The sequence below is a fragment of the Nonlabens ponticola genome, assembly GCF_003966335.1.
Classification (GTDB): Bacteria; Bacteroidota; Bacteroidia; order Flavobacteriales; family Flavobacteriaceae; genus Nonlabens; species Nonlabens ponticola.
In genome coordinates, this window is record NZ_CP034549.1 from 323187 (window position 1) to 553872 (window position 230686).

The 230686-nt window shown below is 41.5% G+C and carries 205 protein-coding genes, 3 tRNA genes and 2 pseudogenes (2 of these 210 only partly in view); 104 read left to right on the forward strand and 106 right to left on the reverse strand.

The genetic code is table 11. The features are described 5' to 3' along the window. The 4 genes in view from EJ995_RS01325 to EJ995_RS01340 are tightly spaced (at most 24 nt apart) and all read left to right on the forward strand, a layout consistent with a single transcriptional unit that may run on beyond the window. Window positions 1-425, forward strand: the 3' portion of a protein-coding gene (locus tag EJ995_RS01325) for a TetR/AcrR family transcriptional regulator (protein WP_126444865.1). Its footprint begins 190 nt before the window's first position; 425 of the gene's 615 nt are visible here — the last part of the coding sequence; its start codon lies beyond the left edge, outside the window; the stop codon is at window positions 423-425. Beyond that, window positions 425-1810, forward strand: coding sequence for a TolC family protein (locus tag EJ995_RS01330; RefSeq protein WP_126444867.1), 1386 nt, complete (start codon window positions 425-427; stop codon window positions 1808-1810). The genes EJ995_RS01325 and EJ995_RS01330 overlap by 1 nt, the downstream gene beginning before the upstream one ends. A 24-nt stretch (window positions 1811-1834) precedes the next feature. Continuing rightward, window positions 1835-3007: an efflux RND transporter periplasmic adaptor subunit gene (locus EJ995_RS01335; protein ID WP_126444869.1), complete on the forward strand. Its 1173-nt coding sequence runs from the start codon at window positions 1835-1837 to the stop codon at window positions 3005-3007. Between the two features lie 3 nt (window positions 3008-3010). Continuing rightward, a complete protein-coding gene (locus EJ995_RS01340; protein WP_126444871.1) occupies window positions 3011-6520 on the forward strand; it encodes an efflux RND transporter permease subunit in 3510 nt (1169 codons plus the stop codon). Window positions 6521-6577: 57 nt separating this feature from the next. Here EJ995_RS01340 and EJ995_RS01345 read toward each other — a convergent pair whose 3' ends face one another. The 4 genes from EJ995_RS01345 to EJ995_RS01360 form a co-directional block, all read right to left on the reverse strand. After that, a complete protein-coding gene (locus EJ995_RS01345) occupies window positions 6578-6895 on the reverse strand; it encodes a hypothetical protein (RefSeq protein WP_241234669.1) in 318 nt (105 codons plus the stop codon). A 113-nt stretch (window positions 6896-7008) separates the two neighbouring features. Then, window positions 7009-9279: an inorganic phosphate transporter gene (locus EJ995_RS01350; RefSeq protein ID WP_126444873.1), complete on the reverse strand. Its 2271-nt coding sequence runs from the start codon at window positions 9277-9279 to the stop codon at window positions 7009-7011. A gap of 185 nt (window positions 9280-9464) precedes the next feature. Further along, window positions 9465-10679 (reverse strand): multidrug transporter, encoded by a 1215-nt coding sequence (locus tag EJ995_RS01355; RefSeq protein WP_126444875.1) that lies wholly within the window; start codon window positions 10677-10679, stop codon window positions 9465-9467. 31 nt (window positions 10680-10710) lie between these two features. Then, on the reverse strand, window positions 10711-13512 hold the full coding sequence (locus EJ995_RS01360) for a TonB-dependent receptor (RefSeq protein ID WP_126444876.1): 2802 nt from the start codon (window positions 13510-13512) through the stop codon (window positions 10711-10713). A 153-nt stretch (window positions 13513-13665) separates the two neighbouring features. Here EJ995_RS01360 and dgt point away from each other — a divergent pair, with 153 nt between their 5' ends. After that, the gene (gene dgt / locus EJ995_RS01365) at window positions 13666-14997 is read left to right on the forward strand and encodes a dGTP triphosphohydrolase (protein WP_126444878.1); all 1332 of its coding nucleotides are present in this window, start codon (window positions 13666-13668) and stop codon (window positions 14995-14997) included. A 59-nt stretch (window positions 14998-15056) separates the two neighbouring features. Continuing rightward, window positions 15057-17909 (forward strand): T9SS type A sorting domain-containing protein, encoded by a 2853-nt coding sequence (locus EJ995_RS01370; protein WP_206482255.1) that lies wholly within the window; start codon window positions 15057-15059, stop codon window positions 17907-17909. Between the two features lie 3 nt (window positions 17910-17912). Here EJ995_RS01370 and EJ995_RS01375 read toward each other — a convergent pair whose 3' ends face one another. Continuing rightward, entirely contained in the window at window positions 17913-19673 is a 1761-nt protein-coding gene (locus tag EJ995_RS01375) for a 1-deoxy-D-xylulose-5-phosphate synthase (protein WP_126444882.1), read from the reverse strand. 319 nt (window positions 19674-19992) lie between these two features. Between EJ995_RS01375 and EJ995_RS01380 the strand changes: the two genes are divergently transcribed. Further along, a complete protein-coding gene (locus EJ995_RS01380; protein ID WP_126444884.1) occupies window positions 19993-20442 on the forward strand; it encodes a nucleoside deaminase in 450 nt (149 codons plus the stop codon). Here the strand turns inward: EJ995_RS01380 and EJ995_RS01385 are convergent. After that, window positions 20435-20698: a hypothetical protein gene (locus tag EJ995_RS01385; RefSeq protein WP_126444886.1), complete on the reverse strand. Its 264-nt coding sequence runs from the start codon at window positions 20696-20698 to the stop codon at window positions 20435-20437. The genes EJ995_RS01380 and EJ995_RS01385 overlap by 8 nt on opposite strands. 17 nt (window positions 20699-20715) lie before the next feature. Beyond that, window positions 20716-22479 carry an aspartate--tRNA ligase gene (gene aspS / locus EJ995_RS01390; RefSeq protein WP_126444888.1) on the reverse strand — a complete coding sequence of 588 codons (1764 nt, stop codon included), beginning with the start codon at window positions 22477-22479 and terminating at the stop codon, window positions 20716-20718. Between the two features lie 232 nt (window positions 22480-22711). Here aspS and EJ995_RS01395 point away from each other — a divergent pair, with 232 nt between their 5' ends. From EJ995_RS01395 to EJ995_RS01405, 3 genes are all read left to right on the forward strand, one after another. Then, on the forward strand, window positions 22712-23068 hold the full coding sequence (locus EJ995_RS01395) for a toxin-antitoxin system YwqK family antitoxin (RefSeq protein ID WP_126444890.1): 357 nt from the start codon (window positions 22712-22714) through the stop codon (window positions 23066-23068). Between the two features lie 164 nt (window positions 23069-23232). Beyond that, window positions 23233-23919, forward strand: coding sequence for a TetR family transcriptional regulator C-terminal domain-containing protein (locus EJ995_RS01400; RefSeq protein WP_126444892.1), 687 nt, complete (start codon window positions 23233-23235; stop codon window positions 23917-23919). Between the two features lie 140 nt (window positions 23920-24059). Continuing rightward, window positions 24060-25400 (forward strand): ABC1 kinase family protein, encoded by a 1341-nt coding sequence (locus EJ995_RS01405; RefSeq protein ID WP_126444894.1) that lies wholly within the window; start codon window positions 24060-24062, stop codon window positions 25398-25400. 67 nt (window positions 25401-25467) lie between these two features. Here the strand turns inward: EJ995_RS01405 and EJ995_RS01410 are convergent, their stop codons facing one another. Genes EJ995_RS01410 through EJ995_RS01425 form a run of 4 tightly spaced genes read right to left on the reverse strand, consistent with a single transcriptional unit; the run spans window position 25468 to window position 28445 of the window. Continuing rightward, window positions 25468-25752, reverse strand: coding sequence for a type II toxin-antitoxin system RelE/ParE family toxin (locus EJ995_RS01410; protein WP_126444896.1), 285 nt, complete (start codon window positions 25750-25752; stop codon window positions 25468-25470). After that, on the reverse strand, window positions 25752-25973 hold the full coding sequence (locus EJ995_RS01415) for a hypothetical protein (RefSeq protein WP_126444898.1): 222 nt from the start codon (window positions 25971-25973) through the stop codon (window positions 25752-25754). The genes EJ995_RS01410 and EJ995_RS01415 overlap by 1 nt, the downstream gene beginning before the upstream one ends. A 20-nt stretch (window positions 25974-25993) precedes the next feature. Further along, complete coding sequence (locus EJ995_RS01420) at window positions 25994-27277, reverse strand: metal-dependent hydrolase family protein (protein WP_126444900.1); 1284 nt, start codon at window positions 27275-27277, stop codon at window positions 25994-25996. Between the two features lie 34 nt (window positions 27278-27311). Further along, window positions 27312-28445 (reverse strand): DegT/DnrJ/EryC1/StrS family aminotransferase, encoded by a 1134-nt coding sequence (locus EJ995_RS01425; protein WP_126444902.1) that lies wholly within the window; start codon window positions 28443-28445, stop codon window positions 27312-27314. Window positions 28446-28547: 102 nt separating this feature from the next. On the opposite strand from EJ995_RS01425, the gene EJ995_RS01430 reads away from it, so the two are divergent. Both EJ995_RS01430 and EJ995_RS01435 read left to right on the forward strand, forming a co-directional pair. Continuing rightward, window positions 28548-29822: a 3-deoxy-D-manno-octulosonic acid transferase gene (locus EJ995_RS01430; RefSeq protein WP_126444904.1), complete on the forward strand. Its 1275-nt coding sequence runs from the start codon at window positions 28548-28550 to the stop codon at window positions 29820-29822. Further along, window positions 29800-30771, forward strand: a complete 972-nt coding sequence (locus tag EJ995_RS01435; protein ID WP_126444906.1) for a carboxypeptidase-like regulatory domain-containing protein — start codon at window positions 29800-29802, stop codon at window positions 30769-30771. Before EJ995_RS01430 ends, EJ995_RS01435 begins: the two co-directional genes overlap by 23 nt. On the opposite strand, the gene EJ995_RS01440 is transcribed toward EJ995_RS01435, so the two are convergent. Further along, the gene (locus EJ995_RS01440; RefSeq protein WP_126444908.1) at window positions 30768-31430 is read right to left on the reverse strand and encodes a DUF2461 domain-containing protein; all 663 of its coding nucleotides are present in this window, start codon (window positions 31428-31430) and stop codon (window positions 30768-30770) included. The genes EJ995_RS01435 and EJ995_RS01440 overlap by 4 nt on opposite strands. 119 nt (window positions 31431-31549) lie before the next feature. Here EJ995_RS01440 and EJ995_RS01445 point away from each other — a divergent pair, with 119 nt between their 5' ends. The 3 genes from EJ995_RS01445 (at window position 31550) to EJ995_RS13120 (ending at window position 32334) form a co-directional block, all read left to right on the forward strand. After that, complete coding sequence (locus tag EJ995_RS01445) at window positions 31550-31780, forward strand: hypothetical protein (protein ID WP_126444910.1); 231 nt, start codon at window positions 31550-31552, stop codon at window positions 31778-31780. 116 nt (window positions 31781-31896) lie between these two features. Further along, window positions 31897-32154 carry a hypothetical protein gene (locus EJ995_RS01450; RefSeq protein ID WP_126444912.1) on the forward strand — a complete coding sequence of 86 codons (258 nt, stop codon included), beginning with the start codon at window positions 31897-31899 and terminating at the stop codon, window positions 32152-32154. A 12-nt stretch (window positions 32155-32166) separates the two neighbouring features. Then, window positions 32167-32334 carry a hypothetical protein gene (locus EJ995_RS13120; RefSeq protein WP_164549857.1) on the forward strand — a complete coding sequence of 56 codons (168 nt, stop codon included), beginning with the start codon at window positions 32167-32169 and terminating at the stop codon, window positions 32332-32334. A 39-nt stretch (window positions 32335-32373) separates the two neighbouring features. On the opposite strand, the gene EJ995_RS01455 is transcribed toward EJ995_RS13120, so the two are convergent. Beyond that, the gene (locus tag EJ995_RS01455) at window positions 32374-33144 is read right to left on the reverse strand and encodes a LexA family transcriptional regulator (protein WP_126444914.1); all 771 of its coding nucleotides are present in this window, start codon (window positions 33142-33144) and stop codon (window positions 32374-32376) included. A gap of 130 nt (window positions 33145-33274) precedes the next feature. Here EJ995_RS01455 and EJ995_RS01460 point away from each other — a divergent pair, with 130 nt between their 5' ends. Both EJ995_RS01460 and EJ995_RS01465 read left to right on the forward strand, forming a co-directional pair. After that, window positions 33275-34102 carry an SOS response-associated peptidase gene (locus tag EJ995_RS01460; RefSeq protein WP_126444916.1) on the forward strand — a complete coding sequence of 276 codons (828 nt, stop codon included), beginning with the start codon at window positions 33275-33277 and terminating at the stop codon, window positions 34100-34102. A 5-nt stretch (window positions 34103-34107) separates the two neighbouring features. Further along, window positions 34108-34380 carry a hypothetical protein gene (locus EJ995_RS01465; protein ID WP_126444918.1) on the forward strand — a complete coding sequence of 91 codons (273 nt, stop codon included), beginning with the start codon at window positions 34108-34110 and terminating at the stop codon, window positions 34378-34380. Window positions 34381-34444: 64 nt separating this feature from the next. Here the strand turns inward: EJ995_RS01465 and EJ995_RS01470 are convergent, their stop codons facing one another. From EJ995_RS01470 to EJ995_RS01485, 4 genes are all read right to left on the reverse strand, one after another. After that, a complete protein-coding gene (locus EJ995_RS01470; protein ID WP_126444920.1) occupies window positions 34445-35983 on the reverse strand; it encodes a hypothetical protein in 1539 nt (512 codons plus the stop codon). A 98-nt stretch (window positions 35984-36081) separates the two neighbouring features. Beyond that, a tRNA-Asn gene (locus EJ995_RS01475) sits at window positions 36082-36155 on the reverse strand. A 99-nt stretch (window positions 36156-36254) separates the two neighbouring features. Next, on the reverse strand, window positions 36255-37562 hold the full coding sequence (gene rseP / locus EJ995_RS01480) for an RIP metalloprotease RseP (protein WP_126448833.1): 1308 nt from the start codon (window positions 37560-37562) through the stop codon (window positions 36255-36257). A gap of 138 nt (window positions 37563-37700) precedes the next feature. Then, window positions 37701-39653, reverse strand: coding sequence for a M1 family aminopeptidase (locus EJ995_RS01485; protein WP_126444922.1), 1953 nt, complete (start codon window positions 39651-39653; stop codon window positions 37701-37703). A gap of 89 nt (window positions 39654-39742) precedes the next feature. Between EJ995_RS01485 and EJ995_RS01490 the strand changes: the two genes are divergently transcribed. The 7 genes from EJ995_RS01490 to EJ995_RS01520 all read left to right on the forward strand — a co-directional run bounded on the left by EJ995_RS01490 (window position 39743) and on the right by EJ995_RS01520 (window position 47825). Then, complete coding sequence (locus tag EJ995_RS01490) at window positions 39743-40426, forward strand: SCO family protein (protein WP_241234670.1); 684 nt, start codon at window positions 39743-39745, stop codon at window positions 40424-40426. Between the two features lie 43 nt (window positions 40427-40469). Next, window positions 40470-41174, forward strand: coding sequence for a tellurite resistance TerB family protein (locus EJ995_RS01495; RefSeq protein ID WP_126444924.1), 705 nt, complete (start codon window positions 40470-40472; stop codon window positions 41172-41174). A 118-nt stretch (window positions 41175-41292) separates the two neighbouring features. Continuing rightward, complete coding sequence (locus EJ995_RS01500) at window positions 41293-42615, forward strand: PSP1 domain-containing protein (protein ID WP_126444926.1); 1323 nt, start codon at window positions 41293-41295, stop codon at window positions 42613-42615. Further along, entirely contained in the window at window positions 42612-43115 is a 504-nt protein-coding gene (locus tag EJ995_RS01505; RefSeq protein ID WP_206482256.1) for a gliding motility lipoprotein GldH, read from the forward strand. Before EJ995_RS01500 ends, EJ995_RS01505 begins: the two co-directional genes overlap by 4 nt. Then, window positions 43102-45429, forward strand: a complete 2328-nt coding sequence (locus EJ995_RS01510; RefSeq protein ID WP_126444928.1) for a penicillin-binding protein 1A — start codon at window positions 43102-43104, stop codon at window positions 45427-45429. Before EJ995_RS01505 ends, EJ995_RS01510 begins: the two co-directional genes overlap by 14 nt. A gap of 4 nt (window positions 45430-45433) precedes the next feature. Continuing rightward, window positions 45434-46147 carry a 3'-5' exonuclease gene (locus EJ995_RS01515; RefSeq protein WP_126444930.1) on the forward strand — a complete coding sequence of 238 codons (714 nt, stop codon included), beginning with the start codon at window positions 45434-45436 and terminating at the stop codon, window positions 46145-46147. Next, on the forward strand, window positions 46134-47825 hold the full coding sequence (locus EJ995_RS01520) for an ABC transporter ATP-binding protein (protein WP_126444932.1): 1692 nt from the start codon (window positions 46134-46136) through the stop codon (window positions 47823-47825). Before EJ995_RS01515 ends, EJ995_RS01520 begins: the two co-directional genes overlap by 14 nt. A gap of 200 nt (window positions 47826-48025) precedes the next feature. Here the strand turns inward: EJ995_RS01520 and def are convergent, their stop codons facing one another. From def to EJ995_RS01540, 4 genes are all read right to left on the reverse strand, one after another. Beyond that, the gene (gene def, locus EJ995_RS01525; protein WP_126444934.1) at window positions 48026-48664 is read right to left on the reverse strand and encodes a peptide deformylase; all 639 of its coding nucleotides are present in this window, start codon (window positions 48662-48664) and stop codon (window positions 48026-48028) included. A gap of 4 nt (window positions 48665-48668) precedes the next feature. Further along, window positions 48669-50576, reverse strand: a complete 1908-nt coding sequence (locus EJ995_RS01530) for a CocE/NonD family hydrolase (RefSeq protein ID WP_126444936.1) — start codon at window positions 50574-50576, stop codon at window positions 48669-48671. 133 nt (window positions 50577-50709) lie between these two features. Beyond that, window positions 50710-54051 (reverse strand): T9SS type A sorting domain-containing protein, encoded by a 3342-nt coding sequence (locus tag EJ995_RS01535; RefSeq protein ID WP_126444938.1) that lies wholly within the window; start codon window positions 54049-54051, stop codon window positions 50710-50712. A gap of 253 nt (window positions 54052-54304) precedes the next feature. Beyond that, window positions 54305-54793 carry a nuclear transport factor 2 family protein gene (locus EJ995_RS01540; protein WP_126444940.1) on the reverse strand — a complete coding sequence of 163 codons (489 nt, stop codon included), beginning with the start codon at window positions 54791-54793 and terminating at the stop codon, window positions 54305-54307. Between the two features lie 47 nt (window positions 54794-54840). On the opposite strand from EJ995_RS01540, the gene EJ995_RS01545 reads away from it, so the two are divergent. Genes EJ995_RS01545 through EJ995_RS01555 form a run of 3 tightly spaced genes read left to right on the forward strand, consistent with a single transcriptional unit; the run spans window position 54841 to window position 56639 of the window. Beyond that, window positions 54841-55413 carry a DNA-3-methyladenine glycosylase I gene (locus tag EJ995_RS01545; RefSeq protein WP_126444942.1) on the forward strand — a complete coding sequence of 191 codons (573 nt, stop codon included), beginning with the start codon at window positions 54841-54843 and terminating at the stop codon, window positions 55411-55413. Continuing rightward, a complete protein-coding gene (locus tag EJ995_RS01550; protein ID WP_126444944.1) occupies window positions 55400-55990 on the forward strand; it encodes a hypothetical protein in 591 nt (196 codons plus the stop codon). Before EJ995_RS01545 ends, EJ995_RS01550 begins: the two co-directional genes overlap by 14 nt. Next, window positions 55971-56639, forward strand: a complete 669-nt coding sequence (locus EJ995_RS01555) for a DUF2490 domain-containing protein (RefSeq protein WP_126444946.1) — start codon at window positions 55971-55973, stop codon at window positions 56637-56639. The genes EJ995_RS01550 and EJ995_RS01555 overlap by 20 nt, the downstream gene beginning before the upstream one ends. Here the strand turns inward: EJ995_RS01555 and aat are convergent. The 3 genes from aat to EJ995_RS01570 form a co-directional block, all read right to left on the reverse strand. Beyond that, a complete protein-coding gene (gene aat, locus EJ995_RS01560) occupies window positions 56634-57278 on the reverse strand; it encodes a leucyl/phenylalanyl-tRNA--protein transferase (RefSeq protein ID WP_126444948.1) in 645 nt (214 codons plus the stop codon). The genes EJ995_RS01555 and aat overlap by 6 nt on opposite strands. A gap of 90 nt (window positions 57279-57368) precedes the next feature. Beyond that, window positions 57369-57737, reverse strand: a complete 369-nt coding sequence (locus EJ995_RS01565) for a DUF3127 domain-containing protein (RefSeq protein ID WP_126444950.1) — start codon at window positions 57735-57737, stop codon at window positions 57369-57371. A gap of 2 nt (window positions 57738-57739) precedes the next feature. Then, on the reverse strand, window positions 57740-58591 hold the full coding sequence (locus tag EJ995_RS01570; RefSeq protein WP_126444951.1) for a flavin reductase family protein: 852 nt from the start codon (window positions 58589-58591) through the stop codon (window positions 57740-57742). 134 nt (window positions 58592-58725) lie between these two features. Between EJ995_RS01570 and EJ995_RS01575 the strand changes: the two genes are divergently transcribed. Continuing rightward, a complete protein-coding gene (locus EJ995_RS01575; RefSeq protein WP_126444953.1) occupies window positions 58726-59874 on the forward strand; it encodes a sensor histidine kinase in 1149 nt (382 codons plus the stop codon). Window positions 59875-59926: 52 nt separating this feature from the next. Here EJ995_RS01575 and clpX read toward each other — a convergent pair whose 3' ends face one another. The 8 genes from clpX to EJ995_RS01615 form a co-directional block, all read right to left on the reverse strand. Next, a complete protein-coding gene (gene clpX, locus EJ995_RS01580; RefSeq protein ID WP_126444955.1) occupies window positions 59927-61162 on the reverse strand; it encodes an ATP-dependent Clp protease ATP-binding subunit ClpX in 1236 nt (411 codons plus the stop codon). 100 nt (window positions 61163-61262) lie between these two features. Then, complete coding sequence (clpP, locus tag EJ995_RS01585; RefSeq protein WP_126444956.1) at window positions 61263-61946, reverse strand: ATP-dependent Clp endopeptidase proteolytic subunit ClpP; 684 nt, start codon at window positions 61944-61946, stop codon at window positions 61263-61265. A gap of 88 nt (window positions 61947-62034) precedes the next feature. Continuing rightward, the gene (gene tig / locus EJ995_RS01590) at window positions 62035-63363 is read right to left on the reverse strand and encodes a trigger factor (protein ID WP_126444958.1); all 1329 of its coding nucleotides are present in this window, start codon (window positions 63361-63363) and stop codon (window positions 62035-62037) included. 77 nt (window positions 63364-63440) lie between these two features. Next, window positions 63441-63788, reverse strand: a complete 348-nt coding sequence (locus tag EJ995_RS01595; protein WP_126444960.1) for a phage holin family protein — start codon at window positions 63786-63788, stop codon at window positions 63441-63443. Between the two features lie 78 nt (window positions 63789-63866). Then, on the reverse strand, window positions 63867-65390 hold the full coding sequence (locus EJ995_RS01600) for an SGNH/GDSL hydrolase family protein (RefSeq protein WP_126444962.1): 1524 nt from the start codon (window positions 65388-65390) through the stop codon (window positions 63867-63869). A 12-nt stretch (window positions 65391-65402) separates the two neighbouring features. Beyond that, the gene (locus tag EJ995_RS01605; protein WP_126444964.1) at window positions 65403-66647 is read right to left on the reverse strand and encodes an OmpP1/FadL family transporter; all 1245 of its coding nucleotides are present in this window, start codon (window positions 66645-66647) and stop codon (window positions 65403-65405) included. A 104-nt stretch (window positions 66648-66751) separates the two neighbouring features. Continuing rightward, window positions 66752-67516: an alpha/beta fold hydrolase gene (locus EJ995_RS01610; protein WP_126444966.1), complete on the reverse strand. Its 765-nt coding sequence runs from the start codon at window positions 67514-67516 to the stop codon at window positions 66752-66754. After that, window positions 67513-68229, reverse strand: coding sequence for a pyridoxine 5'-phosphate synthase (locus EJ995_RS01615; RefSeq protein ID WP_126444968.1), 717 nt, complete (start codon window positions 68227-68229; stop codon window positions 67513-67515). Before EJ995_RS01615 ends, EJ995_RS01610 begins: the two co-directional genes overlap by 4 nt. Window positions 68230-68313: 84 nt before the next feature. Between EJ995_RS01615 and EJ995_RS01620 the strand changes: the two genes are divergently transcribed. From EJ995_RS01620 to EJ995_RS01670, 11 genes are all read left to right on the forward strand, one after another. Then, a complete protein-coding gene (locus EJ995_RS01620) occupies window positions 68314-68970 on the forward strand; it encodes a CBS domain-containing protein (RefSeq protein WP_126444970.1) in 657 nt (218 codons plus the stop codon). Further along, the gene (locus EJ995_RS01625) at window positions 68970-69845 is read left to right on the forward strand and encodes an NAD kinase (protein ID WP_126444971.1); all 876 of its coding nucleotides are present in this window, start codon (window positions 68970-68972) and stop codon (window positions 69843-69845) included. Before EJ995_RS01620 ends, EJ995_RS01625 begins: the two co-directional genes overlap by 1 nt. Window positions 69846-69947: 102 nt before the next feature. Next, window positions 69948-70637: a type IX secretion system protein PorG gene (gene porG, locus EJ995_RS01630; RefSeq protein WP_126444973.1), complete on the forward strand. Its 690-nt coding sequence runs from the start codon at window positions 69948-69950 to the stop codon at window positions 70635-70637. Window positions 70638-70641: 4 nt separating this feature from the next. After that, entirely contained in the window at window positions 70642-71376 is a 735-nt protein-coding gene (locus tag EJ995_RS01635; protein WP_126448836.1) for an isoprenyl transferase, read from the forward strand. A 3-nt stretch (window positions 71377-71379) separates the two neighbouring features. Continuing rightward, entirely contained in the window at window positions 71380-73956 is a 2577-nt protein-coding gene (gene bamA / locus EJ995_RS01640; protein ID WP_126444975.1) for an outer membrane protein assembly factor BamA, read from the forward strand. A gap of 34 nt (window positions 73957-73990) precedes the next feature. After that, complete coding sequence (locus EJ995_RS01645) at window positions 73991-75166, forward strand: OmpH family outer membrane protein (RefSeq protein ID WP_126444977.1); 1176 nt, start codon at window positions 73991-73993, stop codon at window positions 75164-75166. Window positions 75167-75228: 62 nt separating this feature from the next. Continuing rightward, on the forward strand, window positions 75229-75747 hold the full coding sequence (locus EJ995_RS01650) for an OmpH family outer membrane protein (protein ID WP_126444979.1): 519 nt from the start codon (window positions 75229-75231) through the stop codon (window positions 75745-75747). 92 nt (window positions 75748-75839) lie between these two features. Next, window positions 75840-76625 carry a glutamate racemase gene (gene murI, locus EJ995_RS01655; protein WP_126444981.1) on the forward strand — a complete coding sequence of 262 codons (786 nt, stop codon included), beginning with the start codon at window positions 75840-75842 and terminating at the stop codon, window positions 76623-76625. Window positions 76626-76701: 76 nt separating this feature from the next. Then, window positions 76702-79320 (forward strand): DNA mismatch repair protein MutS, encoded by a 2619-nt coding sequence (mutS, locus tag EJ995_RS01660; RefSeq protein ID WP_126444983.1) that lies wholly within the window; start codon window positions 76702-76704, stop codon window positions 79318-79320. 94 nt (window positions 79321-79414) lie between these two features. Then, window positions 79415-79486: transfer RNA gene (locus tag EJ995_RS01665), tRNA-Gly, on the forward strand. Between the two features lie 66 nt (window positions 79487-79552). After that, a tRNA-Leu gene (locus EJ995_RS01670) sits at window positions 79553-79638 on the forward strand. A gap of 69 nt (window positions 79639-79707) precedes the next feature. On the opposite strand, the gene EJ995_RS01675 is transcribed toward EJ995_RS01670, so the two are convergent. Then, window positions 79708-79923 (reverse strand): hypothetical protein, encoded by a 216-nt coding sequence (locus EJ995_RS01675; RefSeq protein WP_126444985.1) that lies wholly within the window; start codon window positions 79921-79923, stop codon window positions 79708-79710. A 371-nt stretch (window positions 79924-80294) separates the two neighbouring features. Between EJ995_RS01675 and EJ995_RS01680 the strand changes: the two genes are divergently transcribed. Then, the gene (locus EJ995_RS01680) at window positions 80295-82667 is read left to right on the forward strand and encodes a T9SS type B sorting domain-containing protein (protein WP_126444987.1); all 2373 of its coding nucleotides are present in this window, start codon (window positions 80295-80297) and stop codon (window positions 82665-82667) included. 15 nt (window positions 82668-82682) lie between these two features. On the opposite strand, the gene EJ995_RS01685 is transcribed toward EJ995_RS01680, so the two are convergent. The 4 genes from EJ995_RS01685 to dinB all read right to left on the reverse strand — a co-directional run bounded on the left by EJ995_RS01685 (window position 82683) and on the right by dinB (window position 89576). Further along, entirely contained in the window at window positions 82683-83468 is a 786-nt protein-coding gene (locus tag EJ995_RS01685) for a TIGR03915 family putative DNA repair protein (protein WP_126444989.1), read from the reverse strand. After that, window positions 83468-84727, reverse strand: coding sequence for a putative DNA modification/repair radical SAM protein (locus EJ995_RS01690; protein ID WP_126444991.1), 1260 nt, complete (start codon window positions 84725-84727; stop codon window positions 83468-83470). The genes EJ995_RS01685 and EJ995_RS01690 overlap by 1 nt, the downstream gene beginning before the upstream one ends. A gap of 163 nt (window positions 84728-84890) precedes the next feature. Continuing rightward, complete coding sequence (locus tag EJ995_RS01695; protein WP_317126811.1) at window positions 84891-88256, reverse strand: DNA polymerase III subunit alpha; 3366 nt, start codon at window positions 88254-88256, stop codon at window positions 84891-84893. A 102-nt stretch (window positions 88257-88358) separates the two neighbouring features. Beyond that, window positions 88359-89576 (reverse strand): DNA polymerase IV, encoded by a 1218-nt coding sequence (gene dinB, locus EJ995_RS01700; RefSeq protein ID WP_126444993.1) that lies wholly within the window; start codon window positions 89574-89576, stop codon window positions 88359-88361. A 284-nt stretch (window positions 89577-89860) separates the two neighbouring features. Between dinB and EJ995_RS01705 the strand changes: the two genes are divergently transcribed. From EJ995_RS01705 to EJ995_RS01730, 6 genes are all read left to right on the forward strand, one after another. Next, a complete protein-coding gene (locus tag EJ995_RS01705) occupies window positions 89861-90517 on the forward strand; it encodes a metal-dependent transcriptional regulator (RefSeq protein WP_126444995.1) in 657 nt (218 codons plus the stop codon). After that, the gene (locus EJ995_RS01710; RefSeq protein ID WP_126444997.1) at window positions 90514-91296 is read left to right on the forward strand and encodes a transporter; all 783 of its coding nucleotides are present in this window, start codon (window positions 90514-90516) and stop codon (window positions 91294-91296) included. The genes EJ995_RS01705 and EJ995_RS01710 overlap by 4 nt, the downstream gene beginning before the upstream one ends. A gap of 53 nt (window positions 91297-91349) precedes the next feature. Then, window positions 91350-92258: a metal ABC transporter solute-binding protein, Zn/Mn family gene (locus EJ995_RS01715; protein ID WP_126448838.1), complete on the forward strand. Its 909-nt coding sequence runs from the start codon at window positions 91350-91352 to the stop codon at window positions 92256-92258. After that, window positions 92258-92995 (forward strand): metal ABC transporter ATP-binding protein, encoded by a 738-nt coding sequence (locus EJ995_RS01720; protein ID WP_126444999.1) that lies wholly within the window; start codon window positions 92258-92260, stop codon window positions 92993-92995. The genes EJ995_RS01715 and EJ995_RS01720 overlap by 1 nt, the downstream gene beginning before the upstream one ends. A gap of 246 nt (window positions 92996-93241) precedes the next feature. Continuing rightward, a complete protein-coding gene (locus EJ995_RS01725; RefSeq protein ID WP_126445001.1) occupies window positions 93242-94354 on the forward strand; it encodes a metal ABC transporter permease in 1113 nt (370 codons plus the stop codon). Further along, window positions 94348-95508, forward strand: a complete 1161-nt coding sequence (locus EJ995_RS01730) for a metal ABC transporter permease (RefSeq protein ID WP_126445003.1) — start codon at window positions 94348-94350, stop codon at window positions 95506-95508. The genes EJ995_RS01725 and EJ995_RS01730 overlap by 7 nt, the downstream gene beginning before the upstream one ends. Before the next feature lie 33 nt (window positions 95509-95541). Here EJ995_RS01730 and EJ995_RS01735 read toward each other — a convergent pair whose 3' ends face one another. Together EJ995_RS01735 and EJ995_RS01740 are read right to left on the reverse strand one after the other, a co-directional pair. Further along, window positions 95542-96309 (reverse strand): enoyl-CoA hydratase/isomerase family protein, encoded by a 768-nt coding sequence (locus EJ995_RS01735; RefSeq protein ID WP_126445005.1) that lies wholly within the window; start codon window positions 96307-96309, stop codon window positions 95542-95544. 11 nt (window positions 96310-96320) lie between these two features. After that, window positions 96321-97778 carry a sensor histidine kinase gene (locus EJ995_RS01740; RefSeq protein WP_126445007.1) on the reverse strand — a complete coding sequence of 486 codons (1458 nt, stop codon included), beginning with the start codon at window positions 97776-97778 and terminating at the stop codon, window positions 96321-96323. Between the two features lie 61 nt (window positions 97779-97839). On the opposite strand from EJ995_RS01740, the gene EJ995_RS01745 reads away from it, so the two are divergent. Beyond that, window positions 97840-98994 (forward strand): aldo/keto reductase, encoded by a 1155-nt coding sequence (locus EJ995_RS01745; protein ID WP_206482257.1) that lies wholly within the window; start codon window positions 97840-97842, stop codon window positions 98992-98994. 156 nt (window positions 98995-99150) lie between these two features. Here EJ995_RS01745 and EJ995_RS01750 read toward each other — a convergent pair whose 3' ends face one another. The 6 genes from EJ995_RS01750 to greA all read right to left on the reverse strand — a co-directional run bounded on the left by EJ995_RS01750 (window position 99151) and on the right by greA (window position 103251). Continuing rightward, complete coding sequence (locus EJ995_RS01750) at window positions 99151-100155, reverse strand: acyl-ACP desaturase (protein ID WP_126445008.1); 1005 nt, start codon at window positions 100153-100155, stop codon at window positions 99151-99153. 86 nt (window positions 100156-100241) lie between these two features. Next, on the reverse strand, window positions 100242-100985 hold the full coding sequence (locus tag EJ995_RS01755) for a lysophospholipid acyltransferase family protein (RefSeq protein ID WP_126445010.1): 744 nt from the start codon (window positions 100983-100985) through the stop codon (window positions 100242-100244). Between the two features lie 379 nt (window positions 100986-101364). Next, the gene (locus EJ995_RS01760; RefSeq protein ID WP_126445012.1) at window positions 101365-101775 is read right to left on the reverse strand and encodes a BrxA/BrxB family bacilliredoxin; all 411 of its coding nucleotides are present in this window, start codon (window positions 101773-101775) and stop codon (window positions 101365-101367) included. An 89-nt stretch (window positions 101776-101864) separates the two neighbouring features. After that, a complete protein-coding gene (locus EJ995_RS01765; RefSeq protein ID WP_126445014.1) occupies window positions 101865-102368 on the reverse strand; it encodes an ankyrin repeat domain-containing protein in 504 nt (167 codons plus the stop codon). After that, window positions 102369-102773, reverse strand: coding sequence for an HIT family protein (locus EJ995_RS01770; RefSeq protein WP_126445016.1), 405 nt, complete (start codon window positions 102771-102773; stop codon window positions 102369-102371). 1 nt (window position 102774) lies between these two features. Then, entirely contained in the window at window positions 102775-103251 is a 477-nt protein-coding gene (greA, locus tag EJ995_RS01775; RefSeq protein ID WP_126445018.1) for a transcription elongation factor GreA, read from the reverse strand. A gap of 206 nt (window positions 103252-103457) precedes the next feature. Here greA and EJ995_RS01780 point away from each other — a divergent pair, with 206 nt between their 5' ends. Further along, window positions 103458-103883, forward strand: a complete 426-nt coding sequence (locus EJ995_RS01780) for a Rieske (2Fe-2S) protein (RefSeq protein WP_164549858.1) — start codon at window positions 103458-103460, stop codon at window positions 103881-103883. Between the two features lie 72 nt (window positions 103884-103955). Here EJ995_RS01780 and EJ995_RS01785 read toward each other — a convergent pair whose 3' ends face one another. Beyond that, window positions 103956-106169 carry a TonB-dependent receptor gene (locus EJ995_RS01785; protein WP_126445022.1) on the reverse strand — a complete coding sequence of 738 codons (2214 nt, stop codon included), beginning with the start codon at window positions 106167-106169 and terminating at the stop codon, window positions 103956-103958. Window positions 106170-106663: 494 nt separating this feature from the next. Here EJ995_RS01785 and EJ995_RS01790 point away from each other — a divergent pair, with 494 nt between their 5' ends. Further along, window positions 106664-107539, forward strand: coding sequence for a pirin family protein (locus EJ995_RS01790; RefSeq protein WP_126445024.1), 876 nt, complete (start codon window positions 106664-106666; stop codon window positions 107537-107539). Here the strand turns inward: EJ995_RS01790 and EJ995_RS01795 are convergent, their stop codons facing one another. Beyond that, window positions 107540-108166, reverse strand: coding sequence for an outer membrane beta-barrel protein (locus EJ995_RS01795; RefSeq protein WP_164549859.1), 627 nt, complete (start codon window positions 108164-108166; stop codon window positions 107540-107542). Between the two features lie 183 nt (window positions 108167-108349). On the opposite strand from EJ995_RS01795, the gene EJ995_RS13280 reads away from it, so the two are divergent. Continuing rightward, the gene (locus tag EJ995_RS13280) at window positions 108350-108481 is read left to right on the forward strand and encodes a hypothetical protein (RefSeq protein WP_262707151.1); all 132 of its coding nucleotides are present in this window, start codon (window positions 108350-108352) and stop codon (window positions 108479-108481) included. A gap of 152 nt (window positions 108482-108633) precedes the next feature. Here the strand turns inward: EJ995_RS13280 and EJ995_RS13195 are convergent, their stop codons facing one another. Genes EJ995_RS13195 through metG form a run of 4 tightly spaced genes read right to left on the reverse strand, consistent with a single transcriptional unit; the run spans window position 108634 to window position 111671 of the window. Continuing rightward, complete coding sequence (locus tag EJ995_RS13195; protein WP_206482258.1) at window positions 108634-109047, reverse strand: hypothetical protein; 414 nt, start codon at window positions 109045-109047, stop codon at window positions 108634-108636. Then, window positions 109037-109297: a Txe/YoeB family addiction module toxin gene (locus EJ995_RS01800; RefSeq protein ID WP_126445028.1), complete on the reverse strand. Its 261-nt coding sequence runs from the start codon at window positions 109295-109297 to the stop codon at window positions 109037-109039. The genes EJ995_RS13195 and EJ995_RS01800 overlap by 11 nt, the downstream gene beginning before the upstream one ends. Further along, window positions 109294-109545, reverse strand: a complete 252-nt coding sequence (locus tag EJ995_RS01805) for a type II toxin-antitoxin system Phd/YefM family antitoxin (protein ID WP_126445030.1) — start codon at window positions 109543-109545, stop codon at window positions 109294-109296. The genes EJ995_RS01800 and EJ995_RS01805 overlap by 4 nt, the downstream gene beginning before the upstream one ends. 38 nt (window positions 109546-109583) lie before the next feature. Next, complete coding sequence (gene metG / locus EJ995_RS01810) at window positions 109584-111671, reverse strand: methionine--tRNA ligase (protein WP_126445032.1); 2088 nt, start codon at window positions 111669-111671, stop codon at window positions 109584-109586. Between the two features lie 272 nt (window positions 111672-111943). On the opposite strand from metG, the gene EJ995_RS01815 reads away from it, so the two are divergent. Next, window positions 111944-112540 (forward strand): hypothetical protein, encoded by a 597-nt coding sequence (locus tag EJ995_RS01815; protein ID WP_126445034.1) that lies wholly within the window; start codon window positions 111944-111946, stop codon window positions 112538-112540. On the opposite strand, the gene EJ995_RS01820 is transcribed toward EJ995_RS01815, so the two are convergent. From EJ995_RS01820 to EJ995_RS01830, 3 genes are read right to left on the reverse strand one after another with little or no spacing between them, the layout of a single operon-like run. Continuing rightward, entirely contained in the window at window positions 112541-113071 is a 531-nt protein-coding gene (locus tag EJ995_RS01820; RefSeq protein ID WP_126445036.1) for a PaaI family thioesterase, read from the reverse strand. A 14-nt stretch (window positions 113072-113085) separates the two neighbouring features. Further along, entirely contained in the window at window positions 113086-114696 is a 1611-nt protein-coding gene (locus EJ995_RS01825) for a DUF1501 domain-containing protein (RefSeq protein WP_126445038.1), read from the reverse strand. A gap of 8 nt (window positions 114697-114704) precedes the next feature. After that, window positions 114705-116156 (reverse strand): DUF1800 domain-containing protein, encoded by a 1452-nt coding sequence (locus EJ995_RS01830; RefSeq protein ID WP_126445040.1) that lies wholly within the window; start codon window positions 116154-116156, stop codon window positions 114705-114707. Between the two features lie 99 nt (window positions 116157-116255). Here EJ995_RS01830 and EJ995_RS01835 point away from each other — a divergent pair, with 99 nt between their 5' ends. Together EJ995_RS01835 and EJ995_RS01840 are read left to right on the forward strand one after the other, a co-directional pair. Next, the gene (locus EJ995_RS01835) at window positions 116256-117155 is read left to right on the forward strand and encodes a S66 peptidase family protein (RefSeq protein WP_126445042.1); all 900 of its coding nucleotides are present in this window, start codon (window positions 116256-116258) and stop codon (window positions 117153-117155) included. Between the two features lie 2 nt (window positions 117156-117157). Beyond that, window positions 117158-117520: a YraN family protein gene (locus EJ995_RS01840; protein ID WP_126445044.1), complete on the forward strand. Its 363-nt coding sequence runs from the start codon at window positions 117158-117160 to the stop codon at window positions 117518-117520. Window positions 117521-117574: 54 nt separating this feature from the next. Here the strand turns inward: EJ995_RS01840 and EJ995_RS01845 are convergent, their stop codons facing one another. Beyond that, complete coding sequence (locus EJ995_RS01845; RefSeq protein WP_241234671.1) at window positions 117575-118729, reverse strand: endonuclease/exonuclease/phosphatase family protein; 1155 nt, start codon at window positions 118727-118729, stop codon at window positions 117575-117577. 127 nt (window positions 118730-118856) lie between these two features. Between EJ995_RS01845 and EJ995_RS01850 the strand changes: the two genes are divergently transcribed. Together EJ995_RS01850 and EJ995_RS01855 are read left to right on the forward strand one after the other, a co-directional pair. Continuing rightward, a complete protein-coding gene (locus tag EJ995_RS01850) occupies window positions 118857-121697 on the forward strand; it encodes a carboxypeptidase-like regulatory domain-containing protein (protein ID WP_126445046.1) in 2841 nt (946 codons plus the stop codon). 29 nt (window positions 121698-121726) lie between these two features. Next, a complete protein-coding gene (locus EJ995_RS01855; RefSeq protein ID WP_126445047.1) occupies window positions 121727-123214 on the forward strand; it encodes a DUF5689 domain-containing protein in 1488 nt (495 codons plus the stop codon). A 229-nt stretch (window positions 123215-123443) separates the two neighbouring features. Here EJ995_RS01855 and EJ995_RS01860 read toward each other — a convergent pair whose 3' ends face one another. From EJ995_RS01860 to EJ995_RS01870, 3 genes are read right to left on the reverse strand one after another with little or no spacing between them, the layout of a single operon-like run. Then, complete coding sequence (locus tag EJ995_RS01860) at window positions 123444-124421, reverse strand: endonuclease/exonuclease/phosphatase family protein (protein ID WP_126445049.1); 978 nt, start codon at window positions 124419-124421, stop codon at window positions 123444-123446. 40 nt (window positions 124422-124461) lie between these two features. Further along, window positions 124462-125286 (reverse strand): alpha/beta fold hydrolase, encoded by an 825-nt coding sequence (locus EJ995_RS01865; RefSeq protein WP_126445051.1) that lies wholly within the window; start codon window positions 125284-125286, stop codon window positions 124462-124464. Between the two features lie 39 nt (window positions 125287-125325). Beyond that, the gene (locus EJ995_RS01870; protein WP_126445053.1) at window positions 125326-125916 is read right to left on the reverse strand and encodes a TetR/AcrR family transcriptional regulator; all 591 of its coding nucleotides are present in this window, start codon (window positions 125914-125916) and stop codon (window positions 125326-125328) included. A gap of 62 nt (window positions 125917-125978) precedes the next feature. On the opposite strand from EJ995_RS01870, the gene EJ995_RS01875 reads away from it, so the two are divergent. Continuing rightward, a complete protein-coding gene (locus EJ995_RS01875) occupies window positions 125979-126731 on the forward strand; it encodes an alpha/beta fold hydrolase (protein ID WP_126445055.1) in 753 nt (250 codons plus the stop codon). A gap of 68 nt (window positions 126732-126799) precedes the next feature. Beyond that, a complete protein-coding gene (locus tag EJ995_RS01880) occupies window positions 126800-127033 on the forward strand; it encodes a hypothetical protein (RefSeq protein ID WP_126445057.1) in 234 nt (77 codons plus the stop codon). A 2-nt stretch (window positions 127034-127035) separates the two neighbouring features. Here the strand turns inward: EJ995_RS01880 and thiL are convergent, their stop codons facing one another. Further along, a complete protein-coding gene (thiL, locus tag EJ995_RS01885) occupies window positions 127036-128082 on the reverse strand; it encodes a thiamine-phosphate kinase (protein ID WP_126445059.1) in 1047 nt (348 codons plus the stop codon). Window positions 128083-128252: 170 nt separating this feature from the next. On the opposite strand from thiL, the gene EJ995_RS01890 reads away from it, so the two are divergent. The 12 genes from EJ995_RS01890 (at window position 128253) to EJ995_RS01945 (ending at window position 138065) form a co-directional block, all read left to right on the forward strand. Next, on the forward strand, window positions 128253-128582 hold the full coding sequence (locus EJ995_RS01890) for a HesB/IscA family protein (protein WP_126445061.1): 330 nt from the start codon (window positions 128253-128255) through the stop codon (window positions 128580-128582). A gap of 164 nt (window positions 128583-128746) precedes the next feature. Next, the gene (sufB, locus tag EJ995_RS01895) at window positions 128747-130195 is read left to right on the forward strand and encodes a Fe-S cluster assembly protein SufB (RefSeq protein ID WP_126445063.1); all 1449 of its coding nucleotides are present in this window, start codon (window positions 128747-128749) and stop codon (window positions 130193-130195) included. A gap of 58 nt (window positions 130196-130253) precedes the next feature. Beyond that, entirely contained in the window at window positions 130254-131150 is an 897-nt protein-coding gene (locus tag EJ995_RS01900) for an N-acyl homoserine lactonase family protein (protein ID WP_126445065.1), read from the forward strand. Beyond that, the gene (locus EJ995_RS01905; RefSeq protein ID WP_126445067.1) at window positions 131150-131554 is read left to right on the forward strand and encodes a component of SufBCD complex; all 405 of its coding nucleotides are present in this window, start codon (window positions 131150-131152) and stop codon (window positions 131552-131554) included. Before EJ995_RS01900 ends, EJ995_RS01905 begins: the two co-directional genes overlap by 1 nt. A gap of 2 nt (window positions 131555-131556) precedes the next feature. Beyond that, entirely contained in the window at window positions 131557-132309 is a 753-nt protein-coding gene (gene sufC / locus EJ995_RS01910; protein WP_126445069.1) for a Fe-S cluster assembly ATPase SufC, read from the forward strand. 78 nt (window positions 132310-132387) lie between these two features. Continuing rightward, entirely contained in the window at window positions 132388-133701 is a 1314-nt protein-coding gene (gene sufD / locus EJ995_RS01915; protein ID WP_126445070.1) for a Fe-S cluster assembly protein SufD, read from the forward strand. A gap of 108 nt (window positions 133702-133809) precedes the next feature. Further along, window positions 133810-135024, forward strand: coding sequence for an aminotransferase class V-fold PLP-dependent enzyme (locus tag EJ995_RS01920; RefSeq protein ID WP_126445072.1), 1215 nt, complete (start codon window positions 133810-133812; stop codon window positions 135022-135024). Between the two features lie 15 nt (window positions 135025-135039). Continuing rightward, a complete protein-coding gene (locus EJ995_RS01925; RefSeq protein WP_126445075.1) occupies window positions 135040-135810 on the forward strand; it encodes an META domain-containing protein in 771 nt (256 codons plus the stop codon). Then, window positions 135811-136236 (forward strand): SufE family protein, encoded by a 426-nt coding sequence (locus EJ995_RS01930; protein WP_126445077.1) that lies wholly within the window; start codon window positions 135811-135813, stop codon window positions 136234-136236. A gap of 2 nt (window positions 136237-136238) precedes the next feature. Continuing rightward, window positions 136239-136559, forward strand: coding sequence for an iron-sulfur cluster assembly protein (locus tag EJ995_RS01935; protein ID WP_126445079.1), 321 nt, complete (start codon window positions 136239-136241; stop codon window positions 136557-136559). Window position 136560: 1 nt separating this feature from the next. Continuing rightward, window positions 136561-137076, forward strand: coding sequence for a DUF2480 family protein (locus EJ995_RS01940; protein ID WP_126445081.1), 516 nt, complete (start codon window positions 136561-136563; stop codon window positions 137074-137076). Window positions 137077-137156: 80 nt separating this feature from the next. Next, the gene (locus EJ995_RS01945) at window positions 137157-138065 is read left to right on the forward strand and encodes a DUF3078 domain-containing protein (protein WP_126445083.1); all 909 of its coding nucleotides are present in this window, start codon (window positions 137157-137159) and stop codon (window positions 138063-138065) included. 64 nt (window positions 138066-138129) lie between these two features. Here EJ995_RS01945 and EJ995_RS01950 read toward each other — a convergent pair whose 3' ends face one another. From EJ995_RS01950 to EJ995_RS01960, 3 genes are all read right to left on the reverse strand, one after another. Further along, window positions 138130-139671, reverse strand: a complete 1542-nt coding sequence (locus EJ995_RS01950) for an AsmA family protein (RefSeq protein ID WP_126445085.1) — start codon at window positions 139669-139671, stop codon at window positions 138130-138132. 9 nt (window positions 139672-139680) lie between these two features. Beyond that, complete coding sequence (gene hflX, locus EJ995_RS01955) at window positions 139681-140892, reverse strand: GTPase HflX (protein ID WP_126445087.1); 1212 nt, start codon at window positions 140890-140892, stop codon at window positions 139681-139683. A 76-nt stretch (window positions 140893-140968) separates the two neighbouring features. Then, window positions 140969-141508 (reverse strand): hypothetical protein, encoded by a 540-nt coding sequence (locus tag EJ995_RS01960; protein ID WP_126445089.1) that lies wholly within the window; start codon window positions 141506-141508, stop codon window positions 140969-140971. A gap of 168 nt (window positions 141509-141676) precedes the next feature. On the opposite strand from EJ995_RS01960, the gene EJ995_RS01965 reads away from it, so the two are divergent. Then, complete coding sequence (locus EJ995_RS01965; RefSeq protein ID WP_126445091.1) at window positions 141677-142600, forward strand: histone deacetylase family protein; 924 nt, start codon at window positions 141677-141679, stop codon at window positions 142598-142600. Here the strand turns inward: EJ995_RS01965 and EJ995_RS01970 are convergent, their stop codons facing one another. Continuing rightward, complete coding sequence (locus EJ995_RS01970; RefSeq protein ID WP_126445093.1) at window positions 142601-143029, reverse strand: hypothetical protein; 429 nt, start codon at window positions 143027-143029, stop codon at window positions 142601-142603. Window positions 143030-143154: 125 nt separating this feature from the next. On the opposite strand from EJ995_RS01970, the gene EJ995_RS01975 reads away from it, so the two are divergent. The 3 genes from EJ995_RS01975 to EJ995_RS01985 all read left to right on the forward strand — a co-directional run bounded on the left by EJ995_RS01975 (window position 143155) and on the right by EJ995_RS01985 (window position 146175). Continuing rightward, window positions 143155-143694 (forward strand): hypothetical protein, encoded by a 540-nt coding sequence (locus EJ995_RS01975; RefSeq protein ID WP_126445095.1) that lies wholly within the window; start codon window positions 143155-143157, stop codon window positions 143692-143694. A gap of 33 nt (window positions 143695-143727) precedes the next feature. After that, complete coding sequence (locus EJ995_RS01980; RefSeq protein ID WP_126445097.1) at window positions 143728-145185, forward strand: TlpA family protein disulfide reductase; 1458 nt, start codon at window positions 143728-143730, stop codon at window positions 145183-145185. A gap of 333 nt (window positions 145186-145518) precedes the next feature. Then, window positions 145519-146175 (forward strand): ATP-binding cassette domain-containing protein, encoded by a 657-nt coding sequence (locus EJ995_RS01985; protein ID WP_126445099.1) that lies wholly within the window; start codon window positions 145519-145521, stop codon window positions 146173-146175. Window positions 146176-146245: 70 nt separating this feature from the next. On the opposite strand, the gene EJ995_RS01990 is transcribed toward EJ995_RS01985, so the two are convergent. Beyond that, window positions 146246-147121, reverse strand: coding sequence for a helix-turn-helix transcriptional regulator (locus EJ995_RS01990; protein ID WP_126445101.1), 876 nt, complete (start codon window positions 147119-147121; stop codon window positions 146246-146248). 191 nt (window positions 147122-147312) lie between these two features. Between EJ995_RS01990 and hemA the strand changes: the two genes are divergently transcribed. From hemA to EJ995_RS02010, 4 genes are all read left to right on the forward strand, one after another. Further along, window positions 147313-148569 carry a glutamyl-tRNA reductase gene (gene hemA / locus EJ995_RS01995; protein ID WP_126445103.1) on the forward strand — a complete coding sequence of 419 codons (1257 nt, stop codon included), beginning with the start codon at window positions 147313-147315 and terminating at the stop codon, window positions 148567-148569. Next, on the forward strand, window positions 148562-149509 hold the full coding sequence (gene hemC / locus EJ995_RS02000) for a hydroxymethylbilane synthase (protein WP_126445105.1): 948 nt from the start codon (window positions 148562-148564) through the stop codon (window positions 149507-149509). The genes hemA and hemC overlap by 8 nt, the downstream gene beginning before the upstream one ends. Window positions 149510-149592: 83 nt before the next feature. After that, the gene (locus EJ995_RS02005; protein WP_126445107.1) at window positions 149593-150759 is read left to right on the forward strand and encodes a sensor histidine kinase; all 1167 of its coding nucleotides are present in this window, start codon (window positions 149593-149595) and stop codon (window positions 150757-150759) included. Window positions 150760-151006: 247 nt separating this feature from the next. Beyond that, window positions 151007-151570, forward strand: coding sequence for a CvpA family protein (locus EJ995_RS02010; RefSeq protein ID WP_126445109.1), 564 nt, complete (start codon window positions 151007-151009; stop codon window positions 151568-151570). 71 nt (window positions 151571-151641) lie between these two features. Here the strand turns inward: EJ995_RS02010 and EJ995_RS02015 are convergent, their stop codons facing one another. The 11 genes from EJ995_RS02015 to EJ995_RS02065 form a co-directional block, all read right to left on the reverse strand. Then, window positions 151642-153498 (reverse strand): SulP family inorganic anion transporter, encoded by a 1857-nt coding sequence (locus EJ995_RS02015; RefSeq protein WP_126445111.1) that lies wholly within the window; start codon window positions 153496-153498, stop codon window positions 151642-151644. A gap of 110 nt (window positions 153499-153608) precedes the next feature. Next, entirely contained in the window at window positions 153609-155201 is a 1593-nt protein-coding gene (locus EJ995_RS02020) for a SulP family inorganic anion transporter (protein ID WP_126445113.1), read from the reverse strand. Between the two features lie 77 nt (window positions 155202-155278). Beyond that, window positions 155279-156034: a tetratricopeptide repeat protein gene (locus tag EJ995_RS02025; protein ID WP_126445115.1), complete on the reverse strand. Its 756-nt coding sequence runs from the start codon at window positions 156032-156034 to the stop codon at window positions 155279-155281. Continuing rightward, window positions 156034-157779, reverse strand: coding sequence for a BatD family protein (locus EJ995_RS02030; RefSeq protein WP_126445117.1), 1746 nt, complete (start codon window positions 157777-157779; stop codon window positions 156034-156036). Before EJ995_RS02030 ends, EJ995_RS02025 begins: the two co-directional genes overlap by 1 nt. Further along, on the reverse strand, window positions 157779-158609 hold the full coding sequence (locus EJ995_RS02035; protein ID WP_241234672.1) for a tetratricopeptide repeat protein: 831 nt from the start codon (window positions 158607-158609) through the stop codon (window positions 157779-157781). The genes EJ995_RS02030 and EJ995_RS02035 overlap by 1 nt, the downstream gene beginning before the upstream one ends. A gap of 4 nt (window positions 158610-158613) precedes the next feature. Beyond that, window positions 158614-159642: a VWA domain-containing protein gene (locus EJ995_RS02040; protein WP_126445121.1), complete on the reverse strand. Its 1029-nt coding sequence runs from the start codon at window positions 159640-159642 to the stop codon at window positions 158614-158616. A 1-nt stretch (window position 159643) separates the two neighbouring features. After that, the gene (locus EJ995_RS02045) at window positions 159644-160657 is read right to left on the reverse strand and encodes a vWA domain-containing protein (protein ID WP_126445123.1); all 1014 of its coding nucleotides are present in this window, start codon (window positions 160655-160657) and stop codon (window positions 159644-159646) included. Next, window positions 160654-162288: a hypothetical protein gene (locus EJ995_RS02050; protein ID WP_126445125.1), complete on the reverse strand. Its 1635-nt coding sequence runs from the start codon at window positions 162286-162288 to the stop codon at window positions 160654-160656. Before EJ995_RS02050 ends, EJ995_RS02045 begins: the two co-directional genes overlap by 4 nt. Beyond that, window positions 162285-163148: a DUF58 domain-containing protein gene (locus tag EJ995_RS02055; RefSeq protein WP_126445127.1), complete on the reverse strand. Its 864-nt coding sequence runs from the start codon at window positions 163146-163148 to the stop codon at window positions 162285-162287. Before EJ995_RS02055 ends, EJ995_RS02050 begins: the two co-directional genes overlap by 4 nt. 40 nt (window positions 163149-163188) lie before the next feature. Beyond that, complete coding sequence (locus EJ995_RS02060) at window positions 163189-163548, reverse strand: four helix bundle protein (RefSeq protein ID WP_126445129.1); 360 nt, start codon at window positions 163546-163548, stop codon at window positions 163189-163191. 71 nt (window positions 163549-163619) lie between these two features. After that, entirely contained in the window at window positions 163620-164624 is a 1005-nt protein-coding gene (locus tag EJ995_RS02065; protein WP_126445131.1) for an AAA family ATPase, read from the reverse strand. A gap of 374 nt (window positions 164625-164998) precedes the next feature. Here EJ995_RS02065 and EJ995_RS02070 point away from each other — a divergent pair, with 374 nt between their 5' ends. The 3 genes from EJ995_RS02070 to hemB all read left to right on the forward strand — a co-directional run bounded on the left by EJ995_RS02070 (window position 164999) and on the right by hemB (window position 167197). Then, entirely contained in the window at window positions 164999-165751 is a 753-nt protein-coding gene (locus EJ995_RS02070) for an SDR family NAD(P)-dependent oxidoreductase (RefSeq protein WP_126445133.1), read from the forward strand. A gap of 83 nt (window positions 165752-165834) precedes the next feature. Further along, a complete protein-coding gene (locus EJ995_RS02075) occupies window positions 165835-166245 on the forward strand; it encodes a hypothetical protein (RefSeq protein ID WP_126445135.1) in 411 nt (136 codons plus the stop codon). After that, window positions 166223-167197 carry a porphobilinogen synthase gene (gene hemB, locus EJ995_RS02080; RefSeq protein WP_126445137.1) on the forward strand — a complete coding sequence of 325 codons (975 nt, stop codon included), beginning with the start codon at window positions 166223-166225 and terminating at the stop codon, window positions 167195-167197. The genes EJ995_RS02075 and hemB overlap by 23 nt, the downstream gene beginning before the upstream one ends. Before the next feature lie 2 nt (window positions 167198-167199). Here the strand turns inward: hemB and EJ995_RS02085 are convergent, their stop codons facing one another. Both EJ995_RS02085 and EJ995_RS02090 read right to left on the reverse strand, forming a co-directional pair. Further along, a complete protein-coding gene (locus tag EJ995_RS02085; protein WP_126445139.1) occupies window positions 167200-167796 on the reverse strand; it encodes a DUF6705 family protein in 597 nt (198 codons plus the stop codon). 172 nt (window positions 167797-167968) lie between these two features. After that, window positions 167969-168433, reverse strand: coding sequence for a hypothetical protein (locus EJ995_RS02090; protein ID WP_206482259.1), 465 nt, complete (start codon window positions 168431-168433; stop codon window positions 167969-167971). Between the two features lie 197 nt (window positions 168434-168630). Between EJ995_RS02090 and EJ995_RS02095 the strand changes: the two are divergent. Together EJ995_RS02095 and EJ995_RS02100 are read left to right on the forward strand one after the other, a co-directional pair. Continuing rightward, a pseudogene (locus EJ995_RS02095) lies at window positions 168631-168759 on the forward strand (porphobilinogen synthase); the annotation flags it as partial. A gap of 115 nt (window positions 168760-168874) precedes the next feature. Continuing rightward, window positions 168875-169993 (forward strand): CNNM domain-containing protein, encoded by a 1119-nt coding sequence (locus tag EJ995_RS02100; protein WP_126445145.1) that lies wholly within the window; start codon window positions 168875-168877, stop codon window positions 169991-169993. Window positions 169994-170173: 180 nt separating this feature from the next. Here the strand turns inward: EJ995_RS02100 and EJ995_RS02105 are convergent, their stop codons facing one another. Further along, window positions 170174-170530 carry a hypothetical protein gene (locus EJ995_RS02105; RefSeq protein WP_126445147.1) on the reverse strand — a complete coding sequence of 119 codons (357 nt, stop codon included), beginning with the start codon at window positions 170528-170530 and terminating at the stop codon, window positions 170174-170176. 113 nt (window positions 170531-170643) lie between these two features. Between EJ995_RS02105 and EJ995_RS02110 the strand changes: the two genes are divergently transcribed. Further along, window positions 170644-171216 carry a TetR/AcrR family transcriptional regulator gene (locus tag EJ995_RS02110; protein ID WP_126445149.1) on the forward strand — a complete coding sequence of 191 codons (573 nt, stop codon included), beginning with the start codon at window positions 170644-170646 and terminating at the stop codon, window positions 171214-171216. Between the two features lie 54 nt (window positions 171217-171270). Further along, window positions 171271-172020, forward strand: a complete 750-nt coding sequence (locus EJ995_RS02115) for an SDR family oxidoreductase (protein WP_126445151.1) — start codon at window positions 171271-171273, stop codon at window positions 172018-172020. A 277-nt stretch (window positions 172021-172297) separates the two neighbouring features. Here EJ995_RS02115 and EJ995_RS02120 read toward each other — a convergent pair whose 3' ends face one another. Both EJ995_RS02120 and EJ995_RS02125 read right to left on the reverse strand, forming a co-directional pair. Beyond that, window positions 172298-173590 (reverse strand): aminopeptidase P family protein, encoded by a 1293-nt coding sequence (locus EJ995_RS02120; RefSeq protein ID WP_126445153.1) that lies wholly within the window; start codon window positions 173588-173590, stop codon window positions 172298-172300. A gap of 118 nt (window positions 173591-173708) precedes the next feature. After that, window positions 173709-174515, reverse strand: coding sequence for a DUF6503 family protein (locus EJ995_RS02125; protein ID WP_126445155.1), 807 nt, complete (start codon window positions 174513-174515; stop codon window positions 173709-173711). A 122-nt stretch (window positions 174516-174637) separates the two neighbouring features. Between EJ995_RS02125 and EJ995_RS02130 the strand changes: the two genes are divergently transcribed. The 9 genes and pseudogenes from EJ995_RS02130 (at window position 174638) to EJ995_RS02170 (ending at window position 188187) form a co-directional block, all read left to right on the forward strand. Beyond that, window positions 174638-175177, forward strand: a complete 540-nt coding sequence (locus EJ995_RS02130; RefSeq protein WP_126445157.1) for a TPM domain-containing protein — start codon at window positions 174638-174640, stop codon at window positions 175175-175177. Between the two features lie 103 nt (window positions 175178-175280). Continuing rightward, window positions 175281-178151 carry a WD40/YVTN/BNR-like repeat-containing protein gene (locus EJ995_RS02135; RefSeq protein WP_126445159.1) on the forward strand — a complete coding sequence of 957 codons (2871 nt, stop codon included), beginning with the start codon at window positions 175281-175283 and terminating at the stop codon, window positions 178149-178151. 53 nt (window positions 178152-178204) lie between these two features. After that, window positions 178205-179611: a DUF2971 domain-containing protein gene (locus EJ995_RS02140; protein ID WP_126445161.1), complete on the forward strand. Its 1407-nt coding sequence runs from the start codon at window positions 178205-178207 to the stop codon at window positions 179609-179611. A 131-nt stretch (window positions 179612-179742) separates the two neighbouring features. Next, window positions 179743-181701 carry an ATP-binding protein gene (locus EJ995_RS02145; RefSeq protein WP_126445163.1) on the forward strand — a complete coding sequence of 653 codons (1959 nt, stop codon included), beginning with the start codon at window positions 179743-179745 and terminating at the stop codon, window positions 181699-181701. Between the two features lie 166 nt (window positions 181702-181867). Beyond that, window positions 181868-182398, forward strand: coding sequence for a DUF421 domain-containing protein (locus tag EJ995_RS02150; protein ID WP_126445165.1), 531 nt, complete (start codon window positions 181868-181870; stop codon window positions 182396-182398). Between the two features lie 225 nt (window positions 182399-182623). Then, complete coding sequence (locus EJ995_RS02155) at window positions 182624-183295, forward strand: succinate dehydrogenase cytochrome b subunit (RefSeq protein ID WP_126445167.1); 672 nt, start codon at window positions 182624-182626, stop codon at window positions 183293-183295. Between the two features lie 2 nt (window positions 183296-183297). Further along, entirely contained in the window at window positions 183298-185301 is a 2004-nt protein-coding gene (locus EJ995_RS02160; protein WP_126445169.1) for a fumarate reductase/succinate dehydrogenase flavoprotein subunit, read from the forward strand. A gap of 53 nt (window positions 185302-185354) precedes the next feature. Next, a complete protein-coding gene (locus tag EJ995_RS02165; protein ID WP_126445171.1) occupies window positions 185355-186101 on the forward strand; it encodes a succinate dehydrogenase/fumarate reductase iron-sulfur subunit in 747 nt (248 codons plus the stop codon). A gap of 325 nt (window positions 186102-186426) precedes the next feature. After that, window positions 186427-188187 (forward strand): annotated as a pseudogene (locus EJ995_RS02170) (DUF2075 domain-containing protein). A gap of 95 nt (window positions 188188-188282) precedes the next feature. On the opposite strand, the gene EJ995_RS02175 reads toward EJ995_RS02170, so the two are convergent. Then, window positions 188283-189131, reverse strand: coding sequence for a DUF5694 domain-containing protein (locus tag EJ995_RS02175; RefSeq protein WP_126445173.1), 849 nt, complete (start codon window positions 189129-189131; stop codon window positions 188283-188285). Between the two features lie 171 nt (window positions 189132-189302). Here EJ995_RS02175 and EJ995_RS02180 point away from each other — a divergent pair, with 171 nt between their 5' ends. The 5 genes from EJ995_RS02180 to EJ995_RS02200 all read left to right on the forward strand — a co-directional run bounded on the left by EJ995_RS02180 (window position 189303) and on the right by EJ995_RS02200 (window position 193842). Continuing rightward, entirely contained in the window at window positions 189303-190337 is a 1035-nt protein-coding gene (locus EJ995_RS02180) for a sensor histidine kinase (protein WP_126445174.1), read from the forward strand. Next, the gene (locus EJ995_RS02185; protein WP_126445176.1) at window positions 190334-191020 is read left to right on the forward strand and encodes a LytR/AlgR family response regulator transcription factor; all 687 of its coding nucleotides are present in this window, start codon (window positions 190334-190336) and stop codon (window positions 191018-191020) included. Before EJ995_RS02180 ends, EJ995_RS02185 begins: the two co-directional genes overlap by 4 nt. A gap of 34 nt (window positions 191021-191054) precedes the next feature. Further along, entirely contained in the window at window positions 191055-191840 is a 786-nt protein-coding gene (locus EJ995_RS02190) for a TlpA family protein disulfide reductase (protein ID WP_126445178.1), read from the forward strand. 87 nt (window positions 191841-191927) lie between these two features. Then, a complete protein-coding gene (locus EJ995_RS02195; protein ID WP_126445180.1) occupies window positions 191928-193064 on the forward strand; it encodes a methionine aminotransferase in 1137 nt (378 codons plus the stop codon). Between the two features lies 1 nt (window position 193065). Beyond that, on the forward strand, window positions 193066-193842 hold the full coding sequence (locus EJ995_RS02200; protein WP_126445182.1) for a nitrilase family protein: 777 nt from the start codon (window positions 193066-193068) through the stop codon (window positions 193840-193842). On the opposite strand, the gene EJ995_RS02205 is transcribed toward EJ995_RS02200, so the two are convergent. After that, window positions 193826-195430: an Ig-like domain-containing protein gene (locus EJ995_RS02205; protein WP_126448840.1), complete on the reverse strand. Its 1605-nt coding sequence runs from the start codon at window positions 195428-195430 to the stop codon at window positions 193826-193828. The two genes, EJ995_RS02200 and EJ995_RS02205, sit on opposite strands and share 17 nt — an antisense overlap. 33 nt (window positions 195431-195463) lie before the next feature. Further along, window positions 195464-196150, reverse strand: coding sequence for a ComF family protein (locus tag EJ995_RS02210; protein WP_126445184.1), 687 nt, complete (start codon window positions 196148-196150; stop codon window positions 195464-195466). A 42-nt stretch (window positions 196151-196192) separates the two neighbouring features. Here EJ995_RS02210 and EJ995_RS02215 point away from each other — a divergent pair, with 42 nt between their 5' ends. From EJ995_RS02215 to EJ995_RS02225, 3 genes are all read left to right on the forward strand, one after another. Further along, the gene (locus EJ995_RS02215; protein WP_126445186.1) at window positions 196193-197074 is read left to right on the forward strand and encodes a coiled-coil domain-containing protein; all 882 of its coding nucleotides are present in this window, start codon (window positions 196193-196195) and stop codon (window positions 197072-197074) included. A gap of 123 nt (window positions 197075-197197) precedes the next feature. Beyond that, entirely contained in the window at window positions 197198-198742 is a 1545-nt protein-coding gene (locus EJ995_RS02220; RefSeq protein WP_126445188.1) for a glycine--tRNA ligase, read from the forward strand. 13 nt (window positions 198743-198755) lie between these two features. After that, complete coding sequence (locus EJ995_RS02225) at window positions 198756-199298, forward strand: hypothetical protein (RefSeq protein ID WP_126445189.1); 543 nt, start codon at window positions 198756-198758, stop codon at window positions 199296-199298. Between the two features lie 29 nt (window positions 199299-199327). On the opposite strand, the gene EJ995_RS02230 is transcribed toward EJ995_RS02225, so the two are convergent. From EJ995_RS02230 to EJ995_RS02245, 4 genes are all read right to left on the reverse strand, one after another. After that, a complete protein-coding gene (locus EJ995_RS02230) occupies window positions 199328-202735 on the reverse strand; it encodes a hypothetical protein (protein WP_126445191.1) in 3408 nt (1135 codons plus the stop codon). 168 nt (window positions 202736-202903) lie between these two features. Beyond that, window positions 202904-203935, reverse strand: coding sequence for a glycosyltransferase family 9 protein (locus EJ995_RS02235; RefSeq protein WP_126445193.1), 1032 nt, complete (start codon window positions 203933-203935; stop codon window positions 202904-202906). After that, window positions 203936-204544: a DUF4254 domain-containing protein gene (locus EJ995_RS02240; protein ID WP_126445195.1), complete on the reverse strand. Its 609-nt coding sequence runs from the start codon at window positions 204542-204544 to the stop codon at window positions 203936-203938. 49 nt (window positions 204545-204593) lie between these two features. Further along, window positions 204594-205496, reverse strand: coding sequence for a hypothetical protein (locus EJ995_RS02245; RefSeq protein WP_126445197.1), 903 nt, complete (start codon window positions 205494-205496; stop codon window positions 204594-204596). A 44-nt stretch (window positions 205497-205540) separates the two neighbouring features. Between EJ995_RS02245 and EJ995_RS02250 the strand changes: the two genes are divergently transcribed. Then, window positions 205541-205771, forward strand: a complete 231-nt coding sequence (locus EJ995_RS02250; protein WP_126445199.1) for a DUF6341 family protein — start codon at window positions 205541-205543, stop codon at window positions 205769-205771. Between the two features lies 1 nt (window position 205772). On the opposite strand, the gene purD is transcribed toward EJ995_RS02250, so the two are convergent. Next, on the reverse strand, window positions 205773-207044 hold the full coding sequence (gene purD / locus EJ995_RS02255) for a phosphoribosylamine--glycine ligase (RefSeq protein ID WP_126445201.1): 1272 nt from the start codon (window positions 207042-207044) through the stop codon (window positions 205773-205775). Between the two features lie 66 nt (window positions 207045-207110). On the opposite strand from purD, the gene EJ995_RS02260 reads away from it, so the two are divergent. Further along, window positions 207111-208406: a phenylacetate--CoA ligase family protein gene (locus tag EJ995_RS02260; protein ID WP_126445203.1), complete on the forward strand. Its 1296-nt coding sequence runs from the start codon at window positions 207111-207113 to the stop codon at window positions 208404-208406. A 20-nt stretch (window positions 208407-208426) separates the two neighbouring features. Here EJ995_RS02260 and EJ995_RS02265 read toward each other — a convergent pair whose 3' ends face one another. The 7 genes from EJ995_RS02265 to EJ995_RS02295 all read right to left on the reverse strand — a co-directional run bounded on the left by EJ995_RS02265 (window position 208427) and on the right by EJ995_RS02295 (window position 215922). Then, on the reverse strand, window positions 208427-209200 hold the full coding sequence (locus EJ995_RS02265) for a glycosyltransferase family 2 protein (protein ID WP_126445205.1): 774 nt from the start codon (window positions 209198-209200) through the stop codon (window positions 208427-208429). Beyond that, entirely contained in the window at window positions 209201-210592 is a 1392-nt protein-coding gene (locus EJ995_RS02270; protein WP_241234673.1) for an exopolysaccharide biosynthesis polyprenyl glycosylphosphotransferase, read from the reverse strand. Then, window positions 210555-211544 carry a UDP-glucuronic acid decarboxylase family protein gene (locus EJ995_RS02275; RefSeq protein WP_126445207.1) on the reverse strand — a complete coding sequence of 330 codons (990 nt, stop codon included), beginning with the start codon at window positions 211542-211544 and terminating at the stop codon, window positions 210555-210557. The genes EJ995_RS02270 and EJ995_RS02275 overlap by 38 nt, the downstream gene beginning before the upstream one ends. A gap of 40 nt (window positions 211545-211584) precedes the next feature. Then, a complete protein-coding gene (locus tag EJ995_RS02280) occupies window positions 211585-212799 on the reverse strand; it encodes a WcaI family glycosyltransferase (RefSeq protein WP_126445209.1) in 1215 nt (404 codons plus the stop codon). A 1-nt stretch (window position 212800) separates the two neighbouring features. Next, window positions 212801-213355 (reverse strand): putative colanic acid biosynthesis acetyltransferase, encoded by a 555-nt coding sequence (locus EJ995_RS02285; protein WP_126445211.1) that lies wholly within the window; start codon window positions 213353-213355, stop codon window positions 212801-212803. Continuing rightward, window positions 213355-214707, reverse strand: a complete 1353-nt coding sequence (locus tag EJ995_RS02290) for an SGNH/GDSL hydrolase family protein (RefSeq protein ID WP_164549860.1) — start codon at window positions 214705-214707, stop codon at window positions 213355-213357. The genes EJ995_RS02285 and EJ995_RS02290 overlap by 1 nt, the downstream gene beginning before the upstream one ends. A gap of 123 nt (window positions 214708-214830) precedes the next feature. After that, window positions 214831-215922, reverse strand: a complete 1092-nt coding sequence (locus EJ995_RS02295) for a glycosyltransferase family 4 protein (protein ID WP_126445215.1) — start codon at window positions 215920-215922, stop codon at window positions 214831-214833. 247 nt (window positions 215923-216169) lie between these two features. Between EJ995_RS02295 and EJ995_RS02300 the strand changes: the two genes are divergently transcribed. After that, complete coding sequence (locus EJ995_RS02300; RefSeq protein ID WP_126445217.1) at window positions 216170-217237, forward strand: hypothetical protein; 1068 nt, start codon at window positions 216170-216172, stop codon at window positions 217235-217237. On the opposite strand, the gene EJ995_RS02305 is transcribed toward EJ995_RS02300, so the two are convergent. The 11 genes from EJ995_RS02305 to EJ995_RS02360 form a co-directional block, all read right to left on the reverse strand. Beyond that, the gene (locus EJ995_RS02305) at window positions 217206-218498 is read right to left on the reverse strand and encodes an O-antigen ligase family protein (protein ID WP_126445220.1); all 1293 of its coding nucleotides are present in this window, start codon (window positions 218496-218498) and stop codon (window positions 217206-217208) included. The genes EJ995_RS02300 and EJ995_RS02305 overlap by 32 nt on opposite strands. Then, complete coding sequence (gene wzy, locus EJ995_RS02310; protein WP_126445222.1) at window positions 218485-219927, reverse strand: O-antigen polysaccharide polymerase Wzy; 1443 nt, start codon at window positions 219925-219927, stop codon at window positions 218485-218487. Before wzy ends, EJ995_RS02305 begins: the two co-directional genes overlap by 14 nt. Continuing rightward, window positions 219920-220999 (reverse strand): glycosyltransferase, encoded by a 1080-nt coding sequence (locus EJ995_RS02315; protein WP_126445224.1) that lies wholly within the window; start codon window positions 220997-220999, stop codon window positions 219920-219922. The genes wzy and EJ995_RS02315 overlap by 8 nt, the downstream gene beginning before the upstream one ends. Continuing rightward, window positions 220996-222255 (reverse strand): oligosaccharide flippase family protein, encoded by a 1260-nt coding sequence (locus EJ995_RS02320; RefSeq protein ID WP_126445226.1) that lies wholly within the window; start codon window positions 222253-222255, stop codon window positions 220996-220998. The genes EJ995_RS02315 and EJ995_RS02320 overlap by 4 nt, the downstream gene beginning before the upstream one ends. A 21-nt stretch (window positions 222256-222276) precedes the next feature. Further along, window positions 222277-223323: a GDP-L-fucose synthase family protein gene (locus EJ995_RS02325; protein WP_126445228.1), complete on the reverse strand. Its 1047-nt coding sequence runs from the start codon at window positions 223321-223323 to the stop codon at window positions 222277-222279. A 73-nt stretch (window positions 223324-223396) separates the two neighbouring features. Further along, on the reverse strand, window positions 223397-224512 hold the full coding sequence (gene gmd, locus EJ995_RS02330; RefSeq protein WP_126445230.1) for a GDP-mannose 4,6-dehydratase: 1116 nt from the start codon (window positions 224510-224512) through the stop codon (window positions 223397-223399). A gap of 37 nt (window positions 224513-224549) precedes the next feature. Next, window positions 224550-225392 carry a dTDP-4-dehydrorhamnose reductase gene (rfbD, locus tag EJ995_RS02335; protein WP_126445232.1) on the reverse strand — a complete coding sequence of 281 codons (843 nt, stop codon included), beginning with the start codon at window positions 225390-225392 and terminating at the stop codon, window positions 224550-224552. A 3-nt stretch (window positions 225393-225395) separates the two neighbouring features. Then, window positions 225396-226442 carry a hypothetical protein gene (locus EJ995_RS02340; RefSeq protein WP_126445234.1) on the reverse strand — a complete coding sequence of 349 codons (1047 nt, stop codon included), beginning with the start codon at window positions 226440-226442 and terminating at the stop codon, window positions 225396-225398. Window positions 226443-226499: 57 nt separating this feature from the next. Beyond that, window positions 226500-228227, reverse strand: a complete 1728-nt coding sequence (locus EJ995_RS02345) for a DUF6909 family protein (protein ID WP_164549861.1) — start codon at window positions 228225-228227, stop codon at window positions 226500-226502. A 134-nt stretch (window positions 228228-228361) separates the two neighbouring features. After that, a complete protein-coding gene (locus EJ995_RS02355) occupies window positions 228362-229858 on the reverse strand; it encodes a GH3 auxin-responsive promoter family protein (protein ID WP_126445240.1) in 1497 nt (498 codons plus the stop codon). Beyond that, a protein-coding gene (locus tag EJ995_RS02360) for a M23 family metallopeptidase (protein WP_126445242.1) crosses the window boundary here: on the reverse strand, window positions 229858-230686 show its 3' portion. The gene runs 29 nt beyond the window's last position; the window shows 829 of its 858 coding nt (coding positions 30-858); its start codon lies off the right edge, out of view — the gene reads right to left on this strand; the stop codon is at window positions 229858-229860. The genes EJ995_RS02355 and EJ995_RS02360 overlap by 1 nt, the downstream gene beginning before the upstream one ends.

Sequence of the window (230686 nt, forward strand, 5' to 3'; positions counted from 1 at the left end):
GCGTGGACGACATTAGCGCGTCAGAAAGTGCCAATCCCATCGAGGAACTTTATGATGTCAAAAAGTTTGTCATGCAGCAGTTGCGCGGTGACAATACCTCACCCGTTTACCAACTCAAAAAATATTATCCAGAGGTACACAGAAAAGTCGAACTCATGCAGTTTGACCACATGGACAAATGCATCAAACGCAATGTAGAGCGCGGCATTGAACAAGGATTTTATCGCGACAATATTGATGCGGCCTTTGTGGCGCGCATGTACTTTGTAGGCATTCAAGGCATCAAGAACATCAGCATTTTCCCTGCTGAGGATTTCCCAGTGAATGACCTCTACGATCAATATCTAGAGTACCACTTGCGCGGCATCGTGACACCAGCTGGCCGTAAAATATTAAATGAACTAACCGACACAAACCACGAGTAATGAGAAGTACAATTATAACGGTGATGATTTTGTTTGGTTACGCTTTCGCGAAAGCGCAATCCACCACAGACACTACTGCACCGCAATCCTACAGCTTTACCCTAGAAGAGGCGATCAATTATGCGCTGGAGAATAATTATCAGGCTATTAATGCCAAAAGGGATATCGCTAAAGCGCTGAAGCAAAAGTGGGAAACAACATCGACCGGATTACCGCAAATCAATGGCGAGGCTGGCTATAATTACAATATCAAGATTCCTCAAACAGCCTTACCTGCACAAATTATTGATCCAGATGCACAGCCAGGCACTTTTGTCGCGGTACCATTTGCTCCACGTCAAAGTGCTAATCTCACTGCAACACTTACGCAACTCATTTTTGACGGTTCTTATATCGTGGCACTTGAGGCATCACAGACTTTTCTGGATTTTAGCGAGAATGCCAACAATAAGACAAAACTAGAGGTGCGCAAAGGCGTCATCAATGCCTACGGCGGCGTATTGCTGGCTCAAGAAAATGTGGATATTCTATCTAAGAATCTAGAGAACCTACAGGAAAACCTCAACGAGACTGAAAAGATTTTTGAAAACGGTCTCGCCGAAGAAGAAGATGTAGAGCAATTACAAATTACAGCACTGCAATTACAAAACCAACTTAACAGCGCACAGCGACAGGTAGAGATTGCCATGGACATGTTTCAGCTAGCGCTAGGCATCGACCTTGCGGCAGATGTTGCGTTGAGCGAGGACCTTGAAAGTCTTGCTGTAAAAACCATCGATCTGGCCTTGACTGGTCAAAACCTGGACATGGAACAAGCAGTAGATTACCAGATCGCCTATAATTTTACTGAACAACGCAGGCTGGAATACAAGTTGGAACGTGCTAAGGCGCTGCCTAGAGTAAGCGGTTTTGTGAATTATGGTACACAGGCGTTTGACGAGGATTTTGTCTTTTTTGACAGCAGTACGCCATGGTTCCAGCAATCTACTGCTGGTTTAAGTATTCAAGTACCTATTTTTAGTTCGCTAGGTCGCACCGCTCGCACCCAACGTGCAAAGATTGCCTACGATCAGGCTCTTACCGACTTTGAGCGCACCCAACAAGAGATCAAACTCAATTATGAGAGTGCACAAAATCAATATCAACTGGCCATTGACACCTATTTGACTAACAAGAAAAACCTTGCCCTTGCAGAGCGCGTTGAGAACAAAAACCAAATAAAATTTCAAGAAGGTATTGCCAGCAGTTTTGAATTGCGACAGGCGCAAACACAACTGTATGCCGCACAAGGCGATTACTTGAACAGCATGTTTCAAGTAATCACCAATAAGGCAGCACTAGAAACCATATTGAATACACCAGAATATATTATCACAAGAGACTAACCATACCACCATAACAAGATTATCATGAAACATTTAAGCATCCTTATTATAAGTACTGTATTACTAGCGTCTTGTGGCGGTGGTGAACCCAGCGTTGACGAGTTGATTGCTGCTGGTGAGACAGATGCCATTGCACAACGCAAGACAGAGTTGCTCAACCAGAAGAAAGAGCTGGAGAATGAGATACGTTCCATTGAAAATTACATGGACAATAACGCTGTGAAACGTGCTGGATCACTGGTAAGCGTCAAGACAGTTAACGACACGCTCTTCAAGCACTATGTAGAACTACAAGGTAGCGTGGACACAAAACAAAATGTCACATTAATGCCAGAGATGGCTGGAGTACTGACTCAGGTTTATGTTAAGGAAGGACAACGCGTTTCTCGTGGGCAGCGATTGGCTCGCATTGATGACGGTGGCCTTGCACAGCAAATCGAGCAAATGAAAGTCCAGTCAGAGCTTGCCAGAACAACTTATGAGCGTCAAAAGAGACTTTGGGATCAAAACATAGGGTCAGAGATTCAATTCCTACAGGCAAAAACAGCCTATGAATCCCAGCAAAGTGCCATACGCAGCATGCAGCAGCAATTGGCCAAAACAGTTGTAACAGCACCATTTTCTGGCGTCATCGACGATGTAATTACAGAGCAAGGAAATACCGTGACACCAGGAATGACAAGACTCATGAGAATTGTCAACCTAGATGACATGTATATAGAGGTAGAAGTTCCAGAGACCTACATCGCAGATATCGAGGCAGGAACGGACGTTGAGGTCGAGTTCCCAGTGTTGGGTAAAACCATGAACAGCAAGGTGCGCCAGACCAGCTCCTTTATCAATCCAGCAAACCGCTCATTTAAAATCGAGATTCCTGTAGATAGTGAGAACGGCAATATCAAGCCTAATCTTACCGCGAGGCTCAAAATCAATGACTACACTAGAGAAGACGCTATTTTAATACCGCTTTCCGTGATAAGTGAAAACTCAAATGGTGAGCAATATGTTATGGTGGCAACAAATCGTGAGAGTGGTGAACCTTATGATACCGCTGTCGCGAAAAGGAGATTGATAAAAACAGGCAAAACAAGCGATAACATGATTGAGATACTAAATGGTATTCAAGAAGGTGATCAAATCCTTGTTGAAGGTGCGCGCAGCGTGAAAGAAGATCAGGAAATCAGAATTAAAGCATAAGCAATGGCTAAGAAGAGCGAGAAAGAATTCGGTTTATCATCATGGGCGATCAATAACTCAACGGTGATATGGATCATCATTGCGCTGGTTCTAGTTTTGGGACTGCAAGGCTATTTTGCCATGCCGCGCGAGGATTATCCAGAGGTAAAAGAGACTAAGATCTACATATCAAGCGTCTATCCAGGTAACACTGCCGAGGATATTGAACGATTGATTACAGAACCGCTTGAGGACAAACTCAAGAACTTGTCAAATGTGGTAGAGATTTTATCTACATCACAAGAAGATTATTCCATTATCACTGTAGAGTTTGATGAGAAACTCACCGTCGAGGATGCCAAGCAAAAAGTAAAAGACGAGGTTGATGTAGAAACTTCAAATGAGGACTGGCCTACCTTCAATGGTGCCAAAATTGAGCCCAACATCTTTGATCTCAAGATGAGTGAAGAGATACCAATCATGAACATCAATCTGCGAGGCGACTACACGGTACGCGAGCTCAAAACGTATGCAGAATATCTAGAGGATGAGATTGAAGGATTAGATCAAATCAAAGGAGCAGACATACGCGGTGCGCAAGAGCTTGAGGTAGAAATAGCGGTTGACATTTATAAAATGACCGCAGCACAGGTAAGCTTTGATAACATCATCAATGCCGTAAGCGGTGGTAATGCTACCATGAGTGCCGGTAATATAAAAACTGAAAGTCAGCGACGCACGATCAGGATTCTAGGTGAGATTACTAGACCAGATCAACTGGAGCGATTTGTCGTCAAAAATGAGAATGGTCCTATTTACCTTACTGATATAGCCGAGGTTTCTTTTAAAGAAGAAGACAAGACCACCTATGCTCGTGAGAGCGGTGATCCAGTAGTGATGATCGATGTCAAGAAACAATCTGGTAAAAACACTATTGTAGCGTCTGAGAGCATACGTGAGATTATCGCACAATCTCAAATTGAGGAAATTATACCGCAAGATGTGTCGATAACCGTGACAAACGACAATTCCAGTCGTACACTTAATCAAGTAGATGACCTGGTCAACAACATCATATTTGGGGTCATACTCGTTGTCGTTGTATTGATGTTTTTTTTAGGTTTTCGAAATGCCCTTTTTGTAGGTTTTGCGATACCTATGTCCATGTTGATGAGCTTTATCATCTTAAATGGATTAGGCTACACACTCAATACCATGATCTTATTTGCCATGATTATGGGACTAGGAATGCTAGTGGATAACGGTATCGTGGTGGTAGAGAATGTCTATAGATTGATGGATGAAGAAGGCATGCCGCGCATGCGAGCAGCCAAAATAGGTATAGGCGAGATCGCCGTGCCTATCATCATATCGACACTAACGACGGTAGCGGCATTTGTACCTATAGGATTATGGCCTGGTGTTATGGGAGAATTCATGAAATATTTCCCGATAACCTTGTCTGTCGTTCTAGGTAGTTCTCTAATCGTCGCGATCTTTTTCAACTCTATGCTTGTATCAAAATTCATGAGCATTGATGAAAAGGTTATCCCAACAAAAAACCTATGGTGGATCACTGCCATTATGGGTGGAATAGGTTTACTGATAATCATTTTTGGTGGTGCCGTTCGCGGTATAGGTTCTATCATGGTAGTAACCGTTATTTTATTGTGGTTATATAAATATGTGATTAAAGGATGGGCAACTGGTTTCCAGAACAACTTTCTCAAGTCACTTGACAATGCCTATGAGCGATTCTTGAAATTTGCCTTGCGCGGTAAGAAGCCTTATTTCTTTACAGCAGGTATGGTGGTCATGTTCTTTGGAGTGTTGGCATTGTACTTTGGTTGGTCGGTAGCTTCTGGGCGAACCAAGGTGGAATTTTTCCCAGAAAACAAGCCTAACCAGATCATTGTTTACATTGAGTATCCACAGGGAACAGCAATTGAAAAGACTAACCGTACTACAAAACAAATTGAGGAAGTCGTCTATGATGTCATCAATGATGAAGAGTACATAAAAAATGGTCGCAACTTTCTTGTAGAGAGCACCGTATCCCAAGTAGGTGAAGGTGCTGGTAACCCGCAAACTGATGGTGGATCTGCGGCAGAGATGCCGCATAAAGCAAAAATCACTGCTTCCATGCGTGAGTATAAATATCGAGATGGTAAGGACAGCGAAGTATTGCGCAAGAAAATTCAAGAAGCAGTTCAAGGGCGTTTCCCAGGTATCGCTATAAGTGTGGAGAAAGATCAAGCTGGACCACCAGCTGGTTATCCTGTAAACATCGAATTGCAAGGCGATGACTATTCAGAACTTATCGTGACTGCAGAGCGCATGGTGAAATTTCTCAACGAGAAAAACATCGCACCTGTTGACGAATTAAAAATTGATGTGAATAAAAGTAAGCCTGCTCTACAAGTAAAAGTAGATCGTGAAAAAGCTGGTGAGCTAGGTATAAGTGCTGGACAAGTAGGTATGCAATTGCGTAGATCTATTTTTGGAGAGAAAGCTGGTGTTTATAAAAAAGATGGTGAGGATTATGACATCTATGTACGCTTTAATGAAGACGATCGCTATGACCGCAGCGCCTTATTCAACCAACGTATAACTTTCAGGGATATGGCGACTGGCCAGGTCAAAGAAGTACCGGTAAGTGCAGTTACCACTACAGAAAATGTTTCAGGATTCAGCGCGATAAAGCATAAGGATAATCAGCGTGTCGTTACTGTTTACAGTGCACTCAAGCCAGGATATTCTGATGCTGGTGCGGCCGTTGCTCAAATCCAGAATGAGATGCTGGACTTTGAGGATCTACCATCAAACATCGATATAGATTATACAGGTCAACTAGAAGAGCAAAATAAACAGCAGGCCTTCCTTATGACAGCTTTAATGGGCGGTCTTGCCTTGATATTCTTTATTTTGATTTTCCAATTCAGTGGTATATCAAAACCTACAATTATAATGATATCCATCTTCTTGAGTTTTATAGGTGTATTCCTAGGGTTGATGGCAACAGGATGGCCGTTTGTCATCATGATGACCATGATGGGAATCATATCGCTAGCTGGTATTGTGGTTAATAATAGTGTAGTACTGATCGATTACGTGGACATTTTGAAACTCAAGCGCCGCGAGGAATTAGGTATTGATGATGACAAGTACTTGATAAGTAAAGAAGATGCGTTTAAAGCCATCGTTCAAGCCGGTAAAGCCAGGTTGCGTCCAGTAATCTTGACGGCGATTACCACGGTTTTAGGATTGATACCGCTGGCGATAGGATTAAATATTGACTTCTTCTCACTATTCAATCAGTTTGATCCTAAAATTTATATGGGTGGTGACAATGTGATTTTCTGGGGTCCGCTAGCATGGACGGTAATCTTTGGATTGTTGTTTGCGACGTTCCTTACCTTGATCATCGTGCCAGTGCTATTATATCTTGTACATAGAGCCAAGCTGAGATTCCGCAGGAAGTTTGGTGATCAACCAGAAGAAGGTGAAGAAATTGGCGAGCGCACTGCTGCTTAATACTGTATTGACTTTAAAAATAAAAATGCCTCGCAATCACGAGGCATTTTTTTATGATTAACTGCCAGCAACAGGAGATCCAAATATACCAACAGCAAGCTCCACCCAAACAAGAGCAAGAAGTATGACTACCACAAAAATGAACACAAATGAGCGGTAGCCTTTTCTTCCTAACTTATTACGTATGATTTGGATGGTGACGGAACCTGTAAAAAACAATAGAAAAGCCACCACAAAGTCCATGAGCGACCAATTTACCTCATCTGTAAATTGCATAGCGATGAATGGTACTAACAGTATGGCGAGACAGGATAATACTATGGTTATGAACTGTCGTCCTGTAATAAAACTTGGTGTTGTTTTTCGTGGGCTCACTTGCAGTAACAAATTAAAAAACTAGCGATCCAGGTAATTTGTTTTTAGGCCGTTTAGAATTTAGCTTTCGCGCCTGCCTATCGGCGAGGCAGGAAAGCGTAATCCTAAAACACCTATTCACTCTCGCTATCCCGATCAAATCGATTGACATCGTACTCAGTGTAGTACTGCTCTGCAATCTGGATAACGGTATTGAGTAGATCACGAGTTTCAAGCAGCAGTCCAAAGTAAAGCGTAGTGTTTTTAGGCGATTCGTCAGCGTCCTTGGTTCGTTTTACTTGCTTTTCGATTTTGTGATCCACCAGCACAAGAATCTCTCGCTTTTTATGAATAACGGCCTCTAGTTTCCCGAACTCCTTAGCAGAGAAGATTTGTTGAACCTCGCCAAAAATATCTTGAAGTTGCAAGATGATTTCCTTAAGGTCCTTAATCTGATTAAATTTTAGGCTCTTGTGATTGTTATTGATGTGATCTGCGCTTGCCTTAGAGATGTAATCCAGTGATTGCGATACATCTTGCAAGTGACCCAAGACATTTATGTAGAATTTACTGGCACCGATGCTTGTCTCGTCCAGATTCTTGATAAAAAAGTAGATATTGTTGCGCAGGTTATCGATCTCGCCAGCGAGTTTTTTACTCACCTTGCGGCTTTTTTTAAGACTACTTAAATCCTGCGTCATAAGACCTTCCAGTGTGTTTTGATACATGTGCTTACCGCGTTTGAAAACGGTAGATACGATATCGCTACTTTCCTCTATAATACCTTGAATGGTATTGCTCTCGGCGCGTTTGAGCTCGTCTGTCGCCTTTTGTACATTTTGAGATTTCTTGTGCATCAAGAAACTGCGTGTGATAAGAACGATAGCAAGCGCCACCAGACCAACAATAGCGTACATACCACCCATGTAAATGATGTAGGCAAATATGGCAGCGGCAGTAAAGGCGCTAAAAGCGGTAAAAAACCAACCACCTATTACGTTTAATACACCAGCGATGCGGTAAACGGCACTCTCGGTACCCCAAGCGCGGTCTGCGAGCGAGGTTCCCATGGCTACCATAAAAGTTACATAGGTTGTGGAAAGTGGCAATTTGTATGAGGTTGCAACAGATATAAGCACACTGGCCACCATCAGATTGACCGACGCGCGCACATAATCAAATGCTGGTCTATCTGCATTTCTAGGAACTAAAGTAGATTCTGGAGCCTTCTCAAATTTTGAAGCGATATACTTATTGGCATTTGCCGGCATGATGCGCTTGATACCTTCGGCAGCGACGAGTGAGTAGCGTACTAGATATCTAGAAAGGGCATTCGCCTGAAAACGCTCTGTACCGCTGTCTTGACGAGCTAGATCGACTGATGTTTTTACAACGGCTTGAGCCTTTGAAGAGAACCAAAGCGTCAACACCATGATGATACCAGCGACCATGAGCAGCCATTTCTGGCTAGGCAATTTGCCTGCGAGTGCGTCCATGGTAAAGTCTGCCGGTGATCCAGCGGCTTGCCACACATTATATGCGTCATAGGCACCTATGGGTACACCAATAAAGTTTACCAAGTCATTACCGGCAAAGGCCATCGCCAGGCCAAAGGTTCCCATGATAATGATCAACTTGTAGATATCCCATTTGATCACGTACACATAAATCAAACTGAAAATCGTCCAAAACACAAAGCCATAGGCCAACGTGGTGTAAACGTTTGAAGTGTATTCAAAAATAAAGTTGAGTGCTCCTAGATCTGCACCCTTTAATCCTTTTACAAGGATGAAATAATACAAACTGGTGAGTGACAAACCTCCAAAAATCCCAGCCAAAAAAGCTGGACGCTTGCGGTAGTTAAACGTGAGCATAAGCCTAGACAAAAACTGCACAACGGCACCTATGGTAAAGGCCACCACTACCGATAGTAGAATGCCTGAAACAATCTCAATCGCAGTATCACTAGCGATATACTTGCCTAGATTAAGAAAAGTCTCTGTCGGGCTATTACTTATTTTAATCAAAGAAATACATACTGCGGCACCCAACAATTCAAAAACGATAGATACGGTAGTTGATGTAGGCAATCCCATACTATTAAAGAAGTCCAGCAATAGTACATCTGTAATCATGACCGCCATGAAAATGATCATGACATCGTCAAAGAAAAACTCGCTGGGATTGAAGATTCCCTTGCGCGCAACCTCCATCATACCGCTGCTGGAAAGCGCACCTAGCGCAATACCTATACTCGCGATTATCATGATGGTCTTAAAGCTTATCGCCTTAGATCCTATCGCGCTATTCAAGAAATTCACTGCATCGTTACTCACACCAACTACAAGGTCTGTGATGGCTAGTCCTGCGAGTATCACTAGCATGTAAATGTAAACGTCTCCCATTGCTTAAAATAGTTAAGCTGCAAAAGTGCTATATTCTGTTGGGTTGTACGTTATTAAAAGGTTATAAATATTAGGCGTTAGGATAGTTACGCTTTCGCGAAAGCGTAATCCTACAAACATTACTGCATAAAAAAAGCTGCCTGGTAGCAGGCAGCTTTTGTAAAATATTTTGATATAAGATTAGACTAGTTTCTTGTCCAGCCGTCGCCCCAAGAATCATAATCTGTTCCTGCATCGTCATCATCGTCATCGTCATCATTCTCAATAACATCGTCTTGTGTAGGTGCTGGATTTGCAGATCCTACGCTTTCTTCAAAGCCATATGAATATTCAGTATCTACATCGTCAAAAAGAACATTGGTAAAAAATAAATCAGAAGGAATGTTTGAACTTGTTCTAAAGGCTGACTCATCATCCTCTATCACAACACCACGACCTGTGTTTGAAATCTCGATGTTGCTGAAGATACCACCTGATCCTGCACGTACTCTAAAGGCTCTACTATCATCATCATTACCAACTATAGTAACACGATTGACTGTAGGACGAGATAATAGATTGACATCCTCAAGTGAGAAGTCTGTATTGAAGCCATCCATTTCAAAAGCACTGTCACCATCTGCAACATCAAGTTGCTCAACATAAACGTCTGTAAGGGTACCTCTATAACCTTCAGTCCAGTCGATGGAGTCATCTTCTGCTCCTACTACAGATAGGAAAGACACGTTTACAGTACCGCCAAAAAATTCCACACCATCATCTGATCCTCTATAGACTTGCACGTGGTCAATGCTTGTTCCATTTCCTACAGCATATAGCGATAAGCCGTTAAGTTCTGCATTACCATCGATGGCACCACCAGCATACTCGATTCTCATGTAAGAGATATCTCCAGAGTCGTCTGACTCGTCATTGCCACCATAAGATAGTTGTCCTACTTCGCTCGTTGCAGTATCAGTCGATCCAGCTGCTGTAGAGTTGATAGGTGCTCTACCCAAAATAATAAGTCCACCCCAATCACCAGAATCTGGGTCATTTGCAGCAGATGTAAGTACGATAGGATCATCTGCGGTACCTTGAGCATCGATTCTAGCGCCTTGCTGGATCGCGATGTAGGCATTCACACCTACTGGTAATGCTCTCAAAGTAGTTCCTGCAGGAATGGTAAGTGTAGTACCATTACTCATGATTAATGGACCATTGATAATATAATCAACGTCCTCGTCCAACTCAAGGTCCTGTGTATATACACCACTCAAGTTGACTGCGTCTTCATTGCCGCCACCAGTTCCATTGCCGCCATTTGTGATGTTGATTGTAATATCAGACGTGTCGTCGCTTTCACAACTAGCAAAGATTGCTAATACAAAAAGCGCTATTAAAAATCTATTTGCTTTCATGTTTTTTATTTTACTTGTTTATTGATTAAGATTAGAATTGGTATTTAAGACTCATCCCTAGATTGACACCTAGTTTGAAACTACTTATTGTGATATCACCACTACTGGTCTCTTCTCTCACGTATTCAATATCTGGATTGATGAGATTTTTTGCACTCAATTTGAATGTTAGATTATCGCTCAACGGGCTTGAATAGACAAAGTCTAATGAAAAGACTGATTTTTCTATAATATCTCCTAGAGAACCTGCACCAATAGCAGATATTCGGTCTGAGAAGTAACTACCAACAAGTGACGCCGTAGGTTTATAATTGTTTAATGTAGGTGTATAAGTAAGATCTGCATTGATGATAAATGGTGACGCTCCTTCAAGGGCAATCTCATCGCGATCAAATGATGTTGTATAGGTTACATTATCGCCAGTGATATCCTTGAGATCTTGATTTGTATAGGTATACGCTGCGTTGACGCCAGCAACAAGTACATTATCTTCTTCTAGATCCTTGACAATACCTACTCTAGCCTCGAGCTCGACACCTAATACATCCGCACTATCACCAGTTCTAAAGTAGCGCTGTGTACCGGTAGCATCTGCCGCAACGACGCGGTTTACTGGGTCATCGATTTTCTTATAAAATGTACCAATGGATAGGATCTCGCCTTGATTAAAGAAGTATTCAAATTTCAAATCAAAGTTGTTCACCGTACTGTAAGTAGGGCCGCTACCATCTCTGCCGCCTATCAAATCAGGATTACCACCATATCTAACGGTTACATCCTCATAGACAAACGGTGCCACCTCTTTAAATTCCGGTAAAGAAGCTGTTTGGCTGTATGATGCTCTCAAGTTGATATCTTCTGTCAAAGAATACTTTGCATTGATACTAGGCAATATGATGTTTTCATAGACGCTGCGAGATCCTGGATCATTAGGTGGCAGGTTTACTACATCATAGGTAATACTTTGATCCCAAGTCTCAACTCTCAAGCCTGGAATGAGCAATAGTTTACCGGTAGTGATTTGTGCATTGGCACTAACACCATGGATATCCATTTGTCCATTATAGATATTCTCTGGCAATCCTGGCACATTTGTATTTCCTATTTCATTAGATATAGGATTCAAAACGATGGTATTGAATTGCGTACCTATGTTACGTACATTAAATATATCGTCCAGATTGTTCACGTCTAGAACTGGTACATCTCTACCATTAAGCTCTACCTCATATCCATATCGATAAGAAGTAAAATCACGTTCCTTGCGTCTACCGCTGTATCGCAGATTGAACTTTAAATTCTCATTTACTGTTTTCTCGATATTCAGAAAACCTGTGATCTCATCATCTACAACAGATTGAGTAAACCGTTGATTGTCAAAGGCGATGTTTGAGAACAAATTAGGATTGGTCTCTGGATCATTATCCAGCGCAAACTGATAATCTTCTAGGGTATTCCTGCGACGATCTGGCTCATCAGAAAATACTTTATTATATGCTGCACCCCAATTTATGGCAAGTGTCTCTTGGATATCGTGCTCACCTAATAATTGAGTCACGTGAACTCGATCCTGGTTGAACTGTGTGTTCCTTACAAAATAACCGTCCTCACTATCATTGGCATCGCGATTAAATCCTTGACCATTGATACCATAGTTGGACACACCATTAGCAGATTTATTCACAAAAAGATTTACAAACTTGAAACTGTTATTATCATCAAGTGTAAAATCTATATTGGCTTGTGCAGTAGTGCGTGCCGTATAATTGTATTCTTCCACCGTTGGGAAATTGACTTTCAAGACATTGGTAAAGTCTCTGGCAACACCTGTTTGATAAAAAGAACCATTTGTAAATGCTGCAGACCCATAAAGACTAAGCCTCATACCATTATCAAATCTAAAGGAGTGGCCACCATCGATACTAGCATCAATATTCACAGGTTCAAACCCATCAACTGGATCAACGCTGTGAGATAGCAATACTGCAAAAGGATCGTTGTCATATTTATTATAATAACCGGCATAACTCGCGCCATCCAATCTCACAAAATCCTCGCCAATGGCATTGGTATTTGCACCAGTACCCAGCGTGACATTAAGAAAGCTATTACCAGTATGCTTTTTGGATCTAACATTAACATTACCAGCTGAAAAATCACCAAAAAATCGAACATCATAAGCCTTACTCACATCGATACTCTCAATCACATCAGACGAGAAGATGTCCAGGTCAATGTTTTTCTTATTTACATCAGTGGATGGTAATGATAAACCGTTTAATGAAGAGTTTTGGTACCTATCACCTAGTCCACGTACATAGACATTACTGCTGCTTTCTTGTTTTGAGACACCAGATATTTTTGCAACCGCACCAGATGCATCACTTACACCTTTTTGGGATAATTCTTGCGCACCTATGGATTGTACGATGGTTACAGACTTCTTTTGTTCTTCTAACAGCGCCTCTGCACTCTCGCGAGACCTGCGCACCACGACTGATACTGCCTCAAGTGCCGCAGACTCTGCCGCCATGTCAATATCTACAGTGGTAGTAAAACCATCACGCACTACCACGTTAGGTACTTCAATCGTCTGCATTCCTACAAATGATGCCACTAGTGTGTAAGTACCAACTGGCGCCACAATATTAAATTTACCGTCAATATCTGTTTGAGCACCCAGCTGTGTATCCTTGAGTACTACAGAAGCAAAAGGAACGGTCAATCGCTCCTCACCGCTATCCTTATCATAGATAGTACCTACTACACGACCCGTTTGAGCAGCCGCTATCGCACCAACCATAAAAAGTAATACACATAAAAACTTATTCATCTTGTACTTGTTTTCTCGTGCAAAATAACGACGTGATGCAGGGACAACAGGTTAATTTACCATTAGCATATTTCTGACCATTGTTAAGAAATGGTTACCCTAGGTAAACAGGTTGTTAGGATACAGGATACTATCTTGCATCAAACTTTATTCATGAACTGGCCACAATTATTATCGCTTAAAAAATATGGTGACACCCAACGTCGTGATCGACTCGAGCAGGACGAGTTGCGGTTAGGGTTTGAGGTAGATTATGATAGGATCATATTCTCACAAGAATTTCGCAGTTTGCAGGATAAGACACAGGTAATCCCGTTGAGCCAAACTGGTTTTGTGCATACTCGACTTACACATAGTCTAGAGGTGAGCGTGGTAGGCAGGTCGATAGGAAGAATGGCTGGGAAGAAAATACTCGAGCGCCATCCAGAATTGCTCAAGATGGGATATAAATTGCAAGATTTTGGCAGTATAGTCTGCGCTGCGGCTCTTGCACACGATATCGGGAATCCACCCTTTGGCCATAGTGGTGAGAAGTCGATAGGTAACTACTTTGCCAGTGGTAAGATGCAGATGGTGATGAGTCAGCTTTCGCGAAAGCAACAACACGACCTACTGCATTTTGAGGGAAATGCTAATGGATACCGTTTATTAAATCTTGACAAGCCGGCTGCACCAGGTGGATTGAGATTGTCTTATGCAACGTTGGGTGCGTTCATAAAGTATCCAAAAGAGTCACTACCTGTAAAACCAACTGCTCATATCTCTCAGAAGAAATACGGTATTTTCCAATCAGACCTTGAACATTTTAAAGACGTGGCAAGCGAGTTGGGTCTGGACGACAACCTTGAGGAAACAGGTTTTTACAATAGGCATCCACTTGCCTATCTTGTTGAAGCCGCAGATGATATATGTTACAGCATCATCGATTTTGAAGATGGTATCAACCTAGGCTGGATATCAGAGGATTATGCCCTGGAGCACTTGATAAATCTAGTACGCAGTAATATTAGGACTGATGTTTATTCCAATCTGGAGACAACCGCACAGCGATTGGGCTATTTGAGATCGCTAGCCATCAATAATCTGATAACGGACTGCGTGAACATTTTTATGGATAATGAAGAGGCTATTCTTAAAGGGCAGTTTGCTCACGCACTTATGGATAGGTCGACCTATAAAGCTCAAGTAGATGATATTCTATCCATTACTGTCAAGAATGTTTACAAAAACACCGATGTTGTTCAAAAAGAGGTTTCTGGTTACAAGATATTAGGCGATATTCTTGACGCGATGGTGACTGCCATGCTCAATGATTTGTCGGGTACGCTCACCACGTACGACAAATTAATCCTAGATCTTACAGCCGTAGAACTTAACGAGAGTGATGAGGTTTATGATAGACTGCTTACTTGCTGTGCTTATGTCTCATCATTGACAGACTCAAAATCGATGGCTTTGTTCAAAGTTATTAATGGGAGTATCTAGCCACTTTAAAGCAACCAGTATGAGGTTCTTATCGTATATTTAACACAAAAATTTTCTTGATGAAAAAAGTTATCCTTGCTGCCCTAGCACTTTCACTTATAGCCGTTTGCGCTTACATGATCTACACTCCAGATGTAGAATTATCTGCCATGGAGTTAAAGCGTGAAAAACACAGAGAATTCATTGCAAATTCACCGTTCAGCGACTCAAAGGACCTTACAAAAGCTCAACGTAAAAGCATGAGCCTACCTCCTAATGCTTACAATGAGCGCATGTGGGAATTAACGATGAATCCAGAATTAGGATATCCAACACCGTATGTTGTGGATGCACAGCGTGCCGTAAATGCCTCGATTGCAAAGAGCACGCCTGGAAGTGAAGCCTCACCCTGGATAGAACGAGGACCGCTCAATGTAGGTGGTCGTACAAGAGTTGTTTTTTATGACCCAAATGATGTAGGAGCTAATAATGGTGACGGCACTGATTATAACCGTGTATTTGCTGGTGGTGTAGGCGGTGGACTATGGGTTAATGATAATATTGAAAGTGCCAATAGTCGATGGAATCAAGTTCCAGGTCTAGCGTCAAGTCTAAACATAAGCTGTTTTGCTATTGACCCAACAGATAGTAATACTATCTATCTGGGTACTGGTGAACAATATACGGACGGTGCATCGATAGGAAATGGAGTATATAAGTCAACTGATGGTGGAGACACTTGGGAACAAGTAAATATCCAACCTGCCTTTGATGAAGACCTGACTAACGGATCAGACATTTTCAAATCAGGAGTGTTTTTTGTCAATGATTTGATCGTTAGAGAAGTTGATGGTGGTACAGAGGTTTATGCTGGAATAGGCGCAGCATTCTATGGCGCACCTAACTTTAACTTTCAGAATCCTAGAAACTTTCTAGGAACTCAAAATGCTGGACTATACCGCAGTACAGATGATGGCGATAGTTGGTCTAGAATTGAGGATGAAGACTTAGAATATGATTTTAATGGTTTGACTTTTTATACAATACCCAACGACTTTGAGTTAAGTGCAGATAACACGCTTTACTTTGGAAGCATAGATGCAACTGGAGTCAATGTAGGTGGTGGTCGTATTTTTTCAAGCAGCGACGGTACTGATTGGACTGAATTATTTGAAATAGGCAGTGGTGATCGTGTTGAGATAAGCCCATCTGCAACTAATCCTAATAAATTCTACGTCCTTGCCCAAGTAGCTGGTCAGGCAAACATTTATTTGACCGAAAACGGATTTGCCACCTTAGATCAAATATCAGAGCCGGACGATGCAGACAACGGTATTCCTGCAAGCGATTTTACTCGTGGGCAGTCTTTCTATGATCTTGTGATAGAAACAGATCCAGAAGATGATGATCAGTTATATGTAGGTGGTATCAACATACACCGTTCACGCGATGCTGGTGACAGCTGGGATCAAATTTCTAGATGGTCAAACAATCCCAATATGGACAATTTGAGTGTCCCATTTGTTCATGCAGATATTCATAGTATTGCCTTTAAGCCTGGTGATTCTAATGAAGGTGTGATTGGAAGTGATGGTGGTGTTTCCATTGTAGAATCATTTGCTAGGGCAACAAGATCTTCCGGAGCCATTGAAAACCGCAATTTAGGCTACAACGTTACTCAATTTTATTACGGTGATATCGCTGCCACAGACTTTGAAGATGGTGATGAATTCGTTGGTGGAACTCAAGATAATGGATCTCAGGTTTTCAATAATTCTAATGTAGCAGGTGGATTAAGCAACAGCTTTGATCCTATAGGTGGTGATGGCTCATTCTCTGCTGTTGATTCTGAAAGTGGTTACGTAGTTTTAGGTTTTACTAGTCGTAATCATTACTATTTTGATTATCCACTTAATCCTGATAGGGCTGGATTATTTGATTATATCAATCGTGGCGAGGCATACACTATTTCAAGTGAGTCTGACGGTGATTTTATTAATGTAGGTGAGGTTGATCGTGCTTTTGATATTTTTTATTCTAATTCACGTGGCGGCAGCGGTGGCGGTGGCAGCACCACGATAACCGCATGTGAGCTGGGTGCCAACTCTGCTGACTGTAATGAAATCAATGTTCCCGCTGTAAGCGGCTCACGACCAACAGCTCTGACCGCATCTCCATTTGCGGCAGTTAATCCAGTTCTTTTTATTGGAACAGAAGATTCAAGAGTTTTAAGAGTTGACAATACACTGGATGCAAACCCTGTTACAACAGATATTTCTGGAGATGACTTTTTAGGAAGTGCCTCTGATATACGCATAGGTGAAACCGAACTAGAAATTTATGTCACCATGCATAATTACGGCATCAATAACATCTGGTATACTAACGACGGTGGACTTAATTGGTCTCAAAAAGATGGCGATTTACCAGACTTACCTGTAAAAGCTATTCTCCCAAACCCGCTTGTAGAAAACGAGGTGATTATAGGAACTGAAATGGGAATCTATGTAACTACAGACTTTGACAGCGATAGCCCTACATGGACATTGACTGTAAACGGCATGAGTACAGTAAAAGTTCTCGATCTAGATCTAAGAGAAGCTGACAATACGATTCTAGCTACCACTCACGGTCGCGGATTATTCACAGGGCAGTTTACCACAGCTGGAATAGGTAGCGCAAGCGCGCCAATCTCGCAGCTCAATGTTTATCCAACTCAAGTTACCAATGAGCTAAACATAGAAAGCTCTAAAAATTTCTCAAGTGCGACTATTAAAATATTTGACTTGAATGGTCACGAGGTAATGACACTTAACCGTGATTTAGGTAATGCTAATTCTAAAATCAACGTGGCTGGTTTAAGTTCTGGATTGTATCTCTTGCAGGCACAATCCCAAGGACTGAACGAAACCATCAAATTTGTAAAAGAATAGTTTTTACAAACTTTCTATAAGTTTTAGCAAGGTCTCACGATCGATCCCTGCAATTTTATGCAAATCACTCGTGGGACCTTGTTCTATAAATGAATCTGGCAATCCTAGTTTGTGGATTTTTCCCGTATACGCTTTCGCGAAAGCATAATCACAAACAGCACTACCCAAACCACCTGCTTTAGTACCATCTTCCATCGTTATAACATGATGGTGTTTATCAAATACCTCATCAAGCACAGTTGCATCCAGAGGTTTTAAAAATCGCATGTCTATATGGGTAACATTTAAATCTTCTGATTTGATCAATTTCTGAACCATAACACCCAATGGTCCAATAGACAAAACAGCAATGTTCCTACCGTTAGAAAGCTGACGAGATGAACCTATCTCGATTTCTTTAAAATCCTGCTTCCATTCTATTATATGGCATCGACCACGCGGATAACGTATAGCGATAGGCAGTTCTAGACCTTTCTGTGCAGTAAACATCAGATTGCGTAAATCCACAGCATCCATCGGTGCAGCGATAAGCAAATCTGGAATACAGTTTAAGTAGGCGAGATCAAAAGCACCATGATGCGTGGCACCATCTTGACCTACCAGTCCGGCGCGATCCAGGCAAAAAACTACGGGTAACTTTTGTAATGCTACATCGTGTATTACTTGGTCATAAGCTCGCTGTAAGAAAGTCGAATAAATGTTGCAAAAAGGAATTAATCCTTGTGTCGCCATACCAGCGGCAAGCGTCACCGCATGCTGCTCTGCAATGCCTACATCAAACGCTCGATCAGGATAGGTGTCCATCATAATTTTCATGGAACTACCCGTAGGCATCGCAGGCGTGATTCCAATGATCTTATCATTTTGGTGGGCGAGCTCTAACAAAGTATGCCCAAATACATCCTGAAACTTAGGCGGTAATTCACTATCATCTCGCTGTGGTATATCACCAGTAACTTTATCAAATTTTCCAGGTGCGTGATAGCGCACTTGGTCGAGCTCTGCTTGTTTGAGGCCTTTACCTTTTGTAGTACGCACATGAAGTAATCGTGGCCCTTTCGAACTCTTCTGTCGCTTGAGTTCATTAATCAGTAATGGCAAGTCATGTCCATCAATAGGACCAGAATAATCAAAATTGAGCGCTTCAAAAATATTATCGCGACCCGTTTCTTTACCAGATTTGGTTTTGGTGAGGTAATCCTTGAGCGCACCTACCGCAGGATCAATACCTATAGCATTATCGTTAAGTATAACTAGTAAATCAGCACCACTAACTCCAGCGTGATTCAAGGCTTCAAACGCCATACCGCTGGCGATACTGGCGTCGCCTATGACGGCGATATGTTTTCTAGCGTTGCTTTGTAAATTGCTGGCCATCGCCATACCCAAAGCTGCACTGATTGATGTAGAACTATGACCTACGCCAAAAGTGTCATATTCACTTTCTGAACGTTTGGGAAAACCAGAGATACCATTTAACTCTCTATTGGTATGAAAAACATCACGCCTACCCGTCAAAATCTTGTGACCATAAGCCTGGTGCCCTACGTCCCAAACCAGTAGATCATTTGGTGTGTCAAACACATAATGCAAGGCGATTGTCAATTCAACCACACCTAAACTAGCGCCTAAATGACCTTCTTTAGTGGCTACAATATCAATAATGAACTCTCTTAATTCCTGTGCGATTTTGGGTAGTTCGCTTTCGCGAAAGCGTCTTAAATCCACAGGATCGTGAATGGTAGAAAGTAGGTCTCGTGCCATGTGTCAAAGGTAGCTATTGAAGTGATGACTTAAGAGTTCAGAGTTATATGATAATATTATGAGGTATGTGAGTTTATTATAAGTTGAAATGAGTCCACGTGGACCTAAAGACACTTCAAAATTATCTCAAGACCGTCATCCATTTTTTATTCGTCAAGCTGAATTTAGTTCAGCTTCTCATGTTTGAATAATTTACTCAAGATTCTGAATATGCAACAGACATTCTTAAGATTCTGAAATAAATTCAGAATGACAAGTAAACTCGTGTGCGTTTGAGTTCAGTTTCAGTTTCCTTTTATTTTTCTTTTTACTTTTGAAAATGTTAGAACCATTTGACGATACCTATTTTATGCAGAAAGCTTTGCAAGAAGCTCAAAACGCCTTTGATCGTGGCGAGATTCCCGTAGGTGCCGTGATTGTGACTGACAACAGGATCATCGCTAAAGGCCACAATCTCACTGAAACACTGACTGACGTGACTGCACATGCAGAGATGCAAGCCATTACAGCTGGGTCAAGTTTTCTAGGCGGTAAATATCTAAAGGATTGTACGCTGTACGTGACACTTGAGCCGTGTCAAATGTGCGCTGGCGCATTATATTGGTCTCAAATCACTCGTGTTGTTTTTGGTGCGAGCGATGATCATCGTGGTTATCGCAAGATGGGAACTCAATTGCATCCCAAAACTCAAGTCACCAAGGGCATCCTAGCAACGGAATGCAGCGATTTATTGAATCAATTTTTTGCGGCTAGACGCAGGCTCAATTGAGCTTACTCACATCATCCCAGTCATCATCCTCATCTTCATCCTTTGATGGCGGATTCAGATTAAACTTTGATAAGTCCTTGTTCCTATATCGCACCACGATAAACGCAGGCATCAAAATCAAGAAGATAAAAGCTGTAGAAAAACCTATGAGTTTATTACCCAGCAACGCATCGCCCTGATTGATAAAATAAAAACCACCAGCAATTACTGCTAGTGCAGCAAATAGTAACAGTCCAATGATTTTGGTGGCGTTCAATGAAATATTATAAAGGATTATTCTGTGCTCCCGTCTACAGTAACTTTCAAGTTCAATTCTTCCAATTGTTCTTGATCTAGAGCCGATGGTGCATCGATCATCACATCACGACCATTGTTGTTTTTAGGGAAAGCGATAAAGTCTCTAATCGTTTCTTGGCCGCCTAGAATGGAAACCAATCTATCAAAACCAAAAGCTAAACCTGCGTGTGGTGGCGCGCCATATTCAAACGCGTCCATCAGGAAACCGAATTGCGCTCGAGCCTCTTCTGGCGTGAATCCTAAATGATCAAACATCAAAGCCTGCAACTTCTTGTCAAAAATTCGTACAGAACCGCCGCCTATCTCGTTACCATTCAATACAAGGTCATAGGCATTTGCGCGCACGTTACCTGGATCTGATTCTAATCTGTCAATATCTTCTGGTTTAGGCGATGTAAATGGATGGTGCATCGCGTGATAGCGCTGCGTATCCTCATCCCATTCCAACAGTGGGAAATCCACAACCCATAATGGTGCAAATTCATCGGCTTTGCGCAGTCCTAATCGTTCTGCCATTTCCATGCGCAAGGCGCTCAATTGTGCTCTGGTTTTATTGGCTGGTCCAGATAATACCGCGATTAAATCACCTGCTTTAGCGCTGGTGGCGTCTGCCCATTTAGCAAGATCTTCCTGATCATAGAATTTATCAACGCTAGATTTAAACGTACCGTCCTCGTTACATTTCACATACACCATTCCCATCGCACCTACTTGCGGTCTCTTGACCCAGTCGATGAGTTTATCGATTTCCTTGCGAGTCATGCTTGCACCACCTTGTATAGCGATTCCCACGACTAGTTCTGCTTCATTAAAGATTTTGAAGTCTTTAGCTTTCGCGAAAGCGGAAATATCACCGAACTCCATACCAAATCGAATGTCTGGTTTGTCATTACCATACTTTTCCATCGCTTGCGCGTATGTCATCCTTGGAAAGTCTGCAACATCAACATTTTTCACCTTCTTGAGCAGGTGGCGCGTCATTTCTTCAAAGATGTTGAGCACGTCTTCCTGCTCTACAAATGACATCTCGCAGTCTATTTGTGTGAACTCTGGCTGGCGATCTGCTCGAAGATCTTCATCACGGAAACACTTGACAATCTGGAAATACTTATCCAGACCACCTACCATCAACAATTGTTTAAAGGTTTGTGGCGATTGTGGCAAGGCATAAAACTGACCTTCATTCATTCTAGAAGGCACGACAAAATCCCGAGCACCTTCTGGTGTGGATTTGATCAAGACAGGTGTTTCTACCTCAACAAAGTCTTTACCCGCTAGAAAATTGCGTACTTCCATCGCCACTCGAGAACGGAAAATCAAGTTCTCACGCACTGGATTGCGACGTATATCTAGATAACGGTATTTCATGCGCAATTCCTCGCCGCCGTCTGTCTTGTCTTCAATGGTAAAAGGTGGTGTCTTGGACTCACTCAAGATCTTGAGTTCCTTGACTAATATCTCGATATCGCCTGTAGGCATTTTGGGATTCTTGGACTCACGCTCAATCACCTGACCAGTGACTTGGATCACAAACTCACGACCTAGTTGCTGTGCTTTTTCAAGCATGACTTTATCAGTACGCTCCTCATCAAAAATAAGCTGCGTCACACCATATCGATCGCGCAGATCGACCCATACCATAAAACCTTTATCTCTGGTTTTTTGAACCCATCCAGCAAGTGTTACTTTTTTATTGATATCGGCGGCGCGCAGGCTACCACAATCGTGCGATCTGTACATGATAATAGTGTAAAAATAAGTTGCAAAAATAAACCGATTATGCGCACGACAAACTGATTCTCACGCTAATAATCACCGTTATCGTCTTAAAATGAGCCTTTTAACTTATTGATAAGATTACACCATACTTCTGATTATTAGTTACTTAAGTCACTAATGTAAATTTAATGTTACCTAAATGTTTTATAATTAAATAATTTGAGTTAATTTTAAATCACTAAATGAAAGACCCATGAAAAATATAATCGTTATTGCCGCTTTGATGATAGGTACCCTAGCCTATGCACAAGAGATCAAACCAAAATTTGAAAAAATGGATGATGGATTGCTCAAAGCAACCTATTTTCATGACAATGGCGAGATTGCTCAAGAGGGAACATTTCTAGACAAGCAACGTCATGGCGAGTGGATCAGTTATGATCAAGATGGAAAGAAAACTGCACAAGCGCAATACACCTTAAATCAGAAGACAGGCAAATGGTTCTTCTGGCACAATGACCTTCTTACTGAGGTCGACTATAATGGCGATCAAATAGTATCAGTCAACAAATGGGTAGATCAAGATGCTGTTGCCAGTAATAGGCCATAATGCAAACCAATTAATATTGAAACCGCTGCCTATCGCAGCGGTTTTTTTATGCTCAATACTGTCGGGAAACGCTGGAAATGACGACTTAATCTTAACAGAGTTTTGTTTCAACATTTACACGATCACATTAAACAGATCGTACCTTTACATAAAGCATTGATATTATGGCAACTGTTAAGAAAACAACCGCTAAAAAAGCAATTAAAAAGAAAAAAGAGATCACTCGTCAAGATGTGATTACCGCATACATGGAATATGTTCTTGAGCACGAGAAAACGCCTAAGAGCGTTTACAAATTTGCTAAGGAAAACAATATGACCGAGCAGGAATTCTATAATTTCTTCGGCAGTTTTGATGGATTGCGCAAGGATATCTGGAATACCTTCTTTACCATGACTATGGACGTGGCTCATAAAAATGAGGATTATGCACACTTCTCAAATCGCGAGAAGATGCTCACCTTTTTCTACACCTTCTTTGAATTATTGACGCTCAACCGCAGTTATGTGCTCTTTGCTCTACAGGAGAATCAGCACATGATGAACAAGATGAATGAGCTCAAAGGATTACGCAAGCACGTGAAAAACTTTGCGAAAGATCTTATCATGCAACGCAACGAGTCTAAGACCAATATCCTACTAGAACGTTCTGAAACAGTTTATAGCGAGGGCGCATGGGTACAGATGATCTTCCTACTCAAATTCTGGATGGACGACGACAGCGCTGGTTTTGAAAAGACTGATATGGCGATTGAGAAGTCAGTCAACACGATTTTTGATGTTTTCGACAATACGCCATTGGATTCTGTTTTTGATTTCGGCAAGTTCTTGTGGAAAGAGCGTATGTCGTAGCAGTAAAATTCCAAACCTCAAATCACAAATCTCAAAAACTTGTGATGCGCAATTTGCATGATAATAGTTACGCTTTCGCGAAAGCGGAAACATCAAAAACTTGAATCCAAGAAATGTAATTCTGGATTCTATCGAAAAACATGAAAACACTAGATAAAATACCTACCAGTAAATTGGGCCGCACCACCGAAATGGTGAAAACGGGTGCCAAAATAGGTGCGAATTACATAAAGTATTATTCAAAAAAGGCGATCAATCCATCCATGGATAGATCATCACTGGATGAAGATAATGCTAGTGATATTTATGACGGTCTCAAGAATTTAAAAGGTAGCGCGCTCAAGGTGGCGCAAATGCTTTCCATGGACAAGAGTTTGCTGCCTGGTGCCTATGTAGAAAAATTTAGCCTGGCACAATTTAGCGTGCCACCACTGTCTGCACCATTAGTGCGCAAGACGTTTAAGAAATACCAAGGTGCTTTTCCTGAAGAGATTTATGATAAATTCTCGAAGGATTCCATAAATGCGGCAAGTATAGGTCAAGTGCATAAAGCCGAGAAAGATGGCAAAGAACTGGCGGTTAAAATCCAGTATCCAGGCGTGGCAGACTCTATAAGCAGCGATCTGGCTATGGTAAAGCCTATCGCCATAAAGATGTTCAACCTTAAAGGCGAGGATTCAAAACGCTATTTTGCCGAGGTTGAAGACAAACTGCTGGAAGAAACCGATTATAATCTAGAGGTAGAGCAAAGCATTTCAATAACCGAGGCTTGCTCGCATATTCCCAATTTAAAATTTCCTACTTATTATCCTGATCTTTCCAGCAAGCGCATTATCACCATGGACTGGATGAAAGGCCAGCATTTGAGTGAGTATGCTCAAACGGGATTCTCAGAGGTGACAGGAAATAAATTAGGACAAACGCTTTGGGATTTTTATATGTTCCAGATGCATGGCCTCAAAGCCGTACATGCAGATCCACATCCTGGTAACTTCTTGATCTCACCAGATGAAGAATTGATTGCCATCGATTTTGGGTGTATCAAACAAATTCCTGACGAATTTTACACACCATATTTTGAACTTGCGGTACCAGCAAGTATTAATAATCCTGAGATTTTTAGAGAGAAACTTTTTCAGCTAGAAATATTGAGAGAAGACGATAGCGATGCAGAAATCGACTACTTCTCACGATTGTTTCACGAGATGTTGACTTTATTTACTAAGCCTTTCCAAGAACAAGAGTTCAATTTTGCAGACGCCACATTTTGGGATCAGATCAGCTCACTGAGTGAAAAATACAGCAACGATAAAGAATTGCGCAAAATGAACGGTAATCGCGGCAGTAAGCACTTCTTGTATATCAATCGCACATTCTTTGGTCTTTACAACTTGCTACACGATTTAAAAGCAACCGTGCGCACGAGAGACTATGTGAAATATCTGGATGAGAAAGGATTTAAGAATCATCCAGCTTTGTAGACTTACCTTTACAACATTAAAAAACACCGCTAACTGCGGTGTTTTTTTATAAATTCTTTTTGGGATTTTACCTAGAGTCGAAGACTCGCATGATAAATAGCGTGCTTCTTGAAACACGGTAATTTATTTTGAGATATCTGAAAAACACCTTGCGATATTCAAATTGATGATTTTCAAACTGTGGATCTATAACACCTATTTTATGTATATCCTCATTCATTGAAAGTGAACTAATAAAATCAAAAATGTCCACGATGATCCGTTTCGCTGTGACCTCGCCATATAGCTCTATGTAGAACTCAGATGTTTTTTCTAAATCTTTAAGTCCTCTTGACGAAAAACGATAATTCATTACTTATCGAACCAGCTTAGCGCAATTTTTCTTGCTTCATCCAGCGTATAAACTCTACCTGCCTTGATATCCTCTTCAGCCTCTAGGATTCCAGCATCCATTTCTTCTTGGGTCTCACCAGCATAATAGTGCGAGGCAGCTTCTTGAACCAGGTTCAAAAAACCATCATCAGCCTCGTCAATGAGCTTGTGTAGTTTGTCTTTAAGATCTTGATCTGACATGATTTAAAGTTAGTGATTTTCTAGTTTTTATAAACCACACCATCCTTCATGACAAAGTTGACGCTTTCTAGTGCTTTGACATTTTTGACTGGATTCTCATCAACGGAGATGATGTCTGCATAGAAACCTTTTTTCACCTGACCCATTTTGTCTTCCAGGTCGAGGATTTTGGCTGGTGTGATCGTGGCACTCTGAATCGCCTCGATTGCTGGCATTCCAGCTTCTACCATGTAATAGAATTCCATGGCATTCTTACCGTGCGCGTATACCCCTGCATCGGTTCCAAAAACAATTGGCACACCTCTTTTATAGGCTCTAGCAAAAGTTCCTTGAATTTGTGGGCCAACGGCTCTTGCTTTGGGCACAACGATTTCTGGATAGAATCCGTCCACCTCAGCTTTGAGTGCTACTTCTTTTCCAGCTGTGATGGTAGGAACTAGATAACAATTCATTTTTTTCATGAGATCCATGGTTTCATCACTCATATAAGTTCCATGCTCAATGGTCTTGACGCCACCTTCAACAGCGCGTCGCATACCTTCATCGCCATGCGCGTGAGCTGCCACGTGCATGCCGTAATCTGATGCTGTGCTGGTAATCGCTTTGATTTCTTCTAGAGTAAACTGCGGATTGCTACCGTTTTTTGCGACACTCAACACGCCACCAGTTGCTGTGATTTTTATACAGTCTGCGCCATTTTTATAGCGGTGACGCACAGCCTCGCGAGCCTCGTCGGTTCCGTTTGCTACACCTTCACGAGGTCCAGGATCGCCCATGAATGCTTGATTACCGCCGTTTGTTGGGTCTGCATGACCACCAGTACTGGCGATAGATTTGCCTGATGTAAATATGCGCGGTCCAGGAACCTTACCTTTATTGATGGCATCACGTAATGATATATTGATACCCGATCCACCAAGATCACGCACCGTTGTAAATCCAGTCATCAAAGTGGTTTCTGCATAACCTACGGCATTGAATGCCACATCTGCTGGATCGTCTACAAATTTTGAAATGTACGCCTGCGGATTGTATTCTGTTTCCATGTGCACGTGCATGTCAGTAAGGCCTGGCAATACCCATTGATCCTTGAGGTCAAAGTATTTGACATCTTGAGGTATGTTTTTATAACCTTTAGAAACCTCACTTACTTCATTGCCATTAATCCTGATGGTCACCTCATCCATCCATTTACCAGACTCAGTATCTAGTAAATGACCAGCATGGATAAAGGTGGTCGTTTGCTGTGCGCCTAGCAGCATGCAACAGAATACTGCGAGTGTGAGTAAAAAGCTATTCTTCATAGTCGGTTGGATTAAAATATTGTAGGTGTTAATTCTATCTGTTCACAAACTCAATTACCGCGTCAATAATGAATTTGATTTGCTCATCATCAAGCTCTGTATGCATAGGTAATGAAATGCATTCTTGCACCAGTTTGTTGGTGACCTTGAAGTCATCTTCGTTATAGCGATCATCCTGATAAGCCTTTTGTCTATGTAGTGGTATTGGATAATAGACACCACATGGAATACCCTTTTCGTTTAAGTGTTTCACCAGCGCATCGCGATCAGTGTCTTTTACCGTAAGCGTATATTGATGGAAAACGTGACAATCGCATCGATCACAAATAAGCGGTGTGATGATCTTTTGATCCATCGCAAAAGCTGCGGTGTATTTGCGGGCAGCGTCACGACGTGCGTCGTTATACTCGTTCAAGTGGCGCAGTTTAGTTCTCAATATGGTCGCTTGCATGCTGTCCAATCTGGAATTTACGCCTACCACATCATGATGATATCGTTCATACATACCATGATTCACGACACCTCTTATGGTGTGCGCTAGATCATCATCGTTGGTAAAAATGGCACCACCATCGCCGTAACATCCTAAATTCTTTGATGGAAAAAACGAGGTCGTTCCCACGTGACCTATGGTGCCTGTTTTGGACTTGGTGCCGTTGCTATGCATGTAATTAGAGCCTATTCCTTGAGCATTGTCCTCAATGACAAATAGATCATGCTCGCGAGCAAGTTCCATGATCGCATCCATGTTTGCTGCAAGACCAAAAAGGTGTACTGGAACGATGGCTTTCGTTTTTGGCGTGATGGCATTCTTCACAGCCTCAACATCAATATTAAAGTCAAACGGATTCACATCTACCAGCACAGGCGTCAATCCTAGCAATGCGATGACCTCAACAGTCGCTGCAAAAGTGAAATCTGCCGTGATGACCTCATCACCTGATTTAAGACCTAGACCCATCATCGCGATTTGTAGCGCATCAGTACCGTTTGCGCATGGAATCACGTGTTTGACATTCAGATAATCTTCCAATTCCTTCTGAAAAGCATGAACTTCTGGACCGTTGATAAAAGCCGTGGACTCGATGACATCAAGAACATTCTTGTCAACTTCATCTTTTATTTTTTCATACTGACCCTTAAGGTCAACCATCTGTATTTTGCGCATGTGTCGTCTATTGGAATCGTCAAAAATGACTGTATTACTGTAAAAATACGATATAATAAAGCCACCTGCCAACCCGTGCAAAAGTGCTATTTTTGAAATTCTATGCCTATATTAAAAAGTCTATATGATACGGGTTCCGCTTTCGCGAAAGCGTGCTTACCACTAGCTGGATTCTTCAACAAAAAGTTGCAGTTAGGAGCCAAAGGTCGGGAACAATCCTGGCACCTTCTTGACACCAAAGTCAAGAGCACCTTACCGAAAATCTGGGTGCACGTAGCGTCTTTAGGCGAGTATGAGCAAGTCGTTCCCGTGCTGGAAAAATTGAATCGCAAAGAATACCAAGTGATCCTGACATTTTTCTCGCCATCAGGCTATGAAAATAAAAAGGACACCGCACTGGCAGATGTAGTCACCTACTTGCCCATCGATGCTGTCTCAAATGTTTCTAAATTCATGGACCTGGTTGAGCCGTCGCTGGCGATCATGGTCAAGTATGAATTCTGGCCCAACTATTTGAACGCACTCAAGCGTCGTGAGGTCAAAACCATATTGGTGAGCGGTATTTTCAGAGAAAAAATGAGCTTTCACTGCTGGTACGGCAGCTGGATGACTAGCTCGCTAGAAGCTTTTGACCATTTTTTCCTGCAGAATGAATCTTCGTTGCGCGAACTCAAAAAGCTAGGATTTGAAAATGCGAGCGTTTCTGGCGACACCAGATTTGACAGGGCTAGCCAATTGATCGAGAGAGATAATCGAATTGAGCTTATCGACCAGTTTGTAGGCACAGAAAAGTGTCTGGTCATAGGCAGCAGCTGGCCGGCAGACATGCAGGTTCTCAAAGATTTCATCAAGAAAAACAAGCACGATCAAGCCTGCAAAATCATCATTGCGCCGCACGAGATCCATGCCGACTCGCTTAAAAATATCGAGAATAATATAGGTTTTAAACCAGTTTACTGGAGTGATATTAAAGAGGGCGCTGCGCAAGATCTAGAAAAAGATACTGTTCTTGTGGTCGATACCATTGGCTTACTTACTAAGATATACAGCTATGCAGACGTCGCCTATGTAGGCGGCGCCATGGGTAATACGGGTTTACATAATATCCTAGAAGCAGCAACCTATGGTGTACCTGTGATTATAGGTAAGAATTATGAAAAATATCCTGAAGCTGGAAAATTAGAAGATCTAGGAGGTTTGTTTTCAATCTCAACCGCAGACGAGTTCTCACATCAAATACATCGTTTACTGACTGATGATTATTTGCGTGAAAAGACTGGAATGATTTGTGGACACTGGATCAATAGTAATACAGGCGCGACGCGAGAGATTGTTACCCATTTAAAATCTATAGATGAAAAGCTGGTTATTAATTAGTTTCCTATTAAGCTTATTTACCATGCAGGCACAGGTCTATCAACTTGTAGATGGTGATAGCAATGAGCCACTCGCATTTGCTACCATAAGTTTTAATGATGGTCGAGGCACTTTTGCAGATGATGACGGAAAGTTTCAGTTTTCGCGAAAGCGGTATCCAGGAATTGATTCTCTTACTATAAGTTCTCTAGGATATAAAACTATATCAATTGCGACTGCAGATTTAGTACCTGTGTTAAAACTGTATCCGGATACTGATGAACTTGACGCCGTAGTGGTAAGAGCTAAACTAGACGGTAAATTCAAAGAAAAAGAAATTGATGCTATTGAGCATGATGATTACTTCAATAGCTGGTTGCCAACAGTAGAATCTGAGATTGCGGTCAAGTTTGAGCGATCAGCTAGTCAACCTACCCAGATCAAAAGTATTTTACTACCCGTAATTGTTGAAGAACAATCTGGTCGTAGAAAGGGAAAGGTGCGCAAATTCAGTACATTGTTTAGATTACAATTTTATGCCGTAAATGTTGACGGATCACCAACTGACAAAAGCAATTATCCAGATCATACCTTCATCATCAATCAGGAAACTGAAGATGTTTACAACGTTGATGTAGAAGAGTACGGCATCCAGATACCTAAAAACGGACTTTTTGCCTCCATTCAGGTTTTAGGCTACACTTATCCAGATGGAAAACTCATTGATGCTAAAAAATATCGCGAGATAAAGACAAGAACAGGATTTGAAAAAGTTTCCACTACCTATAGACCGCTGTTACCGTTTACTGATGAAGTGGATGCACCATTAACATGGGTTAGACGTATTTTCTTCAATAATAAAACCTGGCAAAAATTTGATCTATCCTACAATCCTAATAGCAAATTAGTGAGATCTGGTCATGATAGTTACGGTATGGGCGCTGTTTTAAAAGTCTATAAACAAGACTAAACGGTTACAGCTTTATTCAGGTATTCTCTAAAGGGCAGCATCTCTTTATAGATCTCAACACATTTATCTTGAAAGTTTGATTGCATGATTTCTTTCTGAGTTACATCATGTTTCACGGCAAAACTCTTGCGACGCAGCAGCTCGATGTGTTTATGATCCTGGGAATAACCTTTAGGTGATGTTTTAAGCTTGTCATCATCAGTCATGAGACCTCCAAAGGTTTCTTTAAACGACTTTTTACTGATTATTTTCTTGAGTTCCTCGCCGTTATAATCGATGGCGTCCCTTATAGAATCAAGAACTTCCTTTTTAGGCTTATAGAATCCACCAGCAATAAAACTACCATTAGTCCCGATTTGAATATAAAAATCACCATAATTGCTACTCTTGTCAATGTCCAGTCCAGCACCAAAGTGGTCTTTATAAACGGGCTTGTTAGGATGGTATAATAGGTTGTTATTGATTCGATTGACGGCTTTTTTTCCCTCGGTTTTATGATAGGTATCGTGCACTTTAGCCAGCTTCTCATCCAACTCATTAAGCCAGCTCACAAACCAGTCTTTTACATCATGATATTCATCCCGATGCTCGTCCATCCAGTCCTTACTATTATTATTTTGTAACTCTCTAAGGAACGTGAACATCTTATTGAAACTCATAGCTAATCTTTTATTTAAAGGTAAAACCCACAGTTATAGCGTCTAAAAAATTAATAATACATTAGCAATAGGATTATCAGTTTAAAATACATTTGTTCCCTTAATTAAAATTTTCAACCATGAAAAAAGTAACCCTAGCAATTGCCGTTTTATTCATTGCAGCTACTGCATTTACCTCATGTCGCGAGACTGAAAAAGAAACTGAGACTATCGTAAGAGAAGTTGAGGTAGAAACTCAAGATGCTGCTGAAGAATCTGAAGGTATCCTAGAAAGAGCTGGAAGCGCAGTAGACGCTGAAGTCAACAAGGAGATCGATGAAGAAATCGATGAAATAGGCGACGATAACTAGTCGAGTATTAAATTATTTCAAGGCCATTCCATCAGGAATGGCCTTTTTGTTTACTTAAGCTTTGCATTTACTGGGATATTTATATATTTACCTCTTAATCATTTAAACAACCAACAATGAAAAAATTATCATTACTATTTGTAGCATTATTTACGGTATCAATGTTCACCACTTCATGTAGAGAAGAGTCTGAAAGCGTAGAGGTAGAAATGGAAGAAGTAGCAGACGATATGGAGGATGCTGGTGAAGACATGGAGGACGCTGCCGAGGACATGGGCAACGACATGGAAGATGCCGGTGAAGACATGGAAAATGAAATGGAAGATACTGATGTTGAGGTAGAGGTAGAAGACGAAGATGGTGACAACGACTAATTAATCCTTAAGATGAAAAAGATATTTTTAAGTTTGATGATCATGGCAATCACAGCTCCTGCTCTAGTGAGCTGTCGTGATGAGAAGGAAGTTGAAGTAGAAACCCTAGCGCCAGATGCTGAGGATAGTGATGACGATGAAAGTTATGACACTAATCCTACATCAAACGATCCTGATTGATCACAAACTCAAAGAATATAATTATAGAAGGAACCTATATCAGGTTCCTTTTTTTATTCCTGCTATCTCATCACGCAGGCTATCAAGCCCTTTCTTGAGCGAGAGCATCGCTTCTTGACCTTCATGAACATCAAGATCAAAACTTAGTTTTGAATTTACTTCCCATAATTCCTTAATGTCAACGATAGGCTGCTCGATGACCGGATAATCTTTATTGAGCGAGATAAGACTAACCTGATCTGAGCCGTCTTGCTTGACCAGCTTTTTCACCACTACCGTATCGTCTGTCACTACAACATGAATACGCGATTGATTGGCTTGTCTTATACTCTCAACAGCTTTTGCCATAACCCATTCTTCTGGTTGTAGCACGGGCAACATACTATCACCTTTGACCTGAAAAGCCCTGTAACTACCTTCCTTGTATTGAGGTAGCGGTATATTAAAAGCTGGCAGTTCCTGATACCAGTCTGTATCCTGTACGTTGCTCGCATATCCAGCACTTGCCTTGATGGGTACCATGATCATGTTCTCACGGTCTGTGCTGTCCATCGTAATGATTTTTGGCGCTGTATTAGGACTTGTCTCAAGCTCTTTATTATAGCTGTTACCGTATAGCCATAGCGGATTTATATTGAATTGACGTAGCAATTCTGACACAATTTTGCCGGTAATCTTCTTTTTACCACGTTCAATATCTGCAGTTGTGCTACCTGCGTCAAGCATTGATGCAAACTCACTTTGTGTTTTACCTTGATCTTCTCTTACTTGTTTAAAGCGTCGCGCCTCTATAGAAATGTCTTGTGCCATGTGACAAATATAGTAGTATTAGGAACATTTCCAACTTTAACAGTGGATTATTTCCTAATTATAGGATTTATTCCATATATTTGAATCAATAATCGCAATAGTCTTAGGATTATTTCCAAATATTAAAGTTATGTGTGGTAGAGCTTCAGTAATTACGCCTCAAGCATTGTTAGAGAGACGTTTTGATTCCGCTTTCGCGAAAGCGGGATTATTAAAAGAAAACATTAACACAAGTGTAGGTGAAGAAATTCCTGTTATAACTATGCAGGATCCTAAGCAGATTCAATTGTTCACTTGGGGTTTCACACCGCACTGGGCACATAAACAGACTTATCTCATAAACGCCCGTGCAGAAGGTGGGCGCAACGAAGAAAATGATCGTAATTATAAAGGCACAATGGGCATATTTAACAAGCCTATGTTTAGACATGCAATAAGATCGCAACGTTGTATCATATTAGTAGATGCGATTATTGAAGGGCCTAAACAGCAAAAGCTTAACAAGCCGTATGTTATTTATCCTAATCGTGATCGTGGACCATTTGCCATTGCTGGAATTTATGACACATGGCGACACCCATTGTCTGGTGAATTGCATCACACAGTAGCGATGATAACTACAGCTGGCAATCGCATTACCAGCGCGATAGGACATCATAGGGCACCGCTTATTCTTAAAAAAAGCGATGAGAAAAAATGGTTAGACCCATCACTTGATGTAAAGGAAATTAGCTCCATGATGAAGCCATTTAATGACAACGGTTTTAATGCTTACCCTATATCATCTAGTATAAAGCAACCCAGTGCAAATGGACTGGAGTTACTCAAGCCTATAGGTGATAAATTGGTAAAAGATTATGACCGTGGCTTCTATGACAGGTATAAATACATGAGCGATCTACCTAGTACTATAAAAGAAGAGCGATTAGTAGAAGGTGATCAATTTGTTTTATTCTAATAGATATGACGACAACTGCTGCAGAGGATTTAAAAATCAATCTACTTCAACAGGTCAATAATAAGATTGATGACCTCAAACCAAACTCAGCGAAATCAACAGTGAGTTGGAAAGAAAAAATTAATCTCACGAATCAATTATGGAGCAGCATTAATTTGCTCTTATGTGATATTATATTAGATGATGATAGCATAGTATCTTCTGGAAACTTACATGCTGTGCTTCAAGAAATGGAACCCACCATCAATGAATTGGTCATCACTCATATGGTAGAGTGAAAGGGTAACGTCACTTACAATCTTTGTATATGACCACTTAAGCCGAATCAGAAATATTCTTAGACTAGCGTTGCCACAAACTTGAGAAGTTAAAACTAAGACCGATATTAAAGTTAGTGCTATTAGTATCACCATCTAGCGCGATAAACCTACCACCTGATACAACTAGTGAAAGATTAGGATCTAGAACGTATAATAGTCCTATGGTAGGTCGCATAACAATTCCTTCACCTGTGTCGACACCTGCGCCACCAGCTGCACCACCTAGAAATTCACCGTAAAATCTTGCTTTGTCGTTGAAGAATGAAGGTGAATAAAATCCTAGGCCGCCCATTCCATGTGCATAACCACCAGATTCACCAGCATAAGCAAAACCGGTTTCACCAGTCAAATACACATATGGTGACAAATCAAAATTGAATTTTACCGCCAGTAGTTGTAAGTCGACTTCTTCCAATCCGTTAGGACTATCAGTTTTGGCAATGTCTAGATAGGTTTGGTTTTGTAGCTCGACTCGTATTCCTTGAGATTTTGTTTTGATGTTGGAACTATTGTCAGGAGATCGTGAGCCACCGACTAGATTGACATACTTCAATCCGACTCCATACGTGTATGCTTCAAGATCACCGTCAAGCGCTCTATAATAGCCACCGCGACCTGTGAGGTAAATTTTTGAATGGAGTTTTAAGTCCAATCCAGCCTCTGGCCATATGGTTAATCCACCTTCTGGAAATACACGACCGCCACCTGCACCGATTGCAAATTTGGTGAACAAGTTCAGGTAGTTTGTGTCCACGATATTGTAGCCACCTCCCAAAAAGATATCCATATAACCGGCGCGCAGTCCTTTATAAATGGCGTCCGTACGCACATATAGATATGTGTTGCTTTTTAAGTATTTCTGGTATTCAAATCCTGCGCTATATAAATTGCGTTGCAAATCATTACCGCGGTCATCTTTTGAATCTCCCATTGTGTGTAGAACGTCTAGCCTACCCATAAGCACTGTTTTGACAGCCGGCTCATTCCATAATTCATTATCTAGATTCAGATCGTATTGCTTTCCTGCATCCTTATAGTCTGATACTTTGAATAGACTAGGAACATCAACAAATATCGAAACAGCGTTATCTTCAATCTCGCCAGTGTAAAAATTGAAGTGATTATATGCTAGGCCTACCGCAAAGTCGTTGAACTTATATTTAACACCTGCACTAGCATTAATCAAAGCACCGTCATTGACAAGAAACCTATAGCCACCACCACCTGCAAAATGAAAATTAGCGTCTGCGTGTAAGTTACCCACGAGTCTAGTAGTCGCACCTAGCTCTACTCCTAGTGTAAATAATCCACCTTGATCACCCGTGATAGCTTTGTGAAATCCAGCTCCCGCATAAAGCCAGTTATTAATTGGAACTTGGTATCGCAAACCAACGATACCCATGCGATCATCAAGTTGCGGAAACTCATCTATAGGCATCTCCACAGACAGGAAGCTCAAGCGAACGTTATTTTTTAATACTCTGGGATTTGTTGTGGACGTATTTTGAGAGATTGCTTGATATGCAATCACAAACAAGCACAAAAACAGGATCTTTTTCATATCTGCAAAATACTGAGATTAAGAGGGGCCAATCGAAAATAGACAACTTTAACTTGGTAAAACAAAAAATCCCAACCATTACTGATTGGGATTTGAAGCTCCTCCTCTTGGGCTCGAACCAAGGACCCTCTGATTAACAGTCAGATGCTCTAACCAACTGAGCTAAGGAGGACTGTGATATACACAAACTCAAGCTATTTGCTTAAGCGAGGGCAAATATAATATGTTTTAAAAATGTGTGCCAATATTTTGGATAAAATTTTGATCGGCTCTAGGAACCAAACAACCATTTATACACATCGTTACCGTTGGCGTACAACATAAGTACCAGCAGTAGCAATATTCCTATGATTTGTGCACGCTCAAGGAACTTATCGCCTGGTTTGCGACCAGTAATGATCTCATAAAGTAAAAACATCACATGACCACCATCAAGTGCTGGGATAGGCAAAATATTCATCACGGCGAGTATAAAAGATATAAGAGCTGTCGTGCTCCAAAATTCTAACCAATTAAATGTATCAGGATACAATTTCGCAATGGTCCCAAAACCGCCTAGCTGCCCTGCGCCTTTCTTAGTAAATACATATTTGAACTGCACCACATAATCATGCATCGTCCAGTATCCACGAGAGACTCCGGCCACGAGACTTTCCCCTAAAGAATATTCCCTTGTTTTCAGATCAACTATTTCTCTCATATCCATGAAAGAATAGATACCAAAACCGTTGGCAATTCGTGACGAACTTAAATTGACATTGATTTCTCTTCGTTGACCATCACTTACTGCAACCATTGTGAAGGTAGAGTCAGGAGTGACAAAGTTATTCATGGCATAAGCAACATCCGTCTGATATTCTACAGGATACCCAGCGACGGATTCAATTTTATCTCCTAGCTTCAAATTAATAGAATCAGCAATTGATCCCTTAACGATAGAGTCAAGTGCCATAGGCCTTCTATACGCAAAAGCTCCATTGACCCCGTCATTAAACATGCGATCACCTATGTCGTCTGGAATTGAAATCTCTACTGGTTGACCTTCACGTAATACAGTAACTGTCTCAACATCTCTGAAAACTAAATATTTACTCAGGTCGCGTGCATAAGGTAATGTATCGCCATTCACAAGATAAGGTTGATCACCTTGCTCAAAGCCAATCTTCTCTAGCGTCGTTGGAAAACCAAAACCATATTTAAAATCATCACCTGTCGCTTCAAGTGTTCCCTGCGAGTAAATGATTCCAGCATAAATAATAAAACCTACTAATACATTGACAATAACACCACCTAACATTACAATCAATCGTTGCCATGCTGGTTTTGATCTAAATTCCCATGGTTGTGCCGGTTGTGCCATCTGCTCCTTATCCATGCTCTCATCGATCATACCAGCGATCTTTACATAACCGCCTAGAGGCAACCACCCAATTCCATAAACGGTATCGCCTATCTTTTTCTTGAATAGAGAGAATTTAATGTCAAAAAATAGGTAGAATTTCTCCACCTTGATCTTAAATAATCTGGCAGGAATAAAGTGACCTAACTCATGCAGCACGATTAGTAAGGAAAGACTCATCAAGAAATTGATGATTAAAACAACAGTAGGATGCATAGAGCAGATTAGGTTAACAGCCTGCAAAAATAAGTTTTTATACGCTTACTTTAAAAGTGTTGCATGCTCACAACAAAAAGAGAGAAATCAAACGCTTATCTATTACTGCACAAGTAGAGACCTAGTTAATAGAGTGGTATCGTCCAGCATGATTTTCACCAGATACATTCCAGGTGTCGCAGGAACTTCAAATCGGCTGGCATTGGCATCTTGATATTGATCCACTATTCTACCTTGCAAATCATATATGATGAGCTGCTCCATCCTACCTTCCATTCCATCCACAATAAAATAATCACGCGCTGGATTGGGGTATAACCTGAGTTGTGCCGTATCAAAATCATCCATACTCAAAGTCGCCGTATTCTGACTTGAAATGATTTTAGTTTCTGGATCAATCATTACATCAGTGACTGCAAAGTCAATATCGTCAAGCACGATTTGTATTTGATTTGCATTTATATCTACCAGAATATCTCTTGTCTGGTTCTCACCTACAAGTCGCAGTGGCAATTGACCCTCAAATAAATCTACACTCTCGTGACTCGTGGTCTGTTCGATATCTAGGCTCACTTCTAGATTTTGATCCTGTGAATAGGTGACCTGATAAGATGGGTGACCTTCATCATAAATCCAATCGTCAAAAAACTCTCGAAGATCTTGACCGCTTGTAACTTCTGCAACTCTTAGGAAATCCTCTGTTTTGGCATAGTCAAAAGCCAATGCGTTATTATTCAGGAAATTTTTAAGCACGCTATTAAATACATCGGCACCCAATCGATCTTCAAGCATATTGAGTACCATGGCTCCTTTATTATAACTCAGTCTGCCATTAAAAACTCTTGAAACGCTTAAGGTATCGGCCGCGGGAACATAAACGCTACCGTCTGGCGCGCTGGTGATGGATCTAAGTCTGCTTTCTCGCCAGCTTTTAAATGAATCTTCTCCCTTTAATTTTTGTATCGCTTTTCCATTTGCATAGGTAGCAAAGCTCTCATTAATCCATATATCTTGCCAACTGCCGCAGGTCACCTTATTACCAAACCATTGATGCGCTAGCTCGTGAGCGGTCAAATTAAAACTAAATGTACCCATGAATGATATGGTAGTATGTTCCATGCCACCATTCCAACCAAATTGCGCATGTCCATATTTCTCATCCTTAAAAGGATAAACACCATAAGATTCTTCAAAAAATGACATCATCGGTGGTGTCACCGCTAGATCGCTTCTCGCGCGCTCTAGATCCTCTGGATACACATAATTATTGATATTAAATGCGCTTAAATCGCTCTCATATTCCTGTGTGAACTTTTCATAATTAGTCACCGCAAAAGCAATCAAGTAAGCAGGAATTGGGTAATTATGTTGCCAGGTATATGTCTTGCCCGCGCCATTATCAAGCTCTTCAATCAACAAGCCATTGGAGACACCTGTATTGCCATAGGGAACGTTAAGTGTAACCGTCGTTGCATCAATTTTATCATTAAGATCCTGTTTACAAGGCCACCATGATTTGGCTCCATAAGGTTCTGATAGCGTCCAGATGATGCCTTGACCATCGTGCTGTCGTCTCGCATAGCTGCCAAAACCTGTTCCCTCAGGATTACCAGAGTACGCTATTGAAATAGTAACCTGATTGTCAGCAGCAATGGCGTTTTCAAAATCAATTTGTAGTAAATCATTGCCTATTGCAGTAATAGTTGTCAAACCTGCATCACTAGTAACAGTTTCTGCAGTCATGCCGTCGGCAAAATCTAGATATATGCGATTTAGGTTTTCAGTTGCCTTAAAATCCATGGTCATCTCTCCACTCATGGCATCCATATCCGGATCGATGTCTAGCTCTAATTCTACCGCAAGTACGTCATAGTTGTCTTGAGATACAAAGGCATTTTTCTGTGGAATTGATGATATCAATCTGGATTTGGCAATGCATGCTTGCACGGCGTCGTTTGATACGTCGATTACTGTGGTATGTTGTTGCGCTATTAAAGAGTCAGCTTTCGCGAAAGCTAACACCATAAAAACCCATAAACACCAGTCGATCTTCATCTTGAAAAACCCATTGAAACCTGTCAGGAGCGCCCTAAAATCACGTCCTAACTACAGTAAAGGTCGTAAATTTGTAACAAAGCTCTCACGTGAAGGATTTTCTCAAGAAAAACAAGTATCGCATTCTCTTTATGGTGCTATTATGTGCGGCTATCATGGCTTCTTTCCAGTATGCGCTCACTCCTGAAAAACAGTTGGCCGTTCTGCAACCAGACCAGTTTGACCCAACGCTGGTAGATGACAGCAAGGTTTTTGTAAAAAAGTATCATGAGATCGCACCTTTTAAACTTGTCAATCAAAACGGCGACACGATTACAGATGAGTTCTATGACGATAAAATTTATGTAGCCGATTTTTTCTTCACAGTATGTCCTGGAATTTGCCCAATCATGACCGAGAACATGACACTGCTACAAGAGGAATTTAAAAATGATCCAGAGGTGTTGCTACTGTCTCACAGCGTCACACCGGAGCAAGACAGTGTGAGTGTCCTGCGTGCTTATGCTGATAAAAAAGGCGTTATTGATGATAAATGGAATCTAGTCACTGGTGATAGAAAGGAGATTTATGACCTTGCTAGAAAGTCGTACCTAGCTGCCAAGAAGAATAAATTTGGCGGTGAATACGCCATGATTCATACAGAGAATTTCATGCTTGTCGATAAGGAAGGTCGCCTGCGTGGTAGGTCCTATGACGGTACTAAAAAGGAGGAAATCGACGCACTCATAGAAGACATTTATATTCTCAAGGAAAGCTACCGTAAAGAGGATTGATGACGGCGTGGCTATTGCTTATTTTTGCCGCTTATAATTAGGCATGTCGATTTTTGGTTACATATTTTTATTCTTGGTCATACGCTGGCTGTACACCTTGTTTACTAATGCACAGGTCAACACAGGAAACCCAACAAGACAGCGTACTCAAAGCACAAGAGTAAGTCCACAAGATTTTGAACTTCATTTGTTATCACTCACATCCATCGTCATCAAAGCAGATGGAAAGGTCACGCAAAACGAGCTGGACTATGTGCGTCAGTATTTTGTAAGCAATTACGGCAAGGATCGAGCAAATGCGATCTTTAAGGTTTTTAATGAAGTCGTCAAAAAGCGTGAAGTAAATCCTGCACGTATTTGTCAATATTTGAATGCACGCACTAGGTATGAAAGTCGCTTGCAAATCCTACACTTCTTGTTTGGCATTGCACAGGCAGATGGTCACGTGAGCAGCCCAGAAGTAAGCGTACTATCTCAGATTGCTGGCTATTTAAGGTTATCACAGCGAGATTTTATTTCTATCAAGGCAATGTTTGTAAAGGATCAAGACAACGCCTATAAGATTCTTGAAATTGACAAGTCCGTTCCAGATCATGAGGTAAAAAAGGCCTACCGCACCATGGCCAAAAAATACCATCCCGACAAACTCATCGATATGGACGATGCCTACCGCAAGGGCGCCGAGGAGAAATTCCGCAAGGTGCAGGAAGCCTATGAAACGATCCAGAAAGAGCGCGGCATGGTCTAGCCACGCAATCTTGTGACAGCACTACTCGTTGTATCGCATATTACCTATATTTACTGTTAGGTGACAGATGATTCATCCAGCGCATAAGCGACTGGATTCCAATATATAAGATAGTTCAATGAGTTGTAGTAGTTGTGGAACTGGTGGTGACTCGCCACGCGGTTGTAAAAATAATGGTACCTGCGGTACTTCTGGATGTAATAAACTTACCGTTTTTGACTGGCTGGCAAACATGGATTTGCCCGATGGTCAAGAACAATTCAAATATGTAGAGGTACGTTTTAAAAACAGCCGAAAAGAATTCTTCTACAACAAGGATAATCTTCAACTCAAGATAGGTGACATTGTTGCCACACAGGCAAACAGCGGTCATGACATTGGGATAGTAACACTTACTGGCGAGTTGGTGCGCGTACAGATGAAACGTAAACGCGTAAAGCAGGATCCAGAAGAAATCTGCGCCATCTACCGCATTGCCAATCAAACCGATATCGACAAGTGGAAAGCTGCTAGAGATCGTGAGGATGCAATGAAGATAAATGCTCGCGAGATAGCCATACGCCTGCAACTACAAATGAAAATTTCTGATATTGAATTTCAGGGTGATGGTTCCAAAGCTACTTTTTACTACACGGCAGACCAGCGCGTGGATTTCCGTGAATTAATACGGGAATATGCAGGCACCTTCAAGACGCGCATCGAGATGCGCCAGATAGGCCTGCGACAAGAAGCTGCAAGATTAGGCGGCATAGGTTCTTGTGGTAGAGAATTGTGCTGTAGCACGTGGTTGACAGACTTTAGATCTGTAACGACCAGTGCCGCCCGATATCAAAATTTATCACTCAATCCACAAAAACTGGCCGGGCAATGCGGTAAGCTCAAATGCTGCTTGAACTATGAGCTAGACTCATACCTAGATGCGTTGAGCACGTTCCCAAAACAGAATCAAAAGCTATACACAGAAAAAGGCGTCGCGTTGTGCCAAAAGGTAGATATCTTCAAAGGCCTGATGTGGTATTGCTATGATGGTGAGTGGATGAACTGGCACGTACTCACAACAGACCAAGTTCATGAGATCGTCAAAAAGAACAAAGCCAAGGAGAAAGTCGCCAGCATTGAAGAATACGCTAGCGAACTGATCATAGAGGAAAAAGTGAGCTTTGAGAATGTGGTAGGACAAGACAGCCTTACTCGATTTGATCAAGCTACCAAGCAACGTGGCAAACGCAAGAAAAGACGCAATAATCGCAAATCCAGCGGTAATAATACCCGCATTAAGAATACAAATCAGAAAAAAAAAGGCGGCAATAAACCTAACGACTCAAAAAAGCCAGTAGCTCAAAAAACTACCAGTGGCAATAAGCCATCCAGTAATAAGCGCCGCAGGCCTAAACGCACCAATAAAGGCGGTAGTCAAAACAATAATTCGGCTAAGGAATGATGCGCAACTATGTTTACATATGGGGCGTCTTGTGTTTATGTTTGTTGACCAGCTGCGATGACCAACTAGTAGATAGCGACACGGTAACCATAGCTCAAGGTTCATGGGATTATGACGCGCCAGTTGAGTTTGAAATCACGCCACCAGACAGCATCAATGATTATGATGTATTCTTTTATGTGCGCAATGATCAACAGTATGCTTTTAAAAATCTATGGTTGATCAGTCAATTAAAATTTCCAGAAGGAAAAATCGTTACAGATACATTGCAGTACGAGATGGCAGACTCTCAAGGTAGGTTTTTAGGAACCGGTAAAGATCTGATTGAAAATAAGTTATGGTATAAGAGAGGTGTTAGCTTTCGCGAAAGCGGAACCCACAATCTCACCATTAAACAAGCTATGAGACGCAATGGTGACGCACAACCACTTGAACAACTGGATGGCGTACTAGACGTAGGTTATATTATTGAAAAACACATGCCCGATGGCAACAACTAAAGAACAAAAACAGCGCAAGGAAGATCTCTCTAGAAACATCAAATTATTCTGGAAGATCGTAGCAACAGGTATAGGATTGGTCGTCTTACTATTTGTATTGACGGGTCTTGGACTTTTTGGATCACTGCCTGATCACACCAAATTAGAGAATCCAGAAACAGACCTCGCGACCGAAATCATATCGGCAGATGGAGAGACTTTGGGAAAAATATACAAAGACAACCGCACGCCAGTAGATTTTGAGGATCTACCGCAAAATCTCGTAGACGCCCTGGTGTCTACTGAGGATGAACGCTTTTACGAACACAGCGGTATTGACGGATATGGAACCGTGCGCGCCGTGGCCTTTTTAGGAAGTCGTGGTGGTGCCAGTACGATCACGCAACAACTTGCTAAAAATTACTTTACGGAACGTCCTAGCCAGAATATCGTGGCTCGTATCATCCAGAAACTACAGGAATGGATCATCTCCATACGTCTTGAAAAACAGTACACAAAAGAGGAAATCATAGCGCAGTACCTCAACCAGATTGACTTCTTGTATCAAGCAGATGGTGTGCGATCGGCTTCACGTATTTATTTTGGCAAAGAACCCAGCGAGTTGAATGTAGAGGAAAGTGCGGTGATCGTTGCCATGCTTAAAAACCCACGACAGTACAATCCACGTCGTGCCGTGAGTAAAGAGAAGTCGTTGCAGCGACGCAATCAGGTATTTGTGCAAATGGTGCGCAATGATAAGATGAGCGAGGCCATGAAAGACAGTCTCAAACAACAGCCTATCAAGCTAGACTATAATCCTGAAGGTCATAACGATGGTATGGCAACCTATTTTAGAGAATTTTTGCGTGCAGACCTGCGCAAATGGATCAAAGAAAATCCTAATCCAGAAACAGGTGAACCCTATGATTTGAGACGTGACGGACTGCGCATCAATGTGACTATCGACAGCCGCATGCAAAAGATTGCAGAAAAAGCCGTGACCGATCACATGGCAAACCTACAGGAAGAGTTTGACGATCAGAACAAAAAACTGAGCACGGCACCATTTAGAGATGTAACCGAAAAAGAAATTAATGAAAAGATCATAGCCAGCGCTATGCGCAGGTCAGACCGTTGGAGAATACTGAAAGCTCAAGGTAAAAGCGAGCAAGAAATCAAGGACAGCTTCCTTGAAAAGACAGACATGACCATCTTTGCTTGGAACGGCGATATTGATACTGTCATGACACCGGTGGATTCCATAAGATATTATAAAAAATTCTTGCAGGCTGGTATGATGTCACTAGAGCCACAAACAGGACATGTTAAGGCTTGGGTAGGTGGTATCAATCACCAGCACTTTAAGTACGACCACGTGAAGAAAGGTAAGCGTCAGGCTGGATCAACATTCAAACCGTTTTTATATGCAACGGCTATTGATTTGCTGCACTACTCACCTTGTAAAATCTATTCAGATGGTGAGTACACCATTCCAGCAGGTCGTTATGGGTTGAGCAAGGACTGGACACCTAGCAACTCCAGTGGTGGCTACGGTAACCTCAAGACCATGAAAGAAGCGCTAGCCAGCTCGACAAATACTATATCCGCACAGTTGATGGATGAGGTTGGCCCTCAAGCGGTAGTTGATAGAGCAAAATCCATGGGAATAGATACCGATAATTTTGATGTTACCGTTTCCCTAGCACTAGGAACTGCAGATGTTAGTTTATATGAAATGGTAGCGGCATACGGCGTTTTTGCAAACGGTGGTATTTACAACGAGCCAGTATTGGTTACCAGTATTGAAGATAAAAATGGTACCGTATTGTTTCAATATGTGCCAGAATCAAAAGATGTCATGAACCCAGAAGTAGCCTACACAACGGTAAAACTTATGGAAGGCGTGGTGCAGTCTGGTAGCGGCGCGCGTTTGAGAGATACCTGGCGTGGACAACAAGGATATGGCAAAGTGCTTACCGGCTATCCCTATAAACTAGAGAATGATATTGCTGGTAAAACGGGTACTACCCAAAATAATAGCGATGGCTGGTTCATCGGCATGGTGCCTAATCTTGTGAGCGGCGTCTGGGTTGGTGGTGAAGATCGATCGGTACACTTTTATAGTACGACCTATGGTCAAGGTGCTACCATGGCATTACCTATTTGGGGTAGCTTTATGAAAGGTGTATATGCTAATGAATCTTTAGGCATTTCAAAAGAGCCATTCCCTAAGCCATCTAACTTGTCCATCGAGGTCAATTGTGCGGAGTATGTTGACGGCATGAATAGCAATGACAGTGGCGCAGATGATGGTAGCGATCAACTAGACATGTAACAATATGTTGCAACGGTTATCCATACACAACATTCTATTTCTCGATATCGAGACGGTACCTCAGCAAGAAGATTTTAAGGATCTAGATAAAATTGATCAAGAGCTATTTGCTCAAAAAACACAATACCAGCGAAGAGACGATAAAACTCCTGAGGAATTTTATGATCGTGCTGGCATCTGGGCAGAGTTTGGCAAAATCATATGTATCTCTGTAGGTTACTTTAGTGAGAAGACAAGTAACAGCAGTTTTAGGGTGCGCAGTTTCACTGGTGAAGAACGAGACATCTTGATGGATTTCTCCGCACTTCTTGAGGAGCATTTCTCTAGACGCGATCATTTGTTGTGCGCCCATAATGGCAAGGAATTCGACTTTCCTTACATAGCGAGACGATTGGTCATTCATGGATTGCCATTACCGGTAAAGCTCAATTTGTTTGGTAAAAAGCCATGGGAAATACCGCACCTTGATACGATGGAGCTGTGGAAATTTGGCGACTACAAACATTTTACCAGTATCAAATTACTCACGAGAGTGTTGGGCGTACCATCGCCCAAAGATGATATAGATGGCTCGCAGGTACGAGATGTATTCTATAAAGAGAATGACATTTCCCGCATCGCGACCTACTGCGAGAAAGATGTAATTGCAGTCGCCCAAGTGCTGTTGCGTATGAGGAACGAGCCACTGCTTAAAGACAGCGATATTGTCATCAAATAATCCCATAGTTGAAGTTCAAGGCTTGAACCTAAGTTTTTCAACGAACCATGGTAGCATTCAAGTACTTCATGATGTGTCGTTCGATCTTCATCCTAACGAGATACTAGCCATCGTTGGTGAGTCTGGCAGCGGTAAATCTGTTACCAGCAAGGTGCTCATGGGCTTGTTACCAGAGAAAATTACTCAAATAGACTGCAGGAAACTAGAGGTACAACAGAATGATATTAGAGATTTTAAGGAGCGTGATTGGTCTCGCTTTCGCGGAAGCGTCATCTCAATGATCTTTCAAGAACCTATGAGCAGCCTGAATCCTACTATAACTTGTGGACAACAGGTGGCTGAGATACTGAAAATCCACACTTCACTTAACACACTACAACGCAAGACTGAAGTTCTTGAGCTTTTTGAAAAAGTAAAATTGCCAGAACCTGAAGTCACCTATAAAAAATATCCACATGAGATAAGTGGTGGCCAGATGCAACGTGTGATGATCGCGATGGCAATTGCCTGTAAACCTAAAATCCTAATTGCAGATGAGCCAACGACGGCGCTTGATGTGACTGTGCAGCAAGAAATCTTGATGCTACTCAAGGAATTGCAGGCAGATTATGGTATGAGCATGATTTTTATATCGCACGATCTAGGTGTGGTAAAATCCTTTGCAGATCGTATTCTGGTGATGTATCAAGGTAGGATTGTAGAATCCGAGACAGCCACAAATATTTTTGAAAATGCACAACACGACTACACAAAAGCTTTGATCAACTCAAGACCTGATCCCGAGCAGCGCGTGAAACGACTGCCTACCATTACTGACTTTTTAAATGATACTGTAAAATCTGTTTATGAAGATGTATCAAAACGTCATGAGCGATTGTCAATCATGTATGATAAGGCGCCCGTCCTAACAGTGGAAAATGTAGTAAAGGACTATCTAGGCAATAGAAACTCGGTTTTTGGTAAACGATACATGTTTAGAGCGGTCGACCATGTGAGTTTTGAGCTGTATCCACAGGAAAGTCTAGGTGTTGTGGGCGAGAGCGGTTGTGGAAAGAGTACTTTAGGTAACATGATCACTGGCTTGCGTGATGCCACCAGTGGTAGTATTAGGTATCACGGTACTGATCTATCACAACTATCCCAAAAAGACTGGCGTGCCTATCGTAAGGATATCCAGATCATTTTTCAGGATCCATTTGCGTCACTCAATCCTAGAATAAAAATAGGTGAAGCAATCATAGAACCCATGCAGATTCATGGGATAGGAAGCAACCATAAAGAGCGTAAAAAGATGGTGGAAAAGCTCCTAGAACAAGTAGGTCTAGAGGCATCACATTATGATCGATACCCACATGAATTTAGTGGTGGTCAACGTCAACGTATAGGCATCGCCCGCACTGTAGCTCTGCAACCTAAAATTATTGTTTGTGATGAGTCTGTGAGCGCGCTAGATATATCAGTACAAGCACAAGTACTTAATCTGCTCAACGAGTTGAAGGAATTATATGACTTTTCCTATTTGTTTATCTCGCACGATCTAGCGGTAATAAAATATTTCTGCGATCGAGTGATCGTCATGAATAAAGGTAAAATTGAGGAAATTCAAGAGGCCGATGCACTGTTTGCAAAGCCTACTTCAACTTATACTAGAAAATTAATTGATTCTATACTGCACTAACGCTTCTCTAAAAAGCGAAAAACGTACGGTTTACTAATTGAACGACACCTTTCACTAGGGTGTAAGTAGCATTGATATTCTTAACGATAACTTTCATAAGGGGACAATTGAGATATAAATATCTTAATAAACTCCCAATAAACAGCTAATCGACATCATAAAATCGATGAAATACACTAAAATACTTTCTATTTTGTTAATTAGAAGTGTAAGCCTTTTTTCTGCTCATCCTTAAGATGATCTAGATATAGTATGCCTCGCAAATGATCTACCTCGTGCTGCACAACGACCGCAGTAAAATCTGTGATGCTTTCTACGATATTTGTTTGTTCCAGATTATCATATTTCACTAGAACCGTTTTTGCTCTCATGGTTAAGGTATCTGTCCGATTAGGTATGGAGAGGCAACCTTCACGACAATCTTGTTTCTCATCAGAATAATTGGTGATTACAGGATTAATAAACACCTCAAAAGGATAACCTTCTTTATCAAATCGCTGTACCCAAACCACGTTTTTCAAAATACCTACTTGTGGTGCGGCAATGCCAGCTCCTAGCGACATACTATCACGCACGGTGGCATACATTCTATCGATAAGCTGAACCAGCACCTTATCATTAGGATCTGGTTTTACATAACTACTCTGCTGGCGTAGAAGCAAGGAATCAGACTCGTTGGTAATTTTAAAGACACGCATGGGCGTTGTTGACGGTGCCTGCATAATCAGTTCCTGCTGCTGATTAGTAAATACATCACTACCCACTTGAGATTGGGAGGCGCACGCGGCTACTAGAATCAATACAAAAACCGAAATACTTTTAAAAAATGATGAATGCATGAGCCTATTGTTTTGGTGACCTCGCCGGTAGCTCGATCATATTATTATCGCCCACTTTTACCATACTATTTCCAGTAATGGTGATTGTTCCTGCGGTAAAGTCATCATCATTTGCCTCGAAAATGTTGTCCACATACTTCTGTGGATTGCGATCAATGTATGGAAACCAGGTGCTGTGTATTTGTATCATGATGCGATGACCTTTCTTAAAAGTGTGCAACACATCTTGCAACGCAAAATTTACTTGAGTCTTCTTGCCTTTTTCAAATGGCTCTGGAGTCACAAAACTATTTCTAAAACGTCCTCTAAATGTTTCTGCGCGTACTAGTTGTTGATAACCAGCAAGCGTGATATGCTCTGGTGTTTGTGGATCGTTTTTCATATCATTCGGATAGACATCAATGACTTTGACAATGAAATCTGCGTCATCAATATCCTTTAATATGACTTCAAGATTTGCTTGAATCTCGCCGGATAATCGCTGGTCGTCCTCTAGAATATCTGTAGTAAAAGTAAGTACATCAGGTCGACGTGAGGCATGACGTTGATCGTCTGTCATATAAGCTCGTGGTGTAAAAGTCACTGGCGTCACCTCACTGCGAAATGGTACTGGTTTCATAGGATCACTGACATAAGAAAACATGGCATCTTCTTCTACTTCTTCATTGATGGTGAGCTCACCATTTTCTTTAAACCCAAACACGATCTCGTCTTGCTCAGGCGGCCATTTCTCAAATTGCTCCCATTGCTTGAGACCTGTGTCAAACATGTAGGCTTCTGGTAACTTTGGATTCTTTTTACCCTTTAAGTGGTGCTCAAAGAACGGTGTCTCAATCTGCTTTTGATAAAAGGTTGACATGCTGTCGCCGTAATAAATATGGTTTACCATTTGAGCGCCGCGCTCGCGTGCCCAATTACCATGGCTCCACGGTCCCATGACGATGGTGTTGTTTTTATTTTTTGGGTTGTAACGCTCTACATTCTTATAGATCGTTAGTGGCCCATACAAATCCTCTGCATCAAACCAGCCGCCTACGGTCATCACAGCATGATCGACATCAGTTAGATGGTTGACAATGGCACGCTTCTGCCAGAATTCGTCATAATTAGGATGTGTGGCAACGTCTTTCCAGAAAAAGTTGTCTGGAAAAATTTCTTCGGTTACTGTTTTGAGACTTCCTAAACCTAAGTTGAATTGATACGAGTCTTTCAAGTTACCGGCAGCTCTCATGGCATCCCATTTATCTGCATACCAGCTTGTGGTAGTAGGTTCTGTCTGGTGACCAAAAACTGGATATGCCATCAAATAACTTTGCAACGTGGCACCATTGTGATGAAAATCATCGAAGAAAAAATCACCAATAGGTGCCTGTGGAGATGACGCGACTAGCGCTGGATGAGCCTCAGGCAATGCGGCAGCCGTGTAAAAACCTGGATAGGAAATACCCCATTGACCTACCTTACCGTTAGTTCCTTTTACGTTTTTGAGCAGCCACTCAATCGTGTCATATGTGTCTGAGCTCTCGTCTATATCTTTTTTATTCTTGACATTGTTGCCTGGAATGTGTGGTCGCATGTTATCAAAATCACCTTCACTCATCCATCTACCACGCACGTCTTGATAAACAAATATGTAGCCATCTTCCATCATATACTTATTGGGTCCTAAGGATGTCTTGTATTCATCGTCTCCATAGGGTGCGACGCTGTAACAAGTGCGCTGCAACATCATTGGATATTGTTGTGAAGTATCCTTAGGCGCATAGACCACCGTGTAAAGTTTGACACCATCGCGCATGGGAATCATGTGGACTTGCTTAGTATAATTTTCAGTTACATAGGTTTGTTGGGATTGCGCTTTCGCGAAAGCGTAACCCATAACAATCAATAAACACGTGACAAGATTTTTCATAAGAGTATTTTATCGTGCACTAAAGATACAGGATGTATATAAAAAAGCCTCTCTTAACGAAAGGCTTTGATCACTGTAGAGCAGCTCTCCTGCGCGGCATCATATGTGCCAGCATGAGTAATACTTTGTTTTACTATCGCTTGATGAGTTTGCGTGTTGCACTGTTGCCACCAGATGTTATGGTCATAAAATACATACCAGTCGCCATGTCCTCAAGGTTGACTGTACTGTTTTTATTAGCGCCTGCATCTTGTTGCAACACCATTTTACCCGTCAAGTCATGTACTGTGATGCTGTAATCAGCATCTGATTTCCAATTGATGTTGAAAATACCACTACTAGGATTAGGAAAAATTGCAAAATCGACGCTCGTCTCGCTTGCATTGTTAAGTGTTCCTGTCACTTTGAGGTTATCAAGAATTACACCTTCATTATTTACCGATTGATCAGACTCAAATACAAACCTAAAAACAACATCCTGTTGTCCAGCAAGATTTCTCAATGAGGTGGCATAGGGCTTCATCTCACTATCAGTTCCAGTCCACTGTCCACCTGGACAATTGAAACAGTTGCTACCATCCGGGCCACGATCTGAATTATACCAGGTCTCACTACTAGCATCGCCTAACAATGACCAGTTAGCACCATGATCAATAGAATATTCTACATACATCACGTCCCAATTCTCCTCAAGGTCATACGCCATATCAAATTCTAGTACGAGATTACTAGCATTTGAGAAGTTGTAACAACCTGTATATAGAAATGATTTAGTAAGATCTGGATAGTTACCGTTTAAGTTGGTACCATAAACTTGACGCCCACTTTCTGCATCCTTGAGAATGGATCCATTAGGAACGCCACGTTCCCATAATGATTCATTGCCTCTTGAGTTGACGCTTACCAGAGAACGCTGTTCAAACTCATAAGTGTCGCCTATGCGGCTGCCTTGATTTTGTATAAACTGACGCTCTTTAAAGTTGTTTCCTAGAAATGCGTCACCATCTGTAGAGACTTCAACCCTTACCATATAGCTACCTGGTGGCAGATTTAATTCGGACAGTATAATCTCTTGCTGTTGTCCAGCAACTATTGACATATCAAAGTTTTGAGCGATGATGTCGTTTCCTATCGTACGTGTAATCGTGAAATTATCAATGTCCTGAAGACCATTATTAGACACTTGAAGTCTCAACCCTAAATCCGTGCAGTCAATTTTACCAGTCGTACTTTCTACTGACTGCAAGCTCAAGTCCATTTGAGGACTAACTGGAGTTACAGCCGTTTGCCAGATACCACGACCATAGGTAGCGGCTGTCAATATTTGATCTACTGGATTGATCTCAAGATCTGTAACACTCACATTAGGCAGGTTGTTGGCAAATTTGCTCCACGTTCCTGCAACGCTATCATACTTGTACACGCCTATAGTAGTTCCTAGGAACAAGGCATCATCTGCACTATTGATATGGTGAGCTATCGTGTTTTTACCTATTTGCGGCAGGTTAGAAGTGATGTCAGTAAATGTCATACCCATATCATCGCTGCGCATCACCTGACCTATTGAATAGGCTGTTGAAACATAAACTGTATTATCATTATTGTTGTTCACTTCAATCGCAGTTATTGGGCCTGGCATTTCTACCAACCAGGTGAAGTTCACACCAGCATCCACACTACGGAATAATTGACGATCATAAGCGACGTAGATGATATCATCGTTAATTGGATTAATCTCAATTACAGACAGGTTCTCTGCGAAAGCATTTGACTGAGCTACAAACTGCCCTTGCTCTACTTTATATAGACTCTTGTAACCTGCATAGATATCACCTTTGGAATTAGTTTTAAGCGGCGTAATCCAATTACCTTGTTCAGGGCCAGCTATAGCACTATATGTCTCACCAGAATTTGAAGTAACATACAAACCACCACCAAATTGACTGAAACCATATCTAACGTTTGAATCTAGTGGGCTCACACCAGCTTCCATACCATCTGCACCATGGTAGTTTTTCCAGGTCCCATTACTACTGGTGTAACCACCATTATCCTGTAGGCCACCGGCCATGTTAGAGCTACTGTCAGACCCAACTGCAACACGATAGAATTGACCTATTTGCAATCCTGCTGTAAGATCAGTAAATGATCTACCATTGTTAGTGCTGCGGTAGATACCGCCATCAGACATAACGTAAAGCTCACCATCAAATTCACGTATTTGGTGAATATCAGCATGCGTGTAAGTTGATGAGGCTGGATTATTCCAGGTATTGATTCTATCAAATGATCGACCACCATTAGATGATTTCCAGACATTTAAACAACCTGTGTATACTACATCTTCATCAGTTTGCGATACCTCAAGAGCTAGATCATACCAGCCTTGAGTGCTTTCTAGGATATCAGTACCGTCATCAGTTCTAGAAAAAGTAGATCCAGCATTTCTAGACTTGTAAAGACCTGCTAGAGAACCATTATTAGTGATTGCGAGCAAGTAAACCCTGTTAGCATCTGCTGCCGTTACACCTATGACGATTCTTGAGATTCCTGTAGCTGGTAAACCGCTTGTAATCTGGGTAAAGGTTGAACCACCGTCCATGGATCTATAAAAGGCGCTGTTAGTAGCTAAGTAGATCATATCTGGATTTGAAGGGTTGAGCTTCACATCCTTGATGTTGCCATTGAAGGTTTTGGTTACTGTTGTTCCTGCATTATTAGAAACATAAAACCCACGACTACTTGCGATCAATATTTTTCTAGAATTGGTTGGATCAATATATACCTCGCTTATTCTAGCATCGTATCCAGTAAAAGAAAGACCTGTCTCATTAAACGTCTCACCACCATCAGTAGATTTAAGCAAGCCTATACTAGCCGTATCGCCAGCATCGTCATCACCTGTTCCTATATATATAATATCACTGTTATTTTTGTCAACGGCAATGGCGCTAACACCTATTTGAGATAAAAAATCAGTTCGTGGTGTCCAGTCAATACCAGCATTAGTTGATTTCCACATGCCGCCAGCTGGCGTTCCTAGGTAGTAGATATCTGGATTGTTAGGGTCCACGGCAATGGTATTAGTACGACCTTGTCCTGGTGACCATGATGATGTGTGTTTGTAATCAAATGGTCCTACAGGATTCCATTGTGAATCGTCATTACTAGACTTTGCAATGTTTGAGGACTCAATAATTTCCTGAAGTTGAGATACCGTTTGGAGTGTACCATCGGCATTGAGAAAGGGCTTAGCACGTTCTAGCCATCTCATGAATGGTTTATAACCGCTACCTTTTGCATCTTTATCATGAGAAGCCCAGTACGCCTCACCAGCGCTCTTTACCTGATCGTATGTGATCCCGTTTGCATTTTTGGCAGGTGTTATATCTGTCATCCATGGAGCATCAGTTCCAATTTGAGCGACGCCAAACAATGGTAGCATTAATAAACAAACAATAGTAAAAATTTTCATACAGTGACTTCCTGACTTGAAGGGCAAATTTAGCGATACCAACCACCTCAAAATCATGCTATTCTATCGCAGGTAGATAAGTTGGGTCAACCGTTTGTTTAAACGATTAAACGCACCCATTCAATCGCGTTAAATCGTTTAAGTCTCCATTACGCAGGCTTGTTTTAAGGCTAAAACGCCCTATTTACAGCTATTGTGGTTCATTGGACACTTGGGTCACTGGTCGATGTATTTGATATTTACTAGATACAAATCACCTTTTAAGTGTAGATTTAAAAGTGGTATCCCAAGAGGCCTTCAATTGAGTGACTTCATTCATGTTATCGTTGGGAACCGTAGGTGACAACACATAATGAGCAATTTTATAGACACCATCCTGTTGATACATAACACCACTACCTCGACAAATTCCCATTTGCGTATCCAGCAATTCATCAAAATATATCACGCCTGATCGTTCATAGATATTACGTTCTAGGGATGTAAAAGACCAGGCTTTTCCCTTGTCAAAATATGGTTTTGAAAAAGCTTTAAATTCTTCTAGTTGCCAGTTCTCACTGGCGTCGGTGCCTATGAAAACTGCATCGCTAGTCATTAAATTAAAATATGCATCAAAATCTGCGGACGATGCCGCAGCATGCCAATTGTCGATTTGCTGGGACACTTCATCTTTATTGATGTTTTGATAACTGGAACACGCCGTAAGTAATATAATAGCCAGTAAAAAGATTGCTTTTTTCATCATCGATAATTTTCAAGGAAGGTAATTAAATGTACCTTGACATCACAATGAAAACAACACATCCATCTAAATGTGCGTGGTGTCTTGGCGACCCACTTTATGAGCAGTATCATGATCAGGAATGGGGCGTACCTATTCATGAGGATCGCGCCTTGTTTGAGTTTCTTATTTTAGAAACCATGCAAGCAGGTTTGAGCTGGATCACTATTCTCAAAAAGCGCAATAATTATCACGATGCACTTGACCAATTTGACTATCATAAAATTGCGAGATACAACGATGATAAGAAGGTTGAGTTGCTCAATAATGCTGGCATAATAAGGAATAAATTGAAAGTCAACTCGATCATAAACAACGCACAAGTATTTATAGAAGTTCAAAAGGAGTATGGTAGCTTCTCCAAGTTTTTATGGAAGTACGTAAATGGCAAACCCATTAAAAATAACTGGAATGACTTGAGTGAAGTGCCAGCAACAAGCTCAATTTCTAATCAACTCGCCAAGGACTTAAAAAAGCTAGGGTTCAAATTCATAGGTAGCACGACGGTTTATGCTTTCATGCAGGCAGTAGGTATGGTCAATGATCACGTGGTAACATGTTATAGGTATGATGAATTATAGATTATCGATGGTGGTTGTGGTGGTGTTAGCTTTCGCGAAAGCGTATTCCCAAAAATCCTCTACCACAAACCAAAAGGTCGAGCAAGAATCCAGAATAGCATTAGAACAAATGGACGATGCAGCTCGCATTCTCATTGTTGAACTAGGCGCTACACCGTCCAGAACCAAGCTCTATGAAGAGCAAGATGGCAGCAAAAAATCATACGAGGCAAAATTCAAAGTGAACCGAAAGAAATACAGTGCAGAATTTGATCGCAACTGGCAACTAGAAGATGTGGAAATAAAATCTACACGCCGATCTATAGACAAGAAATTGTGGCGATCCATAAACTCACAATTGGACACGATGGCTCGCAAGTGGCGACTAGAAAAAATGCAGTTACAGTATCTGCCTTCTAGCGACGTACGGCAACTCAAGCAAAAAATTAGCTCAAAACAATTTGATAACCTGGAACTTATAGTAGCATTCAAGAATAACAAGGCAGTTTATAGAAAAGAGTTACTGTTTTCAAGCCGAGGTAAATTATTGAGTCAACGAGATATCAAAAGACGCAGATATGATTTCTTGTTGTTCTAAATTGCTCATACTCGCGGTTCTTATCCTGTCCGGAGTTGCACATGCACAAATTGTGGATCAGGTAATCGCCCAGCCTGCGATCGTTCTTTCCTACCGCGATGTACCAGCGTGGAAGTTTAATACGGTCCTACAGCAACGCAATGTAGTTTATGATCAGACTAGTGCACTGCACATCCAAATCGCACAGTTCGCCAGCCGTGAAATAGGTTTTTATAGCGAGATAGGTGCTGGAATCATGTATAGGCAAGGTCTAGAGTCCAGCGTACGAGACGAGCTGCGCACCACAGAACAATACGTCCACGCTCGCAAATACAATAACTTGAAACTAGCCCATAGATTGCGATGGGATCAGCGATGGCGTGACGAGGATTTGACTCATCGCTGGAGATACAGATTATCAGGATCCATGCCGCTAAACGGTCGAGAAACTAATGTGTCTGAGTTCTATGCGACTGCTAGTGCCGAGGCACTTTTTATTGCCGAAAATAAAGAGCGACCAGCTTACGACCAGCGATTAAGTCTAGGAATAGGAAGACAATTGGGGAAAAAATTAAAAGTGCAATTGACCTCACAGTACAGATGGGAAGATTATACGGCAATAAATAGGCGATCTCTATTTCTCAATCTATCGCTGTATCATACGCTATAAGAAGGATAAAAACACCTCGCGATCCATGGTGACAGCGCCTAGACTGTGCAAGTGATCGTTGTAAAGTTGTGCATCGATGAGTTGGTAATCTTTTTGTTTCAATGTTTTGACGAGGTGCCACAAGGCGAGTTTACTGGCATCAGTAGCCTTAGCAAACATACTCTCGCCACAAAAGACTCCTTGCTCTTTCAAATCTACACCGTACAAACCACCAACTAGTTCCTTATCGAGCCAGACCTCGACACTAGCAGCATGTCCCAGCTCGTGCAATTGAGTATATGCCGCGATCAAGTCATCGTTGATCCATGTACCCAAGTCGCCGTTCCTGGAAACATTCATGCAACAAGTCATTACACGAATAAAGGACTGATTCATGGTAATGCGATAGTTGCGGTTGCGCCCACTTTGCCTGAGCGACTTTGAAACTTTCATAGGTTGATCCTTACGCAGATCAAACACCATACGTGGATCTGGGCTCCACCAACAAATGGGATCATTGTCATCGTACCATGGGAAAATACCATTGTTATAAGCCAGCAACAATCGCTCTACACTCAGGTCACCACCTATCGCTAGCAGGCCATGAGCATCTGCGGTATGTGGATCTGGAAAACTGAGTTCTTGAGTTAATAATTGCATGTGTAATAATTAGAATCTACCGTTTAAAACAAAAATCAACCCTAGAACATTCCAAGGTTGATTTTCGATATTTGTAAACCTATTGGTCTTTTAGAACGGTAGATCGTCGTGATCCTCATCCTTACTATTACTTATCGGGTCGTACTCATCAAACGGTGGTACCTCAGCCGCTGGTGCACCAGCACCTACTTTTTCAATACGCCATCCAGCGATCGAATTAAAATATTTGGTTTCACCTTGTGGACTTTGCCACTCACGACCGCGCAGATTGATACCTACTTTTACCGTATCGCCTACGTTAAAGGCATCTAGCAAACCTGTTTTATCCTGCACAAATTCAATCATGAGGTGCTGTGGATACTGCTCTTCAGTGGTTACAACGAGCTCACGTTTTTGAAAACCGTTTGAGCCGTAAGACTTTGTTTCTCCTACTAATTTGATCTTTCCTTGAACTTCCATAATTATTGTAATAAAATTTTCCAGGCGTCCAGCATGTGACCGTTTGCGATCAATGTTTTCGCCATTTTGTGTTTGTCTATTTGTTTGAGATTGTATGTGTTGTTAGCTTTCGCGAAAGCTTGCACCTCATCAACCTCTGGTACTTCCTTTACATTTCCTAGTTTGCCCAGATCATTACCAGACAAGATCTCGCTATCTCTTGCGTGATCTGGCAGTGCGTCCACGCCTACTCCTTTATCACGCAGTGGTTTTGCTACTTCAAACATAGCGTCTTTTGAACGGCAATACCAGTTGCCACCCATGCGCGCCACGGTATCGATTTTAAAAGGGTCAATATCGTTATTCTCATCGAGAATCTCATCATCAACATGCACATGCTGCACCTCACAGAAAATGAGGTTTCCAGCGCCACCTTGTTGACCCATTTCCTTGATCTCGATCACGTTGCACTCAAATTGCACAGGACTTTCTGCCACTCGTGGTGGTTTCACGCTCACACTGTCACGTGCTGTGAGACCCGATTTAATAAATTCATTGACGCCGGTATCATACTCGGTACTAGCAAGTGACATTTGCTGTACCAGATCATAGTTGACCACATTAATGACGATCTCACCAGTCTCACGTGCGTTTTCCAGCGTGTCTTTGGTCGTGTTATCGCGCATGCGGCGCAACGGACTAAACACCAGTACTGGCGGATTTACACTCAACACATTATAAAACGAATATGGCGATAAATTTACCTTGCCATCCTTATCTACTGTACTTGCAAAAGCGATGGGACGCGGCTGCACAGCGCCAGCAAGTATGCCATACAACTGCGATGATTCAACGTCTTGTGCCTTTATTTCCATAGGTTTAAGCAAGATTACAAAGGTATGATTATTCAATTGCTCTTGCAACGGGAATGAACTAGGCTTGAGCAACTTTTGAAACCTAAACGCGTTGTGTGATAAGTTGTATTTTTATTTAAATTCTAAGTACCTGCATGAACTTCACACCCAATCGCAATGTCATAAGATGGATGGTCATCGTATTCTCTGTGGTAGTGACAAGCTTCATCCTTTGGAACACCTATATCTTTTTTCAAAAACTCAAGGAGTCTGAACGTAAAAACATTCAGGAATATGCTGTTGCTATAAAGGATCTGGCCAATCAGCCTATTGACGCAGATCTAGGTGAACTAGGTATTATTGTTTCTGGAAATACGACTGGTGTTCCATTAATCCAAGAAAATTATAAAGGCGAACTAAGCGCTCGTAACCTTCCCGAAAAAACACTCAACGATAGCTTAAAACTGCGTGAACTCATAGAAGATTATAAGCAGGTAAACGAACCCATAGTCACCATGTTTAACGGCAAACCTTTTACCACAACCTATTATGGCAATAGCGAGGTAGTAAAAAAGATCAAATACTATCCTCTAGCGTTATTGTTGATCATGTTTCTGTTTGGTGCGGTGATCTTGTTTTTTTACAGATCCACAAAAGCTGCCGAACAAAACAAACTGTGGGCTGGAATGGCCAAGGAAAGTGCCCATCAAATTGGTACACCGCTATCATCGCTAGTAGGCTGGACGGCCATCCTGAGAGAAAGCGATATTGATCCCACTTATGTAGATGAAATGGATAAGGACATAAGTCGCTTACAAATGATCACAGATAGGTTTTCTAAAATAGGATCAGTACCCAAATTATCTGCGGTTGATATAGTTCAAGAAACTCGAGACGCCACGCAATACATCATGTCTCGATCTTCAAAACTGATAAAATTTGAAATAAACCTGCCTGAAGAGAATATTATTGTAGATCTAAACAGTCAGCTGTATGCATGGGTTATAGAAAACCTGATCAAAAACGGCATAGATGCCATGAAAGGAAAAGGCTCCATAAAGGTCGCTTTAACCTCTAATGAATCAAAGGTTTTTATAACCGTTAGCGACACTGGAAAAGGAATACCCAAGCGACTAAGAAAGCAGGTTTTCACACCAGGCTTCACTACTAAAAAACGTGGTTGGGGTCTAGGTTTATCACTAGCGCAGCGCATTATTAGTGATTATCACAACGGTAAAATGCGCGTTAGAGACAGTAAAATCAATCACGGAACCACCTTTGAAATTATGCTGCGCAAGGCATAAAAAAAGTCTCTCGATTGAAAAGCTTTTTTGAAAATATTTTAATCATAATAAATTACGACACAGCTTTCAACTTTTGGATACCGCTTTTATCTAGCTTTGATTCTGCATAGATTTTTGTAACTCTTAGCTCGTTCTCGCCGCTACCCGGTAATTCAAACATGGCATCAGTAAGTATTGCCTCACATAACGATCGCAATCCACGCGCTCCTAGCTTGTACTCGATCGCTTTTTGTACGATGTATTCCAGCGCACCATCTGTTATCGTGAACGAGATATCATCCATTGAGAATAGCTTCTCATATTGCTTGATGATGGCATTTTTAGGCTCAGTAAGTATGGCTCTCAAGGTTCCTGCATCCAGCGGATTCATATAAGTCAATACAGGAAGACGTCCGATGATTTCTGGAATCATCCCGAAGTCCTTGATATCCTTAGGAATCACATACTGTAATAGATTGTCTTTTTCTACTACCATGTCGTTTGACATACTAGCGCTAAATCCAACGGCCTGCATATTTAATCGCTTGCGTATTACTTTCTCGATGCCATCAAAGGCACCACCAGCAATGAACAGGATATTCTCTGTATTTACCTCTATAAACTTCTGGTCTGGATGCTTGCGACCACCTTTAGGCGGCACGTTCACAACAGTTCCTTCTAACAGTTTGAGTAATCCTTGTTGTACACCTTCACCAGAAACATCGCGTGTGATGGATGGATTGTCACTCTTGCGGGCGATCTTATCGATCTCGTCAATAAAGACGATTCCTGTTTGTGCCTTCTCTAGATTGTAATCTGCTGCCTGCAACAATCTTGTCAATATACTTTCTACATCTTCTCCTACATATCCGGCCTCAGTCAACACGGTGGCATCAACAATAGCCAATGGCACATTAAGCATGCGCGCGACGGTTTTGGCAATAAGTGTTTTACCGGTACCCGTTTGTCCTACCATCATGATGTTGGACTTCTGGATCTCAATATCATCGTCGCTGGATGGCTGCAACAATCGTTTATAGTGATTGTACACCGCAACAGACATTACTTTCTTAGTAAACTCTTGACCTATGATGTACTGGTCTAGAAAATCCTTAATGGCTTTGGGTTTCTTGAGCGTCAAGTCTGCTTTAGAAACGCCTTGCTCTTCTTCCTTGCCGTCTTCCAGCACAATACCGTGTGCCTGCTCGATACAGCGGTCACAAATATGCGCGTCTAGTCCAGCGATCAGCAAATTGGTTTCTGCCTTATTGCGACCACAAAAACTACATTCTAATTGTTCTTTACTCATTGGGTTGAGTTTTGCAACACACCTCTAGCCTTTTCATGGCCTGTCGTTGCTATGTGGATTGTTGGGATTACGCTTTCGCGAAAGCGGAACCATCAAAAATCTAGTTATTATTCTCTCGCGTTAGTACTTCATCAATCATACCGTACTCTAGCGCCTCATCTGCACGCATCCAGAAATCGCGATCACTATCCTCATTGATCTGCTCATAGGTCTTACCTGAATGTTTTGCAATGATAGTGTAAAGCTCTTCTTTGAGCTTAATCGCCTCTTTTACAGCAATCTCAATATCTGAAGCTTTACCTTGTGCGCCACCTGAAACCTGGTGAATCATCACACGGCTGTGCGGTAGTGCGCTGCGCTTGCCCTTCTGGCCTGCACAAAGTAACACGGCGCCCATACTTGCTGCCATACCAGTACAAATGGTTGCCACATCTGGCTTGATGAACTGCATGGTGTCATAGATTCCTAGACCTGCATAAACGCTACCACCTGGTGAGTTGATGTAGATCTGTATGTCCTTATTAGCATCTGCACTTTCTAGGAACAGTAGTTGTGCCTGAATGATGTTTGCCACCTGATCGTTCACGCCAGTTCCCATAAATATGATGCGATCCATCATAAGTCGGGAAAAAACGTCCATCGCGAGCACATTCATTTGACGCTCTTCAATAATATTAGGAGTAAGATTTGTTGGGTACATATTGCCCATGATCTTATCGTAGTACATTGGGTTGACGCCTTGATCCTTAGTGGCGTAACTCTTAAATTCTTTGGCTATATCCATAACTGTAATGATACTTGTTGTTGAAGAAAAAAGGCGTTAACTACTTGATAAAAGTTAACGCCTTAAAGATAATCATTAATAAGACGGCTTATGCGTCATAAGCTTCCTTGATGAATTGCTCATAGGTTACTTCTTTCTTCTTGAGCTTTGCGTTCTCTTTGAAGAACTTGAGCATTTTCTCGTTTTGCAACTGCTCACTCATGCGTTTAACTTCTTCTTGATTTTGCATGATACGTGCCACAACCTGATCCACTTCTTCATCAGTCGCGTCTGTATGACCGTACTGTTTCATCTGCTCGCGTATTTGTTGGCTCGCGTATTCCTTGAGCTCTTCAAACTTGAGTTGTAGGTCTTCATTAGCCTTAAGGATGTTTGATTCTATCAATTGATATCTCAAGCCCTTTTCTGACTTCTCGTACTCTTCAGCAGCTTGCTCTGCGGTCAACTCATTCTCACCGTTGTTGGCAATCCATTTTTTAAGAAAGTCTGCCGGTAGGTCAAATTTTGTATTTGCAATAAGACCTTCAGTAACGTCAGTCAACAATTTTTGATCTGTTTGTTGTGCAAATTGCTTTCCTGCATCTTCTCTTAAACGCTCACGCAGTTCATCTTCAGACTTGATTACATCAGGGCCGAATAGTTTATCAAAGAACTCTTGGTTCAACTCTGCTTTCTCGCGTGAGTTTACCTCTGTAATTTCAAAAGTCACTGGTACGTTCAAACCATCTGCTTTATCAGCATCTATTTTCAAGAAAGCTGCTAGATCGCGATCTTCTTCAAAAAGACCTTTGGTCTTGAGCTCAAGCTTATCGCCTTTTTTAGCGCCGATGAACTTTTTAGAATTTGTCTTGCCTTTGATTTTATCTACTTTAAAAGTAGCGTCTGCGTTGATTTCTTCATCATCATTTCTAAAGACTCCTGTCACCTCATCATTTTTCTCAACAACGTCCTTGCTTACCAGCTTGCCGTACTGCTCTCTTATGCGATCAATCTGCTTGTTAATGGTCTCATCATCAGTCTTGATCTCATAGTGCGTGATAGCTTTTTTACCTTTTACATCAACATCAAAATCTGGCGCAAGACCAATTTCAAAATTGAAGGTAAAATCATCACTTTCCCAATCAATGTCTTCTTGCTCTACAGGTAACGGATTACCTAAAAGGTTCAAATCTTCCTTGGTAATGTAGTCATTGAGCTCCTTCTGGATCAATTTATTGATCTCGTCCACTAAAATAGCTGTACGATACTTTTTATTGATAAGGCTAGCGGGAACGTGTCCTTTTCTAAAACCTGGAATGGAAGCTGTCTTGCGGTAATCTGTAAGTATCTTATCTACTTGCTCCTTATAATCTGCCTGTGCGATGTCAAGAGTGATGGTCGCGTTAAGTGCGTCTGTGTCAGTGCGCTTTATATTCATTTATAGACTTTTAACCTGTTTAAATCGGGCTGCAAAATTAGTGCTTATTTTACAGCTAGCAAAGTCATGCAATCTAGCTAGTCTTCTTCCTTGTCTAACATCTTGAACAGGATAGATCTTGCGATGGCAAGCAGTAGTGCAAAGATGAGTGCATACCAAACGTTTGCTACATCAAAACCGCCAACAAGCCAGTCTGCCATCATGATTATAAAGGCATTGATGAATAACAGAAAGATTCCCAGCGTAATTACAGTAATAGGCAAAGTCAGTATCACCAGTATAGGTTTTACAATGAAATTAAGTATGGATAAGGCTAATGCAACAAGTACAGCACTGAAAAGGCCTGTCGTCTCAACACCAGGCATAATATAAGAAAGCACTAGAACCAAGACAGCAGTTACCAGAAGTTTGATCAAAAAGTTCATAAGAAGGGTTTTTATAAAAATAGAAAATCCGCTAGAGAATGATTCTCTAGCGGATTGTCATTTTTGAAAGCAAAAAGTTTACTGGACGTTGTTACTAGGCTGTACACCTTTGTATTGTCCAATGTTTACTGGCGGTACAGTAGAGCCGTACTGTGCGTTGATAGCTTCTAGTATTGCGTTTGCCGTGAAGGCATAACCTCTAGGTGTTGGGTGAACAGCATCTAGAGAAAATGCACCACCTGTGGCATACGTGCTGGTCAATACACCACCATCAAAGGCGACGCCACCATCAGCAACTTGTGCAAGGAAAGAACGAGCATCAACAAGAGCTAATCCTTTTTGAGCAGCAATGCCTGCAATTACATTATTATAAGCTTCTTGAGCATCTTCAATACGATCTTGCTCAACACGAGTTAGTACATTTCCATCTTCTAATGGTACACCAACGCCGCGTACAGAATTAGGATTGTTAGGGTCTGCTAGAGTACCTAGTACCGTTGCTGCAGTAAAGACGATTAGATCATCCTCATCAGCTTGTCTTAAATTAGGCAATCCTAGAGCAGATAGGTCTGTCAAGTCCTCATCATCAAGTACTGGTCCATTTTGACCAGCTACAAAGTTGATGGTTCTAGCTTCACGCTCGTCTGAATCTATGAATCCAGCAGCCTCAGCAGCAAGCAATCCACCGTTATATTGAGCATAGGCCATATTTACACCAGCAGCAGTCTGACCATCTAGTGGTATGGCATTGAAAGGTACTGTAGTAAAGAATGGGATTGATGTAACATCTGGAATGTTGATCAAGGCACCTTTAGCGCCATTTGCAGTAAGTGCATCAACATAACCTGAGTAAACACTTGCAAAAACATTGACGTTGGTAATATCATTTGATCCGTAAGTTCTTGGGTCAAGATCTACACCTGTGTCATCATCGTCATCGTCATCGTCACTATTACGGTCGTTACCATCACCACCTGAAGTAGCAAAACTCAAGATGTCGTTGTTACCAATCCATAGAGTGAAGAATGTAGGGTCTGCTGCAACAGCATCACCTATTACTGTAGCGTTGTCACTTGAAGCAAAACGCACATAATAAGGATTTGCAGTACCGGTTGCTACTCCAGCAAGATTCCCATATCCAGGAGCACCTAGATGGAAACTTTTTGCACCTGGAACACCAAAGTTGTTCAAGTCACCAGTCACTCTATTTGTAATGTCTGTCGTAGGAGTTCCTGCAAGCACCGCTGGACCTAGGTCTGGAGTTGCTGCTAACACTAACCTGTTAGGTAATATCTGTACGCCACCGGCTAGAACACCGCCTAGATTATCTGCCACAAGAGGCTGGAAAAACTCACCACCACCTACAAGGGTAAATTGTTGCGCCATGATGGCTGGGTAAGAATCTTCTTGTCCTTCTAGATAAAGTGCAGCATCAGCAAATCCTGCGGTAAGAGAATTACCTACAGCTACATACTTACTGAAGTCTGCCTCACCAGCTTCATACTGGTCACCATCTTCAACTGAATCGTCAAACTCATTTGCACAGCTCACCATAGTAGCGGCAGCAGCAAACAGAGCTAAATATTTAAATGTATTTTTCATCTTTTCTTTTTTTTACATTCTATAAGTTATACCGATACCTGGAGCAAGTGCTCTAGATTTGTAGGTACCTTCAAATGGTACATTCTGTCCATTTTCTTGATAAAAGTCGTATGACTCATTAATTTCCTTAAATCTCAAATACAGGAACGAGGCATCAATAGCAAAACTAGGTGAGATATTGTATGATAATCCAAAGGTGTATCCGCTGGAATCATTACGTGGAGTTTCTGGCGCAAAGAAACCTGACTGTACTGGCGACTCGTCAAAGTAATATCCACCACGCAAAGTCAATGCGTCAGTTGCTGTGTATTGTAAACCAAATCTATAAGTTGAAGCATCTTTATAGTTTCTAGGATTCAACGACTGGCTACCATCAGCAAATGTGATATCTAGGTTTTCATATTCACTCCAGAAGGCACGGTTATAATCAAAAGCAAATAAGAACTTGTCCCATTTGTAAGATAGACCTACAGTAAGTTCTGCTGGTAACGGTAATGTAGCTTCAAAACCTTGAACACCGTTACTAGGAGTCAATGGAGAGTTAGGGAAGTTTGAGAAAGTAGCTTCACCATCTTCACTCTCAATATCGATAAGTGAACGATAATTTGCTCCAATAGAGAAATTATCTGTAGGCGTGAACATAATACCAGCTGTCCATCCATAACCCATTACACCGCTGTCCTCAATAGCGACATTTGATCGGTCTCCTTCTTCATCAGTTAGGGTACGGTTTGCGTTTCTATTGAACTCAACTCCACCTATCGCGATAATTGCACCACCACCTATACTTACACTATCAAATAATTGATAAGACAAGGTAGGTTGTACAAAGATTGCTTGTAATTCAATTTCATTCACCAGGTGAGATCCTTCCCAATCTGTAGGCCAGGTCACATTACTACCATAAGGTGTATAGATACCTAGACCAGCGGCAAAGTTGTCCGTGATAGAATAACTTATATATGCGTATAATGGTGTTCCAGTAGGACTATCGGTCTCTGCACTTGTTCCAAAATCTTCATTTTGGTACTGCACGTCACTAAAAACTCCAAAACCACCAACACTTACATTAAGCCTATTCTCTAGATGTACTAATCCAGCTGGATTAAAGAACAGAATATCTGCACTATTGACTACAGCAACGCCGGTGTGACCCATGGCTAACTGCTTGTTACTCTGCAAACTTACTCGGTAACCACCTGCATAGGCAAAGGCACCGACCAAAAAAAGCACTGCAAAAACTTTTAATTTGTTCATATTCAGTTGTTTAAGGTATATTTTAAAGTTTTATTGAGCCAAATTTAATATTAAATTAATACTACGCAAGCGTTTTCGTAGTCATTATGCTTGCATAATATTATTTATTTTATGAATTCCACAACCATATCGTGAAATTTATCTGGTTCTTGTGCATGCAGCCAGTGTCCTGCGTTGGGTATTGTTTTTAGTTCCGCTTTCGCGAAAGCGTGATCAATCAACATCTTATCGCTATCTAATATGTATCCCGATTCTCCACCGCGTATGAACAAGGTAGGTATATCTATAGGCTCATCATGCTGCTCATGAGTTCCTACATCATGCTGGCTCGCAGCTAGTGTGGGTAAGTTAAAACGCCAGCCATAGGTATTTTTATCGATACGGTGCAGGCTTTTCATCAAGAACATGCGGGTTCCTACATCATTGATACGCTGGGCAAGAATCTTATCTGCATCGCCACGTTTCTTGAGTGTTGTAAAATCTACCGACTGCAACGCATTGATGATATCGCTGTGATGCGGTGCGTATTCTTTGGGAGCAATATCTGCAATGATCAATTTGTCGATAAGTTCTGGATACATGGCGGCACACCGCATGGCGACCTTACCGCCCATGCTGTGTCCTAATAGTACGATGTTTTCCAAGTCATACTCCTTGCAATAATTTGACACATCTTGTGCCATATCATTATAATCAAAGGTATCGCTATGAAAACTGCGACCATGATTGCGTTGATCGAGCAGGTGCACTTGAAATCCATCCTGTGACCAGCGAGTTCCTAGCGTTTTCCAGTTGTCTGCCATGCCCAGGAATCCGTGTAATATAACGAAGGGCTTGCCTTCTCCCAATATGATGCTGTGCAGTTTCATGAGCTCAATCGTGCCTTATACATATTAACGACGTTCTCCAGACCTAGATATAGACTCTCAGAAATCAATGCGTGCCCTATGCTTACCTCTAGCAAATCCGGTAACTGCTGTGCAAAAAATTTAAGGTTCTCTAGTGAAAGATCGTGACCTGCATTGATGCCTATTCCTAATTCGGTAGCCTTTTTAGCTGCTTTTATATATGGTGCAATCGCGGCTTCTTTATCCTTATTATAGTGGCTCGCATAATCTTCTGTATATAACTCGATGCGGTCCACGCCTGTTTCTTTGGCGCCTTCAACCATCTCTATGACTGAATCAACAAATATGCTGGTGCGTATCCCTTGATTTCTAAAATGAGATACTATCTCTGTCAAAAAATCACGGTGCTTGATCGTATCCCATCCTGCATTTGATGTGATGGCATCTGGCGCGTCTGGAACTAGGGTAACTTGTGCCGGCTTGACCTCATCGACTAGTTTGATAAAGCTATCAATTGGGTTTCCTTCAATATTCAGCTCCGTAGTTACAATTCTCTTGAGATCTCGTGCATCTTGATACTTGATGTGACGCTCATCAGGTCGTGGATGGATCGTGATTCCTTGTGCGCCAAATGATTCTAGATCTACCGCTACCTTGAGCAAATCTGGAACATTACCACCACGAGAGTTGCGCAGTGTTGCTATTTTATTGATGTTGACACTTAAAATGGCCATAGTCCTGTTTTAGTCTCAAAAATACAAAGTATGTGCGCCGCAGGATACGCCTAGAAATGTTTAATTTGCAGTAAAACATGCTTCATGGATTTACAAGAGTATATCATTAACGACGTGACACCGCTTTCTCTAGAAGATGACGTCAAGGTTTCTCAGCGCATTTTCCAGCAACAAACGATCTCTCATTTACCTGTCCTCGATAAAGATCAATATGTGGGCTGCGTGTCTGAGACTGATGCGCACTGTTTTGAAGACAATCAAAAGCTGAACGATGTCAAATATGCTCTGGATCGTTTTTTTGTAAAAGAGGATACCCATTGGCTGGATGTGCTAGAAGCATTTGCCCAACATAATGCCAACTTAATGCCTGTTCTAGATACCAATAATAAATATCTAGGCTACTATGAGTTGAAGGATATCATGCAGCATTTTAATGACTCGCCTTTCATGTACGAGAGCGGTGCCGTGATCGTGCTGGAAAAAGGGTCTACGGACTACAGCTTTAGTGAGATATCGCAGATTGTAGAGACTAATGACAGTAGGGTTTTTGGGATGTTTGTAAGCGGTTACCGCGATCATTTGTCTGAAATCACCATCAAAATAAGCCCAGCAAATCTCAACGCGGTGATTCAAACCTTCAGGAGATATAGCTATGAAGTGCTTACCGCTGCCGAGGATGACACCTATCTAGATGCGCTGAAGAAAAGATCTGACTACCTGGATAAATACCTTAATATATAATGAAGCATATTGCTGTTTACGGTCAGTACGTTCACAAAGATGCGCCAGATACAATAAAGGCGATTATTACTGCTTTTATTGATGCTGGTTGCGATGTAAAGGTTGAGAAGGATTTCTATGAATTTATGGACGACATTGATTTGCCCGGGCAAGTCACGACTTTTGACAGCCTTACCGCTGCCTATGATTTACTTATAAGTATAGGTGGTGATGGTACCATATTAAGAGCCGTATCCTATATAGGTGATCTAGATGTTCCTATACTAGGTATCAATACGGGAAGATTGGGTTTTTTGGCAACCACTCATGAAGATGGAATACAAAGCATTGTAAAACAAATCATGAATGGTGATTACCAACTCAATAAGCGCAGCCTGATCACAGCAACCTCATCACATCCAGAAAATCACTTGCCACCAGATAATTTTGCATTGAATGAGGTAACGGTAAGCCGTATGAACACCACATCCATGATTCAAATAGAAACGCATCTAGACGGTGAGTTTTTAAACAGTTATTGGGCAGATGGTCTAATCATATCAACGCCTACAGGATCCACTGGCTATAGTTTGAGTTGTGGTGGTCCAGTAATATCGCCAACTACCGATGCATTTGTCATCACACCCATCGCGCCACATAATCTCAATGCACGACCGTTGGTTATTCATGACAATACCGTCATAACAGTTAAGGTAATAGGTAGGGAAAAAGAGTTTCTCACATCGCTCGACAATCGTATCGCAAGCTATCCTAATGAGACTGAGATTACACTTAAAAAAGCAAATTTCACGATCGATCTCATCCAGCTCAACGACCAGAGTTTTATCAAAACGCTGCGTCACAAATTACTTTGGGGCGAGGATAAGCGCAACTAGGCAATAAAAGTCCCAACTACCTGTTTATGAATGTACACAATAGGGCATGAAACCTCATGCTGGCTAAAGAGAATTGTTATATTTGCACGTTTTAAAATTTCCATGCGTTTATCGCTAGTTATCATCGTTTTTTTCGTTTCCGCTTTCGCGAAAGCGCAAACATTTGAGATAGGAATATGGGCTGGTGGCTCTAACATCATAGGCGATGTGGGCAGCACTGCATATATCAATCCTACAGGAACTACGGTAGGTGGTATTTTTAAGTGGAATCGCAGTAGCCGCCACAGTTTTAGAGGCACATTGCTCTACTCAAAAATTACCGCAGACGATGCTGATAGTGACGATCGCTCCAGAGAATTGCGTGGGCTTGAGTTTGACTACAACATGCTCGAGGCATCCATAGGTATAGAATATACCTTCTGGGAATGGAATTTATACAACTATAAAAGACAGTTTGTGCCTTATATGTACTCAGGAATAAGCGCTTATCGATATGACCAGCAGCGCCTCAATAATAATGCTGAACTTGAGATCTATTCCAATAGTATAGACGTGGCTCTGCCATTTATTTTGGGAGTCAAAGGAACATTAAGCGACCATCTAATTATAGGTGCTGAGATAGGCGCACGATATACCATTACTGATAATCTAGACGGGAGCAATCCAGAAGGTCGATTTGGAAGCAATCAACCTCAACGATTTGGTAATCTTAATAATAATGACTGGTACGTCTTTAGTGGTGTGACGCTTACCTACACTTTTGGACGTAAACCTTGCTACTGCAATTTCTAATTTTATGGTAGAAGAACTACTCGACAATGCCAAATTACCTAAACACGTCGCCATTATCATGGATGGTAACGGTCGTTGGGCAAAAAAGCAAGGTCTATTAAGAGTACGCGGTCATGAAAAAGGAACCAAGTCAGTACGTCAGACTGTAGAAACCTGTGCAGAATTGGGCGTTGATTTCCTGACGCTCTATGCCTTTTCCACAGAAAATTGGAAAAGACCCAAACTAGAAGTAGACACCTTGATGAAACTCCTGGTTTCCAGCCTGCGCAAGGAACTACCTACTCTTAAAAAGAACAAGATATCATTGCGTGCCGTTGGCTCCTTACATCTGTTGCCTTCGCAAGCCCAAATTGAATTACAAGAAGTCATTGATGAGACCGCTGGAGATTCACAAATGATCCTGACGCTTGCACTGAGCTATGGATCCAGAGAGGAATTGACAAATGTGGTTAAACTAATAGCAGACAAAGCCGTCAAAGGTGACCTAGAGATCAATGACATAACTGAGGACACTATCAATAATCACCTATTTACCAACGACATGCCAGATGTTGACCTACTCATACGCACTAGCGGTGAGCAGCGCATCAGTAATTTCTTGTTATGGCAAATAGCCTATGCAGAGCTTTATTTTACCGAAGTGCTGTGGCCAGATTTTAGAAAAGAGCATTTGATAACTGCCTTCAAAAACTACCAGGATCGTGAGAGACGATTTGGTAAAACCAGTGAACAATTATAACCGATGACAAAACAGTTTGCAAAGGCTTTACTCGTATTTAGCATACTCATATACAGCATAAGCAGCAACGCACAGCGCGTAGGTGACATTCCTATAGGCGATGCCACCAGATATAAAATAGGCGAGATAACCGTTACTGGTGCCAAAAACTATAACGAGAACACCGTTGTAGCCTTCACAGGCTTGCGCAAGGGCGATGAGATATTTGTACCAGGAGAACGTTTGAGTAGTGTGGTCAAAAAATTATGGGATCTCAAACTCTTTAGCGACATACGTGTTTTTGCGACCGGTATCACTGGCAATCCTAATGATGATATCATCGATACCATCGATTTAGAAATCAATATCGTCGAGGTCCCAACCCTAGCTGAGGTAAAAATAGAAGGTCTTAAGAAAGGTCGTGCTCGCGATTTATTGAAAGAATTGAATCTTGCTAAAGGTGCTAAAGCCAATGAAAATCTAGTTACCAACACTAGAAACTTCATTGAAAATAAATACAAGGATAAAGGCTTCTTATATGCAGATGCTCTGGTAAGAATACGTGAGAACGAGGATTCTACAGGTCAGACTACGGTTGACATGCGCATTGATATTGATAAGGGCAAAAAAGTCAAGATAGCCGAAATCAACTTTGAAGGTAATGAGCAGCTAAGCGATAAAAAGCTACGCGGTGCCATGAAGAATACCAAACAGAAAAACTTCTTCCGTGTTTTGAAAAGATCAAAGTATGTTGAGGACGACTATCAGGCAGATCTTAAATCTGTGGTTGATAAATATAAGGAGAATGGTTTCCGTGATGCGCGTATTGTATCTGATACACTCAAGAAAATTGATGAGAAAACGATCGCTCTCAATATTAAAGTAGAAGAAGGTGAGCGCTACTATTTTGGTGACATCAATTTTATAGGTAATAAGGCGTATACTGATGAAACACTACAGCGCATCTTGAAAGTTGAAAAGGGTGATGTTTACAACGGTGTAGCATTTGACCAGCAAATTTCTGACCCTACTGATCCTGATGCCAACTCGCTAGAAAATCTTTATCAAAATAGTGGTTATCTATTCTCGCGCATCAACGCGGTAGAGACTCGTGTACAAAATGACACCATTGATTTTGAAATACGTATTGTAGAAGACAACATTGCCTACTTTGATAACGTTTCAGTTACTGGTAACGATCGTACTAATGACCATGTAGTTTATAGAATCTTAAGAACGGAACCTGGTCGTAAGTATTCAAAGTCAGACATTATTGCCTCTATTCGAGAGATAGGACAGCTAGGATTTTTTGATCCTCAAAATATCAATCCTAAAATCCAGAACCCTTCACAAGAAGAAGGAACTGTTGATATTGAGTACGAGATTGTAGAAACAGGTGCCAGCCAGATCGAGCTACAAGGTGGTTACGGTGGTGGTGGATTTGTAGGAACCTTAGGATTGCGATTCAATAACTTCTCTTTACGCAATATTTTCAATAAAGAAGCATATGATCCAGTACCATTGGGTGATGGACAAAGTTTGGCGATAAGAGCACAAGCGAGTACCATCTTCCGTACCTATTCATTGAACTTTACTGAGCCGTGGTTAGGTGGCAAGAAACCAGTTTCTCTAAATGTCTCGTTATCACACAGTGAGCAATTTAGAGTAGATCCTCGTGACTTTAGACAAGTGGATAGAGATCAACGATTCTTGATTACTGGTGGTACCATAGGTCTAGCAAAACGATTGGAATGGCCAGATCCTTACTTCCAGTTTTCTCAAGCAATCTCATTCCAGCATTACAACTTAAAGAATTACACTACTAGGTTATTTAATTTCCCTAATGGTTTTTCTAACAACCTAGCCTACACTGTCGGCTTGAGTAGAAATAATGTAGGTGTCAATAGAATATTTCCTACTTATGGTTCTTCATTCTCACTTACCGCCAAGATGACGCTACCCTACTCTGTATGGAATGGCGTGGACTATGAGAACCTAGAAGATAATCCGGCATTTCAAACTAATGGTATGCCAGACGAGGCCAAAATCGACCAAGAGCGATTCCGTTTTCTAGAGTACTACAAGATCAAGTTTGATGGAGAATGGTACACAGAGCTAGCAAACAAGCTAGTACTGCAAACCAAAACTGAATTTGGTTTCCTAGGAGCCTACAACAACGATCGCGGTCTAGTACCATTTGAGCGTTTCTTTGTAGGTGGTGATGGACTAGGCGCTTTCTCACTAGATGGTCGTGATATTATACGCATGCGTGGTTATGACAACAGCTCTCTTACTAACAGTGATGATGGTGATACCGTTTACAATAAATTCTCACTAGAAGCACGTTACCCAATCACGCTAGATCAGGCAGCATCCATTTATGTTCTTACATTTGCAGAAGCCGCAGGATCCTATGCAACATTTAGGGACTATAATCCGTTTGAGGTGCAACGATCCGCAGGAGCAGGTTTGAGAGTATTCATGCCAGCCTTTGGTTTGCTAGGTATTGACTTTGGTTATGGATTTGATCCAGTGCCTACATCACTTAGCCCAGATCCTAGCGGTTGGAATGTTCACTTTATAATCGGGCAGCAGTTTTAAACTGGCACGATTATTTCAATAAAGCACTTAGATTATGAAATGCAACATCATTGTCTTATTGATAGTAGTTCTGGTTGGTTCCGCTTTCGCGAAAGCGCAACGAGGCATACGCGTGGGTTACGTTGATATGGAGTACATCCTAGAGAACGTACCCGAGTACCAGAAGGCATCCACTCAATTAGAGAACAAGATGCAGGTCTGGAAACAGGAAATCGAGAAGATGGAGGCAGAGATCGACCAGATGGAAACCTCTCTCAAGAACGAGCGAGTACTTCTTACCAAGGAACTGATAGAAGAACGCGAGGAAGAAATCGAGATCAAGCGTCAGGACATGAGAGATTATCAGGTCAAGCGTTTTGGGACAGATGGTGATTTCATCAAGCAAAAACAACAGCTTATACAGCCCGTACAAGATCAGGTATTCAATGAGATGCAAAAAATAGGTCAAGGCAAGAAGTATGACATGATTGTTGACAGATCAGAAACAACATTGCTTTACAGTGCAGACCGTCACGATTTAAGTGACGATGTACTTAAAGCCATAGGTCGCACTACAAAACTTGAAGTCAACGCTGCAAAGCGCAAGAGCCGCAACCGCGGCAATGATGAGGACTCAGATCTAGTCTCAGAGCAACCGTACAAGAGCGTACAAGAAGCCGCAGATGATGCCGCAATTGAGCAGGAAAAGCAAGAAATAAGAGACGAGCGACAAGCCACTCGCGAGGAAAAAACAAGAAAGCGTGACAGCATCAAAGCCGCTAGGAAAAGAGAGTATCAAGAACGCAGACAGCGCCTACTTGATGCCCGACAGAGAAAAAAAGATAGTATCAAGGCAGTAAGAGCAGGCAAAGTGTTTGTTCCTAAAGTTGAAGAAAATGTAGAAAACACCGCTGCAGAAGAAAAGAAACCGTCTACAGAATCTGGTGTGAAGCCTAAAGTAACAAACCCTACCGTAACCACTCCAGCTGCTGCACTGCCGCCAACACCAGAAACAAAAAAACCTGCGGCTGCTAATAAACCGACTAGAGAAGAACTTATCAAGAAACGTGACAGCATTAAAGCTGCTAAGATTAAGGAGGTAAAAGAAAGACGTGAACGTATTCTAGAGGAACGTAAACGTAAAAGAGACAGCATTCTTAATGCCAGAAAAAAAGCAAAAGAAAACAAAGAATCTGAAAGTAAAAAAGGAACGCCACCAGGCGGCAATTAACTAGCAGATTGCGGTATATTTGCCACCCGATTTACAAGTACTTTTATTAATAAAAATCGATAATGAAACAAGTAAAGAACATTTTAGTAGTTGCAGCATTCCTTGTAATGGGTGCAAATCTTGCAACAGCACAAACGGCATCAAGTAAAGTTTGTCATATAGCATCTCAAGAATTAGTTGAGGAACTACCTAAGGCAAAAGCTGCTGAAAAGCAATTGAGAAATCTTGCAAAAGCCTATGAAGCTGATCTAGTAAAAATGGATCGTGAGCTCAAGGTGAAAGCTCAAGAAGCGCAACAAAACGCACCTAATAGATCTGATGAAGAAAATGAGCGCAAGTATCAAGAAATACAGCAAGACCGTAAGACTCTTGAAGATTTTTATTCTAAGTCTCAAGAATCTCTAGCACAAAAAAGAACTGACCTATTGAAGCCTCTTTATGAAGAGGTGCGTCAAGCAATCTTTAAAGTAGCAAGAGCCAAAGGTTTTGATTACGTTCTAGATTCAACTACAGGAACAGGCGTTATCATGGCAGATGGTTACGACCTCATGCCTGATGTAAAAGCTGCGTTGGGTATTTAATCCATCCAATAAATTATAGAAACCGCCTCAACTGGCGGTTTTTTTATGCTCAAATTTTAAATTACTACAATCTTTATAGCAACTTTGTCGACATGAATGCAAGGCCTATTGGTTTTTTTGATAGCGGCGTTGGTGGCACCAGCGTGTGGAAAGAGGTCGTCGATTTACTGCCGCATGAGAACACTATTTATCTAGCAGATTCTGCTAATGCGCCCTTTGGTCGCAGGACCAAAAAGCAAATCATTGATCTGTGCGTCAAGAATACCGAGTTTCTACTGAAGCAGGACTGTAAACTTATAGCGGTGCCTTGTAATACTGCGACTACCAATGCCATAGGATATTTAAGAAGTAACTATGATGTGCCATTTATTGGTATAGAACCGGCTATCAAGCCTGCAGCGTTGCAATCAGATACTAAAAAAGTGGGCATTCTAGCAACTAAAGGCACGCTGTCTAGTGAATTATTCATAAGCACACACAAGCAATTTACTAAGGACGTCAACACCATTGAGATAGTAGGTACAGGCATCGTCGAGCTTATCGAGGCAGGTAAAACGGATAGCCAGGAAATGCGAGATCTGCTGATTGAAATCACCGAGCCTTTTATGATTTCAGGTATTGATTATCTGGTTTTAGGGTGCAGCCATTACCCGTATATCAAGGATCAATTACAGGAATTATTACCTAATCGCGTGCGCATCATTGACTCTGGCGCGGCGGTGGCCCGTCAAACCTTATCGGTGCTCAAATCCCAGGATTTACTTAATCCCAATGACGTGCCTGGCAAACATTCATTGTACAGCAATATGGATGCCACCGTCTTGAAATCATTTGTAGGTGACGTATCTAATACTACGATCAAGTTCCTAGAATTTTAGTCTATATGACGGCATCTTAATGAAGGCATAAATCATTGAGATTTGTATTTTTATAAATTACACTTATACCCAACATTTGGCAGCCAAAAGCAAGAAAGTCACGCCCTTAATGCAGCAGTACAACAAGATCAAGGTCAAGTACCCTGATGCTTTGTTGCTGTTCCGTGTAGGTGATTTTTACGAGACCTTTGGAGAGGACGCAGTTAAGACCGCTCGCATTCTCAACATTGTTTTGACTAATAGGAACAACGGCGGCGAGCGCACAGAGCTTGCAGGTTTCCCACACCATTCCTTGAATACTTACTTGCCCAAACTTGTCCGTGCAGGTGAACGAGTGGCAATTTGTGATCAATTAGAAGATCCTAAACAAACTAAAAAGATTGTAAAACGCGGCGTGACCGAGTTGATCACGCCAGGTGTATCGCTCAATGATGAGGTACTACAATCGCGTTCAAATAATTTTTTGGCGGCTGTTACGCTTTCGCGAAAGCAATATGGCATCGCATTTCTTGACATATCAACAGGTGAGTTTCTAGTGTCACAGGGCACAAGAGAAGAGGTGGACAAACTGCTTCAAAACTTCCAGCCCAGTGAGGTGCTGGTATCTCGCAGCGATAAAAAGAATCTAGCGCAGGATTTCCCGTATGATTTACCATTCTTCTATCTGGAAGACTGGATTTTTCAAATAGACTACACGCGTGAATCTTTGTTGAAGCAGTTTAAAGTGAACAGCCTTAAAGGGTTTGGGATTGAGAAACTGGATGAAGGTATCGTGGCTGCTGGTTCGATACTGCACTACCTAGCGGAAACGCAACATGATAAACTGGATCATATCGTCAACATATCGCGTATTGAGGACGACAGCTATGTGTGGATGGATCGTTTTACCGTGCGCAATCTAGAGTTATATCAATCACTTAATACCGGCGCTGTCACCTTGCTTGATGTAATTGATAAAACTACTACACCTATGGGTGGTCGTTTATTAAAGAGATGGCTGGCTTTTCCATTAAAAGACAAGAAAGAGATAGAGAAACGTCACGAGATTGTGCAATTCTTTCATGACCATACAGAGCAGAAGGAAAGCATAAAGACAGCACTCAAGCGCATGAATGATCTAGAACGTCTCATTTCAAAGGTCGCGGTAGGTAAAATTTGTCCTCGTGAAGTAGTACAACTTAAAAACAGTCTTGAATCCATCGTTCCCGTTAAGGAAGCTGCACAGGCTGCAAGTAACAAGTCTTTACAATTTTTAGGTGAACGATTGCATCCTTGTCAGCATCTGGTAAGTCATATCAAGCAATCACTTGATGAGCAGGCACCTGTCAACATTTTAAAGGGAAAAACTATTGCCAGCGGCTATAATCCAGAATTAGATGAATTGCGAGGTCTAGCCACTTCAGGTAAAGATTACCTAGATAAAATGCTGGAAAGACACTGTGAGGAAACGGGCATTAGCAGTTTGAAGATAAGTAGCAACAACGTCTTTGGCTATTACATTGAAGTGCGCAATTCACATAAGGATAAGGTACCTGAATCCTGGACACGCAAACAAACGCTGGTAAATGCTGAGCGCTACATCACTGACGAACTCAAAGAATACGAGGCTAAAATCTTAGGTGCCGAAGAACGCATTCACGCACTACAACAAGAATTATTTGAAGGCGTCGTCAAGAAAATTATGCCTTTTATTAAAGCTATTCAAGAAAATGCGCACCTGATAGGTCAATTAGATTGTCTGATCTCATTTGCAGATCTTGCCGTGCTTTCAAAATATACACGACCAGAAATATTAGATTCCGCTGGATTAGTGATCTCAAACGGTCGTCATCCAGTTATAGAAAAAATGCTGCCTGCTGATAAGCCTTACATCCCTAACGATGTATCCTTAGATCAAGACTCTCAACAAATAATCATGATCACTGGTCCTAACATGAGTGGTAAAAGTGCCATCTTGAGACAGACAGCATTGATCGTCCTACTGGCACAAATAGGCAGCTTTGTCCCTGCAGATGAGGTTCAAATGGGCATCGTGGATAAAATTTTCACACGAGTTGGCGCTAGTGATAATATCTCGCAAGGAGAATCCACCTTCATGACAGAGATGAATGAGAGCGCGAGCATTCTCAACAACATTAGCGAGCGCAGTCTGGTGCTGCTGGATGAAATAGGTAGAGGAACCAGTACATACGACGGTATATCAATTGCATGGGCCATCACCGAGTATTTGCATGAGCATCCTTACAAACCTAAAACCCTGTTTGCCACTCATTACCATGAGCTCAACGAGATGACAGATCAATTTGAGAGGATAAAAAATTTCAACGTGCAGGTAAAAGAGCTCAAGGACAAAGTGTTGTTTATGCGCAAGCTGGTTGCTGGTGGTAGCCATCATAGCTTTGGTATCCATGTAGCTAAAATGGCTGGTATGCCACAGCAAGTAATTGCTAAAGCAAATAAATTGCTCAAGCGATTAGAAAAGTCTAACAAACAAGAGGAAAATACAAGTGGTTTGAAGGCAATTCAAGAAGAAGAAATGCAGTTGAGCTTCTTTAATCTTGACGATCCATTGCTAGAAAATATCAAAAATGAGATCCTACAAACCGATATAAATACCCTTACTCCAGTAGAAGCGTTGATGAAACTTAACGAGATCAAACGCATGCTCACAGGAAAGGATCAAGCAACAGGATAATTTTACCTTAATTCCTTTGCAGAATAAGGAAAGTTATTAAATTTGCATCCGCTTTGAGTGATAAGTCAAAGTGCAGTTCTTTAAAGAATTATTTGCGAAAGTAGCTCAGGGGTAGAGCATCACCTTGCCAAGGTGAGGGTCGCGGGTTCAAATCCCGTCTTTCGCTCAAGAGAAAAAGCCGATTCAACATCGGCTTTTTTGATCGCACCAATGATGTGTCGCTGACACAATCGCTCGAGTGGTGGAATTGGTAGACACGTTGGACTTAAAATCCAATGGGTAGTAATGCCCGTACGGGTTCAAGTCCCGTCTCGAGTACTTTAAAACCTCATAATCAATTGATTATGAGGTTTTTTATTTCGTTACTTGCATTTGCGTTGAGTAAAATCAATTATCATCCGCACCAGTGCGTTCTTCCTCAATTTCTTCTTCTACCTCGTCGCCAAATTCCTCTAGTTCGTCACCTACTTCTTCTAGATTGTCCTCTGTATCCTCAATGGCAGACTCAGTAGCTTCTTCCATTTTTTCCATCGTGGATTCACGGCAGGATGTGGTGCCCAATAAAAATGCGATTGCTACTAGACTTAAGATTACTCTTTTCATGATTTCATTATTTATAGGAAATCTATTGAATATTTCGATGATCACAACCTAAGAGTGTGTTAAGCCGACTTCTCACTCAAATAATACCAGTAACGTTTCGGCACCTATTGTAGGTGCGGTTTCACTGTCTAGCTTTAGGCTATGTTGGTTCTCTGAAATTTTATTGACTCCTATGATCTTAATGGATGTTCTCGCTTTCGCGAAAGCGGAATTCCAAACGATCTCACAGAGCTTCTACGGTATTTAGGAATAATTATTGATGCATTTAAAACTTTGTGCATCGGATTGCCTAACTTATTTTAAAAGAAGCATATTCCCTAGACTTGTAACTAAAGAATAAAGATTAAAAACACACTTTGTAAATCAAATTTATGATTAGACTTTTACTCACGTTTCTTTTTTTAATGTGTTTGGCTACAACTCTAGGGCAGGGCGAGGCAAACAATTGGTATTTTGGAGGTCAAGCTGGAATAACCTTTAATAATGGAGATCCAATCGCGCTCACTGATGGTCAAATGTCAACTAATGAAGGTTGTTCAACAATTTCAGATCCAGATGGAAACCTTCTTTTTTATTCAGATGGGATTACTGTGTGGAATAAGGAACATGAGGTAATGGACAATGGCACATCACTATTGGGCGATCCTTCAAGTTCACAGTCAGGTGTAATAGTTCCAGTCCCAAAAAATCAAGATTTATATTACATTTTCACTATACCAGACGTAGGAGGTCCAGAGGGATTACGTTATTCAGTGATAGATTTGAGACTTGATGACGGCCTAGGTGGTGTGGTAAGCAATCAAAAGAATGTACTTCTTTATTCACCATCAACCGAAAAGATCACTGCGGTAAAACACCTTAACAATGTTGATGTCTGGATTATTACTCATGAATATAATTCAAACGTGTTTAGATGTCACCTAATGACTGAGGATGGCTTGTCTAATCAAGTAATAACAAATACTGTAGGTCACACTCCAACCACCGTAGACTCTACCATTGGCAATATCAAAGCCTCATCTGACGGGCTGAGATTAGCAACTACCTATTATGTAGACCCAAGATCGAGCAATCGAGGGTTACTAGAGATTTTTGAATTTGACAATTTGAGTGGTGTTATCTATAATCCTATTTCAATTGGTCTTTCTGACCTAGATGAAACTGAAGAGCTTGTAAACAGCCCTTACGGAATCGAATTCTCGCCTAATGGTCAATTTCTTTATATAGGTCAAACCGCAAGCGGCATAGACCAATATGATTTAAATGTTTTTGAAAAAACCTCAATAGTGGAATCTCGTGTGAGATTGACAGGAACACCTAGATTTCCAGCCGGAAGCCTTATACCAACTTTAGGTCAATTACAATTAGGACCCGATAAAAAAATCTATGTTTCGGAAGTTAATAATGGTTTCTTAGGCGTTATCAATAATCCCAACTTGAAAGGCGTCGACGCTAATTTTGAACGTAATGGAGTTTTTCTTGGCGGCAATTTATCTAGATATGGTCTTCCTGCCTTCATTCAGTCCTTTTTTAGAGAGTCAAATATTAGTATAACAGGAGCCTGCTTAGGCACTGAAACATCGTTTGAGTTGAGATCCAGTAGATTTGTTAGGGATGTTATATGGGATTTTGGCGATGGGAACACCTCAACCGATCTAAAACCAACACATACTTATGATAGTATTGGTGAATACACCGTAACTGTCACAGTTTTCCAGCTAGGAACAGAAGTATTTTCCACATCCACCATAGTAGACGTAAAAAATCCTCCTGTAGCATCATCGGCTAATAATATGCAGCAATGTGCAAATACAGACGGAAGTCCGGTACCCTTTGATTTGAGTGAGAAAAAAGATCAAATCATTAATGATCAAGAAAATGAAAATTTGTCTGTTACTTATTATAGGGATCTAAACAGCGCTCAACAGGGCACGAATCCTCTAAATGACGATATTATTTTAACCTCTCAGGATGCATCAGTTTTTGCTAGAGTTGAAGATGATAATAATCTTGGGTGTTTTGATATTACCCAATTCGAGGTTCAAGTAATAGACATACAAGCTCCTGAAGTGCAGGAACAATATATATTTTGTAGAAGCACTGGACAGCTAGAAATATCGCTTAATTCAAACGCCGACCGTATAGAATGGTCTACAGGAGAGACGTCGCCCAATGTGATAATAACTGAACCTGGGTCGTATGGTGTCACGATATTTAAAGAATTTGAGTCCGTAATTTGTGAATCTTACAAAGATTTTGTGGTTCTAGAAAAACCGATCTCGATCAACGAGATAGTAATAGATCAATTTGTTGAAGAAAATAATTCTGCTCAAGTTGTGATGTCAACCATTGATAATTATCAATATTCTCTGGACGGTATAAATTTTCAATTATCTAGCACATTTGAAAATGTTGATCCTGGTACTTATGAAATCACGGTAGCTGATATAGATTTCTGTGGATTTGCACGTCAGAAAATTCAAATCGTTGATTACCCTAGATTTTTCACGCCTAACAACGATGGCTATAATGACACATGGCATATAAAAAATATCATCTCTGATCCTGATGCCATTGTGATGATATTTGATCGTTATGGTAAAATGCTCAAGGCACTAACTGCTCAAGATACTGGTTGGGATGGTACATTTAACGGTAACATCATGCCTTCATCAGATTATTGGTTTGAACTTAGAATGACAGATGGCACCGTTGTTAAGAATCACTTCACCTTGAAACGGTAAGGCCTTTAATATAAATTAGGCCACTTTCTCACTCAAATACTTCCAGTAACGTTTCGGTACATGTTGCAGGTGCAGTTTCATGTTTTTGCGCGATTCTATGTTAGTACTTTTAAAATACTGGTTCCAGAGATCGCGGTAATTGTTCTCGCTTTCGCGAAAGCGTGATTCCTCAACAACACCAGTATTCATAATACCTCGTTGCGCCCTAGGGTCATTAAATTGGATGGTGACCTCATCTACCTTTTCAAGATCATAGGAAATACCATAATCGCGATTCAAATCATAGATGATCCATTTCTGGTCTGCATAACGGTTTTTAAAGTGCTTTGAGATCAACGGCAGGACATTGAAATCTGGCTCGCAGTTAGCATAATACACATCTTCCTCAATGAGATGAAATCGTATAAACGCTTCCATACGGTGCTTTTCCCGACCTACCATTTTGGCCGCTTGAGACATTTTCAATACGGTGATATTTCCATAATCGCCTGATGGTGAAGTTCCATTTTTAAAAGTGATGCGGCAGTAGTCCAATAACGTATTCTCGATACCAGAAATCTCACTTAAAAATGCCCTGTAAAACTGGTTAAAATCATTGCTGCCGCACAATTTTTTCAGCTTTTTGAAAACACGATCTGCCTTATCTTGATCGGTGATGATAGTTTGCATTTCACCAAATAGCTGGTCCTGCGCCAGCGAGGTTTTTTGAATAATGGGATTTTTGAGTTTATGGGCATAAACATCAAAGACTGCCGTCAAGAACCCATTAAAGGAACCATCGTATTGTAATAATTCATTCATCAAAACAGGCTTAATTGATTGGTGAAATTCTTACTATACTTGCTAGCTCCAGATAGTAGTATTTGATTTTTAATTTGTATACCAGTTAAATCGCGACGCTCAAATTCTCGTGAGTCACAGGTGATGAAGTATTTACCGCGGTTCATGGATATACCTATCGCCTTAAGGTGTTCCCAGCCCAGTTTTCTATAGCGTCTAGCGCTTATGATTTTATGAACCGACTTCATGCCCACGCCAGGAATGCGCGCCAGCATGCGCTTATCTGCCTTATTGATATCCACAGGAAATTGATCTAGATTGCGCAACGCCCAGGATAACTTGGGATCAATATCCATGTCCAGATTTTGATGCTGATCGTTTAATATCTCGCGCACATCAAATCCATAAAAGCGCAGCAACCAGTCCGTTTGATATAATCTATTCTCTCGCATCATGGGAACCTCTGTACCCAGCGCTGGTAATCGTGAATCATCTGCCACAGGAATATAGCCAGAATAGTACACGCGCTTCATGTTGAACTTGTTATAGAAAAAGTTGGCACTGTACATGACATCGCGATCACTCTCGCCAGTCGCGCCCACGATCATTTGGGTGCTTTGGCCTGCTGGTGCATATACTGGCGTGCTCTTGATGATCTTCTTTTCTGACTTATAAAGATCGATAGAATTCTTTACCGCTTTCATGGGCTGGATAAAGTCCTTGTGATCCTTGTCTGGTGCCAGTAACTTAAGACCAGCCTTGGTAGGTATCTCTATATTCACTGATAATCTATCTGCATACAGTCCAGCCTCACGCATTAGCTCATCGCTAGCGCCAGGTATGGATTTAAGGTGAATGTAGCCGTTGAAATTTTCTTCCTCGCGCAGCTTTTTTGCAACACGCACCAGTCGCTCCATGGTAGCATCGGGACTTTTGAAAATTCCCGAACTCAAGAACAAGCCCTCTATATAATTGCGACGGTAAAAGTTGATGGTGAGATCCACTACTTCTTGCACGGTAAAAGCAGCGCGCTTGATATCATTTGATTTGCGCGTCACGCAATAAGCACAGTCAAAGATGCAAACATTAGTCAGCAGGATCTTGAGCAGCGATACACAGCGACCATCCTCAGTATAACTGTGACATATGCCCATGCCAGTGCTATCGCCCAGACCTTTATTCTTATTCTGTCGCTTGCTTCCGCTACTGCTGCAGCTCACGTCATACTTTGCCGCATCTGCCAGTATCTCTAGCTTCTCTTTTATTCTCTCGTGGTTCATATGCATGCCCGCGCAGGCGGGAATCTTTTTATTACTATTCCGCACTTGATGCGGAATCTCATTTTAATTTGTCATGCCGTCGCAGGACGGCATCTCTGAGTCACTCGTTAAGGTATCAGTCGGCTTCACTCGCCATACCGTCGCAGGACGGCATCAGTCAACACTATTTCCTAACCTTACCAGGTTTTCTACCAGCACCGCGCTGGTACACATCTACTTTTTCATGCGGCAGTTCTTGTCTTCTATAACCGTTGCCATTGCCCATGCGCCTATCCTTTAAACTAGCTTGTTTATCCAGTCGATGGATGGTTTGCGGATTATCCTCTGCATATCGTGGATCCTCGATATAGTCTGCTTTTTTCATGTCTTGCACCTCGATGGAACAAAAATCAAACTCTTCTACCACCTTGCCATAAACTGCATAGATACCGCTGCCGCGAAAGGTAATCCTAGCAGCCACAGGTGGAAACATCACGGTGTCAAAAAAGTGACCATCACGGTCTAGAAAAGTGCCAAATTGCATGCGCTTTCCCTTACCCGTATGAGTCGTTTTTATATTGACTACATAACCATAAATCAGGATATTTCTATTGAGATGATCCTTGAGATCCTTGCACGTATTGTTGTTTACCGGTGGCTTTACCAGTAGGTCAAAATGTGAGCACAATGGGAAACCCAATAGCTCAATCTGTTCAAAGGCTAGTTCTTGCAACGTTGTAGTTAATTTGGGAATGCTCGCTTGTCTAAACTTGGGTACAAACAGCTGTTTTTGCAAGGCTTTTTTAGGTGTTTTATCCATTTTAAAATGTGCTTGCCACAACAATTCATACCGGTCAATACCTGTGAACCTAAATGCGTTGATACGTATCAACAAACTCATTTGATCAATGCTAATACCTACTCTATTAATAAAATCTTCCAGCGATTTGAAATCACCATCATACCATCGTGCTTCTGTGATGAGTCTCATGGTGGTTTTTTCTAGCTCATTGATATAGCTGTAGCCCAGGTAGATGGTCTTGCCTTTAATGACATTGGCAATATCACTATTATTGACGCACGGCGCCTCGATGATCGCGCCGCACATTCTAGCCTCATGCACATATAGTTCTGGCCTGTAAAAACCACCACCATTATTGAGTGTTGCAGTCATATATTCTAGCGGGAAATATCGTTTCAAGTACAGACTCTGGTAACTTTCCACGGCGTAAGATGCACTGTGACCTTTCGCGAAAGCGTAACCCGCAAAACTCTTGATCTGATCCCATATTTCTTGAGCTTCTTCTTTTTTATAGCCCAGCTTGATGCAGTTTTGAAAATACTTCTGTTCCACGCGCTTGAACTCATCGCGCGAACGGTACTTACCGCTCATACCGCGACGCAGGATGTCGGCCTCGGCAAGGTCTAGTTTTGCATAGTGGTGCGCCACCTTGATCACGTCTTCCTGATAGACCATGATGCCATAGGTCTCTGGCATGATCTCGTTGAGGATAGGATGCGCCTCGGCACGTTTTTCTGGGAATCGGGTGCGCAGGATAAACTCGCGCATCATACCACTTTGCGCCACACCAGGCCTGATCACGCTACTCGCTGCGACCAGTCCTATATAATCGTTTGTAGCGAGCTTGCTCAACAGCATGCGCATGGCAGGCGACTCAATGTAAAAACAACCTATACAACCAGCGCGTGACAGCATGCGGTTGATGTTCTCATCTTTCATAAAAGACTTGACATCGCGGCGCACATCTGCCACCTGTGCGTTGGGCTGGTTTTCTTTGATCAGTTGTATGGCATCGCGTATTTTTCCCAGACCGCGCTGTGCGAGTATATCAAACTTGTGGATTCCAGCATCCTCGGCAATGTGCATGTCAAACTGTACGGTCGCATAACCTTTGGGCGGCAAGCTGGTAGCGCTGTAATAATGAATGGGACGCTCTGTAATGAGGATACCACCTGCGTGGATGCTGGTATAATTGGGCTTGTCTTTAATATGATGTGCATACTTGAGCACCAGTTGATGCATCTGGTCCAGTTGCTTGCCGTTCCAGTTTCCCGTTGAGAGCATGTCGATATCTGCTCGCGGTAAACCGAATACCTTACCCAATTCCCTAATCACCGCGCGATATTGAAAGGTGACATAAGTGCCTTGCAAAGCAACGTTGTCAAATCTCTTGAAAATAAAGTCTGTCATGTCCTCGCGATCGTCCCATGAGAAGTCAAGGTCAAAATCTGGTGGGCTGGTACGGTAATCATTGATGAATCGCTCAAAATACAGATCGAGTTCTATGGGATCGACCTCGGTTATTTGTAGCAGGTAAGCCAGGATACTATTAGCACCACTACCGCGGCCTACATAGAAATAGCCTTGGCTGCGAGCGTATTCACATATCTTCCAGTTGATTAGGAAATAGGCGACAAAGTTTTTGCGGGCAACCGTAGAAATTTCTTTCTCAATACGTTCTTTGATGTCTTTGTTAGAGGCTCCATACCGCACGGCAATACCTTGTTGCGCGAGCTCTTTAAGTAATTTGAAGTCGGCTTTTTGGTTTTCTTCTAGCGTGCCATCGCGATGGTAGGTTTTCTGGTTGGCATTGAGCTGTGACTTGTCATAATCAAAACTGATGCTGCATTGATCCAACAGCTTTTTTGTGTTTTCCAGAATAAAGGGATAATCCGCAAAAGCTTTTTCAAGATCATCTACTGGAATCATGGTGTCCTCAAGGCTGCCTTGCTGATTATCTGGTAATTGACTAAGCAAGATATTGAGATCGATGCATCGCAACAATCTGTGAGCATTGTAGTCTCGCTTGTTTCTAAAACTCGTGGTTTGCATCACGACGAGCTTGTCCTTGTAATTAATGTAGTCGGTAAACGGTAATTTACGTAGCGCTGCAATGGAGATTCCTATGTATTCGCTTTCGCGAAAGCGGTCTACCACACTACAACCAGTAGAACTTTTTTTATCCAATGCCATCACCGTGTTGAGCGGATAGATAACAAATGCATTGTCAAACGCTGGCGCCTCATCTGGTAATGGCGTCTTGTTATGCAAATGCCCTGATAAAAAGGCGTTGAGCTCCTGAAAACCTGCATTGTTCCTTGCAATCCCAACGTACAGCTGTTGGTGCTCGTTACGGAAATCAATACCAATCACAGGTCGTTGTGGCATATCCTCTAACAATCTGACAAAGTTGAGGCAGGCACTGGTGTTGTTGATGTCGGTAAGTACAATGGTTTCCACACCATTTTCCACAGCGAGATCGATGAGTTCTTGCTCACTGTAAGCACCATAGCGCATGGAATAATATGTGTGGTTGTTTAAATACACGAGCCTCTTTTTCCTCTGGACATTTCCCCAAAGGGAAAATTCATTTAAATTATTTTTTCTTTCTAATACTAGACCATCATTGTCACTTCGACTACGCTCAGTGACCTCAAGAGAAAATTTCAAATCCCAAGTTCCAAGTTCCAAATCCCAAATCCCAAATCTCAAATCCCAAACCTCAACTAAACCTGAGGACTGAGGCACTCGAAGTCCGACTTTATAAAATCCCAAACCGTCAACTATTAACTATTAACTGATGCCATCAACTGTCAACTGACAACTATTAACTGTTAACTAATAACTGTATCACTGCTTCCTATGTGCCAGCACTACTGGCGGTAAACCGTTAAACGGATTAATCATTCTTCCTATAGTTCTCGCACCTAATCCTGATGCGCGTACTACCGCTCGATCGCCGTATTTCTCACGTACGTTGTCAAGTGCGTTATATAAATTAAGTGCCGTTTCTGTATCGTCAAACAGGTTGATTTGATAATTACCCGTTACCAGATGCGAGAAACGTATGCCTATCAATCGCACCAGCAGCCTGCGGTTATAAAGTCGCTCAAAAATCTCTAATATTTTGGGGATCAAGATGTGATCTGCGCTGCAATACGGTATCCGCATTTGTTTTGAATACGTATTAAAGTCAGAATACTTGATCTTGACATTGATACAAGCCGTGAGTTTATCACCACGTCGCAACTGATAGGCAAGATTCTCTGTCATGGCGATGAGTATGGATTTGAGTTTCTTGACATCAATGGTGTCCTTGTCAAAGGTGCGCTCTGTACTTATGGACTTGCGCTCGTTGAAGGCAATCACTGGTCTGTTGTCCACGCCTTGCGCGCGACGCCATATCAAACTACCGTTCTTACCTAATACTTTGATAAGCATTTCTTCCTGCATTTCCTGCAACGTCTTTATACGCTTGACGCCCAAGTGCCGCAAGGTCTGATAGGTCTTATCGCCTACTTGTGGTATTTTTTTGATCGACAACGGTGCCATGAATTGTTTCTCAAAGCCATTGTCGATCATAAGCTGATTGTTAGGCTTTGCCTCACCCGTGGCAATTTTTGAAACCACCTTATTGACTGACAAGCCAAAGGAAATAGGTAAACCAGTTTCCTTAATGATCTTGCGACGTATTTCTGTAGCGATCTTATAGCAATCATAAAACCGATCCATGCCTGTCATGTCTGCATAGAACTCATCGATACTAGACTTTTCAAACAACGGTGTTTCTTGTTTGATGATTTCAGTCACTTCATCAGAATGTTTTGAGTACGTGCCCGCATTGCCTCTTATGACGATGGCCTCTGGACACAGCTGGCGTGCAAGTTTCATGGACATACCACTATGCACACCATAACCACGCGTCTCATAACTACACGCCGCTACGACACCACGATCACTGGTACCGCCTACCAGTAGTGGCTTGTACTGTAGTCTAGAGTCGATCTTGCGCTCTACAGACACATAAAATGTATCCAGATCCATGTGCATGATATGCCTGTCGTTCATCGCTTAGTCTTAATTATTGTGGCTAAAAAACCTCACTTATTACAGTGAGGTTTCTGGCAATCAACTAGTATATAAATGGAAATATTCCTAGCTATTTGTATTATTTCATTTCAAAAGTATGGAACTATTCCATATTAATCGAGTAGATAATTGTTAAAATGATGGAATTATTCCGCATCGCAGTCATAGCACTTGACAAGTAAGGTACAATTCATCTATTATTATTTTTAGCCTTGACTAAAAATAAGTTTACCTACACCCAATTAATGTTTTACCTTTGCCGTATGCATTCAGTATCAGAAGAGAATTACATCAAGGCCATCCATCACTTACAGCAAGGTGATGACCTTGTTTCTACAAATGAGATTGCTGCGCGCATGAATACCAGAGCATCATCAGTAACTGATATGCTCAAGAAACTGGCCGATAAAAATCTAGCGGAATATATTCCCTATAAAGGATCGCGACTCACACAAATGGGAACCGATTGTGCTACCAGCATCATCAGGAAACACCGTTTGTGGGAAGTATTCCTGGTAGAGAAACTCAATTTCTCATGGGATGAAGTCCATGAGGTAGCAGAGCAGCTAGAACATATCCAATCTCGCAAACTTATCGACGAGCTGGACAAACACTTGGGTTACCCTAGAAAAGATCCACACGGCGATCCTATTCCTGATAAGGACGGTAACTACGAGAAAACACAACAGGCACCACTATCCATAGTCGATGTAGGCACACACGTTGCCATCACTGGCGTGGTGGACACCTCAAAAGAGTTCTTGAATTATCTGGACAAACACAACATCCAGCTAGGCACCCAGCTAAAAGTTCTAGATAAAGAAGATTTTGATGGATCAGTAACCGTCGAGACACCTCATAAAACGCTACAGCTATCGCGTCAAATAGCCGACAACCTATTTATAAAAGAACAACCATGAAAAAAATCATATACCTCTCAGCATTACTTATTTCTCTGCAACTGGTTGCGCAACAGGAACAAATAAATCCAGACGGCGCGCTCGTCACAGATAGACCCGACGCTACAGAATCGCCCAGCGTAGTACGACCTGGTTATCTGCAAATTGAAACTGGTGGTTTCTATACTGAAAATGAAGAAAACGGCACCACCATAAAGGAAACTACTTACAACACGACCCTACTGCGCTATGGCGTAATGAAAAATGTAGAACTGCGATTGGGACTGGATTATCGCAACACTCAGTTTGGGTCTAGCGACAATGATCTCAATGGCTTATCACCCTTATTGCTAGGTGCCAAAATAGGTATCGCACAAGAAGACGGCTGGAAACCACAGATGGCACTGCTAGGACATTTGACCCTACCATATACTGCCAGCAGTGACTATGACCCAGAGGCTACTGGCATGGACTTTAGATTTGCATTCAACCACACATTGTCAGACAGGTCAGGTATTGCCTACAATCTGGGCGCACGATTAGACGCTGGCAATCCAGAACTTGCTTATTTATATACCGTTGCCTACGGCTACAGCTTGACAAATACCATAGGTGCCTATGTAGAGCTATACGGTGATTTCCCTACAGACTCTAGCGCAAATCATTTATGGGACGCAGGTTTCACCTATCTCGCAAACAACGATTTACAATTTGATGTGACCGTAGGCTCGGGTATCACAGATGGACAAGACATCTTGCTCAGCGCTGGATTGAGTTACCGCATTAGAAAAAAGCAGTAGAGATGATACTGGTTACGCTTTCGCGAAAGCAAAAAACACAACAACACCTCAACATGAAAAAACTATCCTATTTATTATGTGCCTTACTGCTAGTGGGCTGCAAGGATGCCAGCCAAGATAACGGCAAACTCAACGTCGTCACCACTACCACCATGATTACAGACATGGTGGGCGCAATAGGTGGCGATGCGATCAACCTACAAGGCCTTATGGGTAGTGGCGTGGATCCGCATTTGTACAAGCCTAGTGAAGGTGACGTGTCAAAACTGCAAGATGCAGACGTGATTTTTTACAACGGCTTGCATCTAGAAGGTAAGCTAGTAGATATTTTTGAAAAGATGGAAGCGCGCGATAAAAACGCCATTGCGGTGAGCGATGCCATTGATAAAAGCACGCTTATAGGCAGTGAGTATTTTGCGAGTAATTATGATCCACACGTTTGGTTTGATACCGATTACTGGATTTCTATGTCCCGACTAGTTGCTCAAGAACTCACCGCTGCAGATCCTGAGAACAAGGAAACCTATGAGCAGAATCTCGCTAATTACATATCGTCCATTGAAGAACTAGCAGTAGAATTGAAACAAATCATTGACGATTTACCTGCCGAAAAACGCATCCTGGTAACCGCACATGATGCCTTTAATTACTACGGGCGCAAATTTGGTTTTGAGGTAGTAGGATTGCAAGGATTATCTACCGCGACGGAGGCTGGCGTGCAAGATGTTCAAAACATCACACAATTTATTATCGAGAATGATATCAAGGCCGTTTTTGTAGAAAGCAGCGTGCCTAGAAGAACAGTAGAAGCATTGCAAGCAGCGGTACGAGCACAAGATCGCGAAGTAGAAATAGGTGGCGAACTGTATAGTGATGCTTTAGGCAGCGCTGGCACAGCAGAAGGTACTTATGTAGGTATGTACAAGCATAATGTCAACACTATCGTCAACGCACTCAAATAATGGAACAGAAAATCGCCGTTGCCGTAGATGACTTGACCGTAGCTTACAACTATAAGCCTGTCTTGTGGGATATTGACCTGTCGATTCCTGAAGGTGTACTTATGGCTATCGTTGGCCCAAATGGCGCTGGAAAATCAACCTTGATCAAATCTATTCTTGGGATCATAGATCCTATTGCTGGATCTGTAAAGATCTATGACAAGCCTTATGCCAAGCAGCGTGACAAGGTCGCCTACGTACCACAAAAGGGTAGCGTGGATTGGGATTTCCCGACTACCGCTCTCGATGTCGTCATGATGGGAACTTACGGTTCATTAGGCTGGATCAAACGACCAGGTTCCAAAGAGAAAAAAGCAGCCCTTGAGGCACTTGAAAAAGTAGGTATGCTAGCCTTCAAAAGCAGGCAGATAAGTCAACTGTCTGGTGGACAGCAGCAACGTATATTCCTAGCAAGAGCGTTGGTACAAAATGCAGCGATCTATTTTATGGATGAACCTTTTCAAGGTGTTGACGCCACCACAGAGATTGCCATCATCAATATCCTAAAAGAACTGCGCAAGGCAGGAAAAACGGTGATCGTGGTACATCACGATTTACAAACCGTACCAGAATATTTTGATTGGGTCACCTTTTTAAATGTGAAGCACATCGCGACTGGACCTGTCAAGGATATTTTTAATGACGACAATTTGACCAAAACCTATGGTATCAATTATAAAGTTGCAGTGCAGCAGTAGGTAGTTAGTAGTTAGTAGTTAGTAAAATGCTTGCTCGAGCGTAGTCGAGAGCTACTGGTAATTGAAAACTTGATTGCTTTCAACGAGCTATTAAGAGATTTAAAAGAGATTCCGCCCTGCGGCGAAATGACATATAAAACTTTGGCGTCTGCCTGCTAGACAAATGACAAACAGGAAAGCGTTTTGAATACATTATTACGGGAATCAAAAGTTGATTTTGATTTTATTTTTGAATTTAATTTTTAAATGGATATAACACAGTACTTCACGGACTACACTCTGCGCACCATCACGCTGGGAACTGCGGTGCTAGGTGCTATTTGTGGAATGTTGGGAAGTTTTGCAGTGTTGCGCAAAGAGAGTTTGTTAGGTGATGCGATCTCACATGCGGCACTTCCAGGTATTGCAGTAGCTTTTCTCCTTACTGGTGCCAAAGATTCCAACATCTTATTACTAGGTGCATTAGTCAGTGGGCTGATAGGTATCTGGTGGATACGTGGTATCGTGAGTAAGACGCACTTAAAAACCGATACGGCTCTTGGTTTGATACTCAGTTTGTTCTTTGGATTTGGAATGCTACTGCTCACCTATATTCAAAAACAGCCGAATGCCAACCAGGCAGGACTTGATAAATATCTATTTGGTCAAGCAGCAACGCTAGTGGAAAGTGACGTCATTCTTATGTCGTTTGTCACAGGCGTTAGTCTCATCACATTACTATTATTTTGGAAAGAATTCAAGTTATTGCTATTTGATCGCAACTATGCGATGACCTTGGGATTCAATGTGAAGTTTATAGATGGATTGATCAGTTTCTTTATCGTGCTGGCAATAGTTATAGGTTTACAAACGGTAGGCGTGGTACTCATGAGCGCCATGTTACTGGCGCCGGCTGCAGCAGCGAGGCAATGGACTGATAAGTTGAGCGTCATGGTATTGCTGGCCGCTGGGTTTGGAATTTTTGCAGGAGTTTTTGGTACATCCATCAGTGCTAGCCAGTCAAATCTTTCTACAGGTCCAGTGATTGTACTAGTGGCATCTGCTTTTGTGGTGGTGTCGTTTATTTTCTCGCCTGGTCGTGGTATTCTATTCAAGCAGTTGCGACTGCTCAAAAACAGACGCGAATTGGAACTACAAAAAACGCTGTCTTTCATGTACACTATCGTGCGCAAACATGATGACATTTCAAGACCACATGCGATCAAGATCTTGAACAACTTTCAAGGATTTACTAAAAGTACCTTAGCACAGCTATCGCAAAAACAATGGATCACCATCAATGGCAGCAACTGGTCCATGACTGATCAAGGTTTTAATGCAGCAACCAATCTGTACGATTCAAATAAGGTAGAATCATGAGCGCAGGACTAGAAATACAATTAATTGCAGCTGTCACAGCCATCGCTTGTGCTATTCCTGGTGTCTTTCTGGTGTTGCGCAAGATGGCACTGATTAGCGACGCAATAAGTCATTCTATCCTACCAGGAATCGTTATAGGGTTTATGATTACTCAAGATCTAGCATCGCCTTGGCTCATTCTGCTTGCTGCTTTTAGCGGTATTATTACGGTCGTTCTGGTAGAGCTCATTCAAAAAACAGGACTGGTGAAAGAAGACACGGCGATAGGATTAGTTTTTCCTGCGCTATTCAGTATTGGTGTGATATTGATTGCGCAAAACGCCAATGATGTTCACTTGGACGTTGATGCAGTGTTACTAGGCGAGCTTGCTTTTGCACCATTTGATAGATTGATCATTAATGGCGCCGACGTAGGTCCAAAGTCTCTGTGGATCATATCAGGAATCTTGGTGTTGACCCTAGTTTTACTACTAGCCTTTTACAAAGAATTGAAGATCAGTACGTTTGATATTGGTCTGTCATCGGCTTTGGGATTCTCGCCCGTGATTTTGCACTATGGTTTGATGAGTGTTGCATCGGTGACAACCGTTGCTGCCTTTGATGCGGTAGGCGCAATATTGGTGGTTGCCTTGATGATAACGCCAGCGGCTGCATCTTATCTGCTTACTACAGATCTCAAGAAAATGCTGGTGTTGTCAGTACTATTTGGAGTGATCAGCGCTATAGGTGGATATTGGGCAGCTCGCGCGTTAGACGCTTCTATTGCTGGATCTATAACTACGGTACTTGCACTACTCTTTTTGCTCATTTACCTATTTGCACCCAGCAAAGGTCTCATTGCGGTTCTCATCAGACAAAAACGCCAACGTACCGAGGTTTCCTTGCTCACTTTCCTATTACACCTAAACAATCACGACAGTATTGAAGAACGTCGTGTGGCGCACCTGCAAGAGCATATTAATTGGCAAAAAGTACGTGCTCAAACCGTGCTGGATCTGGCGGTGCAAAACAACATGATTACCATCAACGACAAAGTGGTTTCCCTAACTCAAAAAGGTCTTGAGTTCACAGAAAAAGCCCTAGAATACATCATCACCAACAAGGACGAAAAAATTGAAGACATGAAAGATGACTTCTTCTTGTTTAGGGGTTGATGTTTATCACGCTTTCGCGAAAGCAAAACTATTCTAAAAACTCGCCTTGCGCTTTTCCAGAAATGCAGTCGTGCCCTCGACAAACTCATGAGTGCCAAAGCAGCTTCCAAAATTATCGATCTCTACCTGGTAACCATCAGTGCCATCGACAAAGCCAGCATTGACTGCATCAATCGCTGCGGCGATCGCCATCGGGCTGTTGCGCATGATCTTGCTGGCTAACTTGTGAGTGAATTCCATGAGTTCTTCTTGAGCAACGACATGATTCACCAGTCCATAGGTGAGCGCCTGATGCGCGTCAATCATTCCTGCGGTCATGATCATTTCCATAGCTCGTCCTTTGCCCACTAGTTGTGGCAAACGCTGTGTACCACCATAACCTGGAATAACGCCTAGGCTAACTTCTGGCAATCCCAAACGTGCATTGTCGCTAGCCACTCTAAAATGTGCGGCCATAGCCAATTCCAAACCACCACCCAACGCAAAACCGTTTACAGCAGCAATCACTGGTTTTGAGCAGTTCTCGATCACATCAAACAACTCGCGCTGGCCTTGACCAGCTAGCTTCTTTCCTTCGCTCTCGTCATAATCTGCAAACTCGCTGATGTCTGCACCAGCAACAAAGGCCTTTTCACCTTGTCCAGTGATGATGATGACTCTGGAGTCGTCATTTTCCTCGGCAGCAGCGATGGCATCACCCAATTCTTGAATCGTCTCGCGATTGAGAGCATTGAGCTTGCTAGGTCTATCAATGCGTATTGTGGTGATCTTGTCGGTGGTAGTTACTGTAATATTATCCATTGGTTTGGTATTTATTTAATTCTAGGTAACGTTACTGTAAAAGTAGTGCCGCTACCGTAAAGCGTTTCCATAGTGATGGTTCCATTAAAACTTTCCACGATTTGTTTTACCATGGCGAGTCCTAGGCCCATACCACTATTCTTGGTAGTAAATTTAGGTTCAAAAATCTTGCTTTCATTCTCTGGAGCGACGCCAGTACCATTGTCGGATACCTTAAGGTAGATATTATTTTCATCATGAGTGACACTCACCTTAATATCCATGTGACGTTGTTCATGTTGGGCTTGCAAGGCATTTTTGACCAGATTTGTCACAACACGTATCAATTGCGTACGGTCAAAAATGGCGCACAATTCGCTCGCATCTTCTTCATAGTGAATGTGCGAGTCATTGAAAATATCCAAGGCTAGTTGCGTGATTTTGGGCACGTTGGTCTGCTCGTTTTTCTGCGCTGGCATGGTTGCATAGGTCGAGAAAGCACCTGCAATGTTGCTCATCACATCAATTTGTTCAATCAATGAATTAGAATATTCCTTGATTTTGTCACGCGCATCAGGATCCTCGGGATCAAAGCGTCGTTCAAAACTTTGCACCGTCAACCTCATGGGCGTCAAAGGATTCTTGATCTCGTGGGCAACCTGTTTTGCCATCTCACGCCATGCCTGCTCACGCTCGCTAGTCGCTAGTTTTACAGCGCTTTCCTCGAGCTCATCCACCATCGCATTGTAGGATATCACAAGCGTGTTTATTTCCTCAGTTCCTGCGACGTCCACACTTATTTTTTGATTGCGTTTGGCAATGTTGAGTTCCTTAATCTTGTCGCTGATATATCGTATGGATCTAGTCACATATCTGGACAAAATAAAGGCAATGAGTATGGTAAAAAACAGCATCACCGCGTACACCATACCTATGCGATATAGAAACTCACGCAACTCATAGTTTATAAAATCATCGTTCTCTAGATACGGCAAATTGATGATCGCTATATTCTTGAATTGATCATCCTTGAGATAGGTGTAACTAGACCTATAACTCTCGCCGTTTTCCTGAAATTCTACCACGTATCGACCGCTATCTGCATCACGCAAACGCGTCAAGGTTTCTTGACTCAGCTGCTTTTCTAGATCGTCCTTGACCAGTTTTTTACTAGATGTCTTGAGCAACCTGCCTTTCAAATCATACATGTTTACCGGCAAGCCGTGGATGTCACTTATGTCATCAATCTCTGTCTTAAAAATGAGTGGCAGCTTCTCTGTAGTAACCTCAAAGTCGGTTTTTTTGAGTTCATAATTAAAACTCTCAAGAATCGCTTCTTCCTTGCGTTCCAGGCGCTTGTTATGGTAGTCCTTGCCTTGCTCGCTATACTGATAAATGGACACGCCTGCAATCAAGATACTCGAGATAAGAGTAAGCAAGATCATCGAGAAAAAGATCCTGTTGCGCAGGCTGTTCTTGTATAATTTCATCTGGATAAAAGTAGCAATTATTGCGCCAGTACTCACGCGATGATGGATATGAAAATTTAAGATGGGTTTAATTTTGCTTTCGCGAAAGCGTAACTACCTTTATTCTCAAACGCATATTATGAGCATTGAGAAGTATTACACGCTGGGAAAAACAGGCCTTAAAGTCAGTAGGCTGGCGTTGGGAACGATGACCTTTGGTAAAGAATGGGGTTGGGGAAATGAGAAAGAGGCGGCGCAGCAAATATTTGATTACTACCTAGATCACGGCGGCAATTTTGTGGACACTGCAGATATGTATACCGGCGGTACCAGCGAAGAATTTATTGGTGATTTCATGCAATCGCGCAACAATCGCGAGGATATTGTACTTGCTAGTAAATTTACCTTCAATACCTCATCGAGCAATGCCATAAATAGTGGTGGTAATTCCCGCAAAAACATACGTCGGACGCTAGAAGAATCGCTCAAGCGACTGAAGACAGATTATATCGACCTATATATATTACATTGTTGGGACAAATTGACGCCTGTTGAAGAAGTGATGCGCACACTCAACGACCTAGTTAGCGAGGGCAAGATCCTGCACGTAGGTTTGTCGAACGTTCCTGCCTGGTATGCATCACGAGCGCAAATGCTTGCTGAAGCTAATGGCTATGAACCCATAAGCGCACTGCAACTAGAGTATTCGCTTATACAACGCACTATCGAGCATGAATATATCGATCTAGGACAATACACCAATGCTGGTATCATGGCGTGGTCGCCGCTAGGTGGTGGCTTGTTGTCTGGCAAATACAAGCCTGGCATTGACGATCAAGAAGATGTTGAAGGTCGCCTGAAACACATTACTGATAATGGCGGTGAGGTAAGCTCCAAAGACAACAAGCGCAACTGGAATATTGTGAAAACGCTACAGGAAGTAAGCGAGGAAATCAATCAACCCATGGCAAGCGTGGCCTTGAACTGGACGGCTAACCAGCCCAATGTTGCCAGTGTACTCGTGGGCGCGACCAAAATGAAACAAATTGAGGAAAACATGAAAGCCCTGAATTTTGAAATACCAGCAGACCTGATGCAAAAACTCAACGAGGCCAGCGCACCACAAGCTGCCAATCCATATACCTTTTTCCAACCAAAAATGCAGGAACGCATCTATCCAGATAATAAAGTGGGTCATAAACCGCCACATTACTGGAAAAGTGTAGATATTGGCTAAATAAATTACAAAAAATACCTGCTACATAATGGCAGCAGGTATTTTCTTTTAATTTTTGCGATTACGATACCTTAAATAAATTACTGCAGCGACTACAAGCGATGAAATACTTATCGCCACTACTAGTAACCAAAAAACCACGTACATAATCTCAACTTATTTACCTACCAACGCTGGCTGTACCCACTTAAAAATATAGCTTTCATCTGGTATCACCATGCGCTGTGCGACACGCTCCATGCGTGCTGGTAACTTCATGAGGTAGTCACGAGCCTTTTCTGCCTCATCGCTTAGATCATTTAGACTAGGGATATCCCAAACTTTGATGAGCTCTTTCAATATATCTATATAATCTTGAGCAGTGTAAACACCTATGCGCTGTGCGCTATTAGAGAAATCTTCAAAAGCTGCACCAATGGTTTGCCCTGACTCTCTCAAAAAGTGTGCTGGCATGACAATCTTGTGCACCATCATCTCCTTAAATGCAATCATCATATTGCTAGGATCTACCTTAAAGATTTCATCTACAAAAGCACTATAAGCCTTATGGTGGCGCATCTCATCACCGCTTATGATACGACACATTTTTGATAGTGCTGTATTGCCGTAAGTTCGAGCCATTTTGGCCACCCGATTATGAGAAATATAGGTTGCTAGTTCCTGGAAGCTGGTATAAACAAAGTTCTTATAAGGATCACGATCGGTTCCTATATCAAAGCCATCTGCGATTAAATGCTGTGTGGTCACCTCAACCTCGCGCATATTTACACGACCTGATAGATATAGATATTTGTTGAGGACATCGCCGTGACGATTTTCCTCACTAGTCCACTGGCGAACCCATTTTGACCAGACATTGCCTTTACCTTCTACTTGATTGACGCCTTCTACATCCATGAGCCATGACTCATAGGTAGGTAGCGCCTCTTCAGTAATGGTGTCGCCTACTAGGGCAACCCATAGATCATAAGGCAATTCTTTTGCTAGCTCACGTATTTCCTTGAGCTTGTCAAAAAAACCATCAACTGTAGAATCTGGTAAGAAGTCTGACGGCTGCCAGATTTTCTCGATAGGAATCAAGAACTGATCCATGAAGGACTCTACCTTGGATTCAAGGCTTTGCATCACTTCAATGCGTATATTCTTTAGGGGTTTTATCATTTGTTTAATTGTTGTTAGTAAAGGTATGGTATTTAGGCGAGTACGCTTTCGCGAAAGCGTAATACTAAAGAACCGCATGGCATATTTTAACTTGCCGTACTGGTGACACTACTATGTACCACGTTTTGTGCCGCTTCTATAACCTCGAGCTCATCTTTTCCCGCGATGGGCATGGGCTCATGAACAGTAAGGCTAATGTGGTTGCCCATTCCAAAAGGAAACTTGCCATAACGATCCACTTTCCAGCTGTTGTTTACAGTCACCGGAACGACCACGGCGTTTGGTACATACTTGAAAATAGTCTGTAAACCACGACGTTGAAATGGTTTAGGGACGCCTGTACGGCTGCGCGTGCCCTCGGCAAAAATCACGATGCTGCGCGTTTTTTCGTGCGCATTCTTAGCAAAAGTCGTCAATGCATTCACCGCTTGTACCTTGTCCTTGCGGTCTATGGCACAGTTCTCACCTATACGCAGGTTGAGTGAGATGCTGGGAATATTTTTGGCGAGTTCGATCTTGCTCACAAACTTGGGGTAGTGCTTTCGTAAATACCAAATAAGCGGTGGTATGTCAAACATACTTTGGTGATTGCTGACAAATATGTAGGATTTACCGACTGGTAATTCTTCCGTGTACTTGATGCTAAAGGTGTTTCCCAATGGTAACATACTGCCCATCAAGCACAAATTAAGCACTGCGACACTTTTTTGATGCAGGTCATGACCGCCTATCCAGTTGCACAATAACTGTATGGGATGAAATATCAACAGTGCCAGAAAAAACAGGATCAAATGAATCACCGACAATGGGTAGGAAAGAATTTTTGCCATGTTGCAAAGGTAATTTCTTATCGCACGAGACCCTTATTTATGGATCGCAATCGATATGCATGCATAGTAAATTGGTGAGTTGGTGAGTTGGTGAGTTGGTGAGTTGGTGAGTTGGTGAGTTGGTGAGTTGGTGAGTTGGTGAGTTGGTGAGTAATTTCTATCTTACGATACAAAAGCCAAACTACTATATCATTTTTTAAGTACCTAATTGCCTGCTACAGCGTACATCTTACTTTATAGTCTCGATGATGACTGCGCATTGTGTTTTCAAAGAAGATTTAAATGAAAACAGAGGCCTAATTAACTCTGCACCAAATGCGTGCAAATAAAAAAGCATCCTATTTCTAGGATGCTTTTGTTGATTTGAGAGTGACTGTGATTAGCAGTTCTCGTTATAGGCTTCTTTGAGGTTTTCAGCAATCATCTCTGCTGGGCGACCTTCTATGTGGTGACGCTCAAGCATGTGAACCAATTCACCATTTTTAAATAATGCCATACTAGGCGAGCTAGGTGGAAACGGCACCATGGCCGCACGTGCTGTGTCAACTGCTTCACGATCTACACCGGCAAAAACAGTTACCAGGTGATCTGGCTTCTTACTGTTGTCTAAGGACATTTTTGCGCCTGGACGAGCATTTGCTGCTGCACAACCACAAACCGAATTTACTACTACTAGTGTAGTACCTTCTTTGTTAATGGCATTCTTAACTTCATCTTGAGTATATAAATGTTCAAAACCTGCTTGACCTAAATCATCGCGCATGGGTTGAACTAATTCTGCTGGATACATAATTTTAATTTTGTGTAAAGTTATAAGTAATTACTTGTTTCTACAGTAATTACAATCATTAGTATTTATCGCTGGGTTGCGGTTGACAATTAATCCTCGAGCAACTCGTCTAGCTCTTTCTTATAAAGAGTTTCGGCTAGATCTTCTGGTGTGCGCTCGTAGAGGTTCTCGATCTCTGGATCTGCTCCATGTTCTATGAGTAACTTGACGAGGTCAAAATTACCTTTTGAATTCATGAGTGCCACCCATAAAGGTCCATTATCATGCTCGTCCATCAAGTTAGGATCTGCATGATTGTTGAGCAGTAATAGAGCGGCACCGGTGCGCATCTCTAGACTGCAGTGGTGCAACGCACAGTAACCTATTTTATCCTGATGGTTAACATCTGCTCCTTGCTCGATAAGGCTGGCGACTAGTTCATCCTTACCAAAGAACGATGCATGCATCAATGCTGTACGACCATCGCTATCCTTTGCATCCACGCCATGATCCTCAAGCATGTGCGTTAATTCTTCCATGGCGTCACGTTGTACCAGACTGCGCATGCGACGCAGTGAATCATACGGTATCAATGGACGATTCTTATTTTCCATCTACTTCTTATAGTTGTTGTTATATCGCTGGTTTACACGACTTGCAATAGACTGCATCTCTTCCTTTTCCAGCGATACTTTATTTATAAATCTCATGTCTTCCATATCTCTCAACGGAATTAAATGCACATGCACATGCGGTACTTCCAGCCCGACGACTGACATGCCTATGCGTTTGCACGATACTTCTTCACGCAAGCATAATGCCACTTGTCGGGAGAACGCCATCAATCTTTCATAGGTTTCTTCATCCAGATCAAATAATTTGTTGACCTCTTTTTTAGGCACACACAATGTGTGACCAGGCGCATTGGGATTGATATCTAGAAAAGCATAGAAATCATCACTTTCTGCCACCTTGTAGGATGGAATCTCACCGCTTATGATTTTTGTAAAAACACTCATGCTATCCTCTACTTATTTCTAGTATTTCTAGCTTGATGGTTCCTACCGGCACAGTAACCTCGGCCACGTCGCCTACTTCTTTACCTAGCAAACCTTTACCTATTGGAGAATCCACCGATATGTGACCCTTGGCAAGATCTGCTTCGCTTTGTGCTACCAGCTTGTAGTTCATCACCATATTATTGTTGTGATTCTTGATCTTGACATTACTGTGGATCAATGCCTTGCTGGTATCTAGGGAATTTTCATCGATTACCCTAGCATTTGATACAACTGCCTCAAGTTTTGAAATGCGCATTTCCAGCATTCCTTGCGCTTCTTTGGCAGCGTCATATTCTGCATTTTCACTCAGGTCACCTTTGTCTCTGGCCTCAGCAATCGCTTGTGATGCGGCTGGTCTATCAACGTCCTTTAATTGCTGCAATTCATCACGCAATTTCTTCAGGCCTTCTTCAGTATAATAGGATACGTTACTCATAATTTTTCTTGATTTGATGTTATTGTGGATGTTACGCTACTTCGACTCCGCTCAGTACAACTTTCGCGAAAGCGTAATAAAAAACCACATCTTAACACGCTGGTGTTTATAAAACACAAAATCCCATCATTGCTGCGGGATTAGGCTACAAATATACTAAATATGCATAGGATCGTTATACATTTACAGGATCACTACACATTGCTATGAAAAAATCCATCTTACTTGCCGTACTGCTCACGCTGTTTTCATGTGAGAATGACGACGATTTTAATAATAATCCGTTTCTCGTGGATATATCTTTTCAAGTGATTCTCAATACTAATCTACCGCAGTACGCAGACCTGGATTTTCCTGGTAATAGTGTGGTAATTCCCAATCAAGGCTTGCGCGGCGTGGTCGTTTATTACATAGGCAATAATGATTATCGCGCTTTTGAGCTATCAGATCCCAACCACTCGCCTAACAGTTGTTCTACCATGAGAGTTAACGGCATCGAGGCAACTTGCCCATGTCCAGATGATAATTTTAAGTATAATATTATCACAGGAGAGCCCATGAATGGCGGTGAGTTCCCTATGAAACCGTACCGTGCGACGCGTCAAGGAGATGATATTATAGTTTCAAATTAGACAGACAGATACATCCAAAAAAAAAGCCGCTGATGTTCACACCAGCGGCTTTTCTATTTATCAGGATTCTTTCTAGAAGTTAAGCGTCAATCCAGCAAGAAAATTGATTCCAGCCTGCGGATAAAACCCTGCACCTTCTACTGTGTTGACTATTCCTGGATTGCTGAAATCGTCATCAAATGAAAAGTAGTAACCGTTTGAGACATACTGCTCATCAAAGATGTTGTTGACCAGTCCAGTGATCACAATGCTATCAAAGATCTTTTTAGGCTTGATGGTGTAGATCAGATTCAGGTCATTCACAAAATAACTGTCCAGTTTTGATAATCGAGCCTCTGTATTGCTCATGAACTGCTCACTGACAAACTTGCTCAAGAAAGAGATTTGTAATTGCTTGACGGGTTCAAAAACGATGGCGTTTGCCGCCACAACTTCTGGTGAATAGGCAATATCTGTAGAGCCTAGATTTTGCAACTCGCCGTCAAATGATCTGATGGTTTCATTATTTCTATTGCGACTTACTGCGACATTGGGCTGTAGCGTCAACTGTGGTGTTACAGGAATAATCGCTTCCAACTCCACACCTAATCTGTAACTATCACCGCTATTCTCTCGCACCGGTGCGCCTACATCATTTATGGCACCTGTAAGGACTAACTGCTCATTGTACAACATTAAGTACCCATTTGCATTAAGGCTAAAGTTGCCAGATTTATGACGCCAGCCTAGTTCAAAGTCATTAAGTTTTTCTGGCTGGATGTCAGGATTATTTTCAAAGTCATCTCTTGTGGGCTCTCTATTGGCTCGTGCATAAGAGAAGTATAGATCGTTCTTGCGATTGAGTTCATAGGTGATTCCAGCCTTGGGATTAAAGAATGTGTAATTCTCGTCCACATTAAAATCAATCAAGTCTGCATTGATTCCAGAGGTCTCATAGTTCACATTTCTTACCTGTAGATCGCCGTACAATTGTATGCGGTCATTTAATTTATATGTTGCTTTCGCGAAAGCGGAAAAATCATTCTTCTTACCGTTACCATCATAGTATCGATCTCTAATATCTAAGTTATTTGCAAATCTGGCCCAGATGACCTCACCAAAATGGTCACCATCATAATGACTGAATGAGGTACCAAAAATCAAGTCAATTTCATTATTCCTGTAATTGGCACTGGCATTGATTACATAGTAGTCATTATCCAGCCATCTGCGGCGTATCAAATCTGTTGTATTGACAATCTCATCATTGATCTCTAATGGTTCAATGCCATAGGTTTCAAAATCGTCATCTTCTCTAAACTGCTCAAAAAAGCCGCGACCGTATGTGTAGTTCAAGCCAATATTAGTGGACCAGTTGCGATCAATTTTTTGATTCCAGTGCAATTGATAGTGATCCTGGCGGTAATCATCTACCTCATTGTCATAAAACTGTGTCTCGCCATTCTCATCAGTAAATTGTCCTGCTGGATTGAACGTGCGATCGTTCTCCAAAGTTTCATTATCGATACCAAACCACGACTGATAAGTAACATTGTTACCACCAAAGGTGATCGCCTTGATCAAGGTATTGTCATCCACATAAGCTCCTTGCAGGAAATAGGATTTCAGCTCTGTTCTTGCCCGATCTACATAACCATCAGAAGAAATATTTGAAAGACGACCAGCAATCTCAAAGTGGTCATTCATCAAGCCTGTAGAAAACTTGACCGTATGCTTGCGGCTATTAAAACTACCAGCAGAATTAGAAATCTCGCCGCTCGCCTCTTCTGAAACTAGGTCTGTGAGCACATTGATACTCGCACCAAAAGCGCCACTACCATTAGTGCTCGTACCTACACCACGTTGCAATTGCAAACTTTGAACTGACGATGCAAAATCGCCCAAGTTTACCCAAAACGTACCCAACGACTCTGCATCAGAATAAGGAATACCATTGATGGTCACGTTAGTTGATTGTGAGCTGATACCGCGCACGCGCAGTCCCGTATAACCTATACCGTTACCAGCATCAGTCGTCGTGACAACAGATGGCAGGAAATTGAGCAGCAGCGGTATGTCCTGTCCTAGGTTACGTTTTGCAATCTCTTCTTTTGACAGGTTGCTGTGCGTGATGGGCGAGTTGGCCTCGACACGCACGGCCTTTACAAGCACCTCGCCTAGCCTTTCGGTCTTGGTGGTGTCCTGTGGTTGAGTGGTTTGCGCTGATAAGCTCACGGCTCCTAGCAGGAACGCAGCTTTTACAACGACTGATCTTGACGCGCTTAACGTCTTGAATAAATGGTTCATACGAACTTGTTTTAAGTCCTAATGAAAGAGGCATTCAATCGGTCGTGATTAAATATTACATAAAGGAGGAATCTCTTTGTAAACGCCACTCATTCTGTAAAGAATTGTAGCGATCTACTTTTCCCTTGGCAGCATTACCTGCCCAGGTTCCTCGGGTATAATCTCAGCCGCTTGTGGCGGCACCCCTTGAGATTTTGCAAAATTAAACATTAAATCAAGTTGACGAATGAAAATCTGTTGATTTGTTACGCTTTCGCGAAAGCGGAATAGTCAAAAACTTTACTGCAACGATAATTCTGAATCTTCAATAAGTACACAGAATACCAGGTCTCTTGAAAGTCTAGAGCTTTATCGTTTGAAAATAGCTGTTGACTGCGCTCGAGCAGGCATTTTAACTTGAAAACATACTATCTTCAAGATCGTATTTTCAGATAATGAATGCGGACTTCGAGTGGCCTCAGTTCTCATTTTGAGTTTATTTTTAATTTTATCCCATGTCCAATACAGATTTGATTATTGAAGAGCGCAGTCGTGATATAGGCGACTTTCTGGTAGGTAGATTGATACCATTCCGCAAGAAGCGCATGGTGGGTCCATTTATATTTATCGATCACATGGGACCAACTGCTTTGGGTCCTGAAAAGTATATGGATGTAGATCAGCATCCGCATATAGGATTGTCCACGCTTACCTATTTGATGGACGGTCAATTGCAACATGCTGATGGTATAGGTACAGATCAAACCATCCTGCCAGGATCTGTTAACTGGATGGTGGCTGGAAAAGGCGTTACTCATACAGAACGCACGCCACAAGCACTGAGAGATGCTGGTGCGCAGTTTACCATGCATGGCTATCAGATTTGGGTAGCGCTGCCTAAAGAACTGGAAGATATAGAATCAGAATTTCATCACATCGATGCCGATGCTTTGCCTACATGGACCGATCAAGATGCCAAATTCACACTTGTTGCTGGAAAAGGCTATGGCAAGGAATCGCCAGTGCCTGTGCACTCGGATTTGTTTATGATTGATATTAGTACCACGGCAGATTATCATTTTAGCGCAGCAGGAAATCTATCGGGTGAGATAGGTATCACGATTGTGTCTGGCAGTGTGACGGCTTGCGGCGATGTTATCCAGGCAGGAAACATGCTGGTGAGCAAGACCAACGACCTATGCGATATCACGATCGCAGCAGATAGTCACGTGCTTATTTTTGGCGGTGAGCCATTTCCAGAAGAGCGTCATATCTACTGGAATTTTGTAAGCCATTCACAAGAAAAAATTGAAGCTGCTAAACAAGCGTGGAAAGAAAAGACCTTTCCTATGATGGATAATGATGATAGTTATGTGCCGTTGCCAGAGTGATTAAAAGAAGTAACTGACTCCTATATTCACTTGTTGCATATTCAAATTGAACCCGAAAGAACTAGATGTCGATTCCTCACCAAACTCAGGCTCTATGTTGGCGGTAGCATAACCTAGACTACCTACCTGTGCCTGTAGCGCGAATGCGTCATTTAAAGAGTAGCTAATACCTGGTCTCAAGCCAATTGAAAATCCGTCGATGTCTGCAGAAAATGAATTGGACTCTTGGTTTGATATGAAATATTCAACTTCTCCTTGAATGTTCAGCGCAAAATTTTCTGAGAGAGAAAAATACTTTTTAACATAAGGTCTGAAACTGTAAGACCTTGCATAGCTTGTATTAGTAATTTGTGAAAACGAACTAGAACTCTCACTTTCATTGTAGGTAAAACCTAGACCTAATCCAATCACCAAATCGTCGCTAACCGCCAGACCCAGCTGCGGTATAAAACCAAAACTTAAATCATCACTCTCAAACGAGTCATTTTCACTGTTTGAGGAACTGAAACTTACAGCGCCAGTCAGCTCATAAGTTCCTTGACTGATAAATGACGTCTTTTCTTCCTCTTCTTGTGCAAATAAAACGGCAGATGATAGGATTGTCATTGCAAATATTATTTTTTTCATGGTTAGTTTGATTAAATGGATGCATAGATAAGAATAATCCTTGTAATTAGGAATATGCATCAATGAGGTTGCCTCCATAGCAAATTCCAAATCTTTGCATAAACCTAGGCCAAAGTAATGTTAGCGATTGCTGTGATAGCCACCCTATTTCCTAACTTGTTATTCCAAATAAAAACGAAAGCTATGAAAACGCCCAACTACAAAGAAACACAAGGAAAACACCCGATTCCTCACGCTAAGAATATCGCAAAAGATGACAACCTACAACCAGAGTCTGTGACCATCAAAAACGAAACTAGCGAGGAAGAAGAGTAGTTTTTCTCATTTCAACAACAAAGGGGAGAAGTTATTCTGCCCTTTTTTGTGTTACATGATTAGCTTTTATTCGTAGCTGAATTTCTGGATTGGTTCTTCTAATTAGCCATTGATCCACTTATACATTCTGGATCTGTTCAAAAGAAAAAAGATTATGGAACAAAATATGGAAAACTTCGATAAGTGTAATATTCATTTATTTTAACTCCAGGTTGAAATGAAGTTATCATTCTTTCATATCCTTTACTTAGAACCCCAATTTTATAGCGAAAAAATAGACTATCGTTTTGAAATTGAAGTCTTTTTATTTTTTGAGCTTTATCTAAATTGATATTATTAATTGACTTTTGATCATAGAATCGTTGCGATATGATAACTAAAGAATCTGTGTTATTTAAAACGTGATAGAAATTGTAATTCTCAATCACATCGGTTTTAATCAATTTCAAATTGCTTTGGTTCACATCAAAAGCCGAAAAAAATATTCCAATAATAATCACAAACGATGTTGTGTGTTTCTTGAGCATAAAACCTTTGCTAAATGATTTAAACTTCTCATTTCCCATAATGATACCTGCAAGCTGCGATAAATAATTGATCCTGAGAATATTTGTAAACCAGACGATGCTCTGCGGTAATACGTCTAGACCAGTAACCTTGCAGGTCGCCTTTCAACGCTTCGGGTTTTCCTATCCCTTCAAATGGTGTACGGCTGCAATTTTTGATGAGCTCGTTGATTCTCTTCAGAATCTTCTTATCCGTTTTCTGCCAATATAGGTAATCATTCCACGCTTGACTAGACCAGGTAAGTTTCATTTCTCAAGCAAATCATTCTCTATACCATTCCCGCTTTCTAGTTCACGTATCGATGATAGCAAAACATCTCTATTCTTTCCACTTAATAAATAAGCAGTCTCTTTCATAGAATTATACTCATCCAGCGAAATCAATACTAGATCCTTGCCACCTTTTCTTTTAATCACGAGGTCGCTAACATCAGTGATTACTTTATCAAACCAAAATTTGAGATTTGATCTAAATTCAGAATAATTGACTACATCCATACTGCAAATATAATACGTACTTATTTAAGTACTTGAAATTAAGCAATAGTCGCACCATTCACAACCGCATCATCAGGATTGACAAAAACCAATTTTCCATCAGGATCTTCGGCAAGTAGGATCATTCCTTGCGATTCTACACCCATCAATTTTCTAGGTGCAAGGTTGGCTAGTACGGTTACTTTTCTGCCTATGAGTTCATCGGCAGTGAAGTGTTTTGCGATGCCGCTCACGATGGTTCTTTTATCAATACCAGTATCGACCGTCATGACCATGAGTTTGTTGGATTTCGGTAGCTTTTCTGCGGTTAGGATTTCTGCTACACGCAGGTCCATTTTCATAAAATCGTCATAGTTGGTTTCTTCTTTTTGAGGCATAAGATTAGGTGTTGTGATTTGGTTGGCGGCTTTAGTAGCTTCTAGTTTTTGCAATTGAGCTTCAATCTGCTCGTCCTCAATTTTTGAGAACAGCAATTCGGCTTTATTGATTTTGTAGCCGTGGTGTAGTAATTCCTGTTTTTGAGCGATGTCGTTCCACTCGATTTTGACCAGATCTGCACGCAATCTGGCAGCAGGATTTGATGCTATGTTGAGCATGTCCTGTAACTTGCCTGCGGTGTGTGGCAAGAACGGCTCTGCCAGCACGGCAAGAGCTCCAGCGATTTGTAAACCTATAAACATGATGGTTTTCACGCGTTCTGGATCAGTTTTGATGAGCTTCCACGGTTCTTCATCGGCTAGGTATTTGTTTCCTAATCTTGCAAGATTCATGAACTCGTTTGCGCTTTCGCGAAAGCGGTATCTCTCCAAACTACTTTCTATACTCGCAGGAAATGCATTGACCGCATCTAGCGTCTCTTGATCTACCTGAGTGAACTCGCCTGGCTGTGGAACCACGCCGTCGTAATATTTGTGCGTCAATACCAGCGCGCGATTGATGAAATTCCCTAGAATGGCCACCAACTCATTATTATTGCGCGCCTGAAAGTCTTTCCAGGTAAAATTATTATCCTTGGTTTCTGGTGCGTTTGCGGTAAGCACGTACCTCAACACGTCCTGCTGACCTGGAAAATCCTGCAGGTATTCATGCAACCAAACAGCCCAGTTGCGCGAGGTAGAAATTTTATCGTCCTCAAGGTTCAAGAACTCGTTTGCAGGAACATTGTCCGGCAAGATGAAATCGCCGTGCGCCTTGAGCATCGCGGGAAAAATGATACAGTGAAAAACGATATTATCCTTACCTATAAAGTGCAACAGTTTGGTATCCTCATTTTTCCAATAATCTTCCCAGTTTTTGCCCTCACGAGAAGCCCATTCCTTAGTTGAGGAAATGTAACCAATAGGCGCATCAAACCAAACGTACAGCACCTTGCCGTCTGCGCCTTCTACAGGAACGGGAATACCCCAATCCAGATCGCGTGTCACGGCGCGTGGTTTTAAACCATCTGTGATCCAGCCTTTCACCTGGCCCAGTACGTTGGTTTTCCAGTCGTCGGCATGGCCTTCTACGATCCACTCGTTTAAAAAGTCGCTGTATTGATCCAGTGGTAAAAACCAGTGCTTGGTCTCGCGCAACTCTGGCACGTTGCCTGTAATGGCACTTTTAGGCTCAATCAAATCTGTTGCATTGTGGCTGGTGCCGCAACGCTCGCATTGATCGCCATAAGATTCTGGATTGCCGCATTTGGGACAGGTTCCAATCACAAAACGATCTGCGAGAAACTGGTCTGCCTCTTTATCATATAACTGCTCCGTAACTTGCTCTACAAATTTGCCGTCCTCATATAATTTAAGGAAAAACTGACTAGCGGTTTCATGATGAACCTGAGCACTGGTACGACTGTAATTGTCGAACGAGATGCCGAATTCCTCGAAGGAATCGCCTATGATTTTATGGTATCGATCTACGATTTCTTGTGGTGTAACGCCTTCCTTTTTGGCCTTGAGCGTGATAGGCACACCATGTTCATCGCTGCCGCAAATAAAGGCAACATCGCTGCCCTTTAATCTCTGGTAACGCGCATAAATATCTGCTGGAACATAGACGCCAGCGAGATGCCCTATGTGAACAGGACCATTAGTGTACGGCAGGGCCGCGGTAATCGTATATCGTTGTTGATTGCTCATGTGCTGCTTTGAAAGGCACAAATTTACAATTTAAGTCACAGCTTTAATGCTGGATGGTAGCAGTTGGTTTGTGGTGTTTACGCTACTTCGACTTCGCTCAGCATAAATTTCGCGAAAGCGTAATCACCCAAAAAGTTATCATGCGCTATTTTTTTTTCACGTTAAAGTTATGTCTACAAACTATGGACGAGATTCTACCAAAGCTACCGAAGTAAGCACGCCTCATCTTGATACGTTAAGTATATTTGCTATCCCGTAAAAATCGATCTACTATGAAAAAACTGTTGCTATTATTGTCATTAATCGCTGTTATATCCTGTAAAAACGAGGAGCCTGCTGTTGATGATAGTTATAACGCAGTGATGCTGGCACAGAAGATTGCCAGCGGCACGTCCTGGGAACAAGAATTTACCGAAGACGAAATACTAACGGAAACCAGGTTTGTACGTGAATACAACGGTACCCGCATGATTAAAACCATTTATCCTGACACATCCAACGAGCTTTTTGTCGTTTATCTAGACAGCATACCTCAAGAATTGTACTGGCATCAGACTGGTGAATGGACGACGCCGTATGGTACCGTAGGTCAACCTATAGCTGCTCTTGAGCAGGCAAATGGCGCTAGTATTGAATTTTATGGTCTAGGCTATGATGTGCCAGGTAAAGTCGAGATCAACAAGGGAAAACTGGCCAATCTTGATATCAAGTTCCAGGTGCGACCAACGTCAGATACGATTCCTAGTGAGTTTTACAGCTACAATAAGTTTGACAGCACCGTACCAGAGGCCGATGCGCTAGATTTATACTTGTCCAGAATCACCATACCAGTGAGTAAAGATGCCACGCTCACCGTTTCTGAAGAATAATTATAGCTCTTGCTGTTTTGCCTGGCGCTTATTCTTGAAATAAATCTTGTCTGCAATGTATATGGTTTTCTGCACCGTGCAGTAGATTTTGTTGCCGCTACCATCAGTTAAATGGACGATTTTTGTAATCTCTGTCTCATCTTGTGATTTAACTCGTGCGATAATATCATCTACCTCGTCCATGGTATACGTGAAACTGGCATACAAATCCTCTCGTGCAGGCCGCTTGAATTGAATCGCGGCTGCCTTGTCCCAAACAATATAATCATCACCCAACAGATTAACCAATTGTACCATCGGTATAGGATCCACGGCGGCAAACATACTGCCGCCAAAGATGGAGTTCATATAATTGCGGTTTTTCCACGAGATAGGCAGCTTGATCTTTATCTCTAATAAATCATCTGTCACGCTCGTGATGCGAGCCGTGCTGCGCCTATACATGGGTGATAGATTAAAGCCATACTTCAGGAGCGTGGACTTTGCCATGTACTTAGAACCAGTTTTGGCTAGGTTTTGATAAAAAGACATTAAAATGGATAGCTCTAGTAAGACACAAACTGGCTGGAGTATGAATTACCATTGGTTTCTATCTTATAAAGATACTGCCCAGTAGCTAATCTTTGTTTGAGCGAGGCCTTGACATCAAATTCATGCCTGCCTGGCATGTAAAATTCATTTGCTACTTGACCCACGAATTGACCCAGCATATTATAGATGGATATCTTTAATCTTGCGCCGCTTTCTTGCTCTATTCTCAAGATGTTTTGGCTGCCACGTGTCATCATCACGTGTTTAAAAGCAATATCATTGAATGATGGTGCGCTGGCCGTATTGCAATTGAATCCCAGGCTTACATTCTCATAGGCAGTGTTGTACATGGCTTGGTTAACGGCGGCTTGCGGTATGCACAACCAGTCTGTAAGTACCGTGCTATAAATATCCCTAAAGTCACGGTCATGAAACATATTACCGTTTTGATCTAGGTCAGTCAAGCTAGGATGATTACCTATAAAACCGTTGCCCTGTAATCCACCACCAAAAAGCATCATAGGCGCCGCCGTTCCATGATCCGTTCCCTGGCTACCATTTTGCTCTACGCGCCGGCCAAACTCTGATATGGTCATGCACAGGACTTCATCTTGATTACCGTAAGACTCAAGATCTTTATAAAAAGCATCAATGGCATTTGTCAAACGCGACATTTGTCGGGCGTGGCGATCTGTTTGATCTGCATGTGTATCAAGACCGTCAAGTGTCACCATATAGATTTTAGTGCCGAGATTACCTTTTAATAATCTAGCAACTATAGAGAACTGTTCTGCAATGCTGTTATTTTCATAATCTGCTTGCGTGTTGCTCGCTTCATAGGCATTGTTGATTACACCAGCATATTTAAAGGTAGTATTTGTTGTGCTGCGCAAATAAGCTAGCTGACTGCCATAGGTACAATCTGGTACATCATTTACATCGTGTTGCCAGCCATTTTGAGCCAGTGAATACAGTTGTTGTGGATCTGCTACAGAGAATGCATAATTTGCATCAAGCCCTTCAAATGCCAGATTGCCCAGACTACCTATTTGTATCGCTGGTGGTATGTCTGGCGGCTCCAGTAAAAAATTGGGCAGTTGCTGGTCATAATATCTACCCAGCCATCCAGTCTCTACTTCTTCGTCTGCGACGGTACTTGCCCAAATATCGCTTGCGCGGAAGTGTGACAAGCTAGCATCTTCATAACCAACGCCATGGACTACCTTCATTTTACCATCACCCCAAAGCGATTGCAACGGCTGCATGAAATCTGGTAACCCAAAATCATCATTAAGTCTATGCAAACTACTGCGACCCAGCGCGATATTGGGTCGTACAGCAGCATAGCTGTCATAATCAAATAGAGGAACGATCGTATTGAGGCCGTCATTACCACCTTTAAGTCTAATAAGAACTAGTGACCTACCGTTGTCGCTTTCATTAAGCGCTTTTGTGATGGGAGAAACCACAGCTGCAGAAACCTTGGAGGTTCCCAACGCGATGCTACCAGCACCTGCAATTCCTATAGCTTGTAAAAATGCCCTGCGATTCCACGCCTCATGCTCCTGATGGTGAGCTGTTGAGTTAGGGTCTTGATGTTTTTTGTTTTTATCTGTATTACACATGGCTAGCTTTATTTAAGTTGAAATTCTGGCATTCTAAATAAATGCCTTAACAGCAAGGTCATTTGATACGGCACAGAACTCCAATTGAGGTTCCACTGTCGTTCATCAAAATAATTTTGCGGGACATCACCCTTAAACGTGGTGGCGGCTAGTTCATAATCACTTTGTGTAAATAAGGTATCTGGTAAAAATCTATTGACCACATCACGTGTGATCTGCTCGACATCGTCGATAGAATCACTGTTCGCTAATGCGATATTGCGCAGCAATTCTTTATCTCGGTCCCAGGTCATCCACATAATATATTCTGCGGCGCTCCAGCGACCCGTGATGGTGCTGCTATTGATCCAGTCGCGATCTCCCTGCCAGCCAGCTACATCAATAGGATCAAAGTAAGTTTGTCCCAATATGGAGGCAAAGTAACCTACAACTTGTAGTTCTTGATCAATAAGCGGTGTCTGGATCTCGTTTATGAATGCCAGCGTGTAATCAAACGGACTTTTAATCATCGCTGCCATTGCGGCATCATCGAAAAAGTGCTCGCTTTTGAAAAGCTTTCTATATACTGGTTCAAGTTCCCAATCAGCTGATTTGAATACCGTTGCCAACTCATCGATGATAAATTCATCTGGCGAGGCTGGACTTACAAAATGATGGTAAATCTTAGTCACAATAAATTTTGCCACCTCATCAGCTCGCTCTTGAAAGATGAGATCAATTAAGGAATCATGATCAAAGTTTGCCGTGACCCCAAAAATGGTTTTTTCTCCAGAGTCAAATTTGCTCTCATCAAAAGTTATCGTACCACCTAATTCCCTCACGTTAGTATAGCCAGTCAACGCTCTAGAGGCCTCTACAATATCTTGCTGGGTATAGCCATTATCTTCTCCTAATGTAAAGAGTTCAAATAACTCTCGAGCATAATTTTCATTAGGGTTGTTCTTTCTATTGCGTCGCCCATCCAGAAAAACCAGCATGGCTGGGCTCTTACCTATTTCCTTGACAAAGTCTTTAAAATTACCAAATGTATTTTCCTGCAGTAATCTGTAATATTGAAACATCCAGCTAGGCGCATTGTAGTCCTCTACCCTAGTGACAAAATGATTGTGCCAGAAGGTGACCATTTTGCCTTTAAGCTCTGTACTAAGCAGGTCCTTGATCACTTGCAATCGCCATTCTGTGATTTTAGGAAAACGCTCTTCTTGATAGTCATTGTAATCATTGCGATCCCAGTAACCCCATTCTGGCGCTGGTGTATGGCTATAATTGATGGATCTACTTATCCAATTATCAATGTACATTTGAGGTTGAATATCAAGGGCATCAAGTTCTTGATTGACGGACATACCGTAACCTAGTCGCCTGGATATGTGCCGTACGCGCTGGATATTCCAGGGTTGAGAATCGCTAGGCACATAGACTTCTAAGGTACCAGTATTACAGGGATTAAGGGTCTCCATGTGTGCGGTGGTTAGAGTTATTGTGTGTTGAGAATAACCCTTAAATTACTTCTTTAGTATAAAAAACGTTAATTGGCAGATGTTAAATTTTGATAATCAATGAATTACCTACCGCATAAAAGTCCGCAGCCTGGATCGCACATTAGGATATTATGTACTGCTCGTGGGACTTCTATAGAAAAATTAGCGCCTGCAATACAATGGCTAGAAGAATCTGGTTATAGAGTGAGCCTAGGTGAAACCGTCGGTAAAAAGCATCATCAATTTGGCGGAACCAGACAGGAACGCCTCGATGATATGAATAATGCACTTAAGGATCCTGATGTTGATGCTATCTGGGTAGCTCGTGGTGGCTATGGCTCCATACAGATTGTTGATGACCTTAATCCTGAATTAGTAAAAACCAGTAATACATTGCTGTTGGGATATTCTGACGTTACCGTATTGCATGCCTTGTGGCAACAAGCAGGCTTACAAAGTATCCACACCTTCATGCCGCAAGAATGGAACGAGAAGCCACCGCAAGTATTGAATAGCTTTCTTAATACGATAAAAGGTAAAGAGCAAACTTATAAATTGCCAAACGCGGATCAACATGCGCCAGCGATCATTAAAGCACCGGTGATAGGTGGCAATCTATCAGTCTTATGTAGCATGATTGGATCATCGACGTATCCAAGCCATGAAGATCATATCCTTTTCATGGAAGACCTTGACGAATTATTGTACCACATTGATCGACTAATGACCATGCTCGAGCGCGCAGGTAAACTCAAAAACCTGAAAGTATTACTGGTAGGCGGCATGACAGATATGAGAGATCACGAGATTCCATTTGGCAAAAATGCAAGGCAAATTATTGAAGAACATACTGCTGGTGTTGACTTTCCAGTAATCTTTGATTTTCCTGCAGGTCATATAGTAGATAATTATAGTTTTACTCTAGGTAAAATGATGCAAATTGAGATAGGCACTGATTTGATAACCATCACACAATAATCATGGCAGATCATAACAAACTGGGCAATGAAGGTGAAGAACTGGCATACCTGCATCTTCTCAAGACAGGCTACGAGATATTGACCCGCAATTATGTATTCCAGAAAGGTGAGATTGATATCATCGCTAGAAAAGAAAATACCATCATTATTGTAGAAGTAAAAACACGATCGACTCCAGACTTTGGCGATCCACAAGACTTTTTAAAGCCAGGACAGATTAAACGCTTGGTTGCTACCGCACATCATTTTGTAGAAGAGCTGGAAGAAAATGACCTAGACGTGAGGTTTGATATCGTTGCCATCATAAAGAATAAGGCTGGCACGAGAATCGAGCATCTCGAAGATGCTTTCTATCATTTCTAAAAAATGAAAAACGCCTCATTAAGAGGCGTTTTATAAGTTTCAAAATAAAAGAACTTAGTTTTTAGTCTTCCTTTTTTGTTTGTCCTTGAGCTCTTCAATAGTTTCATCGACTTGCTCCATGGCTTCTATCATCTTAGTCTCTTGAGACACTTCTTTGACTAGATAGACATAAACTGGAAAGTGGTCACTGTAGCCACCAGTAAACGTGCTGCCTAGAAAGCTGCGATACGGATAACCCTTGTAGGACCCAGTTTTATTGGTCATAAAACTAGGATTAAATATGTGGGCTTGATAGTATTTATAACCATCAACGCCTGATTCATTGAGTAATGGATAGGTCATCATGATCTGGTCAAAAGTATTTCCTGCATCACGGTAAAATAGTGTACTATAACCTTGCTTATACATTTGCTCATAAGGATTATAAACCATTTGAGCTTTGACGTCTTCACGATCTTTTTTGGCACCTATATAAACCTTGACACTCTCGTTTGTAGGATCATCGTTAAGGTCACCCATGACCATGATTTTTGACATGGCATCAACACTATGCAAACTATCTATAATCGTTTTATTGAGCGCTGCTGCAGCATTACGCCTGCTACGGCTGCGTTGCTCGCCACCACTGCGCGATGGCCAGTGATTCACAATAAAGCTGATCTTATCGCCATTGAGTAATCCAGTGACAACTATCGGGCTGCGAGTATAGATACGGTCACCATCAGATGGATCATAAATAAGTAGCTCTTTAGATGCGCTATTCAATACCTTGAACTCGCTTTTTCTATACAGTAAACCGGTATCAATACCACGCTTGTCAGGTGAGTTGTAATGCTCGATCCCGTAATCATAGTCTATAAGCAATGGATGGTTTACAAGATCCTCAAGCACCTTGCGGTTCTCTATCTCGCATACACCGACGATAGCTGGTGCACTTTGTGATACATCAGCACCTATTTTGCGTATCACGCGTGCCATATTAGATAATTTCTTCTGGTAAACTTCTTCTCGTATCCCAGCGTCCATCTCCATAATTGGGCTTGCCTCATCGTTTATGGTCGTATCATCTTCGGTGTCAAAGAGGTTTTCTAAATTGTAGAAAGCAACGGTTTGCACTTTGTATTGTTTCGCTTGTTGAGATGATTGTGCTGTTACCGCTTTCGCGAAAGCTAAACAAAACAACATACTGGTAATCACACTTTTATACATAGGTATAAGGTTCTAAGTTTAAGTTATTGTAAAATATCATACAAACGACGCGCCAAAAATACGTTACTGAATATTAATACGTAGTTTTGCCCGCCCATAGATAACGTTATAATAATATTAACATCGCATGAACCAATTCTATTCTAGACTTTTAATCGCCGTTATGTTGCTATTTACCTCGCTAGGTACGGCACAAGAGCTATTAAAAGGTCGCGTCATTGACGAGACGACCGAAGAGCCTATTCCAGGCGTTGTTGTTACCATCAAAGACAGTCAGCTTAAAGTAACAACCGATGCACAAGGTTATTTTGTTTTTACAAGAGATCTACAACTAGGCGATCAAATCCTTGTTATTGAGGCAAATGAATACATTACACGCTCCATACCAGTCGTTTTGGTGGAAGGTGAGACGGTAAATCTAGATCCTCTTTATCTACAGGTAGACACCATACAACAGGAACAATCAGTTGGTATCATCTCGTTGACTGAAAATGATTTGTCTGAAGAAGATAATGCCTCTAATAATATCTCTGGACTCTTACAAGCGACTAGAGACCAGTTCTTAAGAGCTGCGGCTTTTGATTTTAGCGCGACTTTCTTCAGACCTCGCGGTTTGAATAGTGAAGATGGAAAAATCTTGATCAACGGTATTGAGATGAACAAGCAATTTTCTGGCCGCCCACAGTGGTCAAATTGGGGCGGAATCAATGACCTACAGCGCAACCAGACGTTTACCATGGGATTGACGCCAGCAGATAACTCCTTTGGTGGGTACGGTGGTGTACAAAGTATTGACATGCGTGCAACACAACAGCGTCAAGGAACAAATATTTCCTACGCATCTGCTAACCGTAGTTATCAGGCGCGCTATATGGCTACTTATAAATCAGGATTATTAAGTAGTGGCTGGGCTTATGCCATCGCTGCTTCAAGAAGATCGGGTGATGAAGGATTTGTAGAAGGAACTTTATATGATGCCAATTCTCTAAGTCTTAACGTAGAGAAAAAGATTAATGAGGACCACTTTATCAACTTTACAGGTGTCTATGCTGCTAATAGACGCGGTCGCCGTACGGCAATCACTGATGAAATTAGAGACCTTAAAGGTATTGACTACAACCCATTTTGGGGTCTTCAAGAAGGTGCTGAGCGTAACTCGAGAATACGTGAAATTGATGAGCCGTTCTTTATCTTGAGCCACAATTGGAATGTAAACCCTAAGATCAAATGGAATACTAATGTTTCTTACCAATTTGGTAAAATAGGTAACACTCGTATCGATAATGGTGGTACAAGACTTGTGAATGTTGATGGTCAAAACACCTTCTTAGGTGGTGCTCGCAACCCTAACCCAGATTATTACCAGAACTTGCCTAGTTTCTTCTTGAGAAACGGACAGGATTTGACAGACTTAGGTCGTGCTTACCGCGCTGAGCAGGACTTTATTCAAGATGGTCAACTTAACTGGAATGATATCTATGAAGCAAACCGCATCTTGAGAGAAAGCGGTGGCAATTCCATCTACATCATCCAGGAAGATCGTATTGATGACAATCAGTTTCAAGCAAGCAGCATCATTACTGCAGACCTTGCAGATAATATCCTATTTAATGGTGGCGTTTCCTACCGCAAGCTAGAAAGTGAGAACTATGCACTGGCACAGGACTTATTGGGCGGTACTGGTTATCTAGATGTTGATTTCTTTGCTGAGGAAACAACACAAATCACCCAAGATCAAGCAGCACAGTCAGACATTAGAAATCCTAATCGTATAGTTACAGAAGGTGATCGCTACAAATACAACTATGTGATTGATGCTAATGTTGCGAGCGCGTTTGCACAAGCACAATTCAAGACCAATAAAGTAGATTTTTATGTAGCGGGTAATGTTTCTCAAACTGACTATCAACGTGAAGGTTTATATGAGAACGGTAACTTCCCTGGTGAGCAATCATTTGGAAAAAGTGAGAAGGTCGACTTTACCAACTTTGGTGTAAAAGGTGGTGCTACTTATAAAATTAACGGCCTTAATTTCCTAGACCTCAATGCTGCCTACCTAACTAGAGCGCCATACATTAGAAACACTTTTGTTAACGCACGTCAAAATAATTTGATTGTTGATGATATTGAATCAGAGCGTAGCTACAGTCTTGACGCAAGTTATATTTATCGATCACCTATCGTGAAGGCCAGACTTACAGGTTATGCCATTCAATTTAAGGACGGTAACGATTTAGGCTTCTATTTTACGGAAGATCTTACAGGTTTGCCTGCTGACGACGGCGCGGCTTTTGTTCAAGAAGTAATGACCGATGTTGATAGAAGAAATATGGGAGTTGAATTAGGTGTTGAAGTACAAGTAACCCCAACTATCAAATTGAAAGGTGCTGCAGCGGTAGGTCAGAATGTTTACACAAACAATCCTAATCTATACTTGACTAGTGATGATTTCCCAGGTCAATTGACATTTGGCGATGGTAAGGCACAACTTAAGAACCTACACGTTGCCGGAGGACCTGAGACCGCGATGCAATTAGGTTTTGAGTATCGTGATCCTGATTACTGGAACATTGGTGTAACTGCAAACTATTTTGCTAACGGCTACTCAGATATTAGTAACTTAAGACGTACCGCAAACTTTTCTCAAGACAGTGATGGTATTGAATTTGCAGGGTTTGATGAGGACATTGCAAGAGAGTTGTTGAGACAAGAACAATTTGACGACTATATGCTTGTCAATGTAATTGGTGGTAAATCATGGAGGATTGACAATAAGTTTGTAGGTTTCTTTGCCACCATCAACAATGTATTTGATCAAGAGTATAAAACGGGTGGTTTTGAACAATCTCGTAATTCTAACTTTAGATCAGTACAAGAAGACCAGAATAACCCAACAGAAGTGTTTGCACCAAGATATTTCTTCGGTAACGGCACAACCTATTACCTAAATGTGTATCTAAGATTTTAAAAGCAATGATCAATTTAAATAACAATAGAATGAAAAATTTCAGCAAACTGTTTGCACTGCTAGCAATAGTTTCATTGACCTTTTCTTGTGTAGAGGATGATGACTTTGGTGTGCCAGACACAGCTCCTGTAGCCGTTGAGCTTGATGGACCAGTAGTAACTATACAAGCTTTGAAAAGTGCTCATGAGCAATTAGTGCTTGATAGAGCAGACGATGCAGGTCTTGATCCTGATAGTCGTTTTGACGTTGAGGCAATACAGGCGATACGTGAGAATACAGTACTTGAATTTGGTGATACTGACCAGTATGTAGAAGGTTATGTGATCTCAAGCGATGAAGGTGGTAACTTTTTTGAAGAATTATACGTGCAAAACAGACCGGACATGGCTACAGCTGGTATGATCGTATCGATAGATGTGAATCCATTGTTTACTAAGTATGATCTAGGTCGTCAAATCTTTGTTGATCTTGAGAACTTAGCATTTGGTTTAGAGAATGGTGTTTATACCCTAGGTGTAAAAGAAGGCGATCAAGTAGAAAAGATTCCAGCATCAGAGCAAGACAATACTATCATTAGAAGTCCTAATGTTGGGCGTCTAATTCCTACGGTTGTTAGTTTAGGTGACTTTGACGAGAGTCTAGTAGGTACTTTGGTCCAAGTTCAAGACGTGCAATTCAGCCGTCCAGATGTTGTGCGCGATCAAGGCCCTAAGACCTACGCAGGTGAAGACACTGACGAGTTTGACGGTGAGCGTCAATTGATAAGCTGTGCCAACGGTGCATCTGCTGTTTTTAGCACCAGTACCTTTGCAGACTTTAAATCACTGGACCTTCCAACAGGTCGTGGTGATGTAACTGCTGTATTGACAAAGAACTTCTTTGGTGACACGTTTAATTTATCCATCAACTCTCCAGAAGATGTTGATCTGAGCAATCAAGATCGTTGTGATCCAGACTTCTTAGTATGTAACAACTCAGATGCTGGTACAGGTGATCAAACTATTTTTGAGCAAAATTTTGAAACCATATTTGCTGAAGCTCAGCTTGATGATCAAGGATGGACTAACGTAAATGTTTCAGGTGGTGATGAGCGTTATGAAGATGGTAACTTTAGCGGTAATCGTTACATTCAAGTAAACGCATTTGGTCAAGACGATGATCCAATGATCGCATGGTTAGTTACTCCAGAAATTGATCTAGATGATACAAGCGATGAAGCATTTAGCTTCTCAATTCAAGCAAACTTTGACCAAGGTGGTTTACTCGAGGTATTCATTACTAATGAATATACTGGTGATCCAACAACAACAAACTGGTCACAACTTGAGGCTAACATTCCTGAAGGTCCAACCGGCGGATTTGCTTCTGGATTTACAGATGTAGATGCAATTGATATTTCTTGTGTAGAAGGTGAAGAAGTAAATATCGCATTTAAATACACAGCTTCAGATCCAGCTGGAACAACTACTAGATATCACATTGACAACCTACTGGTAACCGGTAATGATGACGACTAGATTGTAGTCGATTATGCTTTCGCGAAAGCGAACATATCAAAAACCACCACTTACACAAGTGGTGGTTTTTTATTTCAGCCGCTTTTCTTCTAATTCAAGCTGCGCACGAATAGAATCTAAAGTATGACACAGATGTAGATAGGCAGAAAAATAAGCAGCTCACATGGTTGCTTATTTCTTTATTTAAATGAAATAAACAAATTGATTTAAAAGAACTAGTTCTAAAACTTCAATTCCTGCGCAGTATAACGTAAACGGGAAAATGATCACTATAACCACCTGTATAGCGCCTACCTACAAATGTGCGTGCTGGCTGGCCACGATACTTTCCTTTCCATTGGCGCAACATGATGTCGTCAAAAATATCTGCTTGATGAACGTACAAGGATCCAGGTACATCATTATCTAAATTCTCACTCATCAGTATCTGGTCAAACAAATTCCACTGGAACTTGTGATTAAGCGATCCTCGATGACCTTTCTTGAGAGAGGCCGTGATGTTGGTAAATCCATGAGGTACTAGATGTTGAGCGATGCTATTGTTATTAGGATCGTCGTTAAAATCACCCATGATCAAGATATTCGTACCACTATCAATCGTTGTACGGCCTCCTTCTGGATCTAGCCTATTAACATGCTCCATTAATTGTTGAGCGACACTTATACGTTTATGCTCAGTATCAGCGGCGCCGTCACGTCTGGATGGCCAATGATTGACATATAGTTGCAACGGCATGCCTGCTAGTATTCCCTTTACATATAAGATGTCTCGAGTAGTGTCAGTACCACCGCGATCATCCTGCAAATGGATATGTATAGGTTGCGATTCTTCAACGGTAAATAAATCCTTGCGATAGAGTAATGCGACATCGATACCACGTTCATCTGGGCTGTTGTAGTGAACAAAGTTATAATTAAAAGCAGCAAGCTTGGGTTGTGAGATTAGGTCATTGAGAACTTTCTTATTCTCAACCTCAGCAACACCTATTATTGCAGGTGGTTTGCCAGTGAGATCTGTCGCTATTTTGCTGATAGCATCACTCAGGTTTTTGAGCTTCTTCTCATACCTGTTTTGATTCCATTCCTTGCGTCCTAGCTCAGTGAAATCATCATCGAGAATATGCTTATCGTTGGTATAGTCAAAAAGATTTTCGAGATTGTAAAAAGCAACGGTGTATTGCTCAAATGCTTGAGAAGGAATAGACACTAAATAGAATTTGATACAAACCTAATGCATAAACTAGTAGTTATGCGAGATCTTCTAGGAACTGTTTTGTCCTCTCATAAACCGTTTCATCCTGTAGATCATGACCCAATCCTTTAGTATAATAGGCATGTATTTTTCCTTGAGGTATGGCATCTTTAATATACCCTATAGGGCATACACGGTCAGTCTCATCATGAATGACTAACACAGGCTTGTCAATAGCAGTAAAGAAGCGTGCAAGTGTTATATCAAGCGGCGGTATTTTAGTTACATTTTCAGCGATATGTTGATTCATATTATCTATCACTTTTTGGTTGAGACCAACTACCCGTTTGAAGAAATCATAAATGGATTGCATTCCTGCTGGAGCGCCAGTAATTACAAATCTATCTACAGCAAGCTGTGGATTATCTAGATATGCATATGCAGTAACTAGACCGCCTAAGGAATGTGCGATTACCGCGTGTAGTTTCCCAATATCTTCAATGGCCTGCACCATGAAGCGTCTGTATATTTCAATATTCAAGGAATCACCAGGACTACGACCGTGCGCTGGCGCATCAATAGCATAGATAGTGTATTTCTCTAGGTCTAACATATTGATAAGCTGTTCCCATCTAGCACTATAACTTTTCCAGCCGTGTAATAAAAGAATAGGTCGATCTCCTGATCCCAATGTGTAAAGTGTCGCCCTGTAATCACCATCCTGAAGTACTCTTGAGCTTGCTTGATCTAGAAATTTATTAGGAGATTTGTCAATATTAGTCCGCTTGACACGGCACAATAATCTAAATGCGAAAGAGCCATTCCATCGCGCCGCGATGAATGCGCTACTATTCAAGAAATAAGAGAGGATTTTTTTCATAGCTATATACCGATCGGTATCTTATGGTTTAAATTTTTTTTATGTAAGTATGTTATTATTTAATTGCTTGAGACTTGCAACACAATGCTGCATAGCATCATTAGTTCCTTCTAGTTTACTCAACATGATCGCACCTTCTAGTGTGGCAATAAAAACATAACACATCTGTTCGATATTTGTTTCTTGTTTAATCTGGCCATGATTCTTTCCATTATGCATGATTTTTATGATGGAATCCTTAAGCTTTTGCAGCATCAATCTAGTCTTATCACGCATGATAGAGTCTTTATCATCGACTTCAACAGCACTGTTGAGTAGTGGGCAACCGCCAGCATACGGCGGCTCAATGAGATAGTTTTCGAAGAATTTGAAAACCACATCCATCTTCTCTTGATAGCTTTTGGCTTCCTTGATTTGGGTTCCCAAGATGTTAAACATAGTAGTCGCTAGACGCTTGAGAGCCGCTCTTTCAAGATGTTCTTTATTCTTGAAATGCTTGTAGATAGCACCCTTTGTCAAGCCAGTGGCCTTAGTAATATCCCGCAATGAGGTTGATTTATAACCTTGCGTGTTGAAGAGATCAGCACTAGTTTTTATAATTAGCTCTCTTGTATGTTCCGGATTTCTCACGTGTCAAAGATACCGATCGGTATCTTTATTTCCTAATCAGAAATTATATCGTACATTTAAAAATGCCACACATTAGATTAAAGCAATTAAGTGATCAAGGCGCCGCAGTTATATTAATACATGGTTTTTTAGGAAACTCGGTACAATGGCAACCTATAGCTCAGGTACTGCAATCCAACTACTCTGTTTATACAATAGACTTACCAGGACATGGCTCAAATACAAGCCTCGAGTTTTACACGCTTACTGATCTTGCAAAAGATCTGGTAAGAGATCTTAATGAACGGCATATTGATCTAGTTCATGTGATAGGTCATAGCATGGGTGGTTATGTGGGTTCCGCTTTCGCGAAAGCGCATCCCGAGAAAATTGCCAGTCTCACCCTACTTAATAGTATCGCTGGTGCTGATAGCGCGCAACGCTTAACACTACGCAACCGCAGCCTTGAATTTATTGAGCGTTACGGCCATGCTTATACCAGCATGGCAATAGCAAATCTTTTCACCGATTTGGAAAAAGTAACTCATACTGCAATGATCGAGAACCTAAAGAATGCAGCGGCTGCGATGAATTTAATAGCCGTTAAAAATGCCATCATTGCCATGCGTGATCGTGTGGATGCATTGCACATGCTAGACGATAAAGGTCTCAACATAAATTATATCGCTGGTACGCAGGATACAATACTTCCTATTGCACAGGTACGAAAAGAAGCAGTTGAACTTAATAAGCCCATCGCAGAGATCGATTCAGGACATATGTCGTTGCTCACTTCACCCGAATTAATCATTGAAAGATTACCGTTTATCGAATAGATTGTCGATAAAGTGCTGTTTTTGTGAATAACTTTCTTAGTTTTAAGAACATATTAAGACATTCCCTTATGGCTCTTTTCAACTCTCTCAAGTCTATCGCCTGCCAAATAACCGGTCACAAATTAGTAGTATCTGATCATGTGACAGATCGCGTGCAGGAACTATGTTGTAAAAATTGTGGCATACAAATGACCACAAACATTTATGGTGATATTGTACCACTTAACGACCGTTATTCAAGAATCAATCACAGTCTGCGACAGATAGCATCGCATAAAAAAGCATTGAAGATCGCTGGATAATTTTACTCTGATTCAAAGCTGTTCCAACCCATGGCCTTTACTGCTATCTGCTCGCCACCACGAGTTATTAGATGTATGCCTTCTCCTTCTGGAACCACGTGTCCTATTATTGACAAACTAGGATTTGCTTTGATTTTAGGAAAATCTTCTTGCTTTACGGTAAATAACAACTCATAATCCTCACCACCACTCAATGCTACCGTGGTACTGTCCAGATTAAATTCCTCGCAGGCAGATATAACTGTAGGATCCAGCGGTATTTTATCCTCGTAAACCTTCATTCCTACCTTACTGTTTTTGCACAGGTGGATTATTTCACTACTCAAACCATCAGATAAATCAATCATGCTGGTAGGCTTGACTTCTAGATCTTCTAATAACTTAGGAATATCCTTGCGCGCCTCTGGTTTCAGCTGTCGTTCTATTAAATAGCTATAAGCCTCAATATCTGGCTGGTTATTAGGATTTGCCTTAAAAACCTGTTTTTCTCTTTCAAGGATCTGCAACCCTAGGTATGCTGCACCTATGTCGCCGCTCACAACCAATAAATCACCATCGCTGGCGCCGTTACGGTAAACAATCTCTTTTTCTTTTTGCTCACCTATTGCCGTGATGGAAATAATTAAACCACTATTACTTGACGTGGTGTCGCCACCTATTAGATCGACTTGATAATTTTTGCAGGCTAATTGTATACCGTCATACAATTCATCCAGCGCCTCGACAGGAAAACGGCTGGAAACTGCGATGCTCACAGTTACTTGGGATGCCACGGCATTCATCGCATACACATCTGATAGATTGACCATGACCGCCTTGTAACCTAAATGTTTGAGCGGCACATAACTCAAATCAAAATGCACGCCTTCCACCAGCATATCGGTTGTGATGACTGTTTGTTTCTCATGATGTATCACAGCGGCGTCATCGCCTATAGCTTTGACCGTACTTGCCTGACCTATCTCAAAGTTTCTTGTGAGATGATCAATCAAACCAAATTCACCTAATTGCTCTATCGGCGTGCGCTGCGGGTTTTTGTCTTCTATCATGATGCAAAGCTACAATTATGATTCATAAAGCTGTAAAATTTAGACCCATTATACGACTGGAAAAGCTATAAGAAATGTACATACAAGCATGTGAGAAACTCATGTAAATGCGCCTTAAGCCGCGGTGTGTATTGTATCTTTGCACACATTTATTTAACGATAAAAGCATTATGATAAACGTATCTGAAACAGCAAAAACAAGACTAAGCTCATTAATGAGCGAGGAAGGTTTTTCCATTGACAAAGACTACGTGCGCGTAGGCGTCAAGAGCGGTGGTTGTAGCGGTTTGTCCTATGATTTGAGTTTTGACAAGAATAGCGTCGAGACCGACAAAGTCTTTGAAGCAAATGATGTACGCATCGTGGTGGACAAGCGCAGTTTTCTATACCTAGTAGGCACGACCCTAGAATTTAGCGGTGGTCTCAACGGCAAGGGATTTGTATTCAATAATCCTAATGCACAAAGAACCTGCGGTTGTGGTGAGAGTTTTTCCTTGTAGAGAGGTTTTGTGTGATTACGCTTTCGCGAAAGCGTAACTAAAGAAAACAGATGAACAGTAATACCTACACTGAGAATAATCAAAGTGAAGGAACAAAATTTAAACGGTAAGACAAACACTGCCAAAAGCGTTGAACTTGAAACCGTTAACATTGAACTAAGAAAATGGCAAAATATACTGAAGAACAATTAGAAAAGGAACTCGAGAATAAGGAGTACGAGTATGGTTTTTATACTGATATTGAGTCAGATACCATTCCTGTAGGTCTTAGCGAGGACGTTGTGCGCATGATCAGTGCCAAAAAGAACGAGCCGCAATGGATGACAGAATGGAGACTAGAAGCCTACCGCCATTTTGTATCGCTGCACGAGCCAGATTGGGCAAACGTCGCTTATGATAAGCCAGATCTACAAGCCATATCATACTACAGCGCGCCCAGTAATAAGCCCAAGTATGAAAGCCTAGATGAAGTTGATCCAGAGTTGTTGGAAACATTCAAGAAGTTGGGAATTAGCATTGACGAACAAAAGAAACTTGCTGGCGTTGCCGTTGATATCGTAATGGACTCAGTATCTGTAGCGACGACCTTTAAAAAGACGCTAGCCGAAAAAGGCATTATTTTCTGTTCTATTTCTGAGGCTATTCAAGAGCATCCAGAACTCGTCAAGAAATATCTAGGAACGGTTATACCACAACAAGATAACTACTATGCGACGTTAAATGCTGCCGTATTTTCTGATGGATCATTTTGCTACATTCCTAAAGGTGTGCGCTGTCCAATGGAATTGAGCACGTACTTCCGTATCAATCAGGCAGGAACCGGACAGTTTGAAAGAACGCTGGTAGTTGCAGATGAAGGTAGTTATGTAAGTTATCTAGAAGGTTGTACCGCACCATCTCGAGATGAGAATCAATTACACGCAGCATGTGTAGAACTTATCGCTCTCGATGGCGCAGAAATCAAATATAGTACGGTTCAAAACTGGTACCCAGGAAATGCCGAAGGTAAAGGTGGTGTTTTCAATTTTGTAACTAAGCGTGGAATTTGCGAGAAAAACGCAAAAATCTCATGGACACAAGTTGAGACCGGTAGCGCGATTACCTGGAAATACCCTAGTTGTATTCTCAAAGGCGACAACAGCGTTGGTGAATTTTATTCGATTGCGGTAACTAACAATTTCCAGCAAGCAGATACAGGAACTAAGATGGTTCACTTAGGTAAGAATACTAAGTCCACTATCATCTCAAAAGGTATCAGCGCCGGTAAATCTCAAAACTCCTATCGTGGCCTTGTAAAAATAGGTAGCCGTGCAACAGGTGCACGTAACTTTTCACAATGTGACAGTTTGCTCATGGGTAATGAATGTGGTGCACACACGTTCCCATACATCGAGACTGGTAACAGCAGCAGCGTTGTTGAGCATGAAGCGACCACGAGTAAAATAGGTGAAGATCAGATCTTTTACTGTAATCAACGCGGTATCGATACCGAAAAGGCCATTGCGCTTATCGTAAATGGTTTTTCAAAAGAGGTACTCAATAAATTACCGATGGAATTTGCCGTAGAGGCTCAAAAACTTCTAGAAATAAGTCTAGAAGGATCAGTAGGATAGAAAAATCAATAAGTCACTGAGCATAGACGCAGTGAATTTGAAATAATAAATTAACCAAATGAAGAATATCATCTATTTATTAGCCTTGATCCTATCAATGGCTTCCTGTCAAGAATTCAAAAAAGGATTTGAGGATGGCTACAATGAAAAAACAGCTGAATTAAAAGCAAAGGATAGCCTAGAAAACTTACCAGAAGTAAAACTGCACATCTTTGATGGTGGTTCCATACTTGCTAAAAAGAAGGTGCTTTTTTCTGAAGGTGATCGATATGAAGGAGAAACGCAAGAGCTTGCCTCACCTTTCTACGTGATACAGCATCCAGATGGTGTGTTGCTTTGGGACACTGGCTTACCAGAAGGATTAGTAGGTCAAGGAACCGTTACACCAGATGGAGATGCTTTTGAAATCTCAAGAGAAGAAAAAATAGAAAGCCAGCTGGCGGCAGTAGGTTTAGATCTAGGTGATGTCGATATGATTGCATTTTCACACGTACACTTTGACCATACGGGCGCCGCAAATAATTTTCCAGCAGCGCAATGGCTAGTCCAGCAAACTGAAATGGATTTCATTAACAGTGATGCTATCAAGGGCAATGCTTTTTATGCGCCAGATTCTTTCAGCCAGTTGGCAGATGCTGAAATTCTTGACGGTGATCATGACGTTTTTGGTGACGGTAGTGTGGTGATCAAATACTATCCTGGTCACACGGCAGGACATCAGGCACTGTTTTTAAATCTTAAGGAATCTGGACCAGTGATGCTATCAGGAGACACCTATCACTTTGCTCAAAATCGTGAAGACAAGGTAGTACCGCAATTCAACCACGATATTCCAGAGAGCAAGGAAAGCCTAAAAGCCTTTGAGCAATTTGTAGATGAGACCAAAGCCATGGTCATCATACAACATGATCCGGTAGATTTTAAAAACACCCTTGCTAAAACACCGCTCAAATAATGAGATACCTATCTATCGTACTTATGGTGATTCTTCTTATTTCATGTAAAAATGAGGATAAAGAAGAACAATTAGAGCCAGTACAAGTTTCCGGAAACGTTTACCATGGTGAGTTCTTGCATCTTGATGGTCGTGCTTTATTTATGAATGATATGGAGACTTATGCGGTCAAGGTTGATTCTACCATGAAAGAACTCGATCAACAGGCAGCACAATTCAAACGTAGCCAATACGATATGGTAGCGATCAAGGTTACTGGCGAACTCATAGAAAATCCATTTAGAAAAGAAACAGGTACAGGCTGGGAAAAAATGCTGGTGATAAAAGATATCATCGAGGTACAGCCTGCAAAAACAAAATCGGTCATGCAAATGCCCGCAACAACAATTGAAGAGAACAACTAGTTATGTTAAAGATCAAAAATCTACACGCCTCTATCGAGGATAAAGAAATACTTAAAGGAATTAACCTAGAAGTGAAGCCTGGTGAGGTTCACGCTATCATGGGACCTAATGGTTCTGGTAAGTCCACACTGGCAAATGTGATCGCTGGCCGTGAGGAATATGAAATGACTGATGGTGAGATCTTGCTCAACGATAAGGATTTGACTGATCTTGATCCTGAAGAGCGTGCGCATGAAGGTGTATTCTTGTCGTTTCAGTATCCAGTTGAAATCCCTGGTGTGAGCGTGACCAACTTCATGAAAACAGCCATAAACGAGACGCGCAAGGCTCAAGGAAAGGAGGAAATGCCTGCAAAAGACATGCTCAAACTCATTCGTGAGAAGTCTGAGTTGCTAGAAATTGATCGTAAGTTCCTTTCTAGATCATTAAACGAAGGTTTTTCAGGTGGTGAGAAGAAGCGTAACGAGATCTTCCAGATGGCCATGCTAGAACCTAAGCTATCCATTCTTGACGAGACAGATTCTGGTTTGGATATCGACGCATTGCGCATCGTGGCAAATGGTGTGAATAAACTGCGCAGCAAGGACAATGCAACAATTGTAATCACGCACTACCAGAGATTACTGGACTACATCGTACCAGATTTTGTACACGTATTGTATCAAGGTCGCATCGTCAAATCTGGCGGTAAAGAATTGGCGCACGAGTTGGAAGAACGTGGTTATGACTGGATTAAGGAAGAAGCTGCCGTGTAAATAGGTAGTTGATTCTTGATGATTACGCTTTCGCGAAAGCGTAACAACCACGAACATCACCACACAAAACATTGATTTATGAGTTTTAAAGACAATATTCTATCTTCTTTTATGGCCCTTGAAAATGAGGTCGATACAGATAGTTATGTCCACAGCATACGCAACAAGGCGCTGAATGATTTTGAGGAAAAAGGCTTGCCGCTGCGCAAAGACGAGGCTTACAAGTACACTTCTTTGAAGAAGGTTTTCAGCCAGGATTACACGCTGTTTCCTAAAAAAGAAGCAGGTATTGCATATCCTGAGATCAAGAAGTACTTGATCCATCAAATTGATGCCTATCGCATCATTTTTATTGATGGTATCTACAGCTCGCACTTGTCTCAAACCACGCACGACAAATTTGATGCTTGTTTGATGTCCAGCACATTGAGTAATCCCAAATATGCGAGCGTCATCGAGAATTATTATAACAAACTGGCAGGCGATGATAGCCTGACTTCTTTGAATACAGCTTTTGCACGTGAAGGTGCTTACATTCACATAGGCGAGAATATTCAGGTTGAAAAACCTATTGAAATCGTCTATTTCTCGACGGGCAACGAGAGCGCACTTATGGTGCAGCCTCGTAACCTAGTGGTTGTTGGTAAAAACTCTCATGTTCAAATTATCGAGCGTCATCAAAGCTTGAGCGAGAATCCTGTACTGACTAATGCAGTAACAGAGATCTATGCCGACCAACGTGCCAATCTAGACTATTACAAGATTCAAAACGATGTGGACACGGCATCATTGATTGATCACACGAGTGTGGAGCAGCAGTCAGATAGTGAGGTGCGCTTGCACACGTTCTCTTTTGGCGGTGCATTGACACGTAATAATCTGAACTTTTACCAGCGAGGTGAACATTGTAATTCTTTGCTTAATGGTGTGACTATCATTGAAGGAAAGCAACATGTGGATCACTCAACTCTAGTACATCATACGCAGCCTAATTGTGAGAGTTACCAGCAGTACAAACAAATTTTTGATGACAGATCAGTTGGTGTATTCAATGGTAAGGTTCTCGTGGACAAGATTGCGCAAAAAATCAACGCTTTCCAGCAGAATAACAATATTCTAGTGAGCGATAAAGCGACGATCAACGCAAAGCCTCAACTAGAGATTTTTGCAGATGATGTGCGTTGTTCACACGGTTGTACCATAGGTCAGCTGGATGAAGATGCGCTATTCTACATGCAATCGCGTGGTATTGGTAAAAAAGAGGCACGAGCGCTGCTTATGTTTGCTTTTGCCAACTCAGTTCTTGAAAGCGTCAAGATTCCAGAAATCAAATCACGCATCACAAAACTGATCGCGATGAAATTACAAGTCGACATAGGTTTTGACCTATAGCATTTGAGATTATAAAAACTGAAGCCCAATCTGTCGATTGGGCTTTTTTATTTTCTAGATAAGCCGCTTAGAGTATTGCAGTTGGCGCCTACATCGTACCTTTGTACCATGCTAGATATCCATAAAATACGAGCTGATTTTCCCATACTCAACCGTGAGGTAAATGGTCATCCTCTGGTTTATTTTGACAATGCTGCGACCTCTCAAAAACCGCAACAAGTCATTGACAAAATCACAGAGTATTACACGCTTTACAATGCAAATATTCACCGTGGTGTTCATGCTTTAAGTCAGGAAGCAACAGATCTATTTGAAGCATCACGTGAGAAGTGCCGTGCCTTTTTCAATATTCCAGAAGCACGTCAATGCATATTTACCTCAGGCAATACGCACAGCATCAACGCAGTTGCTAGCGGTGCTCATGTTTTTGTCAAAAAAGATGATGAAGTTATCGTCAGTGCCGTAGAACATCATTCCAATATAGTACCATGGCAAATGCTATGTGAACGAGTTGGAGCGCAGCTTAAAGTGATACCTGTATTGGATAACGGCAAGCTAGATATGGATGCTTACCATGACCTACTTAATGACAAGACAGCCTTCGTGGTGGTGAATCATATTTCAAATGCTTTAGGCGTTACGAACCCTGTAAAGGAGATCATCGATGCAGCCCATGAAGTGAACGCAAAAGTCCTTGTTGACGGCGCACAATCCTGCGGACACATGAAAGTAGATGTTCAGGCGCTGGATGTGGATTTTTACACCATGGCTGGTCATAAAATGTGTGGTCCAACAGGCATAGGTCTTCTATACGGTAAAGAAGATGCGCTTAACGAACTGCCACCATATCAAGGTGGTGGCGAGATGATTGACCAAGTAACCTTTGAGGCAACAACTTACGCAGGCTTACCTCACAAATTTGAGGCAGGAACACCAAATATTGCTGGTGGTATCGCATTGGGTGCTGCCGTTGATTACCTCAACGAGGTAGGTATGGAAAACATCGCCAGCTATGAGAACGAGCTTTTAGAATACGGTACAGAACAATTGAAAAAAATCGATGGACTGCAGATCTATGGCGATGTTAAAGAAAAGGCTGCTGTCATCAGTTTTAACGTGGCGCAGATTCATCCTTATGACATAGGTACCATCGTCGACAAACTTGGAATAGCCGTGCGCACAGGTCATCATTGTGCACAACCAGTGATGGATCGCTATCAAATAGCAGGAACTATACGTGCGAGTTTTGCTTTCTATAATACCAAAGAGGAAATCGACATCATGGTACAGGCTTTGCAACGTGCTGTAATGATGTTATCTTAAACCAAATCATTCATTATGATCAAGTTTGTTAGCTTATTATCCGTTCTTGCGATCTTATTGCAAACCAATTCTTGTCAAGATCAGCAGGATGCTGCTCAAAGTAATATCGTTGATAATTCCACAAGTATGAGTGTTGAACAAATGGAACCATCAGGATTTTATGATGTAGTCAGTATTTACGATAATGACTATTCGCAATTAGATCTTAATATGCACTTTGAGGGCAATCGCCTTTCGGGTTATGCGGGTTGCAACAGTTATTCAACTACCATTAATTATGATGATGGCTTTTCATCAGGTCCAGTAATGGCGACAAAACGCTATTGCGATAAGGCAGATTATGAAACGCAGTTTTTTCAAGCACTGAGCGAGACTTCATATTTGACCTCAACAAATGACGATCAACTTACCTTACACAACAGCGATGGTAAAGTGATAATGAAAGCTGTCAAGCCTAAATTGATAGGCAGTTATACTATTTCTAAAGTTAAAAGCAACGATCTTGAAGAAGCAGGTCTAACAATGAATATTTCTAAGGAAGATAACTACATTATCACAGGAAGCTCAGGCTGTAATAGATACAACGGCTCATTTGATTTATTGCCAGATGGTATTGACATGGGAATCATTGCTTCTACCGAAATGGCTTGTACCGACAATCAGGAAATTGAAAAAGAGTTTATTACGGCTCTTTATGAGATCACAGGTCACAAGTTCACCACAAACGGTCTTCTATTCACAGACATGCAAGGCAACGAGATCATCACATTAAAGAGATCTAACTAAATGGCACAGATTAAAGAAATACAAGAAGAAATCGTTGACGAGTTCGCCATGTTTGACGACTGGATGCAACGCTATGAATACATGATAGATCTAGGCAAAAGCCTACCAGTTATTAAGGAAGAGTACAAAGACGACGATCACATTATTAAAGGCTGCCAGTCTAAAGTCTGGGTACATGCAGATCTAGATCAGGATAAAGTTATCTTTACCGCAGACAGCGATGCGATTATAACCAAAGGTATCATTGCCATATTAATAAGAGCATGGTCAGGTCAAAAACCAGCCGATATCATTGAGGCAGACACAGGTTTCATAGACGAGATAGGCTTGAAAGAACACCTATCACCTACTCGAGCAAACGGCCTGGTATCCATGATCAAACAGCTCAAAATGTATGCACTGGCATACCAATCACAACTCAACTAGTTATGGAAGAAATCAACGGACAAGAAATAGGAGAAAAAGTAGTACGCGTGCTTAAGACCATCTATGATCCAGAAATCCCAGTAGATATCTATGAGCTGGGCTTGATCTATGACGTGATGGTAAGCACCGATGCAGACGTCAAAATCCTCATGACCCTAACCTCACCCAACTGCCCTGTAGCCGAAACGCTGCCCGTAGAAGTTGAGGAAAAAGTAAAGTCACTCAAGGAAGTCAACGATGCCGAGGTCGAGATCACTTTTGATCCACCATGGAATAAGGACTTGATGAGTGAAGAGGCCAAACTAGAACTAGGAATGCTGTAACATGCGTGAAGAAATCATCAATAGAGTCGCACAATCAAAACTGCAAACGCTGGACTTAGAAGACTACTACGTTCCAGGAACACGCAGCCAGATTGATATTGCACCATGGCTGTTAGATGGTATGGTGTTGGTAGAATCACGCTTTCGCGAAAGCGTAAAAACCACAGACTTTACTGCATATCAAGATCACCACGTTGCCCTACACTGCAGTACAGATGCGATCATACCGCAATGGGCATGGATGCTGGTTCAAAGCGAGCTTACTGGTGTAGCCAAAACCGTTATTCACGGCTCGCTGGAAGATCTTGAAATTCACCTTTACAATAAAGCTCTGGAAAATATAGATTTAGAGGCATATCAAAATGTTCCTGTAATTGTCAAGGGTTGTAGTAACAAACCAGTGCCTACCAGTGCCTACATTTCCATTACAGGAAAGCTGCAGCAAGTGGCTAGCAGTCTGATGTTTGGCGAGGCCTGTAGCGCTGTTCCTGTTTACAAAAAACCTAAGGCTCGATAGCCCACCTGAGCATTTATTAAGCTTATTGCGTGGCAGACTAGTTTAAGATTACTAATTTTGGTTTTCTTAACACTTCAGCCATGAAAAAACTCATCCTACTTTTATTTGTCATTACCGCAGTAACTGCTCAAGCACAAGATGCAGAAGAGCAGCCACAAGGCTGGTCTAACGGCGGTATTTTCCAACTGCTATTCAATCAAAGTGCCTTTAATGCCGAGTGGCAAGGTGGTGGTACCTCAAGTCTTGCAGGCAACCTAGGATTGAATTATGACATCAACTATTTGATGGATCGCACTTCTTGGGATACCAAAATCATTGCAGAATATGGTATCACGCGTCAGGATGGCGATGAGTTTACTCGCAAGACTAATGACCGTCTAGAACTCAACACCGTTTATGGTTACAAGATCGCTGAAGACAGCGCATGGTCCTATTCATTCTTTTTAAATGCGCTGACGCAGTTTACCAAGGGTTACAATTTTGGCGAGGATGAAGATGGTAACGTCACCAGAACCGAGCGTACCAATTTCCTATCGCCAGGTTACTTTCAGGCCGGTCCTGGCATGTTGTACAAAAAGGGTGATAACCTATCGGTAAACATTGCTCCAGCAACGGCACGATTGATCGTTGTCGATGGTCAATTTACTGATGGTCCTGATTATGTCGATGGCGCTTATTTTGGTGTAGATGCAGGTGAGACCACTAGATTTGAACTGGGTGCTTCCATCAATGCGCTATACAACTTCCAGATTGCCGAAAATGTGCGCATGGACAACGTGCTACTACTCTACTCTAACTACCTGGACAAGCCAGGAAATATTGACATCAATTACAGCACAAACATCAACATGAAAATCAACGAGTGGTTAAGTGCCAACTTGATTTTCCAAGCGATTTATGACGACAACGCCGTTGGTGCGTTCCAGATACGTGAGGTTTTTGGCTTGGGTCTTAATTACAAGCTAGGCGACGCTAGAGAGGTGCAGTAGGTTTGTTTTTATTTTACTTTCGCGAAAGCGTGACAAGAAAATTGCTATTCTGCAACTAGATAATCTATGTCATCGTCTTAATCAATGCAGATAAAATACTCAACCAGATGAAGTTGAAGATGCTTTTTGAGGTGTCGCGTTCTGCCTCGCCAGTTCCCGTGCGGTAATCGTCGTCGCCGTTGTTGGAATTTTTGGGAACAAATATGTTAGCAATACCGCTGGCAATCTTACTAAAGATATTGTCTTGATCTTCCAGCAATTCTACCTTGAACTCATTAAATGACATTTTCATATTGGTGATAGAATTGATGTTGTCACCGTCAATGTCAAAATAGATCTCATCAAGATCACCCTTGAAACCTATATTCAAATTAGGTTGCGTGAATCTATTGATATTGCTGGCTGGCAAATTGAAAATATGACCGCTAAACCGAAACGTTTCCTGATCATCATTTACATCAAAAGTCCAGTCTGCATGCAGGTCGCCAGCATCTTGAAAAATACCATCGGCCGTGATGTTTGTTTTGACACCTGATTCTTGAGTATTACCTACGGTAACCATGGTCAGATCCATTTGAGAAAACTTGATCTCACCTGGTGGCCTGTCGGCTTTCATTTTTTCTTGATAGATGACTTGCGCTTGCTTGATGAGTATGGTGTCCATTTGCATGTCAAACGACAGCTTGCGCAGCATCTCGCTATACAGTGGCTTGTAGCTCAAGTCATCTGGTAAGGACTTGCTGCGGTGCAGGAAAGCATCTGGCTGGAAGATTTCAATACGATCTGCTCTTACCAGTAATTTATCTTCTAGCTGGACATCATAGTTGCGTATTTGCAAACTATCTACATCCATCTTGATGTAATCGCGCTCTCTATCTAGTTGCCTATTATACTCGCCTATAGAGTAATCTGGAACGATCCTAAAGTCAATGACATCGATTTGATCTTTACCTAATCTAAAGTCACGCACCTGAACGTGCTCTAGGTTATTCAACTTGTAATACAGTGAGTCTGTAGTGATACTTACATCATCATAGGTAACAGGAATCTTCTTAGCAATTTGTAAACTGTCTGTAGCAAGATTGACGAGGCTCAATTTCCCATCATAAATGGACATGATGAGCGAGTCAGCCTGTTTATTATACATATCAAAACTAGAACTACCTATCTCAAATTTCTTGATTAAGATATCCTTATTGATTTCCGCCAGCGGATTTCTCTTAGAACCCGATGAGTCGGCAGGTTTTTGATATCTGTTTTGGTAATACTTGACCGCATTCCTATCAACGCGTATCAAATCAATCTTAATCTGATCCTTGAAGAAGTATTCCCAATAATCCACACCTTCAATGTCCAGGTAATTAAAATAACCTGAGGTATGAACCTCATCATCCTGCTGATTTGAAAGCGCTACCTGAATACTGTCAATCCTTATACTACCAGACCACAAACTCATGGAAAGATCTTCATACTTGAGATCCACATTATCTGCCAGACCATTTTCTAGAAAGTTGACAACCTTGCCTTTAATGATGGTGTTTGCAGTAATCAAACCGATTACAAAAATGGTAGCTAGTATTCCTATAACAATCAGTAGCTTTTTCATGACATAGAATTATTCTTCTTCACTGATATCTGGATAGAGAAACGCATTGTACGGGAATCTGGAAACATGAATTTCGCGCACTTTGTCATAAACCTTCTTGCGGAAGGCTTTCATGTTTTTCTTCTCTAACGCACTTATAAAAAGCACATCATCACCACTGCGTGACATCCATGTTTTTTTAAGTTCATCCAGCGTGTAGTGTTCCATACCACGCTCAATCATGAGATCAGTCTCGTCATAGTCAACAGGCGTGTATTGATCAATTTTATTGAACACCATAATCGTTGGTTTATCTATAGCATCAATCTCATCCAGAATCTTGTTTACTGATGCTATGTGATCTTCAAAAGACTCATGAGAAATATCCACGACATGCAAAAGCAAATCAGATTCACGCACCTCATCCAAGGTTGATTTAAATGACTCTACCAGTTGTGTAGGTAGTTTGCGTATAAAACCAACAGTGTCTGTCAATAAAAATGGTAGATTACCTACCACGACTTTACGTACGGTAGTATCTAGCGTTGCAAATAGTTTATTCTCTGCAAACACGTCACTTTTTGAAACCACATTCATGAGCGTACTCTTACCAACATTGGTGTAACCTACTAACGCAACACGCACGAGTTTACCACGATTACCGCGTTGGGTAGCCATTTGCTTATCGATCTTCTTGAGTTTGCCTTTGAGAAGTGTGATGCGATCGCGCACAATACGTCTATCGGTCTCAATCTCTGTCTCACCAGGACCGCGCATACCTATACCACCTTTTTGACGCTCAAGGTGCGTCCATAGTCCAACTAGTCTTGGTAGTAAATATTCGTACTGCGCCAATTCTACCTGAGTGCGTGCATAACTGGTTTGCGCTCGTTGTGCAAAAATGTCCAGGATCAAATAGGTCCTGTCAATGATCTTGACTTCTAGTAATTTTTCAATATTGCGTTGTTGCGCTGGTGATAATTCATCATCAAAAATGACTGTATCAATATCACGAGACTTGATATATCCAGCAACTTCTTCCATCTTACCGCTACCTATAAAGGTTTTAGGATTGGGCTTGGACATCTTCTGGCTAAAACGTTTTTTCACGCTCGCGCCAGCGGTAAAAGCTAGAAACTCTAGCTCATCCATATACTCGTTCAGTTTTTCCTCGTCTTGTTCCTGAGTAATGACACCTATAAGAATGGCGCTCTCATACTCATGATTTTCAATTTCTAGCATATAAAAAAGTGGCTTATTTCAAATATACCCGATATGCCATAAGGCTAGACAGGCTTTGAGATAAGGTTATGAAATTCTAGTGGTCGTGATTATGATCGCCGCTACCATCATGTTGATGATCGTGAGCTGGCTCTACTTCACCTTTGGCCTGTATTTGCGGGAACGCTTCCATTTCTTTTTTGGCGGCAGCAAGAGCCTCATCCGTCATTTTTTTTACATTATTGACCTCTTCAAATTCTTCCTGAAGCAGTTCCATTTTTTCGTTCAAGGCCTCGATAGTAGCTGGAGCGTCCTCGCCATACGGGAACTTTTCAGAATAGTCGCGCATCCATTCCATCATGGACTCGTGTGCGGCGTCAACGTTTTCCTGCACTTCAACTAATTGCTCACGGCTAGAAGCACCATCTGTAATACTGTCCAGTCCAGATTCTAGTACGGTTGTGAGCTCATAGTTAAGCTCCATGAGTTCGCTGGTCTTGGGCATGATATCATCATGAACTTCTAGAGTTTGTTCTTTCAAGTCATTGAATTCCTGCTGCAATTCTTCTAGTTCCTTATTGGTTTCATTGCAGGAAATCAATAAGAGAGCGATGATTAGTGTTGATAGATATTTCATAGTAATTTTTTAGAATTTTAAAAATACTAGCTTGCTTGTAAATATGCGATAGCACTTCTTTTTTTATGCGGCGCTTTGGGTAAATTATAACGTTAATCGGTTCTGGCTGATTAAAAATTTAAGTTCAGTCAAGGCATTGTATCACGCTCGACTTGTAGTTTTGCGAGTATGTTCCCGATTGCCTTTCATCCCATTTACAAACACCCGTTACCAGAAGGTCATCGTTTCCCAATGATCAAGTACGAGCTATTACCACAGCAGCTGTTGCTCGAGGGAACCGCTAGTAAGTCAGACTTTTTTGAGCCCAGCAAACTGGCTGCAGATGTTGATGTACTGCGCGTTCATGATCAAGCATATCTAGATGATTTGAAGAACTTGACGCTTGAGCGTCGTGCTGCGCGCAAACTGGGTTTCCCGTTAAGTAAAATACTGGTAGAACGCGAGCTGCGCATCGCTCAAGGAACCATTGAAGGCTGCCTAAAAGCCATGAATTACAAGGTCGCTATGAACATCGCTGGCGGCACGCACCATGCCTATACAGATCACGGTGAGGCTTTTTGTTTACTCAACGATCAGGCAATTGCGTCTAGATACTTACAACAACACGGTCATGCAGAAAAAATTCTTATAGTAGATCTAGATGTGCATCAAGGAAACGGCACCGCGCAAATCTTCCAAAAAGATGACAGTGTCTTCACCTTTAGTATGCATGGCGCTGGTAATTATCCTTTCAAGAAAGAGCAATCTGATCTTGATATTGCGCTGCCAGATGGCACAAATGACGATACCTTTCTGAGTGAACTACGCAACACGCTACCTGATCTTATTCATGAGCAACGACCCGATTTTATATTCTATCTCGCTGGTGTTGACGTTTTAGCCACTGATAAGCTAGGTAGGTTAGGAATGACACTGGATGGTTGTCGTATGCGAGATGAGTTTGCTTTTTCCGCTTTCGCGAAAGCGGAACATAAATCAAAACCATTCATACCAGTACAATGCAGTATGGGCGGCGGCTACTCACCTGAGATCAAGGTCATCATCGATGCACACAGCAATACCTACAAGGCAGCGCGAGATATCTTGATTTAGTTAGACAATCCATCGCTTGCGAGAGGCGTGAACGGCAAAAAGTACGAGCACCACATCCATCAAAAGCACCATGTAAAACAAGGTTTGCTCACTCATGCCAACGGCGTCCAGCTCACCTGAGCTATACGTATACACACTACTTATCATGATGGATACCAGCGATACCACAGCCAGTGTAACGGCAAACTTCCTGCGAGCCAGCAATAAAACGCAAGACAACGTGCCAGTAAAAACGGCAAGGCCAAAGTTGAATAGATACCATCCTGGTCGCGCATTGTATAATTCCATTTGTTTCTCGTCGTATGCCTGGGTCACTAATTCTGGTGCAAAAGCCTCAGTTAAGAAAGCAGTAAGGCCTATGAGATTCCATAACAATAAAATCACTGAAAGTATCCAGAACCAGACGGCCGGTTTGATGCGCGTTGTCATAATGGTGGTTGTTTAAATGACCAAAGTAATAATTTCTTAATGATCAAGGTATCATAAAATTGCGATCAGCGCGTTTTTCTTTGGCATTATATTGGTTTATCCTGTTGCCGTAACTTGCGATAATTATGAAATACTTTTTGATTTTGGGATTGGTTTTTGGGTTTCAGCAGTCATTTGCTCAAGGCAAAGTGAGCGCACAAATGACTGACTCTTGTGAGACTCAAAAACAGGAAAAGCTTACGTTTTTATCTGATGGCTCTTTTCAGGATCCCAGCGCGGTACAGCGAGAAATGTCAAAACTAAAACCTTGCGGACTCGACGATTATGATATACAATTTTTTGGTAAGATCGATGTGCTTTCCAGCATGCTCAAGAAATTGACTGAAAGTAAAGACATAAGCATGGTAACCTATGGCGACATGCTGGCAGCAATTGAAAGAGTGAAGAAAAGTCCTAATTACCAACAGTTAAAAAAACTAGCGCTAATAAGCCAAAAACTCGCTGCCACTAGAGCCAATATCAGAACCTGGGAACAGGATCGATTACTTTTTCTCGAGCTAGGATCCAGCGAAAAGGTCATGACCAAAGTCTATGAATACCTGCGACAAAATCCTGACAACACTTTGACCTATCAAGCACTGTTGATGGAGTTGAAAGAGAAATAATTATTATTTTCAAGGACACTTATGCTTTTCAAAATGAGATATACTGTTCTTGCTACTATAATTTTTGCCTTTTTAGTATCATGCGATAAAAAAAACCATAAAACAGAACTGATTGAACAAACTGAGATTGTTCTTGAACTTGAGGGCTTTGATATTGATAGTGACAAAAGATTTATTCAAATCAGTATTGAAAACGGACTACAGCCAATCAAGGAACAACTAGATATCAATGCTCAGGGCAAAGTAAATTTTAATTTTTTTACCAAAAGAAAAAGAGAGGTGCTGTTCACGTATGAGGGCTATAGATTTAAAGCTTTCGTATCTCCTGGAGAGAGCTTTCACGCAATCATTCCATTTGATGAACTAACTGATTATACGTCATACTACCCAAATTTGAAAATTGAGCCAAGCGAGAATTCAAACTTGAACTATCAAATAATTAAATATGGCAATCATATAGACAGCTTAATCAACACTTCCACCAACGGATTCTCGAATGACGGTAATGTGAACGAATTAGATTATGCAAACCTTCGAATACGCGAGATGAATAAGCAAATTGCTGATTTGAAATCGCATTTTAATGAGGTTGATAATTCTGAATTTATTTCGTGGGCAGTTTCAGAAATAAAAAATTATGCTGGAAACGATTTGAGCTTATATCCTTTTGTTAATGGAATCAATGAAGAGGTACACGCTGATCATACATACTTTAAGTTTATCTCGAAGGTTGAAGATGACCTTTCTTATCTAACGCATTCGAAGTTAAATTACTTAGAAAGTTTATCAACTTCTCATATGATTATGAGCAATGTTTCAAATAAATATAAAGAGAAGAGAGAAGAATTAGAAAATAAGGGCTTAAACAATTTTCCTATTGCTTACGATAAAATCAAAACATATTTGAATAAAAAGGATGGAGAGATAATGATGGCAAGCTTATTTATGGATACTTATCGAGTTCCAAAATCATATGCAGACAGTCTCAATGGATTGGTTGATGGTAAGCTTATTAACCAAGTTCATTCTATTCAAGAATCTGAGAATATAAATATTATAAATGCATTGAAATCTTTCAAGCTCACTGACCAAGAGCGAGAACCACTATTAAAAATATACGATAACGCAGATGGAAAAGTCATTTACCATGATTTTTGGTTCTCAACCTGTGCACCATGCATGATGGAAATGCCTTATTATAACAAATTTATTGAATCAGCTGACGACACGGTAGTTGAATTTGTCTTTTACGGTGTCTACATGGAAGAGGAACAGTGGCAGAAAACAATTGAACAATTTGATTTACAAGGAAGGCACCTTTTATTAAATAAGAATCAATTAGCCTTCTTCGAAAAATATTTCGATGTATATGGCTATCCTCATCACCATTTTGTTCTCTCAAACGGAACAATCGGTGATAAAACCAATTTAGGACCAGGCAGCCCGAAAGGACTAAGCGAGCTGATAGAGAATGCTTTAACTATAGAATAAAATTTCTTGATAAATTCTTGAGAGAATTGAAACCAACTATATGAACCACGTTCGTCTCAAATTATGGTTTAGCTATAGAGTGCTCTTTACGGCGGTATTGGTCTCGCTGCCCGTATTAGTCACTTCATCTTTCTACTTATTCTTTTTGATGATTGCCACAGCTGGATTTTTGATAGGAATCCTAGGTTATCATCAATTCTATAAAGCCGAGAATTATGTGTTTCACAACCTAGCCATTTCCCGCTCTAGCCTGTATATTTTTTGTGGCGTTTTTATTTGGATTACTGTTTTGATTTGTTGCGCTTTAACCTTTGCCATAAATCTTATCATGTCATGACGCAAACACTCAGCATCCAGAATTTGTGTTTGGATTATGGTAACAATTCTATTCTCAATAATATCGAGTTGAAAATAGAAACCGGTAACATTTACGGATTATTAGGCCTTAACGGTGCTGGCAAGTCCAGTATGATGAAAGCGCTTTCTGGATTAAATAAAAAAGCTAGTTTTCGAGCACATCACAATGACAAGGCCATTGACCTCAACAATCATAAGCTGCAAACTGTAGGTTACTTGCCACAAGATCCATTCTTGATGAAGTCGCTTAGTGTGGTTGATACAGTGGCTTACTGGTATCCAGATTATGAGATTCAGGATCAAATATTATACGATCCCATGATCCATCAATTTCATAAAACCAAAGTGGGTAAATTATCCATGGGCGAGCAACGTTTTCTAGAACTATCGCTTATCATGCAACTACCGCATCCTTTCCTAATGCTGGACGAGCCTTTTTCTGGTCTCGCACCGCTGCAAATTGAACGCAGTCAAGAATTGATTAAGGTGGGCAGCAAGGATAAAGGAATCGTTATTTCTGATCATTACTACGATAACGTGATCCAGATTACTCATATCAATTGGATGCTGCGTGACGGTAATCTCAATCTCGTGGATAAAGAGAATGTTGAAACAGCTTATCGTATAAAGTAGATCAGTTGTAACATCGTAGTACAATCCTAGTTCCCTTGGTTGCTTTCCTTCTTAAATTGAAGTTTGGCAATTATCCTGCAGTAATATATTTTTTAGGCGTGGTGCCGTATTTCTTTTTAAACGCACTGATAAAATGGCTTCCAGTGCTGTAACCTACTTTTAAACCTACTTCGTTTACATTGTGCTGGCCGCTGTCCAGCAATTGGCGTGCATATTCCATCTTGTGATCCAACAGGAAACCGTAGACCGTATCGCCATAGACTTCCTTAAAGCCTTCCTTTAATTTCTTGAGCGGTAGCGCAATTTCTTTAGCAAGATCTGCCAGTGATGGTGGATCGGTCATGCGCTGGATGATGATGTCTTTAGCCATCTTTATTTTGGCCATGTTTTTCTCGTCCACTAGGAATGGGCACGCCTCAATATCAGGATCGTCCTTAGTATTAAAATAGAGCGACAGCAATTCATACGCCTTGCCTTTAAAGTACAATCGCTTGATGGCATCATTGAGGTTGTAATTCATTAATTGGTGCAAGGCTACTGCCATAGACGGCGATACCTTACCATCCACATAATATTTTTTATCTCGGTTGTCATCACTTAAAAAACTCACATGATCTGCGTCAGGAGAGAAAAGCGAGTGAAATTTTTTGATGGAAACCAGTAATACAACGACCCAGCTATTAGCTGCGATATCTAGATTTACTGGCAGGTCTCGCATGGGATTGTACAGCAAATAGGAGTTTTGTTCCATGAGCGGCAACTTATAATTGCCCTCGTTAAATGCTAGTTGCACGCTGCCTTTCAAACAAAAGTGGAACTGGATAAAAGTGCGATCTACTGCGTGTTCAAAATGCTCGTTGTCAGCCGTTTCGTTCTTGATGCGCACCACTTGAAATCCATCTTCCATCTGCGTCACCTCGGCGGCACTTGTAGCGATATTTATCATAGCTCATTTTATTTGTAATGATTATAAATAGTTACGCTTTCGCGAAAGCGTAATACCAACAAACACCTGTAAACACTAGAACTGCTTGTAAAGTGACCTAAAAGTAGCACATACCGACGAAAATGAAACCTACAGCGTTATTTTTAACGTTAAACCGAGACTAATTTTGCACAACATTGCAAAAGCAATACATGACCAGGTCAACGGGCACACCACACAATTTTTACAGCATAGGTATAAGCTACCGCAAGGCAGACGCAGAGACACGTGGCGCCTTTGCGTTGAGCGATACAGCCATTGTAAATCTGCTCAACGAGGCCAAGGATAACGGCATCAACTCTCTTGCCGTGATCTCTACGTGTAATCGTACAGAGTTATATGGATTTGCCCGCAGCTCGCAGGATCTAATTAAATTACTTTGCGTGCACTCGCACGGCAGTATTGAGGAGTTTGACAAGATTGCCTATGTGTACGAGAATGAACAGGCGCACCAGCATCTTTTTAAAGTAGGTACAGGACTGGATAGCCAGATCTTGGGAGATTTTGAGATTATAGGCCAGCTTAAAATAGCCTTTAAAAAGTCTAAAAAGCTAGGCATGATCAATGCCTACATGGAGCGGTTGTTAAACGCCGTGATCCAGGCCAGCAAGCGCATCAAGACCGAAACGCAATTGAGTAGTGGCGCTACCTCAGTATCCTTTGCGAGTGTTCAATATATTTTGAACCAGGTTGAGAACGGTGATGATAAACGCATACTACTTTTTGGCACTGGTAAAATAGGTCGTAATACCTGTGAGAACCTCATCAAGCACACGCATAATAAAAAGATCACGCTCATCAATAGAACAAAAGATCGAGCAGAAAAAATTGCTGGTAAGTTTGATCTTGAAGTAAAAGATTATGCCCAACTAGAAGAAGAAATTGCTCAAGCCGATATCATGATCGTCGCCACTGGCGCTCACAATCCTACAGTTTCTAAAAACTTGATCGTTACCTCAAGGCCTATTCTGATTCTTGACCTATCCATACCTCGCAATGTTGATCCAGATGTGCGCGACCTGGATAATGTCACACTAGTCCACCTAGATGAGCTGTCCAAAATCACTGATGCCACGCTACAAAACAGGGAACACTTTATACCACAAGCACAAGGCATCATCGAGGAAATCATGACAGACTTTGACACCTGGCGCGAGTCTAGAAAATTTGCGCCTACCATGCAGGCGCTTAAATCCAGACTATCAGAACTTAAGGAAGCGGAAATCAAAAGCAACCGCACTAAGATCGATAACTTCAATCAAGAGCAGGCAGATGTGCTGGCAGATCGTATTATCCAGAAAATCGCAGGGCACTTTGCCAACCATTTGCGCAATGAGGACGAGAATACGCAGGAAGCCATCGAGCTGCTCAATAAGGTCTTCAAGTTAGAAAATGCCGTGCATGAGTAAGCAAATACGAATAGGTACTCGCGACAGCGAGCTGGCCATGTGGCAAGCGCGCACCGTACAGTCACTACTTGAGGCAAACGGCCATCAAACACTACTCGTTCCCGTAAAATCGCAAGGCGACCTCAATCTAGATGAGCCACTATATGAGATGGGCATTACAGGGATTTTTACCAAAACACTTGACGTTGCCCTGGTCAAAGGCGAGATTGATATTGCAGTGCACAGTCTTAAGGATGTGCCTACTCAATTACCTAAAGGCATGATACAGGCAGCAGTCTTGCCACGTGCAGACCATCGCGACATTCTCGTTTTCAAAAAGAACTTTAATCCAGACGACCAGATGACGATCGCTACTGGTAGTTTGCGTCGCAAGTCGCAATGGCTGGATATGTATCCGCAGCACAAGGTGGTTGACCTGCGCGGTAATGTAAACACCAGACTGGCAAAACTGCAAAATAATGAGGATTGGAACGCAGCGATTTTTGCCAAGGCTGGATTGGAACGAATCAATATCCTGCAGAATTTACGCGGTAATTATGGCCTGGAATATTCCAATCTGGACAGCTTTATTCCTGCACCTGCACAAGGTGCAATGATGATTGCCTGTATGCAGAAAAATGAAGCAATTGTCAAAGCTACCGCTGCATTGAACGATCTGGAAACCCAAAAATGTGTTGATGTAGAGCGCCTGTTCCTGCGTCGTCTAGAAGGTGGTTGTACCGCACCCATAGGTGCTTTTGCAAGTATTCACAATGATAGCATGCATTTTCAAGGCTGTTTGTTATCACTGGATGGCTCGCAGCGCATTAGTGCAAATGGTACTATCGACAGTCTGGACTGGAAAGATTTAGAAAATTTTGCTTTCGCGAAAGCGGAACACATATTAAACAATGGTGGCACAGAATTAATGACTTCCATTAAACAGTCCTTACAACAGTAGGATTTTGTATTTTTTTAGCCATTCAAAGTGTTTTGTGTAAGTTTATGAATGTATTCACCTACAAAGAGATTAATTTTTAAGATTTGAACAAGACCGCCGAGATCCTGAGAAACAGTGTTCCTGAAATCATGAACACATGGAAAAGAGAGGTGATTAATGAAGTTCCCGCAGCCCAAGAGGCTGGGACGATGGCACTTTTTGACCACTTGCCCAATATCATCACCGATATAGCAGACTTGCTGGATCGACACAGCAATCTATCTGATATCAAAGAAGATGAAAACTACAAGGAGATTATAGTAAATAGTAAACATCATGGACGCCATCGTGCCAGTAGTGAGAGTTATACGGTAGAACAAGTCGTACAGGAATATATCATTTTTCATCGCACCTTAAGCGAGTTTATCAATGAGCGCGATGCCTATGACCAGCAAATTTCAGACTTGGTTAAGTATGTGATTGAAACCTCGATTCTTGAGTCTGTAGGTACTTTCTCAAAGTCGATTCAAGAAATGCAGGAAAAACTGATTGGGACACTGGCTCATGACATACGCAATCCGCTTGCTGCTGCGCGACTATCCCTACAAATGATACAGGAAGATAAGGATGGCAGCTGGACAGAACGTGCTTTAAACGCTGCTACACGCAGTGTTAATCATGCGCTTGACCTTATAGAAGGCTTGATGAATGGTATCACGGTAAAAGCTGGAGAAGGTCTATTGTTGTCATTTGAAGAAACAGATCTCAAACATAATATCGACCTCGTATTTAATGAGAGTAAGGATTTGTATACTCACGATCTCGTACTTAAATGTGAGGCTAAAGCTATACACGGTGTTTTTGATAGTACCGCGGTACGCCGCATGATCGATAATCTTATAGGAAATGCGATCAAATATGGTGATAGCAATCAAGAAGTAACGCTTACCATTCAAGATGATGATGACAGCGTACAAATCTCTGTTCATAATCACGGTAATCCAATACCTGAGGACCAACAGGAAAAGATTTTTGATTTCATGAACACGTCCATAGAAGATCAGGACACTCCAGCTAAAAGTTGGGGCATGGGCCTAACGCTTGTACAAATCGTGGCAGATGCTCACGGTGGTGACATCAAATTGACGAGCTCAGTAGATCATGGAACCACTTTTGAAGTTACTTTACTTAAACATGTCAACAAACCTGGCAAACGACGCGCAAAACTGATATACGACGCGCATGAAATAGTAGATGAGCACATCCAGTAGCAGGTGGTTTATTAGAATTACGCTTCCCTGCCTGTCCGGCAGGCAGGCGCGAAAGCGTGCTTCTCAAAAGACATTTAATTAGTACACTAAGTTTTCTTTTCCTATTGATCATGATGACAATTTGGATTAAAGGAAATTAAAAGTGCTCCCGCAAACTCACCTAACGATACAATTTGGCGGGTGACCCAGCGAGTTGCCAACGGCGATTTGGAATTTGTGACCGTTTTGAACTTCTTATCTTAGCTTTATGAATTGGTTAGATATAGTATTGCTTATCCTATTGCTTATAGGATTCTGGCGTGGATTTTTAAACGGCTTTTTTGTTGAACTTACTTCATTAATTGCGCTAGTCGCAGCAATCTATGGCTCCATTTATTTTTCAAATTATGCTGGCGACTGGTTGATGTCCAATACTGACTGGTCAGAAAGCACCATTACCATTGCTAGCTTTATCATTACGTTTGTAGTGATTATTCTAGTGATTACCTATGTAGGCAAACTAATTACCAAATTGGTAAAAACCGCACAGCTCAATTTTCTCAATAAAATAGCTGGTGGTGCCTTTGGACTGGTAAAACTAGCATTCATTGCTAGCGTGATCTTGATGTTTGTAAACACGGCAGCTGGCGAGTTTGACATCATTGATCCAGAAACGAAAGAGAGCAGCATGGTCTATGAATATGTAGAGCCAGTAGCGCCATACCTACTACCAAGAATCCTTGCCGAGGCTGATAAGGTAGATCGACAGCTGCGTGGTATTCCTGAAGACGAACAGGAAACTATGGAACTAGAACGCGATACAATTAATTGATTTGCGATATAACATATCAAAAGCGGCGGAATTAGTTCCGCCGCTTTTGATGTCAATTTAGTTGTGTTCTTTTAAACCTCTTCTGGCGCCACAGTATCTTCCACATTTTGCTCTACCCAACTCACGCACTGCGTGTAGCTTTCAAACAAATGCTCTTCCTTGATCAAGTCTGGTATGATATCAATTGCTTCTAGTCTATAGCGAGGCTGTTCCTTTAGACCTGATATAAGTGGTGTCACACCTTGCTGCACCAAATATTGCGCAACGTCTTCAAAAGCAAACAGTCCTGACTGATCCATAAAAGGTACCTTCTCCATCCTGATGATGACGTGCGTGGCTTTCGACGGAATGTTCTGTGACATGGCCTGGAAATCCTTTGTAGAACCAAAGAACAAAGGACCATCGATCTCTTTGATAAATACTTCTTCGCGCAAGTCCAGCGGAATCAATGAGTAATCCTCATCGCCGTAATCATCCTTGCGTGATAGTGTCTTTACTTGGCTCTTGGCAGCATTTGCATCGCCCATTTTTTTCATGAAAATCAAGCTGGCTATCACAAGACCTATTCCTACCGCATAAACCAGATCCCAAGTCACGGTCAAAGTGAGTACCACAAACATGATGACTACATCACTTTTTGGAATGGATCTCAAGGCTTTTAATCCTTTATAATCCATCACACCAATACCTACCGTAATTAATATACCTGCGAGAACAGCGCTAGGAATCTCGCTGGCAAAACCACCCAAAGCAACTACAATGATCAGCAGCAACACTGCTGCGATCATTCCTGATAGTTTTGTTTTACCACCAGAATCGATGTTGACAACAGTTCTAATCGTCGCTCCAGCACCTGGAATTCCGCCAAAAATGGAAGCGATACTGTTACCAATTCCTTGACCTACCAGTTCTTGATTTGGATTGTGTCGTGTTTTGGTCATGTTATCTGCTACCACACTGGTAAGTAACGAGTCAATCGCACCTAGAAGTGCTAATGTAAGAGCCGTAAATATGTACGGCGACACGGCTCCAAAACTAAAGCCTGTGATGATCTCTAGATTAGGAATAGGCAATCCTGTTGGGATCTCACCCAATTTTCTAGCATCAATGTCTAGCAAAAATACGCCTAATGTGACACCTAGCAACGCAACCAGTGTTGACGGAATGCTCGTCGTGATTTTCTTAAATCCAAAGATCACGACGATGGTTATCAACGCAATAATCAACTCGGTAAAATCAATATTTTGAAAGGCTCGTGGCATGGTCTTGATAGATCCCACCACACCGCTACTGGCGCTTTTGGCTAGAGCAGTAGCTTCCTTATTGATTTGTTCTTGGGTGATGTTCTGCGCCTTGACGATGCTCTGTTCAAAATCTTGAAGTACCAACACGTCATCGGCAACTTCTTCTTCGAGAATTCCGTTGAGAATGAGCTCTTGTGCTGCTGGCTCAAAGGTTTTTACAAACTCCTCATCTTGAGATGGTATGTATCCTATGGCTGGTAATATTTGAGTAATCAAAATAATGACCCCAATTCCCGTCATAAATCCTGAAACTACTGGATAAGGTATGTATTTGATATACTTACCCAATTTCATAGCTCCCAAAGCTATTTGCATAATTCCAGCCATGAGAAATACGGCAAGAATTGCTGGTAAGGCGTTTTCAAGCGAGCCTTCATTGGTTTGAATGATTCCTGCGATGATGACCATACTTACAGCAGTCATGGGCGCGGTAGGTCCAGAGATCTGAGTATTCGTTCCGCCAAAAAGCGAAGCAAAAAAACCAATAAAGATAGCACCGTACAATCCAGCAACAGCACCCATTCCTGATTGTACACCAAAGGCTAGTGCCAGCGGCAAAGCCACAATACCTGCGGTAAGACCGCCAAATAAATCTCCTTTAATGTGCTTGAATGTAAAAGTCATAATTGTAAAGTTGGTATAGCAGAGTTTGAGCTGTTATCAATTACAACTTTACCATTTTACATCAGTAAATAGTTACAAAGACTTTATAAAGTTTGATTTGGATCGCTAAATCAACTCGCCTTTTGATGCTTTGGCAATACGATATCCTTTTTAAAGAACTTGCTGTAGCTCTCAGGATTCTTTTCAGTACCACGTTGCGAGACTAGCGTTATATCAATGTCTCGAGCCGCTGCCTTGACTTTAAACTCGTCCAAGATCTCTATGATATCAAAGTCCATAAAGGTCGTTTTGCGCACGTCAAGTTCCAACTGAGTTCCTTCTGGCAATTCGTCTAGCTCACGCTTTATAGCAGCTTTATTGAAGAACGTTACTTCTTCTGCTAGGGTCATTTTTACTTTAGGGCCACCATGATCTGGATCTTCTTTATGTAAGAAGTGGCTGTTTCTATAACTCTGGTACAAGGTGATCAGAATACCTAGGGCTAAACCAATGCCAATACCCCATAATAGATCCTTAAAGACAATAACTAGAACAGTAACGATAAATGGCACGAACTGCTGAAATCCAGCTTTCCACATGGCCTTGAAAGTTGCTGGTTTTGCCAGTTTATACCCTACAATGAATAATACTGCGGCCAATACACTCAGCGGTATCATATTGAGCACTGTTGGAATCAAAATCACTGATATCAACAAAAAGAAACCGTGAATAATCGCACTCATCTTAGTTTTACCACCAGATTGTATGTTGGCACTACTACGTACAATTACCTGAGTTACAGGGATACCACCTACAAGTCCAGAAAGTATATTACCAGTACCTTGAGCAAACAGCTCGCGATTAGTTGGTGTTACTCTTTTCTCAGGATCTAATTTATCGGTAGCTTCCACACATAATAGTGTTTCAAGACTGGCTACTAGAGCAATGGTAAAGGCTGTTATCCAAACTTCAGCAGATCCTATGACACTGAAATCTGGAAACGTAAACTGACCTATAAATGAATCAAATCCATCAGGAACTGGAACATTTACTAGGTGTGAATTGAAAATCTCCAACGATGTGTCAACGGTGCCCAAGTAAAAAATAATACCAAAAACCACTGCTACTAGCGGCCCTTGTATCAAGGTGAAAATCTTACCTTTTTTGGAAAGAACATTTGACCATACAATCAGAATCGCCAAAGAGATAAATGCTACGATCGTGCTACCCCAACCAATGCTCTCACCTATGTTGAGCATCTCAGAGAATGTGGTCTCTCCATCAGTCTGATAGTAACTAAAATCACCTTCTGGATCTTTATCCACACCAAAAAAGTGTGGTATCTGCTTCAAAATGATGATGATACCTATACCAGTAAGCATTCCTTTGATCACCGATGATGGAAAGTAATATCCAATAACTCCAGCACGCAAAAGGCCAAAAACCAATTGTATCACACCACCCAGAACAACAGCAACAAGAAATTGTTCGTAACCTAAAGAAGCAATAGCTGCGAGTACTATGGCTGCAAGACCAGCCGCTGGTCCACTAACACCTACCTGTGATCCACTTATAGATCCTACCACGATACCACCTATAATACCAGCAATCAATCCAGCAAATGGTGGCGCGTCACTAGCTACGGCAATACCTAGACATAGTGGTAACGCAACAAAAAATACAACTATACTGGCTGGAAAATCCTTGGATAAATATTTGAACATAAGGCAGTGCTATAAGAATATTGGGAAAGATAAAAATAAAGCAACTCATATCGAGACATTGCCTCAAAACAAAATACTTACAATTCTTTATAACTGTCCTGTGGCACCCATGCCTTCTCACCGTTGGCGATGCGGACTTTGCTCCAGTCCTCATAGGATTCCAGTATCTCAACTTTGGTTCCAGCATGCAGTGTAAAGGTAGATTGAGAGCTGTTATTAGGTTCACTTCTGGAAATAACCTCTTGATCATAGATAATGGCAGTATTGCTACTGACCATCAAGTCGTTTGACCTGAATGCCGCATAAATCGATAAACCCATCACGAGTAAAAAGACGATGAAAAACGTGAAAAACAATCGCTTCTTGCCACTTGTTGCGGCGTAATGATATAGCACAAAACACAAAACGGCCAGTATCGCTAGCATGATGCTCAAGTAAGCCCAACTATCGGTTGACATGGATTTCACCAGAGACGTCATCGCATCTAGAAAGGGATTACCACCTAACGACTCTATGCGATCTACCGTCATTTGTTGCGCAAACTTTAAATTGTTCCGTACGTCTTCATTATCTGGATCCATCATCAAGGCTTTTTCATAGTGATAGATGGACGGTGCGACCTCATTCAACTTATAGTATGTATTACCCAGATTGTAATAGACCTGCACGCTGTGCTTTCCAGATTGCAGGATGCTTGAATACAACTCTTGAGCCTCTTGATAATTACCATTGGTGTATGCGTTATTAGCTTTCGCGAAAGCTGAATCATCAACATCTTCCTGCGAAAAAAGAAGTGCAGGAATAAGTAGCAAAATCATAAACAGGTTTCTCATTATCTTCTATGAATTTGTTTGTCCAAAGCATTGATCACGCGGCTCGCCTTATCATAATCCTGTTGCATGCTGGTTTCCGATGACGGCGCATATCTCGCAAACTCTGCACTGCTAAGTAGTTCCATAAATTCCTTGCGTGGCTCTTCCTGGACTTGTCGTTGTTGCAATAATTGATCGATGCGCTCCTTGGACATTTCGGCGGTTGGAATGTTCAATTTTGCCTTAAGGAAGTTGTGCAGCGCACGTTCCAGACTTTCATAAAATGCCTCTGGATCATCGAGTTTGCGGCTCGCATCGCTTAGGTATTTCTTACTTAGCTTATTGGCTTTTTTGATCTTCTGTCCTTTAACATCTGCAGCGGTTTGATCTCTCTTTCTAGCAACAAGCAAGAAGAGTGGTATCAATAAAAAGCTGCCGCCTAGAATAGTCCAGTAAGCAGTGCTGCCAAAAAATGTTGAACCGTCAATGTCTTCAAGATCGGTACTGGTAGCGATAAAGGCAAACGTATCACTGGCCGTCAACACATTGGTACCACCTGGCGTGGCAGCCGTAACAGCTGGACCAGTCACCACAATTTCTTGAGCATCGCTATTGATCGTGACATACTGCTTTTTCTTAGGATCAAAGTAGCTGAATTCCACCGCTGGGATCTCATAAGTACCACCAAATTGCGGCACGATGGTGTAATTATCTTCAATAGAACCTGTAATGCTATTCACACTGCGATCGGTATTATCAATGCGCTCTGGTTCAAAGACCTCAAGACTTTGCGGCACCTCAATTTCTGGCAACTGCATGAGCTGCAGATTACCTGTTCCTTCTACCACGACTGTTGCATTAAGGCTTTCACCAGCTTCCAACTGTGATCTGGTAACATCTACATTAAAATCAAACTGACCTACCGCACCTGTAAAACTCGCTGGCCTGCCATCTTGTGGTAAATCCTTTACATTAAGTGTTCTAGCACCAGCCGTGACACGTAATTTTTCAAGAACATTTTGTTGACGGCCAAAGAAACTGCGCCTACCTGAAGGCACTAGCACATTCACATCCATCACCAGTGGTTCCATGGTCACGCGACCCGTTTTCTGCGGATATAAAATGGCATCACGTAATACAAGATATCGGTAAGGCTCGCCCTTGTAGGTGCCATCACGTACAGGTTCATCGCGTCTATCCTTAGTCAATGACCAGAAGTCTTCATATTTAGGCGTCTCGACATCTGTCCAGCCGCGTATGCCAGTATTGTTTGAGACATATAATTTATAAACGACCCGTATGGCTTCATTGAGGTAAGGTGATGCGTTAGAAACCTCAGCGACTAGATGGACATTGAGTTCTGGTAGCGGTTGCTGGCTGTCCATTTCTCGCGGTCGCTCAATAGCTTTGGTCACCTGAATATTGAAAGGATCTGACGTATAAGTTGTGCCTTGATAATCCATGGTAGCACTACCTATGGTCTTAGTACCTGTGCTTTCTGGCGCTAATATGTAAGTATAGGTTTTGGCAAACGAACCTACTCCATTGATATATCGCTGTGAGACGCCAGTCACTGGTCCAGTTGCTACTTTAAAACCTCTAAAATCTGGTGGTGTAAAATTGTCACCATCAGCATTCATCTTGAATTCTACTCGCAGCCGTTCATTGAGTGCGATGTTATCTCGTGTTGCGGTTGCTGTAAACGTTGTTTGCGCAGCGGCCACCGCTGCACTCATCCATAAAAACAAAAAAAGCAGTTGTTTCATTACCAATCTTTCTCTGTGCGCACGCCCTTGCCTTTTTGCTTGCGTGCATTGATTTTATCTTGAATTTTCTGTTCCTCGTTATTCATGGCCTCTAGGATCTGGCGTATTTGCTGCGGTGTCATCTGACCTTCTTGACGTGGTCGCTGTTCGTTGCCGCCTTGCTCTTTAGGTTTGCCATCACCGTTGTCACCTTCGCTATTCTCGCCTTTGTCGTTCTCCTTTTCCTTGCCGTCATCGCCTTCTTTATCATCACCATCTTTCTCTTTGTCACCATCTCCTTTACCATCAGAATTTTCATCTTGGTCGCCTTCCTTGTTCTGATTCTCGTCCTTGTTGTCGCCTTGCTCTGGCTGGTCTTTATCATTACCGCCACCACCGCCTTGATTCTCTTCTTCTTGCTTGGCAAGTGCTAGGTTGTATCGCGTCTCATCATCGGTTGGATCGTTGCGCAGTGCATTTTTGTAGGCCTCAACCGCTTCTACATACTGCTTGTTTTCCATAAAGGTGTTACCCAGATTATGGAAGATTTTATGCTTTTCTTCTTTAGTTTTAGCGCTCAATGCAGCGTCTCTATAATTCTCCACAGCACTGTAGCCTTTCTTATTGTTATAGTAAACGTTCCCTAGATTATAGCTAGCCTCAGCACTTGACGGATTGATAGCTTTAGCTTTTCTATAGGCTGCTTCAGCTTCCACAAAGTCGCTGCTTTGAGCTGCAGACTGACCATTGGCCATTGCGGTCTCATAATCTTGTTGTTGGACTTCTGATAATTGCGCTTTCGCGAAAGCGGAACACATCAAAACCAAAACCAAAGCAACTATGTTTTTCATGTACCTATTCATTGAACAAGTTTAATTTCTTGATCCACGGCGTCTTGCGATTGCTATAGAAAATTTCTAATATCAAAAACAGCAATCCTAATGCCAAAAACCACTGGTACTGTGAGGCAAAGTCTGCATATTGCTGTGAGTCAAAAGCGACCTTGTCCACGCCAGAAAGCTCGTCCTGTAGCTCTTCAATGGCATTTGCCGTGATGGTGCCGTCTATGTAAGTGCCGTTTCCAGCTTCGGCGATTTCTGACAAAGTTTCAGTATTGAGTTTTGTAATGACGGTATTGCCGTCACGATCTTTTTTAAAGGATTGCGTGATACCACGACGTTTGATAGGAATGGTGCCACCTTTTTCAGTCCCAACGCCTATGGTAATGATGCGTACGCCGTTATCGGCAGCATCTTCTGCCATGCTGATGGCTTCGCCTTCATGATCTTCTCCATCGCTGATGATGACCAATACTTTTGAGGCTTCAGATTCTTCTTGATAATAACTTTCTGCCAGCTGGATGGCTTCTGCGATGGCGGTTCCTTGACTGGAAATAAGATCTGTGTTGAGTGCCTGCAAGAACATTTTGGCACTGCTGTAGTCTGTAGTGATGGGCAACTGCGGTACGGCGCTACCTGCATAAGCAATCAAACCAACTCTATCGCTGCCTAAATTATTGATAATTTGTGTGACCAGCTGCTGTGATTTTTGCAGTCGGTTGGGTGCAATGTCTTCAGCCAGCATGGATTTGGAAACGTCCACTGCAAAAACGATGTCCACGCCTTCACGATTGACGGTTTGCACCTTAGTTCCTGCTTTGAGATTGACCAACGCCAAAACAATGAACACAATACTCACGCATATCGTGACCAGTTTCAACACGGGTTTGAACCAAGATCTATCTGGAATCAAGTGATCCAGCATGGCTTGCTGGGCAAACTTGCGCTGTGCACGCACTTTCCAAAACGACAAGCCTAGAAAGAGCAATACCAAAACAGGTATGATCAACAGTAACCAGAAGTATATTTTTTGTTCTAGGATCATATCACGCAGCAGTTCTAAATAATGTATACCTCAATAACATCTCCATACTCAACAATGCCAAGGCTAGCAAAACTAGCGGTCTAAATTTTTCTTGAACATCTGTGAACTTAAATTCTTCCACTTCGGTTTTTTCTAGTTGATCAATTTCTTGATAAATCTGGGCCAGCTTTTTATTGTTGGTCGCACGATAATAGGTACCACCTGTAGATGATGCAATTTCTTTCATTAATTGCTCGTCGATCTCAACTGGCGTCAATGCAAATCTAAAGCTACCATCAGCCTTGATGGAAACTGGTGAATAAGCGTTCCCGTTTGTGCCAATTCCTATCGTATAAACTTTAATGCCGTATTCCACCGCAAGCTCAGATGCTATTTTAGGATCTATAAATCCAGAATTGTTCACACCATCAGTCATCAAGATAATGACTTTACTTTCTGACTCGCTTTCTTTAAGTCGGTTTACTGCGGTTGCCAGACCCATGCCTATGGCTGTACCATTTTGTAATACGTTATCGTACTCAATATCTTCAACAGCTCTCACCGTGATACTTTGATCTGTAGTGATTGGTGTTTTGGTGTAACTCTCACCTGCATAAACAACCACGCCAATGCGATCTGTAGGTCGGCCTTTGATGAAATCCAGCGCTACTTCTTTAGTCGCTTCCAGTCGGTCTGGTTTGAGATCTTTGGCAAGCATACTAGCACTCACGTCAATGGCGAGAACGATGTCGATACCTTCGGTAGTGCTGACTTTTGTGGTGGTGTCTGTCGTTTGCGGTCGTGCCATGGCAACAATTAACAACGCAATAGCCAGTAATCGCAACACATATAACAGCGGTCTAAGTCTGGCCAGCCACGAAGTGCCCGATTCAAAACCTTGCAAACTAGAAATCTTAACAGTAGCGTTGTCTTGCCTGCCTTGCCACCAGTAATACGCGGCCAGGAATGGTATGATCAACAACAACCAGAACCACTGCGGATTCAAAAACTCTACCCTATTCCACCACTGTATCATTGCTGCTGGTCGTTTTTAGGTTGCGGTTTTTTAAGCTCTATGCTGTTGACAATTTGTTCTCTCAATAATCTACCGTATTCTTTGTCTTCCTCATCATTGTTAGTCTTGAGGTTTCCTATCCAGACTTGCTGTACGGCAGCGCCTTGAATGTACAGATATACTACATACTCAAAGGCTTGCTCGTCATATTCATAAGTCCCTTCGAGTTTCAGGCCTTTGAAACCTTGCAGCTCTGCTGGCTCGTCCAGCATCACGATGTTTGTCGCGCCTTGTTCTTCCAGACTGGTGTAAATAGGCTCTGTAAATAATTCGGCAGGAATTTCCTCATCGGCAGCTGGTCCTTGACCTTTAAACTGCATGGTCATCAAGATGACGTACAAATCGCTGTCCATGTCATTGAGACTGAACATATCAATGTTAGATGTTGCTAATGCCAGCTGTCCACCTACTGGTTTGTCCAGTCTGCGCTTTAATATTTCTGGTGTGGTAAGTGTGATACTAGGCGTCCCATAACTACTGGTATATCGAGGTCCATCATAATATTCACGCAGTTCATTACCAAACAGCTGATCCTTAAAATTATCATAGCCTACCACGGCAATCCAAGTTCCTATTGCCACAGCAATTGCCAAAATTGTCGCGCCTATATACAGCGCTATTTTCTTAATCTTGTTCTTGCGGTCTTGCTTGCGTCTGTATTCTACATCTAGCTGCAGCTCATCTTCAGATGGTGGTGGCAACACTTGGTGAATATTATAAATGATATCGTGCGCTGCGCCGCGATCTTCTTTGGCACTAATTGCATCACCACTCATGCCTGCAAACTTGATCAAGTCGGCTTTTTTCAAGAGTTGCTCCAGTCGTGCCAGTGTTTTATCTGTAAGCGATACATCTCTAGCCGCAGTCTCTTGTTTCAGATTTTCCAGCAGCTCGTCGGTTGTATTTTCAAGTGCGTGATCATAGACTTTTTGATCTATGTAGCGACGCAAGATGTACGTGAGTTCTGTGTAATATTCTTTCCAGGCACCGTTTTGGGCGAGTTTGCTCTCTTCCAGCAGTTTCAAGCGGTATTTTGCCCACTCAAATGGTGGTAGCGTGTCCTCATACATTTTACGAGTACGCTTTCGCGAAAGCAAAACAAAAACAATCCCTAATGGAATCCACAAGAGCAGCCACAAGAGTCCAGCCCAGTTGAATGGTTTGGGGTAATCGTTCTCAATGTCTGCCTTGATCGGGAACATTTTTTGCACCGTAGTGTCGGCTTTTACCTCGCGCACTTTTACCATCAAACTATCGCTGTAGATCGAGGCATTGTTCTTAATCACTTTTAAGGCTGGTATGCGGTAATCGCCAGAATCCCATTGCGTGAGACCGTATTTTTTGAAGAGCGTGATGTTGTCGTTTTCCCTGATCGTATCTACTGGATAGGATTCTATGACCTCGAGCGGCCCAACGTTTTGCTGAATAGGAAAAATGACCAAGTCATCCTTAGTCACTGGAACAGCCAGTTGCAGCAAGATTTCCTCGCCCATCATGATGCTGTCTCGATCCACGCTAGTCTGTACAGCTGTGGATTGTGCGCCTGCGGTGGTTGATATCAATGCTATGAAAATGAATAACAATTTTCTCATCTGCGCTTGAAGTATCCTAAAAGTTTAGTGGTGTAATTCTCTCTCGTTTCCAGATCGATGGCGCCAGCATCTGCCTTGGTAAAGCTATTCTTGAAGTAAGCAGCGTTTTCTTTGTGAAAGGCGGCATACTTAGTTCTCACGCTGCGCGAGCTGGTATTAATGATGCGTTGCTTGCCTGTTTCTTGATCCTTAAATGGCACTAATCCCATGCTGGGCAATTCCTGCTCTCGCTGGTCATACACGCGCACGCCAGTGACATCGTGCTTGCGACCTATGACTTGCAATGGCTTTTGATAATCGCTGGTCATGAAATCTGACATCACAAAAACAATAGCTTTTTTCTTGAGCACGCCACCTAGATATTCTAGTGCGTTACCCAAGTTAGTGGTCTTGTTGGATGGTTCAAATTCCAACAGCTCACGAATGATGCGCAAGATGTGAAACTTACCTTTTTTAGGCGGTACAAATAATTCTACCTGATCTGAAAAGAGCAGCAAGCCTACCTTATCATTATTCTGCAAAGCGCTGAATGCCAGCGTTGCGCTGATTTCGGTAATGATCTCACGTTTGAGCTGGTCTTGGGTTCCAAAAAGGGTACTGCCGCTGACATCTGCCACCAGCATGAGTGTGAGCTCACGTTCTTCTTCAAAAACTTTGACAAACGGCTCTCTAAATCTAGCGGTAACATTCCAATCGATATTGCGCACATCATCGCCGTATTGATATTGGCGCACCTCACTAAAAGTCATACCACGACCCTTAAAGGCGCTGTGGTACTCACCTCCAAAAACGGCATCGCTCAACCGCCGAGTCTTGATCTCGATCTTGCGTACTTTTTTAAGGAGTTCTTTTGTGTCCAATTTTTTAATCAGTTAATGTGGTAATGGGTTAATGTGCTAATTACTTTATTGGCGTATTTCTTTTAGTTGATGCGATTATAGATGATAACAATTTTGCTATTGACGTTCTTTTCTCAAATAATAATTCTGGCGGTGTTGGTAAATGTTGAGACGTTTTACACAGTTGTAACCAGTAATCTGTTTCAAGACATTCTTTAGAGGCTATCTTTAATTTATGGACAAAATCATTTCTGCTTTCTGCACCTTGTGCTTCATGAATATTGGCTCCTATGCTTGTACCAGATCTAAATATTTGTGAGGAAAGCTCCCAATTCTTTTGTTCTTTCAATACTTGAACAAATTCAATAATCTCTAATGAAAACTGAAAACTCAGATCTACGATCGGATTCGTTTTAGACATTTTTAATTATTAAATCTTGGGAAGCAATTCAGAACAAAACACATTAGCACATTAACCAATTATCGCATTAATTAAGGTACTTCAATCGTATTCACGATCTTATTCACGATATCTTCCGTGGTGTAACTTTCTGCCTCGGCTTCATAGGTGATTCCTATACGGTGACGCAGGACGTCTAGCACTACCGCGCGCACATCTTCTGGCACGACATAACCGCGGCGCTTGATAAATGCATAGCATTTGGCGGCCTTGGCAAGGTTGATGGATCCACGTGGTGATGCGCCAAAACTAATCAGCGGCTTCAAGTCGGCCAGGTTGTATTTTTCTGGGTAACGCGTCGCAAAAATGATGTCGAGAATGTACTTTTCAATCTTCTCATCCATATAAACCATCTCTACCGCATCTTGCGCACGCAGGATTTGCTCTGGCGTGATTACAGGATTAGGTTCTGGAAATTCCTTCTTGAGATTGGCGCGCATGATAAATTGCTCGTCTGCGATGGTAGGATAGTCGATGACTGTTTTTAACATAAAACGGTCCATTTGTGCCTCAGGTAACGGATAGGTTCCTTCTTGATCTACTGGATTTTGAGTGGCCATTACCAGAAATGGTTTCTCCAGTTTGAAAGTCGTGTCGCCTATGGTCACTTGCTTTTCCTGCATGGCTTCCAGCAGTGCAGATTGTACTTTGGCAGGCGCACGATTGATCTCATCTGCCAGGACAAAATTGGCAAAAATGGGTCCTTTGCGTATGGAAAAATCATTTTCCTTCATGTTGTAAATCAGCGTTCCTACGACATCTGCTGGCAGCAGGTCTGGTGTAAACTGTATGCGCGAGAAACTACCTTGAACGGCTTTGGAAAGCGTGGTGATCGCCAGTGTTTTGGCAAGTCCAGGCACACCTTCTAGCAATATGTGACCGCGTCCTAGCAGTCCTATGAGCAATCGATCGATCATGTACTGTTGACCCACGATTACCTTATTCATCTCACGTACCAGCTGATCTATAAACGCACTTTCAGCTTGCACCTTATCATTGATACTGGCCACATCTACGGCCGTATGTTCTTGATTCATAAATAATGATTTTCGACTCTTTTCTTAACTCCTAAAAATAGCTTTTCTTGTTCCAGGCTTCCTTAATATCCTCTCAAAAATAAAAAGTAGCCGGTACACTGCAAACTGTCTATTTGTTGCAGTTGGTATAGGTTTGTTACGCTTTGCTCTTTACTCCATTAAAAACTTGGTTAAATAACTCATAGGCACACTTGTCCACCTATTAATTATATTCTTTAAAGCACATATTTAACGATGCTGTTTTTTGGGATTACGCTTTCGCGAAAGCAAAATTCTAACCCACATAAAGTAAGACACAAGCGCAGGCAAAAGGTTTAAAATTCCTGCAAGTAGGCTGCGGTGCATCACACCAAGATTCTGACTACCTTTGAGATATGGCAAAAACAGTATTGATCACAGGCGCCACCAGCGGTATAGGACTCGCAACGGCACAACTACTAGCAAGTAATGATTACCGACTCATTTTATGCGGTCGCAACAGTGAAAAACTTGCGGAATTGCAAAATGAACTCGGCGAAAAGACAGACGTCACCACGCTGGAATTTGACGTGCGTGACAAGGATCGCGTCCATGAATTAATTCAAGGATTGCCAGCTGAATTCAGCCAGATTGATGTGCTTATCAATAACGCGGGAAATGCACATGGGCTGGATCCTATCGATAAGGGCAGTGTGGACGATTGGGACGCGATGATGGATATCAATGTCAAGGGCTTGCTGTATGTAAGTCATGCGATCATACCGCAAATGCGCGAGCGTGAGTCTGGTCATATTATCAATATAGGCTCTACCGCTGGTAAGGAAGTTTATCCCAATGGTAATGTGTACTGCGGTAGCAAACATGCCGTAGATGCCATCACGACTGGTATGCGTCTAGATTTGAATCCGTACAAAATCAAGGTAGGTGCGGTAAATCCTGGACTGGTAGAAACCAATTTTAGCAAGGTGCGTTTTAAGGGCGATACCGATAGAGCCGACAAAGTATATCAAGGCTACAAAGCCCTGCAACCAGAAGACATTGCAGATGTCATTCTATTTGCCCTTACCAGACCTGCACACGTCAACATTGCAGACCTGACCATGATGTGTACAGCACAGGCTAGTAGTACAGTGTTGAATAAGGGATAGGTTTTACGGTATGTTCCAGCCGATTCCGCATCACTTCGACAAGCTCAGCTCGGCGCAAGTGCGGAATGACAATTACAAATTACATGAAAAAAATACTGCCACTTCTTGTATTTCTACTGCTGCTTTCCTGCCAGAAAGAGCTGGCAGCTACCAGTGAAAATATCAACGCAGTTTTTGATACTCAGGATTTCAGTATCAGGTATGTTATTCTGGAAAATGAAGAACATCGCATGAGTTTTATGAATAATGTGATGGCATATTTTGGCCCTGAAGAGACGATAAGAAAAGAGCTTTCTTATGATGAAGCCATTTTGATCAATACCTTTGTACAAGACCGCTTTCAAAACAGAAATCAAACCGCTGCAAAAACAGATCAATTGATCATCTACAACGACACTAAAAAAGTTGTTTTTGAAACTGCGGCGTTTGAAAAAGAGTTTGAGACTTTATTGCAACAATTAGACATACCCTATGTATCCGCTAAGAAGAAATAGAAGATTACGTACCACAGCTGCTATACGTTCACTGGTTCAAGAAACCGTGGTGACGCCTAGTGATTTTATCGTTCCGCTATTTGTGGTAGAAGGTAAAGGCGTGAAAGAAGAGATAGCCAGCATGCCTGATTATTACAGATACAGTCTGGACTTGCTGGCAAAAGAAGTCAAAGAACTCTGGAACATGGGATTGAAAAGCGTGCTGCTTTTTGTCAAGGTTCCCGATGATTTAAAAGACAACAAAGGCACTGAAGCTCTCAATAGTGACGGTCTCATGCAGCGAGCCATCAAAACCGTCAAAGATGCCGCACCAGATATGTATGTCATGACAGATGTAGCGCTAGATCCTTATTCCAGCTATGGTCATGATGGTATCGTTGAAAACGGTAAGATCTTAAACGATGCTACCAGCGAGGTGCTGGCGCAAATGAGCGTCTCGCAAGCACAAGCTGGCGCAGATATGGTGGCACCAAGTGATATGATGGATGGACGTATTCTTTACATACGGGAAGCGCTGGAAGAAAACGGATTTACCGATACAGGTATCATGAGCTACAGCGCCAAATATGCCAGTGCTTTTTACGGCCCTTTTAGAGATGCGCTGGATAGCGCACCAGGTTTTGGCGATAAGAAAACCTACCAAATGGATCCAGCCAATAGGTCTGAAGCCATTAAGGAATCTCTCATGGACATCGATGAAGGTGCTGACATTCTCATGGTAAAACCAGGATTGTGCTATCTGGACATCGTGCGCGATTTACATAATGAAGTAGAGCTGCCTATTGCCGTTTATCAAGTAAGTGGTGAGTATGCGATGCTCAAAGCCGCGGCCGATCAAGGCTGGCTAGACCACGATGCCGTCATGATGGAACAGGTCACTGCCATCAAGCGCGCTGGAGCTAGTTTAATTGCTAGTTATTTTGCTAAGGATGTGGTCAAGGTGATTTCTTAAAATCAATCAACTTTTATGAGTGTCATTTCCTTAGGGATCCTCAACCTTTGAGATGCCTCTGGGTCATCATTAAGATTGAGAAAACCTACAATCATAGTTTTCATTCTTAGCACCTTTTGCTCAACCAGTCCAGATGATGTCAAGATCTCTCTAGTACTGAGTATAACATTTGAGTCATAGCTTGTCCACTTACTATTCACCGGATCTTCAAAGATAAAGTTAACAGGTTTTCCTGGCCTAAAATACATAGAGGAAAAATGATAGACATCATCTGGAGAGCCTTGTGTTATTGCTTGATTCAAAGTATTGATGATCTCAACACCATTTTTCACATATTTGTAGTTCCCCAATAACATGTCTGCTTTGCCGTACTCACCACCCTTTTCGTGCGCCTCGACTCTTTCCAAAACTAAGGTGAATTCTTCATTGCTTTGTTCAAATTTATAAGTGCCTTCAAAAACCAACATATCGTTATTGATATCCTTGATATACAAATTGGATTGATCATCTATGGATAAATAATTATAATCAATTGGTACAATTTGAGAATAGCCTAGACATGCACCTATAAAAAATATCAAGTTTACATGTAGTTTCATCTTGCTATAAATATTTTGATGCAGTTTGAGATGTTGCGATTATTTAATGAGAAATTTCTGCTACTAAATTTAGAGCGGAACAAGACTTAATAAGACCACCGAAGAAATCAGATTAATCATTTTTCCAGAAGTTTAATGGTCTTTAAGTCATTCAATAATAATGTTTTTCTAACTACTCTACTCGTGTTAAAATCATATTGTCTGGATACAATTGATTGAAACCACTAGGACAATCTTCTTGAGTTGGCTGGCTTGAGCCATATTGTTGAAAAAATAATTTTAGAGTGTTATCATCGATTTTGGTAATAAAGACATTACCGTAAATGTAGCACTCCGAGCTTTTTAACTGAAAAAAATCATAAAACCAATTACCATTACGTCCTTGTGTTATTCCATGACCTCTAAGACGTTTACTTCTAATAGAGACATTGAATGTGTCTTCTATAACTTCATCAGTATTCAAGTCAATAATTTTATGCTGCTTGCCTAAAATGTCCATGGCAAAGTCAGCGGAATTCTCTCTGTATTTCTCAATATTTAATTCATAACTCTTACCGTTTGCGATTCCAGACCATTTACCAACTAAAGGATCTAGAATATCATTAATGTCTTTGACGTAATCTAGACTCGAAGGCAATTCGCAATTTTCCTCATCTAATATGCATGCACGATGAGCCTCTAACGACATAATCGTTTGGCAGCTCGCTTGACCAACGCAAAGAAATAGTATCATCAATAAGTGACTCTTTCTCAATTCAACCATGACTCTAAGATAACCTTTTCACAAAAGTGTCTGGAGCGCATCTGAGCAGCTAGAATTAAAATTTAATCTTCGATAAAGACTGGCTAGATCACGATGCAGTCATGATGGAACAGGTCACTGCCATCAAGCGTACTGGCGCTAGTTTGATTGCGAACTATATTTTTAAGGATGTGGTTAGGATGATTGGGTACGGCTATTAGAACTATGATAAATTCCAGAAAAACGGATTGATTAAAAAATGATGTCTCAACATTTTCCCTAAAACTTAACGACCTCAACAAACCGCTTTCCCTACTTTTACCTTAAAATAATTTCATGGGATTACTTATCCTTTACGCAGTAGTATCGATTTTTTTCTCGTTTATGTGTTCCATACTCGAGGCCGTTCTACTTTCCATCACGCCTACTTTTATCAAGATGAAAACGCAGGAAGGCGCCTCTTATACAGATGCGCTGACTGAGCTCAAGGAAGACGTTGACAAACCGCTAATTGCCATCTTGACACTCAATACACTGGCGCACACCGTTGGTGCGATTCTCGTTGGTGTACAGGCAGAAAGTATGGTGGCGGACGGCTACCAAGCCTACGTTCTAGGCATACCGCTAGTCGGTGTGGTGTCTGGTATCATGACCGTGCTGATTCTTGTCGTCAGTGAGATTATTCCTAAAACCATAGGTGCTACCTACTGGCAAGGACTTGCTGGTATCTCGACCAGGATTTTGGTGGGTATGGTTGCGGTTCTCAAATACACAGGAATTTTATGGGTATTACAATTGACCACTAGAGCTATTGGTAAAAGTGCGCACATGAATACCATGACCCGTGAGGAATTTGTGGCTATCACAGAAACTGCCGAGCAAGAAGGTGTCTTTGAACCTACTGAAGGTCAATACATCAAAAGCCTCATGAACTTCAACAAGATCGAGGTCAAGGACATTATGACGCCACGATCTGTGATGTTTATGGCGCAGCAATCCATGGCGATCAAAGACTTTTTTGAAGCCAATCAAGAATTGCGTTTTTCTCGTATTCCCATTTTCGGAAAGAACCGTGATGACATCACAGGATATGTCCTCAAGGATGCTATTCTAGCAGACATTATTCACGACAAACCTGCCGAAACACTAGAAGATCTACGACGTGAAATCGCCATGGTACGTGCCGACTTGCCCATCACGCAACTATTTGACCAGATGATTGCTAGCAAGGAACACATCGCGCTGGTACTTGATGATTACGGTAGTGTTCAAGGCCTAGCCACTATGGAAGACGTGATCGAGACCATGCTAGGTCTAGAGATCATGGACGAAAGCGATAATGTAGAAGATATGCAGCTACTCGCCCGTAAAAACTGGGAGAAACGAAGTAAAGTCCTAGGCTTAGAAACCTTGGGTACCGATGCTGAAAATCCTGAGGAAGATTCTAAAAAGTAGAATTTCTTTAATTCCCGCTGGATGCTTTTGATCATTACGCTTTCACCGTTGTGAAGCAAGGGTGAAGTTTATGCCGTGCCACGAAACGGTACGAAAGCGTAATCACGATATTTTATCCTGCAAGAAATTGGCCCAGATCGTAGCCTGTATGATTTGGATGATATACTAAGTAGACAAATTCTAATCAATCACCTCAGCGGCCATCATATAGTGGACAATCGCCTCTTTCATAAGCAATGATTGCTCGCCTGCCTTGAGTGGTGGCAGATTTTGCATCACGCGATAATGAGGCCATTTTTCATCGTCAAAATGTGAGAATTCGTAATAGCCATAAGGTTCAAGAACGCGACATATAGCAATGTGCATCAATTGGTACTTCTCATCCTTGCTGAACTTACGATGCAGTTGTCCCAATTCCTGTACACCGATGATAAACAGAATCGCATCCAGGTCCATCTCTTCACCATCACCAAAACGTTCTTGAAAAAACGCCACCGTGCGCGCCCAGCGCTCTTTTAACTGCTCATCTCTTGCCATACTGCAAAGCTACTGCTTATCTACAGTTTTAGAACCTACTCTCGTGCGTGACTCAATAGTTAAAATCTTAATAGTTGTTATTTGAAACGATTGTTTCAATATATATTTGCACCATGCCTAGAGTAGAAACATTCAATCGTGAACAAGTACTAGAAGCTGCCATGCAGACTTTCTGGGCTCATGGTTATCAGGCTACCAGCATGCAGCAATTGGTTGATGCGACTGGTCTTAATCGCAGTAGTTTATATAACAGCTTTGGCGACAAGATGGATTTGTATAAGGCGTCGCTCAAACATTACATGAACGGGACGCAACAACAGTTTACGGCCGCGATTGAACAAGCTGCCCATCCGCTAGAAGCGATACGCAACATATTTTACATGTTTTTACCAGAGATTCAGACCGATTCTCGTGGCTGTATGAGCATGAGCTGTAAGTCAGAATTAAATGCGGACGTATCCATCAAAGCGTTTCTTGAGAACACCCAAGAGCAATCGCTGCTCATGTTTGAGAAACTAGTGAGAGATGGTCAGGAATCTGGCGTGATTAATAAAGACAAGAGCAGTCGTGAATATGCGTGGCATGTGTTCAATGCTTTTCAAGGCTATCGCATGACGGGAATTTTAGTTAAAGACATCAACGTATTGAAAGGAATCATCGATTTGAACCTTTCGGTTTTAGAGTAATATTTTTTTTAACCCAATCTGGAACGATTGTTCCAGTAATTAAATTTATAAATTATGAGTGATTTTAAAGGAAAAACAGTAGTAGTTACCGGTGGTACCAGCGGTATAGGTAAAGCAACTGCCAAGGCGTTTCTTGACAAAGGCGCAACGGTAATTATTACCAGCCGTAAGCAGGAAAACATCGACAGCACCGTTCAAGAACTAGGTGGCGACATCAAAGGTTTTGTGAGTGACGCTGGAAAGTGGGAAGACTTGCAGTCTTTTGGTACACATCTAGGAAAACATACAGATCATGTGGATGTTTTATTTGTAAACGCAGGTTTTGGTAAGTTCACTTCGCTTGCTGAGGCTAGCGAGGAAGCTTTTGATAGCCAATTCAATGCTCTTGTAAAAGGTGGTTATTTTACCACGCAAAAGACGCTACCTTTTTTGAAAAAAGGCAGTTCAATCATTTTTAACACGAGTGTGGTAACTGATATGGCGATGCAAGGTGCCAGTATATATGGTGCTGCCAAAAGTGCCGTTAAATACTTTACCAGCAGTTTTGCTAATGAGTTTAAAGAGCAGGGCATCAGAGTTAATGCGGTAAGTCCAGGCCCGATTGGAACCAACTTCTTCAATGAAGCTGGTGTTCCTGAAGAGCAACAACAACAAATGGCAGAAGGTATCTTAAACATGGTACCGATGAACCGTTTTGGTGAGCCGTCTGAAATAGCCAAAACCGTTTTGTTCCTAGCCAGCGACGACGCCAGTTACATCACAGGCCACGAGATCCAAGTAGATGGTGGTATGGTGCAAGTGTAGTGACTGATGATTTATGACTTAAGACCAGTTCAAAACAATTTGAATGACTAAGCGATTCACAGAAATCAAAAAAGGGCAAACTCAAGTTTGCCCTTTTGTTATATAGTGATGTTTCGTCTCGCAAGTTTTCGCAAAAAAGCGTAAAAGTCTTTCGTCTTACATTACAAGATTTTCCGTCAGGAAAAACGAGCATCTTTTGTCAATCAGTCAATCGTCATCAAGTCGGTCGTCAAAAAGTCAATCGTCACAAAATTTTCCGTCAGGAAAAACGAGCAACTTACTTATTCATCAAATCCTCAATCTCTTCAACCTCAATAGGAATATCGCCCATCAAATTTTTAGGCGCGCCGCTTTCTTGGATAACAACATCATCTTCCAGTCGGATCCCAAAACCTTCTTGCGGTATGTAAATTCCTGGTTCTACGGTAAAGACATTATTGGCTTGCATAGGTTCCCAAAGCAAACCATAATCATGTGTGTCTAGACCTATGTGGTGTGAGGTACCGTGCATAAAGTATTTTTTATAAGCTGGCCAGTCTGGATTTTCATTTTGTACATCAGCTTTGTCTAGCAAGCCTAGATCCAGCAACTCACTGGTCATGAGTTTACCTACCTCAACGTGATATTCCTTCCACAGCGTGCCTGGCACGAGCATCGCTGTTGCCTCGTTCTTTACTTTATTGACAGCATTGTAAACCTGCTTTTGACGATCTGTGAATCGGCCATTTACAGGTATGGTGCGCGACATATCTGCGCTGTAGTTGGCATAGACCGCACCTACATCCATCAGGATCAAATCACCATCCTTACATTGCTGGTTGTTCTCTATGTAATGCAGCACATTGGCATTATTACCACTCGCTATAATTGGCGTGTAGGCAAAACCATCACTGCGGCGTCTAATAAATTCATGCAGATATTCTGCCTCAATCTCATATTCCCAAACGCCAGGCTTCACAAAATCCAGCACGCGTCTAAAACTATGATTGGTAATATCACAAGCCTTTTGCAGCAATTCCAGCTCTTCAGGTTCTTTTACAGCGCGCAGACGCTGTAGTATAGGCGCACTTTTGGCATAATTGTGTGCAGGATACTGCGCCTTGGTTTTCTTGATAAATCGATCCTCGCGCGTTTCCATTTCCACTGCCTGACGATAATGCTCGTTAGTATTGAAATACACCGTATCGCACTGCGTCATCATTTCAAAAAATTTCTTGTCCAGATCTTTGAGCCAGTAAACAGTCTCAATTCCAGTAACCTCAGTCGCTTTTTCCTTAGTCAGCTTCTCGCCTTCCCAAACGGCGATGTGGTCATTGGTTTCGGTCACAAAAAGCACCTCACGATGCGCAGGATCTGGACAATCTGGAAAAAGTACCAGTACCGTATCCTCTTGATCTGCACCCGATAGATAAAAAATATCGCGATGCTGCTTGAACGGCATGGTACTATCTGCACCCGTTTTAAAAACGTCGTTTGAGTTAAAAACCGCTAGACTCGATGGCTTCATCTGCGCCATAAATTTCTTGCGGTTCTTCTTAAAAAGGTTGCTATCAATAGGATCGTACTTCATGTAGTGATTTTAATAATTGCAGTAAAGATGGTGGTAGTTACGCTTTCGCGAAAGCGTAATTATCCAAAGCATGCAAGGTAACGATCATCATACGGCTCTACAAATGCCTGTTGCACGACTAGTTCACGGTAGTCGCATTCTCTGGCTTGCTGTAAAAATCATCGCCCATGGCAGACGCATCGATATCCACATTATTAAAAGCACGCGGCTCACCAGCAGGCACGGTAGGCTGGCCATCTTCTACTTGATACCAGGTCAATAGCTCTGGCAACCACAGGCCGTTCACGTCTTGCCATTTGTTGTAGTGTATGAAGCTGTACTTTTCTGACGTGGTGTCCTGACCATAAGTGACCGTGTAGGCGAGCCAGGCCATCTTTTTGGTATCTGGATCATAATAAATGATGTAATTGTCCTCTGGCGAGTTGCCCACATTGTCTGCATAAGAGATCTTGGTGCCTGGATACAACGTGCCGTCCTTTTCCAGCGCTCTCACTTGCTCGTATTGGATGCCATCATCTGCCAAAACAAAAGGCATGGCATAGAAATAAAACATGAGATTGTAGTAGAATTCGGCTCGTGCTGGATCAAAAGCTTGCTCGTCTTGTTGCAGCCACAGGCTATCGCCATCAAAACCTAATTGGTAAGCATCTGTTTCTATCAAAGTCTTGCGACTCGTTAAATCGATAGTATGTACCTCATCGCCGCTAGGTTTTGGCATGGTGTAGGTCAGGCTTTGCATGGAGCGCCACTTTTCAAGGCCGCCATGATTTTCAAAAACCTCTTGTAGATCTGCTGGATAGCGATCCATGTCAATGCTGGTTTCGGCAGTGGTGTTTTCTGTAGTTTCTTCGTTTTCGGTATTAGGCTTGCAGGCGATGAGCATCGCGATGGCAAGAAATCCTATAAGTAATCTGGTATTTTTCATGATCCAAAACTAAAAATATTACCCATTCTCAACTTTCTGATCGCATAGATATTGCAAATGGTCCTATTTTCTAATCGCTAGCAGAGTGCTTATCTTGCTCTTATCATTTTCTTTTTCGTCGCATGAGATTCTACTTAAATTTTCTGTTTCTATTATCAAGTTTCTTACTTCTTTCCTGCAATGGGTTTGCTCAAGAAAATGAAATAACTACCGAGACGGCCGAGTCTGACCTTTCAAGAAATTCAAGCGTTTATTTCCCGAAATCCATTGGAATCGTGAATGATTACAACAATCTATTCACCAATAAACAAAAAGCCGAATTGGACCAAATGCTCTACTATTATGAGATAGAAACAACCAGGCAAATAGTTGTCGTTAGTGTTAATAGCATCGCACCTTATGACGATATACAGCAATATGCTACAGACCTAGGTAGTTATTGGGGCGTGGGTCAAAAAGAATCAAACAACGGCTTGATGATAGTAGTATGTAAACCATGCCGATCTTTTGGTATCGCTACAGGATTGGGAACTCAAGAAGTCTTGACAGATGAAATTTGCAAAACTGTTATAGACGAGACTATCATTCCAGCATTCAAAAACGGCAACTTTTATAAGGGAATTAAAGATGGAGTCGTGGAACTGATCGAGAAATGGGACTAGGCTCTGTTTTTGAGATATGATCGACACAATCAATTCACTTACTCTAAAAAATAATATCTAATTTGAGCAGCGATTAGCTCTAGCAGTTTATAAACCACCTATCATGAAAAAATCACTACTTCTTATTGTATTCCTAAGCAGCGTCATGAGCTTTGCTCAAACAGACGCCCAACAAGTGCTGCAAGGCATCGCGCAGATGGAAGACATGGCGGCCAACTCGCCTTATAAAAATTTAAGCTTCAAAAACATAGGCCCGACCATCATGTCTGGTCGTGTGGTTGATGTAGATGTCAATCCGCAAAATCCTACTGAAATGCTCGTGGCATATGCCAGCGGTGGTTTATGGCATACCAAAAATAACGGTACCAGCTTTGAACCTATCATGGACAATGCAGGCACCATCAATCTAGGCGATATCGCCGTAGATTGGAACGATCGTGTGATCTGGGCAGGAACTGGCGAGAACAATTCCAGCCGCAGCAGCTATGCTGGCATCGGCCTGTTGAAATCTACCGATTGGGGTAAAACCTGGAGCGAGCCCATGCTGCCAGCATCGCATCACATAGGTCGCATTTTGATTGATCCCAACAACGCAGACCATGTAGTGGTAGCCGTGACAGGTCCTTTGTATACAAATAGTGATCATCGTGGCATATTTACGACCATAGATGGTGGTACATCGTGGAACAAAACTTTATACGCGACTGATATGGCTGGGTTTATCGATCTAGCTGCAGCACCAGAGGATTTCAATACGCTTTTTGCTGCTAGTTGGGAAAAGGACCGCAAGGCATGGAATTTTGACGGCGATGGCGAGGCAAGTGCCATTTATAAAAGCACCGATGGCGGCCAAAACTGGACTAAGATCACAACAGAAGCCAGCGGTTTCCCGACAGGTAGTGGTGTTGGTCGCATAGGTCTAGCGGTTTATGATGCCAATACGATTTATGCCATTCATGACTCGCAATTCCGTAGGGAGAAGGAAGATGGTGGTAATTCTGCTTTCGCGAAAGCGGAATCCGACTCAGACCTATCAAAAGACGACTTTAAATCCATGTCTCGCAACGAGTTTATGGCACTGGAAAACGACAAGCTGAACAAGTTCTTGAAGCAAAACGGTTTCCAAGAAAAATACCGTGCAGAGAATGTCAAAAACATGGTAAGTAATGGCGCAGCACAACCAGCTGATCTGGCGTTATACCTAGAAGATGCCAACTCGCAATTGTTTGACACACCAGTTAAGGGTGCCGAATTATACCTATCAAAAGATGGCGGTAAAACCTGGACCAAAACACATGAAGGTCAAATAGACGATGTGTTTTATAGCTATGGATATTATTTCGCTCAAGTGCGCGTAGATCCTAGCGATGTCAATAAAGTTTATGTGATGGGCGTGCCTATCATCAAGTCTGACGATGGTGGTAAAAATTGGACCAGTATTTCTAGAGAAAACGTGCATGCAGATCATCACGCGTTGTGGATCAATCCAAAGATGAGCGGTCATTTGATCAATGGTAATGACGGTGGTTTGAACATCTCTTATGACGATGGCGAGACCTGGATCAAGAACAACTCACCTGCGGTAGGTCAGTTTTATGCCATTAATTATGATATGGAAGAACCGTATAACGTTTACGGTGGTTTGCAAGACAATGGCGTTTGGGTAGCGGCGCATAACGCTCGAGAAAATCGTGCGTGGCACCAGCAAGGTCAATATCCATGGGAATCCATTATGGGTGGTGATGGAATGCAAGTGCAAATTGACAATCGTGATAGTGATGTGGTTTATACAGGATTCCAATTCGGTAACTACTACCGCATCAATCGGGAAACGGGCGATAGAACATACATCCAGCCAAAACATGAGTTAGGCGAGTCGCCTTATCGATTCAACTGGCAAACGCCTATTTTGTTGAGCAGTCACAATCAGGACATTCTTTATCTAGGCGGTAACAAACTGCATAGATCCATGAATCAAGGAAACGATTGGACAGCCATCTCGCCAGACTTGACGCAAGGCGGCAAAAAAGGAAACGTGGCTTACGGTACGTTGACCTCTATCAGCGAGTCGCCGTTTCAATTTGGAATGATCATCACAGGATCTGATGATGGATTGGTACAATTGACCAAAGATGGTGGCGCAACCTGGTCGCAGCTGAATGGCGGCTGGCCAGCAGATCTTTGGGTAAGCCGTGTGGTAGCATCACAACACGACCAAAACACACTTTACGTAACACTTAATGGTTACCGCAATGACGACTTTACACCTTATGTATATATGAGTAAAGATGCTGGTAAGACTTGGCAAAATATAGGCAGCTCATTGCCTGTATCGCCTGTCAATGTAATTATCGAGCATCCTACAGATAAAGACATGGTTTTTGTTGGTACTGACAATGCCGTTTATGTAGCAACGCAACCAGGCGCCTGGAGCTTGCTGAATGCCGACATGCCACCAGTGGCAGTGCATGATTTGAAAATACAGCCAAAAGCTAATGATCTATTAGTGGGAACACATGGTCGTTCAATTTATCTAGCCAATCTAGATGCTATGGGCTTACCAAAAGCCGCTTCTAGCGAAAACGCGGTGGGTTACTACAGCCAGAAATTGAAGTTGGCGCCTGTTGAAGGGTTTAGAGCATCAAATCGTTATGGAAGCAAAGGCTTCATGTGGAGTGATGGCCCAGAACCTAGTGTGGACATCAGCTACTTCTCGCCTACTGCTGGTAAAACAATGCTGACGATCACCAACGAGGACGGCAAAGTGGTCAATGAAATGGAACTGGAATCTGACAACGGATTGAACTTTTATACCTACAACGGCACAGTATCAGAAAAAGGCAGAAAGAAGTACAAAAAAGACATGCAACCTAAAGTCGCTGACAATGGTCGTTATTACCTGCCAAAAGGCAAATACACATTGACTCTTAAGAACAGCGCTGGTAGTGCTAGTGAGAAGTTTGAGGTGGAGTGAGTATCAGATTAAATCGCGGAAGGAACAGCTCTATTTGCATCTAATTTAAGCCCATGAAAGAAGAGTTACAAATAATTCAAAAATTTCTAAGTGAATTTTCAAAATTAGTATCAACTCAAGCGGATCTAAGTTTCCCCATAGAATTTTATACGGAGTATAAAGGCCAAATGAAGGTTGTTGATGCTGCATTAATTAAAAACAAAGAGGTACTTGCCATTTTTGAGTTTAAGGCAGGTGTTGTTAAAATCAATCCACAAGATTTTTGGGACGCAATACCACCAATAAATATCAACTATAAATTCTTAGTTCTTTCTAATGGTTTGGATCACTATGTATTAAATGTTTTTACAAATGCACTTCTTAGCTTTGATAATTCTGAAGATTTATTAACCCATTTATTAGAACTACCCACTGTAGAAGAAATCAATGAAACAAAGGAAAGTATAGCTTCGATCATCGAAAAAACAGTCATGGAATTTGAAAAAGAATTTGTTCATCATGATCATCCTCTGTATGAAAAATTGCCTGATTTAGTTGCTCATTTCAAAAAGGAAAAAATTGAAAGTTCGCTACGATTCGATAAAAACGGTCAGTTCTATCACCTTACTAAAGACATAAGGGATTTAACCAATTTTGAAAATCAATTTTTTCAATTGATCACCGAGGAATTAGAGGAGTCTGAAACAATCTATAGATACACTACACTTGAAACAATGTTTTCGACTATCAATCACAAGAGTATTCGATTAAATGGTATTCCTGGAATGAATGATCTTTCTGAAGTTGATTACGTTCAATCGTATCGTGACAAAGGTTTTAAATTGTCTGACTCAGCTATAGACATTGACGAATTAAATAAAAGATTTATATTATGTAGTTCATCTTTGGAAGACGACTTGATGCAATGGAGATTGTACGGAGATGATTCTAAAGGAGCCTGTCTAGTTTTCAAGATTAAAAATACCTCGAGAATTCCTGGACTGCAATTACGAAAGATTTGTTACGGAATCAAAGTAAATGGAGAAAACTATCATCCTGAAATTGAATTGATAAACAAGATAATTAGCGACGTTAAGAAGCAAAAAAAAGAATCCTTTCAATTTAGAGCGTTATCAATTTGGAAGCATTTTTTCAAGTCTTACGAATATCAGCCAGAAAAAGAAGTGAGATTGTTATTAATTCTGGCTCGTGATAAAACTATTAAAGGAGAAAGTATACTTGAAGAGAAACTTCATTCAATACAAAAAATGTGGTGCTTAACAAGCTCTCATAAAATCGTTAATCCGTATATCATAATCAATGTTGATGACGATTTATTGCCGATAGAGCTAACCGAGATCGTTCTTGGTAACAAGAGCCCTGAACCAGTTACAAATAAGAAGCAGATTGAACAATTACTATATGAAAACAAGTTAGATAACGTTTCAGTAAACATTTCTAAAATTGATAGCTATCGCTGAAAGCATGTTTTATCAATTTTTTTGTCTTCCAAGAATTGTATTTTGGCCTTAATAACATGCATTTTTAATTATGTTTGATTTACCAATTTTTTTCTAAAGGCGTAAGCCCTGTTTCTATTAAAGGATAAAATATGCCAAAAATTATTGATGTTGGAGTTGAGCAAGATCATATTGAATCCTTGACTAAGGCGAGCGGAATTACGGCTATTTCAGAGCTAATATGGAATTCTCTCGATGCAGACGCCACTAAGGTAAAAATAGAATACATTAAAAATAAACTAGGAGGCTTTGAAGAACTGGTAGTTGAGGACAATGGATTGGGAATTGAATATTCAAAAGCGCAGGATGTCTTTGGTCGATTAGGAGGTTCAGAAAAGAAGATTCAAACGAGTAGCCCAAATGGACGCCAGTATCATGGTAAAGAAGGAAAAGGCAGATACAAATCACTGGCATTAGGTGATTTAGTAAAATTCACAAGCGTTTATAAAAATGGTGAGTCTCTAAAAGAGTTTACTGTAACATTTGACAGAAATAATTTATCACACTCGAACTTCAGCGATTTGAAAACGCTTCCGAAAGGTAGTGTGGAAACAGGTTTCAAAGTTGAAATAAAAAACATTAACCAAGAAAACGTAATTCAAGCAGTAGATCCGAAGTTCAGGAGAGAAATAGAACAGAAATTCACATCATATTGGATAAACTATAATGATTTTGAAATTTATTTCAACGGTAATAAATTAGAATTTGAGTCTTTAATCAAAAACACAGAGGAAAAAGAATTCTTCGTTCAAAATGGTGAATTATCATACAGATTCTCCATAAAAGTAATCGAATGGAGCTTTGACATAAGGAAGAGAACTTATTTATGCAATACCAAAGGTATTCCATTTAAAGAATTGAACCTTGGTATTCGTTCGACTATTCCTATTTCGATTTTCATTCAGTCAGTTTATATTGAAAAATTACATAGAGAAAACCTCATAGATTTAGAAAACTTTGATGACATACTCCAAGGAGCTTATGTAGAAGCAAAGAAATTCGCTAGAGAATATGTCAGAAATAGACTTCATTTATATTCCGGAGAATTTATTAAGGAACTGAAAACGAAGGGGCTTTATCCATATAAGGAGAATGCAGATTCTATAATTGAAGAAAGTAAAAGACAGGTTTTTGATATAGTTGCGCTTCAGGTAAATGAATATCTACCCGAATTTGAAAGTCAAAATGATAAGAGCAAAAAATTTACCCTTTCTCTAATTAAGGAAGCTTTGGAAAAAGATTCTCATTCATTACAAAAGATTTTGACTGAGGTTATTGAATTACCAGATGAAAAAAGAGAAGAATTAGTCGAAATTCTAGAAGAAACATCTTTGTCAAGTGTAATTGATACAATGACAGAAATTAAAAATAGATTGAGATTTATCAATGGTCTTGAGGAACTAATTTATAATAAAGACCTAAACAAGAATATTTTAGAGCGAAAGCATCTTCATAAAATTTTGGTGAACGAAACATGGCTATTCGGCGATGAATATACATATGGCGTTGATGACGTTACGCTTAAGAATGTTTTAAAAGCATACTTGAAAAGTTTAGGTAGATCTGATTTTGAAGAGACTATAAGTAATGACTCGAATAATGATCTGCAAATCATACCTGACGTATGCTTATGGAGGCAATTCCCACAAGGTTCGCCTGGTCATAAAACAAATTTGATTATTGAATTGAAAAAGCCAACAAAAGATGCTGGTGTTGAAGAACTGATGCAGATAAAGCTTTATGCCGCTAGAATATCCAACGATAAGAGATTTCCTAAAGAAAAAACCAAATGGAAATTTCTTTTGATTACTAAAGACATTAAGCCAGACATTGAACCTGAATTAGAACAAACTGGGAGGAAATATGGTCATGTTGTTTCAACGGATTTATATGACGTATTCGTTTTAACATGGGGACATATCTTGACCGAGGCAAAAACAAGATATGAATATGTAAAAGATAAATTGAATTTGAACTTAATGGATAACCAACATAATTTGGATTATCTCAAATCAAGATACAATGAATATTTACCGAATGAATTGAATTGAAGAAAAGTTAGGATAAAAGTTATTTAATGCGAATTCAAAAATGATTACACAGAAAATCAGACTGTATAAAAATAAAATACTCACAACCCAACCTCAATCCTATTTTTATGTGAACGCTTCTAGCTAATAGCTGTAAGTCAGCGATATTGCTGTAAAATCAAATATCATGTCTTGGATTTACAGCGCAGATGATCCACTATGGCAAACCATAGTGTTAACCTTCATCCTTTTTCTTACCATCGTATTGCTTACCAGGATTATCGGCTTGCGGTCTTTTGCGAAGTTTACGGCCTACGATTTTGCATTTACCATCGCGATAGGTAGCATCGTCGCTGGCGTGCTCACTTCAAGTACAACATTTGTGCATGGTGCGGTAGCGGTGGCCAGCTTGCTGGGTTTGACCTTTATATTCTCGCAGTTGCAGCGCAAATATCCATGGCTTGAATCGGTTATTTCAAACAAGCCATTGATGCTTATGGACGGCAATCAAATACTTGACGATAATCTAGCGCATGCACGTATCGAGCGTTCTCAACTTATGGCAAAACTGCGTGAGGCAAACGTGCTCAACTTTGACCAGGTGCGTGCAGTGGTTCTTGAATCTACTGGCGACATTTCGGTTTTACACACTTCTGATAAAGCAGATGAGGTCAAACTTGCTAACGAGATCTTGGATGGCGTCCGCAAGACTGTATAGCAGTGACTCTATGGTGTTTTGTCGATGTTCGATAAACGTAATTATGATTCTTGAGATTCCGCTTTCGCGAAAGCGTAACCAGCCCAAAACGCAAACGTTATAGAAAAGCACGGATTTGCTATCTAGAAACAGTACAAATAAGATGCTAGGTCTAGCGATAACGTACGACCTAATTGAAAATACAGTAGCTGACAACTATCTTTGCAGCAATTTAAAAATCGATACATGAGCGCATTAGTGAAATCTTCTCTTGCACGCAAATGGGTAATGGCCCTTTCTGGTTTGTTTCTTGTGGTCTTCTTGACGCAGCACTTTACCATCAACATTACTTCTGTAATTGCACCAGACACTTTTAATGAGTGGTCGCATTTCATGGGTTACAATCCGCTGGTACAATTTGTACTGCAACCTATCCTTATAGGTGGACTTATCGTTCACTTTGTAATGGGTATCGTGCTGGAATATCAAAATAACAAGGCACGCCCGATTAAATACAAGAACTTTAACGGTAACGCAAATAGTGCATGGGTTTCTAGAAATATGATTATCACAGGTCTTGTGGTACTGGCTTTTTTAGGGTTGCACATGTATGATTTCTGGGCACATGAGATGACTTACAAGTATGTCGCTTTTCTAGAAGAGGACAGCACGAGATATTACGGTGAGACCGTGGCAAAATTCCAACCGTTCTGGCGTGTGGTGATTTATGTGATCTCGTTCATCTTGCTTGCGATGCACTTATGGCATGGGTTTAACAGCTCTTTCCAGTCCATGGGTGTAAAGAGTGTCAAAAAAGGCGACACATTAAGAAAGGTAACTTATGCATGGGCCGTATTGATCCCAGCTGGTTTTATCTTCATCGCCATCTATCATCATCTTAATCCTGTAACAGCATAATTATGGCAGTTTTAGAATCTAAAGTACCCGTAGGACCCATTGCTGAAAAATGGACTACGCATAAGAATACAATCAATCTGGTAAACCCAGCCAACAAACGTAACATTGATGTTATCGTTGTAGGTACCGGTCTTGCTGGTAGTAGTGCCGCAGCAACTTTAGGTGAGCTGGGCTATAACGTCAAGACTTTTTGTTATAATGATTCACCACGTCGTGCTCACTCGATTGCTGCACAAGGTGGTATTAACGCTGCCAAAAACTATCAAGGTGATGGTGATTCTAACTACCGCTTGTTTTATGACACGGTAAAAGGTGGTGACTATAGATCTCGCGAGGCAAACGTTTACCGTCTTGCAGAGGTTTCTTCAAATATCATTGATCAATGTGTGGCGCAAGGTGTTCCTTTTGCCCGTGAATATGGTGGATTGCTTGACAACCGCTCTTTTGGTGGTGTATTGGTTTCTAGAACATTTTATGCCGCTGGACAAACAGGGCAACAATTATTACTAGGTGCCTACAGCGCGCTTAACAGACAAATAAACCGCGGTAAAGTGGTACCATTTAACCGTCATGAGATGTTAGATCTTGTGGTTGTAGATGGTAAGGCTCGTGGCATCATCGCTCGTAACTTGGTTACTGGCGAGATTGAAAGACATGGAGCACATGCCGTGGTCATCGCATCTGGTGGTTATGGTAATGTTTTCTTCCTATCGACTAATGCGATGGGAAGTAACGTGATGGCTGCCTGGAGAACACACAGACGTGGCGCTTATTTTGCCAATCCATGTTTTACACAAATACACCCAACCTGTATTCCAGTAAGTGGTGAGCACCAGTCAAAACTGACCTTGATGTCAGAATCCTTGCGTAATGATGGACGTATCTGGGTTCCTAAAAAGAAAGAAGATGCTGAAGCCGTACGCGCAGGAAAACTGAAAGGTGTCAACATTCCAGAAGAAGATAGAGATTACTACCTAGAGCGCAGGTATCCTGCCTTTGGTAATCTAGTACCTCGTGATGTAGCCTCAAGAGCTGCCAAGGAGCGTTGTGATGAAGGTTATGGTGTGAACAAAACAGGTCAGGCCGTTTATCTTGACTTTAGCGCTGCATTCTTGAGATATGGTAAGGTTGAGGCCTTGACAAGCGGTAATAAAGACGCTAGCGAGGAAGAAATGATCAAGCTGGGTAAAGAGGTAATCCGCAAGAAGTATGGTAACCTGTTTGACATGTACCAGAACATTGCAGACGATAATCCGTATGAAGTACCTATGAAGATTTTCCCAGCGGTACACTATACCATGGGTGGTCTTTGGGTAGATTACAACTTACAAACTACTGTTCCTGGTTGTTTTGCAGCTGGTGAGGCAAACTTCTCTGACCACGGTGCCAACCGTCTAGGTGCGAGCGCCTTGATGCAAGGTCTAGCCGATGGTTATTTTGTATTGCCATACACAATAGGTGATTATCTAGCTGACGAGATTAGAACTGGTGAGATTTCAACGGACACCCGAGAATTTGAAGAGGCTGAAAAGTCTACTAGAGAGCGCATCGAGAAATTGATGAGTGGTTCTGGAACGCACAGTGTGGATTACTACCACAAGAAGCTGGGTCTCATCATGTGGAACAAATGTGGTATGTCCCGTAATGCAGAAGATCTGCAAAAAGCGATGGATGAAATCGCAGAATTAAGAGCAGATTTTTGGAAAAATGTACGTGTGCCAGGTAGCGCAGATACTAAAAACCAAGAGCTTGAGAAAGCAGGTCGTGTAGCAGACTTCCTAGAATTAGGTGAGTTGTTTGCTAAGGATGCCTTAACAAGAAATGAGAGTTGTGGTGGTCACTTCCGTGAGGAATACCAAACACCAGAAGGTGAGGCCTTGAGAGATGACGAGAACTTTGCTTTTGTAAGTGCGTGGGAATACAACGAGAATCCGCGTGATGCTCGCCTGCACAAAGAGCAGTTGGAGTTTGAGAATATTGAGGTGAAGACACGTTCGTATAAATAAGAATTTAATTATTACGCTTTCGCGAAAGCGCAATAGACCAAATACAACAAAGTATGAAACTTACTTTAAAAGTGTGGAGACAAGAAGGCCCAGATACTAAGGGTAAAATGGTTACCTATCCGCTAGACGGCGTTGATGGTGATATGTCTTTTCTTGAAATGATGGATATCCTGAACGAAAATTTGATCAACAAGGGCGAAGTGCCTGTGGAGTTTGATCACGATTGTCGTGAAGGTATTTGTGGTAGCTGTAACATGATGATCAATGGTGAGCCACATGGTCCCGCCAAAATGATCACGACCTGCCAGCTGCACATGCGTAAATTTAACGACGGTGACACAATCACTATTGAGCCGTGGAGAGCAAAAGCATTTCCAGTAATCAAGGATTTAATTGTTGACCGTAGTGCTTTTGATCGTATCCAACAGGCTGGTGGTTATATCTCGGTAAACACTTCAGGAAACACTCAAGATGCAAATAGTATTCCAATTGAGAAAGAGAAGGCAGACGAGGCATTTTACGCAGCTACCTGTATAGGTTGTGGCGCGTGTGTTGCCGCTTGTAAGAACGCAAGTGCGATGCTATTTACCAGTGCAAAAATCTCACAGTATGCATTGTTACCACAAGGAGAAATTGAGGCAACAGATCGTGTACAAGCGATGGTGCGCCAGATGGATGAAGAAGGATTTGGTAACTGTACCAACACAGGAGCTTGTATGGTAGAATGTCCTAAAGGCATCAAGTTAGAAAATATCGCAAGAATGAACCGTGAGTATTTAAAAGCAGAGACGATTGCTTAACACATAGTTCTCAAGTAATATCTAAAATCCCGATCTGTTGATCGGGATTTTTTTGTTATTGATTATCGCTGCTCAATACATCATAACGGCTTGACTATATTTAAACACACTAATAGATCAAATGCAAAGAGCTTATTATTCAAAATCACTTACCAAATTTATATTAGAAAGCGAATCCTCCATTTTGGGTGAGTTATCCTCAAAACATGCCAACAGGCAATTGGACGAGCTGCAAATCAATGCATGGAAATCCCAAATTAAAATACTAAGAGAGAAGGTTAATGGTCAAAAGGGAAAAATCTATTTTGAGTTTGCCATACCACGCATGGGTAAACGCGTTGATAATATCATAATCATTCACGATACTATTTTCATAGTAGAGTTTAAAGTGAATGATAGAATCTATTCTAAGAATGCTATCGAGCAAGCGATAGATTACACGATAGACCTTAAGAATTTTCATGAAGGCAGTCATAAAGCTAAACTTATACCTGTTGTTGTATCCACTAAAGCGAAAAATTGGCCTGAGAACACTGATGCTGTTAAACACTTTCACACAGCCGCAAAAGCTAATCAAAGTAATCTCAAACAAGTACTAGATCAATACATTGAAGTAAGCAATGAACCGATCAACATTGAGAATTGGGAAAACTCTCTTTACAAACCAACTCCAACTATAGTTCAAGCAGCACAAGCTCTATACAAAGGCCACAACGTTGAAGAAATTACAAGGTCCGACTCGGGAGCGATCAATTTATCAAAAACGGCTGATTGCATTAACGACATCATCCATAATTCAAAAAACAATAAACTAAAATCTATTTGTTTTGTAACTGGCGTCCCAGGAGCTGGAAAAACTCTTGCTGGACTTAATGTGGCTGTTGACAGAATGAATACGGACAAAGATGAACATGCTGTTTTCCTTTCTGGTAACGGTCCTCTTGTAGAGGTATTAAGAGAAGCACTTACAAGAGACGAAGTTGCGACTGAAAAATTGAGAGGAAACAAATTGACTAAAAAGAAGGCAGCGATTAAAGCCAATTCTTTTATTCAAAACATTCATCATTTTAGAGATGATAACCTGCTTTCAAATAAAGCTCCGGTAGAAAGGGTTGTAGTTTTTGATGAGGCACAACGTGCCTGGACAAAGCATCAAACCAGCTCATTTATGCGACGCAAAAAGGGAAAAGACGATTTTGACATGTCTGAACCAGAATTTTTAATAAGTGTAATGGATCGACATACAGATTGGTGTACAATTGTTTGCCTTATAGGTGGTGGTCAAGAAATCAATACAGGCGAAGCAGGTCTTGAAGAATGGATTAAATCATTAGCACGGAGCTTTCCGGATTGGCAAATTCACTTTTCTACACCGATACTTACGCAATCTAATTATCTTAAATCTGAAGCGTCAAAGAGCTTTCTAGTGAAAAATGGTCATCAAACACGAGACTTGCATTTGTCTGTCTCGATTAGATCATTTCGTTCAGAGAAATTATCAAGGTTTATTCATGAGATGCTGGAACTCAATTTGAGTCACGCTCAAAATTTGTTCAAGGAAATTAAAAATGACTATCCGATAGTAATCACAAGAGATCTTGAAAAAGCGAAGAAATGGATGAAATCAAAAGCCTTGGGAACAGAGCGAATTGGATTAGTTGCCTCTTCTGGAGCTCGTAGATTGCGACCCAAAGGAATAGATGTGAAAAACGAAATCTCTGCCTCAAATTGGTTTTTAAATGACAGCACTGATATCAGATCATCATATTTTTTAGAAGATGTTGCTACCGAGTTCGATATTCAAGGGCTTGAAATTGATTGGTGTTGCGTCGCATGGGGCGCTAACTTTTATCTTAAAGATTCAGAATGACAATATCAGAACCTCAAGGGAACTAAATGGCAAAACATCAATAAAACAGAACTTCAAGAATATTTAAAAAACACCTATCGAGTCCTTTTAACTAGAGCAAGACAAGGAATGATCATTTACATTCCAGAAGGTGATGTTTCTGACATTACAAGGGCGGACGAATTTTATGATGAAACTTTTGATTACTTCAAGTCAGTAGGAGTTTTTGAAATATAATTTGTATGTACATGTTAAACGAGCTGCCACATCTGGCAGCTCATTGTTTAATTACTTTCAAGGCAGAAAAAATTGCTGATAAGCAAAATACTTTTTTAATCCCTCAAATACTCCTGAACATCTACCACATCATACACTGGACTGTACCTCATGAATTCCTGAAAGAAAGCAATGTGTGTGGCTCCTTGTAAGATCAAGACACGATCGTCTGGCTGGATATCTAGGCGGTTGATATTGGCAAACATGCGCAAGTTGCGCTTATAAAAGTCTGCTGCTACGTCCGCACCTTCAAAATTGCCGTCTGTATTGACATAAGTGAGCAAGTCTGAATTGGCGTGCTTTAAAAAACTGATGTATTCTGGTGAGTTGGTAAAGCGGTACAACTGTTTAGTGGTTGCCGTTTGTTCTAATGCAGCAGCTTTTTGAAGCAATGGCATCAATTGAGCATAATATTTATTGACGGCCTGAGTGTTGAGTGAGTCTGCCATTTGACCTATGCGGCCGTAATCATATCCCATTTTGTGATCAATCGCGTGCAACGTAGCGCCACTGGATCTGGCTATTTGAAATGCTAGCAAGCCTACCTCACCGCCATAGGTGCTCAGCTCAGTTGGATTGGCGATATAGTTGGCATATAGCGAGTCCATGTATGCTTGCCGCTCAGGTCGCACCTCAACAATTATCTTGGTAGGTTTAAATTCTTGAGCAAGTTGCAAGGCCAGTTCAGTAATCTCTGCGCGGCGTTCTGGTTTGCTCGCATCATATCTGGATTTATTGGCATCGCTGGTGGCGCCCATATGCCATGTTCCTAAAAGCAATGTTTTGGCGCCATTGAATTTAAAGGCAGCTTTAGTTTCCTGAATAAATTCGGCTTCTGTTGCGGTTTGTGCTATGCTCAAGTGGCTGGTTAAAATAGCTAGGATAAATAGTCTTAGAGTTTTCATATCGTTGTTTGTTTCAACAAACCTAGCAGGACTTCAAGCCTCTAAACCAACAAACTCGATGACTCAGGAATATGTATCGATGAATCATATGCCATCTATTTTCATAGACAAAACCACCCGTTTGATAGAGACACGCTGTGACGGTCTTGAGATAATGGTTAAGTTCACTACATGAAACTGAGACTACTGCGTTTTATAGGCGCCTTCTACCTCTTCTTTATCTTTTCAGAGACCTTGAGAGACATCATGAGGTATCCTGAGCGATGGCAAAATCAAAATTTTGATACCGCAAGATGGTTCCTAGGTCATTTACAGAGCTCGCTTTTGTTTTTGGCTTACGCGCTATTCAGTTACCTATTCCTATACTATTACTATAAAAAAATATCCAAAACTGTTGTGTTTGTAGCGTTGACAGTCATAGCATTTGGAACCATAGGTTTGCGTTATGTGACTGAAGAAGTCATTATCAAAGCAATCACTGGCTACGGCAATTACTATGAAGGCACCACGGTCGCTTATTACATCGTCGACAACCTTTATTATGCGATGCTTTACACCGCATTTGGCGTGTGCTGGTTCTTTGTGCACTATGCTGTGGTGCGCGATAGACAACAACAGGAGTTACTACTAGAAAACAAGAAGTCAGAACTCGCTTTCCTGCGATCACAGGTCAATCCGCACTTCTTGTTCAACATGCTCAACAACATTTATGCACTTATAAACATGAAGTCTGACAAGGCTCTGGTTGCTACAGAAAAACTCAGTCAGCTGCTGCGATACAGTCTTTATGAGACTGATAAATTAGTGACCATAGAAAATGAACTCGATGCTGTAAGAAGTTATATAGATTTAGAGCGATTACGCTTTCGCGAAAGCGTACAAACCACTATCACCGCTGCAACAAACGTACAGCACATACAAGTGACGCCATTTCTGCTCATGCCGTTGGTGGAAAATGCGTTTAAACATGGTGTGGTCACAGATGCCACACAGCCTATCATGATAAAGGTGCAAACTGATCAAGATAGACTTGAAATTGAAGTGCTTAATGCGGTTGCAACTCGTGAAAAAGATGAGGTAGGCGGCATAGGTGTAGAAAACTTGAAAAAACGACTGGCGCTTACCTATGGTGATGATGCAGGAATGAGTACCGAAGTGATTGACGGCCAATTCATCGCTAGAATTTTTATTAAATTGAAGCCATGATCAAGTGTTTACTTATAGATGATGAGCCGCTAGCGCTGCAATTGCTCGAGTCACATGTGTCACAAACTGAAGGTGTTGAGGTGCTCAAAACCTTTACCAATCCCATTGAAGCTCTTCAAGAAGTAGAAACTCTCAAACCTGATTTGATCTTTTCTGATATCCAAATGCCTGAATTGAATGGCGTTCAATTTTCCAAAATCATAGGAAACAAATACCCGATCATTTTTACCACAGCCTATGAGCAGTATGCGGTAGAAGGTTTTGAACTGGATGTTATCGATTATTTACTTAAACCTATCGCCTTACAACGCTTTCAAAAAGCCGTTGACAAATTCAAAAATCGTTCAAAATCTGCCGCAGCAGATGCACCTGCAGCAGATTATATTTTTGTAAAGAGTGAATACAAAACTCTCAAAATCAATCTGTCAGACATCCATTACATCAAAGGCATGGCAGACTATGTGACGATTGTTACAGCAGATAAAAAAGTACACACATTAGAAAATCTGAAACACTATCAGGCCACTTTACCAGCCAGCAGCTTCATGCGCGTCCATAAAAGCTACATCATAGCCATGGACAAGATTGAATTCATCGAGCGCAACCGCGCTGTGATCTTAGGCGACTACATTCCCGTAAGCGACACCTATAAAAAAGACTTTTTTGATCGTGTGAATAATTAGTTGTTATCTTACTAGATGAAATAAAACCCATCTTATGTTTAGAAAATTGATGTTAGTTGCGATGATATTCGCCTATGCTTTAGGGCACGCGCAAACAACAGCAACTTCAAAATTATCAGATTCTTACTTATCTAATTTAGAGGTTTTTGACCCAAGGTATCCTGGAGATGTTGAAGTAACCTATTTGGTTGAAAAAGCTGCATTTTATGATGAGAACCTTCAATTAATACCAGCACAGTTGGTTCAGGATTACCGTTTAAATGCTGATTATTCAATTGACAAAATGTACATCGATGATCAAAAATTTGTCAAGGTTGTAGTATATAGAAAAAGTACATCATCAGAAAAGATTGCCAAACAGAAAACACTAAATCAACTAGAAGCTAAAGATCCAAATGATTTTAGAGGTACTTACCCTAAACCATTTCAAATAACCGACATGAATGGAAAGGTATATACACCAGAGTCTCTACGTGGTAAAGTGGTGGTGATTAATTATTGGTTTATTGGATGTGCACCATGCGAGAAAGAAATGCCTATGCTCAACCAGTTGGTTGAAAAGTATGAAGACAAGGATGTCATTTTCCTAGCGTTGACGCCAGATAAAAAGGAACAGGTTGCAAAATTTCTCAAAAAGAAAGATTTTGATTTTAACATCATTCCAGATGCATCTCAGATGATCACTGATTATAACGTGACAGGATTTCCGACACATATGTTGATAGACAAAAAGTTGGTTATTCAATACTTAGGTCTTTTACCAGAAAAACTTGTATATGATAAATTAGACGAGGCTATCGGTATGCTTTTAGCCAACTAACTTATCGTTCAAATCACTCTAATTGATCTTGGTTTCAACCGTGCTGTTCAAAAACTACTTAAGGCGTGAATTGCTTACTTTTAAGCAATGATCCCATCAAAATTACCCAATCTACCTACTTCCATTTTTGCAGAGATGAGTGAGCTGGCGGCGCAACATGGTGCGCTTAATCTGTCTCAAGGCTTCCCAAGTTTTCATGCCGCACAAGAATTGAAAGATCTTGCAGCACAGGCCATACAGAATAATCATAACCAGTATGCGCCCATGATGGGTATTCAAGAGTTGCGCATCGCTATTGCACAAATGATGCAATCGCAGCATAGTGTCGCTTACGATCCCATGAGCGAAATATGCATCACGGCAGGTGCCACTCAAGCAATTTTTACCGCTATTCAGGCAACGATTTTCGCTGGTGATGAGGTGATCATCTTCTCGCCTGCCTACGATTGTTATGAGCCTGCCATCAAAATTGCTGGTGGCGTGGTGGTTCCGGTTCCTATGCAATTACCAGATTTTACGATCGATTGGGATCTAGTAAAGTCAAAGGTGACTGCCAAAACCAAAATGATCATCATCAACTCGCCACACAATCCTAGCGGTGCGCTTCTGCAGGATGCAGACTTAAAACAACTGCAACAAATTGCTGTTGAAAATGATCTGTTGATTCTCAGTGATGAGGTCTATGAATTCATGGTGTTTAATGATCATGAGCACCTCAGCGCATGCCGCTATCCTGAGCTGAAAGAGCGATGTTTTATCACAGGTAGTTTTGGGAAGACCTTTCATGTCACAGGCTGGAAGCTGGGTTACATCCTAGCGCCACCTCGGTTGATGAAAGAGTTTTTAAAGATTCATCAACAGGTAATTTTTTGCATCAATAGACCTATCCAGCATGCGGTCGCCAACTATTTGCAAAATCCAAGCACCTATCAAGATCTAGGCAAATTTTATCAGCGTAAACGAGATTTATTTCTCAATTTGATCAAAGACAGTAGGTTCAAGTTTAAACCATCTGCCAGCACTTATTTTCAACTGCTTGATTATTCTAGCATCACAGATGAGCATGATTACGCTTTCGCGAAAGCGCTAACCATCAACCACAAGATTGCAGCTATACCCATCAGCGTATTTATGGAAGGTCGTGATCCCAAAATGCTACGCTTTTGTTTTGCCAAAGAAGATGAGGAATTGGTTGCTGCTGCTAAGATTTTAAATCAGATATAACATGCCCGAAACCCTAAAAGTAACCCTAATCCAAACCGAACTCATCTGGGAAAATCCAGCAGAGAACCTCAAACACTTTGATGCTCAACTCAAAGAGCTGTATGGTAAAACAGATCTCGTGATTTTGCCTGAGATGTTTACCACAGGTTTCTCCATGAATCCGCAAGGCAATGCTAGTGGTGAGGAAATTTATGACTGGCTGTATAAACACGCGCGCCTAGGCAACCTTGCCATTTATGGTAGTGTGATGTTTGATAAAAGCGGTAGTTATTGCAATCGTGGTATTTTCATGAAACCCGATGGTCAAAAAATGATTTATGATAAGCGTCACACGTTCACGCTAGCAGGAGAGCACAAGGTTTACGATCGTGGTAACGATCAGATAGAGGTGTTTTACAAGGACTGGCAGTTCAAACTACAGATTTGCTATGATTTGCGATTCCCAGTTTTTGCACGCAACACTACCGAGTATGATGCGGTCATTTATGTGGCCAATTGGCCTGTGCCACGTATCAACGCTTGGGACGCCTTGCTAAAGGCACGCGCCATTGAAAACATGTGTTACAGTATAGGTGTCAACCGTGTAGGGACTGACGGTACTGGCATGGATTATTGCGGTCATTCACAGGTTTATGATGTTTTGGGCAATGAGTTGCTACCACATCCATGGACTAATAACGGAATTCAAACTATTGAGCTACACAAAGACCATATCCGGCAGTACCGTGATAAACTACGCTTTCTAGAAGACCGTGATTTATTTATTCTAAAACAATAGTTTCTACCACATCAAAGTTTGCCAGTAACGTGATTAAAGCAGGAATATAAACTACCTCTTCTGGCTGACGATTTTCAAGAAAGTTTCCTGGGTCGTAGCGGCCATTGGCATTGCTGTCATAAATACTACGTATGTAGTAGTTTCCAGGTGTGATGTAATTGAAGTCGTAATCACCATTCTCGGTAATAGTTTTCTCGGCTACTACGCTCAAGTCCTCTTTAACGATTTGCAAAATGACAGGCCATTTTGTACCACCAGTTACAGTGGTAAGAAAAGCACCGTATTCACGTGCTGTTTTAGTAGCATAGACATAAGTAGTAGTATCGATGCTAGTACCGTACATATCGACTATAGAACCAGGTCGCATCTGCAAATTATAGCGATTGGATTCTGTCTTTTCAAAGTCAATACTCAAGATATTTTTAAGTGAATCCAGTTTTGTTGTAAACGGTATAACGAGACTATCCTTATCGATTAAGGTCATGGATGCCGCGTCAATGACACTTATTGGTGTGTTGGTCTTTAATTGTATCGGGCTATTGAGCGTTAGCTGACCTTCTTTTGACAATATCAAACTGTCTACCTCACGATCTTCACGCAATCGTACTACCACAGTATCTTTATAGGATTTATAGCTCGCTTCTAATAACACGCTATCACGTTCTACAATCGCAGGCCTGTACCAAAAGTTGAGCGTGTCGATATCTTGCTGTCTCACGATCCTAGATTGCTCGAGCAAACCTTCAGGCAATACCTTTAATTGCATGCTATCCAGATTTCCCGCATAACCTACTTGAAATCTATTAGCTGCCTCGTGAGACGCTCTCAATACTTTAGGATCCAATACAGGTTTGAATAACTCTACTTCAAAAACCTCATCAGTTGGTACCGATATTACATCACTAATAAAACCGATTTTATCTCTATCAGGATTGAATATAAGATCGCTTGCAGGTTCTTTTAAAGCTATCATTTTATATTGTCCAGCCCGCAGGTTTTCCATGGTAAAAGTCGTGAGACTATCCAGTGTATTGACCACATATCTAGGCTGCTGCTTGTAAACAATACTATCAGTATAAGAACTATCTACCTCATAAAGCATCACGTTGACAAACTCATCAGTCTTGTAATTCAAGGCATCAGTAACACTACCGCTTATCTTCAAGGAATCAATGTAACTACCTGTACTAAATACGTATTTGTAGAAAGGGTACACATTACCTTCCGTATTATCAACTATGCTTTGCCCAAAGCTAAATACATAGGTCGTGTTATCTAGTAACGTGTCCAGTATCTCAATGGTCAACTTGCGCGATGCAGCACCCAATGGCTTGATGAGTGGTCTATTCTTGAGCGGTGGCGATACCACTAGCTGGCGTTCTAGATTCTCTAGTTTAATGTATTCATCAAACGTGATCTCAATGATCTGGTTTTCAAAATTGGTTGTGTAGTTATCTGGCGTGGCGCGCAGTATTTCTGGTGGCGTCTCGTCAACAGGTCCACCAGTAGGATTACCACGTTTGGCACATTGTACGATAAGCAGCGCGATGAACGCTACCAGGATAATTTGAATACTATGTTTGATCATCACTTTCACAACGCGCGCAAGTTACTCGATATTTTATACTGAGATTGCCATGGTCGCTATGGAAATTCTTACGTTGGAAATTTTGGCCAGTTCGCGGCAGCACAAACTCAAAGTTGTGCCAGTCGTGATCACATCATCTACCAGCAATACGTGGCTGCCTTCAGGCAAATGTTCTTGCAGTACATAAGGCGATTGCGTCTCGTCGCTTCGCATGGTTTGACTCAGCTGGGCCTGTTTCTTGGTATGGTGCTTTTTTAGGAGCACGCTTTCGCGAAAGCTAACATCCAAGCCATCACTTAAACATTTACCAAATTTTGTCACCTGATTATAACCTCTTAAACGCTTCCTTTTGGGATGAACAGGCACAGGCACCACTACATCAACATCATTTAGAATTCCATCCTCAATTAGCAATTGCGTCAACCATTGCCCCATGAACGTGCCCACTTCTTCTCTACCCTGATATTTGAGCGCATGGATCATATGTTGAATGGCGCCTATTTTTTCATAATAAAAAAGGCTCACACTTTGTTCAACAGGAGTTCTACCTATGAACAACCGCTGCATTTTATCGTCGCTTTTTAGATCGTGATAAGCCAGCGGTAATTGGCTGCGACACCTGATGCATAGTAGTTCTTCACCAGCCATAAGCGAGTTATGGCAATTGAGGCACACCTGCGGATAAAAGAGATTAACAAAGTCCTGTAGCAGGGCTCGCATAAAAATTTGTTAGTTTAGTGATCCTAAAGATATTAAACCATCATGAACCAAAGCAACGACCGCAGTTTTCTCAAGATCATTCTTGCCGTACTAGCACTGCTACTATTGGGACTAGGTTACTGGTCTTACATCACCTTTCAAGAAAACCAAAAGATCAAGGATAATCTCGTCCAGGAAAAAGAAAATATTGAACAGGAACTCAAGAACATCTCTCAAGAATACAGCATTGAAATTGAGAAAGGTAACATGTTGAGCGACAATCTCATCGATGCTCGCGAGCGCATCACTAGACTGCGCGATAGCGTGATCAATCTAGAAGGTAATGTTGCCGTGTTGAGCAGGCTGCGCAAGGAACTAGCAAACATACGTGCAGAGCGTTCCCAGCTGGTTCAAAAGATAACCGAGCTTGAAGAAAGCAACAAATACCTCGTACGGGTTAATGACAGTACCATCGCAGCGCTCAATCAAGAAATCATAAAAGCAGAGCTACAAGAGGAAACCGTGGTAAAACTCAACGAAAACGTTGAGAAGGCAGCCACACTTATCCCAACTAATTTTGAACCTGAAGGTGTGATCATACGACGCTCAGGACGCCAGATTGTCAACGATCGCGCCAGCCGTGTGGACGATATCAACGTATGCTTCACACTACCAGAAAATTCACTCGCGACACAAGGCGTCAACAGGTTTTATCTACAGGTGATCAATCCAGCAAACAATGTCATGGGCCTAGGTAAAACCATCGAGTTTGAGAGCGGCAGCCTTACCTACAGCAAGGTCGTAGAATTTAATTATACGGGCAAGGAGCTGGATATCTGTGAACTGCTGGGTGCTGATGTTGAAAACATTGAGAAAGGCACCTATCGTGTCAACCTCTTCAATGGCGCCATACGCGTTGGTAATAAAACGATTGATTTTAAATAGTGAGAAGATTTTTTGCTATTCCGCTTTCGCGAAAGCTGATTAATTCACCAACAACGCTTAACCTGTGAGGTAATCGATGGCAGCATGGCTAGTTATGCGAGCCTTTTTTTACCTTTGCCAGCTATGGCAAACAACAATCAAGATCAGTTTAAGAAAGTGCTCTCACATGCTAAGGAATACGGCTATGTATTCCAATCCAGCGAGATTTATGACGGCTTGCAAGCGGTTTATGACTATGGTCAAAACGGTGTAGAGCTCAAGAAAAACATACGTGAGTACTGGTGGCAGGCGATGACGCAGCTCAATCAGGATATTGTAGGTATAGATACCGCCATTTTTATGCATCCTACTACCTGGAAAGCCAGCGGCCACGTGGATGCCTTCAACGATCCATTGATTGACAATAAAGACAGTAAAAAGCGCTACCGTGCAGATGTGCTGGTAGAAGACTATTCTGAAAAATACCTGCAAAAAGCGGAAAAGGAAATTGCCAAGGCTGCCAAAAGATTTGGCGATGACTTTGACCCGCAAATGTACCGCGAGACCAATCCGCGAGTTAAGGGGTATCTAGAGAAAGCCAAAGAACCTGTCGAGCGTCTCGCAAGATTGCTAGAAAAAGAGGATCTAGCAGGCGTTAAAGCCTTGATTGAAGAACTAGGCATCGCAGATCCTGATACTGGTTCTAAAAACTGGACTGATGTACGTCAGTTTAACTTGATGTTTGGCACAAAGCTAGGCGCCAGTGCAGACACGGCAACAGATTTATATTTAAGACCAGAAACCGCTCAAGGAATTTTTGTCAACTTCTCTAATGTGCAGAAGTCTGGAAGGATGAAAATTCCTTTTGGCATCGCGCAAACAGGTAAGGCGTTTAGGAACGAGATCGTGGCGCGTCAATTTATATTCCGCCAGCGTGAGTTTGAGCAAATGGAGATGCAATATTTTGTAAAGCCAGGAACTGAACTCGAGTGGTTTGACGTATGGAAACAAAAGCGCATGGCATGGCACAAGTCCCTAGGTATGAACGAAGATAATTATCGTTTTCACGATCATGAAAAACTTGCCCATTATGCCAATGCGGCAACAGATATTGAGTTTGATTTTCCTTTTGGTTTTAAAGAATTAGAAGGTATCCACTCACGCACTGACTTTGATTTGAAAGCACATGAAGAGCACAGTGGTAAAAAGCTGCAATTCTTTGATCACGAAGATAACGAGCATTATGTTCCCTATGTAATTGAGACATCCATTGGATTGGATCGTATGTTCTTAGCTGTTTTCTCAAACGCTTTACAAGATGAGACTCTAGAAGATGGCAGCGAGCGCACGGTGCTTAAAATTCCTGCAGTTCTGGCACCAGTAAAAGCCGCTATTTTACCGCTGCTTAAAAAAGACGGCCTACCAGAAATCGCTGAAGAAATCATCAATGATCTCAAATGGTCCATGAAGGTACAGTATGACGAGAAAGATGCCATAGGTCGTCGCTACAGACGTCAAGATGCTAATGGTACGCCATTTTGTGTAACCATCGACCATGATACTAAGGATGACAATGCGGTGACTGTGCGCGATAGAGACACTATGACTCAAGAGCGTATTGCAATCAAGGACTTAAAAAACTATCTAGAGCAACGTGTCGCTATGAGCGAGTGGTTGAAGAGGATATAAATTCAATATCATTTTGAGAAAACTACTTGTCATCTTATTAGTCCTGACCGCCTACCTAGGACATAGCCAGGACGTTTATCATATTTTCAAATCTGACGGTTCTAAAGTTGAGGCAAAAAAATATGCTACTAACAATAAATGGATTACTGCTACCACCGCCGAGCGAGAAAAAATCAATATTCCTTATGATGAATTAGATCGTGTAGAATATAAAATAACGCACAGAAAGAAAACAAATAAGATAGTTGAGGAATTTGTACTTGTTAGTGATAATCGTGGTTATATGATGAAATTAATTCATGATGGTGCTTGTAAATCCTATACTCATATCGGTCCGTCAGCTGGACACACGGTCACGTACTTTTATGCTAAAATGAGAGGAGATCGTAAGGCGACCTGCATAGGCAGCAGGAATTTTGTGAATTTTATGAGCTATAAAAAAACCGCGAAGGAATTTTTTGAGGATTGTCCAAGTCTGCTTGAAAAGATTGATGAGAAATTCAAAAGAAAGAAAGTACACGATCTCGTTGCCTATTACAATTCAAATTGCAACTGATATACCTTTCACCTTATATGGCCTAACCCCTAAAAATAAGCCTTCAACTGCACGCTGCCTGTGTGGATTGTTCTTGCAGTTTCTGAGTTTCTACCGCTGTAGCTCAAGTTGAGATCTAGAAAGCTGCTTATCTTCTTTTGTACCAATAAATTCCAGGTGAGGTTGCTGCCTGGTTGCAGTCCTTCCAACATCTGGAAACCTACAGGCGAGAATGCCTGGCCATCAAAATCATTTTGTACATAACGCAGCTCGCCGTTGACAGCATACTTCTGTGATTGGTTAAACGCCCAGGAAACGCCTAGGTTTTGTTGGTAAAGCGTGGCCTCGTCATTAATTTGGTTATCCTTATTATGCAATTCATAAAATACATCGATGCGATTGCTCTCGCCAAACAAATAAGAAAGTTGAGGCCTCAATAAGTACTCATCGATCTTGAAGTTTCTATTAGCAAAATTCTCGCTGCGGCTGGCATTAAAACCAGTTTGCCCGTTGAAAGACAGCAACCAGCTTTCGGCCACCTTATGTAAAAAACTTAATTGATGACTTTCCAGCTCGCTTTCTAGACTGCCTATACTTTGTAGATTCTCGGTCGTAGTGCTTAAATAAGTGTAATTTGATGTGTACCGCTGCTTACCGCGATTGAAAAACAGGCTGTTTCTAAAGCTAAGATTAAGACCTAATTGATCATCTGTATCATCAAACGGATTGAGGTCAAACTTTTCACCGCGTCGCTCCACCATGCGGTCAATCAAGTAGCTGGTTTGATTATAAAATCTGGACAGTATTTTTTTCAAGCCATTTTCACCAGACCACGAGATAGGATTCAATGTGATGGTCTGGCTAAATTTATTCTGGTGAATAGGTAGAAAAATCTGATTAGGCAGCAAGATGCGCACATATCGGGCCTGATCCTGAAATTGTGCTACCTCAAACTCATTCAGATCCTGAATGCCATCGCCATTATAGTCAATCCAGGTAAACGTTCCTTGACCAGCATTGACTTCCAGATAGGTAAAATCCTGGCGCGGTATGGTACCGCTGTTAGTTTCATAAGTTGTGTTCCACAGAATTTTATTGGAAAACAGTTTACGGTTATAAATGAGCCTGCTGTTGAGCGAGACTTCATCATCAACGTCCTCATTGACATCGCTCAGCACACGATAATTAGCAAAAATCATCAAGTTAGACAGCTTATTCTTGATAGGTTGAGACTTTAAATAATATGTGTTTGAGGTGTTCACGCGCTGCAACTCATTATCTCGCAAACTATCATTCACACGATATCGATAGCCTATTTCCACAAATGTTGCCGTACTATCGCCGCGACCCACAAATCCTTCATACTGGGTAAATCGTTGCGACAGCGGCGTCAATTGATTGGAAACTTTATCCTCTTGCTGGTTGTTCTCATGATCAATTCTTGCTCCTATCCAGTAGTTAGAGATATTCTTGGTAACATCTGCATCGAGCCTATTAAAAGTACTTTCCTGTGTGGTGCTATTGGTATTGAGTACGCTTCCGCGAAAGCGTGACAACCATCCATCACCACGGTACCTACCAGCTGCATTGTGTCTCGTACCATTGTAACGATCCTGAAATTCCAGATGCTGAAACTGGTAGCTTGCCCTGATTGTGGTATCGCGTGTGTATTGAAGTCCCGTATTGGTAAATAATTGGTTGCCGAGTGTGTTATCTAGGTTCCAGTCGCGGTTGAATTCAATGTTGTAAACACGTTCCACATTGCGGAAATCACTACCAATGTAATCTGTATTTACCTGCAATTGTAGTGACTGTAAGGAATCCTGACCCAGTAATTGCTGCTCTACTCCTAGCTTGATCGCCACATCGCGATTGTCATCATCTTCCACATTAGAAAAACGGTTAAGGTCATTGCTACTGGCAGCAAACTCGCTCAATAACTGCGTGCTAGTAGTAGGTTTGTATTGTGCCTTGAAACCAGCAATCGTCAATATCTCTGGAGCAAAAAGTCGTACCACAGGCTCATAATTACCTTGCGGAATACCATTTATGGGCTCTACAAATTCATAGATATTTGAAATTGCCTGATCGTTGACCAGTCGATAGTTCCCTTGATTTGCACCAACTAATGAAAACCGCACATTGAAAAGCTGCTCACTAGCATCCTGCGAGAAAATAAATCGCGGTACGCCATTGATCACCTGCCTGCGGTATTGGATTCTATTTTCAGAAAAACCAGCTTCGACCGCGCTGGGTGCAATAGCAAGATCTGGATCGTCACCTGCGGCAGCTAAAACCTCAACCTGTTCTTGGTTTAGGTCTTGCTGTAACGGTTGATTTTTGGCATCACTTTCTGTGTAGGCATAGGCATCAACCTTTAATTTATTGGACTCATAACCACCATTTGCATAACCTACAAATCGGGTAAAGTTGCGCTCGCTATATTGATATTCTATGCTGATGCGCATCTCACTGGTAATGGGAAAAGTCGGATTGAATCTTACTTCGCCAGCGTTGTAATCGATGATATAGTCTGCATTCTCACCACGAGTAAGAATGACACCATTGACATACACACGCTCACTACCAGAAACCACCAGAATAAAGAGTTCGCCATTTTGACCTATTAATTTATACGGTCCTTGATTACCTTCTTGACCAGTGAATCTAGTAGTATTAAATGTACCGCGCACCAGTGCACCAGCGCCACCTAGATATCCGCGAGAATCATCATCGCCTAGTTGGAACTGTCCAGAAATTCCCTGCACACGCTTGGTAAAATTGTTGAACTGGTAACCAGTCTGAATGAGATCCACGTCACCAGCTCTAATATTCCAGTTATCACTAAAAAGTTCAATAAATATCTGGTCAAATTCATCCAGTCGTTGGGAATAACCGTTCTGCGTTTGTGGTATGTTAGCATCTTGAATTGAGGCACGTAAAGAAACTTTATCTGAAAGTTTTCCCACGATGCGCAAGTCCAGCTCGCTGTCCACAACGCTGCTTTGATTATTACCAGCACGCAATCCTCTAGTAATGCTACCGCTTACTTGCAACCCATCAAAAGGAACAAAATTATTTTGAGTAGTGGACTTGCGCAACGCTACCAATCGCTCTTGCTGAGTCTCGTTTTCTAGAATGATGGATCTATCATACGCACTGTAAGACGGAAACAAATATTCTGATAGCCTTAGAAAAGAAACGTCTAACGAGTCATGCTCTCGCACCAATGATTCATTGGGATATAGTCTAGAGTTCGTAAAGTCAACACGATAATTACTATCATCAACCGTATCGCCTAGAGTAGTAAACACTTTGAAATAGGAAGGATTGGCACTGATGCTGTCAAACACGATGGTATCTCGCACAGCCATTCTTTTTGTAATGCTGCCATCTATCTTTTGCGCACTGGCACAGGTTGCCAGCAATATTAAAAGAAGAGTGCATTTAAAGGCCATGTACTGTGTAAAACAGATAAGCCTCAAAAATATTTTAAATATGTGGCTTTATCGCAGGCTTGCCGTGGTATTACTCTGTATGCAAGCTTGTCTATGAAATGAATAACGTGATAAAGGTTTTTCAAAACTGTCCTGGAGACATATTAATCCAGCATAATCATTTCAAATTTACTTTCTTAGAATAGCTTCTAGCCTTTTAATAATTACAGACGTATCAATAGAATCAAGCGCTTCCACATAATCGGCAGGAACTTTTTTACCATAGATGGTGGTAGGCATTTTGGGGTATTTGTCGCGACTTACAATTATCTGATTCTCTTCTGGCTGATTGATAGGTTTAAAACCTGCGTATGGATGTGTATTACCCCATAACGTGATCACGGGAACGCCATACATAGCTGCCAGATGACCATTACCGCTATCCACACAAATCATAGTATCTAGATTTGAAATGACTTGAAGCTCTTCTTCTAGAGACATCATACCTGCAAGATTGAAAACCGATGCATGGGTTCCGGCGGCAATTTTGAGCCATTGACATTCTTTCTCGCCACCGCCAAAAAGTAAGATCTGTACATTGTCGAGCAGTGATAACTCATGTACTATTTCTTGGGTTTTAGTTAGAGTTAAAGATTTTGAGGCATGAGCAGCAAATGGCGCAAAACCAATCCATTTTTGCTTATGACTACCCAGTATTTGCTGAATGTTATCTGGTACTGATGACTTGGGCAACACATGTTTTCCATTTAACTCAAATTTGAAACCTAGATTGTCAAATACCTTGATATAGCGATCAACGGTTAGCGGTAATTGTTTGAAAAAATCGGACATACTGATGAGCTTTTTCTTGTCGTTTCTGCCTTTATCTATGACCGCTGCCTGAGTTTTAAATAGGAAAAACCGCAATAATTTTGTGCGCAGTACATCGTGAATATCTGCGATGGCATCTACTTCATAAGCTCTTAGAGTTTTTGCGAGTCGTCTTAATCCTAAGATTCCCTTATGGTCACCAGCGGTGTCGATCTCTTCTAGGACAATTCCTTGTACTTGATTTAAAATAGGTAGGAAACGCTTTCGCGAAAGCATAATTATCTCAACATCTGGATACTGTTCTCGCATGGCAAGAAGTACCGGTACCACGATTGCAACGTCACCCATCGCACTCAGGCGCATGACCAGTATGCGTTGTGGCAGGCTCATTTATTTTCTAGAGCGCAGTACAGGATTGAGCTCATCATCATTATACATTTTCATCTGTTTGTAGACCTTCATGTATTTGCGACCATGTGCAATGTCCGCCAGTAATTGATCTAGAGCCGTTGATAGATCAATACGCTGTTCTAAGAGGATATCTAGTTTTGCCTGACAGGAATTTATATGTGATTGACTAGCATCTTTTCTCGTTGCTTCCTCGTGCATGTGATAGATCTTGAGCGCGAGAATGGAAAGACGATCTACTGCCCATGCAGGACTTTCAGTATTGATAGTGGCTGTATCGCTCACCTCAACCTCCTTGTATTTTTCTAGAAAATAACTGTCAATATATTCCACCATATCCGTACGATCCTGATTGCTAGCGTCGATTTTACGCTTCAAGGTAAGTGCTGCAACCGGTTCAATTTGTGGATCTCTAATGATGTCTTCATAATGCCATTGTACGGTATCAATCCAGCACTTGCGATACAATAAATGCTCAATGGTGTGGCTATTACGATCATAAGGATTGGTAAATTCTTGATCTACCGTATTGATCTCGTGATAGGTGTCGATAACCTTTTGAAATATCTCGTTTGCCTTGTCTGAAAACATCAAATTGATTTTAAAAAATTCAAAGATACAGGTTCTACAGATTAATGCTCTAACCTATAAAAATGGCTACCAATAGTAATAACGCTGGCATGATAAAGAGTACTTCTTTCCACAAGCGATGCTGCACATTTTCTACCGCACGTACCATAAAAATTGATACTAACGGAATTAGAAAAATCACGTACCGAAAATCAAACAAGATGATAAGAACCAGAGAGAAAATACCGGTCATTACCAGCAATGAAAATCGAGGTCGCACTCGCTGGTGAATATCTACCAACTTTAATATGTAAATCAATAACCCAACGATGCTCGCAACTACTATAACACTAGACACTAGGAACTCAGGTTGCCAATAAAGAAAAGGTAATTCTATCAAGAAAACATCACCATTCAAAAATTGAGATACAGTTGTCCAATTAGTGTAAAGTTGAATAATCCAAGAGATCATAAAAACGGCAAGTAAAGCGACTACTGGTATCGCCCAATGACGCCAATTACCACGATTAAACAGGAAAACTGCTACAAAAACCGATAGCAAAAACACGATCGTCAAAGGAAAGATCATCGCCATGACAGCAATGAGAAAGGTGGCGTCAAATATTTTGGACAAGACAGACTTGCCATTCTTAAGACTGAGCAATCTGCGCAAAGCGAGCAACATCAAAACAAGGCCTAAGAAATAAAACCAATTATCAATAGAGATCGCCGCGGCCAGCAAGAACATCGTGTAAGCGTATAATAGGTAGGAATTTTTGCCGGTAAGCTCATTTTTAAGAATGATGAATTGGATAACCAACACTGAAAAAGCCATGAATAGACCAGACCAGACATAATTCCACTGCCACACATCGTGAAGCCAGTATGACAACAGCATGCTTCCAGGTGCGAGCAGCAACATGCTTATGAGATAGTGAAAGGGTTGCGACGTGCTAAAAAATCTTGACAGCATGATGTTTTTCACTATTTTTGCAAGGATAAAAGCAATTTACTGCAATGGAAGAAGTATTTAACGGTATCGCATATTTTTTTGAAGAAATCCTTCTAGTGCCATTCAACATGTTGAGAGAACTAGAGGCAGAAAACTGGTGGCTAGCAAATCTAGTATCATGGATCGCAATCCTGATTTTAATTGTAGCCCTAGGTTACTGGATGAAGCAATTGCGCATCTTTGACAAAAATGATGAAGAAGACCGCAGCCAGACGGCACACAGCTTTCTAAAATAAGTTATAGGTCAAAGCCTATATCCTCACGATAATACATCCTATCAAAATGCACTTTACGAGCATTGCGATAGGATTTTTTTGTGGCCTCTTGGTGCGATGCGGCAAAGCTTGTAATGGCTAGCACACGACCACCAGCGGTAATGGTTTTACCATCTTTGAGTGCCGTTCCTGCATGAAATACAATGCTGTCTTCCACTTTTTCCAAGCCTATTATTTCTTTACCTTTTTCATACACCTCTGGATAGCCACCTGATACTAGCATGACGGTAGCTGCAGTTTGTTCATTGATTCTCAATTCTTCTTTATGTAGTTCCGCTTTCGCGAAAGCGTGCAAATGACCCAGCAAATCACTAGAAATACGCGGCAGTACAACCTCAGTCTCTGGATCGCCCATGCGCACATTGTACTCAATTACCTGCGGCTCGCCATCGACAATCATTAAACCAATGAAAATGAAACCCTTGTAGGTGATTTGATCTTTTTTCAAACCATCCACGGTAGGTTTGATGATGCGCTCCTCAATCTTGTTCATGAGCGTCTCGTCTGCAAATGGTACTGGTGAGATCGCGCCCATGCCGCCTGTGTTGAGACCCGTGTCGTCTTCGCCGATGCGTTTGTAATCCTTGGCAGTAGGCATGACTTTATAGGAGTCACCATCTGTCATGACAAAAACACTCATCTCGATGCCGTCTAGAAATTCTTCAATAACAACTTTGTTTGAAGCTGCGCCAAACTTTCCTCCAACGAGCATTAGTTCCAGTGATTCTTTGGCTTCATCCGCACTTGGAATAATGAGAACACCTTTACCACCAGCGAGTCCATCAGCTTTTAAAACATAAGGTGGTTTAAGCTTATCAATGAATTGCATGCCTTGCTTTAGGGTTTCTTTATTGAAACTCTCATAAGCTGCAGTTGGAATGTCGTGCTTGATCATGAATTGCTTGGCAAACTCCTTACTTCCTTCCAGCACAGCACCTTGCTTTGATGGCCCAATAACATTGACATGCTGCAATTGCTCGTCCTCCTGAAAATAATCATAAATACCTGCTACCAGCGGCGCTTCTGGACCCACGACTACCATGCTAATTTCCTTCTTGAGTACTAATGATTTGATAGCTTCAAAATCGGTAACCGATATATCAACATTACTTGCAATTTGAGCCGTTCCTGCGTTACCTGGTGCTACAAATAGTTGAGTCAATTGATCGCTTGCCGCTATGGATCTTGCAAATGCATGCTCGCGACCGCCGCTACCTAGAATAAGTACATTCATGAAAAAGGATATGAGCCAGCAAAAATAAAAGTTTTACTTTGCCTGTAGGCTAATCTAGATTTTTAAATGGCGCTTCCGTTTTTCAGAAAGAGTTTACAGTGGCGAGGCTTTGACCTCAAGAAAGCTACCCAGCATCTTACTGATATTTCAAATGGAAATCATGATGGTATTGAAGAGCGTAAAAAAGCTATTCTAGAACATCACTTAAAGTTCAATGCCTTCTACAACTCTCACGTGAGCGATAAAACAGCCGCGTGGGAAGATTTACCAATTCTCACCAAAGCAGACTTACAGCAACCGCTGCATCAACGTTTGAGCAAAGGATATAGCACTAAAAATGTCTTCAAAGGATCTACCAGTGGTTCCAGCGGGCATCCCTTTTCTTATGCCAAAGACAAATTTGCACATGCCACGGCATGGGCCTCATTTGATCATTTTTATCAGATGCACGGCATTGATCTGGATTACTCGCTGCAAGCTCGGTTTTATGGGATTCCGTTAAGTGGTGCTGGTAGGTACAAAGAGCTGTTTAAAGATTTGATAGCCAACCGACAGCGCTTCCCTATTTTCAATATGAGCGATGAGGTATTGGGTAAATTTGTGAAGCAGTTTGAAAAAAAACCGTTTGAATACATCAATGGTTATACAAGTAGCATAGTACTTTTTGCAAATTACTGTGACTCCAACAAAACAAAGCTCAAAAAACTGTGTCCTACTTTAAAGGCTTGCATAGTAACAAGTGAGATGCTTTTTCCTGATGATCGTAAATTATTGGAGCGCGTTTTTGATGTTCCTATACTCAACGAATACGGAGCCAGTGAGGTAGGTCTCATCGCCATGCAGGATGAAACTGGAATGATGAGAATTAATGACTTGACTTTGTGTGTTGAGATTGTTGATGACGAGAACAAACCAGTAGAAAATGGCGAGATAGGCAACATTATAGTGAGCGATCTCTATAACAAAGCGCATCCATTCATCAGATATGCTATTGGTGATATTGGCAGCATTGTCGAGGATGAAAACGGTCATTTATATTTGAAAGAACTACAAGGTCGTACCAGTGATGTAGCCCGATTTGCTAATGGAAAAGTCATTCCAGGACTGACTTTCTATTATGTGACGAAAAGCGTTATCAGCGATGACTCAAACGTCAAGGAATTTATCGTTATTCAAAAATCTCATGAGCTTTTTGAAATCGAGTATGTAGCTGACCAGCCACTTACAGACACAGAAAAGTCTAAGGTTGAAAAGAAGATGCTGGAATATACGGGACAACAACTCTCTATTGAATTCACCCGATTACCTGCACTAGACCGCAGCAAACGAGGTAAATTGAAACAGTTTACAACATTGATCTAATTTCAAGATTCAGTTTGAAACTAAATACTTTTCTTCAGCTTGCGCTTGACCAAGAATTGTTCGTAGAAAAAACTCAACATTTTAAGGCTACTTTTTATACTTCCATAGCCTAAATGCTCACGATAAACTGCATAATTATACTTGATCAAACCCCATTTGGATGCCGATAAGCCATCGCCCAATCTGTAAGAAGCAATAGGCTCTTGAATCCCGATGGCATCGCCGCCAGTTTTAAGGACGTCCAGCCACATGGCCCAATCCTGTCGTTTGCGCATGAGCGGTATCGGGATTTTACCTATGGCACTGGCGTCATAGATTCCTGTTAGATTACCTAGGTAATTGGTCTTAAGCAGCTCTTTATAAGTCAATACAGAGAAAACCTTGTGTATAGCTATTGGCTTGTCTGGATCATTTTCAAAGATTTCATAAGCTCCATAACTTACCGCCTTGCCGCCTTCCTGCATGGCTTGTATCTGCGTGGTCAATTTATGCGGTTTCCATAAATCGTCTGCATCCAAGAATGCTATGTAGCGACCTGTCGCGAGTTCCAGAGCTTTGTTGCGTGTAAATCCAGCACCCTTGTTAGAATGGTTTTGGAGTAATTTGAAGTCTATGCCTTGCGCGGTGTTTTTTGAGGTATAATCTTTCGCGAAAGCGTAACTACCATCATCACTTTTATCATCAACGAGACATATCTCAATAGGTCTATAATCTTGCTGCACGATGCTGTCCAGCGCCTGCCCTAACGTGTCTATCGCATTGAAAACTGGCATGATGACCGAGACGAGATCCATCTAGTAAGCTTTGTCTTCACCAGTAAAAATATTGCGCACGGTTCTAGCAATGATATTGAGATCCAGCATGGTGCTCCAGTTCTCGATGTAGTGAATGTCGTTGCGCACGCGGCCTATGATATCTTCTTCAGTCTCTACCTCGCCGCGATAACCGCTCACTTGTGCCAGTCCTGTGATTCCAGGTTTTACAAAGTGACGTACCATGAATTTATCCACACGCTCTGCATACATGTGTGTATGGCTTACCATATGTGGTCGTGGACCAACCACGCTCATATCACCCTTAAACACATTGAAAAACTGCGGTAGTTCATCAATACTGGTTTTGCGCATCAACTTACCCATTTTGGTAATGCGTTGATCGCCTCTGGTCACCTGATGTATATGTGCCCGATCATTAGGGCGCATAGATCTAAATTTATAACACTCAAACTCTTGATAGTCAAGTCCATTACGGCTTTGCTTAAAAAACACTGGACCTTTAGATTCTAATTTTATAAGCAATCCTATCAACGGCGTGAGCCATGACAAGACTCCTACTATTACTATTCCTGAAAATAGGATGTCAAAAGAACGCTTTGCAAATTGATTGACTGGATCGTCCAGCGGTATCTTGCGCAGGCTAGTCACTGGTGTGCTGCCATAATACTCGTACTTGAGTTGCTTTGACCTGATGTTTTCCTTGTCCAGGATAAACTTGAGCGTGCGCATGTTATTATCGGCAAAATCAGTAAGTTCTAGCAGCTCTTTATCATTCACATCACTCACACTGCAAAAGATCTCATCTACCTTGTGTGCTGTGACATATTCCTTAACCTGTGCAAGAGAGTACCCTGTAAATGAGGTGTCAAACATTTGTTTGATGCGATAACCATAGTCAGTATTGACCTTGAGAAATTTATGAAGCTGTGTCGTGTGCTCATTTTTCCCAACAATAACTATACTTCTAAAATTACCGCCCAAGGATTGACGATAAATTTTAAAGGCATAGAAAACAATGATTTTAATAACAGAAATAATCACAAAAACCGAGGAGACGTATTGAAAAACCGGCATGCTATTATTTGCAATTTGATAGTAATATCCAAAGAAGGCAAACACGATAAACAGGAACATGACAAACTGCTTGAGAATCTTCCACAAGACTTGAAATAAGGTTGTATTGCGATGAATTTGATAAAATTCTAACTGGATAGAACCCACGATCCAGCAAATACCAATGAATATGGAAAAGGAAATGTTATCAAAATCGGCAGCGAAGAAGAAACTCGTGCTACCCATGATCACCAGCAAATCCAGCAAGTACTGGAATGGCCTCGCAAGACTAGAATAGCGGCTATCGCGATAAGTCAGGCTATCTTTTAATATGCTGTCTGAAGTCCTTGTGTTCACTTTTTTGCAATTCTTCTGGAGACAATCCCTTGAAGTACTCAAAAGTACGTCTCATTCCTTCCTCACGACCTATTTTAGGTTCCCAATCAAGTAGCTTTTTGGCTAGGCTTATGTCTGGTCTTCTTTTAAGTGGATCGTCTGTAGGTAGCGGTTTGTGCGTCAACTTTTGATCAGTTCCTGTAAGCTTCAGGATTTCTTGAGCAAATTCCTTTATTGTAATCTCATGTGGGTTACCAATATTCACTGGCCCAGAATAGTCGCTATGCAGTAAACGATAGATGCCTTCTACCTGATCATCAACATAGCAAAAGGATCTTGTCTGCGACCCATCGCCAAAAATGGTCAAATCCTCACCTCGCAACGCCTGTCCCATAAATGCTGGAATCACACGACCATCATTGAGTCGCATACGCGGGCCGTACGTATTAAAAATACGCACGATGCGTGTCTCTAGGCCGTGATATCTGTGATAGGCCATGGTCATAGATTCCTGGAAGCGTTTTGCCTCGTCATAAACGCCGCGTGGTCCTATGGTGTTGACGTTACCGTAATAGGTTTCGGCTTGTGGATGCACTTGTGGATCTCCATAAACCTCAGATGTTGAGGCGATGAGTAGCCTGGCTTTTTTGGCCATTGCAAGACCTAACAAATTGTGGGTTCCTAGAGATCCAACCTTGAGTGTCTGGATAGGAATTTTTAAGTAATCAATAGGGCTTGCTGGTGAAGCAAAGTGTAATATGTAATCCAGTTTACCAGCAACATGTACAAATTTTGAAACGTCATGATGATGAAATTCAAAATTCTCTAGCGGGAAAAGGTGTTCTATATTCTTGAGATCGCCAGTGATTAAGTTGTCCATAGCGACCACGTCATAACCTTCCTTGATAAATCGATCACATAGATGTGATCCTAAAAATCCTGCTGCGCCTGTTATAAGAACTCTTTTTGCCATGATTATTGATAAAAGTTAAAAATAGTGATTCCCATGCTAACTATACCTGCTGCGATAATGCCTCGATCCATTGACTCAAAATTTGATCCTTTCCAAAGTTTGCTACCACATACTCTCTCGCACTTCTGCCTAATTTCTCTTGTGACTGTTGATCTGCTTGCCATTGCTGCATAATCTCAATGGCCTTATCTACATTATAATTTGTCATGTAGACGCCTGCTTGAGCATCTTCAATGACTGTTTTAACCTCTGATAGTTTGTTTCCAACGACCAGTGATGGTCTTGCACTGGCCATCATGCCTAGAAGTTTTGAAGGCATCACGGTATCGATGACATCTTCTTTTTGGAAAAGGATGTGCGCATCTGCACTGCAAAGCAAGTCGGATAAGTCATCGTAAGGTATAGGCTCATAAAAACTGACGTTTTCTTGTGAGAGCTGCCCTTGTAACCAGGTAAATTGAGAACCAGCTCCTACTATGGTTATGTGATAGTCTTTTTGTGGTAACGCTTTCGCGAAAGCAATAAAAAATTCCCAATCCTGTTTATCACCAACATTGCCGCTATATAAAATCTTGAATCTAGGATCCTTTAGGTAGGCGTGAGTCTGTGAATGGGATGGATCGATCTTCACAGGATCAATCCAGTTGGGCAAATAGTATGTCTCGCTGGTAGTTTTTGATTTAAGCTTTGAAATCATCAAATGGCTGATGGTACTTACCACGCTAGCTCTATCTAGCAGCTTACTTTCAAATTTGAATAGCGCTTTGAAAATCGACTTTTTACCAGAGCCTGAAAGTCCAGACTGCAGGGCAGCATCAAACTCAAAGTCTTGTATGTGAATCCAGTGATTGACTTTCCTGCGAGCGGCATGTCGTTTACCCAGCGCCGCTGCTGCTGTAAACGGAATAATGGAAATAACCAGATCTGCTTTCTTGATACGCGACAGATTCCAAAAGCTACCCCATGAAAAACTCAATAAATGAATGATGCGTTTGATGAAACTGGGCTTCTCTGGAACGTAGAATTTATAGCGGTAGATATCGCGGCCAGGCTGTTTTTCATGAACGTATGACTTGCCTATATCATAGGGCGCCTGGATCTTCCAGTGCGGATAATAAGGTACGGCAGTAACCACATTGACATGGGCGCCAGCAGCTACTAGCGCATCCACCATCTGGGTAGAATACAATCCTATCGCGGTATCTTCTGGCGCATAGTTAAGCCCAATAAAGGTGATGGATTTGCCCTGCAACATACTATCGATTTCTGATAATCACCGCTGGACTACCAGCACAAATCTTTCCTGCTGGAATATTTTTAAAAACACTACTGCGTGCGCCAATGACGCTGCCATCGCCTATGGATAGTCCTGGCGCCACAAACACATCTGTAGCGAGCCAGCATTGATCGCCGATAGTGATATCGTGCGATTCAATATCAAAGGCGACCGCATTATAATCATGAGTACCTGTACAAATGTATGACCGCTGTGAAACCACTGTATTTTTACCTATGTTGATCCTACCTAGACTATATAAAATCACCTCATCGCCTATCCAGCTATGATCGCCTATAGTTACCTTCCACGGGAACTGTGTCTTTACGGTAGGTCTTACGATAACATTTCTACCGATGTTGGCCCCAAATGCTCTCAACAAAAACCTGCGCCATCCGTACATGAATTGAGGCGAGCAGGCAAAAAGTGTAGACTGCACAATCCACCACAATTGAACGGTAACCGCACCACGACCACGGAAGTTGGGTGGTAATTTGAATTGATCCAGCTGCTGGTATGTTTTCTCACCTGCCATCAGTCACTAGCTCTTTTAAGCGGTTGGTAAACTTTGAATTTCCAATCATCAAAATTCTGTGGTTTCTGTGATACTATGGTAATCGTATGTTTTGTGTTGGGTAGGCCTTTTACAATAGTGTATTGACCAGACTTATCAACCCTCATGGGATCCATGAAAAGGGGCAATGTTTCAAATTTTATTTCTTGCTGATAGACCTTTTCATCGATCATTCTTTTTGACGGCGGTAAGAATCTTACATCACTGGGAATAAAGGAAATGCGTCCAGAGTTTGATTTAAAGTCACTGCCAGACGCACCGCTGCCATCTGTGCCTGTCTTGCTGCCCGTGAGATCTAACTTATAGGTGCTTTTATCATAATCAATATCATAAAAGTTTAAGGTCCATTCCTCTTCCAAATATTCAATATTATCATCCAGACCTATACTGCTGATTGCTGGATACCACTGACCCGGAAAACGGCCCAATCTGGTGACATAAAATAAGTTGCTTTTAAGAGCTCTTTTATCATCGATAAATATCTGAAAATCTGACTTTTTAATTCCTGCAGGAATGATAGCATCAATCCTATTGCCTTCAAATGATAATTTCAATTGCTTACTAGACTGGATATCAATAAATGCAGTATCAATGTACTGCACTTTTTTGATAGGACTAGTACTCTGTATTGACAAACCTTTCCTTATGGATTGTTTAATGATAAAATGTAATAGATCCTTTCCTAGGTCATTTGGGTGCACACGATCCTTGAGTAGGTCGGTAATTACCAATTCTGGATTGAGGTCCAGGAATTCTTTCCAATATTTCCTTACCTCGATAAAGCCAAATCCATTTTCAATAGCCAGAGACTTCATGATATTGGACTTTTTTGACTCACCTTCATTGAGACGACGTTGTCCACCTTCATCATTGACAAACGAGTAATGATGATCAAAAATCAGTACATCACTACCTAATCTGAGCCTGATCTCCTTAAAAAATTCATTGAGCACACCATCCTTGATACCGCCATAAACATGAAAAACAAGCAAGTCAGGATAATGGGGATACAAATCACTGGATGCCGTACGTATGAGTGTCGGTGCCCGGAAACCACCTATGCCATTATTAATAACTTGTACTTCTTGCTTTGGTAGCAAGTCATCAAAAAACTCCTGTAATGACTTGTTTTCCAGGCTTGCAACAATGGACTGACCATACATCTGTACTAAAAATGACTCTCCAGGAACACCTGTATTCTTGATCCTGCGCAAGTTGTCCAGATGGTTTGCTACTAGCGTATCTGCTGTGATTTCAGGTAGTTTGTAATCGCTTAATTTTTGAGCATAAAGTGGGGCGGCGCTCAAAAACATAATGGCAAATATAATTAGCGATTTGAAAGCGAGACAATGGTTTAAAAAGTATGGTGTTTTAGAGCTCATAGCAAGATTCAAAGGTATGAAAACATGTCTAGCATGTAAGACCTTGCTTACACATCAAGAATTTATGATGCGTTTTAGATTATCGGTGAAATGTGACACTCGATAATGCTTTTTTGCACGAGAGTAATTATGCTTACCTATCCTTGACATTTCATCAGGATTTGAAGACAGCTTCTCGAGAGCATTAGTAATGCTTGCTGGGTTTCTTGCCTCCACAAAAAAGCCGTTTTCAGCTTCCACAAAAATATCTGGAATACCAGAGTGAGGCGTTACTAGACATAAATTACCAGTTGCCATGGCTTCAAGGATAGATATGGGTTGACCTTCCATGGAATAATATGTAGGTAATATGAAGACGTTAGACCAAAGCAGCAGGTCTTTTTTCTGCTGGACATCGACCACGCCCACATATTGCGTGTATTGAAGGTCAGCAAATAATTGATCAAACTCATGTGTTTTCTCGCTTGAAATATTACCAGCAATTCTGGCTTGATAGCTTATACCTTTTTCCTTTAGGATCTTGAGAGCAGCAAGCACGTCAAAAATCCCTTTTTCTTCCATTAGATTACTTAGATATACAATTTGCAGCTTGTTGTACTCTTTTTTGGCTATTACCTGCTGTGGTAGGAATAACTCGTCAATCACAAAGTTTTTTAGGCTGTAGATTTTTTCTGATTCTATGAAAGGCTCAAAATTAGGCTTGAGTGAATCTGATAGGACGATGCCTTTATCAGTTTGAGACATGAGGTGGTGAAACAGTAGTTTTTTAATGCCCGTGAGCATGTGATATTGCCTTCCCAAAAAATTGCCGTGGATATGCTGTATGATTTGGGCGCCTGTGATGCGCGCCATGAGAATGAATAGGCTGTATTTTACAACTCCAAAAAACGTTTGTCCTGGTGTCAAATAAAGAATGTCCTTGCCCAGTACCTTATAAAAAGACAATTGTAGCTTTAGATAAAACCATAGTTTTTTGGCGCTTATCGCGCCCAACTTTTCATTAAAGTCTGGAAAGCTGCTGTTGATGCTACTCACACGATAGGCAGCGCCTCGTGACAATTGATCATAAACGACTTTATTTGCCAGCGACACACCTGTCGTAGGTTGCGGGAACGGTCCTATAATAAGTATTTTTTTAAGAGACATCAATCGGCAATATAGCTAAGTGTTCTATTACGGCGGCAAGGTAAGGTAATCGTATGGCAGTAGGAATAGGGTCACATGATTTTACCTGACATAACCGCTCTAGAGTTGTAGAGATGATGATTGGGATTACGCTTTCGCGAAAGCATAATACATACAATCTTACCAACATTAAAAATGCCCGAGGTACGAGAATTAGATTACCTCTCGTATAACTCGCAGATCATTGGATTTTATATAGTTTTACGGCATGGCTAATATTGTCACATCTATTTGTGTTGATTCACCGCTTAAGAGCGATCAAAAGGGTTCACATTATCCACAATTGAAAAATCAAGATGATATACGCGCTGTTTATTGGCGTTGTGTGGTCACCTTTTGTATTACCGCGAGATATTTTCATCCAGATCAGTCTGTGATCGTTTATACCAACGACGATGAGCCGTTATTACTAGGTAACAATTATCATGTTCAAGAAGAATTGCTCAAAACGGGTGTTGAAATACGGCTGCTCGATTTTGAAACTTTTGATCCAGGTGAGTTTTCAAGTTCCTTTAGAAACGCATTTTTCAAGCTAGAGGTAATTAAGGCCTTAGGCAATTTGAAACAGCCGTCCATATTACTTGATAGTGATTGTATATGGACGCACCGTGATAGCAGTATTTTTGAGATCATCAGTACGAATGATAAACTATTGCTCAAGGACACGTATCAAAGAAGTGCCACACCGCAACTTAAAGAGCCACATGGATTGAGCATGCAGGATATGAAAGAGGTGTATGAGCAGTTTGAGATTGACGGCTTGTTCCTTAAAGTTGATTATCCTGTCTGGTATGGTGGCGAGATTATAGGTGCGACCGCGGCGACTTTAAAAGAGATCGCCCGCCGATTAGAGCTTACTTTCAATTATTGCTATGAACAGGCACAAGCAGGAAATCTTATCAAATTTAATAACGGGTATGCCATCTTTGATGGTGATGAACTTATAAGTTCTTATGTATTCAATACGCTGGATCCAGATGTAATCATTGACATTTATGGCCTTCATGCTAGGCGTTTATGGACTGGAATAGGTTATAATAATGTCCAGCCAGACGATATACACTTACCAATATGGCATTTACCCGCAGCAAAACAAGATGGGTTGCTGGCACTATTTCACGAACTTACTAATGCTTCTCAATCTAGATTTTTTGAAATGGACAGTGGTCTTGATCTGTTCCTGGGCAAATATTTTGGTATTCCTTATGGCAACTATCCCTTAATGAAAAAACCAATAAGGTTTATCAAGAAAACTGTGCGTCGCTTTTTGAAATAGCAGCTGTTACATCTATTGGAGTAATTGATATTGACTTCTTGTTTTTTCCTTTAAATACTTGGTAGAAAACAAAGGTGAAAAATGCAAAATATAAAACACCGTTTTCTCGCTCAAGAATGTTTTCTGAGAACATGATGAGCAGGTAAAAAGACACTACAGCTATAGCCAGATGCGCTTCTCTCTTTCTAAGCCTATAGAGTATAAAAAGCATTAAAACTATAAAGGTTATCGCTCCAATCGCTCCTACTCTCAAGAAAATACTCATAAACTGGTTATGGGTATTATACTTGTATTTGGCTAACGTTGGATTCTTTTCATTGTAACATTTCAATAACTCATCTTTTGCATCACCTACTCCATAACCAAAGAGACCTGCTTCTGGTGCGATGTCATTGACGCAATCAAATATGGCGACCCTAATATTAGTTGAAGACATTTGCTCACCGCTCGTTTGTCCAGAAATATTGAGCAATTCAGAGAATTTTCTATTGACTTTAGGTTGAAAAATGATCACACAGATAAACAACCCGCAAATGCTTGTTAGTGCGATAATCGCACTTTTATTCTTGTAAGCAAAAACGAGATAAAGCGCTGTTATAACCAGAGAAATAATCGGTCCTTTTTTTATTACAATAAGCATGAAACATGCGATAATGATACTCATGAAGATGAGGACAGCAAATGCCCATTTCTTTTTGAGCTTTGACAACAAATAGAAGGAAAACAAGATTGCTACCGCACCATGCATTGCTAGATAGATAGGGTGCAAATTGTAAGGGCCCAAATCCTTATTGATGACTGTCGGGAAATGCTGGAAAAGAGACATTCCATAATGTTCTATAAAAATGCACCAGAATATGATTAGAGTCAAGGTGACCGAGACTATGTAAACCCAAAGAAATTGAGAGAAATTGCGCTTTATTTTTTCTATAACGGCGATAGGTAGCAAACCACTGAAAATAGGAATGATGAGCAAGGATAGACCTGTCTCCATCTTTCGCAGCCCTATTTCCATATTTTCTGTGTAGGATAGGCTTACAGCATATAAAATGTATAAAGCAGATCCAGCGATCATCATGCGATAATCTTTTATACTGCGCTCTGGCTGTTTAAAAAATAAAAAAAGTGTGGTTGCTGTTATCAGCCCCAGCAAAATGTTGCGAGCAAAGTTGGGTAGCAGCGGCATTGTAAAAGCCACCATCAATAATGTATAGAGGTAGTTTTCGATACGATCGATTTTTAAAGTGCTACTTTGTGGCATTCTTTTTTCTAGAGTAAATTATCATGTCTAGTACTTGTTCCATAGATTTAGGAAGCAAATACATACTAAATAAGGCGCCGCCTAAATAGGCTATACCATTGGTAAAATCACCCCTTAATAGCATGAGTAAATGCAATGCAAAATAGATCGCCATACATTGTTTAAGCAATTGGCCAGAAAGTAACCATTTTCTAAAATACATCATGGTTATCACCAATAAAAACGCAAAAATGACCATTCCTATATGACCAAAGTTATCATAGGCTTCAGACACAAAAGGGTTTGACAAGTTGGTAAAGGTAAACCCATAATTGTCTTTCAAGGTATTTCCCACAATTAATCCTGAGGATGGTGGCTTTGATGGCCATATGGCTCTGGGAACAAAGAACAATAAACCGCTAAGCATCTGATATCCATAACTGAATCCCTTATTGGCAACATGTTCAATCACCACTCCTATATTCATAAAGGCATCATAATTCAAGCTATAATAACCCTTAGTCAATACACCTTCTTCTATCCCTGATAATAATAGGGAAGGATCTTGCACAATATCTTCTAGCGGGTAATCTATATGTGTCAACAATTGTGCTAGCGGGAAACCTACCAGCATCGCCAGAAATATCATGGCCGTGGTTTTCAAATTGCTGGTAATGAGCCTAGGTATAAATAAGAAGATCAAAATAAAGAAGATAGGTCCCAACTCGTGACGCTTTGTCGCTAGCGGATTCTTAAAAAAGAGCAGCAACAAAAAGAAACATGCTAGAGCCATATAGTAAATCATCTTATTTGAAAGCTTGCCGGCAGCGCGCAGTGCTTTGACAGTAATGATGATACCTACGAGAGGAAAGACAAAAAGAATTTTTGTCTTGACTAATCCTTCTATAACCGACACATCATGTGACTGCCACGATGGTCTATTGAGCTCGTCAATTACAAATTGAAATTGAGTGACGAGTATGAGCAAGGTCAGCACCAGCCATATAACAATCATGTACGGAGTCGTTCTTCTGGCTGTGCGGTTTTTTAATTCGCCAACGATACGTTTACTGGTGAATCGCGATGAAAATGCAACGTAGAGTATTGAGAACACTGTATTAAAAAGTGCAATGAGCCACAACGTATGGATCACAAGATCTTCCTGATATGGAAACTTGTGTACAAAAACAGGATCGTCCATGGCCGCGAGTGTGGTAATTTGCGACATGGGTGCCACTAGAAAAAACAGGTAGTTGAATACTAGAAAAGTGGATAAAAATGGACTATATCCTTTCTCAAGATATAAGTGGTAAAAAAACAGGAATGTAATTATGCAGAAGTTGAGCGTGAACAATCCATAAATCACATTGTTCTCTGGTTCAAAATTGTAAAAATGAAACAGACTGACAATAAAATATATGAGCACAAAAACCTCCTTTAATCTAAACATCTACAAGGTTTAAAAAAGGTTGAGCCATTCTTTCTATACTGTATTTTTCCTTACAAGATTGCATGATATTCTCACGCTGTTCTACCCAATACTGTTTGCTGTGATAGATATCTATTAAGCTTTTTGCTAGACCATCAACATCATCTGTCTTTATAAAAATGCTATTGTTTGAGTTTGCCGCCTCAATTTCTGGACTGTGGATCTCATCTTTGCTGATGATCATGGGCACACCAAAACTCAAGCTCTGTATCAAATTCAAGCCTACATATCCTGGCGAAACGCTCACGAGAGATTCTAGATAATATTCTTTTAAAACACTATTATCAAATATAGGGTCTTTGACAAGGATACATTTATCCAGCTCATGCGCTTTGATATAGGCGTTTATCAATTCCTTTTCTGGTCCTGATCCTATCACGATTAACTTGGCAATCGTCGGTAAATTCTTGATCGCTTGATGAAAGCCTTTTACCAGTAGCATGGGTTTCTTTTCTGGTACCAGTCTGCCTACATAAATGACGTTATTGATGCCGGCTGGATCTGTAGACGTGGTCATCTCTTCTTGACGCATCAATGCATTTGACGAGGCGCTTATGGATGCTTGTGGCATGCGCTCTTGCAATTCTTTTTTTTGGCTAGTCGTATATGTAATGATATGTGTAGCTAGCGATCGCATAGCATTGCGCAACTTATCAGATGCAGAATCACTACCAGATCTAGGCCAAGCATGACCCCATAGAGTTGTCTTAAGTCCTCTAAGCTTACGATATATTAATATGGACCACACAGTCACATTACGTGGATTGAGCTCTAGAACCAGCGAGTCGTGTGTATTCTTTAAGTTGCTGATGCCTTTGTTATAGATAAACTTTCTGCGCAATAAATAGCGATTGATTATTCTTTTATCAATCTCAATAGAATCATCAGATTTTATGGACCTTTCAAAAGTGCTATCGCCTGCAACGAGTTCAAATCGATCGCCTAAATGCTCTTTTAAATACTCAAAAAAAGGCACGCGATATCCTGGTATGATATTCTGGACTATGATCAATTTTTTGGCGCGCTCACTCATGTAGTTTTAATGTCCAGATTTTTATCCTTAAAGCAAAATAAATACACAGAAATACTCAACATGATCACCTCAACACTAGTAAAAATAATAGCTGCGGCATGAATATCATGATCCGGTATAAATATCAAACCAGAAATAATCGCAATAATGGCTCCAGTAGCTAGCACCTGCAACCTGCGATTGTAAAGTTTGCGTGCTGGTGCATATAAGGTGACGTAAAGCATTGTCAAGGACGATGTGAATGATACTATCGTCATGATTTCAAACAACCAGATATAATCTAGAAATACCGTATTGTCAAAAAGCAACGTCAATAAAAATTCACCAAAAAAGAAAAAGAAACATGACAGCGACAAACCTATCATGGCAATATATGGTATCAACTTCTTAATGTGGTCTCTCATACTTCCTGCCGCCTTTCTTGAAATGAATGGATAAAGCACTTGATAAATAGGCATGAAAACGCTCTTTGAAGCGACAATCATCTTCTCAAAGATGCTGTAGATACCTACGATCTTATCACCATGAAAAATACCCAAAATCAAACCAGTAGAAATAAGCCCAGCCGTTGAAGTGATATTAGAAACCGTGACAGCAAAACTCTCCTTGATAAAAGTTTTAAACTCTGGAATGATGACCATTTTCAAGCGCGTATGCTTAAGCGCCAGAATTAAACTAAGCAATCCAGCCACAATAAATCCTAGACTATTGAAAGCTGGCACATACATGTAATCATCTGGAGTTGATACAAAAAACAAAATACTTAGGGTAAAAATCACCTTGGCAATCACGTTCACGATCGTGATAACCTGCATTTTTTCAATCCCTTGAAAGAACCACACGGGAAATATCGCTTGTCCCATGACCATTCCATAGCTTAAAAGATATACCAGCCACTCTTCCCTAAATCGCTCAAAACTAAAAACCACACCAACCAAGACCACAAACAACACCGTGATCATGATCGATCTAAACCAGATGATACTCGAGAAAAAATCTGAATAGTCCTGCTTGTTTTCCCGCATGATAGCGACCTCACGCGTTGCAGTAATATTGAACCCAAAGTCTGATATTACTAGGAAAAAACTCATGAGATATTGGGCAAACATCACCAGACCAAATTTCTCCAGACCCAATCGCTGCTCCAGTAATGGTAGGATGATGAGCGGCAGTATAAAATTGAGGCCTTGTAAGGTAGCTACATAAAAATAGTTCTTGACAACTGCCCTTTTATCACTGGTAAATTTGAACGCCATGAGCAGTCTAGCTTTATCTATTTATGCCTTGTCTAGATATGCTTCATACATCATATCAACACCTTTTTCTAGGCTCACCTCATGTTTCCAGCCTAGTGCGTGCAGCTTTGACACATCAGTCAACTTGCGTGGTGTGCCGTCAGGTTTTGAGCTGTCCCAATTTAATTTGCCAGTGTAACCTACTGTTTTCTTGATCAATGCTGCAAGTTCCTTGATCTCGATGTCTTCACCAGTACCTATGTTTAGGTGTGTGTTTCTTACCTCTTTTTGCTCGCCTGCAACGTCCTTAAAATCTATGTTGTGCATTAGATACACACAAGCTTTGGCCATATCGTGTGACCACAAAAACTCTCTTCTAGGCGAGCCTGTTCCCCATAATTCGATGCTTTCTTTTGTAATGCCGTGTTTGGATAGTTCCGCTTTCGCGAAAGCAAAATTCTCAACATCCATTTCCTTGACAAGAGCTTGCTCGTTACCATCCATGAGTAATTTACCCAGGTGCATTTTCCTGATCAAAGCTGGCAACACGTGACTTTTTTCTAGATCAAAATTATCATTTGGGCCATACAGATTTGTAGGCATGACGCTTATGAAATTGGTGCCGTACTGCAAGTTATAGCTCTCGCACATCTTGATACCAGCGATTTTGGCAATGGCATAAGGTTCATTGGTATATTCCAGCGGTCCAGTGAGCAAACTGTCCTCTGGCATAGGCTGTGGCGCCATTTTAGGGTAGATACATGTACTGCCCAGAAACAATAATTTCTTCACGCCATTCAAGTAACTGTGATGGATCACATTGTTCTGGATCATCAAGTTCTTGTAGATAAAGTCTGCGCGATAGATGTTGTTTGCTACAATGCCACCTACCGTCGCTGCGGCGAGAAAAACATAATCAGGCCTATGATCCTTAAAGAATTGCGCGGTTTGCTGCTGGTCTGTAAGATCTAGTTGCTTGTGCGTTCTCAAGATCAGGTTTTCATAGCCTTGATCCTTGAGCTCCTGTAAAATGGCGCTACCCACGAGACCGCGGTGACCAGCAATATAGATTTTGGCAGATTTCTCCATTAGGTATTTTCTATAGACTTACTTGTCTCATGACAAAACTTCTTTTTATAAAGAAGATTGCATGGATATTGATCTACTCATAGTAATTATTAATGCGGTAACCTCCTCTATTCAAATACTCGTCGCGAGACATGAGATGCAAGTCACTCTTCATCATGTCGTTGACCAGTTCTTGCAGTTCTATTTGTGGTACCCAGCCCAGTTTTTCCTTGGCTTTTGATGGATCGCCTATCAATAGGTCTACCTCCGTTGGTCGGAAGTATCTCTCGTCCACTGCAATTACTTCCTTTCCTATTTCTAGCTGGTAATCAGGATTTGAGCAAGATTTTATGGTTCCCTTTTCATCAACTCCAGTGCCTGTAAATTCTAGCTCTACACCTATGTATTCAAACGCCATGCGCACAAAATCACGCACGCTGGTAGTTTTTCCTGTGGCTATTACCCAATCTTCTGGCTCATCATGCTGCAGGATCATCCACATCATGCGAACATAATCCTTCGCGTGACCCCAATCGCGCTTGGCATCCAGGTTTCCTAGATAACAGGTGTCTTGCAAGCCTTTGGCGATTTTAGAAACCGCACGAGTAATTTTTCTAGTCACAAACGTCTCACCGCGCACGGGCGACTCATGATTAAATAAGATACCATTACAGGCAAACATGCCATAAGCCTCGCGGTAGTTAACCGTTGCCCAGTAGGCATACATTTTGGCCACCGCATACGGGCTGCGTGGATAGAAGGGCGTCGTTTCTGACTGCGGTACTTCTTGCACCTTACCATAAAGCTCTGATGTTGAGGCCTGATAGACGCGTGTCTTTTTTTCCATGCCTAGTAACCTCAGTGATTCTAGGATACGCAGGGCGCCTATACCATCCGCATTAGCAGTGTATTCTGGCATTTCAAAAGATACCTGCACGTGAGACATGGCCGCAAGATTGTAAATCTCATCAGGTTGGGTCTCGTTGATGATTCTTGTCAGGTTTGTAGTGTCAGTCAAATCGCCATAATGCAGGTGGAATTTGACATTTGCCTCATGCGGATCTTGATACAGGTGGTCAATACGGTCTGTATTGAAAAGGCTGGCGCGACGTTTTATACCATGAACGGTATATCCTTTCTTTAATAAAAACTCGCTCAAATAGGCACCGTCCTGACCTGTAACTCCAGTAATTAAGGCTACTTTACTCATGCTACTTTTCTTAACAATTCTAATGTGCGAAAATACACTAACTCCTAGACTTATACCTTTCCAGAACTTCTTCAAGCGCGGTATCAATTGTTGGAATGTCATAATTAAAGGTCCTTCTAATAGCATCAGTATTCATGACGCTGTACGACGGCCTACTTGCAGCAGTCTTGAATGAGCTTGTAGGATGTATGTTTTTAGGTACGTTGGATTTTTGGGATATCGCTTTCGCGAAAGCATACCACGTCAACTCGCCTTGATTAGTATAATGATAAACACCGTGCTCGTCAGGATCATTCTCAACCAGATGGTTGATGAACAGCGCTACACTGTCTGCGCTGGTAGGCGACCCTAGCTGATTATCAACTACGTGCATCTCTTCTAGGTTATTTTCTAGCACCCATCGCATGAAATTCTTACCATGAGCAGCGTACAACCAGCTTATTCTAAAAATGTAAAAGCTGGACATGTTATCCTGGATATATTGTTCTCCCAGCAACTTGCTAGCGCCATACACATTAATAGGTCTCACGGCATCGTGCGGTCTATATGGTAGTGTGGCATTCCCGTCAAAAACATAGTCCGTGGAAAAGTGAATAAGCGTGACCCGATGATGCTCGCAGATTTGTGCCAGCTGCCTGACTGCGGTGGCGTTTATTTTGTAGGCTTTCTCGACTTCAGTTTCTGCAAGATCCACTGCGGTGTAGGCCGCACAGTTGATAAAATAATTTGGCCGATACCTAATTATGGCTGCGGTAATATCTCTAGTACAGCTAATGTCAAGCTCGTCGCTGCCCAGCGCGATCAAATCATGATCTACCAGCGCTTGTTGCATGCTTATTCCCAGCATACCATTTGCGCCAGCAAGTAGAATCTTTTTCAAAGGCTAGGCTGTTTGCTGAGAGTCTGGGTAATTCTTAAGGAATTTCCAGATAGTGGGTATTATTGCGATAAGCAACCCTAATCCAAAAAATACAAGCAAATATTTGAGCTTCAAGTGCTTCTTTTCGATAGTACCGCGAGTGATGAATTGCGATTGTATGTTGACCGTGTCTTCATTGAGGTATTTGGTCTCTCTCAACTCATTCAACTGCGCCAACACGATCCTTTTTTCATCAAAAAGCTGAGTAAGCGCGTCTGATGGCTTTTGATCTCCTAGATATAGGGTCGTTCCTGCATTAACTGGTATGTCTTGAGCGGTGATGGCTTTTTGATAACCAGAAATTAGCGAGTCCAGTTCCTGCAACTGGTAATTGAGTGCCTTGATATCAAATTCTGTATTCTCCAGCGTTGATTGCTTTGCGCCCTTTATGGCGGCGTTGACTTCAACCTTGACGAGATCATCAATGATCTCTACTAATGTTGCACGATCCTTGCTTGATGCTGTGATTTCATAGTATTGATAATCGATCTCACGCTTTGCTTCCTTAAAACCCTCAAAGCTGAAGTTCTCCAGCGCCATAGTATCTGACCTTCTCGCCAGCTCGTCATATTCCTTGAGCAACTCAGTATCATTATAACTAGGCTCTATGTAAAATCCAGAAAGATTTTCGGCTTCTACTGTGGTGATGTCAAGTTCTTTGGCCAGTTTATCATACACACCTTCTTCCACCAAAGCGTTGTAATACTTAACGTTAGAAATGAGCTGGGTAACGCTATTAAAATTAGGTTCAACGCGCACCAAGGCACTGTATTTATCCTTGACCTGTTGATCCATGTAATACCCTAGGCCTAAGCCTATAAGCACAAAAACACCTATCAAGATAATGTTGCGTTGCAGGAAAACAAAAAACAACAATATCCCGTGAATGATTGCCTTGAATAAGTTGGCTATTCCACGACCTAGATTTTTAAATCCATTTCCTATCCATTCAAAAACGGGTAAAAGATCTGCTTCTTGATCCTCTTGCGGCTTATTATATGGGTCACTCATGCTCGTCGTGGCTTAATTTTAATGCTCAAATATAGTGGATGCGGTGATAACCTGTGCTTACGCATCTGGCGCAACAGGTTTTACAACGCTGTTTTCTAGAATTTGTTCTAGGATCTTTTCAGTAATTACATAAACTGGCTTTACACCTGTAAGACCTAAACCACCACTGGCAAGTGTATGGCCTGTTTTCAATGGATTATCGCTAGCATAATATGCATAACGCACTTTTACTTTCTTACTGATGCTGCGACGCACTTTGGATGCCGCTTGAATCGCTTTTTGATAATGTGCACCTTCCATTTCAAGACCTATCACACGCCAGCTACTGTTGTAGAAGTATTCAAGTACATCCTTGTTTTGAAGAGAAGTTCCCAAAACAGTGACCATAGAGCCGCTCACGACGCTCAATCCATCTGTTTTGAGATCTTTTTTACTCAGTCTATTTTTAAATGGATAATTATCTGCCGTGCCTTCAAAAACGTGGGCATCTGGCACCATAATATCACCTTTCTCGCCTTCAAGAATTCCAGCTTTACCCATAATACTGATGGACTTGATATTCATCATTTTATAATCATCCTTGCCGGCTTTGTAAGGTTTTAATAATTCATCCAGTGTTTCATAAGCCTGTTCTCCAAATGCGTAGTCCATAACTATGATGACTGGTTTTTGATCTGTTCCGCTTTCGCGAAAGCTGTCTTCACAAAATCCTACCTGCTCAAATTGGAATCTCGCGGTATCAAATATCTGCACGTCAATATTAGTACCGCTCTCATCCTTGAGTTCTTGCATACCGTTCTTGAGCGCCATTTTCTTGATCACATCGCGGTTTTTCTTGCCTGCATCGTTACTCAAAGAAGCAAAAACTTCCATTCTACCTTTTTTTTCCATTTCTGTTTTTAAGGCTTTGGGGCCATAAATGGAATTCATTACACTGTGCAAGTTGGCACTGATGATGTGCAGCGGTCGATCAAATAAATCATGATCGATCAAATGCTTTTTGATGCGTGTTGCCCAGCGATCACCATGAATATGGTGACCTAATCTCTCGCGTAATACGGGTGAAAATGTAACGACACGCTTTTGCTCGTCCATAATCTCACGCTTGCCTAGCAATCCTAAATGGTAAATCGTACTCAAGAATTGATTAGGATTATGCGGCGTTGCAAAGTCATCATATACGTTCACGACCTCTTCAAAGGTTCTACCCAGAATATTTGCCGTGTGTGTTATGGCGACTTCTTTCTCTTCCTGGCTTAGTTTCTTTTTTTGAACGGCGTCTTCCAGACAATTCCAGTCTCTGGTCGTGTTGCCGTTCTCGCCAATAATCACGCGTTTCATGATCTTGTGAGATTCAATCATCAGGAATGTCAAGTGCGTGAGGATATCATAGATCTCTGATCTACCACGAGTGATCTCAATATTCATCTGGTGCTTATCGATGCGATAGCAGTTACGGCGGCGTTTTTTAGGAACAATCGCCTTGAAGTGGCTGCCAGAATAACCTTCATCACTGGTCAAATTGATATAGGTACATTCCTCGATGCCCATGGGCAATCGATCCATGACATAAAGCAAGCCACTCAACTCGATCTTATCCTCTGCAATGGAACCGTAGATTTCAGGACGTATGGTAAGCAGCGACTCGCGCAAGGATTCACCACTCACGCCCATAGGCTTGTAAAATCCACGATTGAATAAGTGACGCATGGTGATATACATGCGCTCGATAGCATTGGTACTTTCTTGTGCTCTAGTTCTAGGCTCTACGTTAATGATGGGCATAAAAGGTAATTTCTATGCAAAGATAGGCTTATGGTTGATGAGGATAAAAAAGCTGTGGTTGGGTTCAATTAAATCGCATCAATTGGGCAACACAACAATTTCCTCCTGCCAAGGAACAACTCGTCAATTGGGATCTAGGGCTCATCAAAAAACTTCGCAATTTTCCTGTCGTTAGACAATCTGGGTAGCTTATTCTGACCTCCTAATTTGCCAATGCTTTTCATGTAGTTTTTAAAGCTGCCTTGTGGTAATATCCTAACTTTAAGTGGTTGCAGGACTTTACCAGTAATAAGATCATCGTAATAACTATTTTGCTCGCGCATCGCTAGATCTAGAGATGTGGCAAAATCTATTAGCGTTTTATCATCTGGAGCTTTTTCCAGCTCTAGAAACCACTCGTGATAAGGCAACTCACCAGTTGGTGTATCCAGCTGCGGTGCGACCGTGAATTCGTCAATGATGACATGGTGTTTTGTCGCAGCTTGATTGAGTGCCTCTTCTACCTCTTTGCCTATCACATGCTCGCCGCTGGCGCTTATGTAATGCTTGATGCGGCCTGTGACAACTACTCGATAAGGTGCTGTGCTGGTAAATGCAATGGTATCGCCTATGTTGTACGCCCAAAGTCCTGCGGTAGTTGAGATAATCATCACATAATTGACGCCTATCTCTACCTGACCAATAGTTAATCGCGGTGGCCGCTCATCATAAAACTGATCTGCTGGTATGAATTCATAAAAGATTCCTGCATCAAGCAATAGCAGCATGCCTTTCTCATTCTGCTTGTCCTGATAGGCAAAAAAGCCTTCACTGGCTGGAAATAGTTCAATGGTATCTGGCTCGCGACCTATAAGTGATTTGAATTTGGCTCGATAGGGTTCAAAATTAACGCCACCATAAATAAGCAAATTAAATTCTGGGAAAACCTCGCCCACTTTCTTGCCTGTGCGTTGCACGATGCGCTCAAAATACATTTGTAACCAGCTGGGAATTCCTGAAATAACGCTCATTCGTTCTGGAATGGTCTCGTCGATGACGGCCTCAACCTTGGTTTCCCAATCGTCAATTAAGTTTGTTTCCCATGACGGCAGCCTGTTGCGCTGCAAATAGTTAGGCACATAATGAGCTACAATGCCGCTCAACCTACCTAGTTTGATTCCGTTTTTTTCTTCCATTTCTGGGCTTCCTTGCAGGAAGATCATCTTACCGTCCACAAACTTTGAATTGCCAGTCTCATGTATATAACTCAAGATAGCGTTGCGTGCCGCCTTGATGTGCTCTGGCATAGATTCTTTTGTAATTGGGATGTATTTGGCGCCGCTGGTAGTTCCACTGGTTTTAGCGAAATAAAGTGGTTTCCCTGGCCATAGAACGTCTTTATCGCCAGCTACCACTCGGTCGATAAAGGGCTTAAGGTCTTCATAGTCACGCACTGGAACGTTATCTGCAAACTCTTGATGTGTGGAGATGATTGAGAATGAGTGCGCTTTCGCGAAAGCGGTATCACCAGCCACCTTCAATAACATCTTAAATACATTTTCTTGAGAACGTACTGGATTTTGTGCCCATCGCTGGGTCTTGCGGTTTACTCGTGCGGCAAAAACGCGCGCGGCAATGGCTTTAATCGACATTACTCAAAGTTTATAAAATTGGTAGGATCTAGTGGATAGCCATTGCTCCACAACTCAAAATGTAAGTGCGGCCCATTAGTGAGCTCGCCAGTGTTGCCCACGCTAGCGATGACCTCACCTGCGAGAACCTGATCATTTTGCTCCTTATTCAAGGTCTCGCAATGTTTGTAAACCGTAATCAAGCCGTTACTGTGCTCCAGCAAAATGGTATAACCAGTCTGTGCTGCCCATCCTGAAAAAATCACGGTGCCAGGTGCGGCGGCCTTGATAGGTGTGCTCACTGGCGCGGTAACATCAACCGCATAATGGCGTTCCTTGACATTAAAACCATTTGAAATACTGCCTTTTACAGGTGTATAGAAAACAAAATTGGTACGCGCGGTGGCACCTTCTAGCACATTGTATCTATCTTCTCGTGCTACTTCTTCACGCAGCAGGCTATCCTCACGACTTATGCTGAAGTCTGCACTGGCGGCAGTCTCTACTCGCGCGATGCTGTCGATGCGTTCATATTCTTCACTAGTGATATTACCACTCAACACCATCTGGATGCGGTCGTACTGTTGTTCATTGATTGCCAACTGTGATTTGAGCGAGTCTGTCTCTCGCAACAGCGCCATGGTTTGTGGCCTGTTATCAATGCCTGAATATCCAGGAATGAATTCGCGCACTGGTGTAAAAGCGATAAATAATGTTGTGAGACCTATTAAAATCACGGCACTTACCACAGTCATTACAAACACATTGAGTCTGGTGAGTTTGAGTGAGAAACGCTCTTCAAACGTGTCGTCATTAAGCACCACCATGCGGTAATGGTGTCTCCACTTA

Excerpts from the sequence above, each read along its gene's own strand:
- EJ995_RS01540 (WP_126444940.1), bottom strand. The coding sequence starts at position 54,793 with ATGAAAAAAGCAATCTTTTTACTGGCTATTATATTACTTACGGCGTGT.
- EJ995_RS02105 (WP_126445147.1), bottom strand. The coding sequence starts at position 170,530 with ATGGCAAGAGATGAGCAGTTAAAAGAGCGCTGGGCGCGCACGGTGGCG.
- EJ995_RS01575 (WP_126444953.1), top strand. The coding sequence starts at position 58,726 with ATGAACTTCACACCCAATCGCAATGTCATAAGATGGATGGTCATCGTA.
- EJ995_RS02285 (WP_126445211.1), bottom strand. The coding sequence starts at position 213,355 with ATGGCAGGTGAGAAAACATACCAGCAGCTGGATCAATTCAAATTACCA.
- EJ995_RS13280 (WP_262707151.1), top strand. The coding sequence starts at position 108,350 with ATGAAAACGCCCAACTACAAAGAAACACAAGGAAAACACCCGATTCCT.
- EJ995_RS01880 (WP_126445057.1), top strand. The coding sequence starts at position 126,800 with ATGGCTCTTTTCAACTCTCTCAAGTCTATCGCCTGCCAAATAACCGGT.
- hemB (WP_126445137.1), top strand. The coding sequence starts at position 166,223 with ATGTATCCGCTAAGAAGAAATAGAAGATTACGTACCACAGCTGCTATA.
- EJ995_RS01950 (WP_126445085.1), bottom strand. The coding sequence starts at position 139,671 with ATGAAAAAGCTACTGATTGTTATAGGAATACTAGCTACCATTTTTGTA.
- porG (WP_126444973.1), top strand. The coding sequence starts at position 69,948 with ATGCGTTTATCGCTAGTTATCATCGTTTTTTTCGTTTCCGCTTTCGCG.
- EJ995_RS02280 (WP_126445209.1), bottom strand. The coding sequence starts at position 212,799 with ATGTTGCAGGGCAAATCCATCACCTTTATTGGGCTTAACTATGCGCCA.
- EJ995_RS01720 (WP_126444999.1), top strand. The coding sequence starts at position 92,258 with ATGGAACAGAAAATCGCCGTTGCCGTAGATGACTTGACCGTAGCTTAC.
- EJ995_RS01965 (WP_126445091.1), top strand. The coding sequence starts at position 141,677 with ATGTTCCCGATTGCCTTTCATCCCATTTACAAACACCCGTTACCAGAA.
- EJ995_RS13120 (WP_164549857.1), top strand. The coding sequence starts at position 32,167 with ATGAAAAAGATATTTTTAAGTTTGATGATCATGGCAATCACAGCTCCT.
- EJ995_RS01855 (WP_126445047.1), top strand. The coding sequence starts at position 121,727 with ATGAAAAATTTCAGCAAACTGTTTGCACTGCTAGCAATAGTTTCATTG.
- EJ995_RS02290 (WP_164549860.1), bottom strand. The coding sequence starts at position 214,707 with ATGTTTTTGAGCGCCGCCCCACTTTATGCTCAAAAATTAAGCGATTAC.
- EJ995_RS02265 (WP_126445205.1), bottom strand. The coding sequence starts at position 209,200 with ATGGATCTCGTCTCGGTCATCATGCCAGTTTTCAATGCGATAGACACG.
- EJ995_RS02200 (WP_126445182.1), top strand. The coding sequence starts at position 193,066 with ATGCCCGAAACCCTAAAAGTAACCCTAATCCAAACCGAACTCATCTGG.
- EJ995_RS02020 (WP_126445113.1), bottom strand. The coding sequence starts at position 155,201 with ATGTTCAAATATTTATCCAAGGATTTTCCAGCCAGTATAGTTGTATTT.
- EJ995_RS02100 (WP_126445145.1), top strand. The coding sequence starts at position 168,875 with ATGGGATTACTTATCCTTTACGCAGTAGTATCGATTTTTTTCTCGTTT.
- EJ995_RS01765 (WP_126445014.1), bottom strand. The coding sequence starts at position 102,368 with ATGGAAAATAAGAATCGTCCATTGATACCGTATGATTCACTGCGTCGC.
- EJ995_RS01760 (WP_126445012.1), bottom strand. The coding sequence starts at position 101,775 with ATGTATCCAGCAGAATTAGTTCAACCCATGCGCGATGATTTAGGTCAA.
- EJ995_RS02155 (WP_126445167.1), top strand. The coding sequence starts at position 182,624 with ATGAGCGCATTAGTGAAATCTTCTCTTGCACGCAAATGGGTAATGGCC.
- EJ995_RS02030 (WP_126445117.1), bottom strand. The coding sequence starts at position 157,779 with ATGAAACAACTGCTTTTTTTGTTTTTATGGATGAGTGCAGCGGTGGCC.
- tig (WP_126444958.1), bottom strand. The coding sequence starts at position 63,363 with ATGAATATAAAGCGCACTGACACAGACGCACTTAACGCGACCATCACT.
- EJ995_RS02125 (WP_126445155.1), bottom strand. The coding sequence starts at position 174,515 with ATGAAAAATACCAGATTACTTATAGGATTTCTTGCCATCGCGATGCTC.
- EJ995_RS02205 (WP_126448840.1), bottom strand. The coding sequence starts at position 195,430 with ATGATCAAACATAGTATTCAAATTATCCTGGTAGCGTTCATCGCGCTG.
- EJ995_RS01770 (WP_126445016.1), bottom strand. The coding sequence starts at position 102,773 with ATGAGTGTTTTTACAAAAATCATAAGCGGTGAGATTCCATCCTACAAG.
- EJ995_RS01875 (WP_126445055.1), top strand. The coding sequence starts at position 125,979 with ATGCCACACATTAGATTAAAGCAATTAAGTGATCAAGGCGCCGCAGTT.
- EJ995_RS02140 (WP_126445161.1), top strand. The coding sequence starts at position 178,205 with ATGAAAGAAGAGTTACAAATAATTCAAAAATTTCTAAGTGAATTTTCA.
- EJ995_RS01400 (WP_126444892.1), top strand. The coding sequence starts at position 23,233 with ATGGCAACTGTTAAGAAAACAACCGCTAAAAAAGCAATTAAAAAGAAA.
- EJ995_RS01515 (WP_126444930.1), top strand. The coding sequence starts at position 45,434 with ATGTTGCAACGGTTATCCATACACAACATTCTATTTCTCGATATCGAG.
- EJ995_RS01925 (WP_126445075.1), top strand. The coding sequence starts at position 135,040 with ATGATCAAGTTTGTTAGCTTATTATCCGTTCTTGCGATCTTATTGCAA.
- EJ995_RS02210 (WP_126445184.1), bottom strand. The coding sequence starts at position 196,150 with ATGCGAGCCCTGCTACAGGACTTTGTTAATCTCTTTTATCCGCAGGTG.
- EJ995_RS01335 (WP_126444869.1), top strand. The coding sequence starts at position 1,835 with ATGAAACATTTAAGCATCCTTATTATAAGTACTGTATTACTAGCGTCT.
- EJ995_RS01710 (WP_126444997.1), top strand. The coding sequence starts at position 90,514 with ATGAAAAAAATCATATACCTCTCAGCATTACTTATTTCTCTGCAACTG.
- EJ995_RS01395 (WP_126444890.1), top strand. The coding sequence starts at position 22,712 with ATGAAAAATATAATCGTTATTGCCGCTTTGATGATAGGTACCCTAGCC.
- EJ995_RS01705 (WP_126444995.1), top strand. The coding sequence starts at position 89,861 with ATGCATTCAGTATCAGAAGAGAATTACATCAAGGCCATCCATCACTTA.
- EJ995_RS01565 (WP_126444950.1), bottom strand. The coding sequence starts at position 57,737 with ATGGAAGTTCAAGGAAAGATCAAATTAGTAGGAGAAACAAAGTCTTAC.
- EJ995_RS02040 (WP_126445121.1), bottom strand. The coding sequence starts at position 159,642 with ATGATCCTAGAACAAAAAATATACTTCTGGTTACTGTTGATCATACCT.
- EJ995_RS01605 (WP_126444964.1), bottom strand. The coding sequence starts at position 66,647 with ATGAACAAATTAAAAGTTTTTGCAGTGCTTTTTTTGGTCGGTGCCTTT.
- EJ995_RS01905 (WP_126445067.1), top strand. The coding sequence starts at position 131,150 with ATGAGATACCTATCTATCGTACTTATGGTGATTCTTCTTATTTCATGT.
- EJ995_RS02240 (WP_126445195.1), bottom strand. The coding sequence starts at position 204,544 with ATGTTTTCAGACAAGGCAAACGAGATATTTCAAAAGGTTATCGACACC.
- EJ995_RS01495 (WP_126444924.1), top strand. The coding sequence starts at position 40,470 with ATGTCGATTTTTGGTTACATATTTTTATTCTTGGTCATACGCTGGCTG.
- EJ995_RS01985 (WP_126445099.1), top strand. The coding sequence starts at position 145,519 with ATGACGCAAACACTCAGCATCCAGAATTTGTGTTTGGATTATGGTAAC.
- EJ995_RS02110 (WP_126445149.1), top strand. The coding sequence starts at position 170,644 with ATGCCTAGAGTAGAAACATTCAATCGTGAACAAGTACTAGAAGCTGCC.
- EJ995_RS02045 (WP_126445123.1), bottom strand. The coding sequence starts at position 160,657 with ATGATACAGTGGTGGAATAGGGTAGAGTTTTTGAATCCGCAGTGGTTC.
- EJ995_RS01815 (WP_126445034.1), top strand. The coding sequence starts at position 111,944 with ATGAAAAAACTGTTGCTATTATTGTCATTAATCGCTGTTATATCCTGT.
- EJ995_RS01380 (WP_126444884.1), top strand. The coding sequence starts at position 19,993 with ATGTTAGAACCATTTGACGATACCTATTTTATGCAGAAAGCTTTGCAA.
- EJ995_RS01685 (WP_126444989.1), bottom strand. The coding sequence starts at position 83,468 with ATGAATGAATTATTACAATACGATGGTTCCTTTAATGGGTTCTTGACG.
- purD (WP_126445201.1), bottom strand. The coding sequence starts at position 207,044 with ATGAATGTACTTATTCTAGGTAGCGGCGGTCGCGAGCATGCATTTGCA.
- thiL (WP_126445059.1), bottom strand. The coding sequence starts at position 128,082 with ATGATAGAAGACAAAAACCCGCAGCGCACGCCGATAGAGCAATTAGGT.
- sufD (WP_126445070.1), top strand. The coding sequence starts at position 132,388 with ATGAGTTTTAAAGACAATATTCTATCTTCTTTTATGGCCCTTGAAAAT.
- dgt (WP_126444878.1), top strand. The coding sequence starts at position 13,666 with ATGAACTGGCCACAATTATTATCGCTTAAAAAATATGGTGACACCCAA.
- EJ995_RS01780 (WP_164549858.1), top strand. The coding sequence starts at position 103,458 with ATGAAAAAATCCATCTTACTTGCCGTACTGCTCACGCTGTTTTCATGT.
- EJ995_RS01595 (WP_126444960.1), bottom strand. The coding sequence starts at position 63,788 with ATGAACTTTTTGATCAAACTTCTGGTAACTGCTGTCTTGGTTCTAGTG.
- EJ995_RS01675 (WP_126444985.1), bottom strand. The coding sequence starts at position 79,923 with ATGAAAAGAGTAATCTTAAGTCTAGTAGCAATCGCATTTTTATTGGGC.
- EJ995_RS01715 (WP_126448838.1), top strand. The coding sequence starts at position 91,350 with ATGAAAAAACTATCCTATTTATTATGTGCCTTACTGCTAGTGGGCTGC.
- EJ995_RS01650 (WP_126444979.1), top strand. The coding sequence starts at position 75,229 with ATGAAACAAGTAAAGAACATTTTAGTAGTTGCAGCATTCCTTGTAATG.
- EJ995_RS02295 (WP_126445215.1), bottom strand. The coding sequence starts at position 215,922 with ATGTCTCTTAAAAAAATACTTATTATAGGACCGTTCCCGCAACCTACG.
- EJ995_RS02010 (WP_126445109.1), top strand. The coding sequence starts at position 151,007 with ATGAATTGGTTAGATATAGTATTGCTTATCCTATTGCTTATAGGATTC.
- EJ995_RS01845 (WP_241234671.1), bottom strand. The coding sequence starts at position 118,729 with ATGTATAAAAGTGTGATTACCAGTATGTTGTTTTGTTTAGCTTTCGCG.
- EJ995_RS01930 (WP_126445077.1), top strand. The coding sequence starts at position 135,811 with ATGGCACAGATTAAAGAAATACAAGAAGAAATCGTTGACGAGTTCGCC.
- EJ995_RS01420 (WP_126444900.1), bottom strand. The coding sequence starts at position 27,277 with ATGAAGAATAGCTTTTTACTCACACTCGCAGTATTCTGTTGCATGCTG.
- EJ995_RS01530 (WP_126444936.1), bottom strand. The coding sequence starts at position 50,576 with ATGAAAAATCTTGTCACGTGTTTATTGATTGTTATGGGTTACGCTTTC.
- sufC (WP_126445069.1), top strand. The coding sequence starts at position 131,557 with ATGTTAAAGATCAAAAATCTACACGCCTCTATCGAGGATAAAGAAATA.
- hemA (WP_126445103.1), top strand. The coding sequence starts at position 147,313 with ATGACCAGGTCAACGGGCACACCACACAATTTTTACAGCATAGGTATA.
- EJ995_RS01970 (WP_126445093.1), bottom strand. The coding sequence starts at position 143,029 with ATGACAACGCGCATCAAACCGGCCGTCTGGTTCTGGATACTTTCAGTG.
- hflX (WP_126445087.1), bottom strand. The coding sequence starts at position 140,892 with ATGCTAGAAATTGAAAATCATGAGTATGAGAGCGCCATTCTTATAGGT.
- EJ995_RS01355 (WP_126444875.1), bottom strand. The coding sequence starts at position 10,679 with ATGAAAGCAAATAGATTTTTAATAGCGCTTTTTGTATTAGCAATCTTT.
- aspS (WP_126444888.1), bottom strand. The coding sequence starts at position 22,479 with ATGTACAGATCGCACGATTGTGGTAGCCTGCGCGCCGCCGATATCAAT.
- EJ995_RS02345 (WP_164549861.1), bottom strand. The coding sequence starts at position 228,227 with ATGCCCATCATTAACGTAGAGCCTAGAACTAGAGCACAAGAAAGTACC.
- clpP (WP_126444956.1), bottom strand. The coding sequence starts at position 61,946 with ATGGATATAGCCAAAGAATTTAAGAGTTACGCCACTAAGGATCAAGGC.
- EJ995_RS01510 (WP_126444928.1), top strand. The coding sequence starts at position 43,102 with ATGGCAACAACTAAAGAACAAAAACAGCGCAAGGAAGATCTCTCTAGA.
- EJ995_RS02015 (WP_126445111.1), bottom strand. The coding sequence starts at position 153,498 with ATGACTTTTACATTCAAGCACATTAAAGGAGATTTATTTGGCGGTCTT.
- EJ995_RS01535 (WP_126444938.1), bottom strand. The coding sequence starts at position 54,051 with ATGAAAATTTTTACTATTGTTTGTTTATTAATGCTACCATTGTTTGGC.
- EJ995_RS02320 (WP_126445226.1), bottom strand. The coding sequence starts at position 222,255 with ATGGCGTTCAAATTTACCAGTGATAAAAGGGCAGTTGTCAAGAACTAT.
- EJ995_RS01620 (WP_126444970.1), top strand. The coding sequence starts at position 68,314 with ATGGATTTACAAGAGTATATCATTAACGACGTGACACCGCTTTCTCTA.
- EJ995_RS02025 (WP_126445115.1), bottom strand. The coding sequence starts at position 156,034 with ATGAGAAACCTGTTTATGATTTTGCTACTTATTCCTGCACTTCTTTTT.
- EJ995_RS01555 (WP_126444946.1), top strand. The coding sequence starts at position 55,971 with ATGATTTCTTGTTGTTCTAAATTGCTCATACTCGCGGTTCTTATCCTG.
- EJ995_RS01360 (WP_126444876.1), bottom strand. The coding sequence starts at position 13,512 with ATGAATAAGTTTTTATGTGTATTACTTTTTATGGTTGGTGCGATAGCG.
- EJ995_RS02250 (WP_126445199.1), top strand. The coding sequence starts at position 205,541 with ATGGAAGAAGTATTTAACGGTATCGCATATTTTTTTGAAGAAATCCTT.
- EJ995_RS01795 (WP_164549859.1), bottom strand. The coding sequence starts at position 108,166 with ATGAAAAAAATAATATTTGCAATGACAATCCTATCATCTGCCGTTTTA.
- EJ995_RS01960 (WP_126445089.1), bottom strand. The coding sequence starts at position 141,508 with ATGAAATATCTATCAACACTAATCATCGCTCTCTTATTGATTTCCTGC.
- murI (WP_126444981.1), top strand. The coding sequence starts at position 75,840 with ATGAATGCAAGGCCTATTGGTTTTTTTGATAGCGGCGTTGGTGGCACC.
- wzy (WP_126445222.1), bottom strand. The coding sequence starts at position 219,927 with ATGTTTAGATTAAAGGAGGTTTTTGTGCTCATATATTTTATTGTCAGT.
- EJ995_RS01785 (WP_126445022.1), bottom strand. The coding sequence starts at position 106,169 with ATGAACCATTTATTCAAGACGTTAAGCGCGTCAAGATCAGTCGTTGTA.
- EJ995_RS01340 (WP_126444871.1), top strand. The coding sequence starts at position 3,011 with ATGGCTAAGAAGAGCGAGAAAGAATTCGGTTTATCATCATGGGCGATC.
- EJ995_RS01940 (WP_126445081.1), top strand. The coding sequence starts at position 136,561 with ATGCGTGAAGAAATCATCAATAGAGTCGCACAATCAAAACTGCAAACG.
- EJ995_RS01610 (WP_126444966.1), bottom strand. The coding sequence starts at position 67,516 with ATGAAACTGCACAGCATCATATTGGGAGAAGGCAAGCCCTTCGTTATA.
- EJ995_RS02115 (WP_126445151.1), top strand. The coding sequence starts at position 171,271 with ATGAGTGATTTTAAAGGAAAAACAGTAGTAGTTACCGGTGGTACCAGC.
- EJ995_RS01600 (WP_126444962.1), bottom strand. The coding sequence starts at position 65,390 with ATGAAAAATACATTTAAATATTTAGCTCTGTTTGCTGCTGCCGCTACT.
- EJ995_RS01920 (WP_126445072.1), top strand. The coding sequence starts at position 133,810 with ATGCTAGATATCCATAAAATACGAGCTGATTTTCCCATACTCAACCGT.
- EJ995_RS01500 (WP_126444926.1), top strand. The coding sequence starts at position 41,293 with ATGAGTTGTAGTAGTTGTGGAACTGGTGGTGACTCGCCACGCGGTTGT.
- EJ995_RS02120 (WP_126445153.1), bottom strand. The coding sequence starts at position 173,590 with ATGAAGTACGATCCTATTGATAGCAACCTTTTTAAGAAGAACCGCAAG.
- EJ995_RS01750 (WP_126445008.1), bottom strand. The coding sequence starts at position 100,155 with ATGATAAAACCCCTAAAGAATATACGCATTGAAGTGATGCAAAGCCTT.
- EJ995_RS02235 (WP_126445193.1), bottom strand. The coding sequence starts at position 203,935 with ATGAGCCTGCCACAACGCATACTGGTCATGCGCCTGAGTGCGATGGGT.
- EJ995_RS01690 (WP_126444991.1), bottom strand. The coding sequence starts at position 84,727 with ATGAACCACGAGAGAATAAAAGAGAAGCTAGAGATACTGGCAGATGCG.
- EJ995_RS02065 (WP_126445131.1), bottom strand. The coding sequence starts at position 164,624 with ATGAATCAAGAACATACGGCCGTAGATGTGGCCAGTATCAATGATAAG.
- sufB (WP_126445063.1), top strand. The coding sequence starts at position 128,747 with ATGGCAAAATATACTGAAGAACAATTAGAAAAGGAACTCGAGAATAAG.
- EJ995_RS02355 (WP_126445240.1), bottom strand. The coding sequence starts at position 229,858 with ATGTCGATTAAAGCCATTGCCGCGCGCGTTTTTGCCGCACGAGTAAAC.
- def (WP_126444934.1), bottom strand. The coding sequence starts at position 48,664 with ATGCATTCATCATTTTTTAAAAGTATTTCGGTTTTTGTATTGATTCTA.
- EJ995_RS13195 (WP_206482258.1), bottom strand. The coding sequence starts at position 109,047 with ATGGGAAATGAGAAGTTTAAATCATTTAGCAAAGGTTTTATGCTCAAG.
- EJ995_RS02325 (WP_126445228.1), bottom strand. The coding sequence starts at position 223,323 with ATGGAGAAATCTGCCAAAATCTATATTGCTGGTCACCGCGGTCTCGTG.
- EJ995_RS01370 (WP_206482255.1), top strand. The coding sequence starts at position 15,057 with ATGAAAAAAGTTATCCTTGCTGCCCTAGCACTTTCACTTATAGCCGTT.
- EJ995_RS02070 (WP_126445133.1), top strand. The coding sequence starts at position 164,999 with ATGGCAAAAACAGTATTGATCACAGGCGCCACCAGCGGTATAGGACTC.
- EJ995_RS01745 (WP_206482257.1), top strand. The coding sequence starts at position 97,840 with ATGGGTTTAATTTTGCTTTCGCGAAAGCGTAACTACCTTTATTCTCAA.
- EJ995_RS01635 (WP_126448836.1), top strand. The coding sequence starts at position 70,642 with ATGGTAGAAGAACTACTCGACAATGCCAAATTACCTAAACACGTCGCC.
- clpX (WP_126444955.1), bottom strand. The coding sequence starts at position 61,162 with ATGAGTAAAGAACAATTAGAATGTAGTTTTTGTGGTCGCAATAAGGCA.
- EJ995_RS01865 (WP_126445051.1), bottom strand. The coding sequence starts at position 125,286 with ATGAAAAAAATCCTCTCTTATTTCTTGAATAGTAGCGCATTCATCGCG.
- EJ995_RS02060 (WP_126445129.1), bottom strand. The coding sequence starts at position 163,548 with ATGTCTAAAACGAATCCGATCGTAGATCTGAGTTTTCAGTTTTCATTA.
- EJ995_RS02130 (WP_126445157.1), top strand. The coding sequence starts at position 174,638 with ATGAGATTCTACTTAAATTTTCTGTTTCTATTATCAAGTTTCTTACTT.
- EJ995_RS01790 (WP_126445024.1), top strand. The coding sequence starts at position 106,664 with ATGTCCAATACAGATTTGATTATTGAAGAGCGCAGTCGTGATATAGGC.
- EJ995_RS02185 (WP_126445176.1), top strand. The coding sequence starts at position 190,334 with ATGATCAAGTGTTTACTTATAGATGATGAGCCGCTAGCGCTGCAATTG.
- EJ995_RS01460 (WP_126444916.1), top strand. The coding sequence starts at position 33,275 with ATGTGTGGTAGAGCTTCAGTAATTACGCCTCAAGCATTGTTAGAGAGA.
- EJ995_RS01410 (WP_126444896.1), bottom strand. The coding sequence starts at position 25,752 with ATGAATTATCGTTTTTCGTCAAGAGGACTTAAAGATTTAGAAAAAACA.
- EJ995_RS02195 (WP_126445180.1), top strand. The coding sequence starts at position 191,928 with ATGATCCCATCAAAATTACCCAATCTACCTACTTCCATTTTTGCAGAG.
- EJ995_RS01615 (WP_126444968.1), bottom strand. The coding sequence starts at position 68,229 with ATGGCCATTTTAAGTGTCAACATCAATAAAATAGCAACACTGCGCAAC.
- EJ995_RS01430 (WP_126444904.1), top strand. The coding sequence starts at position 28,548 with ATGCCTATATTAAAAAGTCTATATGATACGGGTTCCGCTTTCGCGAAA.
- EJ995_RS01945 (WP_126445083.1), top strand. The coding sequence starts at position 137,157 with ATGAAAAAACTCATCCTACTTTTATTTGTCATTACCGCAGTAACTGCT.
- EJ995_RS01330 (WP_126444867.1), top strand. The coding sequence starts at position 425 with ATGAGAAGTACAATTATAACGGTGATGATTTTGTTTGGTTACGCTTTC.
- EJ995_RS02220 (WP_126445188.1), top strand. The coding sequence starts at position 197,198 with ATGGCAAACAACAATCAAGATCAGTTTAAGAAAGTGCTCTCACATGCT.
- EJ995_RS02180 (WP_126445174.1), top strand. The coding sequence starts at position 189,303 with ATGAAACTGAGACTACTGCGTTTTATAGGCGCCTTCTACCTCTTCTTT.
- gmd (WP_126445230.1), bottom strand. The coding sequence starts at position 224,512 with ATGAGTAAAGTAGCCTTAATTACTGGAGTTACAGGTCAGGACGGTGCC.
- EJ995_RS01755 (WP_126445010.1), bottom strand. The coding sequence starts at position 100,985 with ATGGCAAAAATTCTTTCCTACCCATTGTCGGTGATTCATTTGATCCTG.
- EJ995_RS01440 (WP_126444908.1), bottom strand. The coding sequence starts at position 31,430 with ATGAGTTTCAATAAGATGTTCACGTTCCTTAGAGAGTTACAAAATAAT.
- aat (WP_126444948.1), bottom strand. The coding sequence starts at position 57,278 with ATGCAATTATTAACTCAAGAACTCAGTTTTCCAGATCCACATACCGCA.
- EJ995_RS02075 (WP_126445135.1), top strand. The coding sequence starts at position 165,835 with ATGAAAAAAATACTGCCACTTCTTGTATTTCTACTGCTGCTTTCCTGC.
- EJ995_RS01725 (WP_126445001.1), top strand. The coding sequence starts at position 93,242 with ATGGATATAACACAGTACTTCACGGACTACACTCTGCGCACCATCACG.
- EJ995_RS02175 (WP_126445173.1), bottom strand. The coding sequence starts at position 189,131 with ATGAAAACTCTAAGACTATTTATCCTAGCTATTTTAACCAGCCACTTG.
- EJ995_RS01485 (WP_126444922.1), bottom strand. The coding sequence starts at position 39,653 with ATGAAGATCGACTGGTGTTTATGGGTTTTTATGGTGTTAGCTTTCGCG.
- EJ995_RS01465 (WP_126444918.1), top strand. The coding sequence starts at position 34,108 with ATGACGACAACTGCTGCAGAGGATTTAAAAATCAATCTACTTCAACAG.
- EJ995_RS02215 (WP_126445186.1), top strand. The coding sequence starts at position 196,193 with ATGAACCAAAGCAACGACCGCAGTTTTCTCAAGATCATTCTTGCCGTA.
- EJ995_RS02315 (WP_126445224.1), bottom strand. The coding sequence starts at position 220,999 with ATGAGTGAGCGCGCCAAAAAATTGATCATAGTCCAGAATATCATACCA.
- EJ995_RS02145 (WP_126445163.1), top strand. The coding sequence starts at position 179,743 with ATGCCAAAAATTATTGATGTTGGAGTTGAGCAAGATCATATTGAATCC.
- EJ995_RS02150 (WP_126445165.1), top strand. The coding sequence starts at position 181,868 with ATGTCTTGGATTTACAGCGCAGATGATCCACTATGGCAAACCATAGTG.
- greA (WP_126445018.1), bottom strand. The coding sequence starts at position 103,251 with ATGAGTAACGTATCCTATTATACTGAAGAAGGCCTGAAGAAATTGCGT.
- EJ995_RS02160 (WP_126445169.1), top strand. The coding sequence starts at position 183,298 with ATGGCAGTTTTAGAATCTAAAGTACCCGTAGGACCCATTGCTGAAAAA.
- EJ995_RS02165 (WP_126445171.1), top strand. The coding sequence starts at position 185,355 with ATGAAACTTACTTTAAAAGTGTGGAGACAAGAAGGCCCAGATACTAAG.
- EJ995_RS02275 (WP_126445207.1), bottom strand. The coding sequence starts at position 211,544 with ATGGCAAAAAGAGTTCTTATAACAGGCGCAGCAGGATTTTTAGGATCA.
- EJ995_RS02085 (WP_126445139.1), bottom strand. The coding sequence starts at position 167,796 with ATGAAACTACATGTAAACTTGATATTTTTTATAGGTGCATGTCTAGGC.
- EJ995_RS01415 (WP_126444898.1), bottom strand. The coding sequence starts at position 25,973 with ATGTCAGATCAAGATCTTAAAGACAAACTACACAAGCTCATTGACGAG.
- EJ995_RS01900 (WP_126445065.1), top strand. The coding sequence starts at position 130,254 with ATGAAGAATATCATCTATTTATTAGCCTTGATCCTATCAATGGCTTCC.
- EJ995_RS01800 (WP_126445028.1), bottom strand. The coding sequence starts at position 109,297 with ATGAAACTTACCTGGTCTAGTCAAGCGTGGAATGATTACCTATATTGG.
- EJ995_RS02260 (WP_126445203.1), top strand. The coding sequence starts at position 207,111 with ATGGCGCTTCCGTTTTTCAGAAAGAGTTTACAGTGGCGAGGCTTTGAC.
- EJ995_RS01835 (WP_126445042.1), top strand. The coding sequence starts at position 116,256 with ATGAATTACCTACCGCATAAAAGTCCGCAGCCTGGATCGCACATTAGG.
- EJ995_RS01470 (WP_126444920.1), bottom strand. The coding sequence starts at position 35,983 with ATGAAAAAGATCCTGTTTTTGTGCTTGTTTGTGATTGCATATCAAGCA.
- EJ995_RS01570 (WP_126444951.1), bottom strand. The coding sequence starts at position 58,591 with ATGGAAATAAAGGCACAAGACGTTGAATCATCGCAGTTGTATGGCATA.
- EJ995_RS01975 (WP_126445095.1), top strand. The coding sequence starts at position 143,155 with ATGAAATACTTTTTGATTTTGGGATTGGTTTTTGGGTTTCAGCAGTCA.
- EJ995_RS01450 (WP_126444912.1), top strand. The coding sequence starts at position 31,897 with ATGAAAAAATTATCATTACTATTTGTAGCATTATTTACGGTATCAATG.
- EJ995_RS01735 (WP_126445005.1), bottom strand. The coding sequence starts at position 96,309 with ATGGATAATATTACAGTAACTACCACCGACAAGATCACCACAATACGC.
- EJ995_RS01850 (WP_126445046.1), top strand. The coding sequence starts at position 118,857 with ATGAACCAATTCTATTCTAGACTTTTAATCGCCGTTATGTTGCTATTT.
- metG (WP_126445032.1), bottom strand. The coding sequence starts at position 111,671 with ATGAGCAATCAACAACGATATACGATTACCGCGGCCCTGCCGTACACT.
- hemC (WP_126445105.1), top strand. The coding sequence starts at position 148,562 with ATGAGTAAGCAAATACGAATAGGTACTCGCGACAGCGAGCTGGCCATG.
- EJ995_RS02340 (WP_126445234.1), bottom strand. The coding sequence starts at position 226,442 with ATGAGTGACCCATATAATAAGCCGCAAGAGGATCAAGAAGCAGATCTT.
- EJ995_RS01980 (WP_126445097.1), top strand. The coding sequence starts at position 143,728 with ATGAGATATACTGTTCTTGCTACTATAATTTTTGCCTTTTTAGTATCA.
- EJ995_RS01935 (WP_126445079.1), top strand. The coding sequence starts at position 136,239 with ATGGAAGAAATCAACGGACAAGAAATAGGAGAAAAAGTAGTACGCGTG.
- EJ995_RS01405 (WP_126444894.1), top strand. The coding sequence starts at position 24,060 with ATGAAAACACTAGATAAAATACCTACCAGTAAATTGGGCCGCACCACC.
- EJ995_RS02300 (WP_126445217.1), top strand. The coding sequence starts at position 216,170 with ATGGCTAATATTGTCACATCTATTTGTGTTGATTCACCGCTTAAGAGC.
- EJ995_RS02230 (WP_126445191.1), bottom strand. The coding sequence starts at position 202,735 with ATGGCCTTTAAATGCACTCTTCTTTTAATATTGCTGGCAACCTGTGCC.
- EJ995_RS01805 (WP_126445030.1), bottom strand. The coding sequence starts at position 109,545 with ATGGATGTAGTCAATTATTCTGAATTTAGATCAAATCTCAAATTTTGG.
- EJ995_RS01350 (WP_126444873.1), bottom strand. The coding sequence starts at position 9,279 with ATGGGAGACGTTTACATTTACATGCTAGTGATACTCGCAGGACTAGCC.
- EJ995_RS01890 (WP_126445061.1), top strand. The coding sequence starts at position 128,253 with ATGATAAACGTATCTGAAACAGCAAAAACAAGACTAAGCTCATTAATG.
- EJ995_RS02050 (WP_126445125.1), bottom strand. The coding sequence starts at position 162,288 with ATGAGAAAATTGTTATTCATTTTCATAGCATTGATATCAACCACCGCA.
- EJ995_RS01825 (WP_126445038.1), bottom strand. The coding sequence starts at position 114,696 with ATGTGTAATACAGATAAAAACAAAAAACATCAAGACCCTAACTCAACA.
- EJ995_RS02135 (WP_126445159.1), top strand. The coding sequence starts at position 175,281 with ATGAAAAAATCACTACTTCTTATTGTATTCCTAAGCAGCGTCATGAGC.
- EJ995_RS01830 (WP_126445040.1), bottom strand. The coding sequence starts at position 116,156 with ATGGAGACCCTTAATCCCTGTAATACTGGTACCTTAGAAGTCTATGTG.
- EJ995_RS01435 (WP_126444906.1), top strand. The coding sequence starts at position 29,800 with ATGAAAAGCTGGTTATTAATTAGTTTCCTATTAAGCTTATTTACCATG.
- EJ995_RS01505 (WP_206482256.1), top strand. The coding sequence starts at position 42,612 with ATGATGCGCAACTATGTTTACATATGGGGCGTCTTGTGTTTATGTTTG.
- EJ995_RS02245 (WP_126445197.1), bottom strand. The coding sequence starts at position 205,496 with ATGCTGTCAAGATTTTTTAGCACGTCGCAACCCTTTCACTATCTCATA.
- EJ995_RS01425 (WP_126444902.1), bottom strand. The coding sequence starts at position 28,445 with ATGCGCAAAATACAGATGGTTGACCTTAAGGGTCAGTATGAAAAAATA.
- EJ995_RS02305 (WP_126445220.1), bottom strand. The coding sequence starts at position 218,498 with ATGCCACAAAGTAGCACTTTAAAAATCGATCGTATCGAAAACTACCTC.
- EJ995_RS01990 (WP_126445101.1), bottom strand. The coding sequence starts at position 147,121 with ATGATAAATATCGCTACAAGTGCCGCCGAGGTGACGCAGATGGAAGAT.
- EJ995_RS01375 (WP_126444882.1), bottom strand. The coding sequence starts at position 19,673 with ATGGCACGAGACCTACTTTCTACCATTCACGATCCTGTGGATTTAAGA.
- EJ995_RS01625 (WP_126444971.1), top strand. The coding sequence starts at position 68,970 with ATGAAGCATATTGCTGTTTACGGTCAGTACGTTCACAAAGATGCGCCA.
- EJ995_RS01840 (WP_126445044.1), top strand. The coding sequence starts at position 117,158 with ATGGCAGATCATAACAAACTGGGCAATGAAGGTGAAGAACTGGCATAC.
- EJ995_RS01820 (WP_126445036.1), bottom strand. The coding sequence starts at position 113,071 with ATGTCTTTTTATCAAAACCTAGCCAAAACTGGTTCTAAGTACATGGCA.
- EJ995_RS01545 (WP_126444942.1), top strand. The coding sequence starts at position 54,841 with ATGAAAACAACACATCCATCTAAATGTGCGTGGTGTCTTGGCGACCCA.
- EJ995_RS01445 (WP_126444910.1), top strand. The coding sequence starts at position 31,550 with ATGAAAAAAGTAACCCTAGCAATTGCCGTTTTATTCATTGCAGCTACT.
- EJ995_RS01740 (WP_126445007.1), bottom strand. The coding sequence starts at position 97,778 with ATGAAATTATACAAGAACAGCCTGCGCAACAGGATCTTTTTCTCGATG.
- rseP (WP_126448833.1), bottom strand. The coding sequence starts at position 37,562 with ATGAGTCTTTCCTTACTAATCGTGCTGCATGAGTTAGGTCACTTTATT.
- EJ995_RS01455 (WP_126444914.1), bottom strand. The coding sequence starts at position 33,144 with ATGGCACAAGACATTTCTATAGAGGCGCGACGCTTTAAACAAGTAAGA.
- dinB (WP_126444993.1), bottom strand. The coding sequence starts at position 89,576 with ATGAACGACAGGCATATCATGCACATGGATCTGGATACATTTTATGTG.
- bamA (WP_126444975.1), top strand. The coding sequence starts at position 71,380 with ATGACAAAACAGTTTGCAAAGGCTTTACTCGTATTTAGCATACTCATA.
- EJ995_RS02190 (WP_126445178.1), top strand. The coding sequence starts at position 191,055 with ATGTTTAGAAAATTGATGTTAGTTGCGATGATATTCGCCTATGCTTTA.
- EJ995_RS01550 (WP_126444944.1), top strand. The coding sequence starts at position 55,400 with ATGATGAATTATAGATTATCGATGGTGGTTGTGGTGGTGTTAGCTTTC.
- EJ995_RS02035 (WP_241234672.1), bottom strand. The coding sequence starts at position 158,609 with ATGAAAAACATAGTTGCTTTGGTTTTGGTTTTGATGTGTTCCGCTTTC.
- EJ995_RS01680 (WP_126444987.1), top strand. The coding sequence starts at position 80,295 with ATGATTAGACTTTTACTCACGTTTCTTTTTTTAATGTGTTTGGCTACA.
- EJ995_RS01645 (WP_126444977.1), top strand. The coding sequence starts at position 73,991 with ATGAAATGCAACATCATTGTCTTATTGATAGTAGTTCTGGTTGGTTCC.